Genomic DNA, 206,366 nt, shown 5'->3' with positions numbered 1-206,366 from the left:
ACTGTCGATTTTTATCTCTCCTCCCGTCGTAACAGCAAAGCTGCATACCGGTTTCTGGGTAAAATCCTCAACAACGTGAAGAAGTGGCAGATCCCGCGATTCATCAACACGGATAAAGCGCCCGCCTATGGTCGCGCGCTTGCTCTGCTCAAACGCGAAGGCCGGTGCCCGTCTGACGTTGAACACCGACAGATTAAGTACCGGAACAACGTGATTGAATGCGATCATGGCAAACTGAAACGGATAATCGGCGCCACGCTGGGATTTAAATCCATGAAGACGGCTTACGCCACCATCAAAGGTATTGAGGTGATGCGTGCACTACGCAAAGGCCAGGCCTCAGCATTTTATTATGGTGATCCCCTGGGCGAAATGCGCCTGGTAAGCAGAGTTTTTGAAATGTAAGGCCTTTGAATAAGACAAAAGGCTGCCTCATCGCTAACTTTGCAACAGTGCCTCTGAGCGCCCTTTCCAGTCAGAACCCGCAGGCCGATCTTGCGGTCTGACAGCTCCTTCACCGTGTTGACCAGATGGGCAAGCGATCGTCCGAGGCGATCGAGCTTCCAGACCACCAGCACATCGCCGTCACGCAATGACTTGAGGCAGGCAGTCAAGCCAGGGCGATCATCACGACCGCCGGAAGCAAGATCATCATAGATATTGTCCCGTTCGACACCTGCGGCGCGCAAGGCGTCGTGCTGCAGGTCGAGAGACTGCGAGCCATCGGCTTTGGAGACGCGGGCATATCCGATCAGCATGTATCACAAACGTTGGTTTGAGGCGGCGCTTCGGCCACGATTGCATTGACCTCTGGAAATGTATCTCAACCAGCTTCATAAACAAAGCGTCTTGAACGCTATCAGATTTTGAAAAAGGAACATGTATGCCGCGTCGCGTCACTCTAACCGATCGGCAGAAAGACGCGCTGTTGCGCTTGCCGACTTCACAGACGGATTTGCTCAAGCACTATACGCTGAGTGATGAAGACTTTGGGCATATCAGGCTGCGTCGGCGCGCTCACAACAGGTTCGGCTTCGCCCTGCAATTGTGTGTCCTGCGCTATCCCGGCCGGGTGCTGGCTCCAGGCGAACTGATCCCTGCAGAGGTCATCGAATTTATCGGAGCGCAGCTTGGCCTGGGTGCCGACGATCTCGTAGACTATGCTGCCCGCGAGGAAACACGGCACGAGCATCTTGCCGAGTTACGGGGGCTCTACGGCTTCCGCACCTTCTCCGGACGTGGTGCGAGCGAGCTGAAGGAATGGTTGTTCCGAGAAGCCGAGATGGCGGTGTCGAACGAGGATATCGCCCGTCGCTTCGTAGCCGAGTGCCGACGCACCCGCACTGTCCTTCCCGCGACATCCACGATCGAGCGGCTTTGTGCCGCGGCTCTCGTCGATGCCGAGCGACGCATCGAGACGAGGATCGCCAGTCGGCTGCCTATGTCGATCCGAGAACAGTTGCTGGCATTGCTCGAGGAGACGGCTGATGATCGGGTGACCCGTTTTGTGTGGCTGCGCCAGTTCGAGCCTGGCTCGAACTCTTCGTCGGCCAACCGGCTGCTCGACCGGCTCGAATATCTGCAACGCGTCGATCTCCCCGAGGATCTGCTTGCCGGCGTTCCTGCCCATCGGGTGACTCGTCTGCGCAGGCAGGGTGAACGGTATTATGCCGACGGCATGCGCGATCTCCCGGAGGACAGGCGGCTTGCGATCTTGGCTGTTTGCGTCTCGGAATGGCAGGCGATGTTGGCCGACGCAGTGGTCGAAACCCACGACCGGATCGTCGGCCGTCTCTACCGTGCTTCGGAGCGTATTTGCCATGCAAAGGTCGCAGACGAAGCGGGGGTGGTGCGTGACACCCTGAAATCCTTCGCCGAGATCGGGGGCGCCCTGGTCGATGCACAGGATGATGGCCAGCCGCTGGGCGATGTCATCGCGAGTGGGTCAGGGTGGGACGGCTTAAAAACCCTTGTTGCAATGGCAACCAGGCTGACCGCCACCATGGCCGACGATCCGCTCAATCATGTGCTCGACGGTTATCACCGCTTCCGCCGATACGCTCCACGCATGTTGCGCCTGCTCGATCTGCGAGCTGCGCCCGTTGCACTGCCGCTTCTGGAAGCGGTGACGGCCCTTCGTACCGGTTTGAACGATGCCGCGATGACCAGCTTCTTGCGGCCCAGCTCGAAATGGCATCGCCACCTTCGGGCCCAGAGGGCTGGCGACGCTCGCCTATGGGAGATCGCGGTGCTGTTCCATCTGCGCGATGCGTTCCGCTCCGGAGATGTCTGGCTTACTAGGTCCCGGCGCTATGGCGATCTGAAACACGCACTCGTTCCGGCACAAGCCATCGCGGAAGGCGGTCGTCTCGCTGTGCCATTGCGGCCGGAGGAATGGCTGGCAGACCGGCAAGCTCGCCTCGACATGCGGTTGCGCGAGCTTGGCCGTGCCGCTCGCGCAGGCACGATCCCGGGCGGGTCGATTGAAAACGGCGTTCTGCATATCGAGAAACTCGAAGCCGCCGCGCCGACAGGCGCCGAAGATCTGGTGCTCGATCTCTACAAGCAGATCCCGCCCACGCGCATCACCGATCTCCTGCTGGAGGTGGATGCGGCGACCGGCTTCACCGAAGCGTTCACCCATCTGCGCACAGGAGCACCCTGCGCTGACCGGATCGGGCTAATGAACGTTATCTTGGCGGAAGGGATCAACCTCGGCTTGCGCAAAATGGCGGATGCGACAAACACCCACACCTTCTGGGAATTGATCCGCATTGGACGGTGGCATGTCGAGGGCGAAGCCTATGACCGGGCGCTGGCCATGGTGGTCGAGGCACAGGCAGCGTTACCCATGGCCCGGTTCTGGGGCATGGGCACGTCGGCTTCGAGCGACGGACAGTTTTTCGTCGCTACAGAGCAAGGTGAGGCCATGAACCTGGTCAACGCGAAATATGGCAATACCCCGGGCCTGAAAGCCTATAGCCACGTCTCCGACCAATATGCGCCGTTCGCAACCCAGGTGATTCCTGCAACGGCAAGCGAAGCGCCTTACATCCTCGATGGCCTGCTGATGAACGATGCTGGACGCCATATCCGCGAGCAGTTCACCGACACGGGCGGCTTCACCGATCACGTCTTTGCCGCATGTGCCATTCTCGGCTACCGGTTCGCTCCGCGCATCCGCGACCTGCCATCCAAACGGCTCTACGCGTTCAATCCGTCGGCCGCCCCGGCGCACCTGCGAGCGTTGATCGGCGGAAAGGTCAACCAAGCCATGATCGAGCGCAATTGGCCCGACATCCTGCGCATCGCCGCCACCATTGCTGCCGGGACCGTCGCGCCAAGCCAGATTCTGCGGAAACTCGCCTCCTATCCGCGGCAGAACGAGCTCGCGACAGCCCTGCGGGAAGTCGGTCGCGTCGAGCGCACCCTGTTCATGATCGACTGGATTCTGGATGCCGAACTCCAACGGCGTGCCCAGATCGGGCTCAACAAAGGCGAAGCTCATCATGCGCTGAAGCGGGCAATCAGCTTCCACCGCCGCGGTGAAATCCGCGACCGTTCCGCCGAAGGCCAGCATTACCGCATCGCCGGCATGAATCTGCTCGCCGCCATCATCATCTTCTGGAACACCATGAAGCTCGGCGAGGTCGTTGCAAACCAGAAACGCGATGGAAAGCTGCTATCGCCCGATCTCTTGGCCCATGTTTCGCCGCTCGGATGGGAACACATCAATCTCACCGGAGAATATCGCTGGCCAAAGCCTTAGCGTAGGATTCCGCCCCCTCCCGCAAACGACCCCAAGATGTTCATGGTCTCCCCGATCACTGCCCGGAAATGGGCAGGCCGCTACCGGGAAGAGGGTGAGTTTGGGATGCAGGATCGCTCCAGCAAGCCGCACCGGATCCCAGGCAGGACGCCCGAGCATGTCAAGAAGAAGATCATCAACCTGCGCTGGCGGCTTCGACTGGGGCCAGCCCAGATCGCTGCGCGACTTGGTCTCTCGACGTCGACTGTTCACGCGGTCCTCGTCCGTTGCCGCGTGAACCGCCTCTCGCATATCGATCGTGTCACTGGCGAGCCATTGCGGCGATATGAGCATCCTCATCCGGGATCGTTGATTCATGTCGATGTCACGAAGTTCGGCAACATCCCCGACGGCGGTGGACATCGTTACGTAGGTCGGCAGCAAGGCGCACGGAACAAGCTCGCGACTCCGGGATTACCACGAGGAAAAGATCACAAGCCGCGCACCGGGACGGCGTTCGTTCACACAGTCATCGACGACCACTCCCGCGTCGCATACGCAGAAATCTGGTCGGATGAGCAGGCGAGCACAGCGGTGGGAGTTCTCGAACGCGCCGTGGCCTGGTTCGCCGAACGAGGCGTGACCGTCGAGCGAGTCCTATCCGACAACGGGTCGGCATACAGATCCCACGCATGGAGGGACTTCTGCGCTCGGCTCGGCATCCGACACAAGCGGACACGCCCCTACCGGCCGCAGACGAACGGGAAGATCGAGCGATTCCACCGCACGCTCGGGGACGGCTGGGCCTATGCCAGGTTTTACGGTTCAGAGGCCGAACGACGCCTGGCGCTGCCCGGCTGGCTCCACTTCTACAACCACCACCGACACCACTCTGCGATTGGCGGCGTACCCTTCGACCGACTCAACAACGTCCCTGGACATCACACCTAGAGGCGGCAGGCACACCGCTGCCCTGGGCAGTGCTGTAACGGCAGCGCAACCCCCGCAGCAGCAAAGCCGCTGCTGAAGTACCCAAATTGCACAGCAAATCACACTCACTCACATAAGGAGAACCATCATGTCCAACCCCTTCAACAACGGCACCATCGTCGGCAACGCAGCTCGCGCACCGAAGCTGTTCGAGCACGCAAACGGTGGTGCGACGGTGAAGCTCAGCGTCTATGCGCGCAACACCTTCAAGAACAAGGCCACCGGCAAGGTGGAAAGCGAGATCGTGGAGCTGACCGGCTACGTCCAGGACGCTAAGAACCCCGGCGTATTCGGCTGCATCGGCTCCGGCGATCGTGTCGCGGTGAGCTACTCGCTGAAAACCGACGTCTACACCGACAAGGACGGCCAGAAGCAGTACCCGCTGGTCGCCCGTATCGACACCGTGCAGCTGATCGACTCCAAGAAAGAGTCCGCTGCGCGCGCAGCCCGTCGCGGAGGCGAGGCGGCGAACGCCGCCCTGGCTGGCGCTGACGCCGACAACGACGAAGCACCGTTCTAACAACGACACCCCGCAGGGAAACCTGCGGGGTTATTTTTTCAACTATTTCACGGTGTTGATCCAGCTCTTTCACGGCCTTACCCAACTGAACAAAACCCAACAGCCCTAGCATCAGCTTGGCGATCGGGGTGGAGTCTTTTGAGTAGGTCTGTCCCTCCTTGAGGAACTTCACCGACACTCCTTTGCTGACTAGCTCGTCAACAATGGCGTACAGATCCGTCAGTGAACGCGCGCACCGATCCATCGACGTGACGACAAGCTGATCTCCTGCACGGACATATCGCATTGCTTCATCAAGTCCAGGGCGCTCACGCGATCCACCACTGGCCTTATCCGTGTATTAGGTGAAGACCTTCTCTGCCTTGGGTTGTTCAATCTGACGATCAAGGTTCTGATCTTTCGAACTCACCCGGGCATAGCCCACCTTTTGTCCTGAGATCGCACCCAACTGTTCAGTGATCTCCAGAGGCAGTGACGGTTCTGTTCCGTTAGTCTTGGAACTAACCCTAGCGAACAGGAAGTTTTGTCATTCACAAATTGTTCGCTTGGGGTGTACCCATTTACGCTTTTCAGCTAAAGCCTTGCAGGCTAAAGGTGAGTAAGATTGAGCCTTCCACGTACTAAGGGGGAACGGTGATCGAGACAGTCGATGATCTTAAGGTCGCTCTCAATGTAGAGGACTTGCGGCGAATGAGTAGCGACAAAGTTCTTCACCTCGTCAAGATGGTGCAGAAAGAGGGAGTTAACGAGGCGGTCCTTACGGCGTTACGATCTATCGCGCCCGACACGATGTTCCAGTTTGCCCAGGCGATGGACGATAGTGTCCAAAAGGCTGTTGCCAGCAATGACCGGAGTTCAGACAATCTTTACGCGCAAATAGACACGTCAAAAGAAATACTCCGTCAAATTATTCACAACCCCAATAGTTCTGAGCAGGAACGCCAGGATGCACTTAACCGCCTAGAGCGGTACGACGACAAACTATTTGAACATGAGTTGAACAATAAACGATTCAACTTGGAAGTGTTGAAGGTCAACAAAGAGGTAGTCCTCGGAATTGGAATTGCATTTGGCGCGGCCGGCATGGCCGCAGTTTCTCCAGAAGCCAGGAAATGGCTAGTGCAAAACGGAGGACAGATGGTTGCGAACGTAACCAGGAAAGCGCTTCCCGGCAGTTAGAGAATGTGGGAGGGTTGTCGCTCGCCGCCGGCAGAGTGAGACCACCGATAGGAGAGGGAAGCTGGTCACGCACCACAGCGCCCAAAAGTTGGGAGCGACGCTTTTGCCGAAGGCTGTTTGCCCTGTTTGTGCGGCGATGTCGCGGTTGAGGTCGGTGTACCCAATGGGACATTCGGGAAAACGCAACACTCCACCCCCTGGGGGCGGGTCGGGAATAAAATAGAGATCAAAGCGTTGAACTAGGTGTACGCCAAAATGAAGAACCGGCAAGGAAGGGGGAAGTGGTGCTGTTGCAAAGTTCGGGCGACAGGAAGACCTGCGTGAAATAATCACAGCTATGGGCATCTTCTCCGGTCGGCATTTCCCCCGTGAAATCATCCTGTGGGCGGTGCGGTGGTACTGCCGCTACGGCGTGAGCTACCGCGATCTCGAAGAGATGATGACCGAGCGGGGTGTGCCAGTCGATCACACCACGATCTACCGCTGGGTGCAGAAATACGCCCCTGAGTTGGATAAGCACACTCGGTGGTACCGGCAGGTACCCGACTGGCAGGCCCGGTCCTGGCGGGTGGATGAGACCTATATTCGGGTCGGCGGCACGTGGTGCTATCTCTACCGGGCTATTACCGCCGGTGGGCAGACCCTGGATTTTTACCTGTCCCCAAAGCGTAACGTCGCCGCAGCGAAGCGTTTCCTGGCCAAGACCCTGAGGTCGAACACGATAACCGGGTTCCCGCGGGTGATCAACACCGATAAAGCACCCTCCCTGGCCAGGGCAATCGCCGAGTTGAAGTCAGAGGGAATCTGCCCGCAGACCGTGGAACACCGGCAGGTGAAATACCTCAATAACGTCATTGAAGGAGATCATGGGCGGCTGAAACGGATCCTCGGACCGAAGGGGGCGTTCAAAAATCGGACCTCGGCGTACCGGACGTTGAAAGGGATGGAAGCGATGCACTCATTACGGAAAGGCCAGGGCGCGATGTTTGCCTACGAGCAACCGAACCCGGATGCGGTGATCGTCAGCCGGGTGTTCGAGGCTGCCTGAGAACGCCGACCCGCAGCGAGCATCAAAGGATGAAGACTGGGTCGTCACGGCTCTCCGCCTGAAGTTTGCAACAGCACCAAGGCGCCGTTCGGACGTCGTAGGGGAATAGCGGTGGTGCAGCTCTAGGTGCACTGACATTTCACGGTGCATTTCACACGCCGCTTTGTTGCACATCACCCGTGCTGTTTCGTTGTGCGGTGCAGTGGCACATTGACTGGCTCTTCTGCTGCGCAATTCACTGCGCTGCGTAGTGTCTGCGACATTTCATTAACACGTTGATTGCACTGTGTATTGGGCAGCCATTTCATCGACACGTTTACTGCGCACTCAAATGCCCTGTCACTTTAATGACACGCGAATTGGGCAATAAAGTGGCTCGCCAGTCTATTGACACCCTTACTGCGCAACAGAATGACAACGACATTCTGCCGGCCCTTCTGCGGGCGTCTCTTCTGCACAGCACATGCACCGTCGTGCACGCCGACGTGCTGCGCACTATCTCCGCCACTTAATAGGTCAATTCGCTGCGCAGCGTAGTGACACTTGGCCCCGCTTAGCCGAGATTTCTTCGATTTTCGCCGAATCTCAGCGGTTTAACCGCAGCCGATGGCCTACGACGCCGACGGCACCCTATTAGGCCCGCAGAAGGCCGTACAGGGCAGGGGAGAGCAGTGCTACAACTCCATACCGCCATCACGATCACGCTGCTGTTGCTGCTGGCGGCGCTTCTCGATGCGCTCGCGTGCACGCTGCTGCGCCCCGCCCTTCTTGCCTGAGGTCTGCGACTGCCTGAACAGCGTGTAACGCTCAAGCAACTCTGGGCTGCGATGCAGTTCTTGCACCAGGAACTTCTTATCCAAGTGCTCCAACTGTTGTCCTGACTTCACCGCTTCTTCGATGATGATGGCGGCTTCATCTTCGGCGTCCGTGTGCGCGTTGCGGCGGATCTGATCAGCCTCATCGCGGGCATCCTTGCGCGTTACTGCAGCGTCGCGTGTGGCCTCGTCGCGGATGCTCGTGGCCTCATCTCGTGCTTTGCTGCGGATCGTCTCGGCGTCGCGCTCAGCCTGCTTACGGGCCTCGTCGGTCTTGCGAGTGATCGTCTCTGCTTCGCTGCGAGCTGCGGCTGTAATATCGCCCGCCTTGGCCCGCGCAGTCTCTTCGGCTCGTTCGAGCAGCTCGTCTGCTTGCGCTTCGGCCAGGCCCAACTCCTGCTCAGCATCCTTGCGTGCTTCGCTGCGGATCTCTTCGGCTTCTTGCTCGGCCTTCTCGCGTGCTTCCTTGAGCACACGCTCGGCAACCTCGCGAGCCTGTGCTTCAGCATTCTCCTGTACGCGCTGGGCTGCTTCGCGGGCTTCTTGCGCCTGTTCAAGTTCCTTAGCAGCCTGCTCGCGGTCACGATCAATTGCGTCCATGTCGCGCTGCACGGATCGCTTCTTGACTTCCACATCATCCTCGCGCTTGGCGAGATCGCGCTCCCGGTCTTGTTGCTCGGTGTAGCGGTCGAGGTTGAGTGACTCGTCATGACGTTCGGAGACTTCTAGTTCCACCGGATAGCCGAGCGAGTGCATGTGTTCGCGCAGGCCCCGTTGCGCGTCGATGAACTTCTGGTTACCCGAGATCTGCTTGCCCTTCTTCGGGCCGGATGTGTACCGCACTGAGGTGTCAGTGTTGTACGCGATGCCGGGGCGGCAACGGAGCTTGTCGGGATCTTCGGGCTTCGGTGAGAACGTATCCGCCTGGAACTGGATGTGTGGCGTTGATTCGTCAAAGTTCATATCACCGCCAGCGACTGCGTCGATACCGCCGGGGATGAAGTTTTCTGCAAGCCAGCGCATTGACTCTTCGAGGTACTGCTTTGCTTCCTCGTAGTCGCGGGCGACATAGCGCGGACGTTTCACTTCGCGCCCGTCCACCTCACTGGTGTAGTAGTCGGGGATCTCCTTGCACATCGACTTCGGCAGATACACGACGAACAGCGACGTCTTGAAACTGTTCTTCTGCACGCGCACTCCGTCCATCCGAGGCGTCTACGGCCGCCACAGGGCCGTACAGCCGCTGCCACAAAGATGAACCAATCGAGTCGCGGCGCTACACATTTGCATCAACAGCTGCCGCTGGATCTGCTGCGAGCGGGCGCTCGCGAAACACACGTCGCTGGCGGTGCTCATCACATGCGCTGTCGCGCATATGGCCGCCGCGAGCGTGATACGTCTGCACCGATAGTGTGCTTGTGGCACGGGCCGATATGGAGTGTATTACTCGGACCCGTGTCGTTACCCCCGCAGCAGCATCAACACCGCCTTGTGGCGGATAGCTCGCTGCGGGATTTGGAACACCCTGCAATAACCGCCTGACGGCGGTGCCAGAGTGCAGGGTGTAGCTGTGCGCACCACGTAGGCGATGTCGGTCTTGCCGTTCGGTTAGACACCTTTTGCTCGCAGGCTCGCTGCAGGTGTCTCGATGACGCGGGAAGACGCCGCAAGCGGCGTTTCCACCCGTCATCGGCCCTTACTTTAAGACCGACATACAACGACTGACGCCGTATGTGGTGCGCACAGCGTGGCGACCTGCAGGTTTTGCGTAGGCACCATGTGCGCTTCGCGCATCAACGGGCCGTTTCGGGTAAGGGTCGAAGACCACGTAAAGACCCGAAACACGCAGGTCGCAGCCCCCTTCTGTGTCAAAACCCCTATATATTTGTCGTTATAGGGGTAGAAGGGGGAAAAGGGCATAAGGGGGTGCGACGCCTCCGCTGCGCTCCGGCGCTCGGCATAGCCGAGGCACTGCACCGGGTATTACTACTCGCTGGCGCTCGCATAACCCGGTGCCCGGCGCTGGCGCGCCGCCCCTTACAGCCCCAGTCTCAGACCTCGCTCGCTCGGTCTGGCTGGTGCTGTCTTGCCCTCCGCTTGCGCTCCGGTCAAGATGCCCAATAGTGCAGCTGGCGCTGCACCTTGTGTGATGACCCATGCTCCGCATCACGACACTGCTAGCAATCCGATATATCTTGTTGATATACATTCGGATATGCCAGCATCGATGTGTCGTGTTTGGGTCATCACGAAACGCTCCATAACGGCAAGCCTGCCGAGATGGATATTGGCGTTTCTACCGACGCGGCATAATGCGGCGTCCGCCGCATACCATCTGCCGTCGCGGTCACAACTTCAGCAACATGACTGTTGCTGAAATCTGCTCTGTCCGCGCTGCTGCACGCCCTCAACCCACGGCCACAGCTATCGGCATATCTCGTCGCGCACGACACCATGCCTGCTGCGGCCGCGCATCACAGCAGCGCGACACACCGCCAGCCATGTGGCGGATGATCCAGGCGACGGGGCAGGTGTGTATATGCCCCGTCGCCGATACCGGCGCAAGCATCGTGACAGTGTCACGTGTAGCGGTGCCGCAGCCACCCGCACACACGCGAAAACCCCGCCCTTGCGAGCGGGGTGTGTGGCGACATCAAACGTGACGGCTGTACGTCGTCACGCCGCGTGGCCGTACACACATGAGGTGATTGCGTGTACGGCTAAAGGGTTAGTCGGGTACAACTTCTAGATGCCGCTTCGGCTTACTGCCCTCGGTGCTCTCAGGCGTGTCGCCGTCACCGTTCTCAGGTGTATCGCTGTCCCCTTCGGTGCTGGCGGACTTGTCACCGTCCCCTTCGGTGCTGGCGGACTTGTCACCGTCGAGATTCACCTCGAACTCTTCGGCATACTTGCGCAACTGCGCAAGGCGCTCCTTTGTCGCTTTGTGTGCACGGCGCGCCTCGTTCACGGTATCTTTTGCTTGCTGCTCATCGCGCAGCGCTGCTGCGTAATCGTCTCTGAAAGACATGGTTTGTTCTCCTTGGTTGAATGAACTGTTTATTTGGACTCGGGGCACGACGGTGGAGCGCGCGTGTGTAGTAGCACGGCCATCACCCATCAGCCCTCGCACTCAGTTCAAGACCCAGCCTGACTAGCTGAGCTAAGCGGCGGGATCTCGTCGTAGGCGGGTTTGTCCGCATTAGTGCTTCACACCGCCCAGCACCGTGACGAGCTGCTGGCGCTGCTCATCTGTCAGTTGGGGCGCTGCATTCACGACGGCATCGACGAAGCCGTCGAATAGCTGCGGGGCAGGGCGGCGTGCGGCCGCGAGGTAGGCGTCGAGATCGTCTTGGCGAATCCGATAGGCGGTGCCGAAACGGTGGAATGAAAGACGGCCCTCTTTAATAGCTTTTCGCAACGTGGACTCGGAGCCGACGCCGAGATCGGCGAGTTCCTGCAGCGTGTAAAAGCGTGGCGCGACGGCGGTAGTCGTGTCCTTTTCGGACATAGAAAAACGCTCCTGGGCAGATTGATCTGTCCCGGAGCGGGGTGCTTTACCGGCTTGCTATTCAGGCGGCTTGGAGTGCCGTGCTCAACTCGCTAGAACGGTGGTCTGCCGTCCCATCGCTTTACGGGAGCGCTTACTCCCTACCTGACCGCTTTTGTGGTTGGCAATGCCGTTGCCGACCGGTCTATCTCGTCGGAGGAACCGCTCCTATCACGGTCGAGAGGCTGTCTCTTTATGAATTATCCTCGGGGTTATCCCCCGTATGCGGCTGGCTAAACCAAAAACGAATTAAAACGCCACATACGGTCTGGGGGCCATCGTACGGAATTTATGCGTCGCGCACAATAGCCTGCGACCTAATCTTTACGAATCGAACCGAGCACGTTTCTACACGCCACGTGGCACGGCTGGGGTGTTGTGGTGGGGCAGCTGTTGTGTGGCGGCATGGTGACACGCAAGGGGCGCGCCTTTTTGTGACCTGTGACACGTCTATAGTGTGCTCGTTTCGTAGTTTTGACCTCGTTTCGTAATTTGCCGATCAAAATACGAAAAAATTACGAAACGCTCTACCTGCGGTTTCGTAGAACTACGAAAATCGGAAAACCAAATTACGAAACACGCGATAACGCTGTGACCTGCACAGACACGTCACATTTCGGGGATGTTTCGTAATTTTGCGGCATTTCGACCCAAACCTTTTAAGGGAGAGACACAGACACACATTACGGGCACATGTCTACGACATAGACCGTCCTCATTGAGGGCACGCTGCAGGGGTTGTAGCTATGTGACACGGCCGGGATGCTGCGTCACGGTGACACGCAAGGGGCGCGCCTTTTATGACCTGTGACACGTCTGTAGCGCGCTCGTTTCGTAGTTTTGACCTCGTTTCGTAATTTGCCGATCAAAATACGAAAAAATTACGAAACGCTCTACCTGCGGTTTCGTGATTTCCGCAAACGAAAAGAACAAAACTACGAAACACGCGATAACGCTGTGACCTGCATAGACACGTCACATTTCGGCGGTGTTTCGTAATTTTGCGGTATTTCGACCCAAACCTTTTAAGAGAGAGACACAGACACGCATTGCAGGCACATGTCTACGACACAGAGCGTCCTCGTTGAGGGCACGCTGCAGGGGTTGCAGCTATGTGACACGGGACACAATCGCAATCAAGGTGTCTCTTCTTATTTAGATTTTCTTCAAAAAGTGGAAAAATTACGAAACGAAAACCATTTACGCTGCTCAACGTATGTTTTTGTGTTTCGTAGTTTTGTTCGTTTCGTTTACGAGATTACGAAATGACCCGCAAATACCTACCGTGACCTGCGGTGATGTGTTTCGTATTTTTCTGCGTAATTTCACGTCGCCCGAAGCAGACACCCTGCCGTGTGCTTGCTGCAGGGCTGCGGCCGTCCCTCCATGTGGAGCGTCAGTGTCGATGCTGTAACTTAAACGTACATACATTTGTGGCGCTCTCGTTACGTGTCTGTGCATTGCCGAGCTCTTTACTGTTGTGTGTGGGCGCGCAGCCGTAGTGTCCGTGCCACTCCGAGTAGGGCGCGTCGTACCCCAAACCCATGTTCAATTAAATTCCAATCCAGAGAGGTCTTGCACTGTTGCGGTGCGGTTGTCTTCTTTCTCACCGTATTGGACCCTGCGAAATTAATTGGATACGATAGGCCCATGTTGATTTCAGGTTCCGTTTTCATGCGGCCGCTCACCAGCCGCTAAGGCGGTTTTCTCCCTCCCGCAGGTTAGAAACCGCTCCGGTCCTTTAGCCGGGCGGCCATTTGCCATGCCCGGCTCCGTTTCAACTCCACGGAGCACACCTGATGTCTACATACGGATACGGCCGTCACGAACATGGCCAAAATTTTCTCACAGACCACAAGATCATCAACTCCATCGTCGATCTTGTAAAACAAACCTCCGGCCCCATCATTGAGATCGGGCCAGGAAGCGGTGCCCTCACTCACCCGATATCCCACTTGGGGAGGGCAATAACGGCAGTTGAGGTAGACGCAAAACTAGCTGCCAAACTCACAAAAAAGACCGCCTCGGCGTCGGTCGAAGTGGTCCATGATGATTTCCTCAACTTCCCGTTACCCGCCACTCCCTGCGTCATTGTGGGAAACATTCCCTTTCACCTCACCACTGCCATTCTTCGAAAGTTGTTGCATGCGCCGGCATGGACTGCCGCTGTACTCCTCATGCAGTGGGAAGTCGCTCGCCGCCGGGCCGGGGTAGGTGCAAGCACGATGATGACAGCTCAGTGGTCCCCATGGTTCACGTTTCACCTTGGTTCCCGAGTACCAAGGTCTGCTTTCCGGCCACAGCCAAACGTTGACGGGGGGATCTTAGTGATCCGCCGGGTGGGTGACCCGAAGATCCCGATAGAGCAACGCAAAGCCTTTCAGGCGATGGTGCACACCGTTTTCACCGCCCGGGGACGCGGGATAGGGGAAATTCTCCGAAGGGCAGGGTTGTTTTCATCACGTTCAGAGACACAATCATGGTTGCGCTCGCGAGGAATCGACCCCGCAACCCTACCTCCCAGATTGCACACCAGCGACTGGATCGATCTCTTCCAGGTGACTGGTTCCTCTTCACCGCGCCATCGGCCCATTTCACAATCGGGAAGTAGTCAACGCCCTCCTCAACGGAAAAATCGAGGCCGGCGGCGGTAATCCCCCCACCACCAAAACCGAAATCCACCAGTAGTAGTGAACGACCCATGTTCGTCTACCGTGAGCCGCGTTATGGCAGTGACGTGTTCTCGTCGGGCACAGTCATAGTTCCCGGCGTTGCCAGCGACAGGGTTCTACACCCAGCAGCGGGACCGATCAAAATCACCCGCACGGGGAACGACCCTGCTGGTGGTTTCGATTTTGATGAAAGCGAGGAGACATAGCCCCTCGCCAACTCCCCGTAGCTGGCGAACAGTAGCTCCTGGCGCTGGCGCTCGTTGGTGAGTTTGCGTGCCACATCGAAAGCCTTATCGACTTCCTGGTCCAAGTTGTTGTGAGCCTTGAGCAGAATTGGGTCCATCGATAACGGGTTGTAGTGCTCCGCGAGTGACCGCTGGGGGTGCCGCTCGCGTGCCCGCAGCACCAACTGTCCAGCGTCGATGATTCGCTGCTGCGCCTTCTCATCTAGTTCACACAGAGCTGGTCCGCAGTTGTAGCTCCCGATGTACTCCGAAAAACGGAAAAAATAAATAGTGGGGATACATCAACCTTCCACTTTCCATTCTTCCGGCTCAGAGTATTGAGGGGTCTGGGACCGGGTCCGTAAACCCTTTATGTTTTTCGCGCACAGCGGTTTTTAGCGACGCACCCTATAGGTTTTCCGCAGAACCTATATGTGTTTCTGTGCACCCCCATATGTTGTCTGTTTCTAGCGGTATTTCGTTGTACTTTGCGCATCGAATAGTTATTTATCGACGACACTCCGTCGAGTTCAAGTTCAACGTGTAGCTACGCGTCGGGGCTGCCCAGGTAAGACTCGTTGCCTGGGGTGGAGTCGGCCATGACAAAGGCTCCGTAGTCGGTGACGATCTGGCATCCTGTTGCGGCGGATCAGAATTCGGCGAGCTTAGAGGGATCGTTGCAGCCGAAATTTATCTGGCTGACAGCGGAGGCTGTGTCACGCATAGTTCGTATCGAACCTGTATTCCGATCAGCCGAGCAGGCTCCGATACTGCTTACGTGCCTTCATTGAAGGGATGATTGTCTCCGTTCCGTCATCCCAAAGGAGAACGACGAGCTCAAGTAAGCGCATCGAAGTGTCGAATCCAAGACGGAGCTCTCGTTGAGGATTTTCATCGTCTAGCGGAGCCTGAAAGGCGCAGCCTGAGGTCGCCGCGACTATGGAATCTTCGGGCTCGATGCCGTGCTTGGTCGCGCTCCGTCGGACTTCCATTTTTAGATTGCGTTCTTCAAAGCTTCACGGATCGCCTGCGACCGTGACCAACCGCGGGCAGCGGCATACTTGTCGAGGTTTGCAATCTCCTTGGGCGAGAGTCGGATGGAAATCACTTTTGCCGCGTCGTTGTTACGCGGCTTCCGTCCTCGTCGGCGCAGCGTTTCCACGTCGTAACCGTTTTCGGCTTCAGTTACCCACCTGTCAATTTGCGCCTCGCTCACCGGTTGACCGTTAATCGTTTTCATAGAAACTAATCGTAATACGGAAATCAATGGAACTTCTAGAGGAAGACGGGTTTTGCCTGACGTTCGGTGGAGCTCAAATTCAATGTGTGCTTCACAAATGGGCTAGCTGAATGCGGTAACCTGTCAGGCCCTAGTAATTTTGGTGACGTTCCACCGAAATCACAGCCGGGGCCGGCGTCTCGTCGACTTCAACTCCGAGCGCCGCTTCTTCGCTTCGAGACGGCGCCGCACTGAGCCGCGCGTCGGCTTCGTTTTCCGCCGCGGGGGAGGCGGCGGGGCGAGCGCCTCGCGCAACAGGGCGGCCATGCGTTCCCGCGCCTCGGCGCGGTTGCGGACCTGCGAGCGCTGCGTCGACACGCTGACGGTGAGCACGGTGCCGTCCAGGCGGTGTTCGAGGTTGTGGAGGGCGCGGCGGCGTTGGTCGTCGGAAAGCGATGCGCATTCCGCGATGTCAATGGAGAGCTGAACCTTGCTGTCGGTGGTGTTGACGCCCTGGCCGCCCGGGCCCGACGCCTTCGCAAACCGCTCCGTCAGATCCACGGCGGCGATAACGAGGCCGCCGGGGATGCCCGGGCCGGGCGCGATGGTCAGATCCTGCATGCCGCCCACCTTACGTATGCGGGTGGTCTGCACTGAACCCGCTGGATCGGGGTAGAGCGGAGCTCGTCGCCAAGCAAACCGCTCTACCGCTGCGGCAGCACAACCTCGGGGTACTTGCGCACGTAGCCGATTGCGATGATCACGAGCGCCGCCACCGCGCCGATGACGGTTTCCGCGGTGCGGGCCAAAAGCATCGGGCCGACTGGTGCGGTGTCGACCACCTGGATCATCAGCAGCGCGGTCGGGGTGATGAAGCTGGCGGCGATGGTGTAGTTGCGGGTGACGTACATTTCGGTGAGGTACTGCAAAATAACAATCCACACCACGATCTGCCAGCCCTGCATCGGGTGGGACAACAGGAATCCGGCGACCGCGATGCCGGTGAGGGTGCCAAGCACACGCTCGATGGCCCGGTAGTACTGCACTTTGAACCGCGAGTTCACCAGCGGGGCGACAGAGGCGACCATGGCCCAGTAGGAGTGCGACAACGGGTCGAACACCGTCACCGAAATCAGCCCTAAAACACCGGCGAGCAGCGGGGAGAAGAAGAACCGGCGGGCCTCCACTCGCAGGCGTCGCCACGGCACGCGCCCCGCGTCTGGGGCGCGCTTGGGGTGCTCGGATTCCTTCGCGTCGCCGCCTGGGCCTTCTCCGATGAGGTGTGAAAGCTGGCCCAGCCCCAGGCAGAGCAACGCCGCGCTGCCGGCGATGGCGAAAGCGAGCAGCGGGTGGACCGGATTATTCAGGGAGCCGACCGCCGCCACCGAGAAGATGACGAACACCGACCCGGTCGGCTTCATGTCAGCGGCCAGCGCGGTGGTGGCCCATGCGGAAGAAACAAGGGAGGACACCACAATGAGCACCCACGGGCTGACATCCAGCCACGCCATGGTCGCACCCAGCGTCACCGACAACGTCAGCGCGACGCCCGCCAGGATTTGGTGCCTCAGGCGGGTCATGCGCGTTGTGTGCCTGCCGTAGACGCCCGTAAACGCGCCGAAGTTGGCGTAGATGGCCAAATCCAGCCGCCCGATTGCAAGCAGGGCGAACATGGGCAGCGCCACGCCGAGCGCGGTGCGGAAGGCGGGGATGTGGTCGCGCCGGGCGGGGCCCATCTGGAACAGCGGGCTGAAGTGGTGCAACCTGGTCCTCCTTTGTTCGCTTGTGCTCGCTTTGCTTTTTCGGCGCTGCTGGGCCGTGCAAGTCTATCGCGGGGCGTGCAGAAGCGAAGCGGGCGAGAGCGACACTCGTGTCCTTGATCTATCATGGCGCGGTCATCGCAGTCAGCCGAAGGAGTTTTCGCCGCAATGTCTCACCCGGGACAGTATTTTTTCGCGTCCAGGAACCAGCCCAACTACGCGTGGTGGAGGCCGCTGGCGGAAATCATCGTCGCCGCCGTGCTCACCGTCGCGTTTGTAGCGGTCATCGATTTGTCTTTGCAGGCGGCGGGGGTGGATACCACCGGCGGCGCCGCCGACAAGTACTTCGGTTACGGGTCGGTCGTGGTCGAGATCTTGGCGGTGATTCTCGCGGTGCGGTTCGTCGGGCGCAGGCCGGTGGCGTCGGTGTGTTCGGGTCGCCCGGGCACCAAAGCATGGGTGCCGCTCGCCGCATACGCGCTGGCGTTCGTGGTCATCGCGGCTGTCATGGGAGCGGTCGGCGTGTTCGGGTACGGCGCGTCCTGGGGCCAGGTCTTCGGCGGGGTCGGCACCGATTTGCCGGTGGAGATGGTTGCAATTGTGCTTGCCGCGCTCGCGGAAGAAATGGCGTTTCGCGGTCTCTTTCTTCAGGCGTTCACGGCGTGGACAAAGCGCCCGGTCGCCGGTGCGCTGCTCGCGGCGCTGCCATTCGTTGCAATGCACCCGCAGGCGTACGGCTCTCCGGTCTCATTCGCGCACTATTTCCTCGACGCGCTGCTGTACGCGCTGCTGGTGTGGGCGTTCAACAGCATTTGGGTCGCGGTCGCGGTGCACGCGGCGTGGAACACGTTTGGTTCGATCCAGGCGCTCGGGATGCCTACCTCGGCCGCTGTCCTCGTGGCGAGTTTTGCAGCGTCGGCGCTAGCTACTGCAGTGGTCATCGGGGTGTTGCGGCGCGTGGCTACGCCGCAGTCGCACTTGCCCGCCTCGGCCTGACCTCGTTGTACTGTTGCTTTGCGACGCCCCTTCGGCCCACACCCCAAACAATTCCGCACCGCCGAGGGGCGCCCGGTGCGGCGGGGCTGGAAAGGGTGGTGCTGTGATTCGCAAGGCAACGGTGGGGGATGCGGAGCTCGTCGCAAAGCTATTGCGCGACTTCAACACCGAGTTCGACACCCCGGTCCCTGACAACCTGGAGCGCAGATTCGCGGCATTGCTTGCGCGCGAGGACGTGATGGTGGTCCTCGCGGGCGAGGTCGGGTTCGCCTACCTCACGCTGCGGCCCAGCCCGTACTACGACGGCCCGGTGGCCATGCTGGAGGAGCTCTACGTCGCGCCCGCGCAGCGTAACCAGGGGATCGGCACCTCCCTGATGCGGCGCGCGTTGGAGGAAATCGAGGGTGCCGGGGAGATGCAGATCAACGTCGACGAGGTAGATGCCGATGCCCGGCGGTTCTACGAGCGCCACGGGTTTACCAACATCGAGCAGGGCTCGCGCATGTTGCTCTACATCAGGGAGCTGCACGACGCCCAGGGATAGGGAATACTTAACCCTCATGACGAGTAGGAACCAGGCAGAAATAACGCAGACCGTGATCCTTCCGCAGTCGAAGGACGCGTTTTTTCTCACCCTCGGCTTCAAGGAGGGCGGGGAGCAGGCGGCGCTGGAGGCGCTTTCTAGCCTGTCCAGCCTCACCAACGGCGTGGGGTTCCGCTACCCGGAGGCGCACCTGACCGCGGTGGCCGGCATCGGCGCGAAGATGTGGGACCGCCTGTTTGCGCTGGATAAGCCGGAGCACCTGCACGAGTTCGTGGAGCTGCAGGGCGCGAAGCACCACGCCCCGTCCACCCCGGGCGATGTGTTCTTCCACATCCGCGCCGACCAGTACGACGTCGCCTTCGAGCTGGCGCGCCGCATCAACGCGATCGTGGAGGACGACATCGACTACTACGACGAGGTCCACGCCTTCCAGTACCAGGACTTCCGCGATCCGCTCGGCTTCGTCGACGGCACCGAAAGCCCCCGCGGCCGCGAGGGTGTCGAGGTGGCCATCATCCGCGACGGCATCTGGGAGGGTGGCAGCTACATCGTCGAGCAGAAGTACGTCCACAACCTGAAGTCCTGGAACGAGATGACGGTTGAGGAGCAGCAGGAGGTCATCGGCCGCACCAAGCACTCCGACTTGGAGCTGGACAACAAGGCACCGAACAGCCACGTTGCCGTCAACCAAGTCGAGGACGAGGACGGCAACGGCCTGGAGATCGTGCGCAACAATCTCTCGTTCGGTGACGCGCTGGGCAAGCAGGGCACCTTCTTCATGAGCTACGCCCGCGACCCGCGCGTGACCGAGGTGATGCTGCGGCGCATGTTCATCGGGGAGCCGGAGGGCAACTACGACCGCATCCTGGACTTCTCCGAGGCGCTGACGGGCTGCAACTTCTTCGCCCCGCCGCGTGTGTTTTTGGACCACTGCGCCGACTACGCCCACGAGCACCTGCGTTCCGAGGGCGGCGGGGAGCCGAACCAGCCTGCGATCAACCTGCCGCAGGGCAAGGCCGTCTTCCCGGACCGCGCGGACGTGCCCACCTCCCACAACGCCGAGGACGTCGCGGCCGCGAAGGCGCGTTACGACGAGGCGCTACGCGGGCAGCAGTAGCCTGACGACGAGCCCACCTTCGGTCCGCGCCGCCAACTGCAGTGAGCCGCCGTGGGCCTTTGCAACGGCTTTCACCAGCGCGAGGCCGAGCCCGTGTCCCGCTCCGGCGGTCCGGCGGGCCCGGGTAAATGGCTCGGTCCAGGTGGCCACCTCGACCGGGTCCAACACGTCGCCGCCGGAGGAAACGGTGATTTCGGCGCTGCCGGGGGTGCGCCGCAACGCGAGGTTGGCGGTGCCGGGCGCGCCGTGGACGACGGCGTTGCGCACCAGGTTGTCCACGGCCTGGCGGACCAGGGTGGGGGAGGCGACCACGGTGAGCGGCTCGGCGTCAACGGGGACGCCGTGGGCTGCGCCCGCCTCGCGGCACAGGGCGGCCAAGTCGACGGCGTCGCGGTCGCGGACCTGCACGTTGGCCAGCTGCAGGAGCGAGGACACGGTTGCGGCGTTGCGCGCGTTGACCTCGCGGATCTGGGTAACGGCGGGGCGCAGGTCTGCGTCTTCGCCGCTCAGGGCGACGTCGGCGACGGTCTGGATGGTAGCGATCGGGGTCTTCAGCTCGTGGGAAGCGTTGGCGGCGAAGCGGCGCTGGCGTTCCACGGCGTCGGCGAGCTCGTCGAGCATGGCGTTGAGGGTCTCGGCCAGCTCGCCGACTTCATCGTGTGGGCCGAGGTAGTCGATGCGGGCGGAAAGGTCGCCGCGGGTCACAGCCCGGGCATCATCCGCGATCGAGCGCAGCGGGGTGATTACAAGCCCGGCCACGAACCAGCCCACCACCCCGGCGAGCGCGGTGAGCAGCGCGAGCGCCACCAGGGAGGCGGTGAGGACGCGGCCGAGGATCTCGTCGGCCACCGGCACTGCGCCGTCGATGACCACCCCGTCTTCCGTTCCGGGAAACGACGCCACCACCGGCACCGGGGTGAGCTTCAGGTACGCGTACACCAGCCCGATGAGCGCCAAACCGACGCCGAGCACGGTGGCCACGAACATCACCGTGATGCGGGCGCGCAGACTCAGCCTCATCGCGCATCCTCCGCGACGTAGTAGCCGGCGCCGGTTACGGTGTGCACGATGCGCGGCTCGCCCAGCTTCTTACGCAGGTGGGACACCGTCACGCGCGGGGAGTTGGTGAAAGGGTCGGCGTTTTCGTCCCACGCCTCCGCGAGCAGGTCCTCGGCGGAGATCACCCCACCGCCTGCCTCCATGAGCACCCTGAGCACTGCGAACTCCTTCGGGCTCAGGCTCACCGGCTCGCCGCCGCGGGTGACCTCGCGCCGAAAGGTGTCCAGGCGCACGTCCCCGCAGCGGTACACCTCGCCTCGCGCCGGCGCGTTGCGCTTGGCCAGGGCCCGCACGCGCGCGACCAGCTCCGGCATCTCAAACGGTTTGGCCAGGTAGTCGTCGGCGCCGAGGTCGAAGCCCTCGAGGCGGTCGTCCAGGGTGCCCGAGGCGGTGAGCATGATCACCCGTGTGGCGGGCTGCGAATCCACAATCCTGCGGCACACCACGTCGCCGTGCACCCCGGGCAGGTCGCGGTCTAAGACGACGACGTCGGGCGGCAGCTCGTCGATACGCTCGAGCGCTTCGTAGCCGTCGTAGGCGACACGGGTTTGCATGCCGGCCCGCGCCAGCCCGGTGGCGATGGCGTCGGCCAAAAAGGCCTCGTCATCCACGATCAACACCCTGATTGTCATGGTGGCGATGGTAAACGCCGCGATGTTGCGGCGGCGTAAACACGCGCGTTAATGCTGGCGCAACACGGGGCTTTCTAGCTTCGAGCCCATGCAGACCAGAATCGTAGGCATCGACGCGGCCCGAGCGGTGGCGCTTGTCGCCATGATCGTCGCCCACCTCACCGCACCCACCGGGATTGCGGCGCAGCTGCTCTTCGGCTTCCCCGCGGGGCTCTTCGCGTTGCTCGCCGGGGTGTCCATGCAGCTCATGCGCGCCCGCCCGGCGGCCTTTGCGGTGCGCGGGGCGTGCCTGATTGCACTGCACATCGCGCTGGTGCCGTTCGCCGGGACCATCGAGGTGGTGCTGGGCACGATCGGGGTCTGCATGATCGCACTCGCCTGGACACCCAGGCTGGATTCGGCCTGGCTGGCCTGGCTCGTCGCGGCACTCACGCTCGGATCGGCAGCGCTAGCGCCCTCCGCCTCGCCCTACCCGCCGCTGATGTGGGCGGCGCTCATGGCCGCCGGGATGCTCTTTGCCCGGCACATGCCGCTGCGCTCCGGCGCGGTGGTGGGGCCGGCGCTGTTCGCCGCCGACGTTGCGCTGCGGTGGTGGTTCCCGCTGCCCGCGCTTCTCGACGCCTCCGGCCACACCGGCGGCCTTGTCGATGTCGTGGGTACCGGAGGGGCGTCGATAGGCATCTGCTCCCTGTGCTGCTTAGCCGGGCGCTGGCTGAGGTGGCTCGCGCCGCTGGGGCGGATGACGCTCACGCTGTACTGCCTCCACGTGCTCACCGCGCAGTGGGCGGGGCTGTGGCCGAGCCTGTTTGGCGCGGCGTTGATCGCGTACGTCTGGCTTGCGGTATTCGAGCGCGGTCCTTTGGAACATGTTGTCCGTCGCCTGGTGGCGGCGGTAGGAAAGGAAAAACCATGAAAAAGTTGGCGATTTGTGTTGCAGTTGGTGTTGCTTTGGCGGCGCAGCCCGCGTGGGCGATGGAGTCCGATCAGTTCGCCGGCGACGTCGCGGAGGCGAAGCCCGTGGTCTCGGTGCGCGTGGACGACTCCGACCCGGACGACGGCGTATGTACCGGCACCGCCATCGACCCGCACTGGGTGATCACCGCGCGCCACTGCGTGGAGGCGGCCGCCAAGGCGGGCGGCTCGGTGCGCACCGGCCAGGGCGACAACCAGAAGGTGTACAAGGTAGACCGCCACGAGGTGGCCCCGCGCGGCGACATCGCGCTTTTGCACACGGAAGAAGACATGGGACTGAACAAGTACGCCTCCGTGGCGGATTCGGTGCCGGACGGGGATGTGACCATCTACGGTTGGTCCTCCGACGGCTCCGGCGGCTCCACCCGCCTGCCTTCCGCTGAGGCCGAGGTGCGGGGCGAATCCCCGCTCGCACTGTTCGACGCACCCACCGCCCTCGACGTCGCGCTGAAACATGGCGCGCGCATTCAGCCCGGCGACTCCGGCGGCGCCATCCTCGCCGGCGGCAAGGTCGCCGGCATCATGTCGGCCGGCCTGTTCGAGGACCCGGAAAACCCCACCGAGGAGGAGATGACCTCCAACGCCGCGGTGGCGGTGGCGCCGGTGGCGGAGCAGGTGGAGTGGATCCGCGGCGTGGTGGCGGGCTCCGACGTGCCGGGCGCGGGTGCCGCCGCGTCCTCTAAGCCGAGCGCGTCGGTGCGCTACGCGGCGCTCGGCCTAAGCGCGCTGGCGCTGGTGGCGGCAGCGTTGTTCATGGCCACCCGGCGCAAGGCAGGCGCGTAGCTCGCGCCTGCCTGCGCTAGAACCACCCGCGCAGGTACTCGCCGACGACGGCGCCGCCAAGCTCGCCCAGGTCCGGCGCCACCACGCGCCCGCCCGAGCGGTTCGCCATCGCGTTGAGCAGGTTGACCAGACCGGGGTCGTCACCCAGGCGGAAGAACGTCGGGCTCGCGCCCCGCTTGGTCACCTGGTCGAGCGCCTGCACCGTCTTGGCAAGCGTGATCCGGTCGGTGGGCCAGTTGAAATAGGGCTGCCCCCAGTCGGTGATGATGGAGGTCGGTTCGCCGTCCGTGACCACCAGCAGGGTGGGGTCGTGGTTGACGTGACGCGCGAAGAACTGATCCGCCAGAAGCAGGGCGTGCTGCAGGTTGGTGCCCTTTTCCTGGATCGGCGGCAGGGCGGTGAGCTCCTCTATCGTCATCGTCTGCGCGTAGAGCCCGAACCCGATCAGCGTCAGTTCGTCGCCCCGGAACTGCGTGGAAATGAGGTGGTGCAGAGCCAGCGCCGTCTGCTTCATCGGCGCCCAACGCCCCTCCATCGCCATGGAGAAACTGGTATCCACCAACAGCGCCACCGCGTTTCTCGTGCGGGATTCGGTTTCCACCACCTCAATGTCGCTGAGCTGGATGGCTATCGACGTTCCTCCGGCCTCCCCACGCGCTGCATTCCTCTGGATCGCGTTGGTGATGGTGCGGGTGGTGTCCCAGGCAGCGGTGTCCCCGAACTCCCACGGGCGGGTGCTGCCGGTGGGCTCGCCGGTGTGGCCCGCGAGGCGGGAATCGCGCCTGCCGGGGGAGGCCAGGTGCGTGGAGACGTCGCGTAGCAGCTCCTTGCCCAGCATCCGCATCGCCTTGGGCGACAGCTGCAGGTTGCCCTGCTCGCCCTTGTTCAGCAAGCCCGATTCCCGGAGTGCTTTTTCCAGGTCGCGCAGCGTCTTCGCGCTGGTGGCCGCCTCCTTGCCCAACAGGTCGGCAACTTCGTCGAGGTCTAGATCGGGCCGGGCGGCGTTCATCGCCTCCGCGAGCTCGTCCAGTCGGCCCAGGTCGCGCATGGCGCGGGTGGCCTCGCCCAGGCCCATGCCGTCGCCGTCACCTTCGAAGGGTTCGGACCCGTACCAGTCCAGGTCCGGGCGGATCCCGCGCAGGTTCGCGTCCAGCTCGCCCATGAGGTTCATCAGCTCCTCCGAGCCGAAGGCCTGGGCGGACAGCGCCATGAGCTCGGCGCGCTGCTCCGGCGTCATGGAATTGAGCAGGCGCTGGGCAGCCGCCGAGCGCTGGGCGAGCAACTCCACCAGCTCGTCGATGCTCTGCGGGTTTTCCGGGAACTGGTCGCCGTGCTTCGACATGAACTGTTGGAAATCCTCGTCGGTGGCCATGCCCGCGCGGTGTTTGCCAAGCAGCACGTTCAAATCGCGCAGCATCTCGGCCACGGCGGCGCGGTCGGCGTCGGTGGCGTTTTCCAGCAGGTTCTTCATGCCGTCGAAGCGCTGGTCCAAAAGCTCACGCCCGATGAGGTCCCGGATCTGGTCGTATTTCTCGCGCGCCTCGTTCGACGCCCAGTCGTAGTCGCCCAGTTCTGTCACCGCCGCGGCGGGGGAGTTGGGCAGGTTTTCCAGCGTCATCTCCCGCATGGATCGGTCCAGGTCATCCATGTCCACGTCGCGTGCGAGTTGGCCGCGCTCGGCGAGCACCGCGGCGTCGAGAAGCTTGCGCACCTCGTTCAGCGTGCCCTGCAAGTTGCCCTTCTGCAGCAGCTCCTGGCGTCGCTCGGCAATGCGGGCGGCGAGCTGGTCGTATCCCTCGGAACCCTCAGTGCCCCTGCGCAGGTACTCGCGCAACGCCTGCTCGGCGGAGTAGCCGAACATCACGTCGTCCGCGATGGCGCGCACCGCCTTGGACAGATCCGGCGGGGGCGCAAGCGGGTCAGGCCCCGGGGTGTATTTCCGATAGTGCTGGTAGCGGGGTTTAACCATAGATGGTTTCGCCCTCTCCGGAGTCCTTGGAAATCTTCTGGGTGAGGTAGAGCGCCTCGACCGCCAGCTCGATTGCGGCGGCGCGCTCTCCCTCGCTGTCAGCGCCGAAGGCGCGGGCGATGTCGTCATAGAGCGGGGCCTCGAGCGGGGGCAGGCCATCCAGGAACTCTCTGGCGGTGACGTTCGCGCCGTCGGTGATGGTGGTGGTGCCGTCCAGCACCTCGATCAGCGGGGAGAAGTCGAGCCCTTTGATTCGGCTGCGGACGGAGTGAGCGACCGCGTTGCGCAGGAGATACTCCAGAATGTCCCACTCGCGGCCCTCCTCGCCGTGCTCGAATTCGACCTTGCCGCCCAGCACGTCCACCGCTGCCTCCACGTCGACCAGGCGGGCAACCGCGTGATCCTCGCCGCGCACGGCGGCGCGGCGGGCGGCGGCAGCGGCGGCGGTTTCGGCGCCGGCGATGGCGAAGCGGGCGGACACGCCGGCGCGCTGGTTCACCGCGTCGGACTCGCGCAGGGCTCTGGTGAAGCGGGCCAAGATCTCCATGATCACGTCCGGTACCTCGGCGGTGAGCTGGGACTCTTGACGGATTACGCTGATCTCGTCGTCCAGCTCGACGGGGTAGTGGGTGCGCACTTCCGCGCCGAAGCGGTCCTTGAGCGGGGTGATGATGCGCCCGCGGTTCGTGTAATCCTCCGGGTTCGCGGACGCCACCACGAGCACATCAAGGGGCAGGCGCAGCATGTAGCCACGGATTTGGATGTCCGCCTCCTCCATGACGTTGAGCATGGCCACCTGGATGCGCTCGGCCAGGTCCGGCAGCTCGTTGATGGCCACGATGCCGCGGTTCGAGCGGGGAATCAGCCCGTAGTGGATGGTCTCCGGGTCGCCCAGGCGGCGGCCCTCAGCCACGCGCATCGGGTCCACGTCGCCGATGAGGTCCGCCACCGAGGTGTCCGGGGTGGCCAGCTTCTCCGAGTAGCGGGCATCGCGCGGGATCCAGGTGATGGGCAGGGTGTCGCCTTCTTCGTCGATGCGGCGTTTCGTCGCATCGAGGATGGGGTGCAGGGGGTGCTCGCGCAGCTCCGAGCCTGCGACGGCGGGCACGAAGTCGTCGAGAAGCAGAGGCAGCGTGCGTAGCAGGCGGGTTTTGCCCTGGCCGCGCTCGCCGAGCAGGACGATGTCGTGGCCGGCGATGATGGCCCGCTCGACTTGGGGCAGCACGGTGTGCTCGAGGCCGTGGAGGCCGGGCCATGGGTTCTCGCCCGCTTTCAACTTGGCCAGGAGGTTGTCGCGCAGCTCCTCGCGGACCGTCTTGTATTCGTAGCCGGCGGCCTTGAGCTCGCCGAGGGTGGCAATTGCAGGGGCGTGAGTCATGGCCGCCAGGGTACGCGTGGCGGGCACGTAGGATGGCCCGCATGGTTCAAGCCGCCATCTACCTCGTCCGTCACGGCGAAACGCCGACGACCGGCAAGATCCTGCCCGGCCGTGCCCCGGGGCTGCACCTGTCCGAGCGCGGCTGTGAACAGGCCCGGCAGGTTGCGTCGCAATTCGCTCGCGTAGACGCGGTCTACTGCTCGCCGCTCGAGCGCACCCGCGAGACCGCCGCGCCTCTGTGCGAGAAGTTCGGGCTGGAGCCCATGCTTTGCGACGGCATCCTGGAAGCCGACTTCGGATCCTGGACCGGCGCATCGTTGCAGGAGCTCTCCAGGCTGCCCGAGTGGCAGGTGGTGCAAAAGCGCCCCTCGCAGTTCCGGTTCCCGGGCGGGGAGTCCTTCGCCGAAATGCAGGCCCGGGTGGTGCTCGCGTTGGAGGGGATCGCGCGGCGCCACCCGGGCCAAACGGTGGTGTGCTTCTCCCACGCAGACCCCATCAAGGCGGCGCTGACGCACTTCGCCGGAAAACCTCTGGATGCGTTCCAGCAGGCGAAGGCGGCGCCCGGCTCGGTGACGAGGATCGAGTTGTGAAGCACCAGGAAGATGTGCTCGATCGCGGCGAGGTCCGCGTGCTGGGCCAGCTGGCCGAATCCTCAAACGCCGCGTTCCTCGTGGAGGTTTTGGCCGACGACGATTCTTGCTGGGCCATCTTCAAACCCGAGGCCGGCGAGCAGCCGCTCCACGACTTCGAGCCCGGCCTGTGGCGTCGGGAGCGCGCCGCCTACCTGCTCAGTCAGTGGCTGGGTTGGTCGGTCGTCCCGCCCACTGTGGTGCGCTCCGTGGAGCCGTTCGGGATCGGGTCGCTGCAGCGCTACATCGACAACGACGGCTCTCACTACTTCCCGCTGATGGAAACCCGCCCCGACCTGCACCCCCAATTCCTCCGCCTAGCCGTATTCGACCTGCTGGTCAACAACACGGACCGCAAGTCCGGGCACGTTGTGCTTGGCGAGGGCCCTTCCGGCCCGGAGCACGTCTGGGGCATCGACCACGGGCTGTGCTTCCACCAGGACCCGAAGCTACGCACCGTGATCTGGGATTTTGCCCATGAGGCGGTCGGTGCGGAGCTCGTTGACAGGGTGGAGCCCCTCGTGGATGCGGTGCCGGGCGGCGTCGCGGCGTTGCTTACGGAGCCGGAGGTTGCCGCGTTGCGCGCGCGGGCCTCGCGGATCGTGCGGCTGCCGTGGCTGCCGGAGCCCCGCTCGCACTACCAGTTTCCCTGGCCGCTGGTCTAGTGCTTGCGGCGGCTGCGTTCCCGCACGGTTATAGCTTGGCCACGGGCCCCAGCACCCCGTCCACCGCAAACGGGAACAGCAGCGCGAGCAGGTTGGCCAAGCCGAACACGCCGGCGATGGCCACCGGAATGATCCAGGCGAGGCCGCCCGTGCTCGAGCCGTTCGCGGCGGGGGCGGGCTTCGGCTCGTTCGGCGCGGCCGGATTTTCGGGCTTCGGCTCGCTTGGCTCGGGCTCCGCAGCGGGGGCCACTTCGACCGGGACGGTGGCTTCGGTGCCGGCGTCGGTGGTGATGCGCAGCTCTTGGGTGCCGGACAGGTCGGCGGGGACGGTGAGTTTCACGGTGGCGGTGCCGTACTCGTTAGCGGTCAGGCCCGCGGTGTCGGGGGAGATGGGGGCGTCGGCTTGAGCGTCGCCAAGCGTTGCGGTGACGGTGGTGGCGGACTCGCCCCGGTCGAAGAGCAGAGAACTTAGCTCGATGGTCGCCTCCTCGCCCGCCTTGAGGGGTGCGGTGAGGTGCACGCCGACGTTGGACTGGCTGCGGCGTGGCTTCTGGCCGGCGCTAAGCGCCTCGACGAGCGCGTTGAGGTCCACGTACCCCAGGTTCGCCGGGGCGGTGCCGCGGGTGAACGCCTTGAACTTGTCGCCGCCGCCGAGCAGGAAGGTGGAGCCGGCCACAACATAGGTTTTGTCGGGGTCGATCGGGACGCCGTCGACGGTCACGGAAGTGATCTTCGAGCCAACCGGCGCCTTCGGGTCGTAGGTGTAGGTGACATTATCGGAGATGCCCAGCGGGAACATGGGGCGCTCCGGGTCGTCGCGCCACTGCTCCTCCAGCGCGGCCACGACGTCGGAGCCCTTCAGCTCGACGTAGGTGTTCTCGCCGCCGAAGGGCTGCACGGAAAACGCCTGCTCGTACGTCACGTCGCCGGACTCGATCTCGGCGCGGACGCCGCCGGCGTTCATCACGCCGATGTCGGCGGTGACCGACGAATTGTTGGACACGCCCCGACGCGTCGCCTCGGCGATGTAGTTGTTCAGCTGGGACTCCTTGTCGCCAGCCTTGTACAGGTCTTCGCCCGCGTGGCCGATGACCTTCTTGCCCTCGGCGCCCGCCTTCTCCAGCGCGTCCTTGACCACAGCGTCGATCTCCGGCTGCGGGGTGTCGCAGGCGCGGATGGCGTCGGCGTCGAGGAGTTCCGTGTTTCTCACGGTCAGTTTCTTGGTGGCGCGGTCGAAGCTGAAGTCCACGTTGGCGAGGGTGTTGCCGTAGAAGCCGGCCTGGATAAGCAGCGGCTTCTCGCCGGCGGGGGCGATGACCTGGTGCGAGTGGCCGAGGAACGCTACGTCGACGGCGTCGGAGAACTCCTCGGCCTTGATGCCGCCTTCGTGCACGAGGGCGACCACCACGTCCGCCTCGCCGTCCTTCTTCAGTTTGTCTGCGAGCTTGTTGGTGGTTTCCACCGGGTTGTTCCAGGTGATGCCCTCGATGGACTTCGGGTTGACCAGGTTCGGCATGTCGTCGGTGACGGTGCCGACAAACGCCACCTTCGCGCCGTCTAAGTCCTTGACCACGTAGTCCTTGGTGTTCGCCACGCTTTCAGCGTTGGCGGCGAGATAGTCGAACTTCGCGGCCTTCGTCACGTTGGTGGAAAACTCCTCGGCGCCTTCATCCAGCTCGTGGTTGCCCAGCGCGGAGACCTGGAGGTTCATCAGGTTCAGGATTTCTAGGGTGGGTGCGTCGTTGAGCAGCTTGGAGGCGAAGGGGGAGGCGCCGATGTTGTCGCCCGCGGAGGTGAAGATGTGGGTCTTGCCCTCAGCGGCGTTGTCTAGGGCGCACTTGAGGTGGGCGGCGCCCGGCACCCGCTTGGTCTCCTCCCAGTAGCCGTGGAAGTCGGTGATGTTGGAGATGGTGAACTCGGAGGTCTCCGCCGCCATCGACGCGGGGGCGGCGGCGGCCGCGAGGGCGATGGCGGTGGTGGCGGAGATCAGGCGGATGCGGGCGGACACGGCGGGCCTTTCTGTGGGGGGTATGTGAGAGCAACCTTAGAATGGCCGTTTTGCCGCAAGGTTTCGTCCAGGTGAATTTTATGTTTCTGGGTAGCGCACAAGGAGGTCGTCGCCGACCACGGCGCCGTCGTTGAGTGTCGCCTCACTTATCGACGCACCTTCGGCCCCCATCCCCATCACATGCAACACCTCATCCCCGCGGGCCAGCAGGTGGTCGGCGATGATGCGCCGGTGGCAGCGCCACCACACCGCCTCGGAGCACATGACGGCGGTGGGGGTTTCGGCGGCGTGGTCGCGAAGTTCGGCGAGTGCGTCGGCGAACTCCTCGCCGAGGGCATGGTCGGCGTAGTTGTGGAAGCTGCGGTTGCGCCAGTTTCCGTTGACCTCGAAGGGCACGGTGCGCGAGACGTTGCGGCGCCCGGTCAGCCCCTCGTTTCGGCTGTACGCGATGCCGTGCTCGGGCAGGTGCGCGGCGAGGTAGTCGTCGTTGAACCAGGGGTACTTCTTAGACCCGGGTAGTTTCCGCACATCCACGATGGATTCCACACCGGCGGCGCTGATCATTTGCGCAAAGTCGTCAAATTCCAGGCTGGAGTGGCCCACGGTAAAAATTCTCATGCAAACGACGCTACGCGCCGGCGGCACAGCACAGCGCGAGCTGACAGGACAGCATGGGTTGTCACACCCGCATCGGGCTCCAGGAATCCTTCATCGGAGGATGGTCGGGCGGGTAAAAGGCAGGGTCGTGCCAGGGGTGTCTCGCGCATTCGCACCTGCCCTTGGCCGCGTAAATCCTGCTCACGGCGGAATGTTTCGCCGGGACAGATTGGTTGAACTTCATCGGGTCGTCAGGGCGCCTTCGGAACCCTGACCTGCCTGTTTGTGGGTCGAAATCCATGTACCCCTTGTTAAAGGAGCCGTCCCTGTGGTCGTTGTTGCACCTGTGATGCTCGCGGCACAGCCCGGTGAGGTTCTCGATGTCGGTGGCGCCGCCCTTGATCCACGCGAGGATGTGGTGGGCCTCGCACTCCGACATTGCCGCGGTGCATCCGAGCCAGGAACACACGCCTTGCACCGCGAACATGGCGATGCGCTGCTCCACCGATGCCAGCCGGCTGGTCCGCCCCATCCACAACGGCACGGAGGTGACGCCGTCGACCTGTAGCAAGAAGTCGGTCGTTCCGTTCATGCCCAGGCGCACCAGGTCGAAGCAGTCCACCTCGATGCCCGCGTTCGTGTCATAGAGCATGGCCGCGTCGCCGTCTGCGAGGTCGTCCAGTGTCAGCGCGAGCACGACGGACGCCGCCCCGCCGTTCGCCTTCTGGCATTCCTGCTCGTACTGCTCGAAGATGGCGAAGAACTGGTCGAAGCGGCGCTGCTGCGGCGTGCGTGGATCCACTTCGCCCTGCAGCTCCTCCGGCAGGTTCGAGTTCGGTGCGAGACCCTTGTCCATGTGCGCCTTCATCAACGCGGCGTGGCCGGCGGTGGCGTTGATGTGGATGTCCACGGTGCCGTCTGCCTTTCGACGGCCAAAGGTCGCGCTCCTCTTCTCAAACCCTGCATTCGGGTTGGAGTGGGGCGCGTGCTTCCGGTTTGCCGCGTCCACCGCCTTGCGCACGAACAGGCGCAAGTCCTCGGGGCTGCGGTTAAGTGCTTCCTCCATGGCCTCGGCGTAAATACGGGTGCGCTCGCTGGTTGCTGCCTTGAGCAGTTTGTCCAGCTCACGGCGGATAATATCTTGCTTCTCGGCGCTGACCTTCGAGGAGTTTTCACGCGCCTTCCTCTGGCGTGCGCGTTCCTCCTCGGCTGCAGCCTCCGCAGCGGCCTCGGCATCATCCCCGGCCACATCGAACAGGTCCTCGGTCTCATCCTCGGAAGGAGGGGTGGGCTCCGGTGGCGGCCCGTAGAGCAGCCGGCCGCGCTCGAGCCGGTTGTACGCCTCACCTTTGGACAGGTCCAGGCACTGCTGCAGGTACGCGTTCGGGTAGTTGGCTCCGACGACGCGTCCGGCATCGTCCCGGTCGGCGATGAAGGCGAATGCTGCGTCGATAGCCGCCTTCTTTTTACACTGCTCCTCCAAGCGCTCCATGTCGTGCCGCACGTCCTCGAACGCGAGGGTGGAGGGGTCAGTGAATAGCTCGCTCAAGCGCCGCAGCGCCGAAGAGATCTCGGCGACACACTTGGTGATCTCGCTGGTCATAGCCCCTCCTTCCACGATGAAGCGCGGTTATTCGAAAGTGATGAACTCAATCTAACAACGCGTCCGACACGGCCAGTCAAGAGGGGAACAAATGTTCGAAAGTGGCTAATTTAGCACGTCGAATGTGGCCGCATCGCCCATCCATGTGGAGCCGAGAGGCATGGTCGTGTCGGAGGGAAAATAAACGTCATCCTTGTCTTTCACGAACCTCATGCGTTTGCCGACGTACTGCTCCCACTCAGCGTGGGTCTCGCGCGGACCGCTCGGCCAGTACTCGCGGCTGCCGAGGGTGACGTACTCGATCTGCTTGGTTTCGGTGCTGATGTCCTTCTTGCCCGTCACCGACATTGGCTGGTCCAACCAGAGAAGAAAGTATTCGCTCTGCGGGTCCTGGCCATTTGGCATACCCAGCCCGCGCGGCGCCATGAGTTCTTCGCCGGTCTTGCGCACGACATTGCCCACGAACTCAACCTGCCCGGCGCCGGCGGGTGTTTCCGACGCGCCAGCACGGGCGCCGGAGACGTTGAGGACCGTGAGCGTGCCGTCGTGAAGCGGCCGTGTGTCGCTCACCGGAATCCACTCGATGAGCTGGTGGTCGGGCAGCTGGCCGTCGCTCGGGAACGTCTCCTGCGCGCCGCCGCGTAGCGACGTACCGTCCAACGTGAACAGCTCAGACACCGATTCAGGGCTGCGCGCGGAGCCGCTGATCTGATAGACACCCCGGCCACCAGCGGACGCCCACACGGCCAACCGCCCCGCGCCGTTGCCGGGCGCGCCCATCATGAGCACGTCCGTGGACGCGCGCGCCTTCCCGTCCTCCACGGTGAACACGATCACGGGCGAGGTGTCGCTGCCTCCCACCGCGAGGAGGAGCTCAGGCGCGCCGCCGCCGGTAGCCTCCACCAGCGCGTATTGGTACGTGCCGTCGGGCGTGTACTGCGCCGCGGAATTCACCGGATAGTCACCGGGGTGGGAGAGCACCTCTTCGTAGGCGCTTTGCCAATCGACGTGCTCCGCTTGGCCACCCGCAGCATCTCCCTCATCATTCGCGTCGGGCCCCTGCGCTACGGCCTCTCCGGAATCCGGATCCACCCACTGCGTCGAGGTGACCACCACGGTCTCGCGCGCATCACCCCCTGCGCAGCCAGCGAGCATGCTTACACAACCAACAACACAGAGCGCCACCGCGCGTCGCAACGTCATGGGCCAATTTTAACTGCGCCGCGCGGCGGGCACCCGCTTATTTCCCAAGCTCCTTGCGCCGCTCGGCAGCCAGCTTCAAACGCTCCGCACGCTCAGCCCTGTCCTTCTCCAGCAGCTCCTCAAGCACGTCGTCCTCCTCGTCGGAGATGTCGAAGACGGCGTACCAGGCGATCATCAGCAGGCCGGTTATGGGCCACACCACCCACGCGTAATCGAGGTCGAGCCCCATCTGCAGCACAAAGAACGCGGCCGCACCCGCCACACCCGTGATTACCTGGGCCCGGTCCATCTTCTTCTTGGCCGCGAGTTTCTCCTCCAGCTCGACCTCGGGTGGGGTGCGCTGCTCCAGCGCGACGGGGTCGGCCGGGAGGTCGTCGAAAAGCACTGAAAGCTCCCCACGTGTGCGCGCTACCGCGGCCTGACCTGTGCGTTCTTCGAACTCTCCCACATCCAGGTAGCCGTCCGCGAACAGCGTGCCCAGCCGGTCCAGCGCGTCCGAACGCTCGGCGTCGCCGACGCGGATTTCGTCCATTATTGCTCCCAACTTGCGCTTGCCCTTGCGGCAAGCTGTTCAATCGCAATCATGGCAGATGGTAACGAGTACACGATCGGCGAGGCGGCCGAGGCCCTCGGCGTGTCCACGAAGGCGTTGCGCCACTGGGAGGCGCTCGGCCTTATCGCACCAGCCCGCACCTGGGCGGATCACCGCATCTACACGGAAGCGGACCTCGAGCGCGGCGCGGCGATTGCGCTCTACCGCGGCGTAGGCGTGCCTCTTGCGCAGATCGCCACGCTTATCGACGCCTCCGGTGCCACCCTCGCCCGCGCCCTCACACACCACCAGCAAGCCCTCGCTTCTCGACGTCGCACGCTGGACACCCAACTCGCATCTGTTCAGGCCCTCATCCAACAAGCAACGAAAGGATCCATTGACATGGACGCAATGAAGAAGTACCTCGGCGAAGACATGCCCGCCTACCAGGACGAAGCCGAGCTGCGCTGGGGCGACCCAGCAGAGTGGGCCCAGTCCCAGGAGAAGCTCGCGCAGATGGGCGAGGGCGAATTTCAACGCCTGCAGGAAGAACAGGAGTCGCTCGCCGCGGACCTGGTCGCCGCCCGCGACGCCGGGGTTGCTCCGGGTTCCGAGGACGCCGATGCGCTGGTGGAGCGCCACCGTGCCAGCATCGCGCAGTGGTACGACGTGACTCCGGCCCGCCAACTCATCCTCGCGCGAATGTACGTCGGCGACCCCCGCTTCCACGAGGCTTACAACGGCGCGCAGGACTACCTGCTCGAGCTGGTGACGGCCCACGCCAAGGCCGAGGGCGTGGACGTGGACAACCCGCGGTGGGGCTAGGGAAGCGCCAACCTCCGCCCGCAGCAGCTACACCGGGCACACCACCGGTACGCCTGCGTCGTCGAGCACGCGTGCACGGATGCCGTAGACCTCCTCCAGCAGGTCGGGTTGCAGCACCGCGTGCGGGGTGTCGTGGGCGACCACGTGGCCCGCTTTGAGCACGAGCAGCTCGTCGCAGTAGCGCGCGGCCAGGTTCAGGTCGTGGATGGCAACAAGGGCCAACCGGTTCGAGCCGCGCACCTCATCGCGAATGATCTGCAGCAATTCCACTTGGTGGCGCAGGTCGAGGGCGGAGGTGGGTTCGTCGAGAAGCATGATGTCGGGCTCGCGTACGAGCATCTGCGCCATGGCGACGAGCTGGCGCTGTCCGCCGGACATGTCGGACACGAGACGGCCCGCGAGGTGCGTAATACCCAGGCGCTCCATCACGGTGGCGCTGCGTTCAAGCGGATTCCACGTCGCGTCCCCTCGGCGGCGCGCGGACACCATGATGGACTCGAACGCGGTCAGCGACGCGCTGCTGAGCAGGTCCTGGGGGACGTAGCCGACGGCTTGTACTTTCTGCTTGCCGACGAGCTCCGCGCCGTCGACGCTGAGCGTCACGGACCCCTCAGCGGGCTCCTTAATCCCAGCAATGGTTTTAACCAGCGTGGACTTGCCGGCCGCGTTCGGCCCGATGAGGCCGACGACGTTTCCTGGCTCGAGGGGTCCGAACGACAGCGAGTGCAAGATGGTGACCCGGCCGTAGGAAACGGTAAGGTTATCGGCGCGAATCGTCACGGTTTACGCACTCCTTCGGCGGGCCCGGGTGAAGATGAGGAAGACGAAAAACGGTACGCCGACCAGCGAGGTGACGATGCCGATCGGGATCGCTACACCGGGAATGATGGACAGGGACACGGCGTAGGCCAAACTCAACAGCATGGCTCCAGCGGCCGCGGCGGCGGGGAGGAAGAACTTCTGATCCTCGCCGACGAGCATTCGCGCGATGTGGGGGCCGACGAGCCCGATGAACCCGATGATGCCGGTGAACGCCACAGAGGCGGCGGCGAGGAACGACGCGACCAGCAGGGTAGACAGACGCAGGCGCTTGACGTCGATGCCGAGGGCGGCCGCGCGGTCGTCGCCAAGGCGCAACGCGGTGAGCCGCCATACGTTGGCGACGCAGAACGGGATCGCTGCAGCCAGCACGATGGCCAGGATGATGTTGGCGGTCCAGTTCGCGCGCTGCATGGAGCCCATAGTCCAGAAGACGATTTGCTGGAGGGCTTCCACGTTGGCGCCGTACTGCAGCAGCGACAGCAGGGCCTGGAAGAAGAAGGACAGTGCGATGCCGAGCAGGATCATTGATTCCGCGGTGGCGCCACGCCATACGGATGCGCTGGCGACGATGCCTACCGCGATCAATGCGGCCAGCGCGGCCATGAGCGCAAGGTTGAATTGCGGGTTTGCAATGAGCGTCCAGCCCATGACGATGGACACCGCCGCGCCGAATGCGGCGGCGGCGGAGATCCCGAGCGTGAATGGCTCGGCCAGCGGGTTGTCCAAAATGGTCTGCATTTGCCCGCCGGCCAGGCCAAGGGCCGCGCCGCACAGCACCGCCATGACGGCCGCCGGGAGGCGCAGATTCCGGATCACCACGCGGGTTTCTTCGTCCACCTGCTCCGGGCGGAACACAGCGTTCACAACGTCTGCTACCGAGATGTCGAGTGGGCCGACGATGACGGCGATGAGAAAGCTTGCGGCAGCCGCGGCGGTGAGCCCGACGATCGCGAACGCCTTCTTGCGCCCACGCCGGCGGTAGCTGTCGATTGCGGCTTGGCGAACATCCACAGCCACTCCAGGTTCCGCGGATACCTTTGTCGTCATGTTTTAGCTTTCCTCCGGGTTAGCCGGGTCGATGAAGAATGCGCCGCTGTAATCAAAGGGCAGCCATTCCTTGTGAAAGTCCTTGAAGTCCTGGGTGGGGTTGAGGTCTGCGAACTGCTCCGGGTGGATCCACTTCGCAAACGCTTCGAGCGCGAAGACGTTGTAGGGGTTGTCGTAGAACTGGTGGTAGACAGCGAAGTAGTTGCCGGTCTTGGTCGCGTCGAGCTGATCCATGCCGGCCTGGCTGAGCGGGCCGTCGCAGGTCTGCAACGCCAGCTCTGGGCTGGACTGGTATCCCAGCTCCACGTGGCGGATGGCATCTGTGCGGTTCGGGTCGCGCGCCCACTCGCCGCCGGTGACGATGAGCTTGTCCGGGTTGAGCTCGATGAGCTTTTCCGCCGTGATCGTCGTGTTCTCTGCGCCCAGCACCTCAGGGCCGAGGTTGTGTCCGCCGGCGGCGGTGACCAGCGTGCCCAGGTTGGAATCGCCCGCGACGGCGCAGCAGTCGTTGAATCCAGCGGCCATCCAGATGAGCACGTTGGGCCGGTCGGTGGTGTCGGCGACCCGGTCGGTGATCTCCTTGACCTTTGCGTTGTAGAACTCGTTGTATTGCTCTGCGCGCTCGCTCTGGCCCAGCAGGTCGCCCAAGAGCTGCATGGAAACCGTGGTGTTTTCCAGCGGCTTCTGGCGGAAATCAATGAATGCGTACTTCAGTCCGGCGGCGTCCATGTCGGAGAGGAACCCGCTTTCCTCCACCGCCTTTTTCTGGTCCAGCGTCATGATCACTACGTCCGGCCGTTGTGCCAGCAGGTTCTCAACCGTGACGTCGCCCTTTTGGATCATGCCGATGGTGGGCATGTCCTTGGCCTCGGGCTGCAGCTCGAAGAGTTTGTCGCGGAACGCGCCGGCCGCCTTTTCCAAGTCCTGGCCGTACGCCACGACGTTGCGCAGCGGCTCGTCCTGCAGCAGGGCAGTAGCGTAGGCGGCGCGTCCCTCCGCCAGCACGATGCGCTCCGGCAGCTCGTCGAACTGCAGCGTGCGCCCAGCGGCGTCGGTCACGGTGACGGCGCCGTCTGCGGCCTGAGTCTGCGAGGTTCCGGACTGCGAGGACGCTGCTTCGGAGGTGCTCACGTGTGTCGTGTCCGCATCGCCGCCGTTGTCAGCGCACGCGGTCAAACCGAGCGCGGTTGCAACTGCGACGCCGAAGACGCCAATGCGGTGTGAAAGCTTCACAACTTTCCCCTTTATTCATCGAGTTAGCCTGAGCTAAGTTATAGGATTGACTGCGAATGTAAGGTAAGCCTAAGCTGTAGTCAAGAAGGGGTTGCGGTGGGGGTGGCGCAGCCACGGCGCAAGCAGCGTGTATCGGCGGAAAGGCGGCCCCAGTTTTTGGGTACGATGGCGTCACTTTCGCGTCCCGCGCCCGCGGACGTCGACACAGAAGGAGGAAACCATGACCACTCCAGAGAATGATCCCCGCAACCAGGTTGCGCAGGAGCCACCGTTCGACCCAGAGTACGACCAAGCGCCGCCCGCCAACGAGCCGGCCCCGCAAGTCGACGGGCAGGAGATGCTCGGAGCGACCGGCGACGCCCAGGACGGCAACCTGGAGAAGGACCCGTCCGACTGGGTATCAGGCGATGATCCGGCGACGGAGGCGCAGAAGTCCTACATCGACGCCCTGGCCAAGCAGGCGGGGGAGCAGATCCCGGCGAACCTGACCAAAGCCGAGGCGTCCGAGCAGATCGACCGGCTGAAGAAGATCACGGGTAATTAAAACCCAGCTAGGCGCTCTTGCCGCGCTTGTCCAGCGACGCCTTGAGCGCCTCCATGAGATCCACCACGTTGTCGTCGTCGCCGTCCTCGTCGGAGTTGCCCTCCTCCCCGAAGGTGGCGTCGGTGTCCAGCGTGTCGCCCTGCTCGAACTTGGCGTCGATGAGCTTGCGCAGTTCCGCCTGGTAGTCGTCGTGGAACTCGTCCGGCGTGAAGTCAGAGGCGTAGGATTCCACGAGCTGTTTGGACAGCTTCAGCTCTTTGTCGCCAATTTTCGCGCGGGACTTGGTGCCCTTGAACTCGCCGTCGAAGTCCAGTTCACGCACCTCGTCGGCCCACATCAGCCCCTGCAGCACGATGACCTTGTTCACCACCCGAAGCACGCCCAACCTGGTCTTTTGCCGCAACGCGAAACGGACCACCGCGATCAGGTCCGAGTCTGCGAGCGTTTGGCGCAGCAGCAAGTACGACTTCGGCGTCTTGCCCTCCGGCGCCAGGTAGTAGGACTTCTCCAGCATGAGCGGGTCGATCTGGTCGGAGGGGACGAACTGGACGACCTCGATTTCGTCGTTGTCGGCCTCGGGAAGTGAGGCGAAGTCGTCGTCTGTGAGCACCACCGTGTCGCCGTCTTCTTCGAAGGCTTTGTCGATGTGCTTGTACTCCACTTTCTCCCCGCAGACCTCGCAACGCCGCTCGTAGTGGATCCGCCCGCCGTCCTTGTCGTGGACTTGGTGGAAGGACAAATCGTGGTCTTCGGTCGCCCCGAACGCCTTGACGGGGACGTTGACGAGGCCGAAGGTGACTGAGCCAGACCAGATTGCGCGCATGCGCCACACTCTACGCACGCCTCTATTGTGGGGCCATGGCGAACGACCAGAAGGTCCGCGTCGGCGGCCGTGAGCTCACCGTGAGCAACTTAGACAAGGTGATTTACCCAGCCACCGGCACCACAAAGGCCGACGTCGTGCGCTACTACCAGGCGGTGGCAGGCGTGCTCGTCCCACAGGCAAAGCGGCGGCCGGTGACGAGGAAGCGGTGGCCGGAAGGCGTCGAGAAGCAAAGCTTCTTCCGCAAAGACCTGGAGGATTTTGCGCCCGAGTGGATCCCCACGGCCACCATCCAGCACACCACCAGCGTCAACGCGTACCCGCTTATCGACGGCTCCGCCACCCTCGCGTGGCTTGCCCAAGTCGCGGCCTTAGAGCTGCACACCCCGCAGTGGCGCTTCGGCGCGGACGGCAAACCCCAACACCCGGATCGCCTGGTGCTGGACCTGGACCCAGGCCCCGGCGTCGAGCTCGCAGCCACCGCTGAGGTGGCGGCGTGGTGCCGCGAAATCCTCGAAGACATGGGGCTGACCTGTGTGCCCGTGACCTCCGGCTCGAAGGGTATCCACCTCTACGCGGGACTGGACGGCACCAGCGACGCCGACGCGGTGACCAAAGTGGCCAAAACCCTGGCCCAGCACCTGGAGCGGGCCCACCCGGACCGGGTCACCGCCACCATGGCGAAAGCGGAGCGCAAGGGCAGGGTCTTTTTGGACTGGAGCCAAAACAACGGGAAGAAGACCACTATCTGCCCCTACTCGCTGCGCGGCCGCGAACGCCCTACCGTGGCCGCGCCGCGCACGTGGGAGGAAATCCAGGACCCGGGGCTGCGCCAGCTCGAGTTCGAGGAGGTCATCGCCCGCGTCGAGCGCGGCCTCGACCCGATCGCCGTGCTGGGCGCGCCGGGCGAGGACCGGCTGGCCACCTACCGCTCGATGCGCGACAAGGACAAAACCGGCGAGCCCGTGCCGGACGCCGCACCAAGCCCGCGGGAAGGCGCGCCCATCTTCGTCATCGGCGAGCACGACGCGTCCCACCTGCACTGGGATTTCCGCCTCGAGCACGATCGCGTGCTGGTGTCCTGGGCGGTACCGAAGGGCCCGCCACTGGAAACGGACGTGAACCGTCTGGCAGTGCAGACCGAGGACCACCCAGTCGAATACGCCGAATTCGAGGGCACCATTCCCAAAGGCCAGTACGGCGCGGGGACGGTAAAGATCTGGGACATCGGCACCTGCGAGATTGAGAAATGGCGCGACCGGGAAATCATCGCCGTGCTCCACGGCCGCGAGGGCGGCGGTTTAGGCGGCATCCCGCGCCGCTTCGCGCTGATCCGCACCGACGAGCGAAACTGGCTGCTCAAACTCACACGCGACCAGCCGAGCGCGCCCGTGCCGTCCGTGCCGACCGTGCCGCCTGTGTCACTGTCGCCCATGCTTCCCACCACGGCCACCCGCGGCGACGTGGCCCTCGAGCAGCAGGATGGCGCCACGTTCGCATTCGAGATGAAGTGGGACGGCTACCGCATCCTCGCGGACGTAGACGGAAAGGTCCGCCTGCGCAGCCGGAGCGGCAAGGACTACACCCACCTGTTTCCGCACCTCGGGGAGCTCGAGCACGTGCTTCACGACGGCGGTACCGTCGACGGGGAACTCGTCGCCCTCAGCCCCGACGGCAGGCCGGACTTCTCCCTACTGCACAAGGCCGACGAAAACGGCATCGAGGCGGACCTGCGCTACATGGTGTTCGACCTGCTGCGCCTGGGGGAGCGAGACCTCACGGCCGAGACCTGGGAGACCCGCCGCAGGTTGCTGGAGGAGCTTAATGCAACCGAGCACGTGGCCATCCCGCCCGCCTACCGCGGTGCCTTCGACCACGCCTGGGGCGCGGCCGAGCAGCTGGGGCTCGAGGGCGTGGTGGCCAAGCGCACCGACTCGCCGTACGAGCCGGGGCAGCGCAGCACCGCATGGCTCAAGATCAAACGCGCCCTCCACCAGGAAGTAGTCGTAGTCGGCGTGCGCACGGGCAAGCGGGGCATAGCCTCGCTCCTCGTTGCGGTCCCGGATGCCGAAGGCGAGCTGCGCTACGCGGGCCGCGTGGGCACGGGCTTTTCCAACGCGCAGCTCGCGGACATCGGCACGAAGCTGCGACGGGTGCAGCGAAAGACCCCGCCGGTGGAGGTTCCCACCCGCGACGCGACCGACGCCTGGTGGGTCACCCCGAAGTACGTGGCCGAGGTGCAGCTCGCGGGCGCTACCGCAGACAAAAAAGTGCGCCAGGCCTCGTGGCGAGGCTGGCGCGATGACAAAGACCCCAGCGAGGTGCGCTGGGAGGTCTAGGGGCTAATCCTCCAGCGTGGGGTCCTGCGCTTCGTCGCGCTCGGAGATGTCGTAATCCAGCCGGGCTTCTTCGGCCGAGTTGTCGGCCTCCTCGCCGTACCCCAGCGCCGAGCCGGTGTCCTGCGCGAACTGGTCCTCATCGTGGTCGACGGGCTTATTCGTGCTGCCCTGGGTGGTGTAGTCGGGCTTAGCGGGATCGTTCTGCATGCGAAGCTTCCTTTCGTTAATGGGCAAGTGCCACGATGGTACGCCCAATGCCGGGTACGCTCGCTGCAATGTCGCCCGAGAACATTCTGCTGCGCCTCCCCGACGCTGAGGAACAGGCTGTCCGGGACATCTACGCGGACCTTGCTGCGCGCGGCTTTCCGCAACAACACCAGCGCCCGCACATTTCGGTGACGTTCGCGCCCACCATGCACCGCCGCGCAATCGCCCGGGCGACGGACCTGCTGCCCCCTCTGCTGCCAGTAGCTTTACGACGCTCCGGTGTCGCCGTCTTCGGCACCAAATCGAAGCAGACCGTGGCCTGGCTCCTCGAAGCCCCGGAGGCGCTGGAGCGGGCGGCCCGCGCCGTCAGCGTCGCAAATCCCGACGGGCGGGGCGAGCGATGGATCCCCCACCTGACCATGGGGCTTCGGCTACCAAAGGCGGTGGTGCCCGACTACATCGCGGCGTTGCAGGAAGTCACCTCCCCGCATTTCAAGGAGATCACTGCGCAGCGCGCGGCGTTTTACCAGCCAGGCCTGGGAACCGAGCTGGAGTTATGAGGTTGGCCGGGGTGAGTCGTGGAGGGGCGAAGCGCCGTCGATAGGCAACTGCCTCCCCGCCGCCAGGGGACGGTCGGATGCGGCGATGACCACGTTGCCGTAGCCGCGGCCGACGTAGGTGACAGCGGTATGCGCAAACACCTGGCTGAGCCCGGCGAGCTCGGCGCGAGTCTGCGGCAGGCCCTCGCGGTCACCGACGTTGGCCACAAACAGCCCGCGGGGGGATAACGCCCGGCGGGCAGCGCGGAAAAACTCCACGGTGGTCAGTGGGCGGGGCGTGTCGGGGCCGGCGAACACGTCGCGCACGATCACGTCGACCGATCCGGAGTCGAGCGCGTGCGTAAACGCGCGGGCCTCCGCAACTGCTATCTCCACTGGAGGGTCGAAGGCGTCGCGCACGAGACGGGCCAAACCGCGGTCAAGCTCCACCGCGATATTGCGGCTGCGCCACCGGTGTTGCACGTAGCTCGGCAGCGCGCACCCGGCCGCGCCAAGGTGCACCGCAGTGAAGGGCTCCGGAAGCCGCGAAGCAGCGATGTATTCTGCGATCCACCGCATATAGTCGTACTCCAGCACCTCAGGCGCGCCGGGGACAACGTAGGAGGACGGGACCCGGTTGACCTCCAATATGTACGCCCCGTCCCGTTCCGGATCGGCCACGATAGTGGCGGTACCGGTGCTGATGGGGTAGGACCCCTCGATGCGCTTCTTCGGCGTGCGTGGTTTCCGCTCGCGGTGGTGCTCCATGGAAATATGCATACCTGTTGTGTGGCCGGTATCGCACCCGAAGTCACTGTCGGGGGTGGGTGGGGTTGATATGATCACGGCATGATCTACCTGTCGCAGGACTACGTTGCGGGGCTGGAAAAGTCTCAGCCCTCGCTGGGTGAGGTTGATTTCACCTCGCTGCAGCGCGACCCCAACGTGATGTTCGCTGAATGGTTCAAAGAGGCGGTCGACGCCGGCATTCGGGACGTCACCGCGGTCACGGTTGCGACGGTGGACGACCAGGGGATGCCCGACGCGCGGATTGTGGACCTGCTCCACCTCGACTCCGACGGATTCCACTTCGGCACCGCAACCAACACGGCCAAGGTCCACCAGCTGGAGGCCGCGTGGGCCGCAGCACTGAACTTCTGGTGGCAGCCCCTGCGCCGGGCGGTGCGGGTAAAGGGAACCGCACACCGCGTCGTGGACGGGGACCGGTTCAACCTGTGGCGCGTTGAGCCGGAACACTTCGAGTTCTTCCACCTGTGGGACGACAGGATGCATTCGGACCGGCTGGCATACCAGCGCGATGAACACGGGGAATGGGAGCGCATCCGCATCATGGCGGCCGGCTAGAAACGGCCGCTCAAGCGTTCCAGGACTGTGTGCGGCGGAAACAGCAAGCGGCGACGGCGCCGGCCGCAATAACGGCGCAGGGTAGCCAGATGGAGTTGCTCATCGCCTCTGCAAACGGCACGTGCAACTCCTCCGGCAGTGGGCCGTTGGCCTGCCCAGGCGCCGCCAAACCGCCGGCACCTGTGCCGAGCTTGCCCGCCAACTGTGAAGACATCATGGCGGCGATTGCGGCGGAGCCGATCACCGCGCCGATCTGGCGGGTGGTGTTGTACACACTAGAGCCCGCGCCGGCCAGCCGGGGGTCGAGGTTGCGGGTCGCAATCATGGATAAAGGCCCCCACATCATGGAGTTAGCCACGCCGTAGACGGCGGCGATGGCGTACATCCACCTCGGGTCCACCTCGGGGGTGGTGATGGCTGCGGAGGCCGCCATCGACGCCGCCGCGAGCGTCAGGCCAGCGATGGCGAACGGCTTCGGGTCGTAATTGTTGGTGAGCTTGCCGACGAACGGCGAAAGCACGCCGGAGACGACACCGGACGGCAGGACTAGCAGGGCCGCACGGGTCGGGGTCAACCCCTGCACAGTTTGCACGTAAATCATCCAGGGAATGATGTACGTAGAGATGGCAAACCCCACCGTGGAAATGGTTGCGCCGGCGAGGGAGAAGTTACGGTCGCTGAACAGCGCGAGCGGCACGAGCGCGTTGGTGCCTTGCGTTGCCTGCCAGCGAATGAAGGCGATCATCGTGGCCGCACCTGCGGCAAGCAGGGCCCACACGCGCCAGTCCCATTCGAAGTTCTGCGCTTCCTGGATGCCGAAGACGAGACAGAACATGCTCACCGAGCTCAGCCCAACGCCGATCCAGTCGAAATGGCGGTTGGTCTTTTCCAGGCGCGGGACGTAGACCCAGGCGAGGATGAGCCCGAGGATGCCCACCGGGACGTTGACGAAAAAGATCCAGGGCCAGCCGGAGGCGTCGACAAGCACGCCGCCCAACAGCGGCCCGGTCACCGTGGCCAGGCCGGCCGTGGCGCCCCAGACGCCCATCGCTCCGCCGCGCTCCTTGGGGGAAAACGTGCGGATCATCACCGACATCGTCTGCGGCGTCACCATCGCGCCGCCCAGTCCCTGGAAGGCGCGGGCGGCGATCAGTTCCGCGGAGCTGTCAGCCAGACCACACGCGAGGGATGAGGCAGTAAACAGCGCGAGGCCTGCCAGGTACACCGTGCGGGGTCCGAAGCGGTCGCCCAAGCGCCCGGTGATCAACAGCGGCACCGCATACGCCAGCAGGTAGGCGGAGTTGATCCAGATGACCTGGTTGTACGACGCCCCCAGGCCTTCCGAAATCGAGGGGATCGCCACCGAGACGATGGTGGAGTCCACCAGGATCATGAAAAAGCCCAGCATCATCGACCAGAGGGCTGGCCACGGCGAGCGAGTCTGAGTTTGCTGCACCGGTCAGATGATACTGGGCGCCGCTTGCACCGTTGGGCGCGAGCGCCTACTAGGGCAGCAGCGCCTGAATCTGCGGCGGCAGCATGTCCCGGTAGAGCGGCAACGTCGCCGCGCCGAGCAGACCGATGCCTGCGAGAACACCGAGCACGATGCCCACGGTGCGCGCCGTGGAGTTGGCCTCGCTGCTGCTAGACGACATGAACAGCTCAGGCTTGTCCTTGACCAGGTTGTCCTCTGCATCCATGTCGGGCGTGCTCTCGGGAGTCGTCGCAAGCACCTCGACCACTGCGTCTTCGCGCACGGCGTCTGCGTCGATGCCGTAGAACTTGTCCAGGCCCTTCACGTTGAACTGGGTGGCTGTGTAGCGGCTGTTGTCCGTGGTGTTCCACTGGGAGATGACAATGTCCATGTTGTCGAGGTGGGAGCCCGGAACGATGTAGCCGCCGTAGGGCTGCGACCAGTTCAGAGGGCTTTGGGGCCTCCCCCACGGGCCGTTCTTCGCAATCGTGGCAACGGGGACGTCCTCCCAGGACGTCTCCAGCTTGTCGGAGATGCGCACCTCCACCGCAAGCGTTTTCTCGTTGAACATGGCAAGTACCCAGTGGCCGTCGATGTAGCGCAGGTTGAGTTCGCCGGCCTGCACACTCTTGTCCAAGATGGCCACGGCGTTCTTCCCCCACCCTTCAGAGCTGAAGCCCTCCCACTTGCCGGGATCAGCGATGTTCTCGGGTTTTGCGCGGAACATAAACACGGGCGATTCGCGCCCAAACTTGGTGGACATGATGTAGATGTATCCGTCCGGACCCTTATCCCAAGTGAGCAGCTGAGTCATGCCGCCGAGATAGTCGCCCGGTGCTGAGCCGACAGAGGTCCAAGTCTTGCCTTGGTCGGTGGATTTCCAAACCTGAGACGACACCACGGTGCCGAACGGCACGTGCCAGGTGCCGTGCATGTACAAAACGCCGCCGACGTTGATCACATCAGAGGGAATTAGCGTCTTGTTGTTGACGCGGTGGTAGGAGATCATGTCGCTGACCTCAGACGTGTTGTCGATGGGGCGGACTATTTTGATGAAGCCGTCCTCGTCCATCTTCGCCACCACGCCGACCGGGCTCATCCATCCCTGCCCGAAATCCCAGCGGAAGGAGTCGCCGAAGATCATCGCGAACTCGCCGTCGTTGTTGATGGGGGCCATCGCACCAAGGTCGCCGGAGCGGAAGCCGGTGTGGGCGGAGTATTTGCCCAACACGTCGTCCATGATCTGGATCGTGGTGCCGTTGAGCATGCGCACCGGCTGGGAAGCGGTTTTCTTCGGCGGCTCCACGTGCACCCACGGCTTCTTCTCGGTTTTGGTCGCTGGGGTGCCGGACGAGGACGACAATGACGAGCTGCTCAGGCTGGATTCGGCGGTAGCGACGGGCACTGCCACCACGGAAAGCGCGAGCGCGCCAGCAAGGCCCGTGCCGAGGAGGGGAAGGAAGTTGCGCATGGGGTTCGCCTTCTAGACAAGTGTTGATATGACAATTCAGAACCTCCAGGCACTTTAGCACCTGAGTTTCCCCTTGGCGGGCCATAAAAACGGCCCGGGAACGTTTGTGGCGTTCCCGGGCAGTCTGCGCACTGCTTGGCGCGTTCTAGACCGCGTCAGTCTCGTTCGGGTCGTTGTCTGCATCCGCCTTGGTTTCGTGGCGGGTGCCCGGCTCGTGCTCCGCCGGGGCGTAGATGGAGTACAGCTTCGCCGGGGCGTCGGATTCGTTGACAAAATTGTGCCACTTGCCAGCCGGCACGAACGCGGCCCAATCAGCAGCGATCACTTCGTCGACCTCGAGGTCGTCCTCGGACGGGCCGATCTTCGCGTGCAGCTCGCCTTCTTCGAGGCGGAGGAACTGGTCGTGGTCATCGTGGATCTCTGCGCCGATCTCCCCGCCAACCGGAATGGTCATCACCGTCAGCTGGAGGTTCGGGCCGGTCCACAGCGTGTCGCGGAACGCCTCGTTGTCCAGCGTTGCCTGCTCGATATTTACAACGTACGGGTTCGGTCCCTTGTCTGCCATCACATCTCCTTCAGCTTCGGAATTCCTACGTCACCCAGCCTAGGAGCTTTTGCTTATCGACGGTGGCGTCCGCCCCGCTTCCGCCCCCGGTTCCTTCGCCTCAGCTGCACCTTCTCCACCTCGGTGAGAAAGCTTTCGTCGGCGTGCTGCGCCACCACAGGCGTGGTGGTTGGTCGTTCAGGCCGATCTTGCTCGGCGCCGATCCGGCCGAACATCTCGGTCGGGGCACCGAGCTCCTCCGGGCGTGCCCCGCCGCCGAGAGAAACGTACCGCGCGGTGTGCTTCGGCTTGACCTCGTCTTGGGGGTCGGTGGCGAAATCGCGCTGCACGGTAACCGCCCACCCGCCGCCGGGAAACTCGATGAGTTGCCACGGCTCCGGGCGGCGCTGCGGCGCCTCGGCCAGTGCGGGTACCGTGTCGGTGCCTTCGTCGGGTGGGGCGGCGTCTAATGCCGCCATGCCGTCGAGCAGCACCGCCCGTGCCCACAATCCGCCCTGGGCGAAGCCTCCGAGCCACGCGAGGGCGGCCTCCCCGTCTTCGCCAGCCACCGCGCCGAGTACGCGGCCGTCGAGGGTGACGAGCGCAGCGCCGTCCATAGGCACCAGTCCCACAAACCACTGACCGGGGGAGCGTGCCTCTAGCTCGGCTGCTCCGAACTCACCGACGGAGGTATCCACCACGAGCATGTCGCCGACGCGCAAAACGGCCGCGTCCTCTGGCGCGTTGTTGCGCGGCACTGCCAGCTGCGGCTCGGGCAAGACCACATGGACGTTGAAGCGGCCGGATTCCGGGTTGAGCTTCACTTCCGCCACGGTGGCAGGCTGCAGGAAAGACGAGTGCACTCGCTCGACTTCCGCGAAGTGGGCGCGCCATTCAGGCGCCACCTCGCCGAGGACGGGGCCGGGGAGGTCGCCGAGACCGCGGCGGCGCACACGCCACGAGCGGTTCAACGGGTTGGCCTCCAACACCACATCGACGTACGTGGTGCCTCTACGTCCCGCAAAGTCCGTGAATAGGGCGGCCTGCGAGACGTGGTCCACCGGGACTTCCACGCCGGTGCCCCACGTCGAGGGGGCGAGTGGGTACTGCTTGGCTGCCATGAGGCGAATTGTAGGCAGGCGCTACCGCACCTTCTTCACCAGCTGCACCACACCGAGGACAATAAATCCGGCAATCAAGCCGAATGTGAGCGAAATCCCGGTCTCCACCAGCCAGCCGAGCGCGCCGCCGCCAACGGTTTCCTGGCCCCTGGCAATGATGTCGTGCGGCCAGTGCCAGCCGACAACCTCGTCCAGACCGCGGACGATCAAGTGGCCGCCCACCCACAGCATGGCCACGGTGCCGACGATGCCGATGGCATTGAGCACGTACGGCATCCCCTTCACCAGCGCGCGGCCGAACCCGGGGGCGTTGCCACGCTCAATCATGCCACGGCCGATGTCGTCGATCTTCACCAAAAGACCCACCGCCCCGTACACCGCGATAGTGATGAAGATGCCCACAGCCACGAGCACGGCGGCTTCCATCCACACAGGCTGGTCCTTCACCTCGTCGAGCGAGATGATCATGATCTCCGCCGACAAAATCAGATCCGTGCGGATCGCGCTGTTGACCAGGTGGTCCTCGTCCTCCTCGGACTTGTTGGCGGCCTCTTCGGCGTCCTCATCGGCGTTGGACGAGAACTTCTGCGCGATCTTCTCCGCCCCTTCAAAGGCGAGATACGTGCCACCCAGCATGAGGATCGGCGTGAGCGCCCACGGCGCAAACGCGTTCAGCAGCAGTGCGATCGGGAGGATGAAAAGCAGCTTGTTGCGCAGTGAGCCCTTGGTAATACGCCAGATCATCGGCAGTTCTCGGGCCGGGGTCACCCCGGAGACGTACTGGGGGGTCACCGCAGCGTCGTCGATGACCACGCCCGCGGCTTTCGCGGAAGTTTTCGCGGTCATGCCGGCGACGTCATCGACGCTCGCTGCGGCGGTGCGCGCGATCAGCGCGACGTCGTCAAGCAGAGCAAGTAGGCCACCGGCCATGTGGGGTCCTTCCAATAAGAGCTGTGAACGCGACCATCATATGGTCAATCCTGCACATGATGTAGCATCTTTCGGGCATAACTGAACCACACACGGGTGCTGCCGCGGGAGACGCGGTGGCTGAGACGCCGAAACGCTCGGTGAACCGTAGAACCTGATCCGGGTAATGCCGGCGATAGGAAGGAATGAGCACATGACCGTGCCCGCAACCAACGCTGGGAAGAGCAATTCTTGGCGCGTCATCGACATTGTCACCGCGGCCGTACTGGGCGTCGCTTGCGGCTTGCTGTTTTGGGTGTGGAACAGCATCGGCTACGCCGGTTTCAAGGCGCTGGACGCACTTACCCCGGGCTTGGGCGGTTTGGCCGTGGGTATCTGGCTCATCGGCGGCGTGCTCGGCGGTTTGATCATCCGCAAGCCGGGTGCGGCGCTGTTCGTCGAGGTCGTCGCGGCCTCCGTTTCCGCGGTGCTGGGCAGCCAGTGGGGCCCGGAGACGCTGTACTCCGGCCTCGCGCAGGGCCTGGGTGCGGAGCTGGTCTTCCTCATCTTCGCCTACCGTCGCTTCAACCTGTCCGTGGCGGCGCTGTCCGGCATCGGCGCGGGCATCGGCGCGTTCATCCTGGAGCTGTTCACCTCCGCCAACCTGGCCATGAGCCTCCAGTTCAACCTGATCTACCTGACCTGCCTGATCATCTCCGGCGCGGTCCTCGCCGGCGTGGTGGCCTACTACCTAGTTAGGGCGCTGGCGCAGACTGGCGCACTCGACCGCTTCGGCGCCGGCCGCGAGCGCTTCAACACCACCGCGTAAATGTCGCTGGCTATCCACGCGAGGGGGCTGACTTACCAGCACGCCACCCGCCCGCAGCCCGCGTTCACTCACGTCGACCTGGATATCGCGCGCGGGGAGCGGGTGCTTATCACCGGCGATTCGGGCTCCGGCAAGTCCACGTTGCTCGCGGTGATTGCCAAGCTTATCGACGACTCCGAGGACGGCAGCCGAACCGGCACCCTCAACGTCGACGGCACCGTAGGCATGGTCCTGCAGGACCCCGAGGCGCAAACCATCCTGTCCCGGGTGGGTGACGACGTCGCCTTCGGCGCCGAAAACCTGAGCGTGCCGCGCGGGGAAATTTGGCCGCGCGTGGAAAAGGCCCTCGCCGCCGTGGGGCTGGACGTGCCGCTGGGCCACAAGACTGCGCACCTGTCCGGCGGGCAAAAGCAGCGCCTCGCGCTCGCGGGTGTGATCGCCATGGGCGCGGACATCCTCATCCTGGACGAGCCCACCGCCAACCTGGATCCGCGCGGCCGCGACGAAGTCATCGCCGCGGTGGACCGGGTCTGCCAGCTCACCGGCGCGACCTTGATCGTGGTGGAGCACCGCCCGAAGCACTGGGCGGACGTGGTGGATACGTACTACCGCCTGGAGACGGCCGGGCTGGTGCGCATCAGCGCAAGCGAATTGCCGGACGCGCCTGCGCTGCCGCCGGCGAAGACCGTGCCTCCGGGGGCACCTGTGGCCGTCGCTACGCACGAGCTGCTCACACGTTTCGGGCCGCCGCGCACCGTAGCCGCTCCAGAGGGGTTCTCCACCGTGGTCACGGGTGAAAACGGCGCAGGCAAAACTACGCTCGTGCAGGTGCTTGCCGGTCTGACGCCGCCCGAAAGGGGGCGGGTTGAGTATTCGGAGACCATCGCGCAGGGGTTGACAAGGCCGTCCATCAAGTGGTCGTCGAAGGAGCTGGCCAGTCGCATCGGCTACGTCTTCCAGGAGCCGGAGCACCAGTTTGTCACCGCCACCGTGCGCGAGGAGATGGCGCTGTCGGGCGCGCCGCAGGAGCGTATCGACGCGCTGCTGCAGCGCCTGCGCCTGGAGCACCTCGTGGACGCTAACCCGTTCACCCTCTCAGGAGGGGAGAAGCGCCGGCTGTCGGTGGCCACCGCGCTGGTCAACGCGCCGCAGCTGCTCATCCTCGACGAGCCCACGTTTGGCCAGGACGACCGGACCTTTGTTGAACTCGTCGGGCTGATCCGCGAGTTGACTCAGCAAGGCGTGACCGTCATCTCCATCACCCACGACGAGGCGTTCATCGCCTCGCTGGGCGATCACATCGAGCGCGTCGTCGCACGCTCGGACGCGGAGGAAGATGGCCGATGAACCTGCTGCAAGGCATCAACCCCGTCACCCGGATCCTCGGCCTGCTGTTGTTGACCACGCCGCTGATGTTCACCATCGACTGGGTCTCCGCCACAGTAGTGCTCGCGATCACCGTGCTCATGGTGCCGGTGTGCGGGCTGAGCTACGGCCGCTTTTTCAAGCGGGCGCTGCCGATCCTCATCGTCGCGCCGCTCGCCGGCATCCCAATGGCGCTGTACGGCCAAGCTGGAGGGGAGACCTACGTCGAGTGGGGCCTGGTGCATGTGACCGAGTTGTCGTTGTCGTTGGCCTGGGCGGTGATCCTTCGTGTGCTCGCCATCGCGCTGCCCGTGGTGCTCCTCTCTGCAGACGTGGACCCGACAGACCTCGGCGACGGCCTCGCACAAGTGTTGCGCCTGCCCGAGCGCTTCGTCATCGGCACGGTCGCGGCGCTGCGCATGCTCACCCTCCTGCAAGACGATCTCGACGCGATGCGTCGCTCCCGCCGCGCCCGCGGCATCGCCGACCAAGGCAGGATCAGATACTGGTTCTCCCTCTCGTTCGGCTTGCTCGTTATGTCGCTGCGCCGCGCAGGCAAACTCGCCACCGCCATGGAGGCGCGCGGATTCGGCGGGCCGCGCACGCGAACCTGGGCCCGCGAGTCCAAGCTGCGCTCCCGCGACTGGGCGGTCATGGCCGTGTGCGTCGGCATCGCGGCCGGCGCCCTCGCCCTCGCGTGGGCGACCGGCGACCTCCGCCCGGTGTGGGCGGTGCGATGACGTACACCTTGCTTATCGACGGTCCTTCGGGCGCCGGCAAAACCACCCTGGCCAACCAAATCGGCCAGGCCCTGGGCATCCAGGTGGTGCACCTCGACGACTTCTACCCGGGCTGGGGCGGACTGGCAGAGGGCGCGCGGATGGTGGCCGACGACGTACTTGACCCGGCCACCCCCGGGTACTGGCGCTGGAACTGGGAGCAATACACGCGCGGGGAGTGGGTGCCGCTCGTGCCAGGCGCTGACCTCGTGATTGAGGGGGTGGGGGCGGTGACGGAGGCGTCGATAGGCAAGGCTAAAGCGCGCGGGGACGTGGACACGCTGCGGGTGATCGCGGCGGCGGAGACGAGGAAAGCCCGGGCCCTGACGCGGGACCCGGGCTACGCACCGTGGTGGGACATGTGGGCGGAGCAGGAAAAACTCTTGCCCGACGTGCCCGTCGACGTGGAAGTTAGGCGGGTGTGACCTCCTCCGGCTTGTACACCGTGCGCACCCTGGAGCGTTCTGCATCCGGGTCGGGGATGGGAATCGCCGACAGCAGCGCCTTGGTGTAGGGGTGCTGGGGGGTTGTCAAAGACGTCGTCATTTAGCAAAGTATTTTCCGTTTTATGTTCAGCGGATTCACAGCAAGTTCAATATGTGCGTGGTTATGGCAGTTCAGAATGCGTCACCCGCGGGGGTTGGTAAGGCGAATGAGCCATAGAAAATCTGAATTTTATCCGCGCAACGCAAAACCCCACCCGCCATTAATGCGGGAGGGGTAAACAGCAGATGAACTACCCGGCGGGCGTGAGCTCGACTTCGTCCGCCCACGTGAGTTCGATGCCCTGTGCGCGCAGCCACTCCATCGCGTCGTCTCCGTGGCGGGTGATTCCTTCTACGGCGGCAAGTGTGACGTCGATAGCCTTCTCGGCGTCTTCGGCGGTGATGTACCCGGCCGATGTCGCGGCCGCGAGCTCGTCGATGTCCACCACATCGATCGGGCTGCCGGTCAGCGACACCAGGTCCACATACAAGTCCCTGGTGCGCCAAACGTCGCCGTCGACGTCGATGTCCGCGACGTCAAAGTAGAAGTCCTGCTCCCGCTCCTCGCCGTCGCGGTAGTGAAAGATGTTGGCGCGCAGCCCAAGCTCCGGTAGGAGCCAGCTTTCGAGGTAGCCGAACTGCGGGTGGTCTGCGCCGCGGCCCATGTACAGACCGAAGTCGGTGACGCGGAACGTGTCCACTTCGCGCAGAAAGCCCTTCGGATCCGTGTTGATGTTGGCTGCGGTGTCGAAGACTTCCTGCTTGACGGGGTGCAGATCGGCGGCCATGAGTTACCTCACGTCTATAGATGCGGCTGTTGGTGCAAACGGGCAGACCCTGTCGACGGTGCGTACGCTGCCGGCAACGACTGCCAGGACCCTGCCGGAGCCCGTATCGGCGGTGGCAGACAAGGTGGCCGGTCCTGTGGGGTTTATCCCGTTGTTGCCCAGCGGCGTTACGCCAGTGCGGAAGTTGTTTACGTTGATCCAGTACACGTTCAACTGCCCTTGTTGCTTTGCGGCCGCCGGCGTCCCGAGGGCGGTGAACACGAACGTGGTCTGGCCAGCCGCCGCACCTGGCGCGGGTGAGGAGGCGGGTCCAGGTACGGCGATGGCGGAGGCAGTGGAGTGCAACCCTTCGCCGATGCAATTACCCGATACGGTCGGCCAGTAGAACTGGGTAAATCGTGGGGCGTCTGCAGGTAGCGGGGGGCCGCCGAGCTCCCCGGTCCCGGCATAGAACTGTACGGCGGTGCGAAGCGCGTTGCCGACCTCCTGCGGAACGTACGGCTGGTCTGCGAACGCGTTCACGCGTGCGACGGTCTGCGGCGTGGGTCGCCCCAGCGGGTCGAGGAACGACGATTGTGCGTGGGCGGTTTGCTTAGCGACGCCTCCGGTTGCCAGCAATCCGGCAGCGCACGCCGCGGCGACGACGGGGCGGAAGAGGGAACGATACTTGCGCACCTGCGCCACATTAGTCACATTCGTAACAACGTCAAGCGCAACTGGGGGATCGCTGGAAGAACTGTGCGTGAATTCCCGGCAAAATATCGGGTGCGTGCATCTACTCTCGGTGGTGCAGGTCACAATTCGACCCGCAAGAACGTGTGATCCGTTGTATCAGACAATGAAAGGAATGATGACCCAATGGATGCCAAGACGTTCACCACCAACCTCAGCCTGAAAGAAATCGAGGACCGCCTCTCCGGGCTGGAAAAGTTCAAGATCAAAGAGAAGACGGAGGAAGAGCTCACCGTCAATGTCGGCGACGCCTTCAAATACCGCTTCCTCGGGGTCTACCTCACCCAGGATTACCAAGCACCGATCCGGGTTGAAGCCGCCGACAACGGGGACGGCACCGCCACCGTCGAGCTGTCGGAGCGCGGGCTAGAGGGCACCCTATTCACCACCGGTAAGTCCGACCAATTCTTCGCCGCAGCGTTCGAGGAGCTCCAAGCGTCGCTCGACGGGTAGCGGGAAAATGCGATCCGGCAAGCGCAGGAGTATCGTTTAGGCGTTCTTTCCGCCAACCCCTAAAGGATCTGTCGAGTGTCGCACCCTGAATTTCGCAACGTAGCCATCGTCGCCCACGTCGACCACGGTAAAACCACCCTGGTCAACGCCATGCTGGAGCAGTCCGGTGTGTTCGGCGACCACGGCGAGCACGGCGACCGCGTGATGGACTCCGGTGAGCTTGAGTCCGAGCGCGGCATCACCATTCTGGCCAAGAACACCGCTATCCGTCGCGCCGGAAAGGGCAAGGACGGCTCGGACTTGATCATCAACGTCATCGACACCCCGGGCCACGCCGACTTCGGCGGCGAGGTGGAGCGCGGTTTGTCCATGGTCGACGGCGTCGTCCTGCTTATCGACGCATCCGAAGGCCCGCTACCGCAAACCCGCTTCGTCCTCGGCAAGGCGCTCGAGGCGAAAAAGCCGGTCATCATCTGCGTGAATAAGACCGACCGCCCGGACGCCCGCATCGACGAGGTGGTGGAGGAAGCGCAAGATCTTCTTCTTGAACTCGGCGCCGGCCTGGACGATCCGGAGGCAGCCGAGGCGGCCGAGAATCTGCTTGAGCTTCCAGTGCTCTACACCTCCGGTCGCGCAGGCCGCGCTTCCCTGGAGAACCCGGGCAGCGGCAACCTCCCAGACAACGAGGACCTGCAGCCGCTCTTCGACGTCATCTACGACGTGCTGCCGGAGCCGTCCGCAGAGGTCGACGCGCCGTTCCAGGCCCAGGTGACCAACCTGGACTCCTCCTCCTTCCTCGGCCGTATCGCGCTGATCCGCGTCTACAAGGGCTCGGTGAAGAAGGGCCAAAACGTCGCGTGGGTGCACTACGACGCCGACGGCAACCAGCAGGTCAAAAACGTCAAGATCGCCGAGCTGCTGGTCACTGAGGGCCTCGACCGCGTGCCCGCCACCGGCGATGTGGTGGCAGGCGATATCGCCGCGATTTCCGGCGTCGACGACATCATGATCGGCGACACCCTGTGCGACCCGGAGCAGATTGAGCCGCTGCCGCGCATCGCCATCGACGATCCGGCCATTTCCATGACCATCGGCGTGAACACCTCCCCGATGGCGGGCCGCAACGGCGGCGACAAGCTTACCGCCCGGATGGTGAAGGCCCGCCTGGATCAGGAGCTCATCGGTAACGTCTCCATCAAGGTTCTGCCCACCGAGCGTCCGGATGCGTGGGAAGTGCAGGGCCGCGGCGAGATGGCGCTGACCGTGCTCATTGAGACCATGCGCCGCGAAGGTTTCGAGCTCACCGTGGGCAAACCGCAGGTGGTGACTAAGGAGGTCGACGGCAAGAGGTACGAACCGTACGACCACATGGTCATCGACGTCCCCGCCGAGCACCAGGGTGCCGTCACCCAGCTCATGGCGAACCGCAAGGGCCAGATGACGTCGATGTCCAACACCGGCTCCGGCGACTGGGTCCGCATGGAGTTTGATGTGCCGTCGCGTGGCCTGATCGGCTTCCGCACCACCTTTCTCACCGAGACCCGCGGTGCGGGCATCGCCAACTCGTACTCCATCGAGCACCGTCCGTGGGCGGGCGAGATCAAGGGTCGACCGACCGGCTCCCTTGTTGCCGACCGCTCCGGCCAGGTCACCGCGTACGCGCTGCAGCAGCTGGCAGACCGCGGCGACTTCTTCGTCGAACCGGGCGCGGACGCCTACGAGGGCATGGTCGTCGGCGCGAACTCCCGCGACGAGGACATGGACGTCAACATCACCAAGGAAAAGAAGCTGACCAACATGCGCTCCGCCACCGCGGATGCCACCGTCACGCTGCAGAAGGCCCGCACCCTCTCCCTCGACGAGGCCATCGAGTTCTGCGACGAAGACGAGTGCGTCGAGGTCGCACCTGAGGCCATGCGCGTGCGCAAGATCATCCTCAACGCCACCGAGCGCGGCCGCGCCCGCTCCCGAGCAAAGCAGAAGAACAGCTAGCCTGTTCTTTCATGCCCCTTCAAAGAACACGCCGCCCAGCCACCCGTGCTGTGGCGGCGTTTTCGACGCTGTGCTTGCTTGCCTCGTGCGCGGCGGACCCCGGCCCCCCGCCCCTCGTCGAGCCGGAGGATAGGCCGAGCACCTCCACCGCGCAGAACACCGAGGCGACGGACGCAGCCACAGACCCCGCCCCCGCCCCTGCGCCAGAGCAGCCCGCCGGCCGGCCCCAGGCGCAGGTGGCCGTGGACCCGGTGCGCGGGGGGTTTAACCCGCACCTCGTTGGGGACGAATCCTCCACGGTGAGCGGCATCGCGGACCTCGTGCTGCCTAGCGCGTTCCACGCCGACGGCACGAAGGATTCCAACCTACTCGCCGGTGCCTCCGTCCTGGCGGCGTCTCCGGCCGCCTTCACCGTGCGTTACGTCATCTCACCCAACGCGCAATGGTCCGACGGCACCCCCATCACCGGAGCGGACTTTACGTACCTCTGGCGTGGCATGACCCAAACCCCGGGTGTGGTCGACCCAGCCGCGTACCGGGCTGTGGCAGGCATCCGCGTCGGCGGGCCCGGCGGGAAGGTGGTGGACGTTGATTTCGCACAGCCGGTAGGGGACTGGAGGGTGCTTTTCCGCCACCTGTTGCCGTCGCACCTGCTCGCCGCGGACGCCGCGGACTTTTCCTACGCGCTGCGCAACACGGTTCCCGCCTCCGCGGGGCGCTATCTAGTGCGCAGCGTGGACCGCGCTCACGGCACAGTCACCTTGAACCGTAACGACCGATTCTGGGGCCCAGATCCAGCCCTCATCGACATCCTCACCCTCGTGTCTGCCCGCGACACCACGCAGGTCGCCGACCAGTTGCGCAGCGGCCAGATTGCGTTTGCGGACATGGCGCCGCAGGCCACCACCGCGCAGGTGCTCGGCCTCATCCCAGGTGCGCAGACTCGGGTGTTCCCCGGCGGCCGCACCCTCGGTGTCACCGTGTCCGCCACCAGCGGCCTAGGGACGCAGGCTCGTGCGGAGGTGCGTTCGCTTATCGACGTACCCCTGCTCGCCCACATCGCCGCCCGGCGCACCACCGACGTCGATGTTGCATCGCAGACCACTCCCGGCTCCCTCGCGCTGTTGCACGCGCGCGCTGCAGAGGGGAAGGTCCTGCACGTCGCTGCCGATGCCGCGGACCCGGCGGCAGCGGCCGCCGCCCGTTCCCTTGTGGACATCCTGACTTCCGCGGGCGTGCCCGCGCAGGTGCTGTCGAATGAGCTGCCCGAAATCGCCGGTCGCGGGTTGCCCGCGGGGGAGGTGGACATCGTGGTGCACTGGCGCACCGACAACCGCGGTAATGAAGCACTGGCGAGTCGCGTCGCCTGTCCGCCGGAGTCTGGCCGGTCCGGCAACCTCTCCGGGTACTGCTCGGTCGCCGGAGAGGAGCTGGCCCGCAGCATTCTCGCAGGGGATATCCCCGCTGCCGTCGCGGCCGAGCGCGTGGAAGAGATTGAGACGCGCGAAGCGCTGTGGGTCCCGCTCCTGCACGAAACGCGGGTGGCGGCAACCGCAGGCGGGATCCGCGCGGCCCACGCTGCGCCGGGGGAGTGGCCCGGCGGCCTGTCCTCGGCGGGCGCATGGACGCTGGCCGATACAGTAGGGCAGCGAACGACAACCCAGGAGGTTCCATGACCGCACGAGATCTCGCAGGCTACCGAGTTGTAGCCGTGCACGCCCACCCCGACGACGAGGCGATCACCACCGGCGGCGCCATCGCCGACCTTGCCAAGCGCGGCGCCGACGTGCTGGTGGTCACCTGCACGCTCGGGGAGGAGGGCGAGGTCATCGGCGAGCCCTACCAGCACCTGGTCGTCGACGAGGCGGATCAGCTCGGGGGGTTCCGCATCCAGGAGCTGCAGCGCTCCCTTGCGGCGCTCGGTGCGCGCGGCCAGTTCCTCGGCGGTGCAGGCAGGTTCCGGGATTCCGGCATGGAGGGCTCCCCGGCCAGCCGGAACCCCCGGGCGTTTGTGAATTCGGGCGAAGCTGGTGTCGATACGCTTGCCGCCATCTTTGAAGCCGAGCGGCCGCACCTCGTGCTCACCTACGGCCCGGACGGCGGCTACGGCCACCCCGACCACATCCGCGCCCACGAGATCACGCACGCGGCGGCCAAGCGCGTGGGCATCCCGCGCATCCTGTGGGCGGTGCGGCTCGCCACCGAAACCGCCTCGCTCATGCCAGCCGAGGCGCCCGCGGGATGGCGGCTTCCGCAGGACGGCGAGCTCGACGGCGTGGAGGCTTCCGATATCCGCGTCGAGCTCGACGAAGCCGCCTACAGCGCGAAAGTCGAGGCCATGCGCGCGCACGCCACCCAGCTGTGGATCGCCGACGGGCGCACAACCGACGTTAACCCGCACGCCGCGCTGGCGTCTGGGCCGGTGGTCTACTACGCGCTGTCCAACCTCATCGTGCAACCGATCCAGAGGGTCGAGCACTACCAGCTAGGAGCGGGCTTGCCGCTTGACGACGCCGCTTCGCTGCTGACCGGGATCGACCTGTGAGCCACCCGGTTGTCCGGGACGACTTCTCCCGCGGCGAAGCAATCGCCGGGCTGGCGTGGCTGTGCGTCGGCGCGCTCGTCTCGCTCATGCTGGAAGCGGTGTACCTGAACTGGTTCTGGGTCATCGCAGCCCTGCTGTTCAACGCCGTGTTAACTAAAACCGCGCGGCTGTGGTCCCGGCGCTACGCTTTCGCCCCACTGGTTGTCTGGGCGGCCGCGTTTTTCGTTTCATTGGCGATTCTGCCGCCAACAGGCTGGTCGTTGGCGTTACTCTTCGCCGGCGTCGCGGGTGGCGTTTCGCCCCTGTTGCGCGCGAAGTGACATACTGTGTGCCATGACTTACGTGATTGCTCAACCGTGCGTCGACATCATGGACCGCAGCTGCGTTGAAGAATGCCCCGTTGACTGCATCTACGAGGGCAAGCGCATGCTCTACATCCACCCCGACGAGTGCGTCGACTGCGGCGCCTGCGAGCCGGCATGCCCGGTCGAGGCCATCTTCTACGAGGACGACACCCCCGACGAGTGGAGCGAGTACTACGACGTCAACGTCGGCTTCTTCGACGAGCTCGGCTCCCCGGGCGGCGCCGCCAAGACCGGCCCGCAGGACTACGACCACCCGTTCGTGGCCGCCCTGCCGCCGCAGAACCAGGACTAGGCAGTTGGCACGCACCCCGCTCGGCTCTATGCTCCCCGATTTTCCGTGGGACACGATCGCAGATGTCCGCGAACGCGCCGCAGCGCATGAGGGCGGGCTGATCGACCTGTCCGTCGGCGGCCCCGTCGATCCGATCGCGCCGTCGATCCAGCTGGCCTTGACCGAAGCCGCCGCCGCGCCCGGATACCCGCAGACCGCCGGCACGCCGGAGCTGCGCACGACCATCGTGTCCGCGCTCTCGCGCCGTTTCGGCATCGCCGGGCTGACCGAGAAGTCCGTGCTTCCCGTGATCGGGTTGAAGGAAGCGGTCGCCTGGCTGCCCACGCTTCTTGGCCTGCGCGGCGAAACCGTTGTCATCCCGGAGGTGGCGTACCCAACCTACGAGGTCGGCGCGCTCATAGCCGGGTGCAACGTCGTGCGCTCCGATGAGCCTGTCGACGGCGCGGCGTTCGCCTTCGTCAACTCGCCGTCGAATCCCACCGGCGCGGTGCTCGGTGTGGACGAGCTGCGTCGCTGGGTCGAATGGTCCCGCGACACCGGAGCCATCGTCGCCTCCGACGAGTGCTACCTTTCTCTCGGCTGGTCCGCCGAGCCGGTCTCCATCCTGCACCCGCGCGTCACCGACGGAGACAACACCGGGTTGCTGGCCTTGCATTCGCTGTCGAAGACGTCGAACCTCGCGTCCTACCGCGCAGGCACCATCTCGGGCGACGAACCCCTTGTCCAGGAGCTCCTGCTGGTACGCAAGCATGCGGGCCTCATCGTCCCTGGCCCGATCCAGGCGGCCATGGTCGCGGCGCTGGCGGACGACACCCATGAAGAGATGCAGCGCGCCACCTACGCCATGCGGCGCTTGGAGCTGATGAAGGCCCTCGATGCCGCAGGGCTGACTATCGACGACTCCGAGGCGGGCCTGTACCTCTGGGTGCGCCGCGACGGTCTGGACTCGCGCGAACTGCTGTCCTGGCTTGCAGACCGCGGCATCCTCGCCGCCCCCGGGGACTTCTACGGTCCTTCCGGTGCAGGGCACGTGCGCATCTCGCTGACCGTTCCCGACGACCGCGTCGACGAAGCAGCCCGCCGCCTCGTTTCTTAGATACCGGGGCCCAGGGACTAGACTCTAGGAAGTTTGCAGTCTTTTCCCGAGGAGGTACTGGTGCTTGACAGTCAGCCCGCCGCAGTGCCGTCGCACGGTGGTAGCGCCGTGCCGTCGCACGGTGGTAGCACAGCGGTCCGCCTCGCCACAGGGCTGCGCCAGTTCGTAAAATTCGGCATCGTCGGCGGCTCCGGTGTCCTTGTCAACTTCGTTGTCTTCTACCTGGCCAACAAGGCACTCGAAAATGGCCTCGGCCTGCATGCAAACGACGTGGTCGCACAACTCGGATCCACTCGCTGGAACGTACGCTGGTACCACGTTATGTCCACCCTGGCGTTCCTCTTGGCCAACACGTGGAACTACCAGCTCAACCGCTCGTGGACGTTCCGCGGTGTGCATGCCCGCTCCTGGCTGCGTGGGTTTTTCCCGTTTTTGGCCACGGGCCTGCTCGCCTTTGCGGTGTCGCTGACCTGCATGACGTTGCTGATGAACCCCACCACGCCCGTTGGTCTGCCCGACAGTGTCTTCGACGACTCTACCGGTCTGCGCACCAAGTCCTACTGGGCGCAGGCTATCTCGACGTTTATAGCGATGCCTGTGAACTTCATCATCAACAAGCTCTGGACTTTCGGGAAACCGAGAACGGTCGCCAAAGATCAGCCAAACGCTTCACTTTAGCGCGTTGTGGCCCGATTCTTTCGACGGTGAACTTGAGGCTGTGGATAGAGCGCAGCCGGCGCTGGTGTTATCCACAGATTTTATCGAGCGGGTATGCAGCGTGTGCGCTTCTCCCTAGCGTGCAGGGCATGACTCCATTCCAGCAGTTTCTCGATACCCAGCCGTCCGTCGACGTGCTCGTTGGCTTTGACAAACGGTCCGCAGTAGCGGCCGGCATCATGCCGAACTTGGCGAGCAAGTGGGCGGCCGTCCACGACGTCTATTACGGCGCCACCCGGTGGGCCAAGCAGCAACGTCTGGGCCTAGAGGCTGCCCAAGAATTCCCCTTGAGCCAGCTCGTCTACATCGAAGATCGGCTCAAAGAAATCCCCAACGAAGCGGAACGCTGGCGCGTACGACGAAAACTCCTCAAGACTGCATCCACCCACCAGGCACTGAAGGCCAAGGCGGACCGGCTCATTGTCAAACCTGCGCGGACCCGGCCGAAGCTGCAGGTCACGGTATCGAAATCCGTGCACGGCACCCGCGCTCTCAGGGTCACCGCCGACGAGCACGACATCGCCGACATCGAGCACTACCTGCGCGAGGGGCTCGACCCGTCCAAGCCACCGGGGCCCCAGATGCTTCGCCGCTTCCTCGACCTCATTCGCGGCAGCGGCAGCGTACCCAGTAGTATCCGACGACCCATCGTGGTAGTGGGATTGGACCAGCACATACAAATCCTTCGCGGCGAGGGCAACGACATTATTCTGGGGCTGACAGACGGCACGACCATCACCGGAGCCCAATACCTCGAGATGCATCCCGGTATCGAAGAAATAGGGCTCTTCCACCCGGCCGAGGGGGCAGTGAACCTCTACCAAACCCAGCGGTACGCCAACACCAAGCAGCGCGATCTTGCTCGAATGGCGCTCACCGTGTGCCCGTGGCCGGGCTGCCGCCACGGATCCGACAACTGCGAGATCCACCATATACAAGCCTGGTCCCAGGGCGGTGCCACCAATTTGGCCAACCTAGCGCCGGTGTGTCACTACCACAACCAAATCAACCACGACGACGCGACGTTCGCCAACACCCGTGGCGGCGTGCAGCGGCGCGACGGCGTCCCGGTGTGGGTATCTCCCAACGGGATCCCCGCGGCGAACACCTACCATCCCTATGGCGCGATGGAGGTGCTCTTCGGGGAAGCTGCGTCTCCCGCGAACCGCACGTAGCGGGCCAATTCGTCCAGATGACCGCGCGGGTCTACCGGTTCGGGAAGGAGCCCGTCGTAGGTGTAGCCGGCTTTCACCGCGGCGCTTGCCCACGGGGCAGTGGAGTACCCGAGGATCGCCGCGGGGTGACTGTTCTCCGCGCGGAGCTCGACGTTGCCCGCGTAGGATTCGACGAGGTCCTCCCGCACCCCAGGGCGGTGAGCTCACCTCGCTCTAAGGGAGCAGGGTGAGGTCGGCACTTCCTAGTTTGGGCATCGGAATTGACCAGAACTTCACGCTGTCGCTTTAGCTCCGAGTGGCCGAACGAGGATGGGTCAGGGGTGACGGTCCCTGCTAGTTGGCGTGCAGGACGTCGTTGAGTGCAATGCCCTTCGCGGGCACGGCTTCCACCGCCCCGGTGATGGAGTTGCGGCGGAACTGCAGCCCGTTGGCACCGGACAGCTCAAGCGCCTTCACTTCGGTGCCGGCGTCCTTGCCCAGGGCCTCGGCAACCGGCGCGGTCAGCACAACCTTGGTGCCGGCGGTGACGTAGAGGCCGGCTTCGACAATGCAGTCGTCGCCAAGCGAGATGCCCACGCCCGCGTTCGCCCCGAGCAAGCAGCGCTCGCCGAGCGAGATGACTTCCTTGCCGCCGCCGGACAGTGTGCCCATGATGGAGGCGCCGCCGCCGATGTCGGTGCCGTCACCAACCACGACACCCGCGGAGATGCGGCCCTCGACCATGGAAGCGCCGAGCGTGCCAGCGTTGAAGTTCACAAACCCCTCGTGCATGACGGTCGTGCCCTCGGCGAGGTGCGCGCCGAGGCGGATTCGGTCCGCGTCGCCGATGCGCACTCCCGACGGTACGACGTAGTCCACCATGCGCGGGAACTTATCTACGGAGAACACCACCACAGGGCCCTTGGCGGCGAGCCGGCCGCGCGTCATCTGGAAATCAGCGACCGCGCACGGCCCATAGTTCGTCCACACCACGTTGGACAACAGGCCGAAGACGCCGTCCATGTTCGCGCCGTGCGGGCGGATCAGCCGGTGCGACAGCAGGTGCAAGCGCAGGTAAACGTCGTAGGCGTCAACCGCTGGCTCCGACAGGTCGGCGATGGTGGTCTCCACGGCCACGCGTGCGACGCCGCGCGCTTCGTCTGGCCCGACGAGCTCCGCGAAGCGTGCGTCTGGCTCATCCAGCCGACGCGTCCCGGTTTCCCCCGTGGCCTCGTCGATCTTCGGTGCCGGGTACCAGACGTCGAGGACGGTGCCGTCGTGGGTGATGGTGGCTACGCCACGCGCGTGTGCGGAGGTTGGGGAAGTCATGTGAGCTACCTTACGGCACCCCGGTTACGGGTGAGGAACGAGCACGCCACCAGCACCAGCGAGAGGATGGTCACGCTGATGACTTGGGAGCGCGAAGCGTCGTCAAAAAGCATGAGCACCGTCAGCCCCAGCAGTGCCGCAAGCGTCACCCACGGCACCCACGACGCGCCGCGCACGCGCACGGCGGAGCTGCGGATGCGCGGGTGCAGCTTGATGAAGCTCAGCGTGATCATGATCCAAGTGACGATGAGGCAGCCGCCTGTTGCGGACATGATGAAGTCGATCATTCCCGGCGGGTTCCACCACTGCAGGCCGACGGCCACAAACGCGAAAAATACCGACACGAGCACGGAGTTGCGCGGCACGCCAGCGGCGTTAGTCGTGGCCATCCAGCGCGGGGCGTCGCCTTCCAGCGCCTGCTGGTAGCCGAGGCGGGAGGTGCCGTAGATCTGCGCGTTAAAGGCGGAGAGCAACGCCAGCACGATCACCACCTCCATGAGCCCGGCCGCGCCCGGGATGTTGGCCATCTCCAAAACGGCGGTGAAGGGGGAGTCTGCGGCGGAATCGGCGCCGTCGATGGCGGCGTAGGGCAGCAGGAGGATGATTACCGCGACGGAGCCGATGTAGAACAGGGCGATGCGCCAGATGATGGAGTTCACGGCGCGCTTGACGTTCTCCGACGGGTTTTCGGACTCGGCCGCGGCGATGGTGACCACTTCGATGCCGCCGAACGCGAACGCGACGGCAAGCAGCCCCGCCGCGATACCGCTGATGCCGTTGGGGGCGAACCCGGATTCGCGGACGTTGCCGAAGCCGACAAAATCGCTCGCGGGCAGCACACCGGACCAGAGCAGGACGCCGATGACCAAAAAGCCCAGAATCACGGCGATTTTGATCATGGCGAACCAGTACTCGAACTCGCCGAAGCCCTTGACTTGCGCGAGGTTCACGGCGGTGAGGATGGCCACGACAATGAGCCCTGGGATCCACTGGGGCACGCCGAACCAGCCGGCCATCATCGCGGAGGCGCCGGTGAGCTCCGCGCCGCACGCCATGATGAGGAGGAAGTAGTAGATCCACCCGAGCAGGAATCCGGCCCAGTGGCCGAACGCCATGCGTCCGTAGGTGGCGAATGAGCCGGATGAGGGGTGCGCTGCGGCCATCTCGCCGAGCATGCGCATCACGGCGATGACGATCAGCCCGGCGATGACGTACGCGATGAGGATCGCGGGCCCGGCTGCGCGGATGCCCACGCCGACGCCGAGGAAGAGGCCGGCACCGACTGCGGTGCCCAAGCCCATGAGTGTGAGGTGACGCGATTTCAGGCCGGAGCCCAGATCGCCTCTGCTTATCGACGTTCCTTCGGCCATTTACCTGTTTCCCTTTCCATGCACCGCACTGGCGAGTGCGATGACTCCAACAACGACGGCGACAGCAAGCATCTGGAACCGGCCGTCGGGGTTTGCGAGCATGAGCGCGATCACGCCGCCGGCGAGCGCGATCATCACCCACGGCAGGACGTTCGGAGCCCACATTCGCACCTCCGTGATCTCGCCGGTGGCTACCAGCTTGGGGTGGATGCGCACAAAGGACAGCGCGACCACGATCCACAGCACGATCAGGCAGCCGCCGACCGCGTTGAGGAGGAAGGCGAGTAGCCCGGGCGGGTTCCAGTACTGCAGAGCCACCGCGGCGAATCCGAAGACGACGGAGACGATGACGGCGCGCACGGGCACGCCGCGGGCGTCGGTGCGCGCGAAGGAGGCGGGTGCGTCGCCGCGTACTGCGAGGTTCTGCAGGAAGCGCGATGAGCCGTAGATTTGCGTGTTGCAGGCGGAAAGCAGGGCCACCACGATCACGGCTTCCATGATGCCCACGGCACCCGGGATGTTGGCCATTTCGAGCACGGCCGTAAACGGCGAGTCAGCCGCGGAGTCGGCGCCGCCGATCTGGTCGAAGGGCAAAAGCAGCACGATCAGCAGCACGGAGCCGATGTAGAACACCGAGATGCGCCAGATGATGGAGCGGATGGCGGAGTGCACGCCCGCCTGCGGGTCCTCGGATTCCGCGGCGGCGACGGTGACCAGCTCGATGCCGCCGAACGCGAACGCGACGGCGAGGAGGGCAGTAGCGACGCCGGACCAGCCATTGGGCATGAACCCGACCTCGTTGACGTTGTGCAAACCCACGAAGCCGCCGGCGGGCAACAGCCCGAGCCACAGCGCCACGCCGATGGCAAGGAATGCGATGATGACGGCGACCTTGATCAGGGCGAACCAGAATTCGAACTCGCCGAAATTCTTCACTGCTGAGAAGTTGATCACCGTAAAGATGACGATTGCGGCTAACGCGGGGAGCCACGGCGAGATGCCGAACCAAGCTGCCACGATGGCGGAGGCACCGGTGATCTCCACGGCCATGATCATGATCATCATGAACCAGTACAGCCAGCCGATGGTGAACCCGGCCCACGGCCCGAACGCCTGCGCGGCGTAGGTGGAAAACGTGCCGGAAGAAGGCCGCGCGGCCACCATCTCCGCGAGCATCTGCATGAAGCAGACGGTGATGAACCCGGCGATCACGTAGGCGATCAGCACTGCGGGACCGGCTGCGGCGATGCCCACGCCGGTGCCCAGGAACAGGCCCGCGCCGATGGCTGAGCCGAGGCCCATCATGGTGAGGTGGCGCGTTTTCAGCCCGCGCGCGAGCGCCGTGGAGTCCGCGACAGGGGAAACAGGTGTTGACATGCTCAACACCTTAAACGCACACTTTTAGGCCGACGGCATTATATGCCGTTTTCTCCGCGCCGCCGCACCACGGGAGAGGTGGAAAACGGCTCGTGCTCGATGCGCAGGTCGCTGCGCCCAGCGATCGCGCTCGCGGGCACTTGGGTGCCGGACTCCACATCGAAGACCATCGTCTCCGGCTCGAGCATGACACCGACGCCGATCTCGCACCGGTCGCCAAGATCCACCCCGATCACGCCCGCCGAGGGATGCAGCCGGCAATCCCGCCCCATCCGCATCGGACGGCGCTCGAATTCGCTGACCCGCGAGGCCATGAGTGTGGAGGACAGCGAAAGGTCTGTGCCGCCGCCTACTACTACCGCAGAGGACACCCGGCCCTCGATGCGCGCCGGTCCAAGTGAGCCCGCGTTATAGGACACGTAGCCCTCGCGCATCACCGAGGTTCCCTCGGCCAGGTAGGCGCCCAGCCGCACGCGCTCGGCCTCCGCGATCGTTACGCCCGAAGGCACCACGTAGTCCACCATGCGCGGCAGGCGGTCGATGCCGTAGACGTGGATCAGCCCGCGCGCCCGCAAGTTCATGCGCACGGTTTCGAAGTTGTCGGCCAGGCACGGTCCCTTGTTCGTCCACACCACAGGTACCAGCAGCTCCAGCGCGCCCTCCAGGTTGATGGTGAGAGGCTCGACCATGCGGTGCGACAGCAGGTGCAGGCGCAAAAAGACGTCGTGGGCGTCCACCGGTGGCGCGTTCAAATCAGCGATCGTGGTGCGCACTGGCACAAGCTCCACCAACCTGTCGTGGTCCGATCCGATGAGTTTGAGGAACTTCGGGGAGAGTTCGTGGGCGGAGACGCGGTGGGTGGCCGAAGGTTCGTCGATAGGCACAAGCTCCGGCGACGGGAACCAGGTGTCCAGCACAGTCCCGTCCATGGCGATGTTGGCAATTCCGACGGCGCGCGCTCCAGCAGACATGCCTGGGAGTGTAAACGTAGGATCGCCGTGTGACTTCCTTAGATCTCTTCGCTGACCCTGTCGAGCTGACCGCGGCGCTCGTGGACATCGAGTCGCCCTCGCACCACGAGGAGGCGATCGCGGACGCCATTGAGGAGGCGCTGCGCGGCCTCGAGCACGCCGAGGTGCAGCGCTTCGGCAACACGGTGGTCGCCCGCACGACCTTCGGGCTGGACAGCCGCGTCGTGCTCGCCGGCCACATTGACACGGTGCCGCTGGCCGATAACACGCCGCATCGGCTCGCCGACGGCATTCTCCACGGCTGCGGCTCCGTGGACATGAAATCCGGCATGGCGTGCTACCTCAACGCCTTCGCGCGGCTTGCGCAGCCCGGCAAGACCGCACACGACCTCACCCTCATTGCCTACGAGGCCGAGGAGGTGGCGCAGGAGTACAACGGCTTGTTCCACCTGGAACGCGACCACCCTGAGCTGCTGGCCGGTGACATCGCCCTGCTCGGCGAGCCGTCCGGCGGGATCATCGAGGCCGGTTGCCAGGGCTCCATCCGGGTCTTCGTGGACGCGTCCGGCACCCGCGCTCACTCCGCGCGCAGCTGGCTCGGCCACAACGCGGCGCACGACCTCGCCGGGGTGCTCACCCGCATCGCCGCCTACGAGCCGCGGAGCGTGGTCATCGACGGCTGCGAGTACCGCGAGGGCCTCAACGTGGTGGGCCTGGAGGGCTTCGTGGCCACGAACACCATCCCCGACCACGCGCGGCTCATCGTGAACTTCCGGTACGCGCCGGACCGCTCGGTGGAAGATGCCAAGGCGCACCTGGAGGAGGCGCTTCAGCTTGACGACGAGCTGACGCTGACCTACGACGACATCTCCCCGGCCGCCCTTCCTGGGCTCGGCGACCCGGTTGCAGCCGGCTTGGTCAAGGCTGTGGGCGGGAACTTCCGGGCGAAGTTTGGGTGGACGGACGTGTCGCGTTTTTCCAGCCTGGGTGTGCCCGCGGTGAATTTCGGGCCCGGTGACCCGGGGTTCGCCCACAAGAAGGACGAGCAATGCCCGGTCGACCAGATCCGCCAAGTGTCAACGCAACTGCTGGATTACCTCAGCGCTGAAAGCGAGTAAACCCCATGGCCCCGCTGAACATTCCCCGCCCGGACCGCGACCGCAAGTTACGTGGCCCCATCGCACTACGCGGCGAGGACCACCAGGCGTCCACCCACGACCAACGACTGCTTGAATCCGCCGGCCACGCCGACGGGCAGTGGAAGCACGAAGATCCCTGGCGCGTGATGCGCATCCAGTCCGAGTTCGTCGCTGGCTTCGATGCGCTGTCCGACATGCCCAAGGCCGTGACGGTTTTTGGTTCCGCCCGCCTGGGGGAGGGTACCCCGGAGTACGAGCAGGCCTACGAGGTCGGCCGCGCGCTGGCGGACTCGGGGTACGCAGTGATCACCGGCGGCGGGCCGGGCCTGATGGAGGGGCCGAACCGCGGCGCCCACAACGCGGGCGGCCTGTCGGTCGGCTTGGGCATCGAGCTGCCCTTTGAGCAGGGGTTGAACGACTGGGTCGACCTCGGCCTGAACTTCCGCTACTTCTTCGCTCGCAAGACCATGTTTTTGAAGTACTCGCAGGCCTTCGTCGCGTTGCCGGGCGGCTTCGGCACCATGGACGAGGTCTTCGAGGTGCTGTGCATGGTGCAAACGGGCAAGGTGACCAACTTCCCGATCGTGCTCATCGGCACCGAGTTCTGGTCCGGCCTGGCGGCGTGGATCGAAGACCAGCTGCTCGCCCGTGGCTTGATCTCGCCGGGCGACGAGAAGCTTTACCTGGTCACCGACTCGGTGGATGAGGCCGTCGCCCACATCGTGGAGGCGCACAGGGTGATGACGGATCAGCGTCTGCACAATGCCTAAGCCGCTCGCCCAGGTCATGGCGATTGTCAATCGCACGCCCGATTCCTTCTACGACAAAGGCGCCACGTTCGCCGCGGACAAAGCGCTTTTGCGTATCGACGACGCCGTGGCCGCCGGCGCCACCATCATCGACATCGGCGGCGTCAAGGCAGGCCCCGGCGACGAGGTTACGGTTGCCGAGGAAACGGAGCGCGTCGTTCCTCTCATCGCCGCCGCCCGCTCCCGGCACCCCGATGTGACTATTAGCGTGGACACATGGCGCGCGCAGGTGGCCGAGGCCGCGATCGACGCCGGGGCCGACTTGATCAACGATACGTGGGCGGGGTTCGACCCGGAGCTCGTTGAGGTGGCGGGGCATCACCGCGTGGGGTACGTGTGCTCGCATACCGGCGGGGTGACCCCGCGCACGCGCCCGCACCGGGTGCACTACGACGACGTGGTCGCCGACGTGATCGCGGAGACCACCGCACTCGCGGAGCGCGCCGTAGCCGCGGGCGTGCCGGAGGAGCGGATCTTCATCGACCCCACCCACGACTTCGGCAAAAACACCTACCACGGTCTCGAACTGCTGCGCCGCGTGGACGAGCTCGTGGACACCGGCTGGCCGGTGCTGATGGCGCTGTCGAATAAGGACTTCGTGGGGGAGACACTGCACCGTGGCCTGTACGGCGCGGACATCACCGAGCGTGTTCCCGGCACCCTCGCCGCCACCGCGTGGGCCGCCGCACGCGGGGTGGCGGCCTTCCGCGCCCATGAGGTCGCCGCCACCGTAGACGTGATCCGCATGACCGCCGCCATCCAGGGCGACATGGCCCCCATGCACACCGTGCGGGGGCTGGCGTGAAGGTCAGCGTGGTCATCCCGGCGCTCAACGAGCAGGACACGGTCGCAGGCGTGGTGGAGCAGTGCCTCGCGTCCGCGGCCGACGAGGTGCTCGTCGTCGACCCGGATTCCACCGACGCCACCGCGGAGCGTGCCGCCGCCGCGGGGGCAAGGGTGGTGCCGTGGCGCGAGGTGGACCCGCGCGAGCCCTGGGAGGGCAAGGGCGAGGCGCTGTGGCGCGGGGTGAAGGCGGCCAGCGGCGACGCGGTGGTGTTTGTGGACGCGGATGTGACCTCGCTTCAACCGTGGTGGGTCGACGCGCTTGCCACTCCGCTGCAAGACAGCACCGTCCACCTAGTCAAAGCCTCCTACGACCGCACCCGCGCCGGCGGCCGCGTCACCGAGCTGACCGCCAAGCCCTTGCTGCGCGCATGTTTCCCGGAACTCGCGCACATACGTCAGCCGCTTGCGGGCGAATACGCCATTCGCCGATCCACCGCGCTGCGGTTGCCGTTCGTTTCCGGCTACGGCGTGGAAGCAGGATTGCTTATCGACGTCGCATCCGCCCACACCCCCGCATCCATCCAACAAGCCCAACTGAGCCCCCGCGAGCACCGCAACCGCCCGTTGACGCAGCTGGCCCCCATGGCCGACGTGGTCGCCCGCACCATACTCGCGCGCGCCGGGGTGGCGGACATCGAGGTCCGCGAGCGGCCTGCCTGGGTAGACGGTTAAACTGGCCGTCATGCTTTCCTGGATCATCCTCATCCTTATCCTCGCGTTGTTGAGCATCATCGGCGTGCGCGTGTTCGCCTCCGTCTTCGGCCGCGGGGAGGCGCTGCCCCCCATGCCGCCGACCAGCGAGGTCAAGGAGGCCAACCGCCGCGCGGTGGAGGAGGGCAACTTCGGCGACATCCAGCTCGAGGTGGTGCACCGCGGGTACCGCATGGATCAGGTGGATGCGCTGCTGGAGCAGTTGGCGGGTGACAACCTTGGGCCCGTCGATAGGCGTGGCGCTCAGGTAGAATCTTCTGCACAACCCCATCACGAAGTTTAAGGAGCGTAGACGAATGGCAGCAATGAAGCCGCGTACCGGCAGTGGGCCTATGGAAGCGGTGGAGGAATCCCGCAAGATCGTGATGCGCATCCCGTCCGACGGCGGTGGCCGCCTCGTCGTGGAGCTGACCAAGGAAGAGGCCGGCGAGCTCGGCCGGTTGCTCACGGAGGCCGCAGAAGCCTAACGCGGTAGTATCGCCACATGCTCAACGACATTGTGGACGTGCTGGCCGACCCGGCAGATCTCACCCCGCTTCGGGGCGCAGACGATTTCACCCGTCTCGTCTCCGAATCGGGGCATTCTTATGACGTGGCCAAACAGGGCTACGTCACCCTCGCCGCAGGCAAGGGGATCGGCCACGAGGGCGACTCGTTGGAGATGGTCAACTCCCGTGAAACCTTCCTGTCCAACGGCCACTTTGCGCCGTTCGTGGAGTCTGTGTCCGACGCGCTCGCCGACGTTGTGGAGGGCGTGGCGGGGGATGCGGATCCCGTCATCCTCGAGGCCGGCGCTGGCACCGGCTACTACCTCGCCCATACCTTGGACCTGATTCAGGGGGCGCGCGGCGTGGGGCTGGACGTGTCCGTCCCGGCGGCGAAGCACCTGGCTAAGTCGCACCCGCGCGTGGGTGCCGTGGTGGCGGACGTGTGGGAACAGCTGCCAATACGCACCGGCTCCATCCACGCCTTGGCCGTGGTGTTCGCTCCGCGAAACCCGGCCGAGTTCGCGCGCGTGCTCGTTGAGGGCGGCGAGGCCGTCATGCTCGTCGCAGACCAGGGCCACCTCGACGAGCTGCGCGAGCCGCTGGGCATCCTCGGTGTGGAGGACGGCAAGATCGAACGCCTCATTGCCCAATCCGAGGGACACTTGGTGCCCGCGGCGGCCCCGGAACTCATCGAGTACCCCATGCAGCTGGGCCGCGACGCCATCGCCGCCCAGGTAGGTATGAGCCCGTCGGCGCGCCACCTCGACGCGGACGTGTTACAGGCCCGCCTGGCGGAATTGCCCGAGCAGATGGAGGTCACCGCCCGCGCGCAGCTGATCCGCATGCGCAAGGCCTAACCGCCGAAAACGCTGCCGCCCCAACCAGCGCGTGGGTGGGGCGGCAGCGTCGTGTCGTCGGGAGGCGGACTAGCGCACGTAGCCGCGGCGCCACTCGCTGTGGATCTCTGCGCCGTCGTGGGCGCGGGTGCGGATGCCGGAGCAGTTGCCCTCCAGCCACACGCGCGAGGACATGACCACGCTGCCGCCGCCGGCGTAGACCTCGATGGTGGAGCCGTCGACGATGACGGTGATGTTGTCCTCGTCCTCGTCGTGCAGCTCGGCGGTGGTGGGGGTGCCGTCCAAGCGGTCCAGGGTGAGCCTGTCTCCGGAGTGGGTGATCACCACTCCCGGCTCACCGTTGCCGTCGAGCACCTCCACTGTGACCGACGAGCCCGGAGCGATCTCGCACAAGCCCGCCCACATGCGGGCTCGGTCGGTGCTGTCCACCGCGTCCGGCAGCCCCACGGCCGGCACCTGGTACAGGCGCCCGCCTTGCAACGTGACGCGGCGCGGGAGGGTGAGCGCGTTGGCCCAGCCCTCGGCGTCCCAGTTGGGCTCGCGGGTGGGGTCGCCGTTGCGGTCCGTGTTGGTCATGAACCCGTAAAGGTAGGCGCGTTCGTACAGGTTGGCGGTTTCCGACAAGCTGTAGGTGGTGTTGCGGGGGCGGGTGAAGTCGTGCCCGTGGTCCAGGATGGTGAAGGGGGTGTCTACGCGGAATACGGTGCCCCGCAGCTCGCCCACGGCGTAGACGGCGGTGTCTTTGCCGTCGCGTTCGAGGGTGATGAACAAAACGTCGCGGATCTCGCCGTCAACCTCGTCGCGCAGGCGGATGATGCGCGGCGCGACGAGGGAGGCATCCAGGTCGATGCCGGTTTCGCCGTCGAACTCGAGCGGCCCCTCCAGTTTCCAGTCGCGCCCGTCGTCGGAGGTGAGGACGACCGGCCTGGGCGTGGTTTCCGGACCGGAGACGGCGAGCATCAGCCAGCCGTCGTGCGCGTCCTCGCGGTCGGTGCCGGCCTCCCAGTCTGGCACGACGCAGGGGGAGCGGAAGTTGGCCGCGCCGGCGGTGTCCTCGACTACCGCGCCGAGACGGGTGGCGACCTTGGTCACCTCCAGTTCTTCCTCCTCGTCCAAGTCGGCGCACAGGTGGTCAACGTGGGCCACGTGCGCGATCTGGATGGTGTTGCCGGCAGCGGTGGCGGAGGTGAAGAAGAGGTCTAGCCCGTCGTCGGCGGAGGCGAGGGTGCCGGCGCGCACGGCGGTTTCGCCACCGACGGGCACGATCACGTCGTTGCAGTCGAGCCAGCTGAACGGGTCGCCCTCGCTCATCTCGTGGCCCCAGCGGCTGGGGGCGTCGGGGGTGGGGCGGTACTGGTAGAACATGTGCCAGATACGCTCCTGCGCCGCGCCGGTGCGGTAAATGCCGGCGGGGCCTTCGAGGATGCCGTGCTCGGCGGTCACGTGCAGCTCCGGACGGTAGACGGTCATCACATCAGCCCCTTGTAGATTTCGACGGTGTCCCGCGCAATAGTTGCCCAGGAGAATTCGGTTTTCGCACGATCGAGCCCGGCGGCGCCCATGGCGGCGGCGCGGCCAGAATCGCCCGCGACAGCGTTGACGGCTTCGGCGAGGCGTTGTTCGAAGCCGTCCGCGTCGTCCGCGTCGTAGTCCACGAGCACGCCTGTTTCGCCGTCCACAACAACTTCGGGGATGCCGCCGACGCGCGAGGCCACCACGGCGGTGCCGCACGCCATGGCCTCGAGGTTCACAATGCCCAGCGGCTCGTAGATGGAGGGGCACACGAATACGTCGGCCAGTGAGTACACCTGGCGCACCTTCTCCGGCGGCATCATTTCCTGCACCCAGAAGATCCCGCCGCGCTGAGCCTTCAGCTTATCGACGAGCCCTTCGGTCTCCGCCGCAATCTCCTTGGTGTCCGGGGCGCCGGCGCAGAGAATGATCTGGATGTCCTCGTCGAAGGATTGGGCCGCCTTGAGCAGGTGTGGCACCCCCTTTTGGCGTGTGATGCGGCCGACGAACGCCACGACGGGTTTGTCAGGGTCCACGCCCAGCTCTTCGCCGATATTCCCGGTGTCGGGGTACCACTTCTGCGGGTCGATGCCGTTTAAGACGGTGTGGACTTTAGCGTCGTCGATACGCGGGTAGGCGCGCAGCACCGCCTCCTTCATGCCCGCGGAGACCGCGATGACCGCGTCCGCGTACTCGAATGCGTTCTTCTCCGACCAGGAGGAGACGTTGTAGCCGCCGCCGAGCTGCTCGCGCTTCCAGGGGCGGTCCGGTTCCAGCGAGTGGGCGGTAACGACGTGGGGGATCTCGTGCAGCTGGCCGGCGAGGTGGCCACCCAAGCCTGCGTACCAGGTGTGGGAGTGCACCACGTCCAGCCCGCCGGCGGCGTCCGCCATGCGCAGGCCGGTGGACAGCGTTTTGATTGCGCCGTTGGCATCCTCTAGGGCCGGGTCGACGCCGTGGACGTACACGCCCTGCTCGTTGCGGGGGGCGCCCATGCAGTGCACGTCCACGTCGACGATCTCGCGCATGAAGCGCGTTAGCTCTGTGACGTGCACGCCGGCGCCACCGTAGACCTCCGGCGGGTATTCGCGGGTGAACATTCCGACTTTCATGCCCGCCGAGCCTACTGACGCGCGCGAATCCCTGCAGGAGCGAACAATTCTCATTAGCCTTACGGTTATGAAAAGCCAGCCACGAGTTCTCGCCATCGTCTTGGCCGGCGGGGAGGGCAAGCGCCTGTTCCCCCTCACCGCCGACCGCGCCAAACCCGCCGTGCCGTTCGGCGGAAACTACCGCCTCATCGACTTTGTCCTGTCTAACCTTGTCAACGCGGGCTACATGCGCATCGCGGTGCTCACGCAGTACAAGTCCCACTCGCTTGACCGCCATGTGGCCACCGCATGGAACGTCTCCGGGCCCACCCAGCAGTACATCGCCTCCGTGCCGGCGCAGCAGCGCCGCGGCAAGCGCTGGTACTCGGGCTCGGCGGACGCGATCGTGCAGTCGTTGAACCTCATCTACGACGACGCGCCGGATTACGTCCTCGTGCTGGGCGCGGACCACGTCTACCGCATGGACCCCTCGCAGATGGTGGAGGACCACATCGCCTCCGGCAAGGCCGCTACAGTGGCCGGCATCCGCGTGCCGCGCTCGGAGGCGCACGCGTTCGGCTGCATCCAGGCGGACGACGACGGCACGATCACCGAGTTCCTGGAAAAGCCGTCAGACCCACCAGGTACCCCGGACGACCCGGACGTGACCTACGCGTCCATGGGCAACTACTGCTTCTCCACCGAGGCGCTGATCAAGGCGCTTCTAGAGGACGAACAGAACGAGGACTCCGCCCACGACATGGGCGGCGACATCATCCCGTTCTTCGTTGCCCAGGGCGAGGCGAACGTGTACGACTTCTCCCGCAACGAGGTCCCCGGCGCCACCGAGCGCGACCACGGTTACTGGCGTGACGTGGGCACGATCGACTCGTTCTACGAGGCCCACATGGACCTCATCTCGTCCCACCCGGTGTTCAACCTCTACAACAAGGCGTGGCCGATCCACGCCACCGAGGACGGCAACTTGCCGCCGGCGAAGTTCGTCATGGGCGGTATCGCGCAGGAGTCCATCGTCGCGTCCGGTTCCATCATCTCGGGCGCCACGGTGCGCAACTCGGTGCTGTCTACCGACGTCCGCGTGGAAGAGGGGGCCACCGTGGAAGGCTCCGTCCTCATGCCGGGCGTGCGTGTGGGCAAGGGCGCGGTGGTACGCCACTGCATCTTGGACAAGAACGTCTACGTCTCCGACGGGGAGATCATCGGCGTCGACACCGAGCGCGACCGCCAGCGCTTCACCGTCTCCGACAACGGCGTGGTCTGCGTGGGCAAGAGCGAGGTGATTTAGCCCCGTTTGGTGATGAGCGTCAGCCCGCCGTCGAGAGGCAGGCGCGCCACCGCCGCGTCGTCGAGCGCTAGCGTATCGACGAAAGCGTCCGCCTCCCTCGCCGCTTCCGTCTCACGGTCGCGGCGGGTGGGGTCGGCCACGGTGCCGTCGAGAAGCGAGCCCGCAATGACCAGCGTGCCGCCGGGGGCGAGGAGGGGCCACGCCGCGTCGATGAGCGGCCGAAGCTGTACGGCCGCGACGTCGGCGTAGATGAGTTGGTACGCGCCGGTTGCCAGCCGCCCCATGACCTCCAGGGGGCGGGAGGTGAGGAAACGCACGCGAGAGGGCGCGAAGCCTGCCGCGCGGAACGCCTCTTTCGCGCCCGCCTGCAGCGCAGCTTCCGGCTCGATGCAGGTCAGGGTGGCTTTCTCTCGCAAGCCCACAAGGATGTGCAAGCCAGCGACGCCCGCCGCGGGCGTGACGGCCACGGCGCCCTGGGATGCCTGGCTGCCAGCCGCGAGCACCGTGAGCAGATCACCCACGATGGGGCTCGGTGTGGGCACGCCGTTTTCCTCCGCGTCCTCGCGGGCCTGGCGCAGCGCGTCGGCCACCGCTTCCGGAATGTGGTCCCGGCGCGCGGTGATGTAGGTGCTCAATTGAGAAAAAGCCGTCTCACTCACACGAGCAATCATAGCGGGGTGCCGCATCCCCAGGCAGCTCCCAGGTGCACAGCTGGCAAACGGGGTCCCGGTCTGCCAAAATGACCCCCATGACCGTCGAGGAAACCCCGCTGTCCGGCACCGCCGCGTTCGACGCGGGCGAGGGGGCCATGCCCACATGGGCGGAGCTGGTGCAGGAGCACGCGGACAGCGTCTACCGCCTCGCGTACCGCCTCTCCGGCAATCAGCACGACGCCGAAGACCTCACGCAGGAGACGTTCATGCGTGTCTTCCGCAGCGTGAAGCGCTACCAGCCCGGCACCTTCGAGGGCTGGCTGCACCGCATTACCACCAACCTGTTCTTGGACATGGTGCGGCGCCGCGCCAAGATCCGCATGGAGGCCCTGCCGGAAGATTACGAGCGCGTCCCGGGCACTGACATGACCCCGGAGGAGGCGTACAACGTCGCCAACCTCGACCCGGCGCTGCAGCGCGCGTTGGATGACCTCGCCCCGGATTTCCGTGTTGCGGTCGTGCTCTGCGACGTGGTGGGCATGACCTACGAGGAGATCGGAGAAACCCTCGGGCTGAAAATGGGCACCGTGCGCTCCCGCATTCACCGAGGCCGTGCGCAGCTGCGCGAATCCCTCGAACATCAAGCGCTTGAAGACGCGAACGCGCTGGAACTCATCCGCGCCCGCTAAGAAGCGACGTGATCAGCATGGCCCGACGCGAGTTCAACTCCACCGACCATCTCAACCCCGAAGCGGTCGCCGCCTTTGTGGACGGGGAGCTGTCGGATTCCGCATTTCACCGCGCGGCGAAGCACTTGGCGGACTGCGACGAGTGCCGCGCGGAGGTGGACTGCCAGCGCAAGGCCGCGAACAGGCTGCGGGTGGTGGACGACTCCGGCGTGCACGCCCCAGCGTCACTCGTGGAGCGGCTTGCCGGATTGTGTGCGGACGACCTCGCGGGTGATGCCGAGGGGGACAGCGCGCGCCGTGGGGAGGCCGCGCGGGAGAAACTAGGCAGGCTCGGCAATGCGCTGCAGTCGTCTGTCCAGTCCTCCCTGAGCGCGCTGAAGCGGCGCGGGGAGTAGGGTGACGTAGGTGTTTTCCAACATCGGCTGGGGCGAGATCTTTTTCCTCCTGATCATCGGGCTCATCGTGATCGGGCCCGAACGCCTGCCCGCCGTCGTTGAGGATGTGCGTGCGGCGATCTACGCGGCAAAAAAGGCGATCAACAACGCAAAGGCGGAGCTCAACGGCGAGCTCGAGGGCTTTGACGAGTTTAAAAAGCCGATAGACACCGTCTCCCAGTACGCCGCGATGGGGCCGCGCCGCGCCATGGCCAAGGTGCTGTTCGAAGACGAGGCGGTGGACGGCCCCGCACCCGCAGGCCCGTCAGAACCCGCGAAGTCGGGGCCCCGTCCGCAGACCGGTTCCACCAAGGTCGCCGGTGCGAAGCCGGATGATGGTGGGCGGGCGGAGCGGCCGTCGCAAAGCAAGGGCTTTTCCTGGGAGGATATTACTTAACCTGCGGGTTTAAGCTCTTGCCGGCGAGCGAATCGCGCCGCACCTTGAGCTGGTCCGCCACCGCCTGGATGGCTTTGGCGGCGGGGGAGTCCGGCTCGGAGATGACCACCGGTGTCCCGCTATCGCCGTGTTCGCGCAGCTTCGGGTCCAGGGGGATGGAGCCGAGCAGCTTCACGTCCGAATCCGTCAGCTGAGTCAGCCGCTCTGCGACCTGCTCGCCGCCGCCCTCGCCGAAGATGTTCATCACGGTGCCGTCGGGCATGGTCATGCCGGCCATGTTCTCAATCACGCCGGCGATCTTCTGGTCCGTCTGCTGCGCGATGGTGCCTGCGCGCTCAGCGACCTCGGCGGCCGCGGCCTGCGGGGTGGTCACGATGAGCAGCTCCGCGTTGGGCACCAGCTGGGCCACGGTGATGGCCACGTCGCCGGTGCCGGGCGGAAGGTCCATGAACAGCACGTCAAGATCGCCCCAGTACACGTCGGCGAGGAACTGCTGGATCGCGCGAGTGAGCATGGGCCCGCGCCACACGATGGGCGCGTTGCCCTCCACGAACTGCCCCACGGAGATGTGACGCACGCCGTTTGCGATGGGGGGCATGATCATCTCGTCTACTACAGTTGGCCCCTTGTCGTCGGAGCCCATGAGCCCCGGCACCGAGTGGCCGTAGATGTCCGCGTCAACGATGCCCACAGTGAGTCCTTGTGCCGCGAGTGCGGTAGCCAGGTTCACCGTCATGGAGGACTTGCCCACGCCACCCTTGCCGGACGCCACGGCGTAGATGCGCGTGCGCGTGTCCGGGTCCGCGAAAGGAATCACGGGGCCGGTCTGCTCGCCGCGCAGCTTCAGCGCCAGCGCCCGGCGCTGCTCGTCGCTCATGGTGTGCAGGGTGACGGAGACGTTACCGATACCGTCGAGCTCTTCGAGCACCGCGCGCGTGTTGCCTTCGATGGTGTCTCGCATCGGGCAGCCCGCGATGGTGAGGTAGATGCCCACCGCAACGTCTGCGCCGCTCACGCGCACGGATTCCACCATGCCCAGCTCAGTGATGGGCTTGCCAATCTCGGGATCCTCTACGCGCGCGAGCGCGGCGTGGACGTCCGCTTCTGTAATCACATGTTCAATAGCCATCTCGCCCAGCAGTATAACGGGGCGCGGCGCGGATACCGATACACTAGGGCGCATGACAAATCCCATGAACAACACTGGCCGCGGCCTTGCGCGCGAGGTGCCCACGGGCTGGCCTGTCGGCAGCTTCAAAACGTATGCGGAGGCGCAGCGGGCCGTGGATGCGCTGTCGGACCAGCAGTTCCCGGTGGAGAAGCTTTCCATCGTCGGCGTGGATCTCATGCAGGTGGAGAAGATCACCGGCCGTCTGACGTGGGGCAAGGTGCTTGGCACCGGCGCGTTGTCCGGCCTGTGGATGGGCCTGTTTCTGGGCCTGATCCTGTCGGTGTTCACGGAGCCTGGCTCGGGCTGGGTCACGTTCACCACCACGCTGGTTGTCGGTGCGGTGTTCGGTCTCGTGTTCGCGGCGGTCGCGTACGCGTTCACGGGTGGCAAGCGCGATTTCTCTTCCGCTACCACGATCGTGGCTGGCCACTACGACGTCTTGTGCGAGGCGGACGCGGCACCGCGGGCGCGGGATCTCATCGCGGGGCAGCAGCCTATCGACGGCGCTTCGCACCCCAACCCCGATGCGTAACACCCACCGCGCGCTGGCCGTGCTGGCGGGGTCGGCGCTTGCGCTGGCGGGTTGCGCACCAGCGGGCCTGCAGAGCAACGGCAAAGACCCGGTGGCCATCGGGGTCGACGCCGACGACCCGGAGCAGTTGGTGCTGGGCGAGATTTATAGCCGCGTTCTGCAGCAGCTCGGGCGGCCGACGAGCGTGACCGCCACCGACTTCTCCGCCGGGGACACCCTTCGGGTGCTGAAGGAAACCCCGATTGATTTCGTGGTGACGTGCACAGGCAAGCTGGTCGAGGAGACGGACCCGGCCGCCGCGAAGGCCTTGGGCGGCGAAGCGAAGACGGGTGCGGAGGGGATGTCGGACACGGTTTACGATGCCGCGGTTGCCGCGCTGCCCGGCAGCGTGCGCACCGTCGACCCCTCCCCGGCGCAGGGCTGCGGGGGCGCGGGAGCACTACCGCAAAACGTCATTCCGCTGTTTTCCGCGTCAGTCTTCGACCGTGGGGAGATCAACCGCCTGAACTTCATCACCCGCGTCATGTCCACCAAGGCGATCGGGGAGATGGCTGAGGAGGTCGCAGACGGCGCGGACATGGAGGACACGCTGGCGGCGTGGATGATGGAGTACGCACACATCGACGTCTACGCCAACGAGCTGGCCGACCCCGATGAGGGCGCCGCGGCGGGGGATTCCGCGGATAGCGCCGGAGCGCGCTAGAACCCGCGGACACGAAGAAGGGCCCCGGGGTTTCCCGGGGCCCTGGCGCTGTAGCGGGGCGTCCGTCAGGACGTCGCTAGGCTACTTCGCAAACGCGTCCTCGAGCAGCTGCTTCTCTTCCTGCTGGTGCACCTTGGCCACACCGGTTGCGGTGGTGGACTGGGCGCGGCGGGAGACCCGAACCATCTCCGGCATGTCCGGGATGAGGGTGCGCAGGTGTTCGTTGTAGAACGGCCACGCGCCCTGGTTTGCTGGCTCGTCCTGGACCCAACGGATCTGCTTGGCGTTCGGGTAGTTCTTGAACGCGTCGGACAGGCGGTTGTAGGGGATGGGGTGGAGCATCTCCACGCGGACGATGGCGACGTCGTCGCGGCCGTCCTCTTCCTTCTTCTTCGCCAGCTCCCAGTAGATCTTGCCGGAGCACAGCAGGATGGTCTCCACCTTGTCGGTGTCGCCGACGACCTTGTTGCCGCGCTCGACGAAGTTCGGGTCGTCGATGACGGACTGGAAGCGGTCCACCTCGATGAAGTCAGCCGGCTGGGACACAGCCGCCTTGTTGCGCAGCATGGACTTCGGGGTGAACACGACCAGCGGGCGCTTCATCTCGCCGAGAGCCTGGCGGCGCAGCAGGTGGAAGTGGTTAGCCGGGGTGGACGGCTGGGCGATGGTCATGGAGCCCTCCGCCACGAGCTGCAGGTAGCGCTCGATGCGGGCGGAGGAGTGGTCCGGGCCCTGGCCCTCGTAGCCGTGCGGCAGCAGCGAGATCAGCGACGACAGCTCGCCCCACTTGGTCTCGGAGGAGGACAGGTACTCGTCGATGACGGTCTGGGCGCCGTTGGCGAAGTCGCCGAACTGCGCCTCCCAGGCCACCACGGCGTCCTTGTTGCCCAGGGTGTAGCCGTACTCGAAGCCCATGCCCGCGTACTCGGTCAGCGCGGAGTTGAACACCTGGAAGTGGCCGCCGCTGCCGTTCTCCTGCGCGTTGTGGTCCAGCGGGTTGTACGGCTCGGCGTTGTCCGGGTTGTACAGCACCGCGTGGCGCTGGGTGAAGGTGCCGCGCTGAGAGTCCTCGCCGGCGAGGCGGACAAACTTGCCCTGCTCAGCCAGCGAGCCGAACGCGAGGAGTTCGCCCCAGCCCCAGTCGATGTCGCCCTCGGTGAACGAGCCGCCGCGCTTCTTCAGCACGGATTTCAGGCGCTTGTTCGGCGTGAAGTCCTCCGGCAGGTTGGCGTACGCGTCGGCGAGGCGCTTGAACTGCTCCTCCGAAATGGAGGTGTCCAGACCGTGCGTGAGCTTCTGCGAGTCGGTGATGCCGGTCTGCTCGCTCGGCTTGCCCTTTTCCGCCTTGACGTCGGAGAAGACGGAATCCAGCTGGTCGTGGAAGTCCTGTGCGGCCTTCTCCGCGTCTTCCTCGGTGATGTCGCCGCGGCCGATGAGGTCCTGGGTGTAGCGGGTACGCACGGACGGGTGGGACTGGATGCGGTCGTACATGACCGGCTGGGTCACCGTCGGGTCGTCCGCCTCGTTGTGGCCGCGCAGGCGGTAGCAAATGAGGTCGATGAAGACGTCTTTGCCAAACTCGCGACGGTATTCGGTGGCCAGCTGGGCAACCCAAGCGGCTGCCTCCGGGTCGTCGCCGTTGACGTGGAATACCGGGCAGTCGAAGCCCTTGGCCAGGTCGGTGGCGTAGAAGGAGGAACGGCCGGAATCCGGCGTGGTGGTGAAGCCGATCTGGTTGTTCACCACGATGTGGATGGTGCCGCCGACGGTGTAGCCCGGCAGGCGGGACAGGTTCAGCGTCTCCTGGACAATGCCCAGGCCGGCAAAGGAGGCGTCGCCATGGAGCATGAGCGGCACGACCGGGTGGTCTTCGCGGCCCTTCTCAAACTTGATCTGGTCGGCCTTGGCGCGCGCCATACCTACCAGCACCGGGTCGACGGCCTCGAGGTGGGACGGGTTGGCGGCAAGGGAGACCTTGATCTCGCCGTCGCCGAACATCTGGATGTGCTCGCCCTCGAAGCCGAGGTGGTACTTCACGTCGCCGGAGCCGCCCTGCTGGGCCGCGCGCATGTTGCCCTCAAACTCGTTGAAGATGGTGGCAACGGGCTTGCCCACGATGTTGAACAAGACGTTGAGGCGGCCGCGGTGCGGCATGCCGATGACGACCTCTTCCAGGCCCTGGCCCGCGGCGGTGTCGATGATGGCGTCCATCAGCGGGATCAGCGTCTCGGCGCCCTCGAGGGAGAAGCGCTTCTGGCCCAGGTACTTGGTTTGCAGGAAGTTCTCGAAGGCCTCAGCGGCGTTGAGCTTCTGCAGAATGTACTTCTGTTCGGGGCCGGTCGGCTTGGGCATTCCGGCCTCGACGCGGTCGCGCAGCCACTCGCGCTCGTCGCGATCCATGATGTGGGAGTACTCGGTACCCACCTTCAGGGTGTAGGCGGCGCGCAGGCGCGACATCACCTCGCGCAGCGTCATCTGCTCCTTGCCGCCGAAGCCGCCGACGTGGAACACGCGGTCCAGGTCCCACAAGGTCAGCCCGTGGGTTTCCATGAGCAGATCGCGGGAATCCGGCTTCGCCAGGCCCGGCTGGTGCCAGTGCAGCGGGTTGGTGTCGGCGATGAGGTGGCCGCGGGAGCGGTACGCCTCGATGAGCTGCATGACGCGGGTGTCTTTGTTGATGCCGGTGTTCGGCTCGTCCTGCGCCCAACGCAGCGGAGAGAACGGGATCTCCAGGGAGCGGAAGATTTCGTCCCAGAACTTGTCGTCGATGAGTAGCTGGGAGATGTCGCGCAGGAACTCGCCGGACTCCGCGCCCTGGATCACCCGGTGATCGTACGTGGAGGTCAGGGTGACCAGCTTGCCCACGCCCAGTTCGGCGAGGCGGTCCTCGGAAGCACCGGCGAACTCGGCCGGGTAGTCCATCGCGCCGACACCGACGATGGTGCCCTGGCCCTTGGTCAGGCGGGGGATGGAGTGACGGGTGCCGATGCCGCCCGGGTTGGTCAGCTGGATGGTCACGCCGGAGAAGTCGTCCATTGTGAGCTTGCCGTCGCGGGCGCGCGCCACAATGTCTTCGTACGCGGAAACGAACTCGGCAAAAGTCTTGGTCTCGCACTCCTTGATCGCGGCGACGACCAGGGACCGGGAACCGTTCTTGCCAGGCAGGTCGATGGCGAGGCCGAGGTTGATGTGCTCCGGCTGCACCGCGAAGGACTTGTTGCCGTCCTCCTTGTAGTTCTTGTTCATGTCCGGGTGCAGCTTCGTGGCCTGGACAATCGCGTAGCCGAGGATGTGGGTGAAGGAGACCTTGCCGCCGCGGGTGCGCTTGAGGTGGTCGTTGATCAGCGCGCGGTTTTCAAACATGAGCTTGACCGGCATGTCGCGCACGGTGGTGGCGGTGGGCACCTCAAGGGACTCGTTCATGTTCTTGGCGATGGCCTTGAACGCGCCCTTGAGCTGGACCTCGCCCGGCTCGGTCTCCACTTGGGCGATCTTGTCCAGCGGGGAGGACTTCGCGGGGGCGGTGGAGCGCTTCGGCTTAGCGTCGACCTTCGCTGCGGCCTCGTCGACCTTGGTCTCGCGGCCGTCCTGGCTTGGTGCGCCGGTCGTGCGGGCGACCTTGGGGTCGGTCTTCGGAGTGCTTGCGCCCTCGTCGGAAGGGGTGACGGTGGGGGTGCCCTTCGCGGTCTTCGGAGCGCCCTTGTTCTCAAAAAGCTCGCGCCATTCGGCGTCCACCGAATTCGGGTCGTCCTTGTACTGCTGGAACATCTCGTCAACCAGCCAGCTGTTCTGGCCGAACGTGTTTTCGCTGCTCACGGCAGGTTCTCGCCTTCCTTCTACATTGATTTCGCGGAACGTCTCTTTGACTGTAATCGTCGGCGCTGGTAACGCGCTAACTTGGGTTGTTCCACTCCACGGGGTCCCCGTGATTCACCCCCGTTATCGGTTGGCAGTCCACATATGGGCATACCTTCCGCCTGCGGAGATGAGGGACTCGTGGCAGCCGTCTTCTATGATACGTCCTTCATCCACGACGAGTATGCGGTCTGCGCGCGCTGCCGTCGCCAGCCGGTGCGCCACCACCACGGAGGTGCGTCCAACCATGGCGCGGTCGGAGGCGTCCAGCACCGCGCGTTCGGTGGCGGGGTCGAGGGTGGCCGTGGCTTCGTCGAGAAGCAGCACGCTCGGCTCGAGCATCTCGGCGCGGGCGAGTGCGATGATCTGCCTCTGTCCGGAGCTCAAGCCGCGCCCGCGCTCGCCCACGCGGGCGTTGAACCCGCCGGGGATAGTGGCGATTACGCCGAGCGCGCCGATGCGTTCCACCGCCGCTTGCACCTGCGCGTCGGTGGCGCCTGGTGTGCCGTAGGCGATGTTGTCGGCGACGGTGCCGGGGAAGAGGTAGGACTCCTGCGGCACCTGCGCGAGTGCCCGGCGCCACTGCGCGAGGGGGAACTCGGCGATGTTCGTCCCCGAGGCGCGCACTTCGCCTTCCACAGGGTCGTAAAAGCGGGCCAAAAGCTTCACGACGGTCGACTTGCCCGCCCCGGTCGGACCCACCAGCGCGACGGTGGAGCCCGGCTCGAGGACGAGGTCCATGTCGGCGACGACGGGGGAATCGGGGGAGTAGCCGAAGGTGACGTCGATAAGCGAAAGCTCGCCGGCGGCCGCCTCGGAGGCACCGGCGCGGGTGCCGGTGTCGGGGACGGTGGTGCGCTCGGCCAGCAGCTCGCGGATGCGGTCGAAGCTGACGGTGGCCTGCTGCCAGGAGTCGAAGATTTGCCCGAGCTGCTGGATGGGGCCGTAGAGCTGGCCCAGGTACATGGTGAAGGCAACGAGCACGCCGACGGACAGGGTGCCGTCTGTGACGCGGGAGGCGCCGACGCCGATGATCACCGCCGTCATCACCTGAGAGACGAATTGCATGCCGGGGAAGTACAGGCCCACCAGGCGTGCGGAGCGCATGCGCAGGCGGCGGTACGTGTCGCTCATGTCGGTGAACCGAGACTCGAAGTGGGCCTGCGCGAGATGGGTCTGGGTGACGCGGATGCCGCCGATGAGTTCCGCAAATTCGCCGTTGACGGCGGAGATCTGCGCGCGGGCCTCCGCGTAGAAACGTTTGGAAAAGTGCCGGAACACCCACGTTGCCGCAACGATGACAGGCACCGCGGCGAAAGCGACAAGCGCGAGCTCGCCGTCGGTGGCCACCAGCATGACGGTCACGCCCGCGAGGGAGCCGACCGCGACGATGGCCTGGGCGAGACCCGTTTGCAGGAAGCTGGAGAGCGTATCGATGTCGGTGGTCATGCGCGTCATGATCTTGCCGGACAACCGCGACTCGAAGTATCTCAGACCCAGCTGCTGCAGGTGCGCGTAGGAGCGCAGGCGCAGCCCGTAGAGCAGCCGCTCGCCGGAGCGGGAAGACAGCACGGTCATGGCGGCCATGGACGCCCACGCCACAACCACCACGGCCAGGGCGATGAGACCGGTGCGGACCAGGCTGGCCTGGTCCGATTGCGCGATACCGCGGTCCACGGCGGCACGCACCAGGGTGGGGAACGCAAGGTCCGCCACCACGCCCACCACCAGCAGCGCGACCGTGCCGGCGATGAGCCAGCGCACCGCGCGGAACAGGTCGCGCACGTGGAACGCGCTCGACGGGGTGCGCAGCTGCTTCAGGCGGTCTTCGCTCAGCCCCGGTTGCTCCGTGGCGGCGGGGAGCCTGTCCACGCGCGCGAGCAACTCCGGGGTGGCGTTGACCGTGGACGCGCGCCCGGAGGTGGGCACGATCACCCGCTCTTGCGCCGGCGCGGTCACCTCGGGCCACAGGTCCGCCTGTGCCGGGGCTGCGGGGAGCTCCGCGGGCGCATCCGCGGACATGGTCGCGCGGTACTCGCCGCTCGCTGTCACCTCGTCGCGGGGGCCATGTTTCACGACGGCTCCGCCACGCACCACGGCCACCGTATCCGCGTGGTCCACGGTGGATTGCCGGTGCGCGACGGTCAGCACCGCGATGTCGGCCAGCGCCTCGCGCAGGTTGGCCAGGATCTGGGATTCGGTGACGGCGTCGATGGCGCTTGTCGCGTCGTCAAGCACGAGCACCTTGGGCCGCGCCATGAGCGCGCGGGCGAGTGCGATGCGCTGGCGTTGACCGCCGGACAGCGTCAGGCCGCGCTCGCCGACCTCGGTGTCGTAGCCGGCCGGCAACCGTTGGATGAACTCGTCGGCGCAGGCCAGACGAGCCGCCTCGCGCACCGCCGCGTCGAGCTCCCCGGGTGGCAGGGACGAGCCCATGGCGATGTTGTCCCGCACGGAGGAGGAGAACAAAAACGCGTCGTCGAAGACACAGACAACGTGTTCGCGAAGGGCGTGGACGCCTGGGGCGCCGCCGAGGAGCGTGACGCTGCCCGTGTCCGGCTCGTAGAAGCCGCCGGCGAGCTGCACCGCCATCGTTTTGCCCGCCCCCGGCGGGCCGACCAGCGCGACCGTCTCGCCCGGCCGGACGGTCAAGGAAAAGCCGTCGAGGACGAGGTTGCCGCCGGAGGAAAAAGAGACGTCGTTGAAGCGCAGGCCCACCGGGCCGGTGGGCGCCGGCGCAGGGGAGCCGGCAACCTCTGGGGCGAGTTTGAGCACCTCGTCCAAGCGGTCGAAGGAACTCATGCCCATCTGCAGGCGCACGTACTGGTTAGTCAGCATGGAAAGCGTCGACGTCATAGAGGTCAGGTACGCGGTAAACGCCACGAACTGGCCGATGGTGATTTGCCCGCGGATAGCCAGCGTGCCGCCGGCGATGATGGTCACCACCAGCGCCACCTTCGGCAGCTGAGAAAGCACCGGTTGGAATCGCGCGGTGAGCTTCGCGGCGCGCATCTTCACCGCGTACAGGTAGCGGCCGAGGTGATCCAACTGGTCGATCTCGCGCTGTTCTTGGCCGAACGCCTTGACCACCCGCACCCCGGAGACGGTTTGCTCCACGTGCTCCGCCAGCTCTGCGGTGGCATGCTGGTTCACCCACGTCGCCGCGTACAGCGTCTTGCGGGAGCGGTTGGCCTCCCACAGGATCAGCGGCAGCAGCGCCAGGGACATCACCGTCAGTGGCACGTCCATGCTCACCATCACCGCAAGGGTGGCTATTAGCTGCACCACCCGTGTGAGCAGCATGGGCAGGTTGGACAGCACCATCTGGTACTGGTTGAGGTCCGAGATGGAGCGGGAGACGATCTGGCCGGTGACAATCTCGTCTTGGCCTGGACCGTCCAGCCGGTGCAGGGTGCGCAGAATCTCTGTGCGCAGCCAGTGCTGCGAGGTGGTGCCGAGCCGCCCGGCTGTCACGCGGCGGATGAAGCTCAGCGCGTAGGTGGCCGCAGCGACCGCGACCATCCACCACGCAATCGAACTCACCGACCCCTCGGCGTTGCCGGTGGCGACGTCCACCGCACGGCCGGTCAGCGCCGGCACGGCTACCTGGAATACTGCGGCAAGCGCCGCCGCGATAAACGCTGCCGCCGCCGGTGCGCGGTTCGCGGCGAGGGATCGGGTGAGCAGGGAGTTAATTGTCGCTGCCGCCCTTGTCGCCGTCTTTATCCCCGTCCTTGAACACGCCGAGGATCCAGGCCGCGAACTCCTTCGGGTTCAGGCTCAGGCCCTTGCCGTCTTCGTCCTCGCCGTCCGGCTCCGGCAGCGGGGTAGCAAACCCCGCCGGTACCGCGCCCAAGCCCGACTGGACGTTGTCGATCACGCCGTCGGCAAGTTTACGGTTCGCGGTGGTGCCGGCGACGGCACCGATGCCCAGCGGCATGAGCTTGCCCAGCCAGGCACGGCGAAGGCTCTTCTGCATGGAGCGCATCGCGACGCGCTGCAACACGTTGTTGGTGTTGGCCAGCGTGGGGCCGGAGAACTTCGCCAGGGTGGATTTGCCGGGGATCTTGCCTGCGTCGTCGCCCAGCATCGCGTCCACAATCGCCAGCCCCTTCGAGCCCATCAGCAGCGACAGCACGAGCGCGCGGCGGCGCTCCGGGTCGGAGACGTCCTCGCCGCGCAGGTACGCCGACGCCACGGCGTAGAACGCCGCGAGATCCAAAAACAGCACGGATTCCCCGGCCACCGCGGCAGCACCGGTGATCAGGCCGATGCCCGGCACAGCGGCGGTTGCGCCCACACCCGCACCGGTGCCGGTGACGGTGTTTTTCAGGTGCTTATCCATGATCTGCTGGATCTCGGCGGGGGACGCGTCGGGATTCTGGCGGCGCAGCCAGTTCACATAGGTGCGGATAGTGGAGGTCTGCAGCTGCACCGCTTTATCCACGGCGTTGATGAACGCGTGGCCCAGCGGGCCAGCGTCCTTTTCCAGCTGCGACGGGTCTTCGCGCAGCGCCTGCTCGATCTCTCGGCGGACCGCGAGATCCTGGTCTTTCTTCTTCTTGCCAAACATGGTTGCCACTTTCGCTAACACAATTCGTCGATGTTTTTTACGCCGGTTCAGCATAGTTGGGTCGCGCGCTCATCCGTCTACGCTGGGTGCCATGACTGCTGCCGAGCACCCTGTCGCAGACACCACCACGGGCACGGTCCGCGGCGTGGTGGATGAGCGCTCCGGTATGCGCACGTGGCGCGGAGTGCCGTTCGGCGCCTCCACCGCCAGCACCGGCCGCTTCCGCGCACCCCAGCCTGCGGAGAGGTGGCAGGGGCTTTACGACGCCTCAAGCTTCGCCCCGCCCGCCATGCAGGGCACCTTCGGCTGGCGCGACATGGTGATCGGCACCGAAGACTGCCTGACGCTGGACATTGTGCGCCCCGATACCGACGACGAGCTACCGGTGGTGGTCTACTTCCACGGCGGCACCTTCGTCACCGGTGCAAGCCACGAGAAAGTGCTCCAAGGCCATCTGCTCAGCCGCGCCACCGACGTGGTCTACGTGTCGGTGAACTTCCGCTTGGGCGTGTTGGGGTATTTGGATTTCCGGTCCCTCGGGCACGACTGCGTGGCCACGCCCGCGCTGCTGGACCAGATCCTGGCGCTGGAGTGGGTGCGAGACAACATCGCAAACTTCGGCGGCAACCCCAACCGTGTGACCATCATGGGTGAATCCGCCGGCGGGGCGGCCGTGGTGCACCTGATGTGCGCCCCCGGCGCGCGTGGGCTGTTCCACGGCGCCGTCGCCCAGTCGCCGCCGCCCGCCAGTGTGCACTCCCGCCTGCAAGCCGCCATGTGGGTGCGAGAGTTAGTCACCCGGATGGGGCTTCCGCGCACCACTACTGTGGAGGACTTGCGCGCCACCAGCGCTGCGGAGCTAGTCCGCGCAGGCCAGTCGATGCTGCTTAACAGCAAGGAGCTCGTGCAGCTCAACACCAGCTTCATGCCCACGGTGGACGGGGAAACGCTCACCGCGCACCCGATTGACACGTTCGAGGCCGGCGAGCAGGCCGCCGTGCCGCTGATAGTGGGCACGAACTCCGACGAAGCCAGCTTCGCAAAAGCCATCTACCAAACGGCGAAGTCCCGCCAACGCGCCGCGCGCCGGGCGCTGGAGGCCTTCGATCCTGACAACGCCCAGGCGGTCCTGCGCGCCTACGGGTACGCGGGCGGGCGAGGGGACTACGCGGACCTCATCGCCGATGCCGTCTTCTGGGCCCCAACGGTTATTGTGGCCACCGCGCATCGCAGGAAGGCGCGCACGTGGATGTACCGCTTCGATTACGCCTCCGCTGCCATGCGGTGGCTTGGCCTCGGCGCGATGCACACCGCGGACCTGGGGGCGGTATTCGGCGAGCCGAACTCCACCAAGGCCTCCCGCTGGGACGTCTTCGGCGGGACCGAGGCCTTCGAGGAAGTCAGCCGCGTCATGCAGTACCACTGGGGCCGGTTTTTCCACACGGGTTCGCCGGGCGATGAGTGGCCCGTGTACGGGTTCCGTTCCGACGACAGGCCTGGGCGGGCGACCGCTGTGTTCGACAACGGTATGCATGTGGAGTGGGACCCGAAGGCGTCGCAACGCAGGGCGTGGGAGGGCTTTGACATGCGCGAGTGGGGCACCCACCGCCAGGATCTGATGGACTCCGCGGCGTCGCTGCTCGGCGCCGCGCACCCGGCGTGGGGTGACGGCTAAATCTCACGCGTGCGGGAGGATTCATAGCTAGGCTTGGGCGCGTCGTGGCCGAGCTCACCCGGAGCGCGGACACACAGCCCGACGGCGCGAAGTGGAAGGAACCACCGACATGAGCTTTTTCGAAGACATTGCTGCGGCGTTGGACCGCGACGGCATCGAGTCCCGCGTAGGCGGCGACACCATGTTTGTGCCCTTGACCGCGGAGCTGGAGATCCAGTTCGTGGAAATTGATCCGCACTTGCCCGCCGCGAATGTCTACATCGCCGCCGCAGACGTGGACGAAGACGACGAGGATTTCGAGGCCGTGCTGGTCGCGGTGGTCTTCTCCTTGGAGGACGCAGTGGCCGCGGTGGCCGAGCACATGGCCACAGACCAGGTCATCACCGTGCTGCGCGATCTGCTCGAGGGCACCGATGAGCGCATCGGCGACCTGGAGTTTTTCCAGGATCACCTCAACCCGCAGCAGGTGCGCGCCGAGGTGGGGGAGAACGCCGAGCTGCAGGTGACGATCGAGACCGTGGACGGCACACCGAGCGCCAAGGTCACCTTCGTGGCCCTGCCGGACGATTACGACGACGTGCTGGACGACGCCGAGGGTGAACTGTGGGAATCCGACGGCGATGCCGAGCTAACGGACGAGGACCGGGCCCGGCTTTTCGACGTCATCCACGACGAGGCCCTCACTGATGCCGAGCGGCTTGAGCTGGGCAGCTTCACCGACTTCGACCGGCTTTTCGACGTGCTCTCGCTCGCCGCCGACCAGGCCGAGGACTGGGAATCGCAGCTCCTGCCCGTCGACGACGACTTCGACGAGCCGGAGGTCTACGACCTGTTTGGCCAGGACGACGAAGACGATGATGACGATGAGGACGATGAAGAGGACGGCCAGGAGGGCGAGGACGACGAGGACTTCAACCTCGATCTCGCTGGCGATACGGATGCGGCCTCGTTCGACGGCGACAATTTGGATGACTTCGGCGACGAGGACTTCGCACACGACATCGTCACAAACTCCGCCACCAACTCCGACACCAGCGCCGCCGGTAACGATGGCGGCAACGAAGGCGGCACCGAAGGCGTGCCGGGCATTGACGAGGACGACAGCAGCGACGCCGCCCGGGGCTAGCCGCACATCCTGGCGTTACGCCGCGCTGAGTCCCTCGAACATGGAGGACGGTGACGCGATCGGTGCGAACGTCCCGTCCACCAGCCACACGTAGTTCGCCGCGTGGGTGCCGGCCAGTTCGTGCACCGCGTGCGTGCAATCCTCTGGAATGAGGGCCCGCACCCACGCCTCAGTGAGCGCGGAATCCATGACCGCGCCGGTGGCGTCGGCGATGCGGACCTCAATCAGGTACGCCGGAACCTGCTCTTCGCCATACCCCTGTATCCGCGCCCGAGCCCGCGGGCCGACCCGCCTGCGTGTTACAGCCAGGGTGAGCTGCGGCCCGTTGGCCACGCGTGGGAGGGTGAGCACCGGGGGACGCCAGGCGGCCGTCGGCCGCGACAGCGAGCGCGGGTGGTGCATGACAGCGTGCACGGACGCGATGGCCTCCGGGTGCTCCTCGCGAATTACGTGAGCCAGGGATTCCGGGGTGGAGGGATAGGACTGGGGGTGGCGGCTGACACTGCGCAGTGGATTCTTCGTGGTGAACTTCATGGCGCTCACACTATGAAGCCCTCCGACACCAACGCCCGCCCATTCGAACACACAAACGAATAGGTGTGCGCTGCCTGGCGCTTTACAGGCCACTCCGGTGGGGAGGTACCCTGGCCAGCAATGAACGCCGACACCCCAGCTCAACCAGCAGTACAACCGAACAGTGAGCCGAAGATTCCACGCGCAATCTGGGTGCTCGTCGGCGCAGCATTCATCATCGCCCTAGGGTATGGGTTGATCGCCCCGGTGCTTCCACAGTTCGCAGGAAGCTTCGGGGTGTCCATGGCCGCGGCGGGAGCGGTGATCTCGGCCTTTGCGCTGGCCAGACTTCTGGGTGCGCCGGGTGCTGGTGTGCTGGTGGATAAGCTCGGCTCCCGTCCGATCTACCTCACGGGTTTGCTCATCGTCGCGGTGTCCACCTTCTTCGTCGCGTTCGCGCAGGCCTACTGGCAGATTCTCACGCTTCGCTTCATCGCCGGTTTCGGCTCAACCATGTTCACGTTGTCGGCCCAAGCCCTGATCGTCCGCGTAACCCACCCGAGCATCCGCGGCCGGGCCAACGCGTTGTACGCCTCCGCGTTTTTGGTGGGCAACATTGTCGGCCCCGTCATCGGCGCCGCGTTGTCCTTCCTCGGTTTCCGCGCGCCATTTGTCATCTACGGCCTGGCCGTGGCGGCCGCCGCCGTCGCCGTCGGCGTGCTCACCCAGCCGAAACCCGGCGGCGAAGCGCTCCCCGCCGCGAAGCCGAAGATGCACCTGCGCCAGGCGTGGCGCGCTCCTACGTACCGGGCGCTGCTGGTCGCTGGCTTCACCAACGGCTTCGTCAACATGGGCGCGCGCGTGGCAATCCTGCCGCTGTTCGCCGCCTCCGTCTTTGCCCGCGGCGGCGCGGCCGCCGGCTTTGCGCTCACCGCGTTCGCCTTCGGAATGGCCGTCACGCTGCAGTTCTCCGGCCGCCTCGCTGACAGCCTCGGCCGCCGCCCGCTCGTTGCCGCAGGCCTAGCCACCTCCGGCGTGTTTACCGCGCTGCTGGGTAGTGCCACCAGTGTGTGGCCGCTGATCATCCTCTCGGTGGCAGCGGGCATCGGCTCTGGTCTGATGAGCCCTGCCACCCAGGCCTCACTCGCGGATATCATCGGCAACGAGCGCTCCGGCGGTACAGTGCTGTCCACCTACCAAATGACCCAGGATGCCGGTACGATCCTCGCACCGCTGCTCATCGGCGCGGTTGCGGAGGCAGCAGGCTTCCAGGCCGCGTTCGGCGTGTGTGGGGCCGTGTGCGCCGCCGCCTTGATCGTCTGGCTCACCGCCGGGAAGGAAACGAAGCTATGAGAGTCATCTTGGACTGCGACCCGGGCATCGACGACACCTACGCCATCATCTTCCTCACCGCCGCGGCACAGGCAGGGCTGATCGAGCTCGATTGCGTAACGACGACCTCCGGCAACGCCCCCGCCGACCAATGCGCCCGCAACGCAGCGTGGGTCCTGGGGCTGTGCGGGCTGCCCATCATTCCGCTCGCCGCGGGTGTGCCGGAGCCGCTTGAGGTGGATCTGACCACCACGCCGGAAACCCACGGCGACACGGGCCTGGGCTATGCCACCGCCCCCGAGCGGCACGTGGAGCACGACTGGGACGCGCTGTGGATCGACTCCATCGCGCGCGGCACCGACGACCTGCACCTCATTGTCACCGGCCCTTTGACCAGCCTGGCCGCCTTTGCGCACACCCACCCGGAGCACTTTGCCAAGCTCAAGCACATCACCGTGATGGGTGGGGCGGTGCACTACCCGGGTAACACCACGCCGAGTGCGGAGTGGAACTTCTGGGTGGACCCGCACGCCGCTGCGGACGTGTTCGCGCTGACGCCCACCCCGATCACCCTGTGCTCGCTGGGTGTGACTGAGAAGATGGTGCTTAAACCGGAAGCGTTGGCGGAGCTCGTCGATAGGCTAGGCGGCTCGCCTGTTGCCGAGCATTTGGAGGCGATCACCCGCTTCTACTTCGAGTTTCACCAGGACGTCGGGGAGGGGTACCAGGCGCAGATCCATGACCTGCTCACTGTGCTCATCGCCTTGGACTTGGTGGACTACCAGTCCACGGAGACCACCGTGGCCGTCGAGGCTGATTCGGAACTCATGCGCGGCACGTCCGTGGCAGACCTGCGCGGCATCTGGGAGCGCGAGCCCAACGCGTGCCTGGTCACCGAGGCTGACGTCGAGGCCGCCTGGGAACGCTTCGGGTGGGCCTGCGACGTGCACGCGAAGGTCGCCGCCGGCGACGCCGAGATCGAGGAGCTGCGCCACCTGCGCGCGGATGACTAGGACGTGGTGGTAGCGCACCGCCTGCTACACTGCCCAACCGATAGCCCAGCCGAGGTGACATAGGCGCGGGCTGAATTTTCCTGTTTCCCGCGCACCACTCGGAGCACCTATGTCGCACACCACCAACCCGGCCCTTCAGAAGGCCGAATGGACCCCCGCCCGCCGCGCACTCGCTATCGCGGGCGCCGTATGTATCGCCGCTACCTGGCTGTACTTCGTCCTCGTTCACCCGGCGGACTGGGACCAGGTCACCGGCTCCGGGGCCGGTATTGCGCTGCTGGCCGGTTACGGCATCGGCACCGCGCTGCTGCTCGCCGCCGTGATCCCCGTGCTGCCGGCGCGCACGCTGGGGCTGATCCCGATCGCGATCATCATCAACTCCGTCGTTGGGGAGATCGTCGGCTCCATCGGCCTGCCGCTGTACCTGGACTCCGTGGGCACAGTGCTGGTCGCCGCGCTCGCCGGGCCAGTCGCCGGCATGGCCACTGGCGCGCTCAACAACGTGGTGTGGGGCCTGCTTAACCCGGCGGCCCTGCCGTTCGCGGCCGGTGCCGCACTCGTGGGTTGGCTCGCCGGTGTGTTCATCCATCGCTTCAACGCGTTCCGCAACTTGGCCACCGTGATCGGCTTCGGCATCGTTTTGGGCATCGTCGGCGGCATGGTTGCCGCACCTGTGGCCGCCTATGTCTACGGCGGCACCGCTGGTGTGGGCACCGGTGCGCTGGTCAGCCTGTTCCGCGAGATGGGCGGCTCGCTCATTGCGTCCGTGACCACCCAGGCGTTCATCTCGGACCCGGTGGACAAGGTGATTGTCATGCTGGTGGCGTACTTCACCGTAAAGGCGTTGCCGAACCGCACCGTCGCCGCTTTCGCGCCGAAGACGGCCAACCAGGCCAACGCGGCGAAGGCAACCGCACCCACCACCGCCGCGTAACCCGTGTCCCGCATCCAGCCGCGACTGAACCCGCTGACCGCGTTGGTCATCGGCGCGTCCGGCTGGATTCTCGTGCTAGGGCTGAACTCGCCTGCAGCATCGCTGACCGTGCTCGTAATTGCCCTGCTCGCGGGCACCTGGCGTACGCGCAACCCATCTCTTGTGGCAGCGACCGCATTACTCGCCGCGCCCGTCGCTGCGTCGATGTTGCTCATCCACGCCCCGTATGGTGAGCACCGCATCGCCCCGCTGCTCACCTCCGACGGGCTCGCGGATGCCGCCCACCTCACCGCCCGCTTCACCGCGCTCATCGCCTGCCTCATGGCCGCCGTGGCCTGGATGCGTACGCCGGACCTGGCCAAGGCGCTCCAAGCAACCCGGGGCGGCAACCGGATCGGCTACATCGCGGGCACCACGCTCCAGCTCGGACCGCAGGGTGCCCAGCGCATCCGCGCCACTCGGGACGCGAACCGTCTGAAGCAGCGTTCGATCACGGCCAAAACGGTCGTTCCGAACCTCATCATGCCCGTGCTCACTGAATTGCTCACCCAAGCGGGCGCCCGCGGCCAGGCGCTGGAGACCGCGGGGTACGACCTCACCGGGCGTCGCACCGTCCTGCGCCCGGTGCACGACAGCTCGGCACAACGCGCCGCGCGCATCCTTACCCCGCTTGCCTGCCTGGCGGTGGTCGTATGGATCTAACGCTGCTACGCACAACGCTCGAGCAACACCGCACGGTCCAGGTCATCGGCAACTCTGGCGCGGGCCTGACCACGCTCGCCGCTCAGGTCCACCGCGAGTGGCCCGGTGCCGCCGTGGTGCAACAAGACGCAACCGCGCACGTGTCCTATCTTCGCGACACCGTGATAGAAGAGGTCGCGCTCGGCCTCGAACAGCGCGGCACGCCCGTCCCCGAGATGCGGCGCCGCTGCGAAGCCGTCCTGCAAGCCGCAGGCCTGGCCCCGCTCGCCGAGCGTCACCCCGCGCAACTGTCCGGCGGCCAGACTCGTCGATTAGCAATCGCGTCCGTCGCCGTCTTAGAACCGGAGCTGCTGCTTCTCGACGACCCCTTCGCCGGCCTCGATCCCACCTCCGCACGCTCCATTATCCGCCTCCTCGACGCACTTCCGTCGCGCATCGTGGTCCTGGGCAATCGCCCCCGTTTCGACTCAGCCAAGCTCTCGCTTATCGACGGCATCCTGTCTCCCACGCCCCTTCCCACCCACGAACCCAGCCATCCCCCACGCGTGGAAGCGTCCGGCGATCCCATCGACCTCGGCGAAATTACCGCCACCCGCGGCGGCGCGCCCCGCAAGTGGTGGCAGTTTCGTGCCACCGAGCAGCCCACCTTCACCGCTGGTCCGATCCATTTGACCGTGCGGCCCGGCGCAGCATTGTGGCTGCGCGGCGACAACGGCGCCGGCAAGACCACACTCCTGCGTGCCATGGCCGGCCTGGACGGCAACCCCGGTCTGGAGCAGACCCGCGGCCTGCCGGTCTCACTGGCCCTGCAGCGCGCCGCCGACCAACTCGCCGAGTCCACGGTGGGGCAGTTCGTCGGCGACGCGGATGCCGCAGCCGCCCTCGGCCTCGACCCGGAGACCCACCCCCTCGACCTGCCCGCCGCGCACCTGCGCCTTGCTCAGCTCGCCCAGGTGTTCGCCCAAAACCGTCCGCTCGTGCTTCTCGACGAACCCGACGTCGGCCTCGACGCCCCCTCCCGCGACCGTGCGCACGCGCTGATCGCCGCGGGTCTACATCGCGGACAGGCTGTGATCTTCACCTGCCACGACACCTCCTTCGCCGCGGAGGTGGGGGAGTACGCGGTGATGAGTAACTCGGAGCTGAGGTCATTTCCTCTATTTCGGCAGTTCTGAGTCCTTCTTCGCGTTCTTCCGGACGACGTGGCCAGGGGATCGGTGGAGCTCTGCATTCTTCTCAGCGTTGGTCGAATCCTCGAGGCTTGAACGCTTGTTGGCCGTCAGCGCCTTAAAAAGCTGTGGTGCAACCGGCTCATCCAAGGTTAAATTCATGACGACGACGTCGAGCAGGTCGTTGTTGTTGCCCGGCATGTGGCGTTCCTTCGCGTGCGTCGCTTTAGCCTGTCCGAGGTAGTAGAACTCCAGACCGTCCGCGTCCTCTCGTTTTACGAATAGATGTAATTCTGCTGAACCGTTGAGTATTGGTTGGAGTTCCTTGCTTTCGAGCGTCCGATTGTTCCTGGAGAACCATTGCATTGTGGATTGATCGATGAAGGTGTCCTCGTACCGGTGGCTCGCTACGACGTCTGCATCCTTGTGGTAAGTAACAAAGATTGGGCAGGTGTGAGTCGCCGCGTCGACAGCGTATCCGTAAATGGTGGATTCTCTGTTGCGTTGCCAGTTGAGCAGACGGGCAGCGTCTTTGCGGGTGTAAGTCTTTCCACGGACGAAGCTATCCGCCCTGGCGTACTGACGTCTGTTAATATGCAGCCCGGTTTCGATGAGATCGTCAACATGAGATCTAAAGCTGGTGGCCGGATGCGGGTGGTCTGCATCGTAGGAGTAGTACAGTTCCGCAAACCGGTTACCAAGCCGGAAGATGTCGTCTACGCGAACGACGAGAGGTCTGCCGCCATAACGCTCAGCAGTCGTGTCCTGGAACCAATGCAGATTCAAAACGAGCTCCACCGAGCGCAACACCGTGTTTGAGGTATCGAGGTTGCTGGAATACTCGTTGAGCGCCGTGCTGTACTCGTCGGCAGAAACCTTCCCCTGTGGGCCGCGTTTTAAAAGCTCGTTAAGCAGGAGTAGTTCCTGCGGCCGTTTTCCATTCAGCAGCTCCGCGGCTATAAATGAGAGGAATCCATCCTCGTCGGGCGAGGGAGCGACGTCTACCTCTTTCAGCTTGTGCAGCAACGCCCAGTAATTCCGTGTGTACTGGTCTGTCGCACAGAGCACCGTTGGATCGAGGAGTTCGTGGTGGAAGAAGTCAATCAGCCGCGGAATTCGACCAAGCCGATACTTCAACTCCGCGATCGATTCACGCTTGGCCTTCACGCCGGTGATGCGAGCCTTGCGGAGAGATTCGAGAATTCTGTTCGCAGAAACCCTGTCAAAGCTCACTGTTGAGGCGCCGGCTTTGGGCCGCGGATCGTTCACGTCGTCGAGAATTTTTGGTTTATGCCCTGACCTGTTTCCTGTTAATGCAATCGCGATCAGGTAGTTATTTGCGTAATTGCCAATGAAGTCGATCACTCGTAGGGAATGTTTTCCAGCCGATTTCCGTAGCCCCCTGCCCAACTGTTGCGTAAAGATGATGGAGGATTCGGTGCTGCGGAGCAGGACAATCACATTTACGGATGGAATGTCGATGCCCTCATTGAAAATATCCACGGTGAAGATGTAGTCCAGTTCGCCGTTTTCCAACTGCGCTACTACCGTTTCACGTTCCTCAACCGTGTCTGCACCGGACAGGCTACGTGTTCGCAACCGCCGCCCGTGCACCTCGCGTGTCGACAGTGACTCCGCGAGAATTCGAGACTCCTCATTGCTGCTGCAGAACACGAGGCCTTTGGTCCCCTCTGCGAAGGAATACTTCTGTAGAGCGTCCGCAATATGGTCGACGCGACTGTCGGCGGTCAGATCTTTGAGTTTGGATTTATCACCGATCGACCCCTGCGCCGATTCGTAATCGGCAATGCCGTAGTAATCGAACGGCACGAGCATTCGATTCTCTAGGGCGCCTTCGAGGCGAATCTCGTAAGGAACGTTGTATTCGAAAAGCTCGAAGACGTTAAAGCCGTCAGTTCTCTCGGGTGTAGCTGTCAGCCCCAGCGCGAACTGGGGGCGGAAGTGATTTAAAACAGAGCGATATGATTCAGCGCCTGAGCGGTGCACTTCATCAATGATGATCATGTCGAACTGCAGAGGAGAGATTTCCGCTAGGTTCTCTTTTCGCGAGAGTGATTGAATCGTTGCAAACACGAGCGGCTTGTGAACTTCTCGACGTTGCCCTACGTAGAAACCGATCTGAGACTCATCAATTTCCAGGACTCTAGAGAATTCCTCAGCGGCCTTCTTAAGAATCTGTTCTCGGTGCGCGATGAACAGGGTTCTCATCGGCTTCAGTTGACGCGTTGCAAGAGCCGCGAGAATGGTTTTACCTGTGCCGGTAGCCGAGATGATCAGCGCACGTTTCTCTCCTGAATCAACTACTTGTTGGAGCTGTTCTAGGGCTTCTACCTGCATCAGATTCGGCAGAATCTTCTCGCCCTCGGGTGAGACTTCGAGGGGCTGCGTCTCAGTGAAAACAATTGTGCGGGTGGCGCGCCTCTGCTCGTATTGGCGGATCCACTCTTCGGTCAGCGGAATAGCTTTCTCGATGTGCTTGACTACCCCATCGTGAAACTGCATCGCGATGTTGCCGTTACGGTGCGAGGAAACCCGAATGTTCCACTCTTGATTCTCCGTTAATGCGTATCGCGTCAGATTCGAGCTCCCGACGAGGGCAGTGACGTGGTCACCGTGACTGAAAATGTATCCCTTCGCGTGGTGCACGTAGTCCGCCATGACGTAGGCATCAACGTTTTCCAGGGTGAGCAGCTCTCTGAGCGCTGCTGGCTCATTAAAGTCTTGGTAGGAGGACGTGATGATTGTTCCTCTGCCCTGGAACTCAATGAGCTGCTGCTTTAATGCCCCAATGCCGTCGGCTGTTACGAATGCGACGGAAAAGACGTAGCTGTCTGCGAACTCAAGCTCGTTTTTTAGCGCCTCGTACATCGAGTTTGAGTCGCTATTGGTGATGAGCTCCGGGTTTTCTAGCTTGTTCGCCAGAACGGTTTCGTCAATAAACCCGTATTCGAGATCACGTTGAAGCGATGAGAGCGCTGATTTCATTTATCTTGCCGCACGCGTTGGACCGTTTCGATGTCCGCTGGCGCCCACTCCAGCGCGTCAAGCTCAGACCTGGGCACCCAGCGGACTTGCTCATGCTCGAAGAGCGTTGGAGTGCCAGAGCGTAGCTTGCAGTAGTAGGTGGTCAGGTTGATGACTGCAGACCCGGTATCGTGCTTGCTTGTCACGATCTTGTCGAGAACCTCGACCTCAATGCTGAGCTCTTCAACGAGTTCGCGCTTCAGCGCTTGTTCCGGTGTTTCTCCGGACTCGATTTTGCCGCCGGGAAACTCCCACAAGCCGCCCATCGACCTGCCTGGCCCACGTTGTGCGGTGAACACCAGGTCACCATCTAGGATCACTGCTCCCACCACATCGATGATTTTGGTCATGTAGATATCCTAAACGGCAGCCCCGCGAAGCTGCCGTCGATAAGCAGATGCCTAGAACTCGGAGCGGTCGATGACGTCGCGGAGGGTAGCGGCTGAGTGGCGGAACTTTTCCAGCTCGTCGGTGTCGAGGCGCAGCTCGACTACGTTGCGCACGCCCTGGCGGTTGAGCACGGTGGGGGTGCCGATGTAGAGGTCGTTGAGGCCGTACTCGCCCTGGAGGAGGGAAGAGACGGGCAGGACCACGTCCTCGTTGCGCAGGATCGCACGGGTGATACGCGCGAGTGCGTTGCCGACGCCGAAGGAGGTGTTGCCCTTGCGCTTAATGATGTCGTAAGCCGCGTCGCGGGTGCGGACGAACATCTCGTCTATCTGGGCGTAGATGTCCGGGTTGGTCTCGGCCTCAGTTTCGAGCATCGCGCGCAGCGGCACACCGCCGACGGAGCCGGTGGAGAGCACGGGCAGCTCGGTATCGCCGTGCTCGCCGATGATGTGGGTGTGGACGGCGGAGGGGGCGATGTCGAAAAACTGGCCCAGGTTGTGGCGCCAGCGGGCGGTGTCGAGCACGGTGCCGGAGCCGATGACCTGGCTCGATGGTAGGCCGGTCTGCTTCCAGGTGATGTAGGACAGCACATCTACGGGGTTGGTGGCAACCAGGTAGATGCCGTTGAAGCCGTTGGCCATCACTTGGGAGTTGATGGAGTCGAAGATCTTGGCGTTGCGGGCGATCAGGTCGATGCGCGTCTCGCCGTCGCGCTGGGCAACGCCCGCGCAGTTGACGATGAGGGCGGCGTCGCGGCAGTCCTCGTACGTGCCGGCCGTGACGTCCATGTGCTGGCCGGAAAAGGGGATGGCGTGGTTGAGGTCCTCCACTTGGGCCCACACGAGGTCCTCGTTGAGATCGATGATGGCCAGGTGATCTGCCAAGCCCTGGTTGAGTACTGCGTATGCGTAGGCGGTGCCGACTGCGCCAGCACCGATGAGGACAACTTTGTTGCCATGCGTCACGGTCATGCGGACAAGTGTGGCAGAGGGGAAGCAGTCGCGCACGGTGGGGTGGCCTGTTGTGGGAACAGAGAAACGCCGCCCCCTGTGAGGGCGGCGTTTTTTAGGTGCGCAACTGCGCCTGGGATAGCTGCGGCTGCGATACCTGCGAGCGAGCTACTGCTGTGCGTACTCCTCGTCGGCCTGCTCCAATACCTGTGGGCGGCCGGTGGCGAAGTACAGCACGGTCATGATCACCGTGAAGGCCACACCGATTCCCAGGGCCAGGCGGAAGTCCGGCAGCCAAGCCATGATGCCGAAGGTGCACAGGATGAACGCGATGGCGAAGTACTGTCCGTACGGCCAGAAGGGGACGGCAAACTTCAGCGCGCGCTGCTCCTCGGCGGTCATCTGCTTGCGCATAGCAACCTGCGCCAGCAGGATCATCAACCAGACAAACACGGTGGCGAAGGTGGCCAGCGCGGCGATGGTTTCGAAGACGTCCGGGTAGCGGGCGTTGAGGAACACGCCGATGATCAACACGCCGAGCAGCGTGACAATGGTCATCACCGGCACGTCGCGGTAGGTCTTGGCCATCTTGCGGGGCGCGAGATTCTCCTTGGCCAGACCGGTGAGCACCCGGCCGGTGCCGAACAGGTCGGCGTTGATCGCGGACAGGGCCGCGGTGATGACCACGAAGTTGAGCAAACCAGCGGCCCAGTTCACGCCGAGCGTGTTGAAGATCTGCACGAAGGGGGATTCCTCGCCAGTGATGGTGCGCCACGGGTTGAGGATCAGGATGATCGAGATCGCCAGCACGTAGAAGATGAGGATGCGCGCCGGGACGGTGTTGACTGCGTTGGGGATGGAGCGCTCCGGGTCCTCGGCCTCCGCACCTGCCACGCCGATGATCTCGGTGCCGCCGAACGCGAAGAGCACGAGGATGAATGACGCGATCATGCCCTGGACGCCGTTGGGGAAGAAACCGCCGTCGTTCCACAGGTTGCTCACCTGCGCTACCTCCGGCTGCTGCCCAAGGTTGAAGATCAAAATCGCCGCGCCGCCAACGATCATCGCCACCACTGCGGTGACCTTAATAATTGTGAACGCGAATTCCAGCTCGCCGAACCAGCGCACCGTAGCCAAGTTGGCCGCACCGATGATCAGCAAGGTCACGGCAATCCACACCCATGCCGCGGTGTCCGGGAACCAAAACTTCATGTAGATGCCAATCGCGGTGAGGTCCGCCAGACACACGATCATCATCTCGAACGCGAACATCCAGCCGGTGATGTAGCCGCCCCAGCCGCCGAGGTACTTGCGGCAGTACACGGCAAACGAGCCGCGCACGGGGTTGCGCACGCTCATCTCGCCCAGCGCGCGGAGCATGAAGTACACCACCGCGCCGCCGAGCAGGTACACCAGCAGGACGGAGGGGCCCGCCGCCTGGATCGCACCGGCTGAGCCGTAGAACAGGCCGGTGCCGATGGCGGAGCCGAGGGCGATGAAGTGGATGTGGCGGGCGTTCAGGCCGGAGCGTTTCGGTGTGGGCTGGGATGCGGTTTCTGAGGGTGCAGTCATAACGGACATTAACTGTGCTCTTTCGGGAAGCGATGCGCGAATCGGTGCGCAGAGGGGGATTGGTGTGATGCCCTGTGCGGGCGGCGTCTTCCCGGTTTGCCGTCGCGATTGGCCCGAGTGCGACCGCGCGGACGGATCCGGGGGCGCGGTGCGATCAACCTGAGCCTGACCAGCTGGCGCTAACGTAAAACCCCCTGCGCTAGGAGCAGCAGAGGCTGTTAGCGCAGGGGGCGAAGGAAAGCCGGCACCGCGCTACAGATGATGATGCAGGCGGGCCGGCTGGGTATTCAGCAACACAAAACGCTCGGCCTGAGCGGCCGAGGCGTTGAGAGCGTTGCTGTTCATCACGTTGCTGACCATACACGCTGTTTCGTTTGATGTGTGCGGAACAGGGAAAAATATTCAAAAAGCGTGGGGCTGCGGAGCTCGTCGATAAGCACATGCCTGAAATAGCAGAATACGGGGTGTGTGCCGTAGGGTTGGCAGGCGATGAGCATTTCCGAAAACGCCACCGGCGGCGAGAATGAGCCGGACATGAATGTGTCGGAAAATCAGGATAACCCGCAGGATGTCGCGGCCGAGATCGTTGAGGCCGTAGTAGAGGACACCAGGGATGCGGGCGTTTCTGACAAGACCGGCGCCGCGGAGGACACCGTGGCCATTGAAGAAGACAACGATGTGCTGAAGCTTAGCGACGAACCTTCGGCCGACCCCGAGACTGAAGCAGACGCCGAGGACGCGGAAAAAGAATCTGAACCGGAAAAGCCGGAAAACGGCTTTGAAACCCTCGGCCTGCCCGACAAGGTCGTGGAGGCGGTCAAGCGCGTGGGCTTCGAGCAGCCCTCGCCGATTCAGGCACAGACCATCCCGCTGCTGATGCAGGGACGCGACGTGGTGGGCCTGGCCCAGACGGGTACGGGTAAGACCGCGGCGTTCGCGCTGCCGGTGCTCTCTCAGATTGACCCGAACAAGCGCTACCCGCAGGCGCTCGTGCTCGCACCCACCCGTGAGCTGGCGCTGCAGGTGTCGGACTCGTTCCAGTCCTTCGCGGACCACCTAGGCGGCGTGCACATCCTGCCCATCTACGGTGGCCAGGCGTACGGCATCCAGCTCTCCGGCCTGCGCCGCGGCGCGCAGGTGATCGTGGGCACCCCGGGGCGTGTGATCGACCACCTGGAGAAGGGCTCGCTGGACATCTCCAACCTGGAGTTCCTCGTGCTCGACGAGGCGGACGAGATGCTGAACATGGGCTTCCAGGAAGACGTGGAGCGCATCCTGGAGGACACCCCGGACAGCAAGCAGGTGGCGCTGTTCTCGGCGACGATGCCGAACGCGATCCGCCGCATCTCCCGCGACTACCTGAACGACCCGGAAGAGGTCACCGTTAAGTCGGAGACCCGCACCAACACCAACATCACGCAGCGCTACCTGTTTACGGCGCACCGCAACAAGCTCGACGCGATCACCCGCATCCTCGAGGTGACGGAGTTCGAGGCGATGATCGTGTTCGTGCGCACCAAGAACGAGACGGAAGAGATCGCCGAAAAGCTGCGCGCCCGCGGATTCTCCGCCGCCGCCATCAACGGCGATATTGCCCAGCAGCAGCGTGAGCGAACCGTGGACCAGCTCCGCGACGGTCGTCTGGACATCCTCGTGGCCACCGACGTCGCCGCCCGCGGCCTGGACGTGGAGCGCATCTCCCACGTGCTCAACTACGACATCCCGAACGACACGGAGTCCTACGTCCACCGCATCGGCCGCACCGGCCGCGCGGGCCGCACCGGCGAGGCGATCCTGTTTGTCACCCCGCGCGAGCGCCGCATGCTGCGCTCCATCGAGCGGGTGACCAACGCGACCATTGAAGAGATGGATCTGCCCACTGTGGACGAGGTCAACGAGTCGCGCAAGTCCAAGTTCATGGACTCCATCACCGAGTCCCTCGAGGCCTCCGACCTGCAGGTGTTCAAGACCATGGTGCGCGAGTACTGCGCGGCGAACAATGTGCCTATGGACGACATTGCCGCCGCACTTGCCACCCAGGCGCTTGCCGGCGACGAGTTCTTGATGAAGGAGCCGCCCCGAGACAAGCGCGACCGCCGCGACCGTTTCGACCGGGACGACCGCCGTGACCGCGGCGGGCGTGGCCGCGACCGCTTTGACCGGGACGACCGCGGGGATCGCCGGGGCGGACGCCGCTTCGACGACTCCGGCAACTTCGACACCTACCGCCTGGACGTGGGCAAGCGCCATCACGTACGCCCCGGCGCCATCGTCGGTGCGCTCGCCAACGAGGGCGGCCTGAACTCCAAGGACTTCGGCCGCATCACCATCGGCGGCGACTTTACGCTGGTGGAGCTGCCGAAGAACCTGGACCGGGCCGTGCTGGACCGCCTGGAGGACACCCGTATCTCCGGCCAGCTGATCAACATCCAGCGCGACCACGGTGCGCCGCCGCGTGAACGTGGCGGGCGCGGTGATCGCGGTGGTTACCGCGGCGGCCGAGGTGGTTACCGCGGCGGACGCGGACGTGACGACAGGGACGATCGGGGTGGCCGTGGTGGACGTGGCGGCTACCGCGGCGGACGCGGACGCTACGACCGCGACTAGGGCGTTTCCGTGAGAACAGCCGGCGTATTCGTCGGCTGTTTTTGCTGTTGAGGGGTGACCGTTGGACGTCGATAGGCCAACGCGCGCCTATGTACGAACGCCAGTTGCGAGCGGGGTAGGTTAAACCGCATGTTGTCCCACCGCGCGCACGTTATCTTCCGTACCTTCCTGGCCACAGCCGTGGCGCTGGGGTTGCAGGCCGCGCCGGCGCAGGCGCAAATGCGAGCGGTGGAGCAGGGGGCAGCGGTACACGTTCATGGCACCGGTATTTGCACCGTTGGGTTCAACGAACCGGGCCGGCAGCGTAGCCTGGTCGCGGCGCACTGCGGGCGGGAGGGCGCGCGAGTGGAGCTCGTTGGTGGCGGCGGCGCTGGCACGCTGTACCGCTCGAAGGTATACGACGGGCACTTGAGCAACGACTGGGCCGCCATCCAGTGGGACCCCGGCGTGCGGGTGGGCGGGAACCGGTTGACCGGCGACGCCCGGGTCCACCCAAGAGACGTCCGCCTCGGCGAGACGGTCTGCTACTTTTCCCAGGCGCGTGGCGCACAGACCTGCGGGCGCTTTTCTGGTGCGGCCGACGGCACGTTCTTCGTCGACGCGCCCCTGAGCCGCCCCGGCGACTCCGGAGGCCCCATGTGGGTGCCGGGCCGCGGGTTCATCGGCGTGGTGTCCAGCATGTGGACATCGAACCCCCTGCCGTTTCTGCGCGGCGGGGACTTCATAATCGGCATGGTGCCCCAAGACGGCCCAGCGGTCCCCGAAGCTAGGCTAGTGGGCGTGTGGGGCCAAAACGCCCTGTTCAACGGCCTGACCGGACCCGTGGCGGAGGCGCTGCGCGTGGTGGTGGACGGCGTGTTCCGCTTCTTTGCCAGCCTGGGTGTGCAGGGGCCATCGGCGCTGCGGTACTCCTAGGGGGTTGAGGTGGAGGGGGTGCGCGTTGTTTGCTCGCTTGTGGCTGGGCACCCGTTTCGCAAACCCTGGGAACGCATCAGGAGGGCTTCTTTTCAGTGAGTAAGGTCCAGCTGATGGCGAGGAGATCGCCAACAGCTGGGCCCAACTAGCCGGACTTGCCGCTTACGCCGGGGACGGCAAGAACATCAGGATGAGGGTGAGCATCCAGAGCAGGTTGAAGATGCCAGCGCCGGCAGTAGCCTTCGCCTTGGACTTCTCGAAGTTTTCGGTCAAGTCCGACGGGTCTGCGTCGGAGGCAGGCAGGGCGCCCAGGGAGCCCATCATCTTGCGCTGCTGCGGGATCACCATGGCCAGCAGCAGCGCCCATGCGATCACGGAGAGCACAATCGCGGTGTGGAACCAGTAGTTGGACTTGTACGCATCCCAGTCGAAGGCCAGCACAGCTGCACCGAGAAGGGGCACCAGCAGGGACAGCATGCCGTAGGTCTTGGTGATGCGGTAGAGCACCGAGGCGCGGCCAGTGGCCTCCTCGCCGCCAGCGCGAGACTCAGCGGCCTGGCGCGGGAACATGGAGGTGGACACGACAACTGGGCCGAGCAGCAGGATAGCTGCAGCGACGTGCAGGAAAATCAGGAACGTAGTCATGTGCGCTCACCTTACGGCATGGTGGGAAAATCCTCACAGCTCGCGGCGCGCGATAAGGCCCGCGACACCGGAGCACGACCTCCTGATCGCGCGCATGTCCGCACGGGGAAGCGGCAGCGCATAGTGTTTGGCCACGTTCACCATCCGGTGCCCATACGCACAGCGTGAACGCCTCGCTTCCGGCATCCACTCCGACGGCAGTTTGTCCCCCTTGGCCTGGTTGGCGGCAGAGGACACTGCGATGAGGTTGGCGGGGTCGTTGTAAAACCTCTCGCGTGTTGCGGCGTCCCAGCGGTGCGCGCCGAGGTCCCACGCAGCGGAGACGGGCAGGATGTGGTCAATCTCAACGTCGTGGGGCAGCAGGGGAGAGCCGGTGTAGGGATCGGGCACGGCCTCAACATCCCACTGCGGCCACGGCTGGGCGCAGTCCGCGCTGGAGACACTGGAGGCACTGAAGGCACTGGCCATGACACGGCTGCGGGTGTCGCATCGGTCCGGCCCGGTGGCCCAGCCGGGGCCGAACTCGGCCCTGTTGTAGCCGAGGATGGTGGTGCGGTGGGCGACCGTAGGGACGTCGATAGGCAATCGCCCCGTGGGAAACGGCACAACGAGCAGGGTCAGTGCCGTCAGGAGCGTGAGGTAGGTGCGCATACCCCCTTAGACGGCGGATGCGCCTCCGCGGTTCCGCAGCGCTTCGGTGAACGGCTCGTCCGGGTGGGCCAGGGCGTAGTCGGTGGCGGCTGCGGCTCGGTCGAATTCCTCGGCAACGCCGGGCTTCGGACGAGTGAGCAGGGAGACCACGACCATGGCCAGGCCGGCCAGGATGACGCCAGGGACAATCTCGTAGATCGCACCCGAAAGCGCGTCCACGGAACCCCAGACAAACACGGTTACGGCGCCGACGATCATGCCCGCGATCGCGCCGGGAGCGGTGAGCCGCTTCCAGTACAGCGACGCGACGACCACAGGCCCGAACGCTGCGCCGAATCCAGCCCAGGCAAAACCGACGAGGCCAAGGATGGTGTCCGACGGGTTGATCGCCAGCGCCATGCCAACGAGCGCGACTGCAATCACCATGGCGCGGGAGAGCACCAGCAGCGTGGTGTGGTTCGGGTTCTTGTTGAAGATGCGGTAGAGGTCCTCGATCAGCGCCGACGAGGTGATCAACAGCTGCGAGGACATGGTGGACATGATCGCGGCGAGCACCGCGGTGAGCACGATGCCGGCGATCAGCGGGTGGAACATGATGCGTGCCAGGTCCAAAAAGACGGTTTCAAAGCCGGTTTGGTCGGTCACGGACGCGGACTTTTGGCCGAAGTAGACGGTGGCGACCAGCGCGGTGAAGATGGCACCCAAGTAGCAGATGGCCACCCAGACGGTGCTGGTGCGGCGGGCGGACTTCGCCTCAGACGGGGAGCGCAGCGCCATGAACCGGGTGACAATGTGCGGCCGGCCGAAGTACCCCAGGCCCCACGCCAGGTTGCCCACGATGGTGGCGGCGGAGACCCCGGCGATCATGTTGAAGTAGGTCGGGTTGCCCTCTTCCCACGGTCCGTAGGGGTTTGAGGTGGCCCAGGAGAAGATATCGGCGGGGTTATCCAGCGCGAACAGCGCCATCAGCGGCACGGTGACGAGTGCGAGAAACATGAGCCCTCCCTGCACCACGTCGGTGTAGCTGACGGCGAGGAAGCCGCCGATGAAGGTGTAGAGCACCGTGATGGAACCGACGATGAGCACGCCGTGCAGGTAATCCCCGCCGAAAGTGGACTCGTAGTAGCGCCCGCCGGAGACCATGCCGGAGGAGACGTAAAACGTGAAGAAGAAAATGATGATCACGGCCGCGGTAAACCGAAGCATGCGGGAGGTGTCGTGGGTGCGGTTTTCAAAGAAGCTGGGCAGCGTGATCGAGTTCTTCGCCACCTCCGTATACGCACGCAGACGCGGGGCAATCCACTTCCAGTTCGCCCAGGTGCCGACGAAGAGGCCGATGACAATCCACAGCTCGCTCATGCCGGCAACGAACAGGGCTCCGGGCAAGCCCATGAGCAGCCAGCCGGACATGTCGGACGCACCTGCGGACAGTCCTGCAACGAGGGGGCTCAAACCGCGGTCGCCGAGCACGTAGTCGTCGTACTTCTCCGTCTTGCGCCACGAATAGAAACCGATGGCGACCATCAGCCCGAAGTACAGGACAATAGCCAAGACCAGCCAGAAATTGTCGGACATGAGCTCCCTCACATTCTCGTCAGCTCCCGCACACTTTAAACCATGCCCCGACACAGCTATCGCCAACTCCGCCAATCGCCGTGTGCAGGGCGAAACGGGCTGTACGAAAACGAGCCGGGGGTGTGTCGGCGCGGGTGGTATAAGGGTGGGTATGCCTGAATACCTCCTCCACGGCCTGTGGCTAGCAGAGTCCGGGCTGACGGTGTGGGTTGAGCGCGTACAGGGCCACCGGATTGTGACCATGGATGACGTGCCGCCCGGCACGTTCCCGCCGATCGTGCATTCGCTTATCGACGGCCAACGGTTCCGCCACCGCCATACCATCGGCGTCCAAACGCCAAAGGGGCGGCAAGTGTGGCTGAAGGCACCTGTGGCGAAGTTCGCGCCGGAGGACGCGGTGCGTTTCCTGGAAAACCTGGCGCACTTGGACGGGGACTCCCCTGCCGCCACCCCGGCCCAGCGCGACGCTATCGCCCCGGACATGTACTGGCTGCTGCGCATGTATAACGGCTTGACGCAGTTCGTCCGCGCCGGGCGGGTGAGCATCCATGTTCCGTACAAGGACGGGCAGTGGTACGCGCAATGGCAGTTGGGCACCGGCGTGGAGGAGCGCAGTTGGTTGGCTGAAATGGTCGCGGCGTCTCCCGGGGTACTCACGGTGAACAACCCGAATTTGAGCGAGGACTGTGCCCAGACGTTTACGCACTGGATAGCTTCGTCGCGCTTGCAGGGCGCGGTGGCGAAATCGGCGACGAGGCCCTACCCGTGGCACGACTTTGTGAAGTCCCTGCTGCACAGCCTTCCCCTGCGCCGCGGCGGAGCCAGCCTTGCCCGGCAGGTGGGGGACTGGAACGGCACGATCACCGCCGTCAACCTGCAACTGGTTTTTATTGCGGAGTCGCCGGACCAGGCGGACGAATCCGGGGACAACACCCAGTGGCCCGTCCGCGTGCAGGTGCGCTCGACGACGGATTCGCCCCGTCCCGTGCGGCTGGGCGAGTTCGATTCGGCCACCGCGGACGCTTTGCGCAAGCAACTCAACCGCGCGATTCAGGTGACGTCTCTTGTGGATCCGGCGGAGCGCGGCAGGTTCCGCTCCGTGGTGGACTACGGCGTGGACCCGGACGCGGGCGATTGGGACTTGTACCTGCGCGGCGAGGAGATTGTCACCTTCGTGCGCGAGGCCGCGCCGCTGCTGCGCGCGAAGGGGTTTGTGGTGATGCTCCCACGGGCGTGGGCGACAGCGGAGACAGCCTCGAAGCTGAAGGTGAGCGAGCACAAGGATCCCCACGATTCGTCCACGGTGACCATGATGGGCTTCGACACTCTGGTCAAGTACGACTGGCGCTTGTCTGTGGGCGGCGTGGAACTCACGGATGAGGAAATGGCGCAGCTGGTGAAGTCCAAGTCGGGGCTGGTGAAGCTGCGCGGCGAGTGGGTGCTGGCGGACACACGCGAGGTTGCAAAAACGGCGAAGTACCTAGAGTCGCTGCACGACACCTCAGTGGACAACGCCAAGCGCGAGGCGGAGGCCGCGATCAAACGCGCCCGGATCGCACAGGCCGCAGGCTCCGACGATGCCGAAGAGCTGCAGGCCATAGCCCAGTCGGCCCAGGAGGAGTACGAGCGCCTCAAGGCGGCCGAAGGAGAGGGTGTCGTCTCCGCCGCGGAGCTACGCCAGCTCGCCCTGGAAGCGGGAGCGGACAGCCCGATCGAGTTCACAGGTTCGCCGTGGTTCACCTCGCTCGTCGGGGGCACAGACCGCCCCGCGCCCGAACGAGTGGAGGTGCCAGAAACCGTCACCGCCGATCTGCGCGAATACCAGCGGCGCGGGGTGGACTGGCTCTACTTCATGTCCCGCAACAACCTCGGCGCTGTCCTGGCGGACGACATGGGCCTGGGCAAGACGCTGCAGCTACTGACGCTGCTCGCGGTGGAACAGGCCCAAGGCGTCCGGCGTGGGCCCACGCTTATCGTCGCGCCGACCTCGGTGGTGGGCAACTGGGCGCGCGAGGCTGCCCGCTTCGTGCCCGACATGCGGGTGCGAGTCCACCACGGCAGTGGCAGGCTCAAAGGCGACGAGCTCTTCGAAGCAGCGGACGGCGCCGACATCGTTGTCACCTCCTACGGCACGGTTGCACGCGACGCCAAGGACTTGGCAGCGGTGCAGTGGGACCACGTGGTGCTGGATGAGGCGCAGGCGATCAAGAACGCGGGCACGCAGGCGTCGAAAAGCGTGCGCGCGATCCCCGCCCGCCACCGCATCGCGCTCACCGGCACACCGATTGAAAACAAGCTCTCTGAGCTGCGCAGCATCCTGGACTTTGTCAACCCCGGCATGCTCGGATCGCAATCGTTCTTTCGCAACCACTTCGCCAAAGCCATCGAGTCGCGCCGGGACCCGGAGATGGCGGACGAGATGGGGGAGCGCCTCCAGCGCCTTACCGCGCCGTTCATTTTGCGCAGGCTGAAAACGGACACCGCGATCATCTCGGATCTGCCGGAAAAGGCCGAGCACGTGATCGCCGTTGATATGACTCCAGAGCAGGCGGCGCTATACAAGGCGTTGGTGGACGGCATGCAGGCCGAACTCGAGCAGCGCAAGGGTATCGCGCGTAAGGGGCTGGTGCTGGCCACGATCACCCGCATTAAGCAGATCTGCAACCACCCTGCTCACTTCCTAGGCGACGGTTCTCCGGTGACTGACAAGGGTCGCCACCGCTCCGGCAAGGTGGAAAAGCTCATGGAGCTGCTTGAGGAAGCCGCGCGCACCGACCAGCGCGTGCTCATCTTTACCCAGTACAAGGCGTTCGGAGACATCTTGAAGCCGTATTTGAGCGACCGCCTGGGCGAGGACGTGCCGTTCCTGCACGGCGGCGTTGGGAAGGCGGCGCGCGACGCGATGGTGGAGCGCTTCCAGCAACCGGACGGTCCGCGCGCGATGATCCTCAGCCTGAAAGCGGGCGGCACGGGGCTGAACCTCACCGCCGCGTCGATGGTGATCCACCTGGACCGCTGGTGGAACCCCGCAGTGGAAAACCAGGCCACTGACCGCGCCTTCCGCATCGGCCAAGACAAGAACGTCACCGTCTACAAGATCATCACCCGCGGCACGATGGAGGAGTCCATCCAGGACATCTTGGACGGCAAAACCCAACTCGCTGGGGCAGTAGTGGGCCAGGGTGAGGGCTGGATTACCGAGCTTGGCACCGACGAACTCGCGCAACTGATCAGCTACAGGGGGCAGAAGTGAGCCAGCGACCGAAAAAAGACAACGTCATCTACGCCAACTTTGGTGCCCGAAAACGAGTGTCCAGCGCCGCGGAGACGGGCGGGGATGCGCTGCAACCGTCCCCGACACGCGCGCTGTCGCCTGCGGCGATGCGCGTGTACAACGCGGCGGTGCGCCAAACCGACATCGGCCGCGCCAGACGTGGGGCGGAATACGCGGCCCGCGGCCACGTTGTGGCGCTGCGTGCGGTGATGCAAGGGGTTCGCGGGGAGGTCGTGGGGAGCCAGAACGAGCCGTTTCGGGTGGCCATGTATCTCCCGCAGCGCTCAAGTGAGGCGATTCGCAGCGCAACCAGCACCCTCGTTCGCTCGCCCGGTTCCATCGCCGCGGCTAAAGCCGGCACCATCGCCGAGGACGTCTTGGACGTGTTGCTTTGCGACGCCCCGGCGGAGGTCACCTTCTCTTGCGATTGCCCCGACGGGGCAGATGTGTGCAAGCACGCCGTCGCGCTCGCGCAACGCGCCGCGGAGCTGATCGATTCCGACCCGGCGGTCGTCTTTGCCATGCGGGGGCTCACGCTGGATGAGCTGGAGAATCGCAAACGCAACCAGGCCGACGACCTCGCGCGGGAGAACGCGGCGCCGGGCTCTCAGTACTTCTGGTCCGGCCGCGACATGCCGGAGCTGCCGCGGCCGAAAGTTGCGCCGATGATCGAGGACTCCGACCTTGACCTGCTCCACCGCGCGATGCAGACCGTTTCTTTCACCAACATCGACCAGCTGCGAGCGGTGGCGGACATTGAGGATCTTTACGACGAGCTGACGCGATAGCACGCATGTTCGAATATATCGTGCCGGGTGTCGGCAGGGGTGGTAGGTGTATATGACATGACGCGGACCACGTTCATCCACACCTCAGACTTGCAGTTGGGCATGCGCAGAAAGTTCCTCTCGCCGGAAGCGCAGTCGCGTTTCGACGACGCACGGTTGCGCTCCGTCACCCGCCTCGGCGAGCTCGCTCAAGAGCGCGGCGCGGAGTTCATCGTCGTCGCCGGCGATGTCTTCGAACACAACTCCCTTGAACCGACCACCGTCGGCCGCGCGCTTGAGGTGCTGCGTAAGCTGCCGGTGCCGGTCTACCTGCTGCCGGGCAACCACGACCCACTAGTGGCAGACAGCATCTTCCATCGCACCGAGGGGATTGAGGGGGTCACGGTGTTGGCAGACTCTGAGCCGGTAGTGGTGCGCCAAGGCGTGGAGATCGTCGGTGCCCCGCTGCTGACCAAGCACGCTTCCGAAGATCTGTGCGCGAAGGCGATCCGCGGCCTCGAACCCACGGAGGCAATCCGCATCCTCGTCGGCCACGGCGCGGTTGAAGGTTTCGGGGAAGAGGACGCACAGGCGCTCATCGACGTGGTGCACCTCGACGCCGCCATCGAACAGGGGGTGATTGACTACGTCGCGCTCGGCGACACCCACTCCACTGCGTCACTGTCCGCCTCGAAACGCGTCTGGTTCTCTGGTGCGCCCGAGACCACCGATTACTTTGACCGCACCCCAGGCGTAGCTGGCGGCGAGGTGGACTCCGGCAACGCCTTGCTGGTCACGGTGGACAAGGACGGTTTGCACGCACAGGTCGAGGTGGAAAAGGTCCCTGTCGGCACGTGGACGTTTGAGGCCCGGTCTTGGGAGGTAACTGGTGCAGACGACGTGGCGGATGTCGTTGCGGACCTTAAGGCGTACCCGGAAAAAGACCGCACGGTAATTAAATACGCGCTGACTGGAACGCTCGGTTTGGAAGACACCCGCACGCTCGAGCGCGAGTTGGCGGATTTGGAGCCTGTGTTTGCGGCGCTGTACCCGCGGGAGCGGTTGATGAGCTTGCACCTTGAACCCGGAGACGAAGAGATGGAAAACTTGCCCCTTACCGGGTTTGCCAAAGAGGCGATGCGCGAGCTCGTGGGGCAAGCTGCGGGCGACAGTGCGGCGTCCGACGCGCAGCGGGCGACAGCGCGTGATGCCGTGAACCTGCTGTTCCGCCTGTCCAGGGAGGTGGACTAGGCCATGCGCATCCACGACCTTGTCATCGATAACTTCCGCGCCATCGAGCACCTGGAGCTGCACGACCTGCCGGACACCGGCGTCATTGTCATTCATGGCCAGAACGAGGCAGGCAAGTCCACCATCCTGGACGCCATCGACACCGTGTTGCAAGAACGCCACTCTGCCGGAGGCAAGAAAATCAAGGTTTTTGCGCCCGTTGGCCGCGACGCATCACCCGAGGTCACCATGACTGCGACGGTGGGGGAGACCAGGTTTACCATCCGCAAGCGATGGCTCAAGGGCAAGCTTTCGGAGCTGGAGATTTCCTCGCCGGTGCACAAGAACTTCACCGGGCGCCAGGCCGACGACGAGCTGGCGCGCATCATCGCCGGGGAAATAGACGGTAGCTTGGCTAAAACGCTGTTTCTGCGCCAGGGGGATTTGGAGCCCGGCATCGCGGCTGCCGGTATCCCGTCGATCTCGCAGGCTCTAGACACGGAGTCCGGAACCGGGCACTCAGGCGAGGAAGACACCGAGCTCATGCAGGTGATTGAGGCGGAGTACTCCCGGTACTGGACGGCTGCGTCCCCGCCCAAGAAAAAGGCCTCTTTCGCCGCGAAATCTGACGCTGTGGATGCGGCCCGCGAGGCGCTGCGCGCCGCTGAGGCGGAGGTGGAGCATCTCTCCGCCTACGTGGACGAGGTTGCCCGCCGTGAAGACGAGATCCGCGCCGTTGATGCGGAGCTTCCGCAGGCACATGAGGAGCTCGCTGAGCGGGAGGAGGCTTATGCGCAGGCGAGCCAATTGCAGGACAAGGCCACCTCCGCGTCCGAGGAGCTGGACCGGGCCACCGTGGCCCGCCAGCGAGCGGAACAGGATTGCGCGGAGCGATCCGCCCTCACCGAGCGAGTGGAGGCGTTGCGCGACGAGGAGCGTACTCTGCGTGGCAAGCTCGCTCCCGCCCAAGAGGCGCGCGACGCCGAACGTGCGAAGATTTCGCAGATCACCGAAGATATCGACGCGGCGAAGGCCCGCGTTGCAGAGCTCCGCGCGGGCCTCCGCCAGGCCGAACACGCTCGTGATGCGGTGCGTGCTTCTCGGCGCCTGACGGCCGTCACCGATCAGCTCAAACTCATCCGCGAGGCGGAGGAGGCGTACGCAGGCCTGCTCAAAACGGCTCCGACCCCAGTGGTCACGGACGCCGACGTCCGAGCGCTTGAAAAGGCGGAGGGCGAATTGACTCTGCAGCGCCGCCTGCGTGAGGCCGCGTCCGCCAAGCTGGAGATCACCGCCGCCGGCAAGACGATTCAAGTCGACGGCGAAGAGATCGCGGTGGACGGCACCGAAGCCATCGCGGTGTTCGAGGGTACGCAGATTGCCCTGGGCGACTTCGACATGGTTTTTCGCGCAGCCCAAGGTGCTGAGGATCCGCACCGGGCCGTGGAGCAAGCCGAGGACGCGTTGGAGCGCGCGTTGGAGAAGCTCGGCTGCGCGGATGTAGACGCGGCGCGCGCCGCCCGCGATGCGTGCAAGGCGCACGAGGCCGACGTGAAATCCGCCCGCCAGCGCCGCGATGACGCGCTGGCGGGCACCGATGCGGACGAGCTGGAAGCCGAATGCGTCCGTTTGGCGGGGCAGGTGGAGGAGCTTGCCGTCGATAGCCTTGAGCTCCCCGAAAACGAACACGAGGCGGAGCTCGCCGTCAAAGGTGCTCAAAAAGCCCTCGACCGTGCCGAAAAAGACGTAGATGCGGCCGAAGCGGCGTTGAAACCGTACGCAGACCGCAGCGCAGCCAGCGAACTGACCATCGTGCAAACCAGGCTCGAGTCCAAACAGTCCGAAGCAAGCCACGCCGCCGCCGAGCTGGAGCAGGCGGAGCAGGCCGCCCCGAAAGAGACCCTGGACCGTGCCGTCGAACACTCTCGTGAACAGGAGCGTGCCGCCAAAGACACGCACGCAGCGCTTGCAGCGGAGCTCGCTGCTGCGGATCCGGAGACAGCGCAGCACATGCTCGAGGGCGCTCAAGTCAGGGTGGACAACCTGGAAAAGCGCCGCAGTGAAGCCAGAAACCGTATTACCGAACTGACTGGCCGCATCGAGATCGCTGCTGGCGCCGCTGAACAGGCCGACCGGGCCGCCGCAGTGTTGGACGCTGCGGAGACCGAGCTGGCCCGAACTACCCGCCGCGCCGACGCCGTCAAGCTGCTGCGAGAAACCATGTATGAGTACCGCGATGCCGCCCGCGCCCGTTATTCCGCCCCGTTCAACGACGCGATCCGCGCCCGTGCCCGCGTGCTCTTCGGCCCGACCGTGGATTTCAACCTGACGGACGATCTCACGGTCAGCGAACGCACCGTCGACGGAGTGAGCGTGCCTCTGGATCAGCTTTCCGGCGGCACCAAGGAGCAGCTGGCCATTCTCACCCGTTTCGCCATCGCGGATCTGGTCACCGCCAGCGGCTCGACCTCGCCGGTGCCGGTGGTGGTGGACGACGCGCTGGGGGCCACCGATCCCGACCGTCTTGCTCGCATGAACTCCTTGTTCACGCAGGTGGGTAAAACCGCCCAGGTGATTGTGTTGACGTGTTTTCCGCAACGCTTCGACCGCGTCGCTGCCGCGCGGACATATTCGATGGACGAACTGAAAGCTCCGCAGTCAACGATCAACTAACATCGCTTGGTATGACTACACAACCGCAATGGCTTGAAGAGGACGAGCAGGAGCTCTGGCGGTTGATGATTTCCGGTTTCACCGCCATCTCCCGCACCATCGACGACCGGCTGCAGGCAGGAAGCGATCTGTCGTCGTCGGAGTACGCGGTGCTCGTTGTGCTTTCAGAAGCGCAGGAGCGCACGCTGCGCCTGCGTGAGCTGTGCGCGGAATTGGGCTGGGACCGGTCCCGGGCCTCGCACCAAGTCACCCGCATGGCGAAGCGGGGGTTGCTCGCGAAGGAAAAATGCCCTGGGGACGCTCGTGGTGTGCTGATAGCGCTGACCGAGGAGGGGATGCGGCGGCTCCAAGACGCCGTGCCCGACCATGTGGAGACAGTGCGCCGCCTCGTTTTCGATCACCTGGACGAGGACCGGTCCGCACAGCTCCGCGGGTTCTTCACCGACGTCCTCGAGGCGGACGTATCGCATCCTGACCAGCGCTAGACGGGCTCCACCGGGGTAGGCAGCCTTGCAGGACAGTGCTTACAGGGGTTTGATTGGCACCACGAGTCCTAACAACGAAAGGATTGTGCAATGTCTAGCCCGTACACCCCGCAGAACTTCACCCCGGATAACTCCCCGAAGCGCCTTGAGCGTTCCATGTCCGACAAATACATCGCCGGCGTGTGTGGTGGAGTGGCCAAGTACCTTAATGTCGATGCCACTGTCGTACGCGTTATTTTCGTGCTTCTGGCTCTTGCCGGTATCTGGCCCGGCCTTCTGGCTTACGGCATCGCCTGGATGATCATGCCCGCCGAATATTAGGGCAACGTTCCGTCCAGGAACGTAAAGCGCACGGCTTCTCCCCGCAGGTGTTCGAGCGCTCGGCGCACCCCATCAGCTGTGCCCGAATGGGGGTGGTTCATGTGCGCGAGCACGATCGCCCCGTCGGGCGCATCCACGATTGAGGTTGCTACTTGGGATGGGGTGGCCGTCGCACCAAAGTCGGCGTTGACGGTGTAGCCCGCGATGCGCACATCGCGCCCTCGGGCTATTTCCACGGCTACGTCGTCATAGTGCGCAGTCCCCGCGCGGAACCAGTTGGATTCAACCCCGTATTCGGCCAATAACGCCCGGTTGCCGTCTATCTCCCCGATGGCCTCTGCCGGGCTTGCCGTGCCAGGGATGCCGTACGCCGCAGCCCCGTTGATTGTCAGCGGCAGATGGCGCGTGCCGTGGTTTTCTAACCGGAACAGGGGATCGGCCGCCAAGCGCCGTGTCACATCGGGGTTCGCTCTCATCCAACTCGCGCTGAGGAACAGCGTCGCGGCCACTGAATGCTGCCGAAGCGTGTCCACCAGTTGTTGGTCTACTCCGGATCCGTGGGGTCCACCGCAGGCGTCAAATGTCAGCGCGATGGTGCGCCTGCCCGGAACGGTAGGCACTGTTTCCACAATGCCGGGCAACGACGAGCCGAACAAAACAGGCGCCCGCCCGGCATACCGTTCGGGGCCGGCGTAGGCCGTAACTGTTTCGCGGGAGGTGGAGGTGATGGTGGCGGTCTCCGTCACTGCTGTCTCGCGCGAAGACGCGCACCCAGCCAGCGCAGACACGCCCGCCGCAGCGGCGACGGACATGAAAGATCTCCTGTTCAGCATGCTCCGTCAGTGTAGTGCTGAACCGGTGCATGCGCGCCCGGGGAAAGCGGGAGCCGCACTGTTCGGCTGGCGGACGGTGAAACAACAGGGGTGACAACACATCCCGCGTTGGCAATCAGCGCCGGCAGCCGCGATGAGACACTCACCGACGGTATAGGTCGCGTTGCCGTTTCATCCACGAAGCGGCCGGCCCCCTGTCGAGGGTCGGCCGCTTCGCTGTCATTGTTTCCCGTGTCACGCCCCTCCTTGGCGTGCAAGACAAGTATGGGACGCGCACGTTTGAAGAGGGTGACGTGCAGCTGAGTGTTCGTCTAGAGGTGCGTTGGAGAACGCAGCCGCTACTGCTTGATTGCGGAACCCTCGATCTCAATGGCAACCTTCTCGCTGACCAGCATGTCGCCGGAGTTCAGCGGTGCCTGGAAGTCGATGCCGAAGTCGAGGCGGTTGATCGTGGTGCGCGCTTCGAAGCCGATGCGGGTGTTGCCGAACGGGTCTTCCTCTACGCCGAAGGTCTCCGCCTCGAACGTGACGGGCTTGGTGGTGGACTTGATGGTCAAGTCGCCCGTCACCGTGCCGTTGCCGGCCTCGTCGATATCGAAGCTGGTAGAGGCGAACGTCATCTCCGGGTACTGATCTACCGCGAAGAAGTCTTCACCGCGTACGTGGGCGTCGCGGTCCTCGTTGTTGGTGTCGACGCTTGCCGTGCGCACGGTGCCGGAGGCAGGCTGCTACGGGTCTGCTGCCGTCCCCGCTCGGCCGCGCCGCCATGCAAAACGCGGGTATTGACCGCATGAGCGCGCTCTACACCGCCATTGATGCTGTGCGGCGCGGTGGAACCATCTCGCTGAGCGGCATCTACGGCGGTATGAAGGACCCGATGCCGATGATGACGTTGTTTGACAAGCAGGTGCAGATGCGGATGGGCCAGTGCAACGTGCGCAACTGGACCGACGATATCCTCCCGCTGGTCGACGACCCGTCCGACCCGCTCGGCGTACTCGACCTGAAGACGCACACCGCGTCGCTCGACGAGGCTCCCGAGATGTACGAGAAGTTCCAGAAGAAGGAAGACGGCTGCATCAAGGTCGTACTGAAGTCGTAAAGCCCCTGGTCGGCACACAAATATAAAGTCTCGAGACACCGTAGGAACGATGTCTCGAGACTTTAGGGGCTTTCATGAAACCTCCTGACCAGCTATATCAGGTCCTCGGCTATACCCCGGTTACACCGGGTTCCGCCTCCGGTTACACGACAGTAGTAAATTTATGACGTGAGCAGGAGCGCTCTTGAGAACGGGAAGTCAGGAAATTCCGCTTCCGACTTTTCCTGCCTCTCGGCAAGCTCCACGCTCCACAGTGAACGTTCGACAAGTTCGTCAAAGGTGAGCACCTCCGGTGACTTATGGTTCGAGCGGAAACTTTCAACGCTACGGAACTTCGAGCCAATTCGGTTGCCTGCGGCACGGCACAAATCGCACATGGGCCGATCATCAGAAACGAGCGTGGTTCAGCTGTTTTCGCAACTTTGCCGGAATCTGCGCCATCTCTGCTACTTTCACTGTCTCTTGAGCAGCGCACACAGCTGCACCGCTACCCGGAACTTGACTAGTTCAGTGCTCGCTGTATAGTTCAGTGCATGCTGACTATTGCTTCGCGTCTCGACGTGATGAACCGCCTGGGTCGTGCACTGGCCGACCCCACTCGATCCCGGATCATCTTGACCCTGCTCGATCATCCCGCCTACCCGGCGGAACTATCCCGAGATCTGGACCTGACACGCCCGAACGTGTCCAACCACCTGGCATGCCTGCGCGATTGTGGGATTGTCGTCTCCGAGCCCGAGGGGCGTCGGACACGATACGAGATCGCCGATCCGCACCTGGCACAGGCACTGGCGGCACTGGTCGATGCAACCCTGGCAGTAGACGAAGACGCCCCGTGCATGGATCCCGCCTGCACGCTTCCCGGGTGCTACGCAGCTGGGGAGGGTGCGTAATGCTCACCACGGTCTTGCAGGCGATAGGCCTGTTCGCAGCTACCAACATCGACGACATCATCGTGCTCGCCCTCTTCTTCGCGCGAGGGGCAGGCCAGAGTGGCACCACCGCGCGTATTCTGGCCGGCCAGTACCTCGGATTTGCCGGCATCCTCGTCGCCGCGATCCTTGTGACCATCGGCGCCGGAGCATTTCTGCCCCCGGCAGCCATTCCATACTTTGGTCTCATCCCTCTGGGCATCGGCCTCTGGGCCGCATGGGAGGCCTGGCGCGGAGACGATGACGACGATGACGAGGCTAAGGTTGCCGGCAAGAAGGTCGGCGTGGGGACGGTCGCAGGCGTCACCTTTGCCAACGGTGGCGACAATATCGGCGTCTACACCCCTGTATTCCTCAGCGTGGAACCTCTCGCAGTAGTCGCCTACTGCGTTATCTTCCTCGTGCTCGTTGCGGTCCTGGTGGCCCTGGCAAAGTTCGTCGCAACCCGCCCCCCGATCGCGGAAGTGCTCGAACGCTTTGAGCACATCCTCTTTCCCATCGTTCTCATCGGCCTCGGCATCGTGATCCTCGTCAGCGGCGGAGCCTTCGGGCTCTGACGTAGCGGCAGCGTTCCAAACGGCCCCGACCGGGCGTTATCGGTGGCTCCTATAACGCCTGGAAGGCCTTTTTGAAGCGCTGTCGGGGCGTGTGAATCTAATCACACAGAGTTTACAGAATCCCAGCAATTAAACTTTCGGCTACGCAATTTCACCCGCGGACGCAATGAGACTAGCACCGACGCTTTCCCCAACGCGCCACCGCTTGCGGCGTAGCCCGACCAAGGCCACCGGCTGGTTCTCAAACGAGAACGAAGCCCGTGGCCTAGAGCTCGTTGTCGAGAGCCGAAATTCGGCCTAAAACCGCGTTTAGACAAAGAAAAATGACCCCTCCGAGCGAGCGGAGCGGGTCATTTTTGTGTTCGCGGCCGTTTTCCTTCGGCCGGCAAGAGGTTTCGTGAAAAGATTGGAACAGTTTCGTGAAACCCCCCTTAAGGGACATTCAGTAAACTCCCCAACCTCTAGACTCGCCGCCGCTTCCGCGGCGGCTTACACGTTTTCCACCGCTTCCTTACACACCCCGCAACGACCCCCGTTCCGGAAACCCCCCGAGTCTCGAAGCGAAACCCCTACCGATCCTCGCGCGGGAATCATTCTGCCACGCGGGCGGGCCAAGAAACTGGACAGGCTGTAAGCAATATACGGTTCCCCGTGCGCTAGCACGGGAGCATTTACTTATGCTTCGCAAGATAGCCGAAAAGTTAACAAAATTAATGGTGGGATGATGTCCCGTTCTGGTTCACACCCCGAGAACTTAACCTAATGTTCACAGCTTTTTCATCCCCCATTCCCATCCCCCACGATCAGCATCAGGAGAGGGGGGAGCGTAGCAATGGGAAATCTTTGAAGCGTGAAGGTAGTCCGTGAACGGCTTTTGCTCAAGATGCACACATTCCTCAGAGTCCCATTCGAACGATGCCAATTCATGCCAGACCTCAAATTGTAGCCGCAAACAATGCAGATCCTTAAGGCCAAAAAAGCTGCATAGCTCTGAAATCGTAAACTCCGCAACGACTTCATCTTTGTACAGCTTAATCCGAACAACATGATGGTCAACGTCTACCGGTTCGCCACCCTCTAGGTTCCAGAGTGGGGTTTTTAACAATTTCATTAGAGCCTCCTTATTTGGACTCCCCTGTAAAGTCTCCCTGGCACCGTTCCAAGTTAAAGGAATGGGGATGGTGGTGCCACGTTCTATCCAGCGCAACCTCTTGTGGCCAACACACTTCACTCACGTTCCCTTTCAATCAGGGTACGGCCGCCGCAACACCATTGAGTCTCGCAACGCCATGCTCAAGAACGGTTCCTACCAGGGTGCCGGAGACGTGACGACCCGTCTTATGCGCGGTTGGGCAGCACAAATGCTGTGCATGGCCATGGCCGCAGTGGGGTGAACCTTGCCATGCTCGACGCTGCTGCCTGGTCGCGTACAAATACGTCCCAGAAGCCGACTCCGCCACCGCCACGGGGTGGCCGCAAGCCTGACGCTGACGACATTGAGCAGTGGAAGTTGGGCGACAACGCGCCACCGAAGGCGGCGTAACAACCACAGGCCACCGGCTGGAGTTTTCGAGGACTTCACGCCGAGTGGCCTACAGGTCGTGCAGCAACACCAGTTTCAACACAAAAAACCGGCCGGCAAAGCCTTGTAAGGCTCAAAAACCGGCTGGTTTTCGCGTTGTCGGGGATAGGTTCTGACAAAGTTACCGAATTTTGAAAACCGGGTTTAACCTGGAAGGAGTTTCCTGAATTGAACGGAAAAGTTAACCGAAACCCCCCTTAAGGGGCTTTCACGAAACCTCTTGACCAGTTATATCAGGTCCGCGGTTGCACCCCGGTTACACCGGGTTTCGCCTCCGGTTACACGACACATGACCACTAACCCTGTCGTCCAGCGGCTTCCTCGGCGGGCACGAGCACAACAAGCGGCAACGCCCAGTCATCGTCCCGGTCCCAGTCGAGCGTGAACTTCTCCTCAATGTCTCGCACCGTGCCCCAGGGCAAGTCCTCCCTCTTGAACACGCCCAGAATGTTTAGGTCGAGGAACCAGGCTTCAGGGTGCTTTTCCGCCCACTGCTGAACTTCTTCTTTCGTGGTGAGCCACCGCGGTTCGGCACCGTCTGCAATGGCTTCCGCAATTCCTTTGGCTCCACCAAAGTCTTGGTGGCCGGTGGTCCAACTGTCCCCGTCTCGGGGCTCGTCGCGGTATTCGTAACGGAAACCGTCCTCGTTAAGCGGAATGGACCCCGCGACGGCTTGCTTTTCGACGGTCCAGGAGCCGTTTTCGTTCTGGCTTGCCAGGACTGCTTTCGGAAGGGCGTTGTGGTTTCGGTAGTAGATCTTCTTCATGGTTTGGTCATTCTCCTTGTGCTCTGCGTTGTCCGGGCTAGGCGTTCGCTTCACGTTTTTCTCGCTCGTTCTCATGCCGTTCGAGCTCCTTCTCCAACTTCTCGTTGAGCTCAGCGAATTTGTTGACGTAAGCGGTCACCAAGCCGAGCGAGACCACCTCCGAGTGGAACAGGTCGCCTAGCGTTTTCGTCTTGCCCGCGTCCCATTCGGCGGCCAGCGCTTGCATTTCGTCGTTGTTCATAGGCTTCCGTTTCGTGACCCGAGACGTGCGCGAGATCCGCCAGTACCAGGCGTGACGCTCTTTCAGCTCGTCGGAAGCAATTTCTTCTCCAACCAGCCAGTCGCCGTGAACAAGGAGGTTGCGACGGTCCAAAGGGTCTTTGGCCTCTTTAGCGAGCTCGCTGCAAGTGGCGCATTTCTTCTGGTCCTCTAGGGTTTGTCGCATGTTTCCTACTCGCTGCTGGGCGGCAACGCTGGCGCCGTGGAGGTGCTTCTTGCCGAGGTGTATTTCGCACAGGTCAGCGACGAGGTTTTCGAGACGGCCGGCCGCGAGCACGAGCGAGGCGTACAAGACGAGGAAGTCGTTGTGGAACTGCTCCAAGTACGGCAGCGGGTCTTCTTTGGTGCCAAGCGGTGCAACGAGGTCGGCGTACTGTTTGGAAACTTGCTGTGCTTCTTTGAGGGCCGAGGTGTCCACAACGCCAAGGCCGGCAAGAGACTTCGCAATGTCTGCGTAGGTCTTGTCGAGTGAGCGCTGGAATTGCTCTCCCAGTTTGAGCGCGCCGTTGAACGCAAGCAGCTTTTGGGCGTCTATGACCGGGCCGTAGAACTTTTTCATGTCCACGGTTGGTGCGAACGCCGCGGCCGCGTCTACGGCGTGTTGGCGAAGGCCAAGGGTGGCCGGGTTCGACGGGTCGAGGTGTATGCCGGTGAACGTCTTGGCGACTTCTGGTTGCAGCAGCGGAGTAAGGCGGGGCGTTTCAAGACCTGCGAGCGACTTCCATGCGTCGGCTGTCAACGCGGAGGCGAACTTCGAGGTGTCAATGACGTGGTGAAAAGGCGGCATGTCGATCTTCTTGAACAGTGAGCCGAGCGCTTTGCGGGCATTCTCTTGGAACTTGGCGTAACCCTCAGGGTCGTGTTTGCGCCAGAGGTCATCGAGTTCACCGTCCTTGAAGTCGGATATGGGACGGTCGAGGAAGTCGGGCTCGGGGGTGCTTTCGTCGGTGCCGTCGCCGGAGTTCTCGGGGTGGTTGTTGTCGTCTGGCTGGTCGGGGGTTTCGTCGTGCTCGTGAGGTGTGGTCATGGGCCCAGTGTGCATGACGGGCCGACACGGGGGCAGGGGACTAGAACAAACCTCCTAAAAGGTCGGTTCGAGGGTTGAGTTGAATGAACTGGCCGTATATGCGGAGTGGCCTGCGCAAACACGGCCGGGTGTACAAAAACTTTAAGTTCAATATTTTTGTCGCTGTTTTTGGTCTCGTCGACTTAGTCTGAAAGAAACCGCCTGGTCAGAAGTCCAGGACTGGTCCAATCTGAACAGTATGAGGAGTGTGAAACCTGATGGGTTTTCTCTTTGGTCGAAAAGGCCGTAATGAAACAGATGGTCGACGAAACGATGTCGCAAAGAAGTCCGCGGCGATGCTCGCTGCGGTAGCCGTTGCGGGTGGCGCGGCGGTTGCGGGGATGCCGCTGGCGGAGGCGGCCTTCTCAGATACTCTGGTCTACTTCGAAAAGGTCGATGAGAGCGGTCAGCACATTGGAGGCTCTGAGTGGGAGCTAGAATTCGTCACACCGTCGCGTGAGAAACTTGCTGAGAACCTTTCCTATGGCTCCCTCTCGGCCGAGGAGAAAGCCGCGACGTTGGAAAAAATGCGGATTATCGACAACTGGAGTCCCCGGAGTAACGGCCAGGGCGGTCTGCCGGAGTTTGACTATTGGAAATCTGATTTGTACGAAGGCCGGTTTATCGACCGCGAGAGCGGAAGGTTTATTTTCGAGGATATGGACCCTCGTCCAGGACATTTTGCGTTCATATTCCCTTACGAGGGGGCGGGACCTGGTTGGAACGTTCGCCTCACTGAGGCGAAGACCCCCGACGGCTACACTAGCTGTGGCAATTCACCTACACATATGGATTTCTCTTCCGTGGAAGAGTACGAAGTCACAGGTCCGGAGAGTGATCCGACCTACGTGTTGCGCGAGGACGCAAACGTAAAATTTACGCAACTCGAAGGGCGATTCACCCCAGTCGCGGACAGGCGTTTTGCCCCCGGAAACTACTATCGGCCAAGTCGCAACAACTTCCAGACTATCGACTGGGAAGAGAAAGGCGATAACCCGCTCGCTGACACTCCTTTTGGAAAGATGCGAAACGACTTCGTGATACCTGAAAAATCGTACAGCGGGAAACCATATCCAACTTACTATTATTACTCAGATGGTAGCGAGGTTGAAGGCGGAGGTTTTCAGTCTATCTACTCATTGAAAGCCGCGGTTAACTGCAAAATCCCCGAGCCGACAACCGTCACCGAAACGGTAACCGAAACGCCTGAGCCGTCAACGACCACCGTCACGCCGCCGACAACAACTGTCACCCTGCCGTCTACCGTGACCACCACCGTCACCCCTCCGGCTACGACGGTAACGGAAACCCCGAAGACGGAGACCACGACGGCGACAACTACGGAGTCCGCAACGACTACCGTGACGCAGAGCCCGACTACTGAAACCGTCACGGAAACCCCGCAGCGTGAGACGGTCACGCTCACTCCTGAAAAGGAGACTGAGACTGTAACGGAGACCCCGCAGAAGGAGACGGTGACCGAAACTCCGAAGACCGAGACGGTCACCCACACCCCGGACAAGGAAACCGTGACGGAGACGCCGAAGGCGTCCACCAAGACCTCGACGGTGACTGCTCCGCAAGTGACGGTCACGGAGACCCCGAAGCAGGTCACTGAGACCACTACGTTGCCGCAGAAGACCGTGACCCAACAGGTTCCGACCACCGTGGTCGAGAACAAGACGGAGACCGTCAAGGTCCCGCCAGTGACTGTGACCACAACCGAGAAGCAGGAACCGACCACGGTAACTGCCACTCCGGAGAAGGTCACCGAGACCGTCAAGATCCCGGGCGAAAAGACCACTGTGGTTGAGACCAAGCCGGGTGAGCCGACCACCGTCCGCGAGACCGTAACCGAGACCCCGGACGTGCCGGCCGTCGTTGAGCAGCCGACCCCGAACGCTCCGGTCGTTGACACCCCGAACACCCCGGTCATTCCGGGAGCCTTCTCCGGCACCGTGGTCTGGGACGAGGACCGATCCAAGCACGTCAATGACGGCGACGAGCGTATTCCGGGCCTGACCGTTGTGGCCTACAAGGACGGCAAGGAAATTGCCCGCACCACTACGGACGAGAACGGCTTCTACAAGTTCGACGGGCTTGAGCCCGGTGAGTACGGCATTGCCGTCTACGGTCCCGACGGCGGCGAGCTGTTCTTCGAGGACAAGGCGGCCACCGTGGTTGCCGGCCAAGAAGACACCGGCAATGACTGGGGCTTCGTCCGAGAGGACGCGCCAGCTCCGGTCGAGGAAGGCAAGCCTGCCACCCCGGTTGAGACCGTGCGCCAGACGCTCGCCACCACTGGCGCGAACTCGTACGCACTGGCTGGCCTGGGCGCGGTCCTCGCGGCTCTGGTCGCGTTGGCTGTGGTGAGCCGCCGCAAGACAGCGATCCAGTAAAAGAACCTCCAGGGCGCGTTTTCACACTCCTCCGCGCCCTGGTGGACAACTACATAAAAGAGCCCGTCTAGGTGAACTCACTCCTCGTTCACCTAGACGGGCTTTGTGTTTACCAACTAGACCGGGTAGACGGTTCGGACCGTCCTGCTTAACTGCGCCGGCACTCCTTCGTCCCGGAAGGACTGGGTTATGCGCCTAGCCTCCTCAAAGTCGTTGCAACGGGCCAGGAATTCTATGCCTTCCGCGGTCCAGACTTCCCAGGTGTCCTGACAAAACATTGCGTCCAGGAGCTCGCGGGGCGCGTCCTCTTTCGGTACGTCGTCGGCCGCCAGCTCTTTCTGGTCGAACTGGTCGGCGGGCACGAGGTTGTCCCGCTCGTAGTACGTCAGGTGACGCGGGTTTGCGTCGGCCTCCAGTGTGAGCATGCCGTTGTCCTGGTCGGAGTATTTGACCAGCGTGGTCAGAAACTTCATGGCCTGGAACACGTCGAGGTGAACGTGCTCACCGTCAGCTCCGACAACGCGGACGCTGTCGGGGTGGCGGCGGAGGAACCGGTTCATTGTGACCAGTTCGTCCCGGTTGAAGAACACGTCAAGCGAGAGCAACACCTCCTTCTGCGCGCGTGGGGTCGTAGTTTTCTTTTCTTCGGTACAGCGGTGTGGTGTCGCTGCTTTTGCGTTGTGGTGGGGCATGGAAGGTAGCCTGCCTACCTCTCGCCGGCACCCGCTAGTCCAGGGGCAGGCAGTTCGGTGCAGGTTAGGACGTCTCCTTCAGCCGCGGGTCGCCCTCGGACTCAATACGGTCCCAGCGGGCAAGGTATGCCGCGGCCTGTTCACCGCGGGCGAGACGCTCGCCGACTTCCTTGAGCGCCAGCGCCGCCGACCAGTGGACGGACAGCAGTGTGAAGTCCCCGTCTCGCACCTCGACTCGGACAGCGGTGTATGGGTACGTGTCGGAAGCCGAGTGCATTTTCTTGGCGTAGAACGTGTCCGGGGCGGCCTCCTGCGACCACGCCGAACTACGCCCGCGACCGCTGTTTTCATGTCGTTGTGCAGTCATGGGCGGGCATTGTGCCGTCCAGATTCATGCACCGCTACAGCGGGGGTTCAAGATTCTCGCGAAGCCGGGGCACCGACGATCTACCCCGTGCCACCTAACCGGAGCCGCTCTGGGCGGGCCGGACTCACAGTGGAGCAGGTAAACCGTTTAGAGTTAGGCAATACATTCGGCGTAGAACCAATGCGATAGAGGTAGTGACATGACGATGCGGATGACCGGTCTTTTCGCCGGAATCGGAGGTATCGAACTCGGCTTTAAGCAGGGCTTGGGCGACAACATCGAAACAGATCTGCTCTGCGAGAACTGGCCTGAAGCCCAGACAGTGCTGCGCCGACAGTTCCCGAACGCCGAGCTGCACTCGGATGTCACAGACCTCCCGAGTCTCCCGGGCAACGTGGACATTCTGTCGGCGGGCTTCCCTTGCACGGACCTTTCACAGGCAGGGCGAACCGCAGGCATTACCGGAGAGCAGTCAGGGTTGGTAGTCCACCTGTTCAAACTGCTTAACCAGCACCGGGACAAAGGCCTAACGCTGCCGACGCTGATTATCGAGAACGTCCCGAACATGCTGTCGCTCGACAAGGGCACGGCCATGCACTTTCTCACCAGCGAGCTTGAGTCGTTGGGCTATGCCTGGGCATACAGGGTCGTGGACTCGCGTTTCACCGGTGTCCCGCAGCGGCGCCGTCGCGTGATCCTCGTGGCATCGAACGAGCTCGACCCGAAGCGGGTGCTCTTCGCCGACGAAACGGGCGGACGCAGCGACTCCGACTACGCAATGGACGCCTTCGGTTTTTATTGGACGGAGGGCAGGGGAGGCCTTGGGTGGGCACCTGATGCCGTACCTACGCTTAAGGGTGGCTCGGGGCTCGGCATTGCTTCGCCTCCAGCGGTGTGGGTTCCCAGCGAGGAAGACCCGGTACGCGCGTTTGTGACCCCCACGGTCAGTGACATGGAGTCGTTGCAGGGGTTTCCGCGGGGCTGGACCGATTTCGACTATGGACTGCCCCCGGCTCGCACTCGTGGGGCAAGAGGAAAAATGGTCGGAAACGCTGTCACCACCCGAGTCGCGGCGTGGGTCGCTGGCCGGATTGGTAACCCCGGTGACGTGGTGTGTCCGACGGTCGACTGGGGGCAAGCCAAGCGCTGGCCGAACGCCGCTGCCGGCTTCGACGGCACCAGGGAGCGCATCGAAGCGAGCGAGTTCCCGGTGCTGGCACCTTACGAGCACCTGCTTGAACACATTGATGTCTCGACTGCCCCGAACTTGAGCGCGAGGGCGATAGCCGGGTTCCACTCGCGCCTCCAACAGGGCAATTTGGGCTGGCACCCGGGTTTCCGCGAGGCGGTGGCTCAGGCCGAAGATGCGCACCTGCTCGGCAACGCTTTAGGCAAGGTGAATAAGTAATGTTCGGACCGGCAATCCTCGCCAGAACGCTCTCCGAATACGGTCCGCCAACCTCTGGCGGTCTGCGCTGGCAATACCACTCGCGCTCGGACCGCCACAGTAAGGTCGCGAGCTGGGGTGTCGCGTTTGATCTCATGCTTGCCAGCAGCCTGCTGCGCGAGCATGCCAAGCAGGACAAGGTGGTCCTCGGTATTAACCACACGATGTCCGACTTCGTTTCGAAACGAAGCAAAGACCTTGACCTGGTGATCGCCAGGCCCGCAGGCCCGATTGAGGATGCAAACCCGCAGACGCTGGTGTCCTTGGTGGATAAGTACGGCATTGAACTTTTGCCCGAGGAAGCCGACGCGCTACAGTCGCTACCCGAATTGACGGTCGGCCCCGTGGGGTCGGTACTGGTGGCAATGGAGGCGAAGGCCGCGATGACCGCGCACGGCAAGGCACAGCCACGTCTCTACGACGAGTTGAGTAGCTCCCACTTGTGTATCCACGGCGAGAGCCAGACCGCACTGGCCATCGGATATGTGCAGGTGAACGTTTCGGACCAGTTCATTTCCTCGAATCCCAAGAACGTCGGCTTGATGACCCGCGGTCTTGAACCGGACGTGAGCATCCACAAGCAGCCTGCCGACACACTGTCGATGATGAACAAACTGTCACAGCTCCGCACCCGAGCTGATAGTTCAGGTGTCGGTTTCGACGCGCTCGGTGTCACGGTGCTCAAGATGGTCAATGACGGAACCCCGGTGGAAATCGTGAACGACCCGCCTGCACCCGCACCTGGAGCACCGTTCCATTACGCGACGATGATCATGCGCATGGCTACTCGCTACGACACGCAGTTCCGGGGGATCTAGCGCCACCGTTTAGGAAGAATTTCTAGTAAACGTCCACGTCGTAGTCGACGAGGTTGCCAGACGGATCGACGGCGCACACAAACTGATAAGAGTGCCGAACCGGAACCCCAAACCCATTGGGAAAGTCAACTTTTCCCGACTTTCGGTAACTGCGGTAGTTGGGGTCTAGCGGGTTGAAACGGACCCCGAGCCGACGAAAACGACCATGATTTCCAGCGAATACACTGGGCACCATGTTCGACCCCTCCGAGCCCACCGAAGAAGAACTCCTCGCTGCCCGCGACGTGCCTCTGGAAGAACTGCGGGCGAAAGCCAAGAAGCGCGCTGACGAAATGGGAGATGACCCATTTCAGGACGCTTCGGGGCTCATCATGGCGGTGCATGCGGAGAAGGTCTACCAATACGAGTTGCAGCGACGGCGTGAGGCGCTGTAACCAGCACGTTTGGGGTCCGGTGTCCACTAAAGTGGACATTTGCTCGTTTTACGCTGCACGCCTGTCACCTCTAGGCCATAATGAGCATGTCCCGCCCAACACCCCCCCCCCCCCGAGGGTTGGGACGCCCCCGAGCGGCCCCGCGGTTGCAGCGCTAAACCCACCCCCAAGCGCTCCTGCGGGGTCGCGTCTTTGTGTTACCTGGTCGCACACACTCTCTGCTACGAGGCGGTTACCGAGACGGGGGCAATGCGAAATGTAGGGTCCGAGCGTTATTGTTGTCGCCTATAACGCCTAGAAAGCCTCTCTAGAGCACCGTCTAGAAGTGTGAAACGCGTCACACGAGCTTTACAAAACCCCAGCAACCAAACTTTCGGTTACCCAATTCGGTGGTCAGTCAAAAGTTGGTCCAATTTCGCCACCCGTCGACATGTCGACCACCCTAACACGCCGCCATGGTCATAGCGTCGACGCAATAGCCTCGACCTATCGGAACGTTTCCACCCTAGACCCCTCCTTTTCGGGGTATGCCACCATTTTTAGCCATGGAAACAAACGCAAATCAACACCCGCAATTACCCCCGTTCGTGCTCCAACGGTGGGAAGTCGTAGTCGCCTCCAAGCGGCCTGCGGTCGGTCTTCGCGGCAACCTGCCGCGGCCACAGTGGCGCTTGGGTGGCGTATTCGACGCGCTGCACGAGCCACGTCGCCGGCCACTTCGAACCGGACAGCCATGTGCTCAGCGCCGAGTGCGACACACCGCACCTGTTCGCGAAGTCGCTTTGCGAGCTCGCCCAGCCGTTAGCAATGAACCGCTCAATAGTCCTCGCCAGGTTGTCTCGCAGCGTCCATGCACGCGCATAGGCCTCCGGCAGGCCGGTGGGGTCAATGTCCGGCCAGTCGGGGAAAGCGTCTCTAGGTGCAAGTGGGAAAGCCACAGGGTCGACGCTACTGGCTCTGCGCTTGCGAAGCACTCCGGGGGTAGCACCTCGTCTGCCTCTCCGGTACAGGGTGGGAGGTCCAAGTGAAGCGAGAAGTATTCGAGCCCTTCGTGGCAGACGTTGTGAGGGAGCAACTGGATGCCCTCGTCCCGCACCCCGCTTCGGACTCCTTAGCGCCGTTCGTCACCGACGTCGTGACGGAAGCCATGCGCGGTAAAAGCGACGAGAAGATCACCGGCAAGGGCACACTCTCGACAGCGGGCGTGGCGAAAACGGTCATTCAGGCAGCACACCGCACCTACCTCCAGGGTAGAGACCTCACGCCGGAAACCGTGTTCACCATGGACAACATCGAGGCTGTGGCTCCGAAGCGTGGCAAGGACGCTGGCGCGAAACGCCTGTCGCTCGTCAGGGCCGCGGAGATGTTCCTCGGCGAAAGCCTGGGTCCCAAGGCGCGCGAGGTGGAAAAGACTTACGACAAGCCGTATCTGCCGAAAGACTTCCCGAAGATCAAGCACTGGGCGGTCTCACGGACAACCCAGTTTCAGCGCGAGCACGCCGAGGGGGTTTTGGCGCTCTGTCTCGGCGCGGGCTGTACCGGTGCTGCCGCGTCGTACCTCCGTGCGGAGGACGTCACCCGAGACGACAACGGAACGGTGTGGGTGAAGCGCTACGACATGGTGCATGCCGTTCCGGTGTCGGCGGTGTTTTCGGACGTGGTGGAAGAACTCGCGGCCAGGAAAGCTCTGCACGAATACGTGCTTGGCCGCGGAGAAAAACCGGTGTGGCACCAGGGTCTCAACGTTGGGCGGGACTTCCATGTTCTTCCGAGCCGACTCCGCGCGACGTGGGCCGTTGCGGTGTGCGCTGCGGTGCGAAGGGAGGTCGCCGTCAGTGCCATTGGCGTTGCCAACGTCGCCTTCTTCGAGCGTCACCTACGCACCAATTACGACCGCACGGACCCGCTAAGCGACCACGTCGAGGAGTTGACTGACCCGTTCACTGACTGGCCGGAACTGAGGGCGGGACAGCGGTGGCAACCGACCCCGTCACCCTCGGCGCCTGTCGCGAAAAAAACGGGTTCTGGGGACAAGGCCAAGCGCATGAATGCGACCGACGTACCTGTTCAGCAGCAAGAACAGTACCCCCGCTCGGGTGTAACTGACGAGCTGGCACGGAAACAACGTTCCATGTTTGAAGTTATCGACGGAGGCAAGAAATGAGTGTCATGGCGTGCGGTTATGCGCCGCGTCGCATGCGTCGCAAGCGCTTCCATGGGCGCCGACTTGTCGCTGTAGCGACAGTATGGACCTTGACGACCTCACGGTGTCGACCCAGGCTTGTGTTCAATTCCACCACCACGGAACAAGACCAGGCGACCACCACCTGCCTGGTCGGACAGGGCAAATTGAACATGAACACCACGAAACGCACCGACCCGTTCGAGGTCATTGCTGCCTATACACCCAAAGTTGTCACTGAGGAGCGCTGGAGTGAACTCTCCGGTTTCGTCCGTGCCGCTGTCGGCAACACCGTCGAGGACACTTGGACCGCAGACCGGACCCGCAACGCTCTGCGACTGGTGACAAAACTCTGCAACTTCGTCCTTCGCACTGGCCGCGACCTGTCGGTCGAGGCCGTCTTTACCGACGACATGGTGTCGGCCTTCTCGCACAACGAGCTGGCCTCCGACACCACCCACGTCCGCGGTTCCTCGCGCGCTGTGCTTCGCAAGGTCGGTCTCGCCAACAACCCGGACTTCGACGCACCGCGTCTTCGCCCCGAATACGGCTCCGACTCTGGCTCGGCTCCGTACACCGAGGGCGAGGTCACGGCACTGCGCGTCTGGGCGAACGGGGAGCGCACCGAGGAGCGTCGTCGGCAGGCGCACCTGCTCCTGGCACTCACACTCGGTGCTGGGCTTCGCTCCTGCGAGGTCGCGGGGCTGACGGCAAGCGACGTGTCCCAGGACAACCTGGGCCTCACGCTCGTGGCCTCCGGCTACCGGGGCGCAAGTGAGCGCGTCGTGCCCGTCGAACACGAGTGGGCAAACACCATTGCAGAGGCGGTCGAGCACGCTGCGGGCGAAGGCTCCTGGCTTTTTCGTCCCCGGCGCACGACGGCGGGTCACGGCACGGTCGCAACCTTTACCAAGCGCTCGTTCCACCCAACCGAAGCGGTAGACGTGGCGCGGGCCAGAACGACCTGGGTGGTCAACCAGATCCACAAGGGCGTGCCGGAGACCGCGGTGCTTCAGGCCGCAGGACTTCACGACTTACAGCATTACAGGCGGTTTATCTCCGCCCCGGAGCACAGTGAGGACCACGTCCGAGCACTACTGCACGGCACCCGCGCAAGCGAAACACACGGCGGACTGACCCTCATTCAGGGCGCACTCTAAACCAACACTATTTCCCCTGGTGGCGACACCAGGCTGGCCTTTCATTGCCAAAAACAACCCACACGAGGAGGTGACAACGACATGGCGAACCTGTACCCGAAAACGCAAGAGAACTTCTCCCAACTCAAGTACGCCGCCGACCTCGTTGACACCTCCGGTGTGGTTGAACTGGTAGAGCGCTGGCGTATTGAGGACGGGCTCCAAGTAGGCCGCGGTGGCCGCCCGCCTTACGTGACCATTCGCACCGCCATTGTGTTGTGGGTCCACATGGCGCTGACCAAGCGCGCGCAACTGGTCGCCCGCATGTCCGAGGTAGTTGCCTTCGGCATGAAGCCCTACATGCGCGACTACTTCTCGCTCGTCAACGAGGACGTTGACCTCTCCACCGTCGACGGGCGTCTCAACTACAATAACGACTGGTATCACCGCATTTGGCGTGGGCTTGACCGCGTGCGGGCGACTATGGAGCCGTACCCGCAGGTCTCCCGTCACGGCCGCCACACCGTCGACGAGTGGCTTGAGTTCATGGACCTCTTTGGCCTGGACTCGAAGAAAACCTCCAAGAAGGGCTATGAGCCAACCGAGGAAGAATTGCTCGCAGAAAAACGCATGGCGCGCTGCGACGAGTTCTCCAACCGCCTGCTGTGGGCGACGGTCGAGAAGTTCGGCGACAAACTCGGCACCTGGAACGGCGACGTGGCCGTGGACGGCACCGCGTTTAAGGTCTCCGCCAACGGCAACCCGAACAAGCAGGACATGCTGGCGGGCAAGGTGCCCGGTCACCGCAAGGTTGCGTCCACGCCGACGCTCGGCAACTACTCGAAGGGCGCGGACGACCACAACGGCGACGCGAAGCCCTCGAAGGGCGACAACATGTGGGCAGGCGAAGCCACCTTCGCCACTATGGAGGGCGACGGAGTCGGCAAGGAGGGTGGCTTGCCGTCGCTCATTCTCGGCATGTCCTTCCACCGCCCGGGTGCGCGGCCGTGGCAGCGTGCGCTTCGCTCGCTGACCAACATATTTGCACGTCCTGAACTGCCCCGTGGACGCTTCTTGGGCGACCGCCTGTACCTGCCGGGTCAGAAGGCGGAGAACCTTCAGGTTCCGCTGCGTAAGGCCGGCTACGACCTCATTGGCGACTACAAGAAAAACGAGCTGGGACTCCAGACCGAGCTCGCCTCTGGCGCTGTCGTGGTGGACGGGCAGCTCTACTGCCCGGTAATGAAAGCGCGTCAGCGCCTGGTCAACGCCACCGCAGACTTCCAGAACGGCCGCATTGACGAGGACGAGTATTACGCGCTGCTAGACGAGCGTAAGAAGTTGCAGTTGACACCGCTCGGCAAGCCCGTCAAGGGCGACGGCAAGCAGCGGTTCCAGTGCCCCGCACGCTCCAAGAACGCGAAGGTCACCTGCCCGCTGGTGAAGCGCTCGCAGGAGAAGCACCCGAACCGCGCGAAGGAGCCTCTGCTGGAAAGCGAGGTGCCCACGTCCGGCATGTGCGGTGCTGTGTGCAAGCAGGCCTCCATTACCGTGCAGAACACGCCCGAAGACGGCGCGAAGTTCCTCAACCAGGGCGCTCCATACGGCACGAAGGAGTGGCAGGAGCAGTACCACCGTCGCAACACCATTGAGTCGCGCAACGACCGCGTGAAGTCGTCGCGCCACCAGGGCCACGGCGACCCCACCATGCGCCTCATGCGTGGCTGGGCAGCACAAGCCATTTCGGCTGTCATGTCCGCCGTCGCAGCCAACATTGGTCTGCTCTCGGCAGAGTCTCGCTGGCGCTTCCCGAAGAAGCCCACGCCTCCCACGACCCCTCCGGACGGCCGCAAGACCCGCGGCCGCGACGAGACTGGCGCTGACGCCTTCCCCAACGCGCCACCGCTTGCGGCATAGACCGACCAAGGCCACCGGCTGGTCCTCAAAACAACGAGGACGAAGCCCGTGGCCTAGAGGTCGTGGGCGAGTGCCGAAATTCGGCCCAAAACGGCGCTCACGCAAAGAAAAATGACCCCTCCGAACGAACGGAGCGGGTCATTTTTGTGTTCGCGGCCGTTTTCCTTCGGCCGGCGGGAGGTTTCGTGAAAAGATTGGAACAGTTTCGTGAAACCCCCCTTAACTTTGGTGTCCCCGACAGGATTCGAACCTGCGACCTTCGGTACCGGAAACCGATGCTCTAATCCACTGAGCTACGAAGACAATGCCGACAAGGTTAGCACTTGGGCCCGCGGCTGTAGAAATTGAGCCGGGTGGGGGAGGCCCTTACAAGACAACGACCAAACCCTAGGCCGACTCTCAGCCATGCTTCATGGTTTCTCAACCCCCTCGCCCCATAATGATCCTTGCGCGCCGCGGGAACGGCGTGACACGGGAAACAATGACAGCGAAACGGCCGGCCCCGCAAGGGACCGGCCGTTTCGCTACGCCAGGGAAGCGGCTACTTCACAACCATCACGATGAGGTCGCGCGGGCCGTGCACGCCTTCGACGCGCACGAGCTCGATGTCGGAGGTAGCGGACGGGCCAGAGATCATGGTCGCCGGGCGCTCCGGGTTGATGCGGGAGATCATCTCCGGCACGCCGTAGACCACGGTGTCCGGGCGCACGATGCAGATGTGGCGGTCCGGAACCAGGGAGAGGGCGCGGCGGCCGCACACGTCGCCAGACTCGAGCACGATCGTACCGGTCTGCGCGGAGGTGACGTGAGAGTCGGTGATGACCGCATCCACGTTGCCAAGCTCGCGCGGATCGGAGTCGTTGGAGTCCGGGCGGGCGGTGCCGGCGAAGCCGTCGAAAAGCGAGGCGTCGAGGCCGGGTGCGTAGACGATCTCGTTGCACTTGCGGTCTGCAAGCACCTTGAGGATGTCCTCGCCCAGCGTCTCCTCCGTGGTTTCAACTACGTCGGCCTTGTAATCCACCAGGCGGTCGATGAGGATCTCACGGAGCTTGTCGCCCTTGATGTCGGAGGAGGTGTGGTAGTTCCGCACAACCTCGACGTGCTCGGGGGTGTTGGACAGCTGCTGCGCGTCGTGGATGCGCTTGAGAATCTCGCGCTTTGCGTCCTCGTTGCGGGTGTCGCGTGCGGAGTTACCGGATACACGAGTAGTCATTTACTTGTCCTCCTCAAAACGCTCGCCATCGACCTTCTGGTCGCGCGGGATGCCCTGCTCGCGGGCCTCTGCCAGCAAGCGCTCTGCTTCCTCGGAGCCCCACCACTGGCGGAAGGACTTCTTTGGCGGCACAGCCACGTCGCGGTACTCCGTCCAGCCGGAGATCGGCGGCGGCATGGTCTCGATCTTGCCGTTGAACCCGCCGAGTACTCGCCCTAGGGCGACCATGCGGACGAGCTTGTCCCAGACACCGCTGTGGCCCCACACCTGCGCCAGGGAAGCGAAAGCTGTGCGCTCCACCTGGTTCGGCTCGTTCTTGGCCTTCTGGTAGCGCAGCTCGAGCAGGATGTCGGTGATCGGGATCTTCACCGGGCAGACCTCGTTGCAGCGGCCGCACAGGGATGAAGCGTACGGCAGGGAGCCGTTGGGATCGTCGGAGGACTCGATGCCGGTCAACTGCGGGGAAAGGATTGCGCCGATCGGGCCCGGGTAGGTGGAGCCGTAGGAGTGACCGCCGGCGCGCTCGTAGACCGGGCAGACGTTCAAGCAAGCGGAGCAGCGGATGCACTTCAGGGCTTCACGGCCAATCTCGTTGGACATGGCGGCAGTGCGGCCGTTGTCCAACAGGATGATGTGGAAGTTCTGCGGCCCGTCGCCCTCGGTCACGCCGGACCACAGGGAGGTGTACGGGTTCATGCGCTCACCGGTGGAGGAGCGCGGCAGCAACTGCAGGAAGACGCCGAGGTCGTCAAAGCTGGGCAGCAGCTTCTCAATGCCCATGACGGTGATCAGGGTCTCCGGCAGTGTCAGGCACATACGGCCGTTGCCCTCAGACTCGACGATGGAGACGGTGCCAGTGTCAGCGCAACCGAAGTTGCAGCCGGAGATGGCGACCTTGGCCTCCATGAACTGCTGGCGCAGGAACTTGCGGGCTGCCTCGGCGAGCTCAGCCGGATCCTGGGTCAGGGTCTCGTCGGTGTTGGGCATCTTCGCAGCGAAGATGTCGCGGATCTCCGCGCGGTTGCGGTGGATGGCCGGAACGAGGATGTGGGAAGGGAAGTCCTCGCCGAGCTGCACGATCAGCTCTGCCAGGTCGGTCTCCTGTGCGAAGATACCGGCCTTTTCCAGCTCTTCGTTCAGTGCGATTTCCTGGGTGGCCATGGACTTGATCTTGACAACTTTGTCCTCGCCGGTTGCCTTCACCAGATCCTGGATGATCTCGTTGGCTTCCTTGGAGTCGCGCGCCCAGTGAACGTGGCCGCCACGCTCCGTGACGTTTCGCTCAAACTGCTCCAGCAGCTCAGGCATGCGGGCAGCGACGTCGCGCTTGATGGTGGAGCCAGCCTCGCGCAGATCCTGCCAATCGTCCACCTCGTCCACCACAGCCTGGCGCTTCACGCGGATGGTGGTGGTGGCGTACTGGTAGTTGCGGCGCTTGGTTACGTCGTAGAGCTCGTGGTGCGCAGCCTTCTGGAACTTTTCCTTGCCGCGCAGGTGGGACGGGCCGTTGGCGAACGGCGGCATCGTGGGTTGGCCGAGTGCAACCTTCACAGCATCTTCTCCTTCTTGTACGCTGCGGACGTCGGGGTCAGCGGGTGCTCCTTGGTGGAGGCGAGGATCTCAGCCATGTGCACAGCGCGGATGCCCTGGTGCTGGCGGGAGAGAGCGCCACCGATATTCATCAGGCAGGAGGAGTCACCGGCAGTGACGTACTCGGCCTGGGTGTCCTTGATGTGGCGGACCTTGTCGGAAACCATCGCGGAGGAAACCTCCGGCATCTTCACGGAGAAGGTGCCGCCGAATCCGCAGCACTCTTCCACGTTGGCCAGATCCACCAGCTCCAGGCCCTCGACGTGGCGCAGCAACTCGGTCGGACGGTCGCCCACCTTGATGAAGCGCTTGGAGTGGCAGGATGCGTGGTAGGTCACGCGGTGCGGGAAGAACGCGCCTACGTCGTAGGTGCCAGCGACGTCAACGATGAACTCAGACAGGTCGTAGGTCTTCTTTGCGGCGGTCTTCGCGCCGTCAACCAGAGCCTTGGAGCCGAAGCGCTCCGCGAGCTCGACGTGCTGCTCGCGCACGGCGCCGGTGCAGGAACCCGAGGGAGCGACCACGTAGTCGATCGAGGGGTCCGAGAATGCGTCAACGTAGGTTTCGATGATCGGGATGGCCTGCTCTTTGTAGCCGGTATTCACGTGCATTTGGCCGCAGCAGGTCTGTTGGTCGGGGAAGACAACGTCGTATCCCAGGCGGGAAAGCACGATGGCCGAGGCCTTGTGCGCGTCAGGGAAGAGGGCGTCGCCGATACAAGTAGAAAACAGCGCTACTCGCATGTTCGGACTCCTAAAATTCTGTGATCACAGGGAAAACGAAAAGCCCTCGCAGGCTGTGATTGACCTCGAGGGCTCCAATATTCGGTTGTCAGTTACGGAACGACCGGCGCAAGCGCGCTTAGAACGTTCGACTGAAGGAAGACTATCACGCACACCACAATCAAGAAGCCGAAGCTCCAGCCGACGACCTTCTTGAAGATTTCGGACTCCTTGCCCTCCATGTTCACCGCAGTCGCGGCGATGGCGAGGGACTGCGGGGAGATCATCTTGCCCACGACGCCGCCGGTGGTGTTCGCAGCGAGCATGAGGTCCGGGTTGAGGCCTAGGTTGTTCGCGGCGGTGACCTGCAGGTTTGCGAATAGGGCGTTGGCGGAGGTGTCGGAGCCGGTGACTGCGACGCCGACCCAGCCGAGTACCGGGGAGAAGAAAGCGAACGCCGGGCCGAGGTTGGCGAAGAACTCGCCGATGGTCACGGTCTGGCCGGAGTAGTTCATCACGTACGCCAGGGCCAGCACCAGCACGATGGTCACTGCGGACCAGCGCATCTTCCACACCGTGTCCGTGAACTCCTTGCCCACCTGACCCCAGGTGAGGCTGTAGCGGCCGTTTTCGTTAAACACCATGTAGGCGATGGACACGATCAAAGCGGAAATGACCAGCAGCGTGCCCGGGTTGTTGATCCAGGCGAAGCTGTAGTCGCTGTTGACGGCTTCGCCGGAGGCGTCGAGAAGCTTGCCCTCCAAGCCCGGCCATGCGAAGGAGATCTTGAACTTGTTCAGCCACTCAGGGATGGTGCTGCCGAGGTTGGCCAAGCCGAAGATGACCACCACAACCGCGTACGGCATGAGCGCCATCCACACACGGTGGCCAGGCAGCTCCGCATCCGCGGTGCGCTCCGGCAGCTCAAGGCGTCGGCGCATCTCTTCAATGCCCTTCGGCTGCCAGAAACGTAGCAGCAGGAACGCCGCACCCAGTGCGACGATGCAGGCGACGACGTCGGTGAGCTGGTAGGCGAAGTAGTGGGAGGTCCACCACTTGGCCACCGCAAAGGTGAGGCCGATAGTGAACGCCGCCGGGGCGGTCTCGCGCACGCCGCGCCTGCCGTCGATGATCAGGGCGATGATGAACGGCACGAAGAACGACAGAATCGGGGTCTGGTTACCAATGATCGCCGCGATGTTTTCGGTCTGCTCGACCGTGCGGCCGCCGACCTCGCCGGCGGTGGTGATCGGGATGCCCACGGCGCCGAAGGCAACCGGAGCGGTGTTGGCAAGCAGGACCACGGTTGCGGCCTTGAGCGGCGGGATGCCCAGCGCCAGGATCATGGTGGCGGTGATGGCCACCGGCGCGCCAAAGCCTGCGAGCGCCTCGAGCAGGCCGCCGAAGCAGAATGCGATAAGCATGGCCTGGATGCGCACGTCGCCGTTGCCCATCTTGTCAAAGACGAGGCGCAGGTCCTCGAAGCGGCCGGAGGCCACCGTGATCTGGTAGAACCAGATGGCTGTCAGGATCACGAAGACGATGGGGAACAGGCCAAACAGGCCGCCGCGGAATGCGGAGGAGATGGCCATGGCGGTGGGCATGTTAAAGCCCAGGATGGCGACGAGGATGGCCACAACGAGTGCGACTGCTCCGGATGTGTGCGCGCGGGCCTTGAAGCCGAGCAGCATGATGAAGAATGTGAGCAACGGCAGGGTAGACACCAGTGCCGAGAGGCCCACGCTGCCACCGATCGCATCGGTGAAGACTTGGTATTGGTCCATGAAAGGCTCTTTCGAGTCAGGAACGGGCAATGACTGGGAAAACAATATGCCACTAGGGGGCTATAGGTGACGAATCGGAGGAGTTTAATTTGGTGTGACCTATGGCACTATGCTGGTAGCGGGCACGCTGCGTGCCGTGTCGGCGGGTGTTTTAAACTTGTGCCCCATGACGCCAGCTGAACTCGCAACCACCGTGAAAGAGGCCGCGACGCGCGTGCTCGCCGCCCACGACCTCGACGCATCCGTCGTCCCCGACACAGTCACCGTGGAGCGCCCCCGCAACCCCGAGCACGGTGACTACGCCACCAATATCGCGCTGCAGGTGGCGAAGAAGGCAGGTACTAATCCGCGTGAGCTTGCCGGCTGGCTTAGCGACGACCTTTCGGCGAACCCCGCGATTGAGTCCGCCGAAATCGCCGGCCCGGGCTTTATCAACCTGCGCCTAGCGGCAGACGCCCAGGGGCAGCTGGTTGCAAAGGTGCTTTCCGAGGGAGAGAAGTTCGGCCACTCGGACCTTTATGCCGGCGAGAAGGTCAACCTCGAGTTTGTTTCCGCCAACCCCACCGGGCCGATCCACCTCGGCGGCACCCGTTGGGCTGCGGTAGGCGACTCCCTTGGCCGGGTGCTGGAGGCGTCCGGCGCCGAGGTCACCCGCGAGTACTACTTCAACGACCACGGTGGGCAGATCGACCGCTTCTCGCGCTCGCTCGTCGCTGCGGCGAAGGGTGAGCCGACCCCGGAAGACGGCTACGGCGGCGATTACATCCGCGATATCGCGCAGGCCGTCGTTGAGACGCACCCGCACGCCCTTGAGGGCACGGACGCGGAGGTGCAGGAGACGTTCCGCGCGGTCGGTGTGGAGATGATGTTCGCGCAGATCAAGGCGTCCCTGCACGACTTCGGAGTGGACTTCGACGTCTACTTCCACGAAAACTCGCTGTTCGAGTCCGGCGCGGTGGACAAGGCCATTGCCACTTTGAAGGACAACGGCAACCTGTACGAGGCAGAAGGCGCTTGGTGGCTGCGCTCCACCGACTTCGGCGACGACAAAGACCGCGTTGTGCTGAAATCCGACGGTGACGCCGCCTACATCGCCGGCGACATCGCATACGTAGCTGACAAATTTGACCGTGGCCACACGTTGGCGATCTACATGCTCGGGGCCGACCACCACGGCTACATCGCGCGACTGCGGGCGGCGGCGCAGGCGTTGGGCTACAACGCCGACGCCGTGGAAGTGCTCATCGGCCAGATGGTCAATCTGGTGCGCGACGGCCAGGCTGTGAAGATGTCCAAGCGGGCCGGCACGGTGATTACGCTCGAGGATCTCGTAGACGCCATCGGCGTGGACGGCGCCCGCTACTCGCTGGTGCGCTCCTCCGTGGACTCGACGCTGGACATCGACCTTGATCTGTGGACGAAGCAGTCCTCCGACAACCCCGTCTACTACGTGCAGTACGCACACGCGCGGCTGTGCTCCATCGAGCGCAAGGCCATCGACGCCGGCATGAGCCCCAATACTGCGGCGGACGACATCGACCTATCGCTGCTCACCCACGACAGGGAGGGAGATTTGATCCGCACTCTCGGAGAGTTCCCGGCCGTGGTCCGGGCCGCAGCCGAGCTGCGGGAGCCCCACCGCATCGCCCGCTACACCGAAGAGTTGGCCAGCGCCTTCCACAAGTTTTACGACGCCTGCCAGATCCTGCCGAAGGCGGGGGAGACGCCGGAGCCGATCCACACCGCCCGCTTGGCGCTGGCGATGGCGTCCCGTCAGGTCGTCGCGAACGCGCTCGGCATGATCGGCGTGAGCGCACCGGAGCGGATGTAATGACCGTCTTCATCTCCACGCCGTATGAGAAAGACAGCGGCGACTTCAACGAACTGCCCGCCCACGTCTGGCCCCGCTGCGCGAAGCGCGAGGAGGACGGCGTGGTCACCATCGCGGGTGTGCCCCTGCCGGAGATCGCCGCGGACTATGGCACGCCCGTCGTAGTCATTGACGAAGACGACTTCCGCTCCAGGTGCCGCGACATGGCCGATGCGTTCCGCGCGCCGGAAAACGTGCATTACGCGTCCAAGGCGTTTTTAACCCGCCGGGTGGCGCGCTGGGTAGACGAGGAAGGTCTCGCCTTAGATGTGGCCAGCGAGAACGAGTTGCGCATCGCGCTGGCGGCGAACTTCCCGCCGCAGCGGATAACAGTGCACGGCAACAACAAGTCCGACGCGTTTTTGCGCCTGTGCGTGGAGTCCGAGGTCGGCCACGTGGTCATCGACTCGCATCAGGAGCTGGAGCAACTGGAAGCCGTCGCGAAGCAGGCAGGCGTGAAGCAGGACGTCTTCGTCCGCGTTAAGCCCGGCGTGGACGCGCACACGCACGAATTCATCGCCACAAGCCACGAGGACCAGAAATTCGGCATCTCTCTGGCAACGGGCGATGCGCTCGCGGCCGCTGTGGCCGCGATCCAGTCCGAATCACTGGAACTGACCGGCTTGCACTGCCACGTCGGCTCCCAGGTCTTCGACGCGGAGGGATTCAAGCTGGCCGCCGAGCGCGTGCTAGGCCTCTACGCGGAGATTTGGAAGACGCAGGGCGTCGCATTGGGCTATCTCGATCTCGGCGGAGGCTACGGCATCGCCTATATGCCGGGGGAGAAGCCGCTGGACGTCGCCGCAGTGGCCGCGGACCTGCTGGCGGCGGTGCAGGAGGTTGCGGACGATCTTGGGATCGCCGCGCCGACAGTAGTGGTCGAGCCGGGCAGAGCTATCGCCGGCCCGTCCGCGGTAACCGTCTACACCGCCGGCGTGATCAAGGACGTGGACACATCGTTTACCACCTCACGGCGCTACATCGCCGTCGACGGGGGCATGAGCGACAACATCCGCCCCTCGCTCTACGGCGCGCTGTACGACGCCCGGGTAGTCAACCGGTTTACCGACGGCAGCTCCACGGACACCCGGTTGGTCGGCTCCCACTGCGAGTCCGGGGACATCCTCGTCGAAGATGCGAGGTGGCCCGACGACATTGCGCCGGGAGACCTCATCGCTTTGGCGGCCACGGGTGCGTACTGCTACTCCATGGCCTCGAACTACAACGCGTTCGGCCGCCCGGCGGTGGTGTCGGTGCGCGGCGGGGAAGTGACGCCCATGGTGCGCCGGGAGACCGTCGAGGATCTCCTCGCGCGCGAATATTAATTGACCATCTGCGGAGCGCTACGCAATAGTAGACAAAGCGGTTCACCACAGATCCCCGCCACGCACGACGAAGGAGCACAACGCACATGACTTCTGCCACCGCCGAGGGGTACAACGGCAACTACCCGGGCAAGGGCATCGGCACCCCAGTTGGTGTCGCGGTGCTGGGCAAAGGCACCGTCGGCACCGAGGTGCTGCGCCTGATCGCTGAGTTCTCATCGAGTCTGGAGCACCGAATCGGCGGCCCGATCGAAGTGAGGGGGGTTGCGGTATCGGACGTCGATAAGCACAAGGACGCCCCTGAGATCCAGAGTGTGTACTTGACCGACAATGCCAGGGAGCTCGTCACCCGCGACGACGTGGATATCGTAGTCGAGCTCATCGGTGGAATCGACTACCCGCGTGAGCTCGTTCTTGAAGCCCTCAACGCCGGCAAGTCCGTCGTCACCGCCAATAAGGCTCTCGTGGCAGCGCACAGCGCTGAGCTTGCAGACGCCGCCAACGCCGCCGGAGTGGACCTGTACTACGAGGCTGCCGTCGCCGCCGCAATCCCCGTTGTGGGCATGCTGCGCCGCTCCCTCGCCGGGGACCAAGTGCAGCGCATCTCCGGCATCGTCAACGGCACCACCAACTTCATCCTCGACGCGATGACGACCACCGGAGCCAGCTATGAAGAGGCTTTGGCGGAGGCCACTCGCCTCGGCTACGCGGAGGCGGATCCAACCGCCGACGTTGAAGGGCACGACGCCGCTTCAAAGGCTGCGATCCTCGCGTCCATGGGTTTCCATACCCGCGTGACGTTCGACGACGTGTATTGCGAGGGCATTACTAAGGTCACCGCCGACGACATCGAGGCGGCTAAACAGTCCGACCAGACCATCAAGTTGCTAGCCATCTGCGAGCGCCTGGTGGACGAGGCCGGTAACACTACCGGCGTCAACGCCCGGGTCCACCCGACGCTCGTGCCAAACGAGCACCCGCTGGCCACGGTGGACAAGTCCTACAACGCGATCTTCGTTGAGGCCGAGGCTGCCGGCCGTCTGATGTTCTACGGCAACGGTGCCGGTGGCGCGCCGACTGCCTCGGCGGTGCTCGGCGACCTCGTCGGTGCCGCCCGCAACAAGGTCCACGGCGGACGTGCGCCGGCAGAGAACCCGTACGCCGACTACCCGGTCGTCGCCTTCGACGAGGTGAATACCCGCTACCACATCAATATGACGGTCAACGACCGCGTGGGTGTTTTGGCCGACCTCACCGCCCGCTTTGCCAAGGCCGGTATTTCCCTGTCGGCGGTGCGCCAGGAGGAGTCCGGCGACGAAGCCCACCTCATCGTTGTCACCCACGCTGCCCGGGAAGAGGATTTGCACGCGATTGTGGAGCAGCTCACGGGCCACGACGACGTGCAGACCGTCAATTCCGTCATCCGTCTGGATTCCTAAAAGGACTGCGATATGGCAATCGATCTGCAACCGGGCCTCAAGGTCAAGGTTACCGTCCCCGGATCTTCCGCGAACCTCGGTCCTGGCTTTGACACGCTCGGTCTCGCGCTGAGCATCTACGACACCGTGGAGGTCGAGGTCACTGAATCCGGCCTTGAGGTGGAGATTTTCGGCGAAGGAGCAGACGACCTTCCTCGAGACAGCTCCCACCTGGTGGTCAAGGCTATCCACTCCGGGCTCTCCGCCGCGGATGTCTCCGCGCCAGGGCTGCGCGTGGTGTGCCACAACTCCATCCCGCAGTCTCGCGGCCTCGGCTCGTCGGCAGCCGCAGCTGTCGCGGGTGTTGTCGCAGCTAACGCGCTAGCCGGCTCTCCGCTGGACCACGACGCGATCGTGCAGCTCTCGTCCGAGTTCGAGGGGCACCCCGACAACGCCGGCGCATCCGCCCTCGGCGGGGCAGTGGTGTCCTGGACGGACATCCCAGTCGACGGCCAGTCCAAGCCGTCGTACCGCGCGGTGCGCATTCCAGTCGACGATTCCATCAGGGCCGTCGCCCTGGTGCCGAATTTCCACGCGTCTACCAATGCGGTGCGCAAGGTGCTGCCCAGCCACGTCACGCACACGGACGCGCGCTTCAACGTCTCGCGCACCGCGGTGATGACGGCGGCCATCCAGCACCATCCTGAGCTGCTGTTCGAAGGCACCCGCGACCGCCTGCACCAGCCGTACCGCGCCGACGTGCTGCCGGTGACCGCGGAGTGGGTCAACCGCCTACGCAACCGCGGCCACGCCGCGTACCTTTCCGGTGCCGGTCCGACGGCGCTGGTGCTGACCACCAGCGCGGTTGAGCCGGCGCTTCTCGACGAAGCCCGCGAGGCCGGCCTCCGCGTCATTGAACTCGACGTCGCAGGACCCGCGACCGCGGAGCTGGTGCGCGACTGATTGTTGCAGCTCGTGCCCTGCGGCACTCGGGTCACCGGGGCCTGTGAAGTTGCGTTAGGGCGTCTTCCTCGGTCGGCTGCCCGGGCCGGGCAGGGCAATGATGTCGAACTCTTCGCGCTCGAGGTGCTTACGCAAATCCTTCTTGTCAAACTTGCCCACTGAGGTCTTGTCGATGCTGTCTACGAACGTCCAGTACTCCGGCGCCATCCACTTGGGCAGGACGTCGGCCAAGCTGGCGCGGAGGTGGGCGGCCGTCTCCTTCGTCGGCTCGACATCGGCGGTGAGTTTGGTAACTGCGAGGGGGCGCTCCCCCCACTTCTTGTCGGGGATGCCGATGACGGCGCATTCGATGACGTCGTCGGATTCCATGATCAGGTTTTCCACCTGGGCCGAGTAGATCCACTCGCCACCGGACCGGATCACGTCGCGCGCACGGTCGTAGAGGGTGAGGAAGCCGGCGTTGGTCACGGTGCCCACGTCGCCGGTACGGAGCCAGCCGTCGGCGGTGAAGTGGGCGCTGACGTCGTCGACGTCCTCGCCGCGGAACGAGGAGGCGAGCTCGCCCGGTTCCTGGGTTGGTGAGTGGTAGTAGCTGGCCGCCACCATGTTGCCGCGCACCTGGATTTCGCCCTGGGTGAGGTCGTTGGGGGCCATCACCCGGCCGTCGTTGACCACGCGATACTCGATCGTGGGCGCAAAACGACCCTGGGAGATGCGGTACGCCCAGCGTGCCTCACCCGATGCGCCGGACGGAGGCCTCGCGACGGTTCCCACGGTGGACGTCTCCGTCATGCCCCAGACGTGCACGACGTCGACGCCGTAGCGCTCCTCCCAGACCTTGATCAAGGCGGGTGGAGCGGGGGAGCCGCCCACGAAGATCTCCTGCAAACTCATCCGCTCCGGCGGATTGTGCAGGTAATGCACCATCAGCTGAATCCACAGCGTAGGCACGCCGTGGGCCACACGCGGGTGGGTGTTGGCGATCAGTTTGGCCAGGGTAGGGGCAGACATGTCGGAATCGGGCAGCACCAATGGCGTCCCGGCCAGGAAAGCGGCAAGGGGAACGCCCCAGCTGAGCACGTGATATATGGGGATGCAGCACAGGAATGTCTCACCGTGGGCCACGGCCAACGAGTCGGTTGCGCGCAAACCGGTCGCCTCCAACCACAAGGAGCGGTGCGAATACGCCACGCCTTTCGGTGCGCCTGTGGTGGCGGTGGAGTACACCAAGGCGGCGGCAGTGTTTTCGGGCAGCTCGGGCCAGGGGTAGGCCGTGGGGCGCCCGTCGAGAAGCTGCTCGTAGCTGTGCACCTCCACCGAGGGCGGCAGGTGCGAAGCGACGTCTTCAAGCGGGGCGACGCCCGTGAATGCGACCGCGCGCACGGAGGGGCACGACGGCAAAATCTTGCCGAGCTTTTCGGCGAGACGGGGATCGGCGACAATGACCTCGGACTCCGCGTGGTTGACCACGTACGCGATCTGGTCCGCCATGAGCTGGACGTTCAGGGGGTTGAACACCGCGCCTTTGGCCGCGACGGCAAACATGACCTCGATGTGTTCGGCGCAGTTGTATAGCAGTGTTGAAACTCGCTGGTCGCCGTCGATGCCGAGGTCGTTGTGCAGCGCGTTGGCAAAGGCGGCAGCACGGGCACCGATCTCTGCAAAGGTGGTTTCCTCCGCGCCGGATGCGCGCCACGTCGTGCACTTGGTGTTGGCGTGGGCGGTGGTACCGAACTCCAGAATTCTGGCGACGGAGAACGGCACCTCCTGCATCGTAGAAAGCATGCAGGCCATGTTAGCGCGGCGTTAGCGCGACCCCGATTAGCACAGGGCCTGGTATGCGCTACACTTTTGCGTGGATCGTGCGAATTGCACCCGCCCGGGGATTCCGGTTGAGGGTGCTGGCGGCGCAACCGGGAGGATCGTTTCCCCGGGCCCGCGAGATCCGGCCGGGCGTTGCAGCCCACCCCGAAAGACCGCACACGACCGCTACCGGCGTATGCACCCACCACACTGTTGGGCGCGATTTAGCGTTGGCTTAGCGACGAAAGGACACACGTGACCGATACCGGCACCACGGCAGACCTTGCCAAAATGAAGCTTCCGGAACTGCGAAAGCTCGCCGCCGAGCAGGGACTCAAGGGGATCTCTGGGCTCCGCAAGGGGGAACTCATCCAGGCCATCACCACCGGGCAAGTGCCGCGTAAGGCTGCGCCCGAGCAAAGAGCCGAGCAGGCGGCCCCACAGAAGGCCGAGCAAACGGCCGACGCCAAGGGTGAGGGCAGGGTTGAGAAGACTGATGAGACTGGGGAGTCTGGGGCCGCCGAGTCGGGCGATGACGAGGATTCCCGCGGCGGCTCCCGCTCCGCGGCCCGGCGCGCACGCCGTAACCGCGCACGCTCGCAGCACGACGAGCAAGATCAGCAGCGCGACCACAACCGCTCGGAGCAGGCAGGCCAGGACGATGAGCGTCGCGATGACGCTCAGGGTGATGGCGAGCGCGGCGACGAGCAGCGAGGTGGGCGTAACCGGGGCGGCCAGCGCAACCAGAACCGCGACAACCAGCACCACGACAACAACCACCACCACGATGACGACGGTCAGGGTGGCGGCCGTCGTGGACGTCGGGGGCGCCGGAACAGGAACCGGAACCGGGATAACAACCACAACAACGGCGGTAACAACAACGACCAGCACTTCGACCCGGAAGACCTACAGGAGGTCGCCGGCATCGCGGACGTGCAGGACAACGGCTCGGCGTTCATCCGCACGACCGGCTACCGCCAGTCCAACGCGGACGTGTACGTGCCGCAGAAGCTGGTGCGCCAGTCCGGCCTGCGCTCCGGTGACGCGGTGATGGGCCAAGTTCGCGCAAACGGCCAGTCCCACCAACAGGGCAACGGGCGCAACCGCCGCAGCTACAACCAGGTTGTGCGGGTGGACTCCATCAACGGCCAGACGCCGGAGGCTGCGAAGGGGCGCAAAGAGTTCCACAAGCTCACGCCGCTGTACCCGAACCGTCGCCTGCGTTTGGAGACGGAGCCGAAGATCCTGACCACCCGCGTGATCGACTTGGTCATGCCGATTGGTAAGGGCCAGCGCGCGCTGATTGTCTCCCCGCCGAAGGCCGGCAAGACGACCATTCTGCAGAACATCGCCAACGCGATCGCCACGAACAACCCGGAGTGCTACCTCATGGTCGTGCTTGTGGACGAGCGCCCTGAGGAAGTCACGGACATGCAGCGCAGTGTCAACGGCGAGGTCATTGCCTCGACGTTCGACCGCCCGCCGTCAGAGCACACTGCGGTGGCCGAGCTGGCCATCGAGCGCGCCAAGCGTCTGGTGGAAATGGGCCAGGATGTGGTGGTCCTACTCGATTCCATTACCCGCCTGGGCCGCGCGTACAACAACTCGTCGCCGGCGTCGGGGCGCATTCTTTCCGGCGGTGTGGACTCCAACGCGCTCTACCCGCCGAAGCGGTTCTTGGGTGCGGCACGCAATATCGAGGAGGGCGGCTCGCTCACCATCATCGCCACCGCCATGGTGGAGACCGGTTCGGCAGGCGACACCGTGATCTTCGAGGAGTTCAAGGGCACCGGCAACGCGGAGCTGAAGCTGGACCGCAAGATAGCGGAGCGCCGCGTGTTCCCGGCCGTGGACGTCAACCCGTCTGGCACGCGAAAGGACGAGCTGCTGATGAGCCCGGAGGAGGCGCGCGTGATGCATAAGCTGCGCCGCATCCTCTCTGCGCTGGATCCGCAGCAATCCATCGACATGCTGATCAAGCAGCTGAAGAAGACGAAGTCCAACGGCGAGTTCCTCATGGGCGTGGCCAACTCCGCGCCGATGGCGCAGACCGAGACCGAGGAGGAGTACTCCTAATGGCAGAGAAATCGCAGGTTTCGCTTGTCGACGACTACGTGGCCGAGTACCAGGGCATCCAGGCCCAGATGGGCGACCCGGAAGTCGCCGGCGACCAGGACCAGTTCCGCAAGCTGTCCAAGCGCTACGCGGAGCTGCAGCCGATCATCAACGTCTACAACGACCTGACTCAGGCGCAGGACGACCACGAGGCCGCAGCCGAGATGGCGTCTGAGGACAAGGAGTTCGCCGACGAGGCGCAGCGCCTTGAAGGCGAGATCGTGCGCCTCGAGGAGGAGCTTGCAGATTTGCTCGCTCCCCGCGACGAGCACGACGGCGACGACGTGATCATGGAGCTCAAGGCCGGTGCAGGTGGCGAAGAGGCCGCCTTGTTCGCCGGCGACCTTGCCCGCATGTACCAGAAGTACTGCGAAAAGCACTCGCTGACCTGGGAGGTCCTGGACGTTGCGGAGTCTGATCTCGGCGGCGTGAAGGACATGACTGTGGCGGTGAAGTCCAAGAATCCGTCGCGTGACGGTGCGTGGTCGAAGCTGAAGTTCGAGGGTGGCGTGCACCGCGTGCAGCGTATCCCCGTCACCGAGTCGCAGGGGCGTATCCAAACGTCTGCGGCCGGTGTCTACGTCTTCCCGGAGGCGGACGAGATCGAAAGCGTCAACATCGACGAGAAGGACCTGCGCGTCGATGTCTACCGTTCCTCCGGTAAGGGCGGCCAGGGTGTGAACACCACCGACTCCGCCGTGCGCATCACGCACCTGCCCACCGGTATTGTGGTGACCTGCCAGAATGAGCGTTCTCAAATTCAGAACCGCGCCCGCGCTATGCAGGTGCTGCAGGCCCGCCTGGACCAGCTGGAGCGGGAGAAGGCGGAGGCCGAGGAGGCAGAAGGCCGCGCGTCCCAAGTGCGTACCATGGACCGCTCGGAGCGCATCCGCACGTACAACTGGCCGGAAAACCGCATCTCGGACCACCGCATCAACTACAAGTCCAACAACCTTGATTCGGTGTTGGACGGCAACATGGATGACCTGATCTCCGCGCTGCAGACCCATGAGCGCCAGGAACGCCTTGAAGCGGAGTAGCCTCCGCGACATCATCGCCCGCGCCGCGCACACCCTTGCCGGCGCGGGTGTCGCGTCGCCGGAGGTGGACGCGCGAATCCTTGCGGCCCAGCTTCTCGGCGTTGCGCCGATGGAGCTCATGTTCGCGGACGCACCGGCGAGCTTCGAGCGGGACTACGACGAACTCGTAAGCCGCCGCGCGACGCGAGAGCCCCTGCAACACATCATCGGCTCCGCACCGTTTTACGGTGTCGACCTCGCCGTCGGGCCGGGTGTGTTCATCCCGAGGCCCGAAACCGAGGTGCTGGCAGATTGGGCGGTGCGTTTGCTTCACGACGCACCTACGGCCCCCACCGTTGTCGATCTCGGATCCGGTTCTGGTGCCCTGGCCATTGCGGTGGCCCGGGCGATACCGGCTGCCTCTGTTTACGCTGTCGAACGATCCGCGGCCGCACGCGCTTTCCTAGACCGCAACGTGGCCAAGTATGCCCCCCAGGTAACCGTGGTGCCGGGCGACATGACTGACGCAAAACTCCTGCCTGGTCTCGACGGGGCGGTGGACCTTGTGGTGACAAACCCGCCTTACGTGCCGGAGACGCCAACGCTGCAGGCGGAGGTGTACGCAGATCCGCGCGAAGCAGTCTTTTCGGGCGCGGATGGGATGGATGCGATTCGGGACCTTCTGCCCGTGGCGAACCGGTTGCTGCGCAGCGGGGGAGCGATCGGCGTAGAACACGATGACACGACCTCGGCGGCCGTGCAGGACGCTTTCAAGTCCGCCGGATTTGGCGATGTCCGAGTGAAGGAGGATCTGGCGGGGCGGGCCAGGTTTGTCACGGCGAGTAAGCTAGCCCGGTAACTGCCAGCCTGCCGCAAGGAGCGATCATGAGGGAAACGTTCGACTGCCTCGACCCGCAGAGGCGCGAGGACGGCATTCGCGCCGCCGCCGATGCGGTTCGCGCTGGCCACTGCGTCGTGTTGCCCACGGATACGGTGTACGGCATCGGCTGCGACGCGTTCAACAACGACGCGGTGGCGACACTGCTTGCCACGAAACACCGGGGTCCGGATATGCCGGTGCCGGTACTTGTCGGATCCTGGGTGACCATTCAGGGTCTGGTGCGGGAATTTACTGAGACAGCAAAGACCCTCGTGGAGGCGTTCTGGCCGGGCGGCCTGTCCATCGTGGTGCCGGAGGCGCCGAGCTTGCCATGGAACCTCGGAGACACCCGTGGCACCGTCTTGCTGCGCATGCCCAACCAGCCACTCGCACTCGAGCTCTTGCAGGAGACCGGGCCCATGGCGGTGTCTTCCGCCAACATCTCAGGAAATCCGCCGGCAACTACTGCAACCGAAGCTCGTCAGCAGTTCGGCGATGCCGTGGGGATCTACCTCGATGGGGGCACTGCGGAGGTGGGGGAGCCGTCAACGATCATCGACTTATCCCGTCCTAATCCTGTGATTCTGCGCGAGGGGGCGATTCCCTCCGAGCGCATTGGTGAAGTCCTTGGACTTGACCCGGAGAGTATGCGGAGGAAGTAGTCGCCGATGAACGCCTCCGGTGTTCCCCTTCGAGAATTGGGCCTCGTGCTCCTCGTCGCTGCGGCGGTGACGTATCTGGCCACCGGCCCGGTGCGATCCCTCCTCGTGCGTACGGGCCGCGTAGCGGAAATCCGCACCCGGGACGTGCACACCCAGCCGACCCCGTCGCTAGGCGGATTAGCCATGTTCACCGGGTTCCTTGCCGCGTACGCCCTAGCACAGCAACTGCCGGCGCTGACACGCGGCTTTGCGCCCGTGACACCGGAGATGACGGCAGTGCTCGTTGGTGGCCTAGCTATTGTGCTGGTGGGGGTGGTAGACGACCTCTATGAGCTGCGGGCCTTGACCAAATTGATCGGGCAGTTTGCGGCCGCCATCCTGATGACCGCGCTGGGCATCGTATTCACGGTGTTCTACGTGCCATTCGGCGAGGGCACGACGCTGATTCTGGATCAAGCCCAGGGCATGGTCTTCAGTGCGCTGTTTACGGTGCTGTTGATCAACGCAGTGAACTTCGTCGATGGCATCGACGGATTAGCGGCTGGCCTGGGAATGATCGCCGGTTCCGCAATCTTGCTCTACTCGCTAGCGGTGCTGCACGACCAAGGCGGGGCAGTGTCGGCCTACCCGCCAGCAATCATCTGCGCCATCCTGGTGGGCATCTGTGCGGGCTTTCTCCCCCATAACTTTGAACCGGCGAGGATTTTCATGGGGGACTCCGGGGCGATGCTGATCGGGCTGCTGCTGGCCGCCGCATCAGTGTCCGCCTCGGGCAAGATCAACATGTCCCTCTACGGTGCTGCAGACCTTGTGGCGCTGGTCAGCCCGATCATCGTCGTGCTCGCGGCAATCGCCCTGCCAGTGCTCGATTTGGTGTGGGCCGTAGTGCGGCGCACAGCAAAGGGGCAGAGCCCATTCGCCGCCGATGCCGGCCACATTCATCACCGGCTTCTGCGTCTCGGCCATACGCACCGGCGCACCGTGCTCGTGCTCTATATGTGGGTCTCGGCCGTCGCGTTTGGCGCTGTGAGTTTCTCCATCGTGCCCGTGAAGGTGGCTATGGCGCTCAGCGCGACCGCGCTCGTGTTGGCGTTCCTGCTCACCCTCGTGCCGCTTGCCAAAGGCAAGATTGGGCCGTCAGGTGTGACGTCGCCAAGCAAAAGCTAGTATGAGCCAGCGTGAAACCGCTTGAAGTAAACGACACCTCCTCGATGTCTGACCACCGCCGACCGCTTGTCCGTGCGCTGAAGGTGGCGGGCTGGGCGCTCGTCGCGCTCACCGTCGTGTCACTGATGGCGTGGGGTGCAGCCCGAGAGATCCCCGGGATCTGGGCGGTGCTGATGGGCGTCGCGGTGGGCGGCAGCTTTGTCTTGTTAACGGCGGTGTCGGTGCTGGTTACCTCGAACTCCTCACCCAGCGCCACAATGGCCGTCGTGCTCGGCGGGTGGCTTCTGAAGATGGGTGTGCTCGTACTGTTTTTACTGTGGATTCGCGGCTTCAACTTTTACGACCACAAGGCGTTTGGCGTGACCACCATCGCCGCGCTGGTGGTCGCTCTGGCAGCGGAGACCTGGGGCGTAATCACCACCCGCACCACGTACCTGGACTAGGTGTCCGCGTTCTCTGTGACAGACCTAACAACCAGCCGAAAATGCGCCGGAGCTGGGTAGTTGCGGTAGCCAGTGGGCTGGGGTGGCATGTCGGGGGGACAACCACACAGGTAAAACCTACTTTGCTCGCATGGCCTGTTAGGATAACCGCTGGGTTTGTTCCGAGTCGATATCAACCCTGATAAGCAGGGGAAACCGGCGTGGGAACGACATCCCCTGTCCCCGCGGAAGCAGATGTGCGACGGAGTCCGCCGCGGAGGCAGTCTATGTTGAAAACGTCCATCGCACCGCGCGCCGGTCAAACCGGCGTGCGGCCCGAGAACGGGAGAGAACGCTGAGCGTTACAACTTTGGCCATGAAGGGTGAATTCCACGCACCTTCGCTTGGTCCAGAATTTTTCCCGGGGCAGACGTTCGGCCAGCTCATTGGTGAAGATTTTGCCAATGGATGGTTCGCACTCGACCGCATCATGCTCGTCCGCCTGTTCATGGCGGCGATCCTGGTGCTCCTCTTTGTTATTGCCTTCCGGAACCCGAAGCTGGTTCCCAAGGGCCTGCAGAATGTCGCCGAGATCGGTGTCGATTTCGTCCGCGTCCAAATCGCGGAGGACACGCTGGGGAAGAAGGACGGCAAGCGGTTCCTGCCGCTGCTGTGCACCATCTTCTTCACCACGCTGTTCATGAACGTGGCCACGATCATCCCGGGCCTGAACATCTCGCCTAACGCGCGCATCGGTATGCCGATCGTTATGGCGGTTGCGGCCTATATCGCAATGATCTACGCCGGTGTGAAGCGTTACGGCATCGCATACTTCAAGCACTCGACGGTGATTCCCGGCCTTCCGCCGCTGCTCCACCTCCTGGTGGTGCCGATCGAGTTCTTCTCGACGTTCATTCTGCGTCCGGTCACCCTGGCTCTTCGTCTTATGGCGAACTTCCTGGCTGGCCACATCATTCTCGTCCTGCTGTACTCCGCCACGAACTTCTTCTTCTGGCAGCTGAACGCATGGACGGCAGTGAGTGGCCTGACCCTCATCGCAGCGTTGCTGTTCACCGCGTACGAGTTGATCATCATCTTCCTGCAGGCGTATATCTTCGCCCTGCTGACTGCGGTGTACATCGAGCTGTCGCTGCACGCGGATGCGCACTAACAAAGCGCGACCACACGGCCAACTGAATAACCCCACCATCTGTCACTTGCTCGCCCGCAGCCCGCGGGGGAGCGCCTAGAAAGGGAACGACTTTCACATGAACGACATCATTCTTGCCCAGGCAGCGGAGACCGTGAACCGTTACGAGGGTCTCGGCACCATCGGCTACGGCCTCGCAACCATCGGCCCGGGCATCGGTATCGGCATGCTCGTCGGCAAGACCGTCGAGGGCATGGCTCGCCAGCCGGAGATGGCTGGTCAGCTGCGCACCACCATGTTCCTGGGTATCGCCTTCGTTGAGGCACTTGCCCTGATCGGCCTCGTTGCCGGCTTCCTGTTCTAAAAACGAGAACGACTAACCCCGTACATTTTTTAGATCAGGAGCATCCAATGACTAACGTCACTGCATTCCTCGTGGCCGCTGAGGGCCACGAGACGCTGCCGGGGGAGAGTGAACCCTCCATTCTTCTGCCGGCCGCGTACGACGTGGTTTGGTCTCTTGTCGTTTTCATCATCGTCGGCCTACTTTTTGCGAAGTATGTCATTCCGAAGTTCCAGGAAGTGCTGGCGGAGCGCGAGGACCGAATCAAGGGCGGCATCGAGCGTGCTGAGGTCGCCCAAAAGGAAGCCAAGGCTGCCCTGGAGAAGAACAACGCCGAGCTTGCGGAGGCGCGCCACGAGGCCGCTGAGATCCGTGAAGCTGCCCGCGCCCGCGGCAAGGAAATCGAGGCCGAGTCTCGTGCCCGCGCTGAGGAGGAGGCCCGCCGCATCATCGACTCCGGTGAGAAGCAGCTGCAGGCATCCCGCGAGCAGGTTGTCGCTGAACTGCGCAACGAGATGGGCCAGAACTCCATCTCGCTTGCGGAGCGTTTGCTGGGCACCGAGCTGTCGGATTCGACCCGCCGCTCGAACACGATCGACGAGTTCCTGAGCGAACTCGACCACGTGTCGACGAGGAAGTAGGCGAGATGAAGGCAGCTAGTCGCGAAGCACAGTCGCACGTTACGGGCAAGCTCGATGAGCTGATCCGGAACGCCGACAATTCCGTCGCCGTGGCTGCGCAGATCGGCACCGAGCTGTTCCTCATCGTGGATCAGCTCGACACCGAGCGCGCACTGCGAGTCGCCGTTGCTGACACGTCGCTTGAAGCATCCCAGCGGGAAGGCATCATCCGCGACGTTTTTGGCAGCAAGGTTGCGGAGCCCACCTTGAACATCCTGACGGCTGCAGCGCAGCAGGAGTGGTCGACCCCACGCGAGTTCCGCGCTGGTTTGGTCAACCTCGGCCGGCACGCACTGGAGCTGGGAGCCAAGGAACAGGGTCAGCTGGAGCAGGTGGAGGACGAACTCTACGAGCTCTCCGTACTGCTGGAGGGGGAGAAGGAGCTTACCCAGCTGCTCTCCGACCGCACCGCGACCCCGGCGCAGAAGCGCGGACTGTTGGCTAGCGTGATTTACGGCAAGGTGACGATGTTCACCGAGGCACTGGCCCTGCAGGTCATCGGACGCCCGAACCACAACCCCGTCGACGACTTGGCCGAGTTGGCTGCTGGCGTGGCGGAGCTGCGTGGTAAGGCTGTCGCACGCGTGAAGGTCGCTGAGGCTCTCAGCGATACCCAGCGCGATGCATTGGCCCGCAAGCTGGAGCAGATTTACGGTCGCGAGATGGCCATCCACTCTGAGGTTGACCCCAGCCTCCTCGGCGGAATGGTTGTCCGTGTGGGCGATGAAGTCATCGACGGTTCGACGCGCGGCAAGATTAACCGCCTTCGCACCGACATGGCGGCTCAGGCGACCAAATAGAAAACAACATGCTGGAAGAAACTACCGAGAGCAGGAAGAACATGGCGGAGCTGACGATCTCCTCCGATGAGATCCGTAGCGCGATAGCGAACTACACCTCGAGCTACTCCGCGGAGGCCTCCCGTGAGGAGGTCGGCGTGGTGACTTCGGCTGCAGATGGTATTGCCCAGGTTTCCGGGCTGCCAGGCTGCATGACGAACGAGCTGCTCGAGTTCCCGAACGGCGTCATCGGCGTCGCACAAAACCTCGAGACCGATTCCATCGGTGTCGTGGTGCTGGGTAATTTTGAGACCCTTTCCGAGGGCGATGAAGTCAAGCGGACGGGCGAGGTTCTCTCGATCCCGGTCGGCGAGAACTTCCTCGGCCGCGTGATCAACCCCCTGGGCCAGCCGATCGACGGCCTGGGGCCCATCGAGTCCAATGAAGAGCGTGCCCTGGAGCTCCAGGCCGCAGGCGTGCTCGACCGCCAGCCGGTCGAGGAGCCGCTGCAGACCGGTATGAAGGCGATCGACGCCATGACGCCGATCGGCCGCGGCCAGCGCCAGCTCATCATCGGCGACCGCAAGACCGGTAAGACCGCAGTCTGCATCGACACCATCCTTAACCAGAAGGAATACTGGGAGACCGGTGACCCGTCGAAGCAGGTCCGCTGCATCTACGTCGCCGTCGGCCAGAAGGGCTCCACCATCGCCGGTGTACGCCAGACACTGGAGGAGAACGGCGCGCTGGAGTACACCACCATCGTGGCTGCGCCGGCGTCTGACTCCGCCGGTTTCAAGTGGCTGGCGCCGTTCTCTGGTGCAGCCCTTGGCCAGCACTGGATGTACCAGGGCAAGCACGTCCTGGTCATTTATGATGACCTGACCAAGCAGGCCGAGGCATACCGTGCCATCTCCCTGCTGCTTCGCCGCCCGCCGGGCCGTGAGGCTTACCCGGGCGACGTGTTCTACCTGCACTCCCGCCTGCTCGAGCGCGCAGCGAAGCTCAACGACGAGCTCGGTGCGGGCTCCCTGACCGCTCTGCCGATCATCGAGACGAAGGCGAACGACGTGGGTGCCTTCATTCCGACCAACGTCATCTCGATTACCGACGGCCAGGTTTTCCTGCAGTCTGACCTCTTCAACCAGGGTGTCCGCCCGGCTATCGACGTAGGTATCTCCGTGTCCCGCGTCGGTGGCGCCGCGCAGACCAAGGGCATGAAGAAGGTCGCCGGTAACCTCCGTCTCGATCTCGCCGCGTACCGCGACCTGGAGGCGTTCGCCGCCTTCGCGTCCGACCTCGACGCCGCTTCCAAGAAGCAGCTCGAGCGCGGCCAGCGTCTGGTCGAGCTGCTGAAGCAGTCCGAGCACGCGCCACAGCCCGTTGAGTTCCAGATCATTTCGATCTGGGCCGCGAACCAGGGCGTCTTCGACGTCGTTCCCGTCGAGGACGTTCGCCGCTACGAGACCGAGCTGCACGAGTCCATCCGTGCCAATGCACCGCAGGTCTACGACCAGATTGCGGGCGGCAAGCAGCTCGACGACGAGTCGCAGTCCGCGATCCTGCGCGTCAACGAGGATCTGGCTCGCAACTTCCAGGCTTCGTCGGGCGAGCGCATCGTCCGTGAGGCCGAGGCAGAGCCGCTGGATTCCAAGGCCGTCGACAAGAACCAGCTCAACGTCAGCCGCTCCTAGATCGCGATAGCGCTTCTAGGACTACTACTTAAAGGAAGGGAGGAAACACCATGGCAACGCTTCGCGAATTGCGCGACCGCATCCGGTCCGTCAACTCAACGAAGAAGATCACTAAGGCCCAGGAACTGATCGCTACTGCGCAGATCACCAAGGCCCAGCAGCGCGTCGAGGCGGCCAAGCCGTACGCCGACGAGCTGAAAGAAGTCATGGAACGCCTCGCGTCCGCGAGCTCCCTGGCCCACCCCATGCTCCACGAGCGTGAGAACGGCCGGGTCGCGGCAATCCTCGTGGTCACTTCTGACCGCGGTATGGCCGGCGGTTACAACCACAACGTCTTGAAGAAGGCGGCGCAGCTGGAGCGCATGCTCACCGACGCCGGGTACGAGGTAGTTCGCTACGTCACCGGCAACAAGGGTGTCACGCACTTCAAGTTCCGCGACATGGACGTTGCTGGCGCTTGGACCGGGTTCTCGCAGCAGCCGTCGTGGGATGATACCCACGGTGTCCGCCACCAGATCATCGAAGGCTACATGGCTGGCTCCGAAGGCACCGTGCCGCTGCACGTTGACGGAGCCGAAGGCGCCACCGTTCGCGGTTTTGACGTCGTGCACGTGGTCTACACCGAGTTCGTCTCCATGCTCTCGCAGGAGGCCCGCGTCACCCAGCTTCTGCCCATTGAGCCGGTTCTGGAGGAGTTCAAGTACGAGCAGCAGGACATGCTGACCACCTCCGGCGAGGTGGCCCCGGACATGAACTTCGAGCCCGACGCGGACACGCTGATGGACGAGTTGCTCCCGGTGTACGTCTCTAGGTTGCTCTACTCGATCTTCCTGGAGTCTGCCGCCGCGGAGTCGGCTTCGCGCCGCACGGCCATGAAGAATGCGACGGATAACGCTACGGAGCTGGCTAACGACCTGTCCCGTGAAGCTAACCAAGCCCGTCAGGCAAAGATCACCCAGGAAATCACCGAGATTATCGGCGGCGCTGGTGCGTTGTCCGGTAGTGGAGAAAGTGACTAAATCATGACAACTGCTCACTCTTTTGATGAGCGCAACGACGAGCTGGCGGGTGCGGAGCTTACCGAGTCCGACGCACAGGCCGCTGCTCCGGCCGAGAACACTCAGAACCCGCGCGGTTCCGAGAACGGCCGAGTCGTGCGCGTCATTGGCGCAGTCGTCGACGTGGAGTTCCCGCGTGGCGAGCTGCCCGCTCTGTACAACGCGCTCGAGGTTGACATCGACCTCGGCGAAATGTCCAAGACCATCGTGCTCGAGGTCGCCCAGTTCCTGGGCGACAACCTCGTGCGCACCATCGCCATGGCTCCGACGGACGGCCTCGTCCGCGGCGCCAAGGTGGCAGACTCCGGCAACCCGATCTCCGTGCCAGTGGGCGACCAGGTGAAGGGCCACGTGTTCAACGCGCTCGGCCAGTGCCTTGACGACCCGTCGGTGGGCCAGACCGGTGAGCGCTGGGGCATCCACCGCGAGCCGCCGGCGTTCAAGGACCTCGAGGGTAAGACCGAGATCCTGGAGACCGGTATCAAGGTCATCGACCTGCTCACCCCGTACGTGAAGGGCGGCAAGATCGGCCTGTTCGGCGGTGCTGGTGTGGGCAAGACCGTGCTGATCCAGGAGATGATTACGCGTATCGCTCGCGAGTTCTCCGGTACCTCGGTCTTTGCCGGCGTCGGCGAGCGTACCCGTGAGGGCACCGACCTCTTCCTCGAGATGGAAGACATGGGCGTGCTGCCCGATACCGCGCTTGTTTTCGGCCAGATGGACGAGCCGCCGGGGGTCCGCATGCGCGTGGCCCTGTCCGGCCTGACCATGGCGGAGTACTTCCGCGATGTGCAGAACCAGGACGTGCTGCTGTTCATCGACAACATCTTCCGTTTCACCCAGGCGGGTTCTGAGGTGTCGACCCTGTTGGGCCGCATGCCTTCTGCCGTGGGTTACCAGCCGACCCTTGCGGACGAGATGGGTGTGCTCCAGGAGCGCATTACCTCGACGAAGGGCCGCTCGATTACCTCGCTGCAGGCTGTCTACGTGCCGGCGGACGACTACACTGACCCGGCCCCGGCGACCACCTTCGCCCACCTGGATGCGACCACCGAGCTGTCTCGTTCGATCGCGTCGAAGGGTATTTACCCGGCGGTGGATCCGCTGACTTCCACGTCCCGCATTCTCGAGCCGGGCATCGTGGGCGAGCGCCACTACGCCGTCGCGCAGAAGGTCATCGGCATCCTGCAGAAGAACAAGGAGCTGCAGGACATCATCGCCATTCTTGGTATGGACGAGCTGTCCGAGGAAGACAAGATCACCGTGCAGCGCGCGCGTAAGATCCAGCGCTTCCTGGGCCAGAACTTCTTCGTGGCGAAGAAGTTCACCGGCGACGAGGGCTCCTACGTTCCGCTGGAGGAGACGATCGACGCGTTCGATCGCCTCTGCGAGGGCGAGTTCGACCACTACCCGGAGCAGGCCTTCAATGGTCTCGGCGGTCTGGACGACGTCGAGGCTGCGTACAAGAAGCTGCAGGCGTAGGAGGGTAGAACATGGCTGAACTTACCGCTCAACTGGTCGCGGTCGACCGCATGCTCTGGAAAGGGCAAGCGAGCATCGTCACCGCCCAGACCACGGAGGGTGAGATCGGCATCCTTCCTGGCCACGAGCCGCTCCTTGGCCAGCTCAAGGACAACGGTGTGGTGACCATCCGCCCGGTGGACGGCGAGCGCATCGTTGCCGCCGTCCAGGGTGGCTTCCTGTCCGTTGTGGGCGACAAGGTGACCATTCTGGCGGACTTTGCCATCTTCGCCGACGAGGTGGACACTGCTGACGCGGAGTCCCACCTCAACGACGAGGACAGCACCGTCAAGGCGCGGTCCGAGGCACAGCTTGCCGCGGTTCGCCGCAAGGGCCAGTAAACGGTCTGGTAGGGAAGGCACAAACGCCGACCGCCACGCATTCACCCCCTCCCGGAAAATCGGGAGGGGGTGTTTTGCTTCCGTGAGATATGATCATCCACGAAGTCTATCCAGCGTGGTCGAGGAGGTTGGGCCGGGATGATTGTGGTGGCAAGCAGCGCAGCGCTCGTCCTGGTCGTCCTCGCCGCGGCTGCGGCGTGGCGCTTCGCGATGGTGCGTAACTCTGGTGCCCGGGCGATGATGCGCGAGCTACCGGCGGAGGGGGTCCATGGGTGGCGCCACGGTGTCTTGCGCTACGACGGGGAGCGGCTGCTGTTTTTCAAGCTGCGATCTTTGACGTTCCATCACGACATCGAGCTTGATCGGCGGGGAGTCGCATTCGAGGGTTTTAGGAACGTGACCGAGGATGAAAGCGAGTTCATGCCAGAAATCGGTCACGTCCTCCGTTTCTCCGGCCCGATGGGCGATTTTGAGTTCGCCGCTGATCGCCACAGCGAGATGGGCCTGATCTCCTGGGTGGAGGCCGCACCCGATGCGCGCAAGGAGCGTATCGACGTGCATTCGCTCGCCCAGCGCGCCCAGCGCGATTCCGGGCAGCGGTAACCCAGCTGTACCCTGAGCTGCATGCGTCTCGTCATTGCTCGTTGCTCCGTGGATTACGTCGGCCGCCTTGATGCGCACCTGCCGGAAGCCATGCGCCTCATCATGGTGAAAGCTGACGGCTCGGTGTCTGTCCACGCGGACGACCGCGCCTATAAGCCCTTGAACTGGATGACCCCGCCGTGCACGACTCGCGTCGAAAATGTGGTGGACGTGGATGGGGAAGACACGGGCGAGCAGGTGTGGATCGTGGAGAACCCGAAGGGGGAGCAGCTACGCATCACGCTGTCCGAGGTGCTGCTGGATGAGACGAGGGAACTCGGTGTGGACCCTGGCTTGGTCAAAGATGGTGTGGAGTCCCACCTGCAGGAGCTGCTGGCTGAGCACATCACGACCCTGGGTGAGGGGGTGACCTTGGTGCGTCGCGAGTACCCCACGGCCATCGGCCCGGTCGATATCCTCGCCCGCGACCCCGAAGGCGGAACCCTTGCTGTGGAGGTGAAGCGGCGGGGCGGTATCGACGGCGTTGAGCAGCTGTCGCGCTATGTGGAGCTGCTCAACCGCGACGAGTTGCTGCGGCCTGTGCGGGGGGTCTTTGCCGCCCAGGAGATCAAGCCGCAGGCGCGCACGCTGGCCGGGGACCGCGGCTTCGAGTGCGTGACGCTAGATTACGACGAGCTGCGCGGCATCGAGTCGGCAGAGCTGCGGCTGTTCTAATGCCCAGGAAGAACCGGCGCCAGTATCAAGCCCCTCGCTACGTGCTGCCGCGAGACGGCTCAACGTTCATCGGCACCCAGGAGATGGAAGGGCCGAGGTGGACCCACGGCGAGATTTTTAAGGTCCGCCAGATCGGGTCCGCGGCGGCTACGAAGTACTACGTGTGCCCGGGCTGCAACCAGAACATCCCGCCGGGTGTGGCGCACGTCGTGGCCTGGCCGCGCGATACCGGGCGGGGCGCGGACGACCGCAGGCACTGGCACGAGCACTGCTGGGAGCGGCGCTAGACTTGGTCGCATGATTGCAGCGTTTTCTGTGGCTCCGACCATGACACACAATTCCAATGCGGAGATGTCCGACATTGTCGCTAGGGCTGTGAAGGTGGTTCGTGAGTCGGGCCTTCCGCACGAGACCACGGCGATGTTCACCACCATTGAGGGGGAGTGGGACGAGGTGATGGACGTGATCAAGCGGGCCACCCAGGCGGTGGAGGAGGTCTCTCCGCGAGTGTCTTTGGTAGTCAAGGCGGATATTCGCCCGGGGTACGAGAATATGCTGCACCAGAAGGTGGAGTCTTTGAACAAGCACTTGGAGGCGTAGAACATGACGAACCCGCAGTTCACCGGCGGCGCAATCGATCTCGGGGCTCTGGTTGACCGCAACGGAGCGGGCAGCGCTGGCAAGGAGCAGGGCTCTAGCGGTTTCGAGCCGTTTATCTCCGTGGATGAGGCAAGCGTGGAGCAGCAGGTGTTTGAGCGCTCCATGCAAATACCCGTCGTGATGCTGATTGGCACCTCGCGCAGCACGGATTCGGAGTCGCTCAAGGCGCAGTTTGAGAAGCTCTCTGCAGGCCAGCGATCGTTCATGGTGGCCTACCTCGACGCCGACACCGCCCCGCAGGTTGCCCAGGCGATGGGTGTGCGAGTGCTACCCACGGTGGTCGCCCTCGCGGGCGGGCGCCCGGTGGCCAATTTTGAGGGCAACCAGCCGGCGAACGAGCTCGAGCAGTGGGTCGGCGCTCTGGTCAGCCAGATAGGCCCGCAGCTGCAGGGCCTGCCTGACGACGGCGTTCCGGAGGCACCCGCCGAGGATCCCCGCCTGGATCAGGCCACCGAGGCGCTCAACGCCGGCGACTTCGACCGCGCTACGGCGGTCTACGACGAGATCCTCGCCGACGATCCCGCAAATGCGGATATCAAACAGGCGAAGGCCACCGTCGCTGTGCTCAAGCGCGTACAGGGGCAGGGGGAGCCGGAGGATGACGTCGATAGGCAGCTGCACCTCGCGGATAGGGAATTTGTCGCGGACGACCCGGAGGCGGCGTTCGACCGGCTGCTCAGGCTGGTCAAGGCCGAGCCGCGCGCCAAGGAGCGGCTACTGGAGCTGCTGTCGCTGCTGGAGCCGGGCGACCCGCGGGTGATCGCGGCGCGCACCCGGCTGGCCAGCACGCTGTTCTAGCGGCGCAGGATGTAGTACTGCGCGCTCATTGCGGGCACGTGCAGTGCAACGGACTGCTCGAAGCGGTCCCACTCGGTGGGCTCCGCGCGTAGCACACGCGGCAGGTCGTTGCCGGCGCCGCCGTAGACGGCGTCGTCGGTGTTGATCAGCATCTCCCACTCGCCGGCCTCGGGCAGGCCGAGGCGGTAGTTGGGCTGGGAGGTGCCAGAGAGGTTCACCACCGCGAGCACCGGGGTGGCGTCTACGCCCCAACGGACGTAGGCGAGGATGTTGTTCGCGGAATCGTCCCCCTTGACCCACTGAAAGCCCATGGGCGTGTTGTCCTGGGAGTACAGTGCGGGGGTTTCCCGGTAGACCAGGTTTAAATCGCGCACAAGGCGCTGCACGCCGCGGTGGTAATCGTGCCCCCAGCTATCGGCGAGGTTGTCCCAATTCACCGAATTCGCCTCGTCCCACTCGGTGGTCTGGCCCCACTCGCAGCCCATGAATAGCAGCTGCTTGCCGGGGTGGGAAAACATGTAGCCGTAGAGGGCACGCAGGCCGGCTGCCTTGTTCCAGTCGTCGCCGGGCATGCGCTGCCACAACGACCCCTTGCCGTGGACGACCTCGTCGTGGCTAAACGGCAGGACGTAGCGCTCGGAGAAGGCGTATACGAGGGAGAATGTGATCTCGTTGTGGTGGTGGGAGCGGTGGATGGGATCGAGGGAGAAGTACTCCAACGTGTCGTTCATCCAGCCCATGTTCCACTTCAGGGAGAACCCCAGGCCGTCCGCATCGGTCTGTGCGGTCACGCCCGGCCAGGCGGTGGATTCCTCCGCGATGGTGAGCACGCCGGGGTGCTCGCGGTGCACGGTGGCGTTCATTTCCTGGAGGAACTGTACAGCTTCCCAGTGCTCCCGGCCGCCGTACTGGTTGGGTAGCCACTCGCCGGGCTCGCGGGAGTAGTCCAGGTAGAGCATGGAGGCCACGGCGTCCACGCGCAGGCCGTCAAGGTGGAACTCCTCGCACCAGTACAGCGCGTTGGCAACCAGGAAGTTTCGCACCTCGCGGCGACCGAAGTCGAAGACGTAGGTGCCCCAGTCTTTCTGCTCGCCGCGGCGCCAGTCTGGGTGCTCGTAGAGGGCGGTGCCGTCGAAGCGGGCCAGGGCAAAGGCGTCTTTGGGGAAGTGGGCGGGCACCCAGTCCACCAACACGCCGATGCCGTTGGCGTGGAGGGTGTCCACAAGCTTGCGGAACTCATCGGGCGTGCCCCACCGGGCGGTGGGCGCGTAGTAGCCGGTGACTTGGTAGCCCCAGGAGCCGCCAAAGGGGTGTTCAGCCACGGGCAGGAACTCCACGTGTGTGAAACCGTTGTCCACCAGGTACGGCACGAGTTCCTCGGTGAGCGTTGCGTAGGTGGAGCCCTGTTTCCAGGAGCCGATGTGGCACTCGTAGACGCTCATCGCGGAATTGGTGGTGTCGAGCCCGGCGCGGGCGCTGATCCACTCGTTGTCGGTCCACTGGAACTCGCTGGGTGCTGCAACCACTGACACGGTTTCCGGCGGGGTGAGCGTGCGCTTCGCTAGCGGGTCAGCCTTGTCCACGCGCACTCCGTCGGGGGTCTGGATGGCGTACTTGTACGCGTCGCCGTCGCCGACGCCGGGGATGAAGATCTCCCAGACGCCGGACGCGCCGAGAGAGCGCATGGGGTACTGGTTTGGGTTCCACCCGCAGAACTCGCCGATGACGGCCACGCCTTGGGCGTTGGGCGCCCAGACGGCAAAGGAGGTTCCGCGGACTTCTCCGAGGGAAGTTTCGTAGGAGCGCACGTTCGCCCCGAGGACCTCCCAGAGGCGCTCGTGGCGGCCTTCTCCGATGAGGTGCAGGTCCAGGGAGCCGAGGGTGGGAAGGAAGTGGTACGCATCCGCCACGATGCGTGGCTCGGCGCCGGGGTAGGTGACGCGGAGGCGGTAGTCGGGCGAATGCTCGTCGTCAAGCGCGATTACCCAGATGTCGTCGCCGATGGGCTCCATGGGGTGCGCGGCGTTGTGGATGAGCAGCTCGACGTTGTCCGCGCCGAGGAAGCGGGTGCGCACCACGGACCCCGTCTCCACGCGGTGCCAGCCGTAAAAGTCGTGGGGCGCGTGGTGCTTGCACTCGATGAGGCGTTGGCGGTCGCCGTCTGGGATGAGCAGGTCGGTGTTCATAGCGTTCCTTTAAGGGCGGTAATCGTGGTCTGAGATCTGACGGTACGCAAGTGCTTCTCGACGTTGTCTCGGCACCTCCGGCAACCGGAAAATGTGCGCCACGTTTTTCTCCGGCGCGAGCCGGATGAAGTTACCGGTCTCGGTGGCGGTCCAGGTGTAAGTCTCTCCCGTGATGAGATCGTGCACCTCGAAGGCGGCGCCGTCGCCCAGGCCCACCGCGGAGGCGTCGAAGCGCAGCATGCCCTCCTGTGTGGACGTGGGATCCAGGTTGATGACCACCAGCACGGCGTTGCCGGTAATCGCGTCCACCTTGGAGTAGGCGATGATCTGGTCGTTGGCGATGTCGTGGAAGCGGATCTGGCGCAGCTGTTGCAGCGCTGGGTTGGTTCGTCGGATGGTGTTGAGCAGCGTCAGGTACGGCTCGAGGGACTCTCCGCTTTCCAGCTTCGCGGCGAAATCGCGGTGGCGGAGCTGGTACTTCTCGCTGTCGTGGTACTCCTCGCTGCCCTCGGCAACGGGGCGGTCCTCGTAGAGCTCGTAGCCGGAGTACACGCCCCACAGCGGGCTCATCGTGGCCGCGAGGGTAGCGCGCAGTGCGAAGGCTGCCGGGCCGCCCTGCTGCAGCGACGCGTGGAGGATGTCGGGGGTGTTGACGAAGAGGTTGGGCCGGGACACGTCGGCCACGTCCACCAGGAGCTGGGCGAAGTCCGTCAGCTCCGCCTTGGTGGTCTTCCACGTGAAGTGGGTGTAGGACTGCGAAAAGCCCGCCTTAGACAGGCCGTACATGCGCGGCGGGCGGGTAAACGCCTCGGCCAGGAAGATCACGTCCGGGTCCGTCTCATGCACCTTGGCAATGAGCCAGTGCCAGAAATCCACCGGCTTCGTGTGGGGGTTATCCACGCGGAACGTCGTAATGCCGAGGTCAACCCAGTACATGATCACGCGGTAAATCTCCGCGTAGAGCTTCTCCGGGGCGTTGTCGAAGTTCAGCGGGTAAATGTCCTGGTACTTCTTCGGCGGGTTTTCCGCGTAGGCGATGGTGCCGTCCGCCAGCACGGTGAAAAACTCCGGGTGTTCGCTCGCCCACGGGTGGTCGGGCGCAGCCTGCAGCGCAAAGTCGAGGGCGATTTCCAGGCCTAGCTCGTTGGCGTGGTCCATCATGTCCAGGAACTCGTCCTCGCCGCCCAGGTTGGGGTCGAAGGCGTCGTGGCCGCCGTGCTTCGAACCGATTGCCCACGGCGAGCCGACGTCCCCGTCCTCTGGGGTCAGAGTGTTGTTGCGGCCTTTGCGGTTGACCTCGCCGATGGGGTGGATAGGTGGGAAATAGACGGTGTCGAAGCCCATGTCGGCGACGCGCTCGAGTTGGGCGGCGGTGGTGGCCCAGGTGCCGTGAACAGGGTTGCCGTCCGCGTCCACGCCGCCGGTGGAGCGGGGAAACAGTTCGTACCAGGAGTTCACCAGCGCTTCGCGGCGCTCCACCAGGATGTCGGCAACCGGGCCGCGGGTGACGAGTTCGCGCAGCGGGTGCTGCTCCAGCACGTCTCGCACGTCCTGGGAGACGCCCGCAGCGATGCGGTCGGCGAGCGGAATCGTGTCGTCGAGAAGCGCCGTGCGAGCCTGCTCCAGCACCTCCGGCGACGGGGTCTGGGCGATCGCTGCGGCGAACAGGTCCGCGCCATGGGCAATGTCGTTGGCCAACTCGGCTTCCGTCTGCCCCGCGGCGAGCTTCTTCTCCACCGCGTTGCGCCAGGTCGCCATGACGTCGCTCCATGCATCCACCCGGTAGCGCCACAGGCCCTGCTCGTGGGGGACGAAGACGCCATGGACGTAGTCCGGGCGGTAGACCTCCTGGTGCATGGGTACCGCGAACTGCTCGCCGGAAGGGGAAACCAACACCAGCGTGGCGGCAACCGCGTCGTGGCCCTCGCGCCACACCAGCGCAGAGACCGGCACCACCTCGCCGACCACCGCCTTTGCGGGCAACGTGCGGCCAGAGACCTGAGGACGCACATCGTCGATTCCAAAGCGAGCAACCATTATTCCGGACCCTCTCAACCTGCCTGCATTCCGTATGCCAGGGTAGCGCGGGCCTCCCACACACGCGGGCTGAAATAGGTAAAGATGGGGTGCGTGAACACGAACGAGGAAAACGCTCAACCATTGACGCCGCCGACCACGGACCCAGACCTACTGGTGGACATGCGCGACGTGGAGTTTGTCCGCGGAGGCCGCACCTTGGTGGGGCCCGTGACGTGGCAGGTGGAACTGGATGAGCGCTGGGTGGTCATCGGCCCCAACGGCGCCGGCAAGACCACCCTGATCCGCATGGCTTCGGCGCAAGAGTTCCCCTCGGCGGGCACCGTCTTCATCCTCGGCGAGCGCGTCGGAGCGACCGACATGCGGGACCTGCGGGCAGCCATCGGCGTGACGTCCTCAGCCGTGGCCCAGCGGGTGCCGGAAGACGAGAAGGTGGGCGACCTAGTTGTCTCGGCTGGGTACGCCATTCTCGGCCGCTGGCGTGAAGATTACGACGAGATGGACTACCAGCAGGCACTCGAGGTCCTGGAGCAGGTCGGCGCGATCCACCTGATGGACCGGCGCTGGGGCACCTTGTCCAACGGCGAGAAGAAGCGTGTGCTCGTCGCGCGCGCGGTGATGACCAACCCGGAGCTGCTGATCCTGGACGAGCCGGCCGCCGGCATGGATCTTGGCGGGCGCGAGGACTTGCTGGGTTACCTGGGGGATTTGGCCATGGACCCGGATGCCCCGGCCATTGTCATGATCACCCACCACTTGGAGGAGATCCCCGCAGGCTTCACGCACGCGATGCTGTTGGACGAGGGCGAAGTGGTCGCCCAGGGCCTCATCGACGATGTGCTGACCTCCGAAAACGTCTCCCGCGCCTACCACCAGCCCATTGAGGTCACCAACGACGACGGGCGCTACTTCGCGCGCCGGGCTCGGGCCGCACGCGGGGGTGCGCACCGGGCGTAAGCCTGGGGGAGCCGTCATGCCCACGGAGAGGAACAACACGCCGGGCGTACATACGCACGACGTCGCCGACAGCATCGACGTCAGTGAGCAGAGCGGGTTCCAGGGTGCCCGCCTCTCAGCGACGGTGATGCTGCTGCGCGACGGCGCAGACGGCCTCGAGGTGTGGATGCAAGAGCGGGTGCTCTCCATGCCGAACTACCCGGGCATTACGGTGTTTCCCGGCGGCGGGGTGGACTCCCGCGACTTTCCACCGCGGGCGTGGGATGACGGCGAGCTATGGCTGGGCCGCTCCGCGATTGCTCTGGCCCGCCAACTGGGCGTGACTAAGTACAAGGCGCACGCGCTGATGTTCGCGGCGGTGCGCGAGCTGTTCGAGGAGACCGGCACGCTGCTCGCTGTAGACGACGATTGTGTTCTGCTCGACGACGCGCGGCCGTTCCACGACAGCAGGCTGCAGTTGGAGTCGCACGAGCTGTCGCTTACCGACGTGCTCCGCGAATCCAACCTCAATGTCTGCGGCGACCTACTGAAGCCCTTCGCGCGGTGGGTGGGCCGTTCTGAAAGCGGGAACTGGTTCGACACCTTCACCTTCGTCGCCGCCCAGCCTGAAGGACAGGAGCCGGACGCGGACACCGACGAGGCCGACGACGCGAACTGGTTTCCACCCCGGCTACTTCTCGACGGCTGGCGCCACGGCCTGGTTCGTCTCGCCCCGTCCACGTGGGCGCAACTTTCGGAGATCACGAGGTTTGAAGACACTGCCGAAGTACTCGCAGCTGCGGACACCTCCATCCTGTCGCCGGTGCTGGGAGACCCGGTTGACGACGAGCGCTACCGCGACTTCTACACCTTCATCCCCGTAGACAGGATTGGACGCCGCAGTGGGATTTAGCGTTGAGGAAGCGAGGTTCTTGTCCGCTCACGCCGCCGAAATCGCGGACGTGGCCCCGGATATTGCGCTCACCACATCGTCGGTGTTCGCTGACCGGGCGGTGTTAGACCGCCGCTTCGGCGACTACGCACGCGCGGTGAGCGTCCTCATCGCCTCCCGGCGCGCGGCCGCCGGCAAATTCCCGGGCCACTGGCTTACCGACGCCGACGCCGCCCAGCAGGCCACCCCTGCGCGCGTTGCCCGCGTAAGAGCTCAGCGCATCGCCGCCGCTGGGGCCGAGTTCGTCCACGACGTGACCTGCTCCATCGGTTCGGAGGCGCCAGCATTTTTGCGCGCTGGCATGCAATGGTTCGGATCCGACCTAGACGCGGCACGGCTGATCATGGCGCGCCACAACCTAGGCCCCACCGCGTGGCTTGCGCGCGCCGACGCGCTCGCGCCCGTAAGCACCGGCGGCGTTGTGGTGGCGGACCCCGCCAGACGCGCGGGCGGCAAGCGCATCACCGATCCCGCCAAACTCCTGCCGCCGCTGCCGGACGTGTTGGAGGCGCACAGCGGCCGCGAGCTGGCAGTCAAATGCGCGCCGGGCATCGACTACTCCGGGTGGGAAGGCCTGGTCAGCGTTGTCTCCGTCGACGGCGGCGTGAAGGAGGCGTGCCTGTACACGCCGGGGCTGGCGGGCGGAACGCGCAGGGAAGCGGTCGTGCTCAGGGACGTCGAGGAGCGTGTGAGCGACACCGAGCCCGACGAGGTAGAGGTCACCGCGCCACGGCAGTGGATCATCGAGCCGGACGGGGCCGTTGTGCGCGCCGGGCTGGTGCGGCAGTGGGCGGCACGGCACAGCCTCAGCATGCTCGACGAGCACATCGCGTACACCACGGGCGAGGCAATTCCAGCGGGCTACAGCGGCTTCGAGTTCATCGAGGCGGTGCCGCTACGCGCACTGAAGAGGGCGCTTGCCGCCCATGGGGCGGGCAGCGCGGAGATCCTCGTTCGCGGCGTGGACGTGGATCCGGACCAGCTGCGCAAGAAGCTCAAGCTGCGAGGGAGCAGGCAGATGGGTGTGGTCATCGCGCGCATCGGCAACGACGCGGTGGCGCATGTGTGCGGCCCGCGCGTGCACGCCTAACCTGTCCTGCATGGTCTACCTCGATCACGCAGCCACCACTCCCATGCGCCAAAGCGCCATCGACGCATGGGTCGAACACGCCGGTGCACTGAACGCCGGCAGCCAACACGCGGCGGGTCGCCGCGCCAACGCGGTGCTTGCCGATGCCCGCGAGCGCATCGCTTCGGCGCTGGGAGCCGATCCAGTCGAGGTTGTGTTTACTGGCTCGGGTACGGAGGCGAACAACATCGGTGTGCGCGGGTTGTGGGACGCCGCTGGAGGCGGTCGCGTCGTCTCCACCCCGATAGAGCACCCGGCAGTGCTGGAGGTGGTCAAGTCTCTCGGCCAGACTAGTTGGCTGCCCGTGGGGCGCGACGGTGTCGTGGAGGACCTGAGCGCCCTGGATGCCCCGGCCGCGGTGGCGGCCGTGATGTGGGCGAACAACGAAACCGGCGCGATCCAGCCGGTGCGCGAGGCGGTGTTGCGCGCGGGTGCCGCCGGCACACCCGTGCACGTCGACGCCGTGCAGGCGGTGGGGCACGTGCCGGTCGATTTTCACGCACTCGGGGCTGCAACGCTTGCGGCCAGCGCGCACAAGTTCGGCGGGCCGCGCGGCACGGGGATCCTCCTCGCCCGGCGCTCGCCCGCGCCCAAGCCGGTGATCCTGGGCGGCGGGCAGGAGCGCGGCATCCGCTCCGGCACGGTGGACGTGGCCAGCGCGGCGGCAACGGCGGCCGCGCTGGAGGAGGCCGTCGCCGAGATGGGGCAGGAGCAGGCGCGGATCCGGGGCCTGCGCGATGCGGTGATCGCGGGGGTGGAGGCGGCGGTGCCGGAGGTGATCGTCGTGAAGCCGGAGCCCCGCTTGCCCGGGCACGCGCACTTCATGTTTCCCGGCGCGAACGCGGATGCTCTGATCATGCTGCTGGACGTGCAGGGAATTGAGGTCTCGGCCGGGTCCGCGTGCGCAAGCGGTGTGGTGCGCTTAAGCCACGTGCTGGAGGCGATGGGGTACTCCGAGCGCGAGGCGATGGGGGCGCTTCGCGTGACGGTGGGGCGGACCAATACGCGCGCGGACGTGGATGCGTTCCTCGCGGCGATCCCGGAAGTGGTGGTGCGGGCTCGGGCGGCGGGCGCGCTGTGAGGCGCGTGTCGCGTGTGGTTTGTGTGACTTGAGTGCTTTAGTGTGTCTGCCATGCAGATCTCCCGCCGCATTCGTTCCGCTGCCGCCGCAGTGACCGCCATTGCCTTGGGGCTAAGCGCGGTCAACCCCCTGTCTGAGCCCGCCGACGCCCAGTCCTTCCCCGGCCTTGTGTCCGGTGTGGACGTGGCGGGCCACCAGCGCCCGGGCGGCGCCGCCATCGACTGGCGCTCCGTGCGCACTATTGGCGGGCAGGACTTCGCATTCGTCAAAGCCTCTGAGGGCGACGGCTGGAAAAACGACTTCTACGACGAGGACGCCAAGACCGCCGCAGACGCGGGTCTGAAGGTGGGCGCCTACCACTACGCCCGTCCGGCGGAGGATCCGATCGCGCAGGCGCGCTACTTCGCTTCCGTGGTCAACGCGGGCCCGGCGACCCAGCTTCCGCCGGTGCTCGACTTGGAGGTGGACGAAGGACTTGGCCCAGTGCAGCTGGCCGGGTGGACGCAGGCCTTCCTTTCCGAAGTGGAGGCACGTACCGGCAAGCGCCCGATGATCTACACCTACCGCTACTTCTGGTACGAACGGATGAACAACACCAACGCGTTCACCTCGTACCCGCTGTGGCTAGCGGCGTACCAGAACCAGCCGCCGGCCCCGGTGGGCGGCTGGGACAAGATCAGCATCTGGCAGCGCAGCGAGTCCGGCCGCGTGGTGGGCATCAACACGCCCGTAGACATGAACATTTTCAACGGCAACGCCGGCCAGCTGGGCCAGTTCGCGGCCGGCGACCTGCGCGCCGGCGGCGGAGTGCTCGAGGCGTTCCAGGCCCCGGACTCGGGCGAGTTGAAGGTGCTCGAGCAGGACAATACGGCGCTGATTGTGGCCATCCTCGCGCTCGCCGCGGGCGGCATGGGTGCGCAGCAGCTTATCGACGCCGCCCGTCTCGCCGGGTTCGACCCGACTGATGCGGACAACATCTCGGGCCTGGTCCGCGCGCTAGCAGGCCAAGGCGAGCTGCCCGTTGAGGACCTGCGCAAGATGATGATCGGCAACTATCAAATCGGTGACCTGCTCATCCTGCTCGACAACGCCGCGAAGGAAGCGAACAAGGGGTAGCGTCCAGCGCCGCCGGGAGCTGGAAAGTCTCTGAGAGGCGGGGCATAACACGCCGAAGAGGGTGGGGCGCACGTTAGGGGAGGAGTAAACCTACTCCCTGTGCAAATGATCTGGTCGTTGCCCGTGGTGGGTGGGCCCGCTGCAATCGCCATCGCAGTGGCCCTCGCCGCCTGTACCGCGGCGGCGGTGTTTCTGCTCGGGGGAATACGCTGTGGGGCCCGGCGTATTCTTGTGGCCGTCGCCTTAGCGGCGGTGGCTGTGGCGGCTGCGGTGTTCGGCCTGACAGTGTGGCCGAAGCCGTTCCCGGACGTGGTGCCGTGGTTCGTCTACGCAGGCACAGGTGTCGCGGTGTTCGTGGCGCTGTGCGCCGTACTTGCGTGGCTGCCGCTTCGCGTGCTGGGTCCGCGCCGGCCGTGGTGGGCCAACTTGGCCCTCACCCTGATCGTGGCGCCGGCCGTGCTGCTCGGATACCTCTGCGTCAACCTGGAATACCAGCAGTATCCGACGGTGGGATCGTTCAAACGCACACCGGTTGCAGTGACGATGACACTTGAGCAGTTCCAGCAGAGCGATCAGGCGCCCACGTTGGACGGGCGTGAAGTTGGCGCGCTGGTGACGGTCCCGGCGCCACCGATGCGCGACGCCATCGCTTACGTCCCGCCCGCCTACTGGCACGGCGCCACATTGCCGGTGATGGTGCTGCTGGGCGGCAGTCCGGGCTACCCCATGGGGTGGTTCACCGACGGGCAGGCGGACGAGACCGCAGACGCCTACCAAGTTGAGCACGGCGGGGTCTCGCCCATCGTCGTCGGCGTGGACGGCACAGGCTCCACCACCGGCAACCCGGCATGCGTGGACGGACCGCAGCTGCAGATGCAGACCTACCTGGCTGAAGACATTCCGGCGCTGCTCAAGGACACATTTCGGGTGAACCCGGACCAGCATTCCTGGACGATCGGAGGGTTGAGCTACGGCGGCACCTGCTCGCTGCAGGTGGTGGCCAACGCGCCGGACGCCTACGGAACCTTCCTCGATTTCTCTGGAGAGCCCGAGCCTTCCGTTGGCAACCACGACAAAACCGTCAACGAGCTGTTCGGCGGAGACGAAGAAGCGTTTCGCGCCGTCAACCCGGCGTCGGTGTTGACCAGGGCGGTAGGCACTGGTAGGTACGCGGACATTGCGGGGCGGTTCGTTTCCGGCGAGCGCGACCCCATGGCGACGAAGGCGCTGCCGCACCTGAACTTCCTGGCGAGGCAGGCGGGTATGAGCACGGAGTACTCCACGCTGCCCGGCGCGCATAGCTACCAGGTGTGGCGTGCGGCGCTGCGCGACAACTTCGCTTTCGCGGCGAAACGTGGAGGGCTGCAGTGAAACGGTTCCCGGTAACCATCGCGCTGACCATCACCATGTGGGCCGGGTACGCGGTGTGTGCGTTGGCGGGATTGCACCCGCGTGAGGCGCTCGGCTACAACCTGCCTGCGGACGCGCACATGTGGCACTTCATCACGGCCGGGCTCACCGCCGCGCATCCGTGGACTCTCGTGGTGTTTACCGTGGGCGCGGCGATGTTTGCCCTGCCCGCCGAGCACGTGCTCGGCTCCCGCCGGTTCGCCGTCGCGGCCGCCGCAGCGCAGGGCGTGGTGATGCCGGCGGCGTGCATTCTCGGCGCGGCGGTGGAGCGTGCTGGATTTAACCTGTGGGGCCCGGATTTGGTCAACGAGGTGTATCTTTCCCCGGCCGCCTGGGTGTTTGGCCCTGCGTCGTTTGCCACCGCGATGATGAACGTGCTGTGGCGCCGCCGCCTGCGCCTGCTCATGGTTGCCCTGTCCGCCACGCTCGTGCTCTACGCCGGCACGTTATCGGCTGTCGCCGCGTTGACTGCTGTGCTGGTGGGGTGGTTCGCCGGTGTCCTCGCCGTCGGGTTTACCCGTCCCAACCGCAGGGTCTCGCTGCGTGAATCACGTGTGCTTGTTGCCGCGCTGTTTACCTCGGTCTGCGTCGGCCCCGTTGTGACCGCATTGAACCCGGGGGCGCAGGGCCCGTTTGCCGGGGTGAGCGCGTTGATGTGGGAGCCGGCGGTGGCTGCCAGGGAAGTTGCGCAAGCGTGCGTCGATCCGGCGAGTACTGCGTGCCGCCAGGCGGTTGCCGTCAACCAGCAGCACGGCGTGGGACCGTTGCTGTTGAACTTGGTGCCGCTTGCGCTCGCGCTGGTGTTGGCGTTCGGGCTCGTTCGGGGCCGGAGGTTGGCCTGGGGCGCTGCGGTGGTGTTCTCGGCCGCGTCCATCGCGGTCATCGCCTGGCAGGCGCTTTTCGACGCCCCTTCGGTCAGCCCCAACCTCGCCATCAACACCGCATTGATCGTGCTGCCCTGGACGGTTGCGTTGGTGGTGCTCGGCTGGAACCGCCGTCGGTTCACCGTGGCGTCCTCCTGGCGCCCGGGCCTCCGCCCGCTCATCGCCGCCTTTGTGGCAACTGCCGCGGCGTGGATTGGCGGGGCGTTTGTACTGCGCGACGGGTTCATGGCCGAGCCGACTGTCGCGGCGGTCTTGGCCGAGCTTGTGTACCGGTACGCGCCGCCTGCCGTGTCCGTCCAGCTTACGCACCATGTGTTTCCGCAGTCGGCCGCTGCATGGGCGTTGTACGAGTGGGTCGGGATCGTGTTTTGGGCTGTCGCCCTGTGGGCGGCGGTCCGGGTCCTTACTTCCGCCCCGTCTGCGGCGCACGAGCGCGACCGTGAGCGTGCCCGGCGGATTTTTCACTCCGGCACCGGCGACCACCTCGCGGCGATGGGACTGTGGGACGCCAACTCCTACTTTTTCACTGAAGTGCCAGGCGGTGAAGGGTACGTGGCCTACCGCGTTGCGCAGGGTGTCGCGGTGACCGTGGGCGGGCCGGTGTACGCCGGGCCCGTGTCGTGTGATGCTGTCGCGGAGGCGTTTGAGCAGTTCGCCGCGACGCAGGGCTGGCGCGTTGCGTGGTACTCGGTGGACGATTCATTCCAGCGCCCGGGTTTCAAGCGCATCCACGTCGCCGAGGAGTCTGTGCTGTCTGCGCAGAATGTGGAGTTTAGGGGCAAAAAATTCCAGAACATCCGCACCGCGCGCAACCGCGCCGAGAAGGAAGGCGTGCAGGCGGTGTGGACGAGCTGGGCCGAGGCCGACCTTGACGTCCGCGAGAAGATCGCGGCGCTTTCAGAGGACTGGGTGGCGGATAAAGCCTTACCCGAGATGGGATTCACGTTAGGCACCGTCGAGGAGCTGCGTGATCCCGACACCAAGCTCCTGCTCGCCGTGGGCGAGGACGGCCGCCTGCATGGGGTGACCAGCTGGCTGCCGGTCTACGAGGACGGCACGCTCGTCGGCTACACGCTCGATTTCATGCGCCGGGATGCAGACGGGTTCCGCCCTGTCATCGAGTTTCTCCTGGCTGAGGCGGCGGTGATCGCCAGTGAGCAGGGCCTTTCCTGGGTGTCGTTGTCGGGTGCACCCTTGGCGCGCAGCGATGAAGCGACCGACTTTCTGGAGATCCTGCTGGACAAAGCCGGGGCGACGATCGAGCCGCTCTACGGTTTCCGCTCGCTGGCTGCCAGCAAGTACAAGTTTCACCCTGAGCACCGCGGCTGGTACCTGGCCTACGACGACGAGCTGGCACTTCCCGCCATCGGCCTGGCGGTGGTGCACTGCTACCTGCCGGACATGAAAGCCGCTGACGCCGCGGCCGTTGTCAGGGAGTTCCTGGGCCGTCGAAACGCGCCGACGCCTGAGCAGCCAGTTTCCGGCACCACACCTCGTCCTTAAACTGCGCCGGCACCGCACCCATGAGTAGGTTGCGGGTGAGCACGTCGCTCGCCTCAAGCGGAGTTCCAGCGCCGATGAGTACGATGTTGCCGTATCGCCGGCCTTTGAGCATCGGCGGGTCCGCGATGGCTGCGACGTGCGGAAACACCTTGCACATGCCGGCAAGCTCGTCTTTCGCCTCCTTCAGGTCCGCGTGCGAGCCGCAGTTGGCCACGTAGAGGCCGCCTTCGCTTAGCGACGTCCACGCAGCCGCATAAAACTCCACCGTGGTCAGGCTCCGCGGCGTGGTGGCCGAAGAAAACACGTCCCGGATGATCACGTCGCGGGTCCCCGGCTTGAACCCATCGGTGACCTCCCGGGCGTCGCCGACGCGGATCTTGACGGTGGGGGACCTTGGGACGTCGAAAAGCTCGCGTGCAAGCACGGCAAGCTCCGAATCGATCTCCACGACCGTGCTGCGCGAGCCTGGCCACGCCGCGGCGAAGTAGCGCGCCAGCGTGCATGCGCCGCCGCCGAGGTGAGTCACGCGCGACTTCGGCTTCGCCTCGTCCGGGTAGGAAGCATCGAGGAAGTCCGCAATCCACCGCATGTACTCGAAGTCGAGACGGGTGGGCTCGCCGGGAACGATGTGGGAGCTGGGCACACCGTTGATCAAGAGAACCATGGAGCCGTCCGGCTCGTGGAGGATCTCGGCGACACCAGTGTCGATCTCGTAAAACTCGCTTTTTGCGGCCATGGCAGGTGAGAGTACTAGAGGCGCGCGTCGGTCCCTCGCAGGTAGGCCACAGAGGCGGCCCACGCGGCTGTCGTGAGCGCGGCCGAGGCGAGGATCACGCTCAGGACAGTCCCGAAGTCGAGTGCGCCGGCATTGGCGACGGCCGTGCTGCCCAGCCACAGCGTTTCCGACAGCAGCGCCGGCGCCGAGACGAACCGCACGCCGGGCATGCCGGATGCGAGCGCGCCGAAGGAGATGAGACTGGCCATCACGGCAATGCCGATGGGGGCCGCGAAGCTGCGGATGACCATGGAGAGAAGCGACTGCCAGGCCGCCACCGCCACTATCGGTGCCAGGGACAGCGCAGCGGCGGCGAGGAGGTGGACGGGTAACGCGCCCGGTACGCCCAGGGCGAAACCGGCAACGAGCGCGAGGATCACCAGCACCGCGTGCATCGTCGCGGCCGCGATGCTGATCGCCGCAATCTTTGCGGCCACCAGGCTGCCGGTGCCGCGGGTGGAGGTGAGCATGGTCAACCAGTTGTGTCCCCGGTGCTCCACGCGCCAGGCGTAGGCGGCCAGCACCGCGATGCCGGCGGTGCAGAACAGAATGCCGTAGAAGAGCATGATCTGGGAGAAGTAGCTGTCCCAGCCCACGGACAGTGTCTCGGCATTGGCGGAGTAGTTGCCGGCGCCGATGCCGACGGCGATAAGCGGCACGAGGACCACCACCGCCCACATGTGGGAGCGCTTGAACTTCAGCAGGTCGTTTGTGATCAGGTGCATGGTTTAGATTTCCTTCCGGTTCAGGGCCCTCGAACCTGCGATGAACACTGCGGCGGCGAGGACAAGGTATGCGGCCCACAGCCACCAGCCGGGCTGGGTTGGAGCGACGCCCGACTCGGTGAATCCGAACGGCAGCAGCACGGCGTAGTAGCCGAAGGGGTTCAGCGCTGCGAGCCAGGCGGGGGACAGCAGCGCGGCGACGCCCAAGAACCCGCCGACGATGCCGACGCCCAACACGACGATCTGTGAATCGACCACCGCCGCGAGCAGCAGCATCACGGCCAACAGGGCGATGCTGGTGCCCAAGGCCCCGAGCCCGAAGCGCAGCCATGTGGAAACCATTGCCCCGCTAGGCGCGGGCGCGCCCAAAGCGACGGGCAGGGCGAGGGCTGCGGCGAATTCGAGCGCGGTGAACAAGACCACGATCAGGCTGGCCACGGCGAACTTCCGGGAAAGCAGCGTCCCCGGCCTCGTGCCGGCAATGGCGTTGAGCCGCCACCCGCCGCTTGCGTGTTCCGCGTCGACAATGCGGCTGGCCACCAGCGCCAGCAGCAGGGGAGTAAGAAACGCCAGGGCCATGCCCAGCCCGACGAGGTGGCTGGCCCACTGGGTGTGCGGGTCGGCCTGGAAATCTGCGATGGGATCGCCCGCGAACAGGTTCATGTTGGAAAACAGCACGTTGCCCGCGCACATGAGCAGGCACAGCCAGACGATCTTGGTGCGCTTGAGCTTGGCAAACTCGACCATCATGCGCCCATCGCCTCCTTGCCCGTCAGGCCGATGAAGACGTCTTCCAGGGTGCGCCGCTTGCGCACCACCTGGTGCAGCGGCACGCCGTGGGAGACGAGATGGGCGCAAGTCTCGGCGACCTGGGCGTCGCTAAGCCCGGAAAGCTCCAGGCCGCCCTCGACGAAGGTGGGGTGAAGCGCCCGCAGCACCTCGGCGGCCGCATCCGGGTGAGGGGTTTGGATGAACACGTCCGGCAGCTGCGCGCTGTAGAGCTCGTCCTGCGGGCCCTGAAACACCAGCTCGCCGTGGTTGATGATGGTCAGATCCGAAGCCATCTTCTCAATCTCGGACAACAGGTGGCTGGACACCAGCACGGTGCGGCCGTGGTCGCGGGCGAGGCTGATGATCAGCTCGCGGATCTCCTCGATGCCGGCAGGGTCGAGGCCGTTGGTGGGCTCGTCCAGGATCAGAAGCTGCGGGTCACGTGCCAGCGCCATCGCGATGCCGAGACGCTGCTTCATGCCCAGCGAGTAGTTCTTCACCAGCTTATCCATGTGGTTTTCAAGGCGCACAAGCCGTACCGCGCGGCGCGCCCGTTCTTTGTCGGCGCCGAGCAGGCGGGTGACGATGCGCATGTTCTCCCCGCCGGTCAGGTGCGGGTAGGCGGCCGGCGCCTCAATGAGCGAACCGACGCCGGAGAGCACCTTCGCCCGGTTGGCGCGGGTGATCGGCTGGCCCAGCATCGTGATCTCGCCGCCGGTCGGCGCGATCAGCCCGAGCAGCATCTTCATGGTGGTGGACTTGCCGGAGCCGTTCGGCCCGAGTAACCCGTGCACCACGCCCGGCTGGACTTCGAGGTTGAGGTCGTGGACAACGTCTGTGTTTCCGTAGGTCTTGGTCAGACCCCGGGTGTAAATGATTGGTGTTTCCATGCGTTCAAGGTTCGCGCATAGCACGGGTCTTCCGCGTCGGCGCGGGGCACGATTTTGGGCGTGATACCCAGGTATGACGCGGCTTAGGAATCCAGCAGGTCCGCGCGCGAGACCAACCCGGTCCGGTACGCGAAAAGTGCCGCGTGCACCCGGTCGCGCGACTGCGTCTTCGCCAGCACCCGGCCCACGTGGGTCTTCACCGTGGGCATGGAGATGAACATCCGCTCGGCGATCTCGCCGTTGCTCCAGCCCCGGGCAATCGCGATGAGTACTTCGCGCTCGCGCTCGGTGAGCTCACCCAGCGCGAGGCGGTCCGCGCGGGACAGGGCTACAGCCTCCTCTGTCGGAGCAGCAAGCTTTGCGACGATCTGGTTCGTCGCCCTCGGCGAAATCACCGCGTCACCGCCTGCAACCGTGCGGATCGCGTCCAGCAGCGCCTCCGGTTCCGTGTCCTTGAGCAGGAACCCGCTCGCGCCCGCGCCAATCCCGCCGAGCACGTAGTCCTCGTCGTCGAACGTGGTCAGCACGATCACCTTGGTGTCCGGATGGTGCTGGGTGATACGCCGGGTGGCGGCGATGCCGTCGAGGACGGGCATTTGCACGTCCATAAGCACAATGCCCACCGGATCGCTGTCGCACGCCTGCACTGCCTCCTCGCCGTTCGCGGCGAGCCAGCGGACCTCCATGTCCGGCTGGGAGTCCAGCACGTTGCGGATGCCGTGGAGAAACAACGCTTGGTCGTCTGTGAGTCCGAGAGTGATCATGAGTTCAGCGGGATCCTTGCCGTTGTGGTCCAGGTGCCGGCGGGGGTGGCGGATGCGGTCACCGTGCCGCTGGAAAGCGCCGCGCGCTGCCGCATGCCCTCCACTCCGTGGCCCGGACGAGTGGTCGCGCCGGGAGCGACCGGGTTCGTCGTTTCTACCACGACGTTATCTGCGCCCCAGCGCACCGCGAGGTCGGCGCGGCCGGTGCCGTGCTTCATGGCGTTGGTCAGGGACTCCTGCACGATGCGCTGGACGGTAAGCGCGGTGGCCGGGGCCAGGTGCTCGGGAGGGGTGCCCTCGGCGGTGTATGCGACGTTAAGCCCGCCCGCATGGCTGGTGGCGACCAGGCCGTCGATGTCCAGTTGCGTTGCTGGTTCAAGGGGGCGCTGTTCAGCGTCGCGGAGCAGCTCCACCACGCCGCGCATCTGGCGCAGCGAGTCGCGGCCGACGTTGCCGATGGTGCGCAGCGCCTCGTCCTTCGCCTCCGGGGTGGCGGCAAAGCGCGCGCCGTCGGCCTGCGCGACGATGACGGTCAGCGAGTGGGTGACAATGTCGTGGATCTCTCGCGCGAGGTGGGCGCGCTGCTCCTGGGCATCGCGCTCGAACTGCTCACGCTGTCGGGCCAGATCCTTCTCCGCGGTCTCCTCGGCACGGCGGCGCAGCTCGCCGAACAGCAGCGCCACGGTCAGCAGAATGATGCTCCAGAAGACGTAGGGGAGTCGCTCGGCAGGCTCGAGCGCGGTAAGCGCGGGGATGACGAACGCGGTGGCTGCGGCGTCGCCAAGCAGCAGTGCACCCGTGGCGATGTCGCGGTGCGGGGCGGGCAGGTGGCGCCTGGCGATGTAGGCGGCGAACGGCGCCACGGCGATTGCGCCGACGGGGAGCGTGTTGCATAACGCCGCGGGAATGAGCACCGTAAGGATCGCAGCGAACGTTTCCAGCGGCCAGCGCCAGCGGGTAAACGGGGCCGCAACGGCGCAGGCCAGCAGTGCGAGCCCGACGACCAACTGCCGCGAATCCGGCAGCAGCCCAACTAGGCAGGCGACCAGCATGAACGCTGCCATGCCCGCATTGCGGATCCGCACTGCGCGGGTAGTGGAAAAGTTCATGGCCGTCCACGCTACTTGCCGCCGCGGGCAGCCGCGTCGTACTGCGGTATGACGATTAGGATTTCACCAGTCGAGCGATAGCGGCGGACGCCTCTTCGATCTTGGCGTCAGCATCTTGCCCGTCGCTGATCGCACCGGCAACGCAGTGCCTCAAGTGGTCCTCCAACAAACCCAATGCCACGCCCTTCAGCGCCGCGTTTACGGCACTGATCTGGGTGAGGATGTCAATGCAGTAGGCGTTTTCGTCGATCATGCGGTGAATACCGCGGGTTTGCCCCTCGATACGTTTGAGCCGGGCGAGGTAGCGGTCTTTATCGCCGATGTAGCCGTGGTCGTTCATCATGGGCCTCCTGGATGGTGTGAGCGGTGTCGGGTCACTTGGATCGGTTGAGCATACGGTCGGCGCTGCCCTGTGGGGTGAGGTCGAGACGGCGGAGCAACTGCGCATTGAGGGCGACGACGACGGTCGAGGCCGACATCAGGATTGCGCCGACGCTCATCGGCATCACGAACCCGATTGGGGCGAGGATACCGGCGGCCAGCGGCACGGACAGCAGGTTGTAGCCTGCCGCCCACCACAGGTTCTGCTTCATCTTCCGGTAGGTCGCACGGGAGAGCTCGATGACCGAAAGCACCGAACGCGGGTCGGAGCTTGCCAGGACGACGCCCGCCGAGCCGATGGCCACGTCTGTGCCGGCACCGATCGCGATGCCGACATCGGCCTGGGCCAGCGCGGGGGCGTCGTTGACGCCGTCGCCGACCATGGCGACCTTGTGGCCCTCGCCCTGCAGTTCCTTGACTTTCGCGGCTTTGTGCTCGGGACGCACACCCGCGAAGACCCGGTCAATGCCCAGGTCCTTGGCTACGGTGTCCGCGACGGCCTGCGCATCGCCGGTGATCATCACGACCTGGGCGCCCGCAGAGTGCAGTGCGTCGACGGCGTCGCGGGACTCGGGACGGATCTCGTCGGCAAGCCGCAAGGCTCCGATCACCTCGCCGTCGGCGAGAACGTGCAAGATGATCGCACCTTCCTCGCGCCACTGGTCGGCGACCGGAAGCTCGTCTACGGAGTGCTGCTCAAGCAGGTAGGGGCCGCCGACTTCGACCGTTCTTGCCTCGACCGTCGCTTTCACGCCCACGGCTGGCGACGAGGAGAAGTCGCTGGCACTCGGCACAGCCACGTCACGGGTCTCCGCTGCACCGGTGATGGCGCGAGCGAGTGGGTGCTCACTGTCCGCCTCGGCGGCCGCTGCCAGCGCGAGCACGTCTGCTTCCTCATATCCGCTGACGGGGTCGATCGCGGTGACGGTCGGTTCGCCTTTGGTGAGGGTGCCGGTCTTGTCGAACAGCACGGCGTCGACGTTGCGCATGGATTCAAGCGCGAGCCGGTCCTTAATCAGCACCCCGCCGCGGGCGGCGCGTTCCGTCGCGATTGAAACAACCAGCGGGATCGCGAGACCTAAGGCGTGGGGGCAGGCGATGACGAGCACGGTGATGGTACGCACGACCGCGTCGTTCGGTACCCCGGCGATCGTCCAGACTACGGCAGTCAGAATGGCCGCGCCGAGGGTGAACCAGAACAACCACGCGGCAGCCTTGTCTGCGAGGCGCTGCGCCCGCGATGACGATTCTTGCGCATCGGTGACGAGCTTTTGAATGCCGGCCAACGCGGTGTCGCCACCCGTGGCCGTGACCTCGATGCGCAGACCCGAGTCTGCCGCGATGGTGCCAGCGACCACGTGCTCGCCTTCACCGCGGCGCACCGTTTTCGACTCACCGGTGACCATCGACTCGTCCATGCTGGCGCTGCCGTCGACAATCGTGCCGTCGGCAGGCACGGACGCGCCGGGCCTCACAATCACGACATCGCCGACCTCGAGGTCCGCCGGGGTAACCTTCACAACCTCGTCGCCGTCGACCTTCTCCGCCTCGTCGGGCAGGAGTGCCGCGAGCGAGTCCAGGGCGGAGGTGGTCTGCGCAAGGGAGCGCATCTCGATCCAGTGCCCCAGCAGCATAATGACCACCAGCAGCGCCAGTTCCCACCAGAAATTCAGCCCGTGGTCCAGCAAGTTCAGGCTCGCACCCCAAGAGGAGACGAAGGCGACCGTGATCGCGAGCGCGATCAGCAGCATCATGCCGGGTTTGCGGGAGCGGATCTCGGAGACAGCACCCGTCAAGAACGGGCGACCTCCCCAGAAGTAGATGACCGTGCCCAAAAGCGGCGAGATCCACCGGACCCATTCCGCGTCAGGCAGCTGGTAGCCGATGAGATGGGCGAAGGTTTCGTTAAATCCGACGACCGGGATCGCGAGAACCAGCATGATCCAGAAGAGCCTGCGGAACTGGGCAACGTGGTCCCCGTGACCACCGTGACCACCGTGACCACCGTGACCACCGTGACCACCGTGACCACCGTGACCACCGTGACCACCGTGACCACCGTGACCACCGTGACCACCGTGATCTGTGTGACCTGCGTGGTCATGACTGCCGTGGGCCTCGTGAGTATCGTGTTCGTGGTGGCTGGCGTGCCCACCGGGTTGGGTGCCGGAGTGGGCGTGTCTGTCGTTCATGGTTCTGTCCTCTCGTTGCAGTTCATCGTTGTGGTCGGTTCGGCCGTGCCGGGGCCTAGCACGACGGCCATCCCCCACGTTAATACCCCAGGGGGGTACATGTCTAGGGTGTCCCGATCCGAACGACCTGACGTTTCACCTTTCGCACTCACGGGACTACACTGCGCCGACATGCGAGTATTGGCGGCCATGAGCGGGGGAGTCGACTCCTCTGTCGCGGCCGCGCGCCTGGTGGAAGCCGGGCACGACGTCGTCGGTGTGCACCTTGCGCTGAGCAAGGACGCGCAGCAGACGCGCGAGTCTGCCCGCGGCTGCTGTTCCCTGGAGGACTCCGCCGACGCGCGCCGCGTGTGTGATCACCTGGGCATCCCGTTTTACGTGTGGGATTTCTCCGACCGCTTCAAAGAAGAGGTCATTGACGATTTCGTCTGGTCCTACGAGCACGGCGAGACCCCGAACCCGTGCCTGCGCTGCAACGAGAAGATCAAGTTCGCGGCGCTGCTGGACCGGGCGGTGACCCTGGGCTTCGACGCGATCGCCACCGGGCACTACGCAATTATCGACGACGCCGGCAACCTCCGCCGCTCCACCGACCCGAAGAAGGACCAGTCCTACGTCTTGGGCGTGCTCACCCGCGACGAGCTCGACCGTTGCATTTTCCCGGTCGGCGACACGGAAAAGCCGCAGATCCGCGAGGAGGCCGCCCGCCACGGGTTCGCCACCGCGTCCAAGCCGGATTCTTACGACATCTGCTTCATCCCCGACGGCAATACGCAGGCGTTTCTGGGCCGCTCCATCGGCATGCGCCCAGGCATGATCAAGGACACCGAGGGCCGCGAGCTGAAGGAGCACGACGGCGCGTTCCAGTACACCATCGGCCAGCGCAAGGGACTGAACATCCGCGTGCCTGCTGAAGACGGCAAGCCGCGCTACGTCACCGACGTGGACACCTCCACCGGCACGGTCACCGTCGGCCCGCGCGAGGCGCTGCGCGTCACGGAGATCACCGCGGACCGGCTCAAGGTGCTGCACCCGGCGATGAAGGGCGAGCTCACCGCCAACGTGCAGATCCGCGCCCACGGCGGGGTGGTGGCCTGCACCGCGCGCATCGAAGACGACCAGATGACGCTCGCTCTCCACGAGCCACTCGAGGGCGTCGCTCGCGGCCAGGCAGCCGTGCTCTACCTGCCGGACCCGGACGGGCAGGGCGACATCGTGCTCGGCTCCGGCACCATCTGCGCGACGGCATGATCGCGCCAACTGCCTTCGGCCTCGGACCGCTGCCCGGTACCGATCTCGCAGCCGCCGCCGACGTGGTGCTGTCCGAGTCGCCGCTGCCGCACATCCCGCAGCTGCCGGACCGCGGTGTCGGCTCCGATCTCGTCGGCCGCACCGCCGCAATGCTGGAGATTCCCGTCGCTCGCGGTCCCCGCGGCTGGCGCGTGGCGGCACGTGCGAGCAGGGACGCCGACCGGATGGAGCGCGACCTCGACCAGCTGGAGGAGCTCTGGCACGGCAAAGTGGACACCGTCAAGGTTCAGCTCGTCGGCCCGTTCACGCTGGCGGCCGAGATCGAGATGCCCAACGGCCACCGCATGATCACCGACTCCGGCGCGCTGCGTGACCTCACGGACGCGCTGCTTGAGGTGTGCGTGGGGCACCGGAGGGACGTCGAGAAGCGATTTGGCAAAAGTGTGCTGCAGCTGGACGAGCCGCGCCTACCCGAGGTTGTCGCAGGCACGCTCAAAGGCGCGACCGATTACGAAACCATCGCGGCGATCTCGGAGCCGCAGGAAACGTTCGAACGCTTCGGCGAGCACCTGCTCAATACGTCAGTGCTTCTCGACGACACCCCGTGGCTGACCTGCGACCCTCGCACCTGCAACCGTGACGCGCTGGCGAAACTGCTCGACCAGGGTGCCCGCATCGCGATCCCGACGATGCAGGCCCGCGAGCTCTACCGGGTGTTCGACGAGTTGCAGATCGACCCCGCCGAAACGACCGTGGACGTCTACACCGAGTCGGCCGCGACACTGGTGGGAACCGCGGCGAACTACCGTGCGGCCCGGGAGATGGCCGAAGCGCTTACAGTGGAGGTATGACTACGCCGCTGCACTGGGACAAAAAGAAGGCTGACTTCTCTATGGGAATCGTCTTCGGTGTGATGTTCTTTGTCGTGTTCGGCCTCATGATGGATGACATGCTCCTCGGCGCCGGAATCGGCGTTGCGTTCTTCGTCGCGTTTGGGCTCTTGCCAGATAAACGCGCGGCCGATTTTGACGGGCAGACACTGCGTCTCGTGGACAAGAAGGAAACCACAGAGCTCGACGCCGCCAGCATCGCCGACGTGATCATCAGTGAGTCGGGCGCGATGGTGGTGAAGACCGAGTTGGGGGAGAGCTATTCGGTCGAATCTGAAGGCGACAACCGGGGGTTGCAGGACTTCGCGGAAAAGCTGCGCGCGGAGCTGGCGCTCAACTAGCCCAGAACTAACCCAGCATCGGCCAGCCGGGCAGCACGTTGGAGGCGTCCCGGCCCTGGGACTCGAAATAGCGCTTGCGGTCTTCTTGCAGGGTGAAGTACTCCACGGCCTGGTACTCCATGAGCTCGCCCGCATCCATCTGGGCGAGCTCCGGGTAGAGCTTGCGCACCTGCATCCACGCCACGCGCGCAGCGGCAAACGCGTCGGCGGTGGCCTCGTGCGCGTTGTCCAGCCGCACCCCGTAGTGCTCGCACATGGAGGTCAGGTTGCGCGGGCCCTTGCGGTAGCGGTCCTTCGCGCGGTCGATCAACAGTGGGTCGTACACCGGCCCCGTGACGGTGAAGTCGCCGGTGAGCTGGCGCAACACGGTCAGATCGTAGGGGGCGTTGAACACCACCAGGGTCAGGCCGTCTTCCCAGCCCTGCTTGATCGCCTCGACGGTTTCGCGCACCACCTCGTCGTGGTCGCGGCCCTCTGCACGAGCCTTCTCGGTGGTGATGCCGTGCACCTTGGCCGCCTCTTCCGGGATCTCCACCCCGGGGTCGGCGAGAGTCTCCTTGGCGTCGACCTCGGAGCCGTCGATACGCACGAGCGCCGACGTGACCACTCGCGCCTCGCGCGGGTTCGCGGACGTGGTCTCCAAGTCAAAAGAGAGCATGCGGGAGGCGTCGAAAGTGGCCATGCGGGACATTGTAATGAGCGAGCCGACGCGGGCCCGACGAGCGCTAGACGCCACACTAGACTCAGTGCCCGTGAGTGAAATTTCCGCTGATCTGCACCGCGAATGGGACGAGCTAGCCGCCGAGGTGCGCCGCCACCGGGACCTCTACTACAACGGCCAACCGGTCATCACTGACGGAGAGTTCGACGAGCTGTTCCGCCGCCTGCAAACGCTGGAGGAGGAGCACCCGGAGCTCGCAGTGCCGGATTCGCCGACGAAGGAAGTCGGCACCCCCGCCACCGACACCGCGTTCGCCGACGTCACACACCCCGAGCGCATGATGAGCCTGGACAACGTCTTCAACGAAGACGAGATGCGCGAGTGGTTGGCCAAAGCCCCGGGGCCGTACCTGACCGAGTTGAAGATCGATGGTTTGTCCATCGACCTTGTCTACGAAAACGGCGAGCTGACACGCGCCGCCACGCGTGGCGACGGCACCACCGGCGAAGACATCACCGCCAACGCTCGGGTGATCGAGGACATCCCGCAAAAGCTCACCGGCGACGCCCCGGCGTTTCTGGAAGTCCGCGGCGAGGTGTTCATCCGCCCCGAGGACTTCCCGGAGCTCAACGAGCTGCGCCAGAAAGAGGGCGGCAAACCGTTCGCGAACCCGCGCAACACTGCCGCCGGAGGCCTGCGGCAGAAGAACCCGGAGGACGTGAAGAAGCGCAAGCTGCACATGATCTGCCACGGCATCGGCGCCCGCGAGGGCTTCGCCCCGAAGAGCCAGCACGAAGCCTACGAAAAGCTCGCCGAGTGGGGGCTGCCGGTCAGCGAGTACACGCGCCGGGCGGAGACTGCCGACGATGTCATCGAGGCCGTGCAGTACTGGGGTGAGCACCGAAACGACGCTATCCACGAGATGGACGGCCTGGTGGTCAAGGTCGATTCGGTGGCTGAGCAGCGTCAGCTTGGCGCCACCTCCCGAGCGCCGCGCTGGGCGATCGCGTACAAGTACCCGCCTCAGGAGGTCACCACCAAGCTCAACGACATCGCCGTCTCCGTGGGCCGCACCGGCCGCGCCACACCCTTTGCTGTGTTGGAGCCAGTGTTCGTCTCCGGGTCCACGGTGTCCATGGCCACCCTGCATAACCAGCACGAAGTCAAGCGAAAGGGCGTGATGATCGGCGACACAGTGGTGGTGCGTAAGGCGGGCGAGATCATCCCAGAGGTGCTCGGCCCTGTTGCGGACCTGCGCGACGGCACGGAGCGAGAGTTCGTCTACCCAGAACTCTGCCCGGTCTGCGGCACCAAGCTGGCACCGGCCAAGGAGGGCGACGCGGATTGGCGCTGCCCGAACACCCGCTCGTGCCCCGCGCAGTTGTCGGCGCGGTTGGAGTACATCGCTTCGCGCGGCGTGTTCGACATCGAGGCGCTCGGCGAGAAGGGCGCGCAGGACTTGATCGCATCCGGCGTGCTCGAGGACGAGGCGTGCCTGTTCGACCTCACCGAGGACGACCTGAAAAAGTCTTCCGCTTACACGCGCAAGGACGGGCAGGTCAACGCCGCGGGTACGAAGCTGCTGGCCAACCTTGAAACTGCCCGGCAAGCCGATCTGTGGCGCGTGATCACCGCGCTATCCATCCGCCATGTCGGCCCCACCGCGGCCCGCGCGCTCGCGTCGCGCTTCCACTCCATGCAGGCGCTTATCGACGCACCTACGGCCGCCCTCGCCGAAACCGACGGCGTCGGTGACGTGATCGCCGAGAGCTTCAAAGAGTGGTTCACCGTGGACTGGCACAAAAACATCGTGGATAGCTGGGCCAAAGCCGGCGTGACCATGGAGTCCGCCGAGGAAGACCGGGCACCGCAGACCCTAGAGGGGCTAACCATCGTCGCCACCGGCACGCTTGAGGGCTTCAGCCGCGACGAGGTGAAGGAGGCGATCCTGTCGCGCGGCGGCAAAGCGGCCGGGTCGGTGTCGAAGAAGACCGACTACGTGGTGGTGGGCGACAACGCCGGCTCCAAGGCCGCGAAGGCGGAGGAGTTGGGCCGGCCGATCCTCAACGAGGAGCAGTTTGTGCGGCTGCTCGAGGGCGGCCCCGACGCGCTCTGACAGATCACGCAGGGGGTGCGAGCGCGACCTGGGGAGAATGACGGATGTCGCACGGGGCAGGGAAGATCCGTCATTGGGGGTGCGAGCTAGCGCAGCATCGCGCCGACGATGCAGCCCAGGTCGCCGATCTCGCGTACCTCGGAGGCCAAAAAGTCCGGCCCGCCCACGCGGCCTACCACCACCACCATGTCGGTGCCGTGCAGCGGCGTCATGGTCAAAGCGGTACCCAGCTGAAACCATGCATCGGGAGCCCAACCGTCGAAGTCGGGCTGGAGGATGCGCGCACTGTCAATCGGCGGCATCTGCGGGTGGGAGCCATCGTCTTCCGGCGCGGCGGGGGAGGCGGCGGCGCGGGTCAGCCCGTCGTCGTTATTGCGCAGCACCACCGCCCATGAGGAGGTCACCGCGCTCGGCATGACGCGCACGAGCTCCCCCAGCGTGTCCGAGAGGTTGCCCGAATGCTCGGCGATCTTGGCCAGCATCTCTATCTGGCCGCGGCGGTCGACGCGCCCCGTGAACGGGCGGATCGAATCCACCTCGGCGCCGTCGACGGAGGCCACGGCTGTGATCAGGGTGTCCACCATCACGCCGGTGGGCAGGGTGACCACGATGTCGTCGGTCACCGTGCCGTCGGTGGAGGTCTCGACGATGTCTACCGAATTGATGTCGGCGTCGACCATGCCGAACGCCTCGGCGAGCTGACCGAGGCTGCCAGGGACGTCCGGAAGGGAAACGCGGATGAGGTACGACATGGCCTTATTTATAGCAACCGGGGGTGGCCGGGCGGTGTCACGGCGTGACGTAAGATAAGCCGCGTTACACGCCCACGTGATGCGGAAGGGATGGGACTGTGGCTGAGATTTCACGCGACGAGGTGTCGCGCATCGCACGCCTGGCGCGGATTGCGCTGAAAGACGAGGAGCTGGACGACATTGCCCAGCAGCTGGACACGATCGTGGACGCGGTCTCGAAGGTGCAGAGCGTGGACACCGAGGGTGTGACCCCGATGAGCCACCCGCACTCCATCGACGCGGGTATGCGCGAAGACGTGGTGAAAAAAACGTTGACGCAGGCTGAGGCGCTGGACCAGGCGCCGGCTGTGGAGGACGACCGTTTCGTGGTGCCTCAGATTCTGGGAGAGGGAGACTAAGCAGACATGACGCAGTACACGATTCCGGCCGAAGGTCTCGTCGCAAAGCCAGCGCACGAGCTCGCAGCCATGATCCAGTCCGGCGAGGTTACCTCCCGCGAGGTCACGCAGGCGTTTTTGGACCGCATCGCTGAGGTCGACGGCGAGCTCGGCGCCTTCTTGCACGTCGGTGCCGAGGAGGCGCTGGCGGCTGCGGACAAGGTCGACGAGCAGGTGAAGAACGGCGAAACGCCGGCCTCTGCGCTCGCGGGAGTGCCGCTGGCGCTCAAGGATCTGCTGGTCACCACCGATGCGCCGACGACGGCCGCGTCCAAGATGCTCGAGGGCTACATGAGCCCCTATGACGCCACGGTGGTGTCGAAGCTGCGCGCAGCAGGCATCCCGATTCTGGGCAAGACCAACCTGGACGAGTTCGCCATGGGGTCTTCGACGGAAAATTCGGCGTACAAGCCGACCAAGAACCCGCACGACCTCGAGCGGGTGCCGGGCGGCTCCGGCGGCGGCACAGCGGCGGCGCTCGCGTCCGGCGAGGCACCGCTGGGCATCGGCACTGACACCGGCGGCTCGATCCGCCAGCCGGCGTCCCTGACCGGCACCGTGGGCGTGAAGCCGACCTACGGTGGCGTGTCCCGCTACGGCGTGATCGCGTGCGCGTCCTCCCTGGATCAGGTGGGCCCCTGCGCGAACAACGTGCTGGACACTGCACTTTTGCACGAGATCATCGGCGGCCACGACGAATTCGACGCCACCTCCGTGGACCGCGAGGTGGCGTCCTGCGCCGACGCCGCCCGCGAGGGGGCCTCCGGCGACCTTGCAGGCGTGACAATCGGCCGCGTGAAGCAGTTCGAGCGCCCCGGCACCCAAGAAGGCGTGAAGGAAGCCATCGACGCCGCCTACGCGCAGCTGGAGCGCCAGGGCGCAACTGTCGTCGAGGTGGATTGCCCAAGCTTCGAGGATGTTATGGGCGCGTACTACCTCATCCAGACCTCTGAGGTGAGCTCCAACCTCGCACGCTTCGACGGCATGCGCTACGGCCAGCGCGCCGGCGACGACGGCACGCGTTCCGCCGAAGAGGTTATGGCCGCTACCCGCGGCGAGGGCTTCGGCGCCGAGGTCAAACGCCGCATCATCCTGGGCACCTACGCGCTGTCCGTGGGGTACTACGACGCGTACTACCTGCAGGCTCAGCGCGTGCGCACCCTGGTGGCGCAGGACTTTGCCAAGGCTTTCGAGGCGTGCGACGTCATCGCGGCGCCGTCCACGCCGACGACCGCCTTCAAGCTGGGCGACAAGGTGGACGACCCGCTGGCGATGTACAACTTCGACCTGTTTACCCTGCCGCTGAACCTGGCTGGTCTGCCCGGCATGTCGGTGCCGGCGGGCGAGGCCTCCGACACCAACCTGCCGGTGGGCCTGCAGCTGATCGCCCCGGCGTTCGAGGATGCGCGGCTGTACCGCGTGGGTGCCGCTTTTGAAGCCGGCCGTTAACCCCTGGAATACCCTCGCAGCTTTGGCTGCGGGGTATTTTCTTGTCCTGATCGACCAGGGCTTTATGCCCGTGATCACGCCGCTGCTGCCTTTCGACGTCGGCTCCGCCGTGTGGCTCACCAGCATCTACCTGCTGTGCACGGTCGCGCCCATGCCGGCGACAGGCAAGTTCGGCGACGCATTCGGGCAACGCCGCATTTTCCTCATCGGCCTCACCATCTACGTCGCCGCCCTGGTGTTTGCGGGTGCGTCCTGGTCCTTCGGCTCGTTGGTGGTGGCCCGCGGCCTGCAGGGGCTGGGCGCGGCGGTGTTTTTGCCTCAGGCATTCGGACTGATCCCGCGCGTGTTCGCCGACGACAAGCAGGGCCGCGCCTTCGCGGCGTGGGGCGTGATCGGTTCCGTCGCCTCGCTGATCGGACCTGTGGTCGGCGGGGCAGTGGCGCAGCACTTCGGGTGGCGCGCCGCGTTTTTCGCTCAGGCCGCGCTTGGCGCGGTGGCGCTGCTCGCCGGCCTGTTAGCCCTGCCGCGTCTGCCCCGCAGCGGCGAGCGGGTCAGTCTGCTGCCGGTGCTGCTGTCCTTCGGCGGGCTGGGTCTGCTTGTGTACGGCATCCAGTTCGGGCAGTGGCCCTCAATCCTCTTTGGCGCGCTGCTGATCGGCGTGTTGGTGCTGTCGGCCCGCAACGGCACGGACGACGGCTTTTTGCCCGTGGATCTGCTGGCGGACCGCTCGTTCGCCCTTGGTGCGCTCGGTGTGGCGGCGATGGGTTTCACGGTGGCGTCCATGTTCATCCCGATGATGTACTGGCTGCAGGCGGTCGGGGGCGCCACGCCCACCGCCTCCGGGGCCATCACTGCGCCGATGTCGGTGTTCGCCCTCGTGCTTACCCCGGTTGCCGGGTACCTCACGGACAGGCGCGACCCGGGCAGACTCTGCGCCGCCGGATTCGCCGTCTCCGGCGTGGGGCTCGCGCTCGCCATCTGGCTCATCCACTCCGGCGCCGGGGTGTGGTGGTTCACGGCTGTGACGTCGCTGCTGGGCATCGGCGGGGCATTCGTGTGGGCACCCAACGCGGCGGTGACCATGCGCGGTATCGCCGAGCACGAAACCGGTGCGGCCTCCGGGTTGTACAACACGGCGCGCCAGGTCGGCAGCGTGCTCGGCGTCGCGCTGGTGGGCGTGGTGCTCGCCTCCGGCGCGATCGAATCCACCGCGGGCTGGGCGCTCGCTTTGCCGCTCGGAGCGATGTTGCTCGGGGCGGTGTCGTCTCTGCGGCTTCGGGGGTAGCCTGGCTGGCATGCGACTTGCCACTTTGACCTCCGGCGGCGACTGCCCCGGCCTCAACGCCGTCATCCGCGGCATCGTCCGCACGGCCAACACCGAGTACGGCTCTACCGTCGTGGGCTACCGCGACGGCTGGGTGGGCCTGATGGAAGACCGTCGTGTCGATCTTTACGACGACGCCTACATGGATTCCCTGCTGCTGCGCGGCGGCACGATCCTGGGCACCGGCCGGCTGCACCCGGACAAGTTCAAGGCGGGCCTGGACCAGATCAAGTTCAACCTCGACGACGCGGGGGTGGATGCTCTCATCGCCATCGGCGGCGAGGGCACACTCAAGGGCGCGAAGTGGCTCTCCGATAACGGTATCCCGGTGGTGGGTGTGCCCAAGACCATCGACAACGACGTCGCCGCCACCGACTACACCTTCGGGTTCGACACGGCCGTCTCGGTGGCCACCGACGCGATCGACCGGCTCCACACCACCGCCGAGTCCCACAACCGCATCCTCATCGTCGAGGTGATGGGCCGCCACGTCGGCTGGATCGCGTTGCACGCGGGCATGGCTGGCGGAGCGCACTACACCGTGATACCGGAGGAGCCCTTCGACATTGCGGAAATCTGTAAGGCCATGGAGCGCCGCTTCCAGATGGGGGAGAAGTACGGCATCATCGTCGTCGCCGAGGGTGCCGTACCCAAGGAAGGCACTATGGACGCAGGTCTCGGCGAGAAAGACGAGTTCGGCCACACCACCTTCAACGGCATGGGCCAGATCATCGGCGACGAGGTGAAAAAGCGCCTGGGCTACGACGTACGCACCACCGTGCTCGGCCACACCCAGCGCGGCGGCACGCCGACCGCCTACGACCGCGTGCTGGCCACCCGCTACGGGGTGCACGCCACCCGCGCCGCGCACGAGGGCAACTTTGGCAGCTGCGTCGCCCTGCACGGCGAGAACATCGACCTTGTCGAGCTTGAAGACGCCGTGGCGCAGTTGAAGACAGTCCCGGAAGGCCGCTACGCCACCGCGAAGGCGATGTTCACTTAATCTCGGCGTCCGATTTTTCGGCTGCGCGCGTACAGCCAAATGCCGCCTATCCAAGAAAAGGCGATAACCGCGAAGAAGGCCACGACGGCAGCGACCTCGCCGGGCAGCTCCGCCGCGGAGTTGAACGCGGCGTGGGCAGCGTAGCCGACGACGTACCAGCCGACGAGCCGGCCTACGCGCCATTGGAGGGGCTTGTCCGGCCGGCACAGGAAACAGCCGAGGCCCCACGCACTTAACCCGGTGTATAGCGCATGTGCCCATGGTGCGGCCGCGGTGCGCACGCCGATGGCGGTGAGCGCACCTTCGACGTCAGAGTTGAGGTGTTCCAACGCGCCTTGCAGGATGTAGATCGTGTTTTCCGCTGCGGCGAAACCGAACCCGACGGCGATAGCGACGGTGACTGCCTCGATCGGTCGACGGATGCGGAATACCATCGTGCACAGTACGAAGACTGCGGTGAACTTCAGTAGCTCCTCTGCGGTCGGCGAGAGCAGCCCGAAAACGAGGTCGTCGAAGCCGAGCCGGCTCTGCAACACTTTGACGGTGTTGTTTGCGAAAACCGTGGGGGACAGCAGTGCCGCGCCGGCGAAAAAGCCCGCGAAGATGAATGCTGGAGTGGCGCTGTCAATCCTGCCGGGGTGGTTGCGCAGTGCGAGCCAGGCGATGAGCAACCAGCAGGCGCCGATCAGTGCGCTGATACCTGCAGTAGTGGGGTTGAACGGCATGTCGGAGAGGTAGAACGCCGTCCATCCTGCGGCGGCGAGGAAAAGGGCCGCCGCGATAAGGCGCAGTATGGGTGTGGATTTCATGGTTACTGTGCCTCCTTCAAGTTTTCAGCTGGGGCGGCATCAACGAGCCGCGCGGCGAGATCGTGGGCATCCGGTCCGCCGATTGTGAAAAAGCGGGTGGAGGCGCCGTCGGCGACGGATACAGCGACAAGCGCGTATTCCCCGGTCTCCTCGCTGCGTTTCACCCATACGCCGTCGCGTGGGTTCTCGACACCGTCGGGGTCTACCGAGGGCGCAAGCTTTGCGGCGCGGTAGACGCGGGCGATCGCGTTTTCCTGGTCGTCCGGGGTGGCCTCGGTGCGGGCCATGACCCGGGTGTCAGCGCAGTCCCAGACGCGGGTGCGGCTCGTGAAATTAGACGAGCTCGCGCACTTCAGCGTGCCGTCGCCGTCCGGGATGGCGAGGCCGCCGATTTCGACGGGCTGTTCCGACGCGCCCGATGGGTCAGTGGCATCGCCAACGGCACGCGGCACGACCAGGACGATCGTTACAAAGACAAAAAGAATAACTCCGAGCACGACCGGTGCCCGGGAAACGTTTAACTCACTCATAGTGGCGCATACGATACAACCCAAGCGTTCCGTCCGCAGGGGTGGCTAGGCTCGTGTGCATGCGCGATCGAATCCCCAATCCCTGCCGCCTGCTTATCGTCGGCATCAACCCCGGCCGCCTCACCGAAGAGGTTGACGCGCCATTCGCGTACCCGGGCAACCGGTTCTGGCCGGCGCTCGAGGCAGCCGGCATCACTCCGCACCGCGTCCACGCCGACAAAGGCTTGCGTGACGACGACGCCACCATGCTTGCCGATCTCGGCATCGGTTTTACCAACCTGGTGAACCGGATGACACCGCGTGCGTCCGACCTGACCCGCGAGGAACTGCGGGATGGGGGAGAACGGCTGCGTGGGGTCGTCGTCAAGCATCGCCCCAAAGCGCTCATGTTTGCAGGTATCGGCGCATATCGCGACGCGTATCGACGACCCAAAGCAACCCGCGGGCTCCAACCCGAAACCATCGAGGGTGTGCCGGTGTGGGTGGTGGGAAACCCGAGCGGGCTGAACGCGCACGAATCGGTGGCGTCCCTGGCGGAGAGCTACGGCGAGGTGTGGGAGGCGACCGGTTCCTGACGGCCGATCGCACGGGAGCGGCGGTAGAGCCAGATCAGCAGCACCCACAGCAGGATCGTCATCGCGGCTGAGGCGACAAGGCTTGCGACGCCGGGGAGCTCGTGGGAGGCGTTGAACGCGCCGTGGATGGTGGCCGCTATAAGGAACCAGCCGAACAGCCGCGATAGACGCCAGCCGAGCGGCTGGTCCGTGCGGCAGAGGAAGACCCCAAGGCCCCACGCCGCCAGTCCGGTGTACACGGCGTGCGCGAATGGGGACAAAACCATGAGCGCGATCATCGACGCGACGCCGTCGAAGTAGTCCGACTGAAGGTCGCGTACTGCCGCGATCGCCGAGTTATTCACGGTTTCCCCAATGGTGTAGCCGGCACCGACTGCCATGCCGACCACGGCGGCCTCGACGGGAGTGCGTACGGGTGCGAAAACCACGATGACAAATAGCGCGGCGAGCAGCTTGGCCGTCTCCTCCGGGAAGGAGGAGAACAGGTACGTCACGGCATCCGGTAGTTCAGCGGCGGCATTGAGATAGGCAGTGTTGACGGGGGCGATAACTCCGCACAGGCCAACCCCAGCGAGCGCGGCGGCAGGCAGCCACCACGGCGCGGCGGGTCGCCCGGGGTGACGGCGCAATAGCAGCCACGCGATAGCGGCGACGGCAAGGGTGAACCCCGCTGCTGCAGCACCGAATATGGGCCGCCACGGCAAGGAGGCGAGCACGTAGAGGTAGCGCCCCACACATGCGAGAATGATCAAGCTGCAGACGATCTGCATAATGCGGGTGCGTGGCATTACCGGGCCTCCTTTGCAACAAAACGGTCGATGATCTCCCGGCCAGCCGTGTGGCTCGCCGCGACGTACGCGGTGAGATCCCCTCGCTCAGCAGCGGCGACAGACACATCATTGAGGTGCGCAACATACACACCTGGCGCCGGGTGCTCGATTTCGTCCGGGCGTATCTGCTCCCCACCGGTGAACTGCCAGTACATACGTGCGACTGAGTCGGCCCGCTCTGCCTCGTCGGTCATGGTGTAGTCGGCGCGGATCTGGATGTCTGTGTCCGCACAGTCCCAACTCCACGTGCCGGTGCCGTCGCCCAGACCATCGTCGGCGGATGTTTGGGTGCACTGCAGGGCATCGCCGTTGGCGTCGTGAAGCGTGATGCCTCCTGCTGTGACCTCCGTGGTGGCGGGCTCATCTGTTTTGGCTACCGCCTGGGCCGCGAACGGGGCCGCCAAGATGATCGCTCCGGCGGCCACGATTCCCAGGGTCCCGGATCGGGTATTTCTGTCAGCAAAATCGGGATATTCCACTCGCGGCAGCATAATGGCAACCTCTGACGTGTGCAGCGCGTGCCTATAAGTGCGCCATTTGATGCGACGTGGAAGGCGATGATCACCTAGGTTGACAGCTAGGGCGCTCTCCTCGCCCGTGGTTCACTATTTCCGGAGGCACTGTTGAATTTCTGCGACAACCCCGCCTTGAGCGATGAGTGGGTCACTCTGCAGCCGCTCGGCCTGCCTCGTGCGCGACACGTGCGTCTACTCCATCCTGGACATTGAATGGCCGGAGGCGAAGACGTCGCTTGAGGCCCGCCTGCACGGTTGATCCGCCGGCTCGGGTCACGGCAGTGCGTCGAGACCGATATCCAGGATGGTCACCGAGTGCGTGAGCGCGCCGACGGCGAGGAAGTCAACGCCTGTGTCCGCGTATGCGCGTGCGCGATTAAGCGACAAGCCGCCGGAAGACTCGAGCAGCGTCGCTGGGGACAGGGCATCTCGCCGGACGACGGCTTCCCGCGTATCTTCCACCCCGAAATTGTCCAGCATGACCAGATTCGGCTTCAATGCAAGAACTTCCGTAAGCTGAGCTAGGTCATCCACTTCGACTTCGATGGGGAGGTCCGGGAACGTTTTGGTCGCGCGCCGATATGCGCCGGCTGCGCTGCCGACACTCGCGACGTGGTTGTCCTTGATCAGTACCGCGTCACCCAGACTCATGCGGTGGTTGACACCGCCGCCGCAACGCACCGCATATTTCGCCAAATCGCGGTAACCGGGCAGTGTCTTACGGGAATCCCTCACCCGCGCCCGGGTACCGGAAAGAACTTTCGTCCACGCATACGTCCCGGTCGCGATGCCACTGGCGTAGGTAAGCAGATTCAGAGCAGTCCGCTCCGCTGACAGAATGGCGCGCGCCGGGCCAGACACCGTAGCAAGACAGCCACCGGCCGTAACTTGATCGCCGTCGGCGGCGTGTACCGACACGTCGACGGCGGGGGAAATCTCGTGCATAGTCCATCCCAAAACGTCGAGTCCCGCGACGGTTCCAGCCTGGCGCGGAACCACCTGCGCAGTAAGAACCGCGTCCTCGTCGATCGCCGCCTGAGATGTGGCGTCGGTTCCATGAGCGAAGTCCTCCGCGAGACCGAGACGGATGAGCCGCAGCGTGGCCTCTCTATTCAACGGAGGGTGAATCGGCTGAGCGGGCGTTGTCATCGGTATCTACTCACCGCTTCCCGGTGTGCCGATGGCGATCATCCGCTCCAATGACTGGCGCGCCTTCGCCGCGACGTCCTCGGGCACGGTTATCTCGTCGCGGACGTCCCGCAGACTGCGAACCAGCTTTTCTGGAGTAATCATTTTCATGTACCGGCAGTTAGCCTGGGGGTTCACCGGCTGGAAGTCCGCCAGTGGAGACCGCTTCCGCAGCTGGTGCAGCATTCCCACCTCGGTGGCCACGAGGACTGTTCCTTCGGTGTCGCGGTCGGCTCGGTCCAGCATCCCGCCGGTGGACAGCATGTGCACACGCTCCGGCTGGATGACTCCTTCGCCGGCAAGAAAAATCGCGGAATTCGCGCAACCGCATTCTGGGTGGATGTAGAGCGGTGCATCAGGGTGCGCCGCCGCTTGCTCCGCTAGTTCCTTGCCGTTTATTCCTGCGTGGACGTGGCATTCGCCCGCCCAGATACGAATGTTCTCGCGACCGGTCAGACGCTTCACGTGGGCACCGAGGAACTGGTCGGGGCAAAAGAGGATCTCGCGGTCTGGATCGATGGAATTGACCACCTCAACGGCGTTTGAGGAGGTGCAGCAGACGTCCGTGAGGGCCTTGACATCAGCGGTGGTGTTCACATAACTGACGACGACCGCGTCAGGGTGCTCGTCCTTCCATCCCTGAAGCTGCTCAGCGGTGATGGAGTCCGCCAGCGAGCATCCAGCGTTTTGGTCCGGGATGAGCACCGTTTTGTCGGGGCTGAGGATCTTGGCGCTTTCAGCCATAAAATGCACACCGCAAAACACAATCACATCTGCATCGGTATCGGCGGCGATACGAGATAGCGCGAGTGAATCGCCGGTGAAGTCGGCAATGTCCTGGATCTCCGGGGTCTGATAATTATGCGCCAGAATGACGGCGTTTCGTTCGCGCTTCAGTTTTCGCACTTCATCGGCCCACATACACCCAATGTAGTCCGGCACGCCTGCTGAATAGTCGGTTTCAGCCGATAAAATGCACGACCAGCCGGCCGGCCCCGGCGGCTACTCATCGTGCGCATCAACGCCGTACGCCGCGGGCTACGTATTGCCATGCGGGCACTACAGATCACAATATGAAATCACAGCAGCTCGCGCGAACAGCACATGCGGAGGAACGTTCAGCGTTCGTCGCTCCGATTTTCACCCCGCTTCTTTCATTTTGGCTAGCCGGTGAGCACGTGCACGTCAGTGCAGGGCCAATGGCGTGGTCGATCGTGAAAATGGTGATTCTGCCCGTCGACCTCGGCCTGCTGGCGCGCGTCGCCACGCCACGGGCCAGGCGGAGACGACTTCGCGCACAATGGCCGTGGGGGTGGGCATGCAAAACTCCGGTCTGGCCGCCACACTTGCCGCCAGTTACCTAAGCCCGATCGCCGTGCTCCCGGGCGCGGTGTTCTCCGTTTGGCACAACATCTCCGGTGTTGTCCTGGCGCTCTTATTCCATGCGCGCGATAGTCGTTCACAGGGAATACCGGAGCTGCCGGGACGATAGAAAGAGCTCTACGTCGGGTACGGGAATGATGGCACTACACTTAGCAACCATGACTGCCTACGACCTGATGGATTACGACGAAGTACTGAAAAAGTACGACCCAGTAATGGGCCTTGAGGTGCACGTCGAGCTGGCCACCGAGACGAAGATGTTCTCCACCTCCTCCGCCCACTTCGGCGCGGAGCCGAACACGAACATCGACCCGGTCTCGCTCGGGCTTCCCGGCGCGCTGCCGGTAGTCAACGCCAAGGGCGTGGAGTGGGCCATCAAGATCGGGCTGGCGCTGAACTGCAAGATCGCCGAGAGCTCCCGGTTTGCGCGCAAGAACTACTTCTACCCGGACCAGCCGAAGAACTACCAGATCTCGCAGTACGACGAGCCGATCGCTTACGACGGCTACCTCGACGTCGTGCTCGAGGACGGCACCGAGTGGCGCGTGGAAATCGAGCGCGCGCACATGGAGGAAGACACCGGCAAGCTCACCCACCTAGGCTCCGCCTCCGGCCGCATCACCGGCGCGACCGCATCGCTCGTGGACTGCAACCGCGCAGGCATCCCGCTGATCGAGATCGTGACCAAGCCGATCATCGGCGCCGGCGAGCGCGCGCCTGAAGTGGCCAAGGCTTATGTCGGTGCGCTGCGAGAGCTGGTCAAGGCCCTCGGCGTCTCCGACGCGCGCATGGATCAGGGCAGCATGCGTTGCGACGCGAACGTGTCCCTGCGCCCGGTGGGCCAGGAGAAGTTCGGCACCCGTACCGAGACGAAGAACATCAACTCGCTGAAGTCCGTCGAGCAGGCCGTGCGCTTCGAGATGCAGCGCCAGGCCGCCGTTTTGGAAGACGGCGGGGAAATCGTCCAGGAGACCCGCCACTACCAGGAGAAGGACGGCACGACCTCCAAGGGCCGCCCCAAGGAGGAGGCGTCCGACTACCGCTACTTCAACGACCCGGATCTGCCGCCGGTGATTGCGAAGCCGGAGTGGGTCGAGGAAATCCGTGCGACCCTGCCGGAGCTGCCGTGGGTGCGCCGCGCTCGCATCCAGGAGGAGTGGCAGCTGCCGGAAAAGGAGTTCCGCGACCTGGTCAACGCCGGTGCGCTCGATCTCATCGTGGACACCGTCGAGGCCGGTGCTACCCCGGATGAGGCGCGTGCCTGGTGGGTCTCCTACATCAACGGCAAGGCCAACGAGGCCGGCAAGGACCTCGACGCCCTCGGCGTCACCCCGGCCGATGTCGCCCGCGTGGTGGAGCTGGTCAAGGAAGGCAAGCTGACCACCAAGCTAGGCCGCCAGGCAATCGACGGCGTCATCGCCGGCGAAGGCTCTGTCGACGAGGTCGTCGCCGCCCGCGGCCTGGAGGTCGTGCGCGATGACGGCGCGATTGAGAAGGCCGTCGACGAGGCGCTGGCCGCCAACCCGGACATCGTGGAGAAGTACCGGGCCGGCAACACAAAGGTCACCGGTGCCATCGTTGGTGCCGTGATGAAGGCGACGCAGGGTAAGGCCGACCCGGGGCAGGTCAACCAGCTCATTGCGAAGAAGCTCGCGGAGTAGTGCTAGGGCGGCGGTTGTAGCCACAAATGGTGAAGGGCAAATGGTGAATATCTTCGGTTGAGCCGGGAGTTGTCAGTGGGTGAATGCGCCACCTCGACTTGGAGGTTGTTGTGGCTGGCCGTTGGACTCCGAAGGATGTGAAGGCTGCTTCTGTGGCGCGGCTTGTTGCAGGCGATGATGTCGGCGAGATTGCTCGTGATGCCGGTGTGGCAGAGGGCACGGTTTATGAATGGGTCAAGCAAGCAGGTGCGCTCCCACCGATGAAGGCGTTGGCACGTGCACGCGACCAGCTCATCGACGACGCGGTGGCGTTGGTGGCTTCAGGTATGTCGGTACCGGATGCGGCTGCAACGTTAGGT

At 64.5% G+C, this 206,366-nt stretch carries 187 protein-coding genes, 1 tRNA gene and 7 pseudogenes; 112 read left to right on the top strand and 83 right to left on the bottom strand.

Annotation, left to right across the window (positions count from 1 at the left end; all coding sequences use genetic code 11):
- Positions 1-405, top strand: a pseudogene (locus tag HMA55_RS07410) (IS6-like element IS26 family transposase); the annotation flags it as partial.
- Here HMA55_RS07410 and HMA55_RS07405 read toward each other — a convergent pair.
- Complete coding sequence (locus tag HMA55_RS07405) at positions 351-758, bottom strand: recombinase family protein (protein ID WP_012360777.1); 408 nt, start codon at positions 756-758, stop codon at positions 351-353. The pseudogene HMA55_RS07410 and the gene HMA55_RS07405 sit on opposite strands and share 55 nt — an antisense overlap.
- Positions 759-883: 125 nt before the next feature.
- Here HMA55_RS07405 and HMA55_RS07400 point away from each other — a divergent pair, with 125 nt between their 5' ends.
- The 3 genes and pseudogenes from HMA55_RS07400 to HMA55_RS07390 all read left to right on the top strand — a co-directional run bounded on the left by HMA55_RS07400 (position 884) and on the right by HMA55_RS07390 (position 5,258).
- Complete coding sequence (locus HMA55_RS07400; RefSeq protein WP_011116984.1) at positions 884-3,769, top strand: Tn3 family transposase; 2,886 nt, start codon at positions 884-886, stop codon at positions 3,767-3,769.
- 39 nt (positions 3,770-3,808) lie between these two features.
- A pseudogene (locus HMA55_RS07395) lies at positions 3,809-4,699 on the top strand (IS481-like element IS5564 family transposase); the annotation flags it as partial.
- Positions 4,700-4,826: 127 nt separating this feature from the next.
- Positions 4,827-5,258, top strand: a complete 432-nt coding sequence (locus HMA55_RS07390; protein WP_042406442.1) for a single-stranded DNA-binding protein — start codon at positions 4,827-4,829, stop codon at positions 5,256-5,258.
- A gap of 148 nt (positions 5,259-5,406) precedes the next feature.
- On the opposite strand, the pseudogene HMA55_RS11555 reads toward HMA55_RS07390, so the two are convergent.
- Positions 5,407-5,544, bottom strand: a pseudogene (locus tag HMA55_RS11555) (recombinase family protein); the annotation flags it as partial.
- Between the two features lie 347 nt (positions 5,545-5,891).
- Between HMA55_RS11555 and HMA55_RS07380 the strand changes: the two are divergent.
- On the top strand, positions 5,892-6,437 hold the full coding sequence (locus HMA55_RS07380; RefSeq protein ID WP_052333762.1) for a hypothetical protein: 546 nt from the start codon (positions 5,892-5,894) through the stop codon (positions 6,435-6,437).
- A 337-nt stretch (positions 6,438-6,774) separates the two neighbouring features.
- Entirely contained in the window at positions 6,775-7,485 is a 711-nt protein-coding gene (locus HMA55_RS07375) for an IS6 family transposase (RefSeq protein WP_181192413.1), read from the top strand.
- 674 nt (positions 7,486-8,159) lie between these two features.
- On the opposite strand, the gene HMA55_RS07370 is transcribed toward HMA55_RS07375, so the two are convergent.
- The 3 genes from HMA55_RS07370 to HMA55_RS07360 form a co-directional block, all read right to left on the bottom strand.
- Positions 8,160-9,506 carry an ATP synthase F0 subunit B gene (locus HMA55_RS07370; protein WP_040693938.1) on the bottom strand — a complete coding sequence of 449 codons (1,347 nt, stop codon included), beginning with the start codon at positions 9,504-9,506 and terminating at the stop codon, positions 8,160-8,162.
- A gap of 1,522 nt (positions 9,507-11,028) precedes the next feature.
- Entirely contained in the window at positions 11,029-11,328 is a 300-nt protein-coding gene (locus HMA55_RS07365; protein WP_024058949.1) for a hypothetical protein, read from the bottom strand.
- Positions 11,329-11,499: 171 nt separating this feature from the next.
- Positions 11,500-11,808: a helix-turn-helix domain-containing protein gene (locus HMA55_RS07360; protein WP_024058948.1), complete on the bottom strand. Its 309-nt coding sequence runs from the start codon at positions 11,806-11,808 to the stop codon at positions 11,500-11,502.
- A 1,838-nt stretch (positions 11,809-13,646) separates the two neighbouring features.
- On the opposite strand from HMA55_RS07360, the gene erm reads away from it, so the two are divergent.
- Positions 13,647-14,501: a 23S ribosomal RNA methyltransferase Erm gene (erm, locus tag HMA55_RS07355; protein WP_016456425.1), complete on the top strand. Its 855-nt coding sequence runs from the start codon at positions 13,647-13,649 to the stop codon at positions 14,499-14,501.
- 70 nt (positions 14,502-14,571) lie between these two features.
- Here the strand turns inward: erm and HMA55_RS11500 are convergent, their stop codons facing one another.
- From HMA55_RS11500 to HMA55_RS07340, 4 genes are all read right to left on the bottom strand, one after another.
- Complete coding sequence (locus HMA55_RS11500; RefSeq protein ID WP_456236827.1) at positions 14,572-14,979, bottom strand: type IIL restriction-modification enzyme MmeI; 408 nt, start codon at positions 14,977-14,979, stop codon at positions 14,572-14,574.
- A 758-nt stretch (positions 14,980-15,737) separates the two neighbouring features.
- Positions 15,738-15,983 carry a CopG family ribbon-helix-helix protein gene (locus HMA55_RS07350; protein ID WP_181192412.1) on the bottom strand — a complete coding sequence of 82 codons (246 nt, stop codon included), beginning with the start codon at positions 15,981-15,983 and terminating at the stop codon, positions 15,738-15,740.
- Between the two features lie 159 nt (positions 15,984-16,142).
- A complete protein-coding gene (gene arfB, locus HMA55_RS07345; RefSeq protein WP_181192411.1) occupies positions 16,143-16,583 on the bottom strand; it encodes an alternative ribosome rescue aminoacyl-tRNA hydrolase ArfB in 441 nt (146 codons plus the stop codon).
- An 83-nt stretch (positions 16,584-16,666) separates the two neighbouring features.
- Positions 16,667-17,725, bottom strand: coding sequence for an FUSC family protein (locus HMA55_RS07340; RefSeq protein ID WP_181192410.1), 1,059 nt, complete (start codon positions 17,723-17,725; stop codon positions 16,667-16,669).
- 165 nt (positions 17,726-17,890) lie between these two features.
- Here HMA55_RS07340 and HMA55_RS07335 point away from each other — a divergent pair, with 165 nt between their 5' ends.
- From HMA55_RS07335 to HMA55_RS07325, 3 genes are all read left to right on the top strand, one after another.
- Positions 17,891-18,718, top strand: coding sequence for a CPBP family intramembrane glutamic endopeptidase (locus tag HMA55_RS07335; RefSeq protein ID WP_181192409.1), 828 nt, complete (start codon positions 17,891-17,893; stop codon positions 18,716-18,718).
- 103 nt (positions 18,719-18,821) lie between these two features.
- Positions 18,822-19,262 carry a GNAT family N-acetyltransferase gene (locus tag HMA55_RS07330; RefSeq protein ID WP_181192408.1) on the top strand — a complete coding sequence of 147 codons (441 nt, stop codon included), beginning with the start codon at positions 18,822-18,824 and terminating at the stop codon, positions 19,260-19,262.
- 16 nt (positions 19,263-19,278) lie between these two features.
- Positions 19,279-20,379 (top strand): Dyp-type peroxidase, encoded by a 1,101-nt coding sequence (locus HMA55_RS07325; protein WP_181192407.1) that lies wholly within the window; start codon positions 19,279-19,281, stop codon positions 20,377-20,379.
- Here the strand turns inward: HMA55_RS07325 and HMA55_RS07320 are convergent.
- On the bottom strand, positions 20,362-21,399 hold the full coding sequence (locus tag HMA55_RS07320) for a sensor histidine kinase (protein ID WP_181192406.1): 1,038 nt from the start codon (positions 21,397-21,399) through the stop codon (positions 20,362-20,364). The two genes, HMA55_RS07325 and HMA55_RS07320, sit on opposite strands and share 18 nt — an antisense overlap.
- Complete coding sequence (locus tag HMA55_RS07315) at positions 21,396-22,070, bottom strand: response regulator transcription factor (protein ID WP_181192405.1); 675 nt, start codon at positions 22,068-22,070, stop codon at positions 21,396-21,398. Before HMA55_RS07315 ends, HMA55_RS07320 begins: the two co-directional genes overlap by 4 nt.
- An 88-nt stretch (positions 22,071-22,158) precedes the next feature.
- Here HMA55_RS07315 and HMA55_RS07310 point away from each other — a divergent pair, with 88 nt between their 5' ends.
- A complete protein-coding gene (locus HMA55_RS07310; RefSeq protein ID WP_181192404.1) occupies positions 22,159-22,983 on the top strand; it encodes a DUF418 domain-containing protein in 825 nt (274 codons plus the stop codon).
- Positions 22,980-23,825: a trypsin-like serine protease gene (locus HMA55_RS07305; protein WP_181192403.1), complete on the top strand. Its 846-nt coding sequence runs from the start codon at positions 22,980-22,982 to the stop codon at positions 23,823-23,825. The genes HMA55_RS07310 and HMA55_RS07305 overlap by 4 nt, the downstream gene beginning before the upstream one ends.
- A 16-nt stretch (positions 23,826-23,841) precedes the next feature.
- Here the strand turns inward: HMA55_RS07305 and HMA55_RS07300 are convergent, their stop codons facing one another.
- Both HMA55_RS07300 and HMA55_RS07295 read right to left on the bottom strand, forming a co-directional pair.
- On the bottom strand, positions 23,842-25,794 hold the full coding sequence (locus tag HMA55_RS07300; RefSeq protein ID WP_181192402.1) for a vWA domain-containing protein: 1,953 nt from the start codon (positions 25,792-25,794) through the stop codon (positions 23,842-23,844).
- Complete coding sequence (locus HMA55_RS07295; RefSeq protein WP_181192401.1) at positions 25,787-27,172, bottom strand: magnesium chelatase; 1,386 nt, start codon at positions 27,170-27,172, stop codon at positions 25,787-25,789. The genes HMA55_RS07300 and HMA55_RS07295 overlap by 8 nt, the downstream gene beginning before the upstream one ends.
- Positions 27,173-27,213: 41 nt before the next feature.
- On the opposite strand from HMA55_RS07295, the gene HMA55_RS11305 reads away from it, so the two are divergent.
- The gene (locus HMA55_RS11305) at positions 27,214-27,762 is read left to right on the top strand and encodes a histidine phosphatase family protein (RefSeq protein WP_235961839.1); all 549 of its coding nucleotides are present in this window, start codon (positions 27,214-27,216) and stop codon (positions 27,760-27,762) included.
- Positions 27,759-28,466, top strand: coding sequence for an SCO1664 family protein (locus HMA55_RS07285; RefSeq protein ID WP_181192399.1), 708 nt, complete (start codon positions 27,759-27,761; stop codon positions 28,464-28,466). The genes HMA55_RS11305 and HMA55_RS07285 overlap by 4 nt, the downstream gene beginning before the upstream one ends.
- A 28-nt stretch (positions 28,467-28,494) precedes the next feature.
- Here the strand turns inward: HMA55_RS07285 and HMA55_RS07280 are convergent, their stop codons facing one another.
- From HMA55_RS07280 to HMA55_RS07260, 5 genes are all read right to left on the bottom strand, one after another.
- Entirely contained in the window at positions 28,495-30,474 is a 1,980-nt protein-coding gene (locus HMA55_RS07280; protein ID WP_257802457.1) for a bifunctional metallophosphatase/5'-nucleotidase, read from the bottom strand.
- Between the two features lie 78 nt (positions 30,475-30,552).
- Complete coding sequence (locus HMA55_RS07275) at positions 30,553-31,092, bottom strand: DUF488 domain-containing protein (protein WP_181192398.1); 540 nt, start codon at positions 31,090-31,092, stop codon at positions 30,553-30,555.
- A 61-nt stretch (positions 31,093-31,153) separates the two neighbouring features.
- The gene (locus tag HMA55_RS07270) at positions 31,154-32,674 is read right to left on the bottom strand and encodes an HNH endonuclease signature motif containing protein (RefSeq protein WP_181192397.1); all 1,521 of its coding nucleotides are present in this window, start codon (positions 32,672-32,674) and stop codon (positions 31,154-31,156) included.
- Between the two features lie 105 nt (positions 32,675-32,779).
- On the bottom strand, positions 32,780-33,877 hold the full coding sequence (locus HMA55_RS07265) for a hypothetical protein (protein WP_181192396.1): 1,098 nt from the start codon (positions 33,875-33,877) through the stop codon (positions 32,780-32,782).
- Between the two features lie 37 nt (positions 33,878-33,914).
- Complete coding sequence (locus tag HMA55_RS07260) at positions 33,915-34,409, bottom strand: DUF1707 SHOCT-like domain-containing protein (protein ID WP_181192395.1); 495 nt, start codon at positions 34,407-34,409, stop codon at positions 33,915-33,917.
- Positions 34,410-34,460: 51 nt separating this feature from the next.
- Between HMA55_RS07260 and HMA55_RS07255 the strand changes: the two genes are divergently transcribed.
- Positions 34,461-35,234 carry a MerR family transcriptional regulator gene (locus HMA55_RS07255; protein WP_181192394.1) on the top strand — a complete coding sequence of 258 codons (774 nt, stop codon included), beginning with the start codon at positions 34,461-34,463 and terminating at the stop codon, positions 35,232-35,234.
- Between the two features lie 27 nt (positions 35,235-35,261).
- Here the strand turns inward: HMA55_RS07255 and HMA55_RS07250 are convergent, their stop codons facing one another.
- Genes HMA55_RS07250 through HMA55_RS07240 form a run of 3 tightly spaced genes read right to left on the bottom strand, consistent with a single transcriptional unit; the run spans position 35,262 to position 38,336 of the window.
- Positions 35,262-36,014, bottom strand: coding sequence for an ABC transporter ATP-binding protein (locus HMA55_RS07250; RefSeq protein WP_181192393.1), 753 nt, complete (start codon positions 36,012-36,014; stop codon positions 35,262-35,264).
- A gap of 3 nt (positions 36,015-36,017) precedes the next feature.
- A complete protein-coding gene (locus HMA55_RS07245; RefSeq protein ID WP_181192392.1) occupies positions 36,018-37,103 on the bottom strand; it encodes a FecCD family ABC transporter permease in 1,086 nt (361 codons plus the stop codon).
- Positions 37,104-37,106: 3 nt separating this feature from the next.
- The gene (locus HMA55_RS07240) at positions 37,107-38,336 is read right to left on the bottom strand and encodes an ABC transporter substrate-binding protein (protein WP_181192391.1); all 1,230 of its coding nucleotides are present in this window, start codon (positions 38,334-38,336) and stop codon (positions 37,107-37,109) included.
- A 220-nt stretch (positions 38,337-38,556) separates the two neighbouring features.
- Between HMA55_RS07240 and HMA55_RS11550 the strand changes: the two genes are divergently transcribed.
- Positions 38,557-38,880, top strand: coding sequence for a DUF3072 domain-containing protein (locus HMA55_RS11550; RefSeq protein WP_181192390.1), 324 nt, complete (start codon positions 38,557-38,559; stop codon positions 38,878-38,880).
- A 7-nt stretch (positions 38,881-38,887) separates the two neighbouring features.
- Here the strand turns inward: HMA55_RS11550 and ku are convergent, their stop codons facing one another.
- Positions 38,888-39,703 (bottom strand): non-homologous end joining protein Ku, encoded by an 816-nt coding sequence (gene ku, locus HMA55_RS07230; protein WP_181192389.1) that lies wholly within the window; start codon positions 39,701-39,703, stop codon positions 38,888-38,890.
- Between the two features lie 35 nt (positions 39,704-39,738).
- Between ku and HMA55_RS07225 the strand changes: the two genes are divergently transcribed.
- On the top strand, positions 39,739-42,042 hold the full coding sequence (locus HMA55_RS07225) for an ATP-dependent DNA ligase (protein ID WP_181192388.1): 2,304 nt from the start codon (positions 39,739-39,741) through the stop codon (positions 42,040-42,042).
- Positions 42,043-42,045: 3 nt separating this feature from the next.
- On the opposite strand, the gene HMA55_RS07220 is transcribed toward HMA55_RS07225, so the two are convergent.
- Positions 42,046-42,249 (bottom strand): hypothetical protein, encoded by a 204-nt coding sequence (locus tag HMA55_RS07220; protein ID WP_181192387.1) that lies wholly within the window; start codon positions 42,247-42,249, stop codon positions 42,046-42,048.
- Positions 42,250-42,317: 68 nt separating this feature from the next.
- Here HMA55_RS07220 and HMA55_RS07215 point away from each other — a divergent pair, with 68 nt between their 5' ends.
- Positions 42,318-42,809, top strand: coding sequence for a 2'-5' RNA ligase family protein (locus HMA55_RS07215; RefSeq protein ID WP_181192386.1), 492 nt, complete (start codon positions 42,318-42,320; stop codon positions 42,807-42,809).
- On the opposite strand, the gene HMA55_RS07210 is transcribed toward HMA55_RS07215, so the two are convergent.
- Positions 42,804-43,568 carry a spermidine synthase gene (locus HMA55_RS07210; RefSeq protein WP_235961838.1) on the bottom strand — a complete coding sequence of 255 codons (765 nt, stop codon included), beginning with the start codon at positions 43,566-43,568 and terminating at the stop codon, positions 42,804-42,806. The two genes, HMA55_RS07215 and HMA55_RS07210, sit on opposite strands and share 6 nt — an antisense overlap.
- A 69-nt stretch (positions 43,569-43,637) precedes the next feature.
- Here HMA55_RS07210 and HMA55_RS07205 point away from each other — a divergent pair, with 69 nt between their 5' ends.
- Complete coding sequence (locus HMA55_RS07205) at positions 43,638-44,153, top strand: pyridoxamine 5'-phosphate oxidase family protein (protein ID WP_181192385.1); 516 nt, start codon at positions 43,638-43,640, stop codon at positions 44,151-44,153.
- Between the two features lie 10 nt (positions 44,154-44,163).
- Here HMA55_RS07205 and HMA55_RS07200 read toward each other — a convergent pair whose 3' ends face one another.
- From HMA55_RS07200 to HMA55_RS07180, 5 genes are all read right to left on the bottom strand, one after another.
- The gene (locus HMA55_RS07200; protein ID WP_257802459.1) at positions 44,164-45,609 is read right to left on the bottom strand and encodes a DHA2 family efflux MFS transporter permease subunit; all 1,446 of its coding nucleotides are present in this window, start codon (positions 45,607-45,609) and stop codon (positions 44,164-44,166) included.
- A gap of 49 nt (positions 45,610-45,658) precedes the next feature.
- Entirely contained in the window at positions 45,659-47,098 is a 1,440-nt protein-coding gene (locus HMA55_RS07195; RefSeq protein ID WP_181192384.1) for a DUF4185 domain-containing protein, read from the bottom strand.
- Between the two features lie 145 nt (positions 47,099-47,243).
- On the bottom strand, positions 47,244-47,663 hold the full coding sequence (locus HMA55_RS07190; RefSeq protein WP_181192383.1) for a cupin domain-containing protein: 420 nt from the start codon (positions 47,661-47,663) through the stop codon (positions 47,244-47,246).
- Positions 47,664-47,716: 53 nt separating this feature from the next.
- Complete coding sequence (locus tag HMA55_RS07185; protein WP_181192382.1) at positions 47,717-48,763, bottom strand: hypothetical protein; 1,047 nt, start codon at positions 48,761-48,763, stop codon at positions 47,717-47,719.
- Positions 48,764-48,784: 21 nt separating this feature from the next.
- Entirely contained in the window at positions 48,785-49,693 is a 909-nt protein-coding gene (locus tag HMA55_RS07180; RefSeq protein ID WP_181192381.1) for a DUF808 domain-containing protein, read from the bottom strand.
- Between the two features lie 193 nt (positions 49,694-49,886).
- Here HMA55_RS07180 and HMA55_RS07175 point away from each other — a divergent pair, with 193 nt between their 5' ends.
- Genes HMA55_RS07175 through HMA55_RS07160 form a run of 4 tightly spaced genes read left to right on the top strand, consistent with a single transcriptional unit; the run spans position 49,887 to position 53,070 of the window.
- A complete protein-coding gene (locus tag HMA55_RS07175; protein WP_181192380.1) occupies positions 49,887-50,501 on the top strand; it encodes an ECF transporter S component in 615 nt (204 codons plus the stop codon).
- Positions 50,502-51,848, top strand: coding sequence for an ABC transporter ATP-binding protein (locus HMA55_RS07170; RefSeq protein ID WP_181192379.1), 1,347 nt, complete (start codon positions 50,502-50,504; stop codon positions 51,846-51,848).
- On the top strand, positions 51,845-52,606 hold the full coding sequence (locus tag HMA55_RS07165) for an energy-coupling factor transporter transmembrane component T family protein (protein ID WP_181192378.1): 762 nt from the start codon (positions 51,845-51,847) through the stop codon (positions 52,604-52,606). The genes HMA55_RS07170 and HMA55_RS07165 overlap by 4 nt, the downstream gene beginning before the upstream one ends.
- Positions 52,603-53,070, top strand: a complete 468-nt coding sequence (locus tag HMA55_RS07160) for a nucleoside/nucleotide kinase family protein (protein ID WP_181192377.1) — start codon at positions 52,603-52,605, stop codon at positions 53,068-53,070. The genes HMA55_RS07165 and HMA55_RS07160 overlap by 4 nt, the downstream gene beginning before the upstream one ends.
- On the opposite strand, the pseudogene HMA55_RS11430 reads toward HMA55_RS07160, so the two are convergent.
- From HMA55_RS11430 to HMA55_RS07145, 3 genes and pseudogenes are all read right to left on the bottom strand, one after another.
- Positions 53,057-53,189, bottom strand: a pseudogene (locus HMA55_RS11430) (ABC transporter ATP-binding protein); the annotation flags it as partial. The gene HMA55_RS07160 and the pseudogene HMA55_RS11430 overlap by 14 nt on opposite strands.
- Positions 53,190-53,381: 192 nt before the next feature.
- Positions 53,382-53,918 carry a DUF402 domain-containing protein gene (locus HMA55_RS07150; protein WP_181192376.1) on the bottom strand — a complete coding sequence of 179 codons (537 nt, stop codon included), beginning with the start codon at positions 53,916-53,918 and terminating at the stop codon, positions 53,382-53,384.
- 3 nt (positions 53,919-53,921) lie between these two features.
- Positions 53,922-54,593 (bottom strand): Rv1157c family protein, encoded by a 672-nt coding sequence (locus HMA55_RS07145; protein WP_181192375.1) that lies wholly within the window; start codon positions 54,591-54,593, stop codon positions 53,922-53,924.
- 183 nt (positions 54,594-54,776) lie between these two features.
- Between HMA55_RS07145 and HMA55_RS07140 the strand changes: the two genes are divergently transcribed.
- The 9 genes from HMA55_RS07140 (at position 54,777) to HMA55_RS07100 (ending at position 63,285) form a co-directional block, all read left to right on the top strand.
- Positions 54,777-55,103, top strand: coding sequence for a hypothetical protein (locus HMA55_RS07140; protein WP_181192374.1), 327 nt, complete (start codon positions 54,777-54,779; stop codon positions 55,101-55,103).
- Positions 55,104-55,178: 75 nt separating this feature from the next.
- The gene (gene typA, locus HMA55_RS07135) at positions 55,179-57,095 is read left to right on the top strand and encodes a translational GTPase TypA (protein WP_181192373.1); all 1,917 of its coding nucleotides are present in this window, start codon (positions 55,179-55,181) and stop codon (positions 57,093-57,095) included.
- Between the two features lie 11 nt (positions 57,096-57,106).
- Complete coding sequence (locus HMA55_RS07130; protein WP_181192372.1) at positions 57,107-58,771, top strand: ABC transporter family substrate-binding protein; 1,665 nt, start codon at positions 57,107-57,109, stop codon at positions 58,769-58,771.
- A complete protein-coding gene (gene mshB, locus HMA55_RS07125) occupies positions 58,768-59,640 on the top strand; it encodes an N-acetyl-1-D-myo-inositol-2-amino-2-deoxy-alpha-D-glucopyranoside deacetylase (RefSeq protein ID WP_181192371.1) in 873 nt (290 codons plus the stop codon). Before HMA55_RS07130 ends, mshB begins: the two co-directional genes overlap by 4 nt.
- Entirely contained in the window at positions 59,637-59,960 is a 324-nt protein-coding gene (locus HMA55_RS07120; RefSeq protein ID WP_181192370.1) for a hypothetical protein, read from the top strand. The genes mshB and HMA55_RS07120 overlap by 4 nt, the downstream gene beginning before the upstream one ends.
- Positions 59,961-59,973: 13 nt before the next feature.
- Positions 59,974-60,297 (top strand): ferredoxin, encoded by a 324-nt coding sequence (gene fdxA / locus HMA55_RS07115; protein WP_181192369.1) that lies wholly within the window; start codon positions 59,974-59,976, stop codon positions 60,295-60,297.
- Between the two features lie 4 nt (positions 60,298-60,301).
- Positions 60,302-61,393: a succinyldiaminopimelate transaminase gene (gene dapC, locus HMA55_RS07110; protein ID WP_308239989.1), complete on the top strand. Its 1,092-nt coding sequence runs from the start codon at positions 60,302-60,304 to the stop codon at positions 61,391-61,393.
- A 108-nt stretch (positions 61,394-61,501) separates the two neighbouring features.
- Entirely contained in the window at positions 61,502-62,071 is a 570-nt protein-coding gene (locus tag HMA55_RS07105) for a GtrA family protein (protein ID WP_257802485.1), read from the top strand.
- Positions 62,072-62,199: 128 nt separating this feature from the next.
- On the top strand, positions 62,200-63,285 hold the full coding sequence (locus HMA55_RS07100; RefSeq protein ID WP_181192367.1) for an HNH endonuclease signature motif containing protein: 1,086 nt from the start codon (positions 62,200-62,202) through the stop codon (positions 63,283-63,285).
- Between the two features lie 333 nt (positions 63,286-63,618).
- Here the strand turns inward: HMA55_RS07100 and dapD are convergent, their stop codons facing one another.
- The 4 genes from dapD to HMA55_RS07080 are packed head-to-tail and all read right to left on the bottom strand — an operon-like array spanning position 63,619 to position 68,311.
- Positions 63,619-64,593 (bottom strand): 2,3,4,5-tetrahydropyridine-2,6-dicarboxylate N-succinyltransferase, encoded by a 975-nt coding sequence (dapD, locus tag HMA55_RS07095; protein WP_181192366.1) that lies wholly within the window; start codon positions 64,591-64,593, stop codon positions 63,619-63,621.
- 5 nt (positions 64,594-64,598) lie between these two features.
- Entirely contained in the window at positions 64,599-65,963 is a 1,365-nt protein-coding gene (locus HMA55_RS07090) for an amino acid permease (RefSeq protein ID WP_181192365.1), read from the bottom strand.
- Positions 65,964-67,340 (bottom strand): amino acid permease, encoded by a 1,377-nt coding sequence (locus HMA55_RS07085; RefSeq protein WP_181192364.1) that lies wholly within the window; start codon positions 67,338-67,340, stop codon positions 65,964-65,966. It lies immediately after the preceding gene.
- Positions 67,341-67,378: 38 nt separating this feature from the next.
- Positions 67,379-68,311, bottom strand: coding sequence for a succinyltransferase (locus tag HMA55_RS07080; RefSeq protein WP_181192363.1), 933 nt, complete (start codon positions 68,309-68,311; stop codon positions 67,379-67,381).
- A 29-nt stretch (positions 68,312-68,340) separates the two neighbouring features.
- On the opposite strand from HMA55_RS07080, the gene dapE reads away from it, so the two are divergent.
- From dapE to HMA55_RS07045, 7 genes are read left to right on the top strand one after another with little or no spacing between them, the layout of a single operon-like run.
- The gene (dapE, locus tag HMA55_RS07075) at positions 68,341-69,429 is read left to right on the top strand and encodes a succinyl-diaminopimelate desuccinylase (RefSeq protein WP_181192362.1); all 1,089 of its coding nucleotides are present in this window, start codon (positions 68,341-68,343) and stop codon (positions 69,427-69,429) included.
- 5 nt (positions 69,430-69,434) lie between these two features.
- Complete coding sequence (locus tag HMA55_RS07070; RefSeq protein ID WP_181192361.1) at positions 69,435-70,220, top strand: LOG family protein; 786 nt, start codon at positions 69,435-69,437, stop codon at positions 70,218-70,220.
- Entirely contained in the window at positions 70,213-71,064 is an 852-nt protein-coding gene (folP, locus tag HMA55_RS07065) for a dihydropteroate synthase (protein ID WP_235961837.1), read from the top strand. The genes HMA55_RS07070 and folP overlap by 8 nt, the downstream gene beginning before the upstream one ends.
- A complete protein-coding gene (locus HMA55_RS07060) occupies positions 71,061-71,777 on the top strand; it encodes a glucosyl-3-phosphoglycerate synthase (protein ID WP_181192360.1) in 717 nt (238 codons plus the stop codon). The genes folP and HMA55_RS07060 overlap by 4 nt, the downstream gene beginning before the upstream one ends.
- 10 nt (positions 71,778-71,787) lie before the next feature.
- Entirely contained in the window at positions 71,788-72,099 is a 312-nt protein-coding gene (locus HMA55_RS07055; RefSeq protein WP_181192359.1) for a DivIVA domain-containing protein, read from the top strand.
- 13 nt (positions 72,100-72,112) lie between these two features.
- Positions 72,113-72,283: a DUF3117 domain-containing protein gene (locus HMA55_RS07050; protein ID WP_069202886.1), complete on the top strand. Its 171-nt coding sequence runs from the start codon at positions 72,113-72,115 to the stop codon at positions 72,281-72,283.
- 17 nt (positions 72,284-72,300) lie between these two features.
- Positions 72,301-73,161, top strand: a complete 861-nt coding sequence (locus HMA55_RS07045; RefSeq protein WP_181192358.1) for a class I SAM-dependent methyltransferase — start codon at positions 72,301-72,303, stop codon at positions 73,159-73,161.
- A gap of 69 nt (positions 73,162-73,230) precedes the next feature.
- Here the strand turns inward: HMA55_RS07045 and HMA55_RS07040 are convergent, their stop codons facing one another.
- Together HMA55_RS07040 and glgA are read right to left on the bottom strand one after the other, a co-directional pair.
- The gene (locus HMA55_RS07040; RefSeq protein WP_181192357.1) at positions 73,231-74,631 is read right to left on the bottom strand and encodes a GH32 C-terminal domain-containing protein; all 1,401 of its coding nucleotides are present in this window, start codon (positions 74,629-74,631) and stop codon (positions 73,231-73,233) included.
- Positions 74,631-75,785 (bottom strand): glycogen synthase, encoded by a 1,155-nt coding sequence (glgA, locus tag HMA55_RS07035; protein ID WP_219910465.1) that lies wholly within the window; start codon positions 75,783-75,785, stop codon positions 74,631-74,633. The genes HMA55_RS07040 and glgA overlap by 1 nt, the downstream gene beginning before the upstream one ends.
- A 67-nt stretch (positions 75,786-75,852) precedes the next feature.
- Here glgA and glgC point away from each other — a divergent pair, with 67 nt between their 5' ends.
- Entirely contained in the window at positions 75,853-77,070 is a 1,218-nt protein-coding gene (glgC, locus tag HMA55_RS07030; RefSeq protein WP_181192356.1) for a glucose-1-phosphate adenylyltransferase, read from the top strand.
- Here the strand turns inward: glgC and HMA55_RS07025 are convergent.
- A complete protein-coding gene (locus HMA55_RS07025; RefSeq protein WP_181192355.1) occupies positions 77,067-77,741 on the bottom strand; it encodes an O-methyltransferase in 675 nt (224 codons plus the stop codon). The genes glgC and HMA55_RS07025 overlap by 4 nt on opposite strands.
- Before the next feature lie 77 nt (positions 77,742-77,818).
- Between HMA55_RS07025 and sigE the strand changes: the two genes are divergently transcribed.
- From sigE to tatB, 3 genes are read left to right on the top strand one after another with little or no spacing between them, the layout of a single operon-like run.
- Positions 77,819-78,412 (top strand): RNA polymerase sigma factor SigE, encoded by a 594-nt coding sequence (gene sigE / locus HMA55_RS07020; protein ID WP_181192354.1) that lies wholly within the window; start codon positions 77,819-77,821, stop codon positions 78,410-78,412.
- A gap of 17 nt (positions 78,413-78,429) precedes the next feature.
- Positions 78,430-78,807 (top strand): anti-sigma factor family protein, encoded by a 378-nt coding sequence (locus HMA55_RS07015; RefSeq protein ID WP_181192353.1) that lies wholly within the window; start codon positions 78,430-78,432, stop codon positions 78,805-78,807.
- A 10-nt stretch (positions 78,808-78,817) separates the two neighbouring features.
- Positions 78,818-79,243 carry a Sec-independent protein translocase protein TatB gene (gene tatB / locus HMA55_RS07010; protein ID WP_181192352.1) on the top strand — a complete coding sequence of 142 codons (426 nt, stop codon included), beginning with the start codon at positions 78,818-78,820 and terminating at the stop codon, positions 79,241-79,243.
- Here tatB and HMA55_RS07005 read toward each other — a convergent pair.
- On the bottom strand, positions 79,236-80,372 hold the full coding sequence (locus HMA55_RS07005) for an Mrp/NBP35 family ATP-binding protein (RefSeq protein ID WP_181192351.1): 1,137 nt from the start codon (positions 80,370-80,372) through the stop codon (positions 79,236-79,238). The two genes, tatB and HMA55_RS07005, sit on opposite strands and share 8 nt — an antisense overlap.
- A 52-nt stretch (positions 80,373-80,424) precedes the next feature.
- Here HMA55_RS07005 and HMA55_RS07000 point away from each other — a divergent pair, with 52 nt between their 5' ends.
- Together HMA55_RS07000 and HMA55_RS06995 are read left to right on the top strand one after the other, a co-directional pair.
- Positions 80,425-80,946: a general stress protein gene (locus tag HMA55_RS07000; protein WP_181192350.1), complete on the top strand. Its 522-nt coding sequence runs from the start codon at positions 80,425-80,427 to the stop codon at positions 80,944-80,946.
- Complete coding sequence (locus HMA55_RS06995; RefSeq protein ID WP_181192349.1) at positions 80,939-81,649, top strand: type 2 periplasmic-binding domain-containing protein; 711 nt, start codon at positions 80,939-80,941, stop codon at positions 81,647-81,649. The genes HMA55_RS07000 and HMA55_RS06995 overlap by 8 nt, the downstream gene beginning before the upstream one ends.
- Before the next feature lie 81 nt (positions 81,650-81,730).
- Here HMA55_RS06995 and HMA55_RS06990 read toward each other — a convergent pair whose 3' ends face one another.
- The 3 genes from HMA55_RS06990 to HMA55_RS06980 all read right to left on the bottom strand — a co-directional run bounded on the left by HMA55_RS06990 (position 81,731) and on the right by HMA55_RS06980 (position 90,077).
- The gene (locus tag HMA55_RS06990) at positions 81,731-85,465 is read right to left on the bottom strand and encodes a multifunctional oxoglutarate decarboxylase/oxoglutarate dehydrogenase thiamine pyrophosphate-binding subunit/dihydrolipoyllysine-residue succinyltransferase subunit (protein ID WP_181192348.1); all 3,735 of its coding nucleotides are present in this window, start codon (positions 85,463-85,465) and stop codon (positions 81,731-81,733) included.
- A gap of 123 nt (positions 85,466-85,588) precedes the next feature.
- The gene (locus HMA55_RS06985; protein ID WP_257802486.1) at positions 85,589-89,230 is read right to left on the bottom strand and encodes an ABC transporter ATP-binding protein; all 3,642 of its coding nucleotides are present in this window, start codon (positions 89,228-89,230) and stop codon (positions 85,589-85,591) included.
- A complete protein-coding gene (locus HMA55_RS06980) occupies positions 89,196-90,077 on the bottom strand; it encodes an EcsC family protein (RefSeq protein WP_235961844.1) in 882 nt (293 codons plus the stop codon). Before HMA55_RS06980 ends, HMA55_RS06985 begins: the two co-directional genes overlap by 35 nt.
- A gap of 91 nt (positions 90,078-90,168) precedes the next feature.
- Between HMA55_RS06980 and HMA55_RS06975 the strand changes: the two genes are divergently transcribed.
- Together HMA55_RS06975 and HMA55_RS06970 are read left to right on the top strand one after the other, a co-directional pair.
- Positions 90,169-91,752, top strand: coding sequence for a carboxylesterase/lipase family protein (locus HMA55_RS06975; protein WP_181192346.1), 1,584 nt, complete (start codon positions 90,169-90,171; stop codon positions 91,750-91,752).
- 109 nt (positions 91,753-91,861) lie between these two features.
- Positions 91,862-92,662, top strand: a pseudogene (locus HMA55_RS06970) (hypothetical protein); the annotation flags it as partial.
- Positions 92,663-92,893: 231 nt separating this feature from the next.
- Here the strand turns inward: HMA55_RS06970 and HMA55_RS06965 are convergent.
- A complete protein-coding gene (locus HMA55_RS06965; protein WP_181192344.1) occupies positions 92,894-93,412 on the bottom strand; it encodes a hypothetical protein in 519 nt (172 codons plus the stop codon).
- A gap of 120 nt (positions 93,413-93,532) precedes the next feature.
- On the opposite strand from HMA55_RS06965, the gene HMA55_RS06960 reads away from it, so the two are divergent.
- From HMA55_RS06960 to HMA55_RS06940, 5 genes are all read left to right on the top strand, one after another.
- Positions 93,533-94,744: an MFS transporter gene (locus tag HMA55_RS06960; protein ID WP_181192343.1), complete on the top strand. Its 1,212-nt coding sequence runs from the start codon at positions 93,533-93,535 to the stop codon at positions 94,742-94,744.
- The gene (locus HMA55_RS06955; RefSeq protein WP_181192342.1) at positions 94,741-95,736 is read left to right on the top strand and encodes a nucleoside hydrolase; all 996 of its coding nucleotides are present in this window, start codon (positions 94,741-94,743) and stop codon (positions 95,734-95,736) included. The genes HMA55_RS06960 and HMA55_RS06955 overlap by 4 nt, the downstream gene beginning before the upstream one ends.
- A gap of 109 nt (positions 95,737-95,845) precedes the next feature.
- Complete coding sequence (locus HMA55_RS06950) at positions 95,846-96,670, top strand: ECF transporter S component (protein ID WP_219910464.1); 825 nt, start codon at positions 95,846-95,848, stop codon at positions 96,668-96,670.
- A 3-nt stretch (positions 96,671-96,673) separates the two neighbouring features.
- Positions 96,674-97,372, top strand: coding sequence for an energy-coupling factor transporter transmembrane component T (locus tag HMA55_RS06945; RefSeq protein WP_257802471.1), 699 nt, complete (start codon positions 96,674-96,676; stop codon positions 97,370-97,372).
- Positions 97,363-98,547 carry an ATP-binding cassette domain-containing protein gene (locus HMA55_RS06940; protein ID WP_181192341.1) on the top strand — a complete coding sequence of 395 codons (1,185 nt, stop codon included), beginning with the start codon at positions 97,363-97,365 and terminating at the stop codon, positions 98,545-98,547. Before HMA55_RS06945 ends, HMA55_RS06940 begins: the two co-directional genes overlap by 10 nt.
- Here the strand turns inward: HMA55_RS06940 and HMA55_RS06935 are convergent.
- The 4 genes from HMA55_RS06935 to HMA55_RS06920 form a co-directional block, all read right to left on the bottom strand.
- Entirely contained in the window at positions 98,530-101,547 is a 3,018-nt protein-coding gene (locus HMA55_RS06935) for a DEAD/DEAH box helicase (protein WP_181192340.1), read from the bottom strand. The two genes, HMA55_RS06940 and HMA55_RS06935, sit on opposite strands and share 18 nt — an antisense overlap.
- On the bottom strand, positions 101,544-101,936 hold the full coding sequence (locus tag HMA55_RS06930; RefSeq protein ID WP_181192339.1) for a (deoxy)nucleoside triphosphate pyrophosphohydrolase: 393 nt from the start codon (positions 101,934-101,936) through the stop codon (positions 101,544-101,546). Before HMA55_RS06930 ends, HMA55_RS06935 begins: the two co-directional genes overlap by 4 nt.
- A gap of 51 nt (positions 101,937-101,987) precedes the next feature.
- Positions 101,988-102,947: an L-lactate dehydrogenase gene (locus HMA55_RS06925; RefSeq protein WP_181192338.1), complete on the bottom strand. Its 960-nt coding sequence runs from the start codon at positions 102,945-102,947 to the stop codon at positions 101,988-101,990.
- A gap of 147 nt (positions 102,948-103,094) precedes the next feature.
- Positions 103,095-104,498 (bottom strand): amino acid permease, encoded by a 1,404-nt coding sequence (locus HMA55_RS06920; protein ID WP_181192337.1) that lies wholly within the window; start codon positions 104,496-104,498, stop codon positions 103,095-103,097.
- A gap of 489 nt (positions 104,499-104,987) precedes the next feature.
- Between HMA55_RS06920 and HMA55_RS06915 the strand changes: the two genes are divergently transcribed.
- A complete protein-coding gene (locus tag HMA55_RS06915; protein ID WP_181192336.1) occupies positions 104,988-107,105 on the top strand; it encodes a DEAD/DEAH box helicase in 2,118 nt (705 codons plus the stop codon).
- Positions 107,106-107,234: 129 nt separating this feature from the next.
- Positions 107,235-108,020 carry a chymotrypsin family serine protease gene (locus tag HMA55_RS06910; RefSeq protein ID WP_181192335.1) on the top strand — a complete coding sequence of 262 codons (786 nt, stop codon included), beginning with the start codon at positions 107,235-107,237 and terminating at the stop codon, positions 108,018-108,020.
- Between the two features lie 162 nt (positions 108,021-108,182).
- Here HMA55_RS06910 and HMA55_RS06905 read toward each other — a convergent pair whose 3' ends face one another.
- Genes HMA55_RS06905 through putP form a run of 3 tightly spaced genes read right to left on the bottom strand, consistent with a single transcriptional unit; the run spans position 108,183 to position 110,891 of the window.
- Positions 108,183-108,665: a DUF2269 domain-containing protein gene (locus tag HMA55_RS06905; protein WP_181192334.1), complete on the bottom strand. Its 483-nt coding sequence runs from the start codon at positions 108,663-108,665 to the stop codon at positions 108,183-108,185.
- 33 nt (positions 108,666-108,698) lie between these two features.
- A complete protein-coding gene (locus HMA55_RS06900) occupies positions 108,699-109,316 on the bottom strand; it encodes an HNH endonuclease family protein (RefSeq protein WP_181192333.1) in 618 nt (205 codons plus the stop codon).
- 6 nt (positions 109,317-109,322) lie between these two features.
- Positions 109,323-110,891 (bottom strand): sodium/proline symporter PutP, encoded by a 1,569-nt coding sequence (gene putP / locus HMA55_RS06895; RefSeq protein WP_181192332.1) that lies wholly within the window; start codon positions 110,889-110,891, stop codon positions 109,323-109,325.
- Positions 110,892-111,042: 151 nt separating this feature from the next.
- Between putP and HMA55_RS06890 the strand changes: the two genes are divergently transcribed.
- From HMA55_RS06890 to HMA55_RS06865, 6 genes are all read left to right on the top strand, one after another.
- Complete coding sequence (locus HMA55_RS06890) at positions 111,043-114,144, top strand: DEAD/DEAH box helicase (protein WP_181192331.1); 3,102 nt, start codon at positions 111,043-111,045, stop codon at positions 114,142-114,144.
- Positions 114,141-114,953, top strand: coding sequence for an SWIM zinc finger family protein (locus tag HMA55_RS06885; protein WP_181192330.1), 813 nt, complete (start codon positions 114,141-114,143; stop codon positions 114,951-114,953). Before HMA55_RS06890 ends, HMA55_RS06885 begins: the two co-directional genes overlap by 4 nt.
- Before the next feature lie 57 nt (positions 114,954-115,010).
- Positions 115,011-116,183: a metallophosphoesterase family protein gene (locus HMA55_RS06880; protein ID WP_181192329.1), complete on the top strand. Its 1,173-nt coding sequence runs from the start codon at positions 115,011-115,013 to the stop codon at positions 116,181-116,183.
- Positions 116,184-116,186: 3 nt separating this feature from the next.
- Positions 116,187-118,835, top strand: coding sequence for an AAA family ATPase (locus tag HMA55_RS06875; protein WP_181192328.1), 2,649 nt, complete (start codon positions 116,187-116,189; stop codon positions 118,833-118,835).
- Positions 118,836-118,846: 11 nt separating this feature from the next.
- Positions 118,847-119,320, top strand: a complete 474-nt coding sequence (locus HMA55_RS06870; protein WP_181192327.1) for a MarR family winged helix-turn-helix transcriptional regulator — start codon at positions 118,847-118,849, stop codon at positions 119,318-119,320.
- A 90-nt stretch (positions 119,321-119,410) separates the two neighbouring features.
- Positions 119,411-119,641 (top strand): PspC domain-containing protein, encoded by a 231-nt coding sequence (locus HMA55_RS06865; protein WP_181192326.1) that lies wholly within the window; start codon positions 119,411-119,413, stop codon positions 119,639-119,641.
- On the opposite strand, the gene HMA55_RS06860 is transcribed toward HMA55_RS06865, so the two are convergent.
- Positions 119,638-120,474, bottom strand: coding sequence for a polysaccharide deacetylase family protein (locus HMA55_RS06860; protein ID WP_181192325.1), 837 nt, complete (start codon positions 120,472-120,474; stop codon positions 119,638-119,640). The two genes, HMA55_RS06865 and HMA55_RS06860, sit on opposite strands and share 4 nt — an antisense overlap.
- 338 nt (positions 120,475-120,812) lie before the next feature.
- Positions 120,813-121,181 (bottom strand): annotated as a pseudogene (locus tag HMA55_RS06855) (YceI family protein); the annotation flags it as partial.
- 14 nt (positions 121,182-121,195) lie between these two features.
- On the opposite strand from HMA55_RS06855, the pseudogene HMA55_RS06850 reads away from it, so the two are divergent.
- From HMA55_RS06850 to HMA55_RS06840, 3 genes and pseudogenes are all read left to right on the top strand, one after another.
- A pseudogene (locus HMA55_RS06850) lies at positions 121,196-121,576 on the top strand (glutathione-dependent formaldehyde dehydrogenase); the annotation flags it as partial.
- 533 nt (positions 121,577-122,109) lie between these two features.
- Positions 122,110-122,469: a Cd(II)/Pb(II)-sensing metalloregulatory transcriptional regulator CmtR gene (cmtR, locus tag HMA55_RS06845; RefSeq protein WP_181192323.1), complete on the top strand. Its 360-nt coding sequence runs from the start codon at positions 122,110-122,112 to the stop codon at positions 122,467-122,469.
- Positions 122,469-123,065: a cadmium resistance transporter gene (locus HMA55_RS06840; RefSeq protein WP_181192322.1), complete on the top strand. Its 597-nt coding sequence runs from the start codon at positions 122,469-122,471 to the stop codon at positions 123,063-123,065. Before cmtR ends, HMA55_RS06840 begins: the two co-directional genes overlap by 1 nt.
- Before the next feature lie 766 nt (positions 123,066-123,831).
- Here HMA55_RS06840 and HMA55_RS06835 read toward each other — a convergent pair.
- The 3 genes from HMA55_RS06835 to HMA55_RS06825 all read right to left on the bottom strand — a co-directional run bounded on the left by HMA55_RS06835 (position 123,832) and on the right by HMA55_RS06825 (position 126,720).
- Complete coding sequence (locus tag HMA55_RS06835) at positions 123,832-124,176, bottom strand: hypothetical protein (protein WP_181192321.1); 345 nt, start codon at positions 124,174-124,176, stop codon at positions 123,832-123,834.
- Between the two features lie 767 nt (positions 124,177-124,943).
- On the bottom strand, positions 124,944-125,468 hold the full coding sequence (locus tag HMA55_RS06830) for a hypothetical protein (RefSeq protein WP_181192320.1): 525 nt from the start codon (positions 125,466-125,468) through the stop codon (positions 124,944-124,946).
- Positions 125,452-126,720, bottom strand: coding sequence for a hypothetical protein (locus HMA55_RS06825; protein ID WP_181192319.1), 1,269 nt, complete (start codon positions 126,718-126,720; stop codon positions 125,452-125,454). The genes HMA55_RS06830 and HMA55_RS06825 overlap by 17 nt, the downstream gene beginning before the upstream one ends.
- Before the next feature lie 1,178 nt (positions 126,721-127,898).
- Here HMA55_RS06825 and HMA55_RS06820 point away from each other — a divergent pair.
- Positions 127,899-129,158, top strand: coding sequence for an SdrD B-like domain-containing protein (locus HMA55_RS06820; protein ID WP_181192318.1), 1,260 nt, complete (start codon positions 127,899-127,901; stop codon positions 129,156-129,158).
- Positions 129,159-129,274: 116 nt separating this feature from the next.
- Here HMA55_RS06820 and HMA55_RS06815 read toward each other — a convergent pair whose 3' ends face one another.
- Positions 129,275-129,850 (bottom strand): hypothetical protein, encoded by a 576-nt coding sequence (locus HMA55_RS06815; protein WP_181192317.1) that lies wholly within the window; start codon positions 129,848-129,850, stop codon positions 129,275-129,277.
- Between the two features lie 64 nt (positions 129,851-129,914).
- The gene (locus tag HMA55_RS06810; protein WP_181192316.1) at positions 129,915-130,217 is read right to left on the bottom strand and encodes a hypothetical protein; all 303 of its coding nucleotides are present in this window, start codon (positions 130,215-130,217) and stop codon (positions 129,915-129,917) included.
- Between the two features lie 199 nt (positions 130,218-130,416).
- Between HMA55_RS06810 and HMA55_RS06805 the strand changes: the two genes are divergently transcribed.
- From HMA55_RS06805 to HMA55_RS06795, 3 genes are all read left to right on the top strand, one after another.
- On the top strand, positions 130,417-131,625 hold the full coding sequence (locus HMA55_RS06805; protein WP_181192315.1) for a DNA cytosine methyltransferase: 1,209 nt from the start codon (positions 130,417-130,419) through the stop codon (positions 131,623-131,625).
- Positions 131,625-132,482 (top strand): hypothetical protein, encoded by an 858-nt coding sequence (locus tag HMA55_RS06800; RefSeq protein ID WP_181192314.1) that lies wholly within the window; start codon positions 131,625-131,627, stop codon positions 132,480-132,482. Before HMA55_RS06805 ends, HMA55_RS06800 begins: the two co-directional genes overlap by 1 nt.
- Before the next feature lie 233 nt (positions 132,483-132,715).
- A complete protein-coding gene (locus HMA55_RS06795) occupies positions 132,716-132,916 on the top strand; it encodes a hypothetical protein (RefSeq protein WP_181192313.1) in 201 nt (66 codons plus the stop codon).
- A 575-nt stretch (positions 132,917-133,491) separates the two neighbouring features.
- Here HMA55_RS06795 and HMA55_RS06790 read toward each other — a convergent pair.
- Positions 133,492-133,854, bottom strand: coding sequence for a helix-turn-helix domain-containing protein (locus HMA55_RS06790; RefSeq protein ID WP_181192312.1), 363 nt, complete (start codon positions 133,852-133,854; stop codon positions 133,492-133,494).
- An 86-nt stretch (positions 133,855-133,940) separates the two neighbouring features.
- Here HMA55_RS06790 and HMA55_RS06785 point away from each other — a divergent pair, with 86 nt between their 5' ends.
- The 3 genes from HMA55_RS06785 to HMA55_RS11295 all read left to right on the top strand — a co-directional run bounded on the left by HMA55_RS06785 (position 133,941) and on the right by HMA55_RS11295 (position 138,154).
- The gene (locus HMA55_RS06785; protein ID WP_181192311.1) at positions 133,941-135,080 is read left to right on the top strand and encodes a hypothetical protein; all 1,140 of its coding nucleotides are present in this window, start codon (positions 133,941-133,943) and stop codon (positions 135,078-135,080) included.
- A gap of 119 nt (positions 135,081-135,199) precedes the next feature.
- Positions 135,200-136,258, top strand: a complete 1,059-nt coding sequence (locus HMA55_RS06780) for a site-specific integrase (RefSeq protein WP_257802473.1) — start codon at positions 135,200-135,202, stop codon at positions 136,256-136,258.
- 81 nt (positions 136,259-136,339) lie between these two features.
- A complete protein-coding gene (locus tag HMA55_RS11295; RefSeq protein WP_235961836.1) occupies positions 136,340-138,154 on the top strand; it encodes a hypothetical protein in 1,815 nt (604 codons plus the stop codon).
- Between the two features lie 226 nt (positions 138,155-138,380).
- Here the strand turns inward: HMA55_RS11295 and HMA55_RS06770 are convergent.
- The 5 genes from HMA55_RS06770 to HMA55_RS06750 form a co-directional block, all read right to left on the bottom strand.
- Positions 138,381-138,457 (bottom strand) — tRNA-Arg (locus tag HMA55_RS06770).
- Positions 138,458-138,695: 238 nt separating this feature from the next.
- Positions 138,696-139,367: a LutC/YkgG family protein gene (locus HMA55_RS06765; protein WP_181192310.1), complete on the bottom strand. Its 672-nt coding sequence runs from the start codon at positions 139,365-139,367 to the stop codon at positions 138,696-138,698.
- Entirely contained in the window at positions 139,368-140,918 is a 1,551-nt protein-coding gene (locus HMA55_RS06760; RefSeq protein WP_181192309.1) for a LutB/LldF family L-lactate oxidation iron-sulfur protein, read from the bottom strand. It abuts the gene before it with no gap.
- The gene (locus HMA55_RS06755; protein WP_181192308.1) at positions 140,915-141,700 is read right to left on the bottom strand and encodes a (Fe-S)-binding protein; all 786 of its coding nucleotides are present in this window, start codon (positions 141,698-141,700) and stop codon (positions 140,915-140,917) included. Before HMA55_RS06755 ends, HMA55_RS06760 begins: the two co-directional genes overlap by 4 nt.
- A 92-nt stretch (positions 141,701-141,792) precedes the next feature.
- Positions 141,793-143,463 (bottom strand): L-lactate permease, encoded by a 1,671-nt coding sequence (locus tag HMA55_RS06750; RefSeq protein WP_181192307.1) that lies wholly within the window; start codon positions 143,461-143,463, stop codon positions 141,793-141,795.
- A gap of 166 nt (positions 143,464-143,629) precedes the next feature.
- On the opposite strand from HMA55_RS06750, the gene argS reads away from it, so the two are divergent.
- From argS to thrB, 4 genes are all read left to right on the top strand, one after another.
- Complete coding sequence (gene argS, locus HMA55_RS06745; RefSeq protein ID WP_181192306.1) at positions 143,630-145,294, top strand: arginine--tRNA ligase; 1,665 nt, start codon at positions 143,630-143,632, stop codon at positions 145,292-145,294.
- Complete coding sequence (gene lysA / locus HMA55_RS06740; protein WP_181192305.1) at positions 145,294-146,658, top strand: diaminopimelate decarboxylase; 1,365 nt, start codon at positions 145,294-145,296, stop codon at positions 146,656-146,658. Before argS ends, lysA begins: the two co-directional genes overlap by 1 nt.
- Positions 146,659-146,744: 86 nt before the next feature.
- Positions 146,745-148,097: a homoserine dehydrogenase gene (locus tag HMA55_RS06735; RefSeq protein ID WP_181192304.1), complete on the top strand. Its 1,353-nt coding sequence runs from the start codon at positions 146,745-146,747 to the stop codon at positions 148,095-148,097.
- 12 nt (positions 148,098-148,109) lie between these two features.
- Positions 148,110-149,039, top strand: a complete 930-nt coding sequence (gene thrB / locus HMA55_RS06730) for a homoserine kinase (RefSeq protein WP_181192303.1) — start codon at positions 148,110-148,112, stop codon at positions 149,037-149,039.
- A 54-nt stretch (positions 149,040-149,093) separates the two neighbouring features.
- Here the strand turns inward: thrB and HMA55_RS06725 are convergent, their stop codons facing one another.
- Positions 149,094-150,824, bottom strand: coding sequence for a long-chain fatty-acid--CoA ligase (locus HMA55_RS06725; RefSeq protein ID WP_181192302.1), 1,731 nt, complete (start codon positions 150,822-150,824; stop codon positions 149,094-149,096).
- A gap of 309 nt (positions 150,825-151,133) precedes the next feature.
- On the opposite strand from HMA55_RS06725, the gene rho reads away from it, so the two are divergent.
- The 19 genes from rho to HMA55_RS06630 all read left to right on the top strand — a co-directional run bounded on the left by rho (position 151,134) and on the right by HMA55_RS06630 (position 167,451).
- Positions 151,134-152,921 (top strand): transcription termination factor Rho, encoded by a 1,788-nt coding sequence (rho, locus tag HMA55_RS06720; protein WP_219910470.1) that lies wholly within the window; start codon positions 151,134-151,136, stop codon positions 152,919-152,921.
- Positions 152,921-154,000: a peptide chain release factor 1 gene (prfA, locus tag HMA55_RS06715; protein WP_181192300.1), complete on the top strand. Its 1,080-nt coding sequence runs from the start codon at positions 152,921-152,923 to the stop codon at positions 153,998-154,000. Before rho ends, prfA begins: the two co-directional genes overlap by 1 nt.
- A complete protein-coding gene (prmC, locus tag HMA55_RS06710) occupies positions 153,969-154,838 on the top strand; it encodes a peptide chain release factor N(5)-glutamine methyltransferase (protein WP_181192299.1) in 870 nt (289 codons plus the stop codon). The genes prfA and prmC overlap by 32 nt, the downstream gene beginning before the upstream one ends.
- 26 nt (positions 154,839-154,864) lie before the next feature.
- Positions 154,865-155,521, top strand: a complete 657-nt coding sequence (locus tag HMA55_RS06705) for an L-threonylcarbamoyladenylate synthase (protein WP_181192298.1) — start codon at positions 154,865-154,867, stop codon at positions 155,519-155,521.
- A 6-nt stretch (positions 155,522-155,527) separates the two neighbouring features.
- Positions 155,528-156,688, top strand: coding sequence for an MraY family glycosyltransferase (locus HMA55_RS06700; protein WP_181192297.1), 1,161 nt, complete (start codon positions 155,528-155,530; stop codon positions 156,686-156,688).
- Positions 156,689-156,732: 44 nt separating this feature from the next.
- A complete protein-coding gene (locus HMA55_RS06695; RefSeq protein ID WP_181192417.1) occupies positions 156,733-157,131 on the top strand; it encodes a hypothetical protein in 399 nt (132 codons plus the stop codon).
- 355 nt (positions 157,132-157,486) lie between these two features.
- The gene (gene atpB, locus HMA55_RS06690; protein ID WP_181192296.1) at positions 157,487-158,281 is read left to right on the top strand and encodes a F0F1 ATP synthase subunit A; all 795 of its coding nucleotides are present in this window, start codon (positions 157,487-157,489) and stop codon (positions 158,279-158,281) included.
- 97 nt (positions 158,282-158,378) lie between these two features.
- A complete protein-coding gene (locus tag HMA55_RS06685; RefSeq protein WP_034999811.1) occupies positions 158,379-158,624 on the top strand; it encodes an ATP synthase F0 subunit C in 246 nt (81 codons plus the stop codon).
- Between the two features lie 47 nt (positions 158,625-158,671).
- Positions 158,672-159,244, top strand: coding sequence for a F0F1 ATP synthase subunit B (locus tag HMA55_RS06680; RefSeq protein WP_181192295.1), 573 nt, complete (start codon positions 158,672-158,674; stop codon positions 159,242-159,244).
- Between the two features lie 5 nt (positions 159,245-159,249).
- Positions 159,250-160,083 carry a F0F1 ATP synthase subunit delta gene (locus HMA55_RS06675; RefSeq protein WP_181192294.1) on the top strand — a complete coding sequence of 278 codons (834 nt, stop codon included), beginning with the start codon at positions 159,250-159,252 and terminating at the stop codon, positions 160,081-160,083.
- 8 nt (positions 160,084-160,091) lie between these two features.
- Positions 160,092-161,756, top strand: coding sequence for a F0F1 ATP synthase subunit alpha (atpA, locus tag HMA55_RS06670; RefSeq protein WP_181192293.1), 1,665 nt, complete (start codon positions 160,092-160,094; stop codon positions 161,754-161,756).
- Positions 161,757-161,806: 50 nt separating this feature from the next.
- A complete protein-coding gene (locus HMA55_RS06665) occupies positions 161,807-162,775 on the top strand; it encodes a F0F1 ATP synthase subunit gamma (RefSeq protein ID WP_181192292.1) in 969 nt (322 codons plus the stop codon).
- A gap of 3 nt (positions 162,776-162,778) precedes the next feature.
- Positions 162,779-164,296, top strand: coding sequence for a F0F1 ATP synthase subunit beta (atpD, locus tag HMA55_RS06660; RefSeq protein WP_235961835.1), 1,518 nt, complete (start codon positions 162,779-162,781; stop codon positions 164,294-164,296).
- Between the two features lie 11 nt (positions 164,297-164,307).
- Positions 164,308-164,676, top strand: coding sequence for a F0F1 ATP synthase subunit epsilon (locus tag HMA55_RS06655; protein WP_181192291.1), 369 nt, complete (start codon positions 164,308-164,310; stop codon positions 164,674-164,676).
- A gap of 138 nt (positions 164,677-164,814) precedes the next feature.
- Positions 164,815-165,279 carry a DUF2550 domain-containing protein gene (locus tag HMA55_RS06650; protein ID WP_181192290.1) on the top strand — a complete coding sequence of 155 codons (465 nt, stop codon included), beginning with the start codon at positions 164,815-164,817 and terminating at the stop codon, positions 165,277-165,279.
- Between the two features lie 21 nt (positions 165,280-165,300).
- Positions 165,301-165,993, top strand: a complete 693-nt coding sequence (nucS, locus tag HMA55_RS06645; RefSeq protein WP_181192289.1) for an endonuclease NucS — start codon at positions 165,301-165,303, stop codon at positions 165,991-165,993.
- Positions 165,993-166,280: a hypothetical protein gene (locus HMA55_RS06640; RefSeq protein ID WP_181192288.1), complete on the top strand. Its 288-nt coding sequence runs from the start codon at positions 165,993-165,995 to the stop codon at positions 166,278-166,280. Before nucS ends, HMA55_RS06640 begins: the two co-directional genes overlap by 1 nt.
- A 10-nt stretch (positions 166,281-166,290) precedes the next feature.
- Complete coding sequence (locus tag HMA55_RS06635; protein WP_181192287.1) at positions 166,291-166,593, top strand: MTH1187 family thiamine-binding protein; 303 nt, start codon at positions 166,291-166,293, stop codon at positions 166,591-166,593.
- 3 nt (positions 166,594-166,596) lie between these two features.
- On the top strand, positions 166,597-167,451 hold the full coding sequence (locus HMA55_RS06630) for a tetratricopeptide repeat protein (protein ID WP_181192286.1): 855 nt from the start codon (positions 166,597-166,599) through the stop codon (positions 167,449-167,451).
- Here the strand turns inward: HMA55_RS06630 and glgB are convergent.
- Both glgB and HMA55_RS06620 read right to left on the bottom strand, forming a co-directional pair.
- Positions 167,448-169,637, bottom strand: coding sequence for a 1,4-alpha-glucan branching protein GlgB (glgB, locus tag HMA55_RS06625; RefSeq protein ID WP_181192285.1), 2,190 nt, complete (start codon positions 169,635-169,637; stop codon positions 167,448-167,450). The two genes, HMA55_RS06630 and glgB, sit on opposite strands and share 4 nt — an antisense overlap.
- 9 nt (positions 169,638-169,646) lie before the next feature.
- Positions 169,647-171,674, bottom strand: a complete 2,028-nt coding sequence (locus tag HMA55_RS06620; protein ID WP_181192284.1) for a maltotransferase domain-containing protein — start codon at positions 171,672-171,674, stop codon at positions 169,647-169,649.
- A 162-nt stretch (positions 171,675-171,836) separates the two neighbouring features.
- Here HMA55_RS06620 and HMA55_RS06615 point away from each other — a divergent pair, with 162 nt between their 5' ends.
- The 7 genes from HMA55_RS06615 to HMA55_RS06585 all read left to right on the top strand — a co-directional run bounded on the left by HMA55_RS06615 (position 171,837) and on the right by HMA55_RS06585 (position 180,685).
- Complete coding sequence (locus tag HMA55_RS06615; protein ID WP_235961842.1) at positions 171,837-172,631, top strand: ABC transporter ATP-binding protein; 795 nt, start codon at positions 171,837-171,839, stop codon at positions 172,629-172,631.
- A gap of 16 nt (positions 172,632-172,647) precedes the next feature.
- Positions 172,648-173,523 (top strand): NUDIX hydrolase, encoded by an 876-nt coding sequence (locus HMA55_RS06610; protein WP_181192282.1) that lies wholly within the window; start codon positions 172,648-172,650, stop codon positions 173,521-173,523.
- Positions 173,513-174,652: a THUMP-like domain-containing protein gene (locus HMA55_RS06605; RefSeq protein ID WP_181192281.1), complete on the top strand. Its 1,140-nt coding sequence runs from the start codon at positions 173,513-173,515 to the stop codon at positions 174,650-174,652. The genes HMA55_RS06610 and HMA55_RS06605 overlap by 11 nt, the downstream gene beginning before the upstream one ends.
- 10 nt (positions 174,653-174,662) lie before the next feature.
- Complete coding sequence (locus tag HMA55_RS06600) at positions 174,663-175,772, top strand: cysteine desulfurase family protein (RefSeq protein ID WP_181192280.1); 1,110 nt, start codon at positions 174,663-174,665, stop codon at positions 175,770-175,772.
- Between the two features lie 51 nt (positions 175,773-175,823).
- Positions 175,824-176,888: a glycoside hydrolase family 25 protein gene (locus HMA55_RS06595; protein ID WP_181192279.1), complete on the top strand. Its 1,065-nt coding sequence runs from the start codon at positions 175,824-175,826 to the stop codon at positions 176,886-176,888.
- Between the two features lie 105 nt (positions 176,889-176,993).
- The gene (locus HMA55_RS06590) at positions 176,994-178,259 is read left to right on the top strand and encodes an alpha/beta hydrolase (protein ID WP_181192415.1); all 1,266 of its coding nucleotides are present in this window, start codon (positions 176,994-176,996) and stop codon (positions 178,257-178,259) included.
- The gene (locus tag HMA55_RS06585) at positions 178,256-180,685 is read left to right on the top strand and encodes a bifunctional lysylphosphatidylglycerol flippase/synthetase MprF (protein WP_257802479.1); all 2,430 of its coding nucleotides are present in this window, start codon (positions 178,256-178,258) and stop codon (positions 180,683-180,685) included. Before HMA55_RS06590 ends, HMA55_RS06585 begins: the two co-directional genes overlap by 4 nt.
- Here HMA55_RS06585 and HMA55_RS06580 read toward each other — a convergent pair.
- The 8 genes from HMA55_RS06580 to HMA55_RS06545 all read right to left on the bottom strand — a co-directional run bounded on the left by HMA55_RS06580 (position 180,612) and on the right by HMA55_RS06545 (position 188,292).
- A complete protein-coding gene (locus HMA55_RS06580; RefSeq protein WP_181192278.1) occupies positions 180,612-181,421 on the bottom strand; it encodes a spermidine synthase in 810 nt (269 codons plus the stop codon). The two genes, HMA55_RS06585 and HMA55_RS06580, sit on opposite strands and share 74 nt — an antisense overlap.
- A gap of 14 nt (positions 181,422-181,435) precedes the next feature.
- Positions 181,436-182,185, bottom strand: a complete 750-nt coding sequence (locus HMA55_RS06575) for an ABC transporter permease (protein ID WP_181192277.1) — start codon at positions 182,183-182,185, stop codon at positions 181,436-181,438.
- Between the two features lie 3 nt (positions 182,186-182,188).
- Positions 182,189-182,935 (bottom strand): ABC transporter permease, encoded by a 747-nt coding sequence (locus HMA55_RS06570; protein ID WP_181192276.1) that lies wholly within the window; start codon positions 182,933-182,935, stop codon positions 182,189-182,191.
- Positions 182,932-183,846, bottom strand: a complete 915-nt coding sequence (locus HMA55_RS06565; protein ID WP_181192275.1) for an ABC transporter ATP-binding protein — start codon at positions 183,844-183,846, stop codon at positions 182,932-182,934. The genes HMA55_RS06570 and HMA55_RS06565 overlap by 4 nt, the downstream gene beginning before the upstream one ends.
- A gap of 83 nt (positions 183,847-183,929) precedes the next feature.
- Entirely contained in the window at positions 183,930-184,610 is a 681-nt protein-coding gene (locus HMA55_RS06560; protein WP_181192274.1) for a response regulator, read from the bottom strand.
- Positions 184,607-185,719, bottom strand: a complete 1,113-nt coding sequence (locus HMA55_RS06555) for a sensor histidine kinase (protein WP_181192273.1) — start codon at positions 185,717-185,719, stop codon at positions 184,607-184,609. The genes HMA55_RS06560 and HMA55_RS06555 overlap by 4 nt, the downstream gene beginning before the upstream one ends.
- A 55-nt stretch (positions 185,720-185,774) precedes the next feature.
- Complete coding sequence (locus HMA55_RS06550; RefSeq protein WP_181192272.1) at positions 185,775-186,062, bottom strand: metal-sensitive transcriptional regulator; 288 nt, start codon at positions 186,060-186,062, stop codon at positions 185,775-185,777.
- A 31-nt stretch (positions 186,063-186,093) separates the two neighbouring features.
- Complete coding sequence (locus tag HMA55_RS06545; protein ID WP_181192271.1) at positions 186,094-188,292, bottom strand: heavy metal translocating P-type ATPase; 2,199 nt, start codon at positions 188,290-188,292, stop codon at positions 186,094-186,096.
- A 171-nt stretch (positions 188,293-188,463) separates the two neighbouring features.
- Here HMA55_RS06545 and mnmA point away from each other — a divergent pair, with 171 nt between their 5' ends.
- From mnmA to HMA55_RS06530, 3 genes are read left to right on the top strand one after another with little or no spacing between them, the layout of a single operon-like run.
- Positions 188,464-189,543, top strand: a complete 1,080-nt coding sequence (gene mnmA / locus HMA55_RS06540) for a tRNA 2-thiouridine(34) synthase MnmA (protein ID WP_181192270.1) — start codon at positions 188,464-188,466, stop codon at positions 189,541-189,543.
- A complete protein-coding gene (locus HMA55_RS06535) occupies positions 189,540-190,394 on the top strand; it encodes a uroporphyrinogen decarboxylase/cobalamine-independent methonine synthase family protein (protein ID WP_181192269.1) in 855 nt (284 codons plus the stop codon). The genes mnmA and HMA55_RS06535 overlap by 4 nt, the downstream gene beginning before the upstream one ends.
- Complete coding sequence (locus HMA55_RS06530; protein WP_181192268.1) at positions 190,391-190,774, top strand: hypothetical protein; 384 nt, start codon at positions 190,391-190,393, stop codon at positions 190,772-190,774. Before HMA55_RS06535 ends, HMA55_RS06530 begins: the two co-directional genes overlap by 4 nt.
- Positions 190,775-190,781: 7 nt before the next feature.
- Here HMA55_RS06530 and HMA55_RS06525 read toward each other — a convergent pair whose 3' ends face one another.
- Positions 190,782-191,456 (bottom strand): 3'-5' exonuclease, encoded by a 675-nt coding sequence (locus HMA55_RS06525; RefSeq protein ID WP_181192267.1) that lies wholly within the window; start codon positions 191,454-191,456, stop codon positions 190,782-190,784.
- Between the two features lie 70 nt (positions 191,457-191,526).
- Between HMA55_RS06525 and ligA the strand changes: the two genes are divergently transcribed.
- Positions 191,527-193,551, top strand: a complete 2,025-nt coding sequence (ligA, locus tag HMA55_RS06520) for an NAD-dependent DNA ligase LigA (RefSeq protein WP_181192266.1) — start codon at positions 191,527-191,529, stop codon at positions 193,549-193,551.
- Positions 193,552-193,637: 86 nt separating this feature from the next.
- Here ligA and HMA55_RS06515 read toward each other — a convergent pair whose 3' ends face one another.
- Positions 193,638-194,303 (bottom strand): ACT domain-containing protein, encoded by a 666-nt coding sequence (locus tag HMA55_RS06515; RefSeq protein ID WP_181192265.1) that lies wholly within the window; start codon positions 194,301-194,303, stop codon positions 193,638-193,640.
- Positions 194,304-194,401: 98 nt separating this feature from the next.
- Between HMA55_RS06515 and gatC the strand changes: the two genes are divergently transcribed.
- The 4 genes from gatC to HMA55_RS06495 are packed head-to-tail and all read left to right on the top strand — an operon-like array spanning position 194,402 to position 198,516.
- Positions 194,402-194,701, top strand: a complete 300-nt coding sequence (gatC, locus tag HMA55_RS06510) for an Asp-tRNA(Asn)/Glu-tRNA(Gln) amidotransferase subunit GatC (protein ID WP_181192264.1) — start codon at positions 194,402-194,404, stop codon at positions 194,699-194,701.
- 6 nt (positions 194,702-194,707) lie between these two features.
- Complete coding sequence (gene gatA / locus HMA55_RS06505) at positions 194,708-196,189, top strand: Asp-tRNA(Asn)/Glu-tRNA(Gln) amidotransferase subunit GatA (RefSeq protein ID WP_181192263.1); 1,482 nt, start codon at positions 194,708-194,710, stop codon at positions 196,187-196,189.
- Between the two features lie 22 nt (positions 196,190-196,211).
- Positions 196,212-197,474, top strand: coding sequence for an MFS transporter (locus HMA55_RS06500; RefSeq protein ID WP_235961833.1), 1,263 nt, complete (start codon positions 196,212-196,214; stop codon positions 197,472-197,474).
- A gap of 10 nt (positions 197,475-197,484) precedes the next feature.
- Positions 197,485-198,516 carry a 6-phosphofructokinase gene (locus HMA55_RS06495; RefSeq protein ID WP_181192261.1) on the top strand — a complete coding sequence of 344 codons (1,032 nt, stop codon included), beginning with the start codon at positions 197,485-197,487 and terminating at the stop codon, positions 198,514-198,516.
- Here HMA55_RS06495 and HMA55_RS06490 read toward each other — a convergent pair.
- Entirely contained in the window at positions 198,513-199,325 is an 813-nt protein-coding gene (locus tag HMA55_RS06490) for a PrsW family glutamic-type intramembrane protease (protein ID WP_181192260.1), read from the bottom strand. The two genes, HMA55_RS06495 and HMA55_RS06490, sit on opposite strands and share 4 nt — an antisense overlap.
- A 2-nt stretch (positions 199,326-199,327) precedes the next feature.
- Positions 199,328-199,855: a hypothetical protein gene (locus HMA55_RS06485; RefSeq protein ID WP_181192259.1), complete on the bottom strand. Its 528-nt coding sequence runs from the start codon at positions 199,853-199,855 to the stop codon at positions 199,328-199,330.
- A 59-nt stretch (positions 199,856-199,914) separates the two neighbouring features.
- On the opposite strand from HMA55_RS06485, the gene HMA55_RS06480 reads away from it, so the two are divergent.
- Entirely contained in the window at positions 199,915-200,430 is a 516-nt protein-coding gene (locus tag HMA55_RS06480; protein ID WP_181192258.1) for a mismatch-specific DNA-glycosylase, read from the top strand.
- Here HMA55_RS06480 and HMA55_RS06475 read toward each other — a convergent pair.
- From HMA55_RS06475 to nadA, 4 genes are all read right to left on the bottom strand, one after another.
- Positions 200,397-201,218, bottom strand: coding sequence for a PrsW family glutamic-type intramembrane protease (locus tag HMA55_RS06475; protein ID WP_181192257.1), 822 nt, complete (start codon positions 201,216-201,218; stop codon positions 200,397-200,399). The two genes, HMA55_RS06480 and HMA55_RS06475, sit on opposite strands and share 34 nt — an antisense overlap.
- Complete coding sequence (locus tag HMA55_RS06470) at positions 201,218-201,685, bottom strand: hypothetical protein (protein ID WP_181192256.1); 468 nt, start codon at positions 201,683-201,685, stop codon at positions 201,218-201,220. Before HMA55_RS06470 ends, HMA55_RS06475 begins: the two co-directional genes overlap by 1 nt.
- A 363-nt stretch (positions 201,686-202,048) precedes the next feature.
- Complete coding sequence (nadC, locus tag HMA55_RS06465; RefSeq protein WP_181192255.1) at positions 202,049-202,924, bottom strand: carboxylating nicotinate-nucleotide diphosphorylase; 876 nt, start codon at positions 202,922-202,924, stop codon at positions 202,049-202,051.
- A 6-nt stretch (positions 202,925-202,930) separates the two neighbouring features.
- Positions 202,931-203,884, bottom strand: a complete 954-nt coding sequence (nadA, locus tag HMA55_RS06460) for a quinolinate synthase NadA (RefSeq protein ID WP_181192254.1) — start codon at positions 203,882-203,884, stop codon at positions 202,931-202,933.
- Between the two features lie 152 nt (positions 203,885-204,036).
- Between nadA and HMA55_RS11545 the strand changes: the two genes are divergently transcribed.
- The 3 genes from HMA55_RS11545 to HMA55_RS06445 form a co-directional block, all read left to right on the top strand.
- Positions 204,037-204,327 carry a hypothetical protein gene (locus HMA55_RS11545; RefSeq protein WP_374680603.1) on the top strand — a complete coding sequence of 97 codons (291 nt, stop codon included), beginning with the start codon at positions 204,037-204,039 and terminating at the stop codon, positions 204,325-204,327.
- Positions 204,328-204,483: 156 nt separating this feature from the next.
- Positions 204,484-206,007: an Asp-tRNA(Asn)/Glu-tRNA(Gln) amidotransferase subunit GatB gene (gene gatB, locus HMA55_RS06450; protein ID WP_374680604.1), complete on the top strand. Its 1,524-nt coding sequence runs from the start codon at positions 204,484-204,486 to the stop codon at positions 206,005-206,007.
- An 83-nt stretch (positions 206,008-206,090) separates the two neighbouring features.
- The coding region (locus tag HMA55_RS06445) for a transposase (RefSeq protein ID WP_181191559.1) at positions 206,091-206,366 on the top strand (276 nt) is incomplete at its 3' end.

The organism is Corynebacterium wankanglinii, assembly GCF_013601005.1.
Classification (GTDB): domain Bacteria; phylum Actinomycetota; class Actinomycetes; order Mycobacteriales; family Mycobacteriaceae; genus Corynebacterium; species Corynebacterium wankanglinii.
The sequence above is the reverse complement of the archived record's forward strand: the minus strand, read 5'-3'. Positions and strand labels throughout refer to the sequence as shown.

Excerpts from the sequence above, each read along its gene's own strand:
- HMA55_RS06810 (WP_181192316.1), bottom strand. The coding sequence starts at position 130,217 with ATGACTGCACAACGACATGAAAACAGCGGTCGCGGGCGTAGTTCGGCG.
- thrB (WP_181192303.1), top strand. The coding sequence starts at position 148,110 with ATGGCAATCGATCTGCAACCGGGCCTCAAGGTCAAGGTTACCGTCCCC.
- HMA55_RS11550 (WP_181192390.1), top strand. The coding sequence starts at position 38,557 with ATGACCACTCCAGAGAATGATCCCCGCAACCAGGTTGCGCAGGAGCCA.
- ku (WP_181192389.1), bottom strand. The coding sequence starts at position 39,703 with ATGCGCGCAATCTGGTCTGGCTCAGTCACCTTCGGCCTCGTCAACGTC.
- HMA55_RS07255 (WP_181192394.1), top strand. The coding sequence starts at position 34,461 with ATGGCAGATGGTAACGAGTACACGATCGGCGAGGCGGCCGAGGCCCTC.
- HMA55_RS07100 (WP_181192367.1), top strand. The coding sequence starts at position 62,200 with ATGACTCCATTCCAGCAGTTTCTCGATACCCAGCCGTCCGTCGACGTG.
- HMA55_RS07015 (WP_181192353.1), top strand. The coding sequence starts at position 78,430 with ATGGCCCGACGCGAGTTCAACTCCACCGACCATCTCAACCCCGAAGCG.
- HMA55_RS06835 (WP_181192321.1), bottom strand. The coding sequence starts at position 124,176 with ATGAAATTGTTAAAAACCCCACTCTGGAACCTAGAGGGTGGCGAACCG.
- HMA55_RS07050 (WP_069202886.1), top strand. The coding sequence starts at position 72,113 with ATGGCAGCAATGAAGCCGCGTACCGGCAGTGGGCCTATGGAAGCGGTG.
- HMA55_RS06960 (WP_181192343.1), top strand. The coding sequence starts at position 93,533 with ATGAACGCCGACACCCCAGCTCAACCAGCAGTACAACCGAACAGTGAG.
- HMA55_RS07045 (WP_181192358.1), top strand. The coding sequence starts at position 72,301 with ATGCTCAACGACATTGTGGACGTGCTGGCCGACCCGGCAGATCTCACC.
- glgC (WP_181192356.1), top strand. The coding sequence starts at position 75,853 with ATGAAAAGCCAGCCACGAGTTCTCGCCATCGTCTTGGCCGGCGGGGAG.
- HMA55_RS06910 (WP_181192335.1), top strand. The coding sequence starts at position 107,235 with ATGTTGTCCCACCGCGCGCACGTTATCTTCCGTACCTTCCTGGCCACA.
- HMA55_RS06535 (WP_181192269.1), top strand. The coding sequence starts at position 189,540 with ATGATCGCGCCAACTGCCTTCGGCCTCGGACCGCTGCCCGGTACCGAT.
- HMA55_RS06860 (WP_181192325.1), bottom strand. The coding sequence starts at position 120,474 with ATGCTGAACAGGAGATCTTTCATGTCCGTCGCCGCTGCGGCGGGCGTG.
- HMA55_RS07335 (WP_181192409.1), top strand. The coding sequence starts at position 17,891 with ATGTCTCACCCGGGACAGTATTTTTTCGCGTCCAGGAACCAGCCCAAC.
- HMA55_RS06905 (WP_181192334.1), bottom strand. The coding sequence starts at position 108,665 with ATGACTACGTTCCTGATTTTCCTGCACGTCGCTGCAGCTATCCTGCTG.
- HMA55_RS07305 (WP_181192403.1), top strand. The coding sequence starts at position 22,980 with ATGAAAAAGTTGGCGATTTGTGTTGCAGTTGGTGTTGCTTTGGCGGCG.
- HMA55_RS07160 (WP_181192377.1), top strand. The coding sequence starts at position 52,603 with ATGACGTACACCTTGCTTATCGACGGTCCTTCGGGCGCCGGCAAAACC.
- HMA55_RS06805 (WP_181192315.1), top strand. The coding sequence starts at position 130,417 with ATGACGATGCGGATGACCGGTCTTTTCGCCGGAATCGGAGGTATCGAA.
- HMA55_RS06815 (WP_181192317.1), bottom strand. The coding sequence starts at position 129,850 with ATGCCCCACCACAACGCAAAAGCAGCGACACCACACCGCTGTACCGAA.
- HMA55_RS07210 (WP_235961838.1), bottom strand. The coding sequence starts at position 43,568 with ATGCATATTTCCATGGAGCACCACCGCGAGCGGAAACCACGCACGCCG.
- fdxA (WP_181192369.1), top strand. The coding sequence starts at position 59,974 with ATGACTTACGTGATTGCTCAACCGTGCGTCGACATCATGGACCGCAGC.
- HMA55_RS07025 (WP_181192355.1), bottom strand. The coding sequence starts at position 77,741 with ATGATTGCTCGTGTGAGTGAGACGGCTTTTTCTCAATTGAGCACCTAC.
- folP (WP_235961837.1), top strand. The coding sequence starts at position 70,213 with ATGCCTAAGCCGCTCGCCCAGGTCATGGCGATTGTCAATCGCACGCCC.
- HMA55_RS06765 (WP_181192310.1), bottom strand. The coding sequence starts at position 139,367 with ATGACTACTCGTGTATCCGGTAACTCCGCACGCGACACCCGCAACGAG.
- HMA55_RS07180 (WP_181192381.1), bottom strand. The coding sequence starts at position 49,693 with ATGGCCGGTGGCCTACTTGCTCTGCTTGACGACGTCGCGCTGATCGCG.
- HMA55_RS07390 (WP_042406442.1), top strand. The coding sequence starts at position 4,827 with ATGTCCAACCCCTTCAACAACGGCACCATCGTCGGCAACGCAGCTCGC.
- HMA55_RS06600 (WP_181192280.1), top strand. The coding sequence starts at position 174,663 with ATGGTCTACCTCGATCACGCAGCCACCACTCCCATGCGCCAAAGCGCC.
- HMA55_RS06930 (WP_181192339.1), bottom strand. The coding sequence starts at position 101,936 with ATGACCAAAATCATCGATGTGGTGGGAGCAGTGATCCTAGATGGTGAC.
- HMA55_RS06515 (WP_181192265.1), bottom strand. The coding sequence starts at position 194,303 with ATGTCGTACCTCATCCGCGTTTCCCTTCCGGACGTCCCTGGCAGCCTC.
- HMA55_RS06800 (WP_181192314.1), top strand. The coding sequence starts at position 131,625 with ATGTTCGGACCGGCAATCCTCGCCAGAACGCTCTCCGAATACGGTCCG.
- HMA55_RS07270 (WP_181192397.1), bottom strand. The coding sequence starts at position 32,674 with ATGACCAGCGAGATCACCAAGTGTGTCGCCGAGATCTCTTCGGCGCTG.
- HMA55_RS07265 (WP_181192396.1), bottom strand. The coding sequence starts at position 33,877 with ATGACGTTGCGACGCGCGGTGGCGCTCTGTGTTGTTGGTTGTGTAAGC.
- HMA55_RS06490 (WP_181192260.1), bottom strand. The coding sequence starts at position 199,325 with ATGAAATCCACACCCATACTGCGCCTTATCGCGGCGGCCCTTTTCCTC.
- HMA55_RS06555 (WP_181192273.1), bottom strand. The coding sequence starts at position 185,719 with ATGAACTTTTCCACTACCCGCGCAGTGCGGATCCGCAATGCGGGCATG.
- HMA55_RS07325 (WP_181192407.1), top strand. The coding sequence starts at position 19,279 with ATGACGAGTAGGAACCAGGCAGAAATAACGCAGACCGTGATCCTTCCG.
- HMA55_RS07150 (WP_181192376.1), bottom strand. The coding sequence starts at position 53,918 with ATGGCCGCCGATCTGCACCCCGTCAAGCAGGAAGTCTTCGACACCGCA.
- HMA55_RS07085 (WP_181192364.1), bottom strand. The coding sequence starts at position 67,340 with ATGTCAACACCTGTTTCCCCTGTCGCGGACTCCACGGCGCTCGCGCGC.
- HMA55_RS07170 (WP_181192379.1), top strand. The coding sequence starts at position 50,502 with ATGTCGCTGGCTATCCACGCGAGGGGGCTGACTTACCAGCACGCCACC.
- nucS (WP_181192289.1), top strand. The coding sequence starts at position 165,301 with ATGCGTCTCGTCATTGCTCGTTGCTCCGTGGATTACGTCGGCCGCCTT.
- HMA55_RS07365 (WP_024058949.1), bottom strand. The coding sequence starts at position 11,328 with ATGTCTTTCAGAGACGATTACGCAGCAGCGCTGCGCGATGAGCAGCAA.
- HMA55_RS06590 (WP_181192415.1), top strand. The coding sequence starts at position 176,994 with ATGATCTGGTCGTTGCCCGTGGTGGGTGGGCCCGCTGCAATCGCCATC.
- HMA55_RS06525 (WP_181192267.1), bottom strand. The coding sequence starts at position 191,456 with ATGGCCACTTTCGACGCCTCCCGCATGCTCTCTTTTGACTTGGAGACC.
- HMA55_RS06685 (WP_034999811.1), top strand. The coding sequence starts at position 158,379 with ATGAACGACATCATTCTTGCCCAGGCAGCGGAGACCGTGAACCGTTAC.
- HMA55_RS06480 (WP_181192258.1), top strand. The coding sequence starts at position 199,915 with ATGCGCGATCGAATCCCCAATCCCTGCCGCCTGCTTATCGTCGGCATC.
- HMA55_RS06655 (WP_181192291.1), top strand. The coding sequence starts at position 164,308 with ATGGCTGAACTTACCGCTCAACTGGTCGCGGTCGACCGCATGCTCTGG.
- HMA55_RS06675 (WP_181192294.1), top strand. The coding sequence starts at position 159,250 with ATGAAGGCAGCTAGTCGCGAAGCACAGTCGCACGTTACGGGCAAGCTC.
- HMA55_RS06880 (WP_181192329.1), top strand. The coding sequence starts at position 115,011 with ATGACGCGGACCACGTTCATCCACACCTCAGACTTGCAGTTGGGCATG.
- HMA55_RS06870 (WP_181192327.1), top strand. The coding sequence starts at position 118,847 with ATGACTACACAACCGCAATGGCTTGAAGAGGACGAGCAGGAGCTCTGG.
- HMA55_RS07300 (WP_181192402.1), bottom strand. The coding sequence starts at position 25,794 with ATGGTTAAACCCCGCTACCAGCACTATCGGAAATACACCCCGGGGCCT.
- HMA55_RS07055 (WP_181192359.1), top strand. The coding sequence starts at position 71,788 with ATGCTTTCCTGGATCATCCTCATCCTTATCCTCGCGTTGTTGAGCATC.
- HMA55_RS06735 (WP_181192304.1), top strand. The coding sequence starts at position 146,745 with ATGACTTCTGCCACCGCCGAGGGGTACAACGGCAACTACCCGGGCAAG.
- HMA55_RS06950 (WP_219910464.1), top strand. The coding sequence starts at position 95,846 with ATGTCGCACACCACCAACCCGGCCCTTCAGAAGGCCGAATGGACCCCC.
- HMA55_RS07400 (WP_011116984.1), top strand. The coding sequence starts at position 884 with ATGCCGCGTCGCGTCACTCTAACCGATCGGCAGAAAGACGCGCTGTTG.
- HMA55_RS07310 (WP_181192404.1), top strand. The coding sequence starts at position 22,159 with ATGCAGACCAGAATCGTAGGCATCGACGCGGCCCGAGCGGTGGCGCTT.
- HMA55_RS07260 (WP_181192395.1), bottom strand. The coding sequence starts at position 34,409 with ATGGACGAAATCCGCGTCGGCGACGCCGAGCGTTCGGACGCGCTGGAC.
- HMA55_RS06920 (WP_181192337.1), bottom strand. The coding sequence starts at position 104,498 with ATGACTGCACCCTCAGAAACCGCATCCCAGCCCACACCGAAACGCTCC.
- HMA55_RS06865 (WP_181192326.1), top strand. The coding sequence starts at position 119,411 with ATGTCTAGCCCGTACACCCCGCAGAACTTCACCCCGGATAACTCCCCG.
- HMA55_RS07070 (WP_181192361.1), top strand. The coding sequence starts at position 69,435 with ATGGCCCCGCTGAACATTCCCCGCCCGGACCGCGACCGCAAGTTACGT.
- HMA55_RS07140 (WP_181192374.1), top strand. The coding sequence starts at position 54,777 with ATGGATGCCAAGACGTTCACCACCAACCTCAGCCTGAAAGAAATCGAG.
- HMA55_RS06755 (WP_181192308.1), bottom strand. The coding sequence starts at position 141,700 with ATGCGAGTAGCGCTGTTTTCTACTTGTATCGGCGACGCCCTCTTCCCT.
- HMA55_RS06550 (WP_181192272.1), bottom strand. The coding sequence starts at position 186,062 with ATGATGAACGACCACGGCTACATCGGCGATAAAGACCGCTACCTCGCC.
- HMA55_RS06705 (WP_181192298.1), top strand. The coding sequence starts at position 154,865 with ATGAGGGAAACGTTCGACTGCCTCGACCCGCAGAGGCGCGAGGACGGC.
- HMA55_RS07000 (WP_181192350.1), top strand. The coding sequence starts at position 80,425 with ATGACAAATCCCATGAACAACACTGGCCGCGGCCTTGCGCGCGAGGTG.
- HMA55_RS06725 (WP_181192302.1), bottom strand. The coding sequence starts at position 150,824 with ATGCTTTCTACGATGCAGGAGGTGCCGTTCTCCGTCGCCAGAATTCTG.
- HMA55_RS06475 (WP_181192257.1), bottom strand. The coding sequence starts at position 201,218 with ATGCCACGCACCCGCATTATGCAGATCGTCTGCAGCTTGATCATTCTC.
- HMA55_RS07080 (WP_181192363.1), bottom strand. The coding sequence starts at position 68,311 with ATGTCTGCTGGAGCGCGCGCCGTCGGAATTGCCAACATCGCCATGGAC.
- nadA (WP_181192254.1), bottom strand. The coding sequence starts at position 203,884 with ATGTGGGCCGATGAAGTGCGAAAACTGAAGCGCGAACGAAACGCCGTC.
- HMA55_RS06875 (WP_181192328.1), top strand. The coding sequence starts at position 116,187 with ATGCGCATCCACGACCTTGTCATCGATAACTTCCGCGCCATCGAGCAC.
- HMA55_RS07225 (WP_181192388.1), top strand. The coding sequence starts at position 39,739 with ATGGCGAACGACCAGAAGGTCCGCGTCGGCGGCCGTGAGCTCACCGTG.
- erm (WP_016456425.1), top strand. The coding sequence starts at position 13,647 with ATGTCTACATACGGATACGGCCGTCACGAACATGGCCAAAATTTTCTC.
- HMA55_RS07320 (WP_181192406.1), bottom strand. The coding sequence starts at position 21,399 with ATGAGGCTGAGTCTGCGCGCCCGCATCACGGTGATGTTCGTGGCCACC.
- prfA (WP_181192300.1), top strand. The coding sequence starts at position 152,921 with ATGGCAGAGAAATCGCAGGTTTCGCTTGTCGACGACTACGTGGCCGAG.
- HMA55_RS06840 (WP_181192322.1), top strand. The coding sequence starts at position 122,469 with ATGCTCACCACGGTCTTGCAGGCGATAGGCCTGTTCGCAGCTACCAAC.
- HMA55_RS06890 (WP_181192331.1), top strand. The coding sequence starts at position 111,043 with ATGCCTGAATACCTCCTCCACGGCCTGTGGCTAGCAGAGTCCGGGCTG.
- HMA55_RS07405 (WP_012360777.1), bottom strand. The coding sequence starts at position 758 with ATGCTGATCGGATATGCCCGCGTCTCCAAAGCCGATGGCTCGCAGTCT.
- HMA55_RS07005 (WP_181192351.1), bottom strand. The coding sequence starts at position 80,372 with ATGGCTATTGAACATGTGATTACAGAAGCGGACGTCCACGCCGCGCTC.
- glgA (WP_219910465.1), bottom strand. The coding sequence starts at position 75,785 with ATGAAAGTCGGAATGTTCACCCGCGAATACCCGCCGGAGGTCTACGGT.
- HMA55_RS06565 (WP_181192275.1), bottom strand. The coding sequence starts at position 183,846 with ATGGAAACACCAATCATTTACACCCGGGGTCTGACCAAGACCTACGGA.
- HMA55_RS06995 (WP_181192349.1), top strand. The coding sequence starts at position 80,939 with ATGCGTAACACCCACCGCGCGCTGGCCGTGCTGGCGGGGTCGGCGCTT.
- HMA55_RS07165 (WP_181192378.1), top strand. The coding sequence starts at position 51,845 with ATGAACCTGCTGCAAGGCATCAACCCCGTCACCCGGATCCTCGGCCTG.
- HMA55_RS11545 (WP_374680603.1), top strand. The coding sequence starts at position 204,037 with ATGAAATCACAGCAGCTCGCGCGAACAGCACATGCGGAGGAACGTTCA.
- HMA55_RS07130 (WP_181192372.1), top strand. The coding sequence starts at position 57,107 with ATGCCCCTTCAAAGAACACGCCGCCCAGCCACCCGTGCTGTGGCGGCG.
- atpD (WP_235961835.1), top strand. The coding sequence starts at position 162,779 with ATGACAACTGCTCACTCTTTTGATGAGCGCAACGACGAGCTGGCGGGT.
- rho (WP_219910470.1), top strand. The coding sequence starts at position 151,134 with ATGAAGCTTCCGGAACTGCGAAAGCTCGCCGCCGAGCAGGGACTCAAG.
- HMA55_RS07185 (WP_181192382.1), bottom strand. The coding sequence starts at position 48,763 with ATGGCAGCCAAGCAGTACCCACTCGCCCCCTCGACGTGGGGCACCGGC.
- atpA (WP_181192293.1), top strand. The coding sequence starts at position 160,092 with ATGCTGGAAGAAACTACCGAGAGCAGGAAGAACATGGCGGAGCTGACG.
- HMA55_RS11295 (WP_235961836.1), top strand. The coding sequence starts at position 136,340 with ATGGCGAACCTGTACCCGAAAACGCAAGAGAACTTCTCCCAACTCAAG.
- HMA55_RS07205 (WP_181192385.1), top strand. The coding sequence starts at position 43,638 with ATGATCTACCTGTCGCAGGACTACGTTGCGGGGCTGGAAAAGTCTCAG.
- HMA55_RS06630 (WP_181192286.1), top strand. The coding sequence starts at position 166,597 with ATGACGAACCCGCAGTTCACCGGCGGCGCAATCGATCTCGGGGCTCTG.
- HMA55_RS07350 (WP_181192412.1), bottom strand. The coding sequence starts at position 15,983 with ATGAAAACGATTAACGGTCAACCGGTGAGCGAGGCGCAAATTGACAGG.
- HMA55_RS06680 (WP_181192295.1), top strand. The coding sequence starts at position 158,672 with ATGACTAACGTCACTGCATTCCTCGTGGCCGCTGAGGGCCACGAGACG.
- glgB (WP_181192285.1), bottom strand. The coding sequence starts at position 169,637 with ATGAACACCGACCTGCTCATCCCAGACGGCGACCGCCAACGCCTCATC.
- HMA55_RS06595 (WP_181192279.1), top strand. The coding sequence starts at position 175,824 with ATGCAGATCTCCCGCCGCATTCGTTCCGCTGCCGCCGCAGTGACCGCC.
- argS (WP_181192306.1), top strand. The coding sequence starts at position 143,630 with ATGACGCCAGCTGAACTCGCAACCACCGTGAAAGAGGCCGCGACGCGC.
- HMA55_RS06650 (WP_181192290.1), top strand. The coding sequence starts at position 164,815 with ATGATTGTGGTGGCAAGCAGCGCAGCGCTCGTCCTGGTCGTCCTCGCC.
- HMA55_RS06935 (WP_181192340.1), bottom strand. The coding sequence starts at position 101,547 with ATGAAATCAGCGCTCTCATCGCTTCAACGTGATCTCGAATACGGGTTT.
- atpB (WP_181192296.1), top strand. The coding sequence starts at position 157,487 with ATGAAGGGTGAATTCCACGCACCTTCGCTTGGTCCAGAATTTTTCCCG.
- HMA55_RS06750 (WP_181192307.1), bottom strand. The coding sequence starts at position 143,463 with ATGGACCAATACCAAGTCTTCACCGATGCGATCGGTGGCAGCGTGGGC.
- HMA55_RS06635 (WP_181192287.1), top strand. The coding sequence starts at position 166,291 with ATGATTGCAGCGTTTTCTGTGGCTCCGACCATGACACACAATTCCAAT.
- HMA55_RS06620 (WP_181192284.1), bottom strand. The coding sequence starts at position 171,674 with ATGGTTGCTCGCTTTGGAATCGACGATGTGCGTCCTCAGGTCTCTGGC.
- HMA55_RS06955 (WP_181192342.1), top strand. The coding sequence starts at position 94,741 with ATGAGAGTCATCTTGGACTGCGACCCGGGCATCGACGACACCTACGCC.
- HMA55_RS06980 (WP_235961844.1), bottom strand. The coding sequence starts at position 90,077 with ATGTTTGGCAAGAAGAAGAAAGACCAGGATCTCGCGGTCCGCCGAGAG.
- arfB (WP_181192411.1), bottom strand. The coding sequence starts at position 16,583 with ATGCAGGATCTGACCATCGCGCCCGGCCCGGGCATCCCCGGCGGCCTC.
- HMA55_RS06545 (WP_181192271.1), bottom strand. The coding sequence starts at position 188,292 with ATGAACGACAGACACGCCCACTCCGGCACCCAACCCGGTGGGCACGCC.
- HMA55_RS07175 (WP_181192380.1), top strand. The coding sequence starts at position 49,887 with ATGACCGTGCCCGCAACCAACGCTGGGAAGAGCAATTCTTGGCGCGTC.
- HMA55_RS07360 (WP_024058948.1), bottom strand. The coding sequence starts at position 11,808 with ATGTCCGAAAAGGACACGACTACCGCCGTCGCGCCACGCTTTTACACG.
- HMA55_RS11305 (WP_235961839.1), top strand. The coding sequence starts at position 27,214 with ATGGTTCAAGCCGCCATCTACCTCGTCCGTCACGGCGAAACGCCGACG.
- HMA55_RS06530 (WP_181192268.1), top strand. The coding sequence starts at position 190,391 with ATGACTACGCCGCTGCACTGGGACAAAAAGAAGGCTGACTTCTCTATG.
- HMA55_RS07220 (WP_181192387.1), bottom strand. The coding sequence starts at position 42,249 with ATGCAGAACGATCCCGCTAAGCCCGACTACACCACCCAGGGCAGCACG.
- lysA (WP_181192305.1), top strand. The coding sequence starts at position 145,294 with ATGACCGTCTTCATCTCCACGCCGTATGAGAAAGACAGCGGCGACTTC.
- prmC (WP_181192299.1), top strand. The coding sequence starts at position 153,969 with ATGAGCGCCAGGAACGCCTTGAAGCGGAGTAGCCTCCGCGACATCATC.
- HMA55_RS07245 (WP_181192392.1), bottom strand. The coding sequence starts at position 37,103 with ATGACGACAAAGGTATCCGCGGAACCTGGAGTGGCTGTGGATGTTCGC.
- HMA55_RS06695 (WP_181192417.1), top strand. The coding sequence starts at position 156,733 with ATGTCTGACCACCGCCGACCGCTTGTCCGTGCGCTGAAGGTGGCGGGC.
- HMA55_RS07370 (WP_040693938.1), bottom strand. The coding sequence starts at position 9,506 with ATGGACGGAGTGCGCGTGCAGAAGAACAGTTTCAAGACGTCGCTGTTC.
- HMA55_RS06700 (WP_181192297.1), top strand. The coding sequence starts at position 155,528 with ATGAACGCCTCCGGTGTTCCCCTTCGAGAATTGGGCCTCGTGCTCCTC.
- HMA55_RS06575 (WP_181192277.1), bottom strand. The coding sequence starts at position 182,185 with ATGCACCTGATCACAAACGACCTGCTGAAGTTCAAGCGCTCCCACATG.
- HMA55_RS06615 (WP_235961842.1), top strand. The coding sequence starts at position 171,837 with ATGCGCGACGTGGAGTTTGTCCGCGGAGGCCGCACCTTGGTGGGGCCC.
- HMA55_RS07375 (WP_181192413.1), top strand. The coding sequence starts at position 6,775 with ATGGGCATCTTCTCCGGTCGGCATTTCCCCCGTGAAATCATCCTGTGG.
- cmtR (WP_181192323.1), top strand. The coding sequence starts at position 122,110 with ATGCTGACTATTGCTTCGCGTCTCGACGTGATGAACCGCCTGGGTCGT.
- HMA55_RS06975 (WP_181192346.1), top strand. The coding sequence starts at position 90,169 with ATGACTGCTGCCGAGCACCCTGTCGCAGACACCACCACGGGCACGGTC.
- HMA55_RS06825 (WP_181192319.1), bottom strand. The coding sequence starts at position 126,720 with ATGACCACACCTCACGAGCACGACGAAACCCCCGACCAGCCAGACGAC.
- HMA55_RS06915 (WP_181192336.1), top strand. The coding sequence starts at position 104,988 with ATGAGCATTTCCGAAAACGCCACCGGCGGCGAGAATGAGCCGGACATG.
- HMA55_RS06640 (WP_181192288.1), top strand. The coding sequence starts at position 165,993 with ATGCCCAGGAAGAACCGGCGCCAGTATCAAGCCCCTCGCTACGTGCTG.
- HMA55_RS07295 (WP_181192401.1), bottom strand. The coding sequence starts at position 27,172 with ATGACTCACGCCCCTGCAATTGCCACCCTCGGCGAGCTCAAGGCCGCC.
- HMA55_RS06795 (WP_181192313.1), top strand. The coding sequence starts at position 132,716 with ATGTTCGACCCCTCCGAGCCCACCGAAGAAGAACTCCTCGCTGCCCGC.
- HMA55_RS06900 (WP_181192333.1), bottom strand. The coding sequence starts at position 109,316 with ATGCGCACCTACCTCACGCTCCTGACGGCACTGACCCTGCTCGTTGTG.
- HMA55_RS07275 (WP_181192398.1), bottom strand. The coding sequence starts at position 31,092 with ATGAGAATTTTTACCGTGGGCCACTCCAGCCTGGAATTTGACGACTTT.
- HMA55_RS06610 (WP_181192282.1), top strand. The coding sequence starts at position 172,648 with ATGCCCACGGAGAGGAACAACACGCCGGGCGTACATACGCACGACGTC.
- HMA55_RS07315 (WP_181192405.1), bottom strand. The coding sequence starts at position 22,070 with ATGACAATCAGGGTGTTGATCGTGGATGACGAGGCCTTTTTGGCCGAC.
- nadC (WP_181192255.1), bottom strand. The coding sequence starts at position 202,924 with ATGACAACGCCCGCTCAGCCGATTCACCCTCCGTTGAATAGAGAGGCC.
- HMA55_RS07040 (WP_181192357.1), bottom strand. The coding sequence starts at position 74,631 with ATGACCGTCTACCGTCCGGAGCTGCACGTGACCGCCGAGCACGGCATC.
- HMA55_RS06485 (WP_181192259.1), bottom strand. The coding sequence starts at position 199,855 with ATGAGTGAGTTAAACGTTTCCCGGGCACCGGTCGTGCTCGGAGTTATT.
- HMA55_RS06940 (WP_181192341.1), top strand. The coding sequence starts at position 97,363 with ATGGATCTAACGCTGCTACGCACAACGCTCGAGCAACACCGCACGGTC.
- HMA55_RS06495 (WP_181192261.1), top strand. The coding sequence starts at position 197,485 with ATGCGACTTGCCACTTTGACCTCCGGCGGCGACTGCCCCGGCCTCAAC.
- dapD (WP_181192366.1), bottom strand. The coding sequence starts at position 64,593 with ATGACTTCCCCAACCTCCGCACACGCGCGTGGCGTAGCCACCATCACC.
- HMA55_RS06965 (WP_181192344.1), bottom strand. The coding sequence starts at position 93,412 with ATGAAGTTCACCACGAAGAATCCACTGCGCAGTGTCAGCCGCCACCCC.
- gatA (WP_181192263.1), top strand. The coding sequence starts at position 194,708 with ATGACGCAGTACACGATTCCGGCCGAAGGTCTCGTCGCAAAGCCAGCG.
- gatB (WP_374680604.1), top strand. The coding sequence starts at position 204,484 with ATGGCACTACACTTAGCAACCATGACTGCCTACGACCTGATGGATTAC.
- HMA55_RS06560 (WP_181192274.1), bottom strand. The coding sequence starts at position 184,610 with ATGATCACTCTCGGACTCACAGACGACCAAGCGTTGTTTCTCCACGGC.
- HMA55_RS07090 (WP_181192365.1), bottom strand. The coding sequence starts at position 65,963 with ATGGCCGAAGGAACGTCGATAAGCAGAGGCGATCTGGGCTCCGGCCTG.
- sigE (WP_181192354.1), top strand. The coding sequence starts at position 77,819 with ATGACCGTCGAGGAAACCCCGCTGTCCGGCACCGCCGCGTTCGACGCG.
- HMA55_RS07215 (WP_181192386.1), top strand. The coding sequence starts at position 42,318 with ATGTCGCCCGAGAACATTCTGCTGCGCCTCCCCGACGCTGAGGAACAG.
- HMA55_RS06665 (WP_181192292.1), top strand. The coding sequence starts at position 161,807 with ATGGCAACGCTTCGCGAATTGCGCGACCGCATCCGGTCCGTCAACTCA.
- mshB (WP_181192371.1), top strand. The coding sequence starts at position 58,768 with ATGACCGCACGAGATCTCGCAGGCTACCGAGTTGTAGCCGTGCACGCC.
- putP (WP_181192332.1), bottom strand. The coding sequence starts at position 110,891 with ATGTCCGACAATTTCTGGCTGGTCTTGGCTATTGTCCTGTACTTCGGG.
- HMA55_RS06570 (WP_181192276.1), bottom strand. The coding sequence starts at position 182,935 with ATGATGGTCGAGTTTGCCAAGCTCAAGCGCACCAAGATCGTCTGGCTG.
- HMA55_RS07190 (WP_181192383.1), bottom strand. The coding sequence starts at position 47,663 with ATGGCAGACAAGGGACCGAACCCGTACGTTGTAAATATCGAGCAGGCA.
- HMA55_RS06925 (WP_181192338.1), bottom strand. The coding sequence starts at position 102,947 with ATGACCGTGACGCATGGCAACAAAGTTGTCCTCATCGGTGCTGGCGCA.
- HMA55_RS07195 (WP_181192384.1), bottom strand. The coding sequence starts at position 47,098 with ATGCGCAACTTCCTTCCCCTCCTCGGCACGGGCCTTGCTGGCGCGCTC.
- HMA55_RS06580 (WP_181192278.1), bottom strand. The coding sequence starts at position 181,421 with ATGGCCGCAAAAAGCGAGTTTTACGAGATCGACACTGGTGTCGCCGAG.
- mnmA (WP_181192270.1), top strand. The coding sequence starts at position 188,464 with ATGCGAGTATTGGCGGCCATGAGCGGGGGAGTCGACTCCTCTGTCGCG.